This is a genomic window from Allorhizobium sp. GW101-3B10 (genome assembly GCF_059424725.1).
Genome location: NZ_JBWKZR010000001.1, coordinates 4305767 through 4536452, shown reverse-complemented (window position 1 = coordinate 4536452; position 230686 = coordinate 4305767). Strand labels below are relative to the sequence as shown.

General features: G+C 64.1%; 195 protein-coding genes and 5 pseudogenes (1 of these 200 only partly in view). 94 read left to right on the top strand and 106 right to left on the bottom strand.

All coding sequences use genetic code 11. The features are described 5' to 3' along the window. The 20 genes from AC07Y0_RS22150 to AC07Y0_RS22055 all read right to left on the bottom strand — a co-directional run. Positions 1 to 616: the 5' portion of a sensor histidine kinase gene (locus tag AC07Y0_RS22150; RefSeq protein WP_498679786.1), read on the bottom strand. It extends 1409 nt beyond the left edge of the window; 616 of the gene's 2025 nt are visible here — the first part of the coding sequence; its start codon is at positions 614 to 616; the stop codon falls past the left edge of the window. After that, a complete protein-coding gene (locus AC07Y0_RS22145; protein ID WP_498679785.1) occupies positions 609 to 2000 on the bottom strand; it encodes a sigma-54-dependent transcriptional regulator in 1392 nt (463 codons plus the stop codon). Before AC07Y0_RS22145 ends, AC07Y0_RS22150 begins: the two co-directional genes overlap by 8 nt. An 86-nt stretch (positions 2001 to 2086) precedes the next feature. Beyond that, positions 2087 to 2317, bottom strand: coding sequence for a formate dehydrogenase subunit delta (locus tag AC07Y0_RS22140; RefSeq protein WP_498679784.1), 231 nt, complete (start codon positions 2315 to 2317; stop codon positions 2087 to 2089). After that, complete coding sequence (gene fdhD / locus AC07Y0_RS22135) at positions 2307 to 3125, bottom strand: formate dehydrogenase accessory sulfurtransferase FdhD (RefSeq protein WP_498679783.1); 819 nt, start codon at positions 3123 to 3125, stop codon at positions 2307 to 2309. The genes AC07Y0_RS22140 and fdhD overlap by 11 nt, the downstream gene beginning before the upstream one ends. Before the next feature lie 143 nt (positions 3126 to 3268). Continuing rightward, positions 3269 to 6148: a formate dehydrogenase subunit alpha gene (gene fdhF, locus AC07Y0_RS22130; RefSeq protein WP_498679782.1), complete on the bottom strand. Its 2880-nt coding sequence runs from the start codon at positions 6146 to 6148 to the stop codon at positions 3269 to 3271. A 63-nt stretch (positions 6149 to 6211) separates the two neighbouring features. After that, positions 6212 to 6427, bottom strand: a complete 216-nt coding sequence (locus tag AC07Y0_RS22125) for a DUF4287 domain-containing protein (RefSeq protein ID WP_498679781.1) — start codon at positions 6425 to 6427, stop codon at positions 6212 to 6214. Next, positions 6424 to 7980: a formate dehydrogenase beta subunit gene (locus tag AC07Y0_RS22120; RefSeq protein WP_498679780.1), complete on the bottom strand. Its 1557-nt coding sequence runs from the start codon at positions 7978 to 7980 to the stop codon at positions 6424 to 6426. Before AC07Y0_RS22120 ends, AC07Y0_RS22125 begins: the two co-directional genes overlap by 4 nt. Then, the gene (locus tag AC07Y0_RS22115) at positions 7977 to 8456 is read right to left on the bottom strand and encodes a formate dehydrogenase subunit gamma (protein WP_498679779.1); all 480 of its coding nucleotides are present in this window, start codon (positions 8454 to 8456) and stop codon (positions 7977 to 7979) included. Before AC07Y0_RS22115 ends, AC07Y0_RS22120 begins: the two co-directional genes overlap by 4 nt. 190 nt (positions 8457 to 8646) lie before the next feature. After that, positions 8647 to 9543, bottom strand: a complete 897-nt coding sequence (locus AC07Y0_RS22110) for a LysR family transcriptional regulator (protein WP_498679778.1) — start codon at positions 9541 to 9543, stop codon at positions 8647 to 8649. Positions 9544 to 9651: 108 nt separating this feature from the next. Beyond that, positions 9652 to 10026: an ArsR/SmtB family transcription factor gene (locus AC07Y0_RS22105; RefSeq protein WP_498679777.1), complete on the bottom strand. Its 375-nt coding sequence runs from the start codon at positions 10024 to 10026 to the stop codon at positions 9652 to 9654. Positions 10027 to 10172: 146 nt separating this feature from the next. Beyond that, a complete protein-coding gene (locus AC07Y0_RS22100; protein ID WP_498679776.1) occupies positions 10173 to 11108 on the bottom strand; it encodes an L-lactate dehydrogenase in 936 nt (311 codons plus the stop codon). A 218-nt stretch (positions 11109 to 11326) separates the two neighbouring features. Beyond that, the gene (locus AC07Y0_RS22095) at positions 11327 to 11734 is read right to left on the bottom strand and encodes a F0F1 ATP synthase subunit epsilon (protein WP_498679775.1); all 408 of its coding nucleotides are present in this window, start codon (positions 11732 to 11734) and stop codon (positions 11327 to 11329) included. A gap of 64 nt (positions 11735 to 11798) precedes the next feature. Continuing rightward, positions 11799 to 13265 carry a F0F1 ATP synthase subunit beta gene (atpD, locus tag AC07Y0_RS22090; RefSeq protein WP_498679774.1) on the bottom strand — a complete coding sequence of 489 codons (1467 nt, stop codon included), beginning with the start codon at positions 13263 to 13265 and terminating at the stop codon, positions 11799 to 11801. Between the two features lie 24 nt (positions 13266 to 13289). Further along, the gene (locus AC07Y0_RS22085) at positions 13290 to 14168 is read right to left on the bottom strand and encodes a F0F1 ATP synthase subunit gamma (RefSeq protein ID WP_498679773.1); all 879 of its coding nucleotides are present in this window, start codon (positions 14166 to 14168) and stop codon (positions 13290 to 13292) included. A gap of 29 nt (positions 14169 to 14197) precedes the next feature. Next, the gene (gene atpA, locus AC07Y0_RS22080; protein ID WP_454747900.1) at positions 14198 to 15727 is read right to left on the bottom strand and encodes a F0F1 ATP synthase subunit alpha; all 1530 of its coding nucleotides are present in this window, start codon (positions 15725 to 15727) and stop codon (positions 14198 to 14200) included. Next, entirely contained in the window at positions 15727 to 16293 is a 567-nt protein-coding gene (locus tag AC07Y0_RS22075; protein WP_498679772.1) for a F0F1 ATP synthase subunit delta, read from the bottom strand. The genes atpA and AC07Y0_RS22075 overlap by 1 nt, the downstream gene beginning before the upstream one ends. Before the next feature lie 260 nt (positions 16294 to 16553). Beyond that, positions 16554 to 16937 (bottom strand): AGROH133_08824 family phage infection protein, encoded by a 384-nt coding sequence (locus tag AC07Y0_RS22070; RefSeq protein WP_498679771.1) that lies wholly within the window; start codon positions 16935 to 16937, stop codon positions 16554 to 16556. A gap of 123 nt (positions 16938 to 17060) precedes the next feature. After that, the gene (locus tag AC07Y0_RS22065) at positions 17061 to 19265 is read right to left on the bottom strand and encodes a primosomal protein N' (protein ID WP_498679770.1); all 2205 of its coding nucleotides are present in this window, start codon (positions 19263 to 19265) and stop codon (positions 17061 to 17063) included. A 134-nt stretch (positions 19266 to 19399) separates the two neighbouring features. After that, entirely contained in the window at positions 19400 to 21763 is a 2364-nt protein-coding gene (locus AC07Y0_RS22060; protein ID WP_498679769.1) for a methyl-accepting chemotaxis protein, read from the bottom strand. A gap of 289 nt (positions 21764 to 22052) precedes the next feature. Beyond that, complete coding sequence (locus AC07Y0_RS22055; protein WP_498679768.1) at positions 22053 to 22952, bottom strand: GNAT family N-acetyltransferase; 900 nt, start codon at positions 22950 to 22952, stop codon at positions 22053 to 22055. A gap of 139 nt (positions 22953 to 23091) precedes the next feature. Between AC07Y0_RS22055 and AC07Y0_RS22050 the strand changes: the two genes are divergently transcribed. Both AC07Y0_RS22050 and AC07Y0_RS22045 read left to right on the top strand, forming a co-directional pair. Continuing rightward, entirely contained in the window at positions 23092 to 24027 is a 936-nt protein-coding gene (locus tag AC07Y0_RS22050; protein ID WP_498679767.1) for a tyrosine recombinase XerC, read from the top strand. A gap of 81 nt (positions 24028 to 24108) precedes the next feature. Next, entirely contained in the window at positions 24109 to 25203 is a 1095-nt protein-coding gene (locus AC07Y0_RS22045) for a TraB/GumN family protein (RefSeq protein ID WP_498679766.1), read from the top strand. On the opposite strand, the gene AC07Y0_RS22040 is transcribed toward AC07Y0_RS22045, so the two are convergent. The 17 genes from AC07Y0_RS22040 to sdhC all read right to left on the bottom strand — a co-directional run bounded on the left by AC07Y0_RS22040 (position 25193) and on the right by sdhC (position 42876). After that, positions 25193 to 25684 (bottom strand): DUF2867 domain-containing protein, encoded by a 492-nt coding sequence (locus AC07Y0_RS22040; RefSeq protein WP_498679765.1) that lies wholly within the window; start codon positions 25682 to 25684, stop codon positions 25193 to 25195. The genes AC07Y0_RS22045 and AC07Y0_RS22040 overlap by 11 nt on opposite strands. Before the next feature lie 45 nt (positions 25685 to 25729). After that, complete coding sequence (locus AC07Y0_RS22035) at positions 25730 to 26230, bottom strand: cytochrome b (RefSeq protein ID WP_498679764.1); 501 nt, start codon at positions 26228 to 26230, stop codon at positions 25730 to 25732. A 111-nt stretch (positions 26231 to 26341) separates the two neighbouring features. Next, positions 26342 to 27748 carry a dihydrolipoyl dehydrogenase gene (gene lpdA / locus AC07Y0_RS22030; protein WP_498679763.1) on the bottom strand — a complete coding sequence of 469 codons (1407 nt, stop codon included), beginning with the start codon at positions 27746 to 27748 and terminating at the stop codon, positions 26342 to 26344. Positions 27749 to 27773: 25 nt separating this feature from the next. Then, positions 27774 to 28526, bottom strand: coding sequence for an SDR family oxidoreductase (locus AC07Y0_RS22025; RefSeq protein ID WP_498679762.1), 753 nt, complete (start codon positions 28524 to 28526; stop codon positions 27774 to 27776). Then, positions 28523 to 29020, bottom strand: a complete 498-nt coding sequence (locus tag AC07Y0_RS22020; RefSeq protein WP_498679761.1) for a hypothetical protein — start codon at positions 29018 to 29020, stop codon at positions 28523 to 28525. The genes AC07Y0_RS22025 and AC07Y0_RS22020 overlap by 4 nt, the downstream gene beginning before the upstream one ends. Before the next feature lies 1 nt (position 29021). Continuing rightward, the gene (locus AC07Y0_RS22015; RefSeq protein WP_498679760.1) at positions 29022 to 29657 is read right to left on the bottom strand and encodes a LysE family transporter; all 636 of its coding nucleotides are present in this window, start codon (positions 29655 to 29657) and stop codon (positions 29022 to 29024) included. Between the two features lie 94 nt (positions 29658 to 29751). Beyond that, a complete protein-coding gene (gene odhB / locus AC07Y0_RS22010) occupies positions 29752 to 30990 on the bottom strand; it encodes a 2-oxoglutarate dehydrogenase complex dihydrolipoyllysine-residue succinyltransferase (protein ID WP_498679759.1) in 1239 nt (412 codons plus the stop codon). A 60-nt stretch (positions 30991 to 31050) separates the two neighbouring features. Beyond that, entirely contained in the window at positions 31051 to 34035 is a 2985-nt protein-coding gene (locus tag AC07Y0_RS22005; RefSeq protein WP_498679758.1) for a 2-oxoglutarate dehydrogenase E1 component, read from the bottom strand. A 163-nt stretch (positions 34036 to 34198) separates the two neighbouring features. Next, positions 34199 to 35101 carry a succinate--CoA ligase subunit alpha gene (gene sucD, locus AC07Y0_RS22000; protein WP_498679757.1) on the bottom strand — a complete coding sequence of 301 codons (903 nt, stop codon included), beginning with the start codon at positions 35099 to 35101 and terminating at the stop codon, positions 34199 to 34201. Between the two features lie 18 nt (positions 35102 to 35119). Next, a complete protein-coding gene (gene sucC, locus AC07Y0_RS21995) occupies positions 35120 to 36313 on the bottom strand; it encodes an ADP-forming succinate--CoA ligase subunit beta (protein WP_154720365.1) in 1194 nt (397 codons plus the stop codon). Positions 36314 to 36345: 32 nt separating this feature from the next. Then, the gene (gene mdh, locus AC07Y0_RS21990) at positions 36346 to 37308 is read right to left on the bottom strand and encodes a malate dehydrogenase (protein ID WP_498679756.1); all 963 of its coding nucleotides are present in this window, start codon (positions 37306 to 37308) and stop codon (positions 36346 to 36348) included. Positions 37309 to 37486: 178 nt separating this feature from the next. Further along, positions 37487 to 38650 carry a cell division protein ZapE gene (gene zapE, locus AC07Y0_RS21985; RefSeq protein WP_498679755.1) on the bottom strand — a complete coding sequence of 388 codons (1164 nt, stop codon included), beginning with the start codon at positions 38648 to 38650 and terminating at the stop codon, positions 37487 to 37489. A gap of 72 nt (positions 38651 to 38722) precedes the next feature. Continuing rightward, positions 38723 to 39250 carry a protease inhibitor Inh/omp19 family protein gene (locus tag AC07Y0_RS21980; RefSeq protein WP_498680309.1) on the bottom strand — a complete coding sequence of 176 codons (528 nt, stop codon included), beginning with the start codon at positions 39248 to 39250 and terminating at the stop codon, positions 38723 to 38725. A 194-nt stretch (positions 39251 to 39444) separates the two neighbouring features. Then, a complete protein-coding gene (locus AC07Y0_RS21975; RefSeq protein ID WP_498679754.1) occupies positions 39445 to 40224 on the bottom strand; it encodes a succinate dehydrogenase iron-sulfur subunit in 780 nt (259 codons plus the stop codon). A gap of 18 nt (positions 40225 to 40242) precedes the next feature. Beyond that, positions 40243 to 42084: a succinate dehydrogenase flavoprotein subunit gene (gene sdhA / locus AC07Y0_RS21970; RefSeq protein WP_498679753.1), complete on the bottom strand. Its 1842-nt coding sequence runs from the start codon at positions 42082 to 42084 to the stop codon at positions 40243 to 40245. A 5-nt stretch (positions 42085 to 42089) separates the two neighbouring features. Next, the gene (gene sdhD / locus AC07Y0_RS21965; RefSeq protein ID WP_498679752.1) at positions 42090 to 42470 is read right to left on the bottom strand and encodes a succinate dehydrogenase, hydrophobic membrane anchor protein; all 381 of its coding nucleotides are present in this window, start codon (positions 42468 to 42470) and stop codon (positions 42090 to 42092) included. A 10-nt stretch (positions 42471 to 42480) separates the two neighbouring features. Further along, positions 42481 to 42876 carry a succinate dehydrogenase, cytochrome b556 subunit gene (gene sdhC / locus AC07Y0_RS21960; protein WP_498679751.1) on the bottom strand — a complete coding sequence of 132 codons (396 nt, stop codon included), beginning with the start codon at positions 42874 to 42876 and terminating at the stop codon, positions 42481 to 42483. Positions 42877 to 43177: 301 nt separating this feature from the next. On the opposite strand from sdhC, the gene AC07Y0_RS21955 reads away from it, so the two are divergent. Continuing rightward, positions 43178 to 43552 carry a hypothetical protein gene (locus AC07Y0_RS21955; RefSeq protein ID WP_498679750.1) on the top strand — a complete coding sequence of 125 codons (375 nt, stop codon included), beginning with the start codon at positions 43178 to 43180 and terminating at the stop codon, positions 43550 to 43552. A gap of 9 nt (positions 43553 to 43561) precedes the next feature. Here AC07Y0_RS21955 and AC07Y0_RS21950 read toward each other — a convergent pair. The 5 genes and pseudogenes from AC07Y0_RS21950 to tsaD all read right to left on the bottom strand — a co-directional run bounded on the left by AC07Y0_RS21950 (position 43562) and on the right by tsaD (position 47066). After that, a pseudogene (locus AC07Y0_RS21950) lies at positions 43562 to 44264 on the bottom strand (class I SAM-dependent methyltransferase). Further along, complete coding sequence (locus tag AC07Y0_RS21945; protein ID WP_498679749.1) at positions 44216 to 44647, bottom strand: EVE domain-containing protein; 432 nt, start codon at positions 44645 to 44647, stop codon at positions 44216 to 44218. Before AC07Y0_RS21945 ends, AC07Y0_RS21950 begins: the two are co-directional and overlap by 49 nt. Positions 44648 to 44653: 6 nt before the next feature. Continuing rightward, complete coding sequence (locus AC07Y0_RS21940) at positions 44654 to 44947, bottom strand: YciI-like protein (RefSeq protein ID WP_498679748.1); 294 nt, start codon at positions 44945 to 44947, stop codon at positions 44654 to 44656. A gap of 35 nt (positions 44948 to 44982) precedes the next feature. Next, complete coding sequence (locus AC07Y0_RS21935; RefSeq protein WP_498679747.1) at positions 44983 to 45972, bottom strand: NAD(P)H-dependent glycerol-3-phosphate dehydrogenase; 990 nt, start codon at positions 45970 to 45972, stop codon at positions 44983 to 44985. After that, positions 45969 to 47066: a tRNA (adenosine(37)-N6)-threonylcarbamoyltransferase complex transferase subunit TsaD gene (gene tsaD, locus AC07Y0_RS21930; RefSeq protein ID WP_498679746.1), complete on the bottom strand. Its 1098-nt coding sequence runs from the start codon at positions 47064 to 47066 to the stop codon at positions 45969 to 45971. The genes AC07Y0_RS21935 and tsaD overlap by 4 nt, the downstream gene beginning before the upstream one ends. Positions 47067 to 47139: 73 nt before the next feature. On the opposite strand from tsaD, the gene hemC reads away from it, so the two are divergent. The 6 genes from hemC to AC07Y0_RS21900 all read left to right on the top strand — a co-directional run bounded on the left by hemC (position 47140) and on the right by AC07Y0_RS21900 (position 52997). Beyond that, positions 47140 to 48069, top strand: coding sequence for a hydroxymethylbilane synthase (gene hemC, locus AC07Y0_RS21925; RefSeq protein ID WP_498679745.1), 930 nt, complete (start codon positions 47140 to 47142; stop codon positions 48067 to 48069). 3 nt (positions 48070 to 48072) lie between these two features. Then, entirely contained in the window at positions 48073 to 48798 is a 726-nt protein-coding gene (locus tag AC07Y0_RS21920; protein WP_498679744.1) for a uroporphyrinogen-III synthase, read from the top strand. 88 nt (positions 48799 to 48886) lie between these two features. Continuing rightward, a complete protein-coding gene (locus AC07Y0_RS21915) occupies positions 48887 to 50179 on the top strand; it encodes a COG4223 family protein (protein ID WP_498679743.1) in 1293 nt (430 codons plus the stop codon). Positions 50180 to 50191: 12 nt separating this feature from the next. Further along, on the top strand, positions 50192 to 51784 hold the full coding sequence (locus AC07Y0_RS21910; protein ID WP_498679742.1) for a heme biosynthesis protein HemY: 1593 nt from the start codon (positions 50192 to 50194) through the stop codon (positions 51782 to 51784). Between the two features lie 9 nt (positions 51785 to 51793). Beyond that, on the top strand, positions 51794 to 52276 hold the full coding sequence (locus AC07Y0_RS21905; RefSeq protein WP_498679741.1) for a tellurite resistance TerB family protein: 483 nt from the start codon (positions 51794 to 51796) through the stop codon (positions 52274 to 52276). Further along, positions 52266 to 52997: a glutamine amidotransferase gene (locus AC07Y0_RS21900; protein WP_498679740.1), complete on the top strand. Its 732-nt coding sequence runs from the start codon at positions 52266 to 52268 to the stop codon at positions 52995 to 52997. Before AC07Y0_RS21905 ends, AC07Y0_RS21900 begins: the two co-directional genes overlap by 11 nt. On the opposite strand, the gene AC07Y0_RS21895 is transcribed toward AC07Y0_RS21900, so the two are convergent. Beyond that, on the bottom strand, positions 52985 to 54229 hold the full coding sequence (locus AC07Y0_RS21895) for an MFS transporter (RefSeq protein WP_498679739.1): 1245 nt from the start codon (positions 54227 to 54229) through the stop codon (positions 52985 to 52987). The two genes, AC07Y0_RS21900 and AC07Y0_RS21895, sit on opposite strands and share 13 nt — an antisense overlap. A gap of 115 nt (positions 54230 to 54344) precedes the next feature. Here AC07Y0_RS21895 and AC07Y0_RS21890 point away from each other — a divergent pair, with 115 nt between their 5' ends. Both AC07Y0_RS21890 and AC07Y0_RS21885 read left to right on the top strand, forming a co-directional pair. After that, the gene (locus AC07Y0_RS21890; RefSeq protein ID WP_232363922.1) at positions 54345 to 54665 is read left to right on the top strand and encodes a YggT family protein; all 321 of its coding nucleotides are present in this window, start codon (positions 54345 to 54347) and stop codon (positions 54663 to 54665) included. Further along, on the top strand, positions 54662 to 54976 hold the full coding sequence (locus AC07Y0_RS21885) for a DUF167 family protein (protein WP_498679738.1): 315 nt from the start codon (positions 54662 to 54664) through the stop codon (positions 54974 to 54976). Before AC07Y0_RS21890 ends, AC07Y0_RS21885 begins: the two co-directional genes overlap by 4 nt. A gap of 3 nt (positions 54977 to 54979) precedes the next feature. On the opposite strand, the gene ppa is transcribed toward AC07Y0_RS21885, so the two are convergent. Further along, complete coding sequence (gene ppa, locus AC07Y0_RS21880) at positions 54980 to 55513, bottom strand: inorganic diphosphatase (protein WP_498679737.1); 534 nt, start codon at positions 55511 to 55513, stop codon at positions 54980 to 54982. 197 nt (positions 55514 to 55710) lie between these two features. On the opposite strand from ppa, the gene AC07Y0_RS21875 reads away from it, so the two are divergent. Further along, entirely contained in the window at positions 55711 to 56334 is a 624-nt protein-coding gene (locus AC07Y0_RS21875; protein ID WP_498679736.1) for a hypothetical protein, read from the top strand. 13 nt (positions 56335 to 56347) lie between these two features. Here the strand turns inward: AC07Y0_RS21875 and AC07Y0_RS21870 are convergent, their stop codons facing one another. The 7 genes from AC07Y0_RS21870 to AC07Y0_RS21840 all read right to left on the bottom strand — a co-directional run bounded on the left by AC07Y0_RS21870 (position 56348) and on the right by AC07Y0_RS21840 (position 67673). Continuing rightward, entirely contained in the window at positions 56348 to 56854 is a 507-nt protein-coding gene (locus AC07Y0_RS21870) for a GNAT family N-acetyltransferase (protein WP_028737168.1), read from the bottom strand. A gap of 196 nt (positions 56855 to 57050) precedes the next feature. Then, positions 57051 to 58886, bottom strand: a complete 1836-nt coding sequence (gene typA, locus AC07Y0_RS21865; RefSeq protein WP_498679735.1) for a translational GTPase TypA — start codon at positions 58884 to 58886, stop codon at positions 57051 to 57053. Positions 58887 to 59043: 157 nt separating this feature from the next. Beyond that, a complete protein-coding gene (locus tag AC07Y0_RS21860) occupies positions 59044 to 61107 on the bottom strand; it encodes a M3 family metallopeptidase (protein WP_498679734.1) in 2064 nt (687 codons plus the stop codon). Positions 61108 to 61261: 154 nt separating this feature from the next. Next, positions 61262 to 61957: a VIT1/CCC1 transporter family protein gene (locus AC07Y0_RS21855; protein WP_498679733.1), complete on the bottom strand. Its 696-nt coding sequence runs from the start codon at positions 61955 to 61957 to the stop codon at positions 61262 to 61264. An 83-nt stretch (positions 61958 to 62040) separates the two neighbouring features. Continuing rightward, positions 62041 to 62766 (bottom strand): pseudouridine synthase, encoded by a 726-nt coding sequence (locus AC07Y0_RS21850; protein WP_498680308.1) that lies wholly within the window; start codon positions 62764 to 62766, stop codon positions 62041 to 62043. Positions 62767 to 62913: 147 nt separating this feature from the next. Then, on the bottom strand, positions 62914 to 66405 hold the full coding sequence (locus AC07Y0_RS21845) for an AAA family ATPase (protein WP_498679732.1): 3492 nt from the start codon (positions 66403 to 66405) through the stop codon (positions 62914 to 62916). Next, positions 66405 to 67673, bottom strand: coding sequence for a metallophosphoesterase family protein (locus AC07Y0_RS21840; RefSeq protein ID WP_498680307.1), 1269 nt, complete (start codon positions 67671 to 67673; stop codon positions 66405 to 66407). Before AC07Y0_RS21840 ends, AC07Y0_RS21845 begins: the two co-directional genes overlap by 1 nt. Positions 67674 to 67918: 245 nt before the next feature. Here AC07Y0_RS21840 and AC07Y0_RS21835 point away from each other — a divergent pair, with 245 nt between their 5' ends. The 3 genes from AC07Y0_RS21835 to AC07Y0_RS21825 all read left to right on the top strand — a co-directional run bounded on the left by AC07Y0_RS21835 (position 67919) and on the right by AC07Y0_RS21825 (position 72921). Further along, the gene (locus AC07Y0_RS21835) at positions 67919 to 68542 is read left to right on the top strand and encodes a TetR/AcrR family transcriptional regulator (RefSeq protein WP_498679731.1); all 624 of its coding nucleotides are present in this window, start codon (positions 67919 to 67921) and stop codon (positions 68540 to 68542) included. A gap of 75 nt (positions 68543 to 68617) precedes the next feature. Then, on the top strand, positions 68618 to 69748 hold the full coding sequence (locus tag AC07Y0_RS21830; RefSeq protein WP_498679730.1) for an efflux RND transporter periplasmic adaptor subunit: 1131 nt from the start codon (positions 68618 to 68620) through the stop codon (positions 69746 to 69748). Between the two features lie 32 nt (positions 69749 to 69780). Continuing rightward, a complete protein-coding gene (locus AC07Y0_RS21825; protein WP_498679729.1) occupies positions 69781 to 72921 on the top strand; it encodes an efflux RND transporter permease subunit in 3141 nt (1046 codons plus the stop codon). Positions 72922 to 72924: 3 nt separating this feature from the next. On the opposite strand, the gene AC07Y0_RS21820 is transcribed toward AC07Y0_RS21825, so the two are convergent. Then, entirely contained in the window at positions 72925 to 73920 is a 996-nt protein-coding gene (locus AC07Y0_RS21820) for an MDR family oxidoreductase (RefSeq protein ID WP_498679728.1), read from the bottom strand. Between the two features lie 168 nt (positions 73921 to 74088). Beyond that, positions 74089 to 75828: a glucan ABC transporter ATP-binding protein/ permease gene (locus AC07Y0_RS21815; RefSeq protein ID WP_498679727.1), complete on the bottom strand. Its 1740-nt coding sequence runs from the start codon at positions 75826 to 75828 to the stop codon at positions 74089 to 74091. Between the two features lie 328 nt (positions 75829 to 76156). Here AC07Y0_RS21815 and AC07Y0_RS21810 point away from each other — a divergent pair, with 328 nt between their 5' ends. Further along, on the top strand, positions 76157 to 76897 hold the full coding sequence (locus AC07Y0_RS21810) for a LuxR family transcriptional regulator (RefSeq protein ID WP_498679726.1): 741 nt from the start codon (positions 76157 to 76159) through the stop codon (positions 76895 to 76897). 113 nt (positions 76898 to 77010) lie between these two features. Beyond that, complete coding sequence (gene pyc, locus AC07Y0_RS21805; protein ID WP_498679725.1) at positions 77011 to 80472, top strand: pyruvate carboxylase; 3462 nt, start codon at positions 77011 to 77013, stop codon at positions 80470 to 80472. 82 nt (positions 80473 to 80554) lie between these two features. Here the strand turns inward: pyc and AC07Y0_RS21800 are convergent, their stop codons facing one another. Continuing rightward, positions 80555 to 81718, bottom strand: coding sequence for a M20 aminoacylase family protein (locus tag AC07Y0_RS21800; protein ID WP_498679724.1), 1164 nt, complete (start codon positions 81716 to 81718; stop codon positions 80555 to 80557). Positions 81719 to 82001: 283 nt separating this feature from the next. On the opposite strand from AC07Y0_RS21800, the gene AC07Y0_RS21795 reads away from it, so the two are divergent. The 3 genes from AC07Y0_RS21795 to AC07Y0_RS21785 all read left to right on the top strand — a co-directional run bounded on the left by AC07Y0_RS21795 (position 82002) and on the right by AC07Y0_RS21785 (position 92754). Then, positions 82002 to 82655, top strand: coding sequence for a TetR family transcriptional regulator C-terminal domain-containing protein (locus AC07Y0_RS21795; RefSeq protein WP_498679723.1), 654 nt, complete (start codon positions 82002 to 82004; stop codon positions 82653 to 82655). An 11-nt stretch (positions 82656 to 82666) separates the two neighbouring features. Beyond that, positions 82667 to 83869: a pyridoxal phosphate-dependent aminotransferase gene (locus tag AC07Y0_RS21790; RefSeq protein WP_498679722.1), complete on the top strand. Its 1203-nt coding sequence runs from the start codon at positions 82667 to 82669 to the stop codon at positions 83867 to 83869. A 374-nt stretch (positions 83870 to 84243) separates the two neighbouring features. Next, entirely contained in the window at positions 84244 to 92754 is an 8511-nt protein-coding gene (locus AC07Y0_RS21785) for a glycoside hydrolase family 94 protein (protein WP_498679721.1), read from the top strand. Positions 92755 to 92875: 121 nt separating this feature from the next. Here the strand turns inward: AC07Y0_RS21785 and AC07Y0_RS21780 are convergent, their stop codons facing one another. From AC07Y0_RS21780 to AC07Y0_RS21765, 4 genes are all read right to left on the bottom strand, one after another. Beyond that, positions 92876 to 93445, bottom strand: a complete 570-nt coding sequence (locus AC07Y0_RS21780; protein WP_028737185.1) for a CarD family transcriptional regulator — start codon at positions 93443 to 93445, stop codon at positions 92876 to 92878. A 388-nt stretch (positions 93446 to 93833) separates the two neighbouring features. After that, positions 93834 to 94172 (bottom strand): ferredoxin FdxA, encoded by a 339-nt coding sequence (gene fdxA, locus AC07Y0_RS21775; protein WP_498679720.1) that lies wholly within the window; start codon positions 94170 to 94172, stop codon positions 93834 to 93836. A gap of 192 nt (positions 94173 to 94364) precedes the next feature. Next, entirely contained in the window at positions 94365 to 94778 is a 414-nt protein-coding gene (locus tag AC07Y0_RS21770) for an RNA-binding S4 domain-containing protein (protein ID WP_498679719.1), read from the bottom strand. A 1-nt stretch (position 94779) separates the two neighbouring features. Continuing rightward, on the bottom strand, positions 94780 to 97932 hold the full coding sequence (locus tag AC07Y0_RS21765) for a helicase-related protein (RefSeq protein WP_498679718.1): 3153 nt from the start codon (positions 97930 to 97932) through the stop codon (positions 94780 to 94782). A 739-nt stretch (positions 97933 to 98671) separates the two neighbouring features. Here AC07Y0_RS21765 and AC07Y0_RS21760 point away from each other — a divergent pair. Then, positions 98672 to 98827: a DUF3309 family protein gene (locus tag AC07Y0_RS21760; protein ID WP_498679717.1), complete on the top strand. Its 156-nt coding sequence runs from the start codon at positions 98672 to 98674 to the stop codon at positions 98825 to 98827. Between the two features lie 31 nt (positions 98828 to 98858). Beyond that, the gene (locus tag AC07Y0_RS21755; RefSeq protein ID WP_498679716.1) at positions 98859 to 99113 is read left to right on the top strand and encodes a YMGG-like glycine zipper-containing protein; all 255 of its coding nucleotides are present in this window, start codon (positions 98859 to 98861) and stop codon (positions 99111 to 99113) included. Positions 99114 to 99410: 297 nt separating this feature from the next. On the opposite strand, the gene AC07Y0_RS21750 is transcribed toward AC07Y0_RS21755, so the two are convergent. Both AC07Y0_RS21750 and AC07Y0_RS21745 read right to left on the bottom strand, forming a co-directional pair. Further along, positions 99411 to 100136: a beta-ketoacyl-ACP reductase gene (locus tag AC07Y0_RS21750; RefSeq protein ID WP_498679715.1), complete on the bottom strand. Its 726-nt coding sequence runs from the start codon at positions 100134 to 100136 to the stop codon at positions 99411 to 99413. Between the two features lie 142 nt (positions 100137 to 100278). Beyond that, positions 100279 to 101460: an acetyl-CoA C-acetyltransferase gene (locus tag AC07Y0_RS21745; RefSeq protein WP_498679714.1), complete on the bottom strand. Its 1182-nt coding sequence runs from the start codon at positions 101458 to 101460 to the stop codon at positions 100279 to 100281. Positions 101461 to 101688: 228 nt separating this feature from the next. Between AC07Y0_RS21745 and phaR the strand changes: the two genes are divergently transcribed. Continuing rightward, the gene (gene phaR, locus AC07Y0_RS21740; protein ID WP_498679713.1) at positions 101689 to 102264 is read left to right on the top strand and encodes a polyhydroxyalkanoate synthesis repressor PhaR; all 576 of its coding nucleotides are present in this window, start codon (positions 101689 to 101691) and stop codon (positions 102262 to 102264) included. An 85-nt stretch (positions 102265 to 102349) separates the two neighbouring features. On the opposite strand, the gene AC07Y0_RS21735 is transcribed toward phaR, so the two are convergent. From AC07Y0_RS21735 to mtgA, 4 genes are all read right to left on the bottom strand, one after another. After that, positions 102350 to 102754 carry a hypothetical protein gene (locus AC07Y0_RS21735; RefSeq protein WP_498680306.1) on the bottom strand — a complete coding sequence of 135 codons (405 nt, stop codon included), beginning with the start codon at positions 102752 to 102754 and terminating at the stop codon, positions 102350 to 102352. A 135-nt stretch (positions 102755 to 102889) separates the two neighbouring features. Continuing rightward, positions 102890 to 103075 (bottom strand): 50S ribosomal protein L32, encoded by a 186-nt coding sequence (rpmF, locus tag AC07Y0_RS21730; protein ID WP_028737195.1) that lies wholly within the window; start codon positions 103073 to 103075, stop codon positions 102890 to 102892. 160 nt (positions 103076 to 103235) lie between these two features. After that, positions 103236 to 103883 carry a glutathione S-transferase family protein gene (locus tag AC07Y0_RS21725; RefSeq protein ID WP_498679712.1) on the bottom strand — a complete coding sequence of 216 codons (648 nt, stop codon included), beginning with the start codon at positions 103881 to 103883 and terminating at the stop codon, positions 103236 to 103238. A gap of 77 nt (positions 103884 to 103960) precedes the next feature. After that, positions 103961 to 104632, bottom strand: a complete 672-nt coding sequence (gene mtgA / locus AC07Y0_RS21720) for a monofunctional biosynthetic peptidoglycan transglycosylase (protein ID WP_498680305.1) — start codon at positions 104630 to 104632, stop codon at positions 103961 to 103963. 216 nt (positions 104633 to 104848) lie between these two features. Here mtgA and AC07Y0_RS21715 point away from each other — a divergent pair, with 216 nt between their 5' ends. Together AC07Y0_RS21715 and AC07Y0_RS21710 are read left to right on the top strand one after the other, a co-directional pair. Continuing rightward, complete coding sequence (locus AC07Y0_RS21715; RefSeq protein ID WP_498679711.1) at positions 104849 to 105751, top strand: polyprenyl synthetase family protein; 903 nt, start codon at positions 104849 to 104851, stop codon at positions 105749 to 105751. A gap of 125 nt (positions 105752 to 105876) precedes the next feature. Further along, entirely contained in the window at positions 105877 to 106524 is a 648-nt protein-coding gene (locus AC07Y0_RS21710) for a LysE family translocator (protein ID WP_498679710.1), read from the top strand. Positions 106525 to 106576: 52 nt separating this feature from the next. Here AC07Y0_RS21710 and AC07Y0_RS21705 read toward each other — a convergent pair whose 3' ends face one another. The 3 genes from AC07Y0_RS21705 to AC07Y0_RS21695 all read right to left on the bottom strand — a co-directional run bounded on the left by AC07Y0_RS21705 (position 106577) and on the right by AC07Y0_RS21695 (position 110023). After that, positions 106577 to 107242, bottom strand: coding sequence for a YiaD family glycine zipper/OmpA-like lipoprotein (locus AC07Y0_RS21705; protein ID WP_498679709.1), 666 nt, complete (start codon positions 107240 to 107242; stop codon positions 106577 to 106579). A gap of 80 nt (positions 107243 to 107322) precedes the next feature. After that, positions 107323 to 108573 (bottom strand): flavodoxin-dependent (E)-4-hydroxy-3-methylbut-2-enyl-diphosphate synthase, encoded by a 1251-nt coding sequence (gene ispG, locus AC07Y0_RS21700; RefSeq protein WP_498679708.1) that lies wholly within the window; start codon positions 108571 to 108573, stop codon positions 107323 to 107325. A 253-nt stretch (positions 108574 to 108826) separates the two neighbouring features. Beyond that, positions 108827 to 110023, bottom strand: coding sequence for an MFS transporter (locus AC07Y0_RS21695; protein WP_498679707.1), 1197 nt, complete (start codon positions 110021 to 110023; stop codon positions 108827 to 108829). Positions 110024 to 110263: 240 nt separating this feature from the next. On the opposite strand from AC07Y0_RS21695, the gene AC07Y0_RS21690 reads away from it, so the two are divergent. The 4 genes from AC07Y0_RS21690 (at position 110264) to AC07Y0_RS21675 (ending at position 115668) form a co-directional block, all read left to right on the top strand. Further along, on the top strand, positions 110264 to 111127 hold the full coding sequence (locus AC07Y0_RS21690) for a DMT family transporter (protein WP_498679706.1): 864 nt from the start codon (positions 110264 to 110266) through the stop codon (positions 111125 to 111127). Between the two features lie 128 nt (positions 111128 to 111255). Beyond that, positions 111256 to 111456: a YgaP family membrane protein gene (locus AC07Y0_RS21685; RefSeq protein WP_115670428.1), complete on the top strand. Its 201-nt coding sequence runs from the start codon at positions 111256 to 111258 to the stop codon at positions 111454 to 111456. 25 nt (positions 111457 to 111481) lie between these two features. Beyond that, the gene (locus AC07Y0_RS21680; protein WP_498679705.1) at positions 111482 to 112471 is read left to right on the top strand and encodes an efflux RND transporter periplasmic adaptor subunit; all 990 of its coding nucleotides are present in this window, start codon (positions 111482 to 111484) and stop codon (positions 112469 to 112471) included. Further along, the gene (locus AC07Y0_RS21675; protein ID WP_498679704.1) at positions 112468 to 115668 is read left to right on the top strand and encodes an efflux RND transporter permease subunit; all 3201 of its coding nucleotides are present in this window, start codon (positions 112468 to 112470) and stop codon (positions 115666 to 115668) included. Before AC07Y0_RS21680 ends, AC07Y0_RS21675 begins: the two co-directional genes overlap by 4 nt. Before the next feature lie 246 nt (positions 115669 to 115914). Here the strand turns inward: AC07Y0_RS21675 and AC07Y0_RS21670 are convergent, their stop codons facing one another. Continuing rightward, positions 115915 to 116019 (bottom strand): hypothetical protein, encoded by a 105-nt coding sequence (locus AC07Y0_RS21670; RefSeq protein WP_498680304.1) that lies wholly within the window; start codon positions 116017 to 116019, stop codon positions 115915 to 115917. Positions 116020 to 116188: 169 nt separating this feature from the next. Next, positions 116189 to 116842, bottom strand: a pseudogene (locus AC07Y0_RS21665) (ABC transporter permease); the annotation flags it as partial. A gap of 347 nt (positions 116843 to 117189) precedes the next feature. Here AC07Y0_RS21665 and AC07Y0_RS21660 point away from each other — a divergent pair. The 3 genes from AC07Y0_RS21660 to AC07Y0_RS21650 all read left to right on the top strand — a co-directional run bounded on the left by AC07Y0_RS21660 (position 117190) and on the right by AC07Y0_RS21650 (position 127018). Further along, the gene (locus AC07Y0_RS21660; protein ID WP_498679703.1) at positions 117190 to 124761 is read left to right on the top strand and encodes an SDR family NAD(P)-dependent oxidoreductase; all 7572 of its coding nucleotides are present in this window, start codon (positions 117190 to 117192) and stop codon (positions 124759 to 124761) included. An 18-nt stretch (positions 124762 to 124779) separates the two neighbouring features. Further along, on the top strand, positions 124780 to 126159 hold the full coding sequence (locus AC07Y0_RS21655; RefSeq protein WP_498679702.1) for an aminotransferase class I/II-fold pyridoxal phosphate-dependent enzyme: 1380 nt from the start codon (positions 124780 to 124782) through the stop codon (positions 126157 to 126159). A 67-nt stretch (positions 126160 to 126226) separates the two neighbouring features. Then, complete coding sequence (locus AC07Y0_RS21650; RefSeq protein WP_498679701.1) at positions 126227 to 127018, top strand: SDR family oxidoreductase; 792 nt, start codon at positions 126227 to 126229, stop codon at positions 127016 to 127018. A 12-nt stretch (positions 127019 to 127030) separates the two neighbouring features. On the opposite strand, the gene AC07Y0_RS21645 is transcribed toward AC07Y0_RS21650, so the two are convergent. Beyond that, positions 127031 to 128248 (bottom strand): capsule polysaccharide biogenesis protein, encoded by a 1218-nt coding sequence (locus AC07Y0_RS21645; RefSeq protein ID WP_498679700.1) that lies wholly within the window; start codon positions 128246 to 128248, stop codon positions 127031 to 127033. A gap of 229 nt (positions 128249 to 128477) precedes the next feature. Here AC07Y0_RS21645 and AC07Y0_RS21640 point away from each other — a divergent pair, with 229 nt between their 5' ends. Continuing rightward, the gene (locus AC07Y0_RS21640; RefSeq protein WP_498679699.1) at positions 128478 to 129743 is read left to right on the top strand and encodes a capsule polysaccharide biogenesis protein; all 1266 of its coding nucleotides are present in this window, start codon (positions 128478 to 128480) and stop codon (positions 129741 to 129743) included. Positions 129744 to 129867: 124 nt separating this feature from the next. Further along, positions 129868 to 131037: a polysaccharide biosynthesis/export family protein gene (locus AC07Y0_RS21635; protein WP_498679698.1), complete on the top strand. Its 1170-nt coding sequence runs from the start codon at positions 129868 to 129870 to the stop codon at positions 131035 to 131037. Positions 131038 to 131149: 112 nt separating this feature from the next. Here the strand turns inward: AC07Y0_RS21635 and AC07Y0_RS21630 are convergent, their stop codons facing one another. The 3 genes from AC07Y0_RS21630 to AC07Y0_RS21620 all read right to left on the bottom strand — a co-directional run bounded on the left by AC07Y0_RS21630 (position 131150) and on the right by AC07Y0_RS21620 (position 135346). Beyond that, positions 131150 to 131896, bottom strand: coding sequence for a Bax inhibitor-1/YccA family protein (locus AC07Y0_RS21630; RefSeq protein ID WP_498679697.1), 747 nt, complete (start codon positions 131894 to 131896; stop codon positions 131150 to 131152). A gap of 193 nt (positions 131897 to 132089) precedes the next feature. Continuing rightward, a complete protein-coding gene (locus AC07Y0_RS21625) occupies positions 132090 to 134636 on the bottom strand; it encodes an ABC transporter permease (protein ID WP_498679696.1) in 2547 nt (848 codons plus the stop codon). Further along, the gene (locus AC07Y0_RS21620) at positions 134633 to 135346 is read right to left on the bottom strand and encodes an ABC transporter ATP-binding protein (protein ID WP_498679695.1); all 714 of its coding nucleotides are present in this window, start codon (positions 135344 to 135346) and stop codon (positions 134633 to 134635) included. Before AC07Y0_RS21620 ends, AC07Y0_RS21625 begins: the two co-directional genes overlap by 4 nt. 77 nt (positions 135347 to 135423) lie before the next feature. Between AC07Y0_RS21620 and AC07Y0_RS21615 the strand changes: the two genes are divergently transcribed. Next, a complete protein-coding gene (locus AC07Y0_RS21615; RefSeq protein ID WP_498679694.1) occupies positions 135424 to 136071 on the top strand; it encodes an arylesterase in 648 nt (215 codons plus the stop codon). 67 nt (positions 136072 to 136138) lie between these two features. Then, a complete protein-coding gene (gene thpR / locus AC07Y0_RS21610; RefSeq protein ID WP_498679693.1) occupies positions 136139 to 136732 on the top strand; it encodes an RNA 2',3'-cyclic phosphodiesterase in 594 nt (197 codons plus the stop codon). Here thpR and AC07Y0_RS21605 read toward each other — a convergent pair. Beyond that, positions 136639 to 137145: a low molecular weight protein-tyrosine-phosphatase gene (locus AC07Y0_RS21605; RefSeq protein WP_498679692.1), complete on the bottom strand. Its 507-nt coding sequence runs from the start codon at positions 137143 to 137145 to the stop codon at positions 136639 to 136641. The genes thpR and AC07Y0_RS21605 overlap by 94 nt on opposite strands. Positions 137146 to 137179: 34 nt before the next feature. Between AC07Y0_RS21605 and AC07Y0_RS21600 the strand changes: the two genes are divergently transcribed. From AC07Y0_RS21600 to AC07Y0_RS21570, 7 genes are all read left to right on the top strand, one after another. Further along, the gene (locus AC07Y0_RS21600) at positions 137180 to 137482 is read left to right on the top strand and encodes a 4a-hydroxytetrahydrobiopterin dehydratase (protein ID WP_498679691.1); all 303 of its coding nucleotides are present in this window, start codon (positions 137180 to 137182) and stop codon (positions 137480 to 137482) included. Between the two features lie 57 nt (positions 137483 to 137539). Beyond that, positions 137540 to 137926, top strand: coding sequence for a YkvA family protein (locus tag AC07Y0_RS21595; RefSeq protein WP_498679690.1), 387 nt, complete (start codon positions 137540 to 137542; stop codon positions 137924 to 137926). A 338-nt stretch (positions 137927 to 138264) separates the two neighbouring features. Continuing rightward, positions 138265 to 138768: an invasion associated locus B family protein gene (locus tag AC07Y0_RS21590; protein ID WP_498679689.1), complete on the top strand. Its 504-nt coding sequence runs from the start codon at positions 138265 to 138267 to the stop codon at positions 138766 to 138768. 269 nt (positions 138769 to 139037) lie between these two features. Next, positions 139038 to 140252 (top strand): dual-specificity RNA methyltransferase RlmN, encoded by a 1215-nt coding sequence (gene rlmN, locus AC07Y0_RS21585; protein WP_498680303.1) that lies wholly within the window; start codon positions 139038 to 139040, stop codon positions 140250 to 140252. Positions 140253 to 140374: 122 nt separating this feature from the next. Continuing rightward, a complete protein-coding gene (locus AC07Y0_RS21580; protein ID WP_498679688.1) occupies positions 140375 to 141328 on the top strand; it encodes an ABC transporter substrate-binding protein in 954 nt (317 codons plus the stop codon). Between the two features lie 98 nt (positions 141329 to 141426). Beyond that, positions 141427 to 142308: an ABC transporter permease gene (locus AC07Y0_RS21575; protein WP_498680302.1), complete on the top strand. Its 882-nt coding sequence runs from the start codon at positions 141427 to 141429 to the stop codon at positions 142306 to 142308. After that, positions 142305 to 143099, top strand: coding sequence for an ABC transporter ATP-binding protein (locus tag AC07Y0_RS21570; protein ID WP_498679687.1), 795 nt, complete (start codon positions 142305 to 142307; stop codon positions 143097 to 143099). The genes AC07Y0_RS21575 and AC07Y0_RS21570 overlap by 4 nt, the downstream gene beginning before the upstream one ends. A gap of 76 nt (positions 143100 to 143175) precedes the next feature. Here AC07Y0_RS21570 and AC07Y0_RS21565 read toward each other — a convergent pair whose 3' ends face one another. Together AC07Y0_RS21565 and AC07Y0_RS21560 are read right to left on the bottom strand one after the other, a co-directional pair. Continuing rightward, on the bottom strand, positions 143176 to 143817 hold the full coding sequence (locus tag AC07Y0_RS21565; RefSeq protein WP_498679686.1) for a LysE family translocator: 642 nt from the start codon (positions 143815 to 143817) through the stop codon (positions 143176 to 143178). An 87-nt stretch (positions 143818 to 143904) separates the two neighbouring features. After that, entirely contained in the window at positions 143905 to 144756 is an 852-nt protein-coding gene (locus tag AC07Y0_RS21560) for an SDR family NAD(P)-dependent oxidoreductase (protein WP_498679685.1), read from the bottom strand. 209 nt (positions 144757 to 144965) lie between these two features. Between AC07Y0_RS21560 and AC07Y0_RS21555 the strand changes: the two genes are divergently transcribed. Both AC07Y0_RS21555 and AC07Y0_RS21550 read left to right on the top strand, forming a co-directional pair. After that, positions 144966 to 146189 carry an argininosuccinate synthase gene (locus AC07Y0_RS21555; RefSeq protein WP_498679684.1) on the top strand — a complete coding sequence of 408 codons (1224 nt, stop codon included), beginning with the start codon at positions 144966 to 144968 and terminating at the stop codon, positions 146187 to 146189. A gap of 144 nt (positions 146190 to 146333) precedes the next feature. After that, positions 146334 to 147350: a GlxA family transcriptional regulator gene (locus AC07Y0_RS21550; protein ID WP_498679683.1), complete on the top strand. Its 1017-nt coding sequence runs from the start codon at positions 146334 to 146336 to the stop codon at positions 147348 to 147350. Positions 147351 to 147449: 99 nt separating this feature from the next. On the opposite strand, the gene katE is transcribed toward AC07Y0_RS21550, so the two are convergent. Further along, the gene (gene katE, locus AC07Y0_RS21545) at positions 147450 to 149591 is read right to left on the bottom strand and encodes a catalase (protein WP_498679682.1); all 2142 of its coding nucleotides are present in this window, start codon (positions 149589 to 149591) and stop codon (positions 147450 to 147452) included. 194 nt (positions 149592 to 149785) lie between these two features. Between katE and AC07Y0_RS21540 the strand changes: the two are divergent. Beyond that, a pseudogene (locus tag AC07Y0_RS21540) lies at positions 149786 to 149968 on the top strand (helix-turn-helix domain-containing protein); the annotation flags it as partial. Positions 149969 to 150003: 35 nt separating this feature from the next. Here AC07Y0_RS21540 and AC07Y0_RS21535 read toward each other — a convergent pair. Then, positions 150004 to 151251: a M24 family metallopeptidase gene (locus AC07Y0_RS21535; RefSeq protein ID WP_498679681.1), complete on the bottom strand. Its 1248-nt coding sequence runs from the start codon at positions 151249 to 151251 to the stop codon at positions 150004 to 150006. Positions 151252 to 151512: 261 nt separating this feature from the next. On the opposite strand from AC07Y0_RS21535, the gene AC07Y0_RS21530 reads away from it, so the two are divergent. The 4 genes from AC07Y0_RS21530 to AC07Y0_RS21515 all read left to right on the top strand — a co-directional run bounded on the left by AC07Y0_RS21530 (position 151513) and on the right by AC07Y0_RS21515 (position 153616). Beyond that, positions 151513 to 152265, top strand: a complete 753-nt coding sequence (locus AC07Y0_RS21530) for a YoaK family protein (RefSeq protein WP_498679680.1) — start codon at positions 151513 to 151515, stop codon at positions 152263 to 152265. A 266-nt stretch (positions 152266 to 152531) separates the two neighbouring features. After that, a complete protein-coding gene (locus AC07Y0_RS21525) occupies positions 152532 to 152756 on the top strand; it encodes a cold-shock protein (RefSeq protein ID WP_115670450.1) in 225 nt (74 codons plus the stop codon). Between the two features lie 139 nt (positions 152757 to 152895). Further along, the gene (locus AC07Y0_RS21520) at positions 152896 to 153114 is read left to right on the top strand and encodes a hypothetical protein (RefSeq protein WP_498679679.1); all 219 of its coding nucleotides are present in this window, start codon (positions 152896 to 152898) and stop codon (positions 153112 to 153114) included. A gap of 121 nt (positions 153115 to 153235) precedes the next feature. Continuing rightward, positions 153236 to 153616, top strand: a complete 381-nt coding sequence (locus AC07Y0_RS21515; protein ID WP_454747999.1) for a DUF6481 family protein — start codon at positions 153236 to 153238, stop codon at positions 153614 to 153616. Between the two features lie 138 nt (positions 153617 to 153754). Here AC07Y0_RS21515 and AC07Y0_RS21510 read toward each other — a convergent pair whose 3' ends face one another. Further along, positions 153755 to 154063 (bottom strand): hypothetical protein, encoded by a 309-nt coding sequence (locus AC07Y0_RS21510; RefSeq protein WP_498679678.1) that lies wholly within the window; start codon positions 154061 to 154063, stop codon positions 153755 to 153757. Between the two features lie 187 nt (positions 154064 to 154250). Here AC07Y0_RS21510 and AC07Y0_RS21505 point away from each other — a divergent pair, with 187 nt between their 5' ends. From AC07Y0_RS21505 to AC07Y0_RS21490, 4 genes are all read left to right on the top strand, one after another. Continuing rightward, entirely contained in the window at positions 154251 to 154436 is a 186-nt protein-coding gene (locus tag AC07Y0_RS21505) for a hypothetical protein (protein WP_498679677.1), read from the top strand. A 419-nt stretch (positions 154437 to 154855) separates the two neighbouring features. Next, positions 154856 to 155227: a hypothetical protein gene (locus AC07Y0_RS21500; RefSeq protein ID WP_498679676.1), complete on the top strand. Its 372-nt coding sequence runs from the start codon at positions 154856 to 154858 to the stop codon at positions 155225 to 155227. Between the two features lie 156 nt (positions 155228 to 155383). Further along, entirely contained in the window at positions 155384 to 157480 is a 2097-nt protein-coding gene (locus AC07Y0_RS21495; RefSeq protein ID WP_498679675.1) for a TonB-dependent siderophore receptor, read from the top strand. Beyond that, complete coding sequence (locus AC07Y0_RS21490) at positions 157480 to 158682, top strand: MFS transporter (protein ID WP_498679674.1); 1203 nt, start codon at positions 157480 to 157482, stop codon at positions 158680 to 158682. Before AC07Y0_RS21495 ends, AC07Y0_RS21490 begins: the two co-directional genes overlap by 1 nt. A 15-nt stretch (positions 158683 to 158697) precedes the next feature. On the opposite strand, the gene AC07Y0_RS21485 is transcribed toward AC07Y0_RS21490, so the two are convergent. Next, positions 158698 to 159786: a siderophore-interacting protein gene (locus tag AC07Y0_RS21485; RefSeq protein WP_498679673.1), complete on the bottom strand. Its 1089-nt coding sequence runs from the start codon at positions 159784 to 159786 to the stop codon at positions 158698 to 158700. A 294-nt stretch (positions 159787 to 160080) separates the two neighbouring features. Here AC07Y0_RS21485 and hglS point away from each other — a divergent pair, with 294 nt between their 5' ends. From hglS to AC07Y0_RS21445, 8 genes are all read left to right on the top strand, one after another. Next, positions 160081 to 161481 (top strand): 2-oxoadipate dioxygenase/decarboxylase HglS, encoded by a 1401-nt coding sequence (hglS, locus tag AC07Y0_RS21480; protein WP_498679672.1) that lies wholly within the window; start codon positions 160081 to 160083, stop codon positions 161479 to 161481. A gap of 9 nt (positions 161482 to 161490) precedes the next feature. Beyond that, the gene (locus tag AC07Y0_RS21475) at positions 161491 to 162912 is read left to right on the top strand and encodes an FAD-binding oxidoreductase (RefSeq protein ID WP_498679671.1); all 1422 of its coding nucleotides are present in this window, start codon (positions 161491 to 161493) and stop codon (positions 162910 to 162912) included. 61 nt (positions 162913 to 162973) lie between these two features. Continuing rightward, positions 162974 to 164206, top strand: coding sequence for a pyridoxal phosphate-dependent aminotransferase (locus tag AC07Y0_RS21470; protein ID WP_498679670.1), 1233 nt, complete (start codon positions 162974 to 162976; stop codon positions 164204 to 164206). Positions 164207 to 164549: 343 nt separating this feature from the next. Next, positions 164550 to 165713 (top strand): ABC transporter substrate-binding protein, encoded by a 1164-nt coding sequence (locus AC07Y0_RS21465; RefSeq protein ID WP_498679669.1) that lies wholly within the window; start codon positions 164550 to 164552, stop codon positions 165711 to 165713. A gap of 58 nt (positions 165714 to 165771) precedes the next feature. After that, a complete protein-coding gene (locus tag AC07Y0_RS21460) occupies positions 165772 to 166632 on the top strand; it encodes a branched-chain amino acid ABC transporter permease (RefSeq protein WP_498679668.1) in 861 nt (286 codons plus the stop codon). Beyond that, positions 166629 to 167660 (top strand): branched-chain amino acid ABC transporter permease, encoded by a 1032-nt coding sequence (locus tag AC07Y0_RS21455; protein WP_498679667.1) that lies wholly within the window; start codon positions 166629 to 166631, stop codon positions 167658 to 167660. Before AC07Y0_RS21460 ends, AC07Y0_RS21455 begins: the two co-directional genes overlap by 4 nt. Next, positions 167657 to 168403: an ABC transporter ATP-binding protein gene (locus tag AC07Y0_RS21450; RefSeq protein ID WP_498679666.1), complete on the top strand. Its 747-nt coding sequence runs from the start codon at positions 167657 to 167659 to the stop codon at positions 168401 to 168403. Before AC07Y0_RS21455 ends, AC07Y0_RS21450 begins: the two co-directional genes overlap by 4 nt. Then, positions 168403 to 169101: an ABC transporter ATP-binding protein gene (locus AC07Y0_RS21445; protein WP_498679665.1), complete on the top strand. Its 699-nt coding sequence runs from the start codon at positions 168403 to 168405 to the stop codon at positions 169099 to 169101. Before AC07Y0_RS21450 ends, AC07Y0_RS21445 begins: the two co-directional genes overlap by 1 nt. An 84-nt stretch (positions 169102 to 169185) precedes the next feature. Here the strand turns inward: AC07Y0_RS21445 and ligM are convergent, their stop codons facing one another. Both ligM and AC07Y0_RS21435 read right to left on the bottom strand, forming a co-directional pair. Next, the gene (gene ligM, locus AC07Y0_RS21440; protein WP_498679664.1) at positions 169186 to 170595 is read right to left on the bottom strand and encodes a vanillate/3-O-methylgallate O-demethylase; all 1410 of its coding nucleotides are present in this window, start codon (positions 170593 to 170595) and stop codon (positions 169186 to 169188) included. A 148-nt stretch (positions 170596 to 170743) separates the two neighbouring features. After that, positions 170744 to 171478, bottom strand: coding sequence for a GntR family transcriptional regulator (locus tag AC07Y0_RS21435; RefSeq protein WP_498679663.1), 735 nt, complete (start codon positions 171476 to 171478; stop codon positions 170744 to 170746). Positions 171479 to 171708: 230 nt separating this feature from the next. On the opposite strand from AC07Y0_RS21435, the gene AC07Y0_RS21430 reads away from it, so the two are divergent. From AC07Y0_RS21430 to AC07Y0_RS21415, 4 genes are all read left to right on the top strand, one after another. Then, positions 171709 to 172761, top strand: coding sequence for an alpha/beta fold hydrolase (locus AC07Y0_RS21430; protein WP_498679662.1), 1053 nt, complete (start codon positions 171709 to 171711; stop codon positions 172759 to 172761). Next, positions 172754 to 173596 carry a class III extradiol dioxygenase family protein gene (locus AC07Y0_RS21425; RefSeq protein WP_498679661.1) on the top strand — a complete coding sequence of 281 codons (843 nt, stop codon included), beginning with the start codon at positions 172754 to 172756 and terminating at the stop codon, positions 173594 to 173596. Before AC07Y0_RS21430 ends, AC07Y0_RS21425 begins: the two co-directional genes overlap by 8 nt. A gap of 4 nt (positions 173597 to 173600) precedes the next feature. Then, positions 173601 to 173921 carry a YciI family protein gene (locus AC07Y0_RS21420; protein ID WP_498679660.1) on the top strand — a complete coding sequence of 107 codons (321 nt, stop codon included), beginning with the start codon at positions 173601 to 173603 and terminating at the stop codon, positions 173919 to 173921. A gap of 84 nt (positions 173922 to 174005) precedes the next feature. Further along, entirely contained in the window at positions 174006 to 174935 is a 930-nt protein-coding gene (locus tag AC07Y0_RS21415) for a methylenetetrahydrofolate reductase (protein WP_498679659.1), read from the top strand. Between the two features lie 109 nt (positions 174936 to 175044). Here AC07Y0_RS21415 and AC07Y0_RS21410 read toward each other — a convergent pair whose 3' ends face one another. The 6 genes from AC07Y0_RS21410 to AC07Y0_RS21385 all read right to left on the bottom strand — a co-directional run bounded on the left by AC07Y0_RS21410 (position 175045) and on the right by AC07Y0_RS21385 (position 180244). Further along, positions 175045 to 176352 (bottom strand): TRAP transporter large permease, encoded by a 1308-nt coding sequence (locus tag AC07Y0_RS21410; RefSeq protein WP_498679658.1) that lies wholly within the window; start codon positions 176350 to 176352, stop codon positions 175045 to 175047. After that, the gene (locus tag AC07Y0_RS21405) at positions 176349 to 176864 is read right to left on the bottom strand and encodes a TRAP transporter small permease (RefSeq protein ID WP_498679657.1); all 516 of its coding nucleotides are present in this window, start codon (positions 176862 to 176864) and stop codon (positions 176349 to 176351) included. The genes AC07Y0_RS21410 and AC07Y0_RS21405 overlap by 4 nt, the downstream gene beginning before the upstream one ends. Positions 176865 to 176934: 70 nt before the next feature. After that, positions 176935 to 178050, bottom strand: a complete 1116-nt coding sequence (locus tag AC07Y0_RS21400; RefSeq protein ID WP_498679656.1) for a C4-dicarboxylate TRAP transporter substrate-binding protein — start codon at positions 178048 to 178050, stop codon at positions 176935 to 176937. Between the two features lie 43 nt (positions 178051 to 178093). Further along, positions 178094 to 178975 carry an amidohydrolase family protein gene (locus AC07Y0_RS21395; protein ID WP_454748020.1) on the bottom strand — a complete coding sequence of 294 codons (882 nt, stop codon included), beginning with the start codon at positions 178973 to 178975 and terminating at the stop codon, positions 178094 to 178096. Next, the gene (locus tag AC07Y0_RS21390; protein WP_498679655.1) at positions 178966 to 179439 is read right to left on the bottom strand and encodes a MarR family winged helix-turn-helix transcriptional regulator; all 474 of its coding nucleotides are present in this window, start codon (positions 179437 to 179439) and stop codon (positions 178966 to 178968) included. Before AC07Y0_RS21390 ends, AC07Y0_RS21395 begins: the two co-directional genes overlap by 10 nt. 10 nt (positions 179440 to 179449) lie before the next feature. Further along, on the bottom strand, positions 179450 to 180244 hold the full coding sequence (locus AC07Y0_RS21385; RefSeq protein ID WP_498679654.1) for a crotonase/enoyl-CoA hydratase family protein: 795 nt from the start codon (positions 180242 to 180244) through the stop codon (positions 179450 to 179452). A 142-nt stretch (positions 180245 to 180386) separates the two neighbouring features. Between AC07Y0_RS21385 and AC07Y0_RS21380 the strand changes: the two genes are divergently transcribed. Genes AC07Y0_RS21380 through AC07Y0_RS21370 form a run of 3 tightly spaced genes read left to right on the top strand, consistent with a single transcriptional unit; the run spans position 180387 to position 184577 of the window. Then, complete coding sequence (locus tag AC07Y0_RS21380) at positions 180387 to 182240, top strand: feruloyl-CoA synthase (RefSeq protein WP_498679653.1); 1854 nt, start codon at positions 180387 to 180389, stop codon at positions 182238 to 182240. Further along, complete coding sequence (locus AC07Y0_RS21375; protein ID WP_498679652.1) at positions 182237 to 182998, top strand: SDR family NAD(P)-dependent oxidoreductase; 762 nt, start codon at positions 182237 to 182239, stop codon at positions 182996 to 182998. The genes AC07Y0_RS21380 and AC07Y0_RS21375 overlap by 4 nt, the downstream gene beginning before the upstream one ends. 4 nt (positions 182999 to 183002) lie before the next feature. Further along, complete coding sequence (locus AC07Y0_RS21370) at positions 183003 to 184577, top strand: acyl-CoA dehydrogenase family protein (RefSeq protein WP_498679651.1); 1575 nt, start codon at positions 183003 to 183005, stop codon at positions 184575 to 184577. Positions 184578 to 184674: 97 nt separating this feature from the next. On the opposite strand, the gene AC07Y0_RS21365 is transcribed toward AC07Y0_RS21370, so the two are convergent. Beyond that, positions 184675 to 185574, bottom strand: coding sequence for a GNAT family N-acetyltransferase (locus AC07Y0_RS21365; protein ID WP_498679650.1), 900 nt, complete (start codon positions 185572 to 185574; stop codon positions 184675 to 184677). 232 nt (positions 185575 to 185806) lie between these two features. Between AC07Y0_RS21365 and argE the strand changes: the two genes are divergently transcribed. From argE to AC07Y0_RS21335, 6 genes are all read left to right on the top strand, one after another. Further along, on the top strand, positions 185807 to 186931 hold the full coding sequence (argE, locus tag AC07Y0_RS21360) for an acetylornithine deacetylase (protein ID WP_498679649.1): 1125 nt from the start codon (positions 185807 to 185809) through the stop codon (positions 186929 to 186931). 32 nt (positions 186932 to 186963) lie between these two features. After that, entirely contained in the window at positions 186964 to 187887 is a 924-nt protein-coding gene (locus tag AC07Y0_RS21355; RefSeq protein ID WP_498679648.1) for a 2-hydroxyacid dehydrogenase, read from the top strand. A 24-nt stretch (positions 187888 to 187911) separates the two neighbouring features. After that, the gene (locus AC07Y0_RS21350; RefSeq protein WP_498679647.1) at positions 187912 to 188262 is read left to right on the top strand and encodes a cupin domain-containing protein; all 351 of its coding nucleotides are present in this window, start codon (positions 187912 to 187914) and stop codon (positions 188260 to 188262) included. 173 nt (positions 188263 to 188435) lie between these two features. Then, positions 188436 to 189899 carry an aldehyde dehydrogenase family protein gene (locus AC07Y0_RS21345; protein WP_498679646.1) on the top strand — a complete coding sequence of 488 codons (1464 nt, stop codon included), beginning with the start codon at positions 188436 to 188438 and terminating at the stop codon, positions 189897 to 189899. An 11-nt stretch (positions 189900 to 189910) separates the two neighbouring features. After that, a complete protein-coding gene (locus tag AC07Y0_RS21340) occupies positions 189911 to 190951 on the top strand; it encodes a tartrate dehydrogenase (protein WP_498679645.1) in 1041 nt (346 codons plus the stop codon). Between the two features lie 23 nt (positions 190952 to 190974). After that, positions 190975 to 192432 carry an NAD-dependent succinate-semialdehyde dehydrogenase gene (locus tag AC07Y0_RS21335; protein WP_498679644.1) on the top strand — a complete coding sequence of 486 codons (1458 nt, stop codon included), beginning with the start codon at positions 190975 to 190977 and terminating at the stop codon, positions 192430 to 192432. Between the two features lie 184 nt (positions 192433 to 192616). Here the strand turns inward: AC07Y0_RS21335 and AC07Y0_RS21330 are convergent, their stop codons facing one another. From AC07Y0_RS21330 to AC07Y0_RS21315, 4 genes are all read right to left on the bottom strand, one after another. Continuing rightward, a complete protein-coding gene (locus tag AC07Y0_RS21330; protein ID WP_498679643.1) occupies positions 192617 to 192910 on the bottom strand; it encodes a YciI family protein in 294 nt (97 codons plus the stop codon). 12 nt (positions 192911 to 192922) lie between these two features. Further along, complete coding sequence (locus tag AC07Y0_RS21325) at positions 192923 to 193504, bottom strand: TetR/AcrR family transcriptional regulator (protein ID WP_498679642.1); 582 nt, start codon at positions 193502 to 193504, stop codon at positions 192923 to 192925. A 139-nt stretch (positions 193505 to 193643) separates the two neighbouring features. Continuing rightward, positions 193644 to 194918 (bottom strand): NAD(P)/FAD-dependent oxidoreductase, encoded by a 1275-nt coding sequence (locus AC07Y0_RS21320; RefSeq protein WP_498679641.1) that lies wholly within the window; start codon positions 194916 to 194918, stop codon positions 193644 to 193646. A gap of 15 nt (positions 194919 to 194933) precedes the next feature. Beyond that, positions 194934 to 195602 (bottom strand): haloacid dehalogenase type II, encoded by a 669-nt coding sequence (locus tag AC07Y0_RS21315; protein ID WP_498679640.1) that lies wholly within the window; start codon positions 195600 to 195602, stop codon positions 194934 to 194936. Positions 195603 to 195929: 327 nt separating this feature from the next. On the opposite strand from AC07Y0_RS21315, the gene AC07Y0_RS21310 reads away from it, so the two are divergent. The 7 genes from AC07Y0_RS21310 (at position 195930) to AC07Y0_RS21280 (ending at position 204411) form a co-directional block, all read left to right on the top strand. After that, complete coding sequence (locus tag AC07Y0_RS21310) at positions 195930 to 196769, top strand: GNAT family N-acetyltransferase (protein WP_498679639.1); 840 nt, start codon at positions 195930 to 195932, stop codon at positions 196767 to 196769. Between the two features lie 13 nt (positions 196770 to 196782). Next, on the top strand, positions 196783 to 198159 hold the full coding sequence (locus AC07Y0_RS21305) for an aspartate aminotransferase family protein (RefSeq protein WP_498679638.1): 1377 nt from the start codon (positions 196783 to 196785) through the stop codon (positions 198157 to 198159). 249 nt (positions 198160 to 198408) lie between these two features. Further along, positions 198409 to 199122: an HAD-IA family hydrolase gene (locus AC07Y0_RS21300; protein ID WP_498679637.1), complete on the top strand. Its 714-nt coding sequence runs from the start codon at positions 198409 to 198411 to the stop codon at positions 199120 to 199122. A 79-nt stretch (positions 199123 to 199201) separates the two neighbouring features. Continuing rightward, positions 199202 to 200812, top strand: a complete 1611-nt coding sequence (locus tag AC07Y0_RS21295) for an ABC transporter substrate-binding protein (protein ID WP_498679636.1) — start codon at positions 199202 to 199204, stop codon at positions 200810 to 200812. A 150-nt stretch (positions 200813 to 200962) separates the two neighbouring features. After that, the gene (locus AC07Y0_RS21290; RefSeq protein ID WP_498679635.1) at positions 200963 to 201913 is read left to right on the top strand and encodes an ABC transporter permease; all 951 of its coding nucleotides are present in this window, start codon (positions 200963 to 200965) and stop codon (positions 201911 to 201913) included. A gap of 2 nt (positions 201914 to 201915) precedes the next feature. Continuing rightward, complete coding sequence (locus tag AC07Y0_RS21285) at positions 201916 to 202758, top strand: ABC transporter permease (protein ID WP_498679634.1); 843 nt, start codon at positions 201916 to 201918, stop codon at positions 202756 to 202758. Further along, the gene (locus AC07Y0_RS21280; RefSeq protein WP_498679633.1) at positions 202759 to 204411 is read left to right on the top strand and encodes an ABC transporter ATP-binding protein; all 1653 of its coding nucleotides are present in this window, start codon (positions 202759 to 202761) and stop codon (positions 204409 to 204411) included. A gap of 35 nt (positions 204412 to 204446) precedes the next feature. Here AC07Y0_RS21280 and AC07Y0_RS21275 read toward each other — a convergent pair whose 3' ends face one another. After that, entirely contained in the window at positions 204447 to 204923 is a 477-nt protein-coding gene (locus tag AC07Y0_RS21275) for an Lrp/AsnC family transcriptional regulator (RefSeq protein ID WP_498679632.1), read from the bottom strand. Positions 204924 to 205158: 235 nt separating this feature from the next. On the opposite strand from AC07Y0_RS21275, the gene AC07Y0_RS21270 reads away from it, so the two are divergent. After that, positions 205159 to 206484 (top strand): NAD(P)/FAD-dependent oxidoreductase, encoded by a 1326-nt coding sequence (locus tag AC07Y0_RS21270; protein WP_498679631.1) that lies wholly within the window; start codon positions 205159 to 205161, stop codon positions 206482 to 206484. Positions 206485 to 206543: 59 nt separating this feature from the next. Then, positions 206544 to 207449 (top strand): LysR family transcriptional regulator, encoded by a 906-nt coding sequence (locus tag AC07Y0_RS21265; RefSeq protein WP_498679630.1) that lies wholly within the window; start codon positions 206544 to 206546, stop codon positions 207447 to 207449. Between the two features lie 26 nt (positions 207450 to 207475). Here the strand turns inward: AC07Y0_RS21265 and AC07Y0_RS21260 are convergent, their stop codons facing one another. The 4 genes from AC07Y0_RS21260 to AC07Y0_RS21245 are packed head-to-tail and all read right to left on the bottom strand — an operon-like array spanning position 207476 to position 213252. Further along, the gene (locus AC07Y0_RS21260; RefSeq protein ID WP_498679629.1) at positions 207476 to 208855 is read right to left on the bottom strand and encodes an FAD/NAD(P)-dependent oxidoreductase; all 1380 of its coding nucleotides are present in this window, start codon (positions 208853 to 208855) and stop codon (positions 207476 to 207478) included. Next, on the bottom strand, positions 208852 to 209175 hold the full coding sequence (locus tag AC07Y0_RS21255) for a (2Fe-2S)-binding protein (RefSeq protein ID WP_498679628.1): 324 nt from the start codon (positions 209173 to 209175) through the stop codon (positions 208852 to 208854). Before AC07Y0_RS21255 ends, AC07Y0_RS21260 begins: the two co-directional genes overlap by 4 nt. Further along, positions 209172 to 211160 (bottom strand): hydantoinase B/oxoprolinase family protein, encoded by a 1989-nt coding sequence (locus tag AC07Y0_RS21250; protein WP_498679627.1) that lies wholly within the window; start codon positions 211158 to 211160, stop codon positions 209172 to 209174. The genes AC07Y0_RS21255 and AC07Y0_RS21250 overlap by 4 nt, the downstream gene beginning before the upstream one ends. Before the next feature lie 4 nt (positions 211161 to 211164). After that, positions 211165 to 213252 (bottom strand): hydantoinase/oxoprolinase family protein, encoded by a 2088-nt coding sequence (locus AC07Y0_RS21245; protein ID WP_498679626.1) that lies wholly within the window; start codon positions 213250 to 213252, stop codon positions 211165 to 211167. A 210-nt stretch (positions 213253 to 213462) separates the two neighbouring features. Between AC07Y0_RS21245 and AC07Y0_RS21240 the strand changes: the two genes are divergently transcribed. Continuing rightward, positions 213463 to 214665, top strand: coding sequence for an NAD(P)/FAD-dependent oxidoreductase (locus AC07Y0_RS21240; protein ID WP_498679625.1), 1203 nt, complete (start codon positions 213463 to 213465; stop codon positions 214663 to 214665). A 21-nt stretch (positions 214666 to 214686) separates the two neighbouring features. Beyond that, positions 214687 to 214907, top strand: a pseudogene (locus tag AC07Y0_RS21235) (hypothetical protein); the annotation flags it as partial. Between the two features lie 18 nt (positions 214908 to 214925). On the opposite strand, the gene hpaR reads toward AC07Y0_RS21235, so the two are convergent. After that, complete coding sequence (gene hpaR, locus AC07Y0_RS21230; protein WP_498679624.1) at positions 214926 to 215429, bottom strand: homoprotocatechuate degradation operon regulator HpaR; 504 nt, start codon at positions 215427 to 215429, stop codon at positions 214926 to 214928. A gap of 521 nt (positions 215430 to 215950) precedes the next feature. On the opposite strand from hpaR, the gene AC07Y0_RS21225 reads away from it, so the two are divergent. From AC07Y0_RS21225 to hpaI, 7 genes are all read left to right on the top strand, one after another. Then, positions 215951 to 216343 carry a 5-carboxymethyl-2-hydroxymuconate Delta-isomerase gene (locus tag AC07Y0_RS21225; RefSeq protein WP_498679623.1) on the top strand — a complete coding sequence of 131 codons (393 nt, stop codon included), beginning with the start codon at positions 215951 to 215953 and terminating at the stop codon, positions 216341 to 216343. 100 nt (positions 216344 to 216443) lie between these two features. Continuing rightward, a complete protein-coding gene (gene hpaE, locus AC07Y0_RS21220; RefSeq protein WP_498679622.1) occupies positions 216444 to 217961 on the top strand; it encodes a 5-carboxymethyl-2-hydroxymuconate semialdehyde dehydrogenase in 1518 nt (505 codons plus the stop codon). A 63-nt stretch (positions 217962 to 218024) separates the two neighbouring features. Then, positions 218025 to 219005 (top strand): 3,4-dihydroxyphenylacetate 2,3-dioxygenase, encoded by a 981-nt coding sequence (gene hpaD / locus AC07Y0_RS21215; protein WP_498679621.1) that lies wholly within the window; start codon positions 218025 to 218027, stop codon positions 219003 to 219005. An 82-nt stretch (positions 219006 to 219087) separates the two neighbouring features. Next, positions 219088 to 219432 (top strand): aldehyde dehydrogenase family protein, encoded by a 345-nt coding sequence (locus AC07Y0_RS21210; RefSeq protein WP_498679620.1) that lies wholly within the window; start codon positions 219088 to 219090, stop codon positions 219430 to 219432. A gap of 12 nt (positions 219433 to 219444) precedes the next feature. Further along, complete coding sequence (locus AC07Y0_RS21205; protein ID WP_498679619.1) at positions 219445 to 220317, top strand: fumarylacetoacetate hydrolase family protein; 873 nt, start codon at positions 219445 to 219447, stop codon at positions 220315 to 220317. Between the two features lies 1 nt (position 220318). Then, entirely contained in the window at positions 220319 to 221122 is an 804-nt protein-coding gene (gene hpaH, locus AC07Y0_RS21200; protein WP_498679618.1) for a 2-oxo-hept-4-ene-1,7-dioate hydratase, read from the top strand. Positions 221123 to 221138: 16 nt separating this feature from the next. After that, complete coding sequence (hpaI, locus tag AC07Y0_RS21195) at positions 221139 to 221945, top strand: 4-hydroxy-2-oxoheptanedioate aldolase (protein ID WP_498679617.1); 807 nt, start codon at positions 221139 to 221141, stop codon at positions 221943 to 221945. Between the two features lie 114 nt (positions 221946 to 222059). Here the strand turns inward: hpaI and hpaD (AC07Y0_RS21190) are convergent, their stop codons facing one another. From hpaD (AC07Y0_RS21190) to AC07Y0_RS21160, 7 genes and pseudogenes are all read right to left on the bottom strand, one after another. Then, complete coding sequence (gene hpaD, locus AC07Y0_RS21190) at positions 222060 to 222911, bottom strand: 3,4-dihydroxyphenylacetate 2,3-dioxygenase (RefSeq protein ID WP_498679616.1); 852 nt, start codon at positions 222909 to 222911, stop codon at positions 222060 to 222062. A 182-nt stretch (positions 222912 to 223093) separates the two neighbouring features. Next, positions 223094 to 223405: pseudogene (locus AC07Y0_RS21185) on the bottom strand (aldehyde dehydrogenase family protein); the annotation flags it as partial. A gap of 291 nt (positions 223406 to 223696) precedes the next feature. Beyond that, entirely contained in the window at positions 223697 to 225331 is a 1635-nt protein-coding gene (locus tag AC07Y0_RS21180; RefSeq protein WP_498679615.1) for an FGGY-family carbohydrate kinase, read from the bottom strand. A gap of 54 nt (positions 225332 to 225385) precedes the next feature. After that, the gene (locus AC07Y0_RS21175; protein WP_498679614.1) at positions 225386 to 226114 is read right to left on the bottom strand and encodes an SDR family oxidoreductase; all 729 of its coding nucleotides are present in this window, start codon (positions 226112 to 226114) and stop codon (positions 225386 to 225388) included. A 20-nt stretch (positions 226115 to 226134) separates the two neighbouring features. Next, positions 226135 to 227397 carry a sugar ABC transporter permease gene (locus AC07Y0_RS21170; RefSeq protein ID WP_498679613.1) on the bottom strand — a complete coding sequence of 421 codons (1263 nt, stop codon included), beginning with the start codon at positions 227395 to 227397 and terminating at the stop codon, positions 226135 to 226137. Continuing rightward, positions 227394 to 228215 (bottom strand): ATP-binding cassette domain-containing protein, encoded by an 822-nt coding sequence (locus AC07Y0_RS21165; RefSeq protein ID WP_498679612.1) that lies wholly within the window; start codon positions 228213 to 228215, stop codon positions 227394 to 227396. The genes AC07Y0_RS21170 and AC07Y0_RS21165 overlap by 4 nt, the downstream gene beginning before the upstream one ends. A gap of 73 nt (positions 228216 to 228288) precedes the next feature. Continuing rightward, complete coding sequence (locus AC07Y0_RS21160; RefSeq protein WP_498679611.1) at positions 228289 to 229335, bottom strand: ABC transporter substrate-binding protein; 1047 nt, start codon at positions 229333 to 229335, stop codon at positions 228289 to 228291. Positions 229336 to 229611: 276 nt separating this feature from the next. On the opposite strand from AC07Y0_RS21160, the gene AC07Y0_RS21155 reads away from it, so the two are divergent. Further along, the gene (locus AC07Y0_RS21155) at positions 229612 to 230625 is read left to right on the top strand and encodes a LacI family DNA-binding transcriptional regulator (RefSeq protein ID WP_498679610.1); all 1014 of its coding nucleotides are present in this window, start codon (positions 229612 to 229614) and stop codon (positions 230623 to 230625) included. Positions 230626 to 230686 lie beyond the last annotated feature (61 nt).

The following is a 230686-nucleotide window of genomic DNA, read 5'->3' as shown; positions in this document are numbered from 1 at the left end:
GCGACGCCGGGCTTGCCGAATGCACCACCATGCCGCGCGTTTCGCTCGCCCGGTCGGTCGGCACCGCATTCGGCGTCGGCACGAGTTCGAGCTTCGCGCGCGCCGCAAGCTCCGGCGATACGGCCGCCAGCTCCTGTTGGGAGAAGATATCGATCGCCGTCTTCGGCTCTCCTGCCAATGCGGCGTCGAAGACCGGCCAGTCCGTTCGCAGCCGACCTTGCCCCGCAAGCCCCACCGGCTCCGTCGCCACGCCGTCCCGGCGCACGAGAAAGAGGAAATCGAGGCCGAGGCGCGTGCGATTTTCCTCCAGATAGGCCGCCAGTCCGGCCCCGCCGTCGCGCGTCGCCGCCTCCCGGAACGCGACCGAACCGGTCAGCGCCGAGAGATGCTCGCCCGTATTCTCCAGGATCCGTGCGAGATACTGGTGCGCGATGGTGAGGTCGGCATTGACCTTCGACGTCAGGAGCGCATCGAACTTCGTCTCCCAGCGCGCCATGGTGGCGACCAGCAGCAGCGGCAGGATGACGAGCGTCGGCAGAAGCGCGATGGCAAGGAGGCGGTAGCGGATCGATCGCCCGCGGCGCAGCCCCGGCTCGTGGGTCTCCGCCTCAGGCATTCCACGACACGAGCTTGCGGTCGATGGTCTTGCGCGAAATGCCGAGCCGTCGGGCCGTCTCCTCGCGATCTCCGCCGGTCTGCTCGAGCACGGCCAGGATATGACGGCGCTCCACCTCCTCCAGCGTTCCCGACGGCGCAGTTACCGCGCCTGTCCGCTGACCGCGGAAATCGTCAGGGAAGCCGCCGAGAATGAGCGAACGCTCGATCAGATTGCGCAGTTCGCGCACATTGCCCGGCCATGCATAGGCTGACAGCGCTGCCTTCGTCGCCTTGTCGATCGGCACCGGCGGCATGCCGAGCTGCTGCGACAACTTGTGCATGAAGAGGCTGGCAAGCTCGAGAACGTCGTCGCCCCGGTCGCGCAGCGGCGGCAGCTTCAACTGCATGACGTTGATGCGGTAGTAGAGATCCGGACGGAAGCCGCCTTGCTGCACGAGCTTTTCCAGATTGGCGTTGGTGGCGAAGACGAAGCGCAGGTCGACCGGCACTTCGCGTTCCGCCCCGACGGGGCGCACCCGGCGATCCTCGATCACGCGCAGGAGCTTGCTCTGCGTCGCGAGCGGCATTTCTCCGATCTCGTCGAGGAACAGCGTGCCGCCCTGGGCATGCAGGAAGAGGCCTTCACGCCCGGCTTCCGCGCCGGTGAACGCACCGCGGACATGGCCGAACAGCTCGGATTCGATCACATCCGGCGGAATGGCCGCGCAGTTGACCGGGACGAAGGGTTTGGCCGCACGGTCGGAGAGCGCATGCAGCGATCGGGCCGCAACCTCCTTGCCCGTGCCGGATTCGCCGGTCAGAAGCACAGTCGTCGGCAAGGGCGCAACGCGGGCCAGCGTTTCGCGCACCTGCTGGATCGCGGCCGAACCGCCGATCAGCTTGTCGCGCAGCAGGATATGGTCGGCCGTCGCCCGAAGCTCGTAGCGCAGCACGAAGTTCTCCCTCTGCAATCGCATGCGGTCGAGGCAGCGCGCCACGGCATTGAGGATCTGGTTGGAGCGGAAGGGCTTCAGCACGAAATCGACGGCGCCGGCACGTAAGGCACGGATCGCCGTTTCGAGATCCGCATAGGCGGTCATCAGGATGGCGTCGGCGAAGAAGCCGATCGCCCGCTGCTCGATCAGCCAGTCGACGCCGTTCTTGCCCGGCATGATATTGTCGAGAATGACGACGTCGAAATGGTGCTGGTCGAGCTTGCGCGACGCCTCTTCGGCATCGGCGGCTTCCTCGATCCGCTTGCAGCGGGGGCTGAGCGTGCGCACGAGAAAATTGCGCATGCCCGGCTCGTCGTCGACGACGAGGATCGTCGCCTGCGCCAGCCAGGGACCAAATTCTGGATCCCGCTCGCTGGCGGGAACCTTTCGTGCCGTTTCCCCTCTCACCGTGTCGCCCGCCTCCCTCGTTCAACGTCGGTCTTGCATAACAGAGGCGACGCGAAACGCCAAAGCGAACCCGGCGCCTCTGGTGTTCAGGCCGCGACCGGACGCTTGATGACCTTGGAGGCTTCCATCACCAGCGGTAGAAGGCCCTCACCACCCTTGTCGATGTGCTCGAACAACTCGCGGCGCATGCGCGGCTCCCAGAATTTGTTGATGTGGTTCGCGACGCCTTCGAGGCGCACCGCTTCCGGCTGCGACAGGAAGAAGGTGGCGATCTGGTTCGCCATGCGAACGAGCTTCTCGGTGGTGTCATGCGACATGGGCGTTCACTCCGGCAATGATGCGCTCTGATCTGGTGAAAATTTCAAACTCGTCGCCCCGCGCAATGCCGACGAGCGTAATCTGGGCCTCCTCCGCCGTGCGAATGGCAAGGGCCGTCGGAGCCGAGACGGCGATCAAGATGGGGCATTTCAGCGCCGCCGTCTTCTGCACCATCTCCACCGACAGGCGGCTGGTGACGACGACGGCGCCCTGGGAGCCGGAATACCCGGCGCGGATCACCGCGCCCGAAAGCTTGTCGAGCGCGTTGTGGCGGCCGACGTCCTCCCGCAATGCGATAAGGCCCTGGCCGGGCACGAAGAATCCGGCGCCATGCACGGCGCGCGTTTCGCGGTTGAGGCTCTGTCCGTCCCCCAGAAGCTTCACCGCCTCGGCAATCTGCGCCGGAGCCAGGCTGAAATCGTCGGCCTCGACCGACGGGACCTGCCGCATAGCCTGCTCGATCGATTCGATGCCACACAGCCCGCAACCGACCGGGCCGGCCATGTGACGACGTCGCGACGTCAGCGCCTCTGCCGTCGCGTCCGCCAGGATGATCTGCACGTCGACGCCGCCGCCGGCCATCACCGCCTCGATCGAGACGATGTCGGCAGGTTCGGAAACAATGCCCTCTGACAGCGAGAATCCGAGCGCGAAGTCCTCGAGATCGGCGGGCGTCGCCATCATCACGGCATGGGTCGAACCGCCATAGGAAAAGGCGATCGGCACTTCTTCCGGAACGACGCGGGCGCCCGTCGCCAGGATGCCGTGACGGCACTGCAGTTCGGGAATGGAGGTGGCGGTCTTCATGGATAGGCCCCTCATCTGCCTGCCGGCACCTTCTCCCCGCAGGCGGGGAGAAGGAGACATGCCGCAACGTCTCCTCCCCCTCTCCCCGCGCGCGGGGAGAGGGTCGGGGTGAGGGGCATGAAGCCGCAAGCCTGGGCCATTCCCTACTCCGCCGCCTCCAGCTTGCCGGCGATGCGGCGCGACTGGCGCGACAGGTCCTCATAGTCCTGCTGCCATTCGGACGGGCCGTTGGACGGCGCGACCTGCACCGCGGTCACCTTGTATTCCGGGCAATTGGTCGCCCAGTCGGAGAAGTCAGTCGTGATGACGTTGGCCTGCGTCTCGGGATGATGGAAGGTCGTGTAGACGACGCCGGGCGAAACACGTTCGGTGATCTGCGCCCGAAGCGTGGTTTCGCCGGCCCGGCTGGCAAGACGCACCCAGTCGCCGTCCTTGATGCCGCGCTGTTCGGCATCGTGCGGATGGATCTCCAGAAGATCCTCCGCATGCCAGGTGACGTTCTCGGTGCGGCGCGTCTGGGCGCCGACATTGTACTGCGACAGGATGCGGCCGGTGGTCAGAAGCAGCGGGAAGCGCGGGCCGGTGCGTTCGTCGGTCGCCACATATTCCGTGCGGATGAACTTGCCCTTGCCGCGCACGAAGCCGTTGACGTGCATGATCGGCGAGCCTTCCGGGAACTTCTCATTGCAGGGCCACTGCACCGAACCCATCTTTTCCAGGAGGTCGTAGGACACGCTGGCGAAACTCGGCGTGGTCGCGGCGATCTCGTCCATGATCTCGGACGGATGGCTGTAGTTCCACGGCAGGCCCATGGCCTGGGCGAGCTTCTGCGTCACTTCCCAGTCGGCAAAGCCGTTCTTCGGCGACATCACCTTGCGCACGCGGTTGATGCGGCGTTCGGCATTGGTGAAGGTGCCGTCCTTTTCCAGAAAGGTCGAGCCCGGCAGGAAGACATGGGCGTAGTTGGCCGTCTCGTTGAGGAACAGGTCGTGCACGACGACGCATTCCATCGCGGCAAGGCCGGCCGAGACATGCTTGGTGTCGGGGTCGGACTGCAGGATGTCCTCGCCCTGGATGTAGATGCCCTTGAACGAGCCGTCGACGGCGGCGTCGAGCATGTTCGGGATGCGCAGGCCCGGTTCGCTGTCGAGCTTGACGCCCCAGAGCTTCTCGAACGTGTCGCGCGTCGCGTCGTCGGAGACGTGGCGATAGCCCGGTAGTTCGTGCGGGAAGGACCCCATGTCGCACGAGCCCTGCACGTTGTTCTGACCGCGCAGCGGGTTCACGCCGACGCCGGGGCGGCCGATATTGCCGGTCGCCATGGCAAGGTTGGCGATCGCCATGACGGTCGTCGAGCCCTGGCTGTGCTCGGTGACGCCGAGGCCGTAATAGATCGCCCCATTACCGCCGCGCGCATAGAGCCTGGCCGCACCGCGCACCAGATCGGCCGCAACGCCGGTGAACTTTTCCGTCTCTTCCGGGCTGTGCTGCGGCTCGGCGACGAAGGCGGCCCAGTCTTCGAATTCCGACCAGTCGCAGCGTTCGCGGATGAAGGCCTCGTTGAACAGACCTTCGGTGACGATGACATGCGCCAGCGCGGTGACGACCGCGACATTGGTGCCGGGTTTCAGCGGCAGATGGTAGTCCGCCTTGGCGTGGACCGAAGTGACGGTCTCGGTCTCGCGCGGGTCAAGCACGATCAGCTTGGCGCCCTGACGGATGCGCTTCTTCATGCGTGAGGCGAAGACCGGGTGCGCCGCCGACGGATTGGCGCCGATCACCATGAGCACGTCGGAATGCTCGACCGAATCGAAGTCCTGCGTGCCGGCCGAAGTGCCGAAGGCCTGGCCGAGACCATAGCCGGTCGGCGAATGGCAGACGCGGGCGCAGGTATCGACATTGTTGTTGCCGAAGCCGGCGCGGATCAGCTTCTGCACCAGGAAGGTCTCTTCATTCGTGCAGCGCGACGAGGTGATGCCGCCGATCGAATCCTTGCCGTACTGGTACTGGAGACGGCGGAACTCGGACGCGACGTGGGCGAATGCTTCCTCCCAGGTGACTTCGCGCCAGGGGTCGGTGATCTTCTCGCGCACCATCGGATTGAGAATGCGGTCCTTGTGGGTGGCATAGCCATAGGCGAACCGGCCTTTGACGCAGGAATGGCCGCGATTGGCCTTGCCGTCCTTGTAGGGCACCATGCGCACCAGTTCCTCGCCGCGCATTTCCGCCTTGAACGAGCAGCCGACGCCGCAATAGGCACAGGTCGTGACAGCCGAATGCTCGGGCTGGCCGATGGCGATTACCGACTTTTCGGTGAGCGTCGCGGTCGGACAGGCCTGCACGCAGGCGCCGCAGGAAACGCATTCGGAAGAGAGGAAATCCTCGTGTGCACCGGGCGACACCCGGCTGTCGAAGCCGCGGCCCTCGATCGTCAGCGCGAACGTGCCCTGCACCTCCTCGCAGGCCCGCACGCAGCGCGAGCAGACGATGCACTTCGACGGGTCATAGGTGAAATAGGGATTGGACTCGTCCTTGGGCATCCACTTGGCGTTGATGTCGCCGTCGTTGCGCGCCTTGACGTGATTGTCGCCCTCATAACCGTAGCGCACGTCGCGCAGGCCGACCGCGCCTGCCATGTCCTGCAGTTCGCAGTCGCCATTGGCGGCGCAGGTCAGACAGTCGAGCGGGTGGTCGGAGATATAGAGCTCCATCACGCCCTTGCGGATCTGCTTCAGCCGTTCCGTCTGGGTGTGGACCACCATGCCCGGCGCGCAAGGCGTCGTGCAGGAGGCCGGCGTGCCGTTGCGGCCCTCGACCTCGACGAGACAGAGGCGGCAGGAGCCGAAAGCATCCACCATGTCGGTGGCGCAGAGTTTCGGCACCTGGATCCCGGCCTCCATCGAGGCGCGCATCACGGAGGTGCCGGCCGGAACGGTGACCTGGCGGCCGTCGATGGTGAGCGTCACCGTCTCGGTGGATCGGGACGCGGGCGTACCGTAGTCGATTTCAGAAACGAGGGGCATTGGAACCTCCGGATAGATCGTTCCCGCCACGGCGCGAAGCCAGGCGGTCAAGTTCAATTCTGCTTACGACTTGCGCTCGGCCAGTGTCGCGGCGACGAGCGCATTGGCATGACCATGGCCAAGACCATGGGTTTCCTTCAGGAACGCCACGATCTGCATGTGAGCCTTGCCTTCCTGGGCCCGGACGATCTCCTGCCAGTAGGAAATCGGCTGGCCATACGTCTTCTCGATGGACGGGAAGTAGGAGGCCGGGCCCTTCACTCTTTCGCTCTCGCTCATTCCGCCGCCTCCACCATGGGTGCCGGGGCGAAATCCTCGGGGAAGTGATGGAGCGCGCTCATCACCGGATAGGGGGTGAAGCCGCCGAGCGCACAGAGCGAGCCGAACTTCATCGTGTTGCAGAGGTCGGTGAGCAGCGCCCGGTTCTTTTCCGGCTCGATGCCGCGGGCGATCCGGTCGACCGTCTCCACGCCGCGCGTCGAGCCGATGCGACAGGGGGTGCACTTGCCGCAGCTTTCGATCGCGCAGAATTCCATGGCGAAGCGCGCCTGCTTCAGCATGTCGGCCGTGTCGTCGAACACGACGATACCGGCATGGCCGATCAGCCCGTCCTTGGCGGCAAAGGCCTCGTAGTCGAACACGGTGTCGAACAGGGAGGGCGGGAAGTACGCGCCGAGCGGGCCGCCGACCTGCACGGCCTTGACGGGCCGGCCGCTCGCCGTACCGCCGCCGATGTCGTAGATGATCTCGCCCAGCGTCAGGCCGAAGGCGGTCTCGTAGAGGCCGCCATGCTTGATATTGCCGGCAAGCTGGATCGGGATCGTGCCGTGCGAACGGCCGACGCCGTAGTCGCGGTAGAAGGTGGCGCCGCGGTCGAGGATGACCGGGACGGAGGCGAGCGAGATCACGTTGTTGACCACCGTCGGCCGGCCGAACAGGCCCTGCAGCGCCGGAAGCGGCGGCTTGGCCCGGACGATGCCGCGCTTGCCTTCGAGCGAGTTGAGCAGTGAGGTTTCCTCGCCGCAGACATAGGCGCCGGCGCCCATGCGCACCTCGATGTCGAAGGCATGCGCCGACCCCATGACCGACGGTCCGAGAATGCCGGCGCCGCGGGCGATGTCGATCGCCGCGCGCATCGTCTTGATAGCGTGCGGATATTCGGAACGGGTGTAGACATAACCCTTGGTGGCGCCGGTGGCGATGCCGGCGATGATCATGCCCTCGATCAGCACGAAGGGATCGCCCTCCATGATCATCCGGTCGGAGAAGGTGCCGCTGTCGCCCTCATCGGCATTGCAGACGATATATTTGCGATCGCCCGGAGCATCGGCGACTGTCTTCCATTTGATGCCGGTCGGAAAGCCCGCACCGCCGCGCCCGCGCAGGCCGCTGTCGGTCACCGTCTTGACGATGTCGGCGGGGCCCATGGCCACGGCCTTCTCCAGGCCTTTGAACCCTTCATAGTGGCGATAGTCGGCCAGCGAGAGGGGATCGGTCACGCCGCAACGGGAGAAGGTCAGCCGCGTCTGGCGAGCGAGATAGGGAATTTCCTTCGTCAGCCCCTGACAGAGCGGATGCTCGCCGCCGGCCACGAAGTCCGCCTCGAACAGGCCCGGCACATCGGCGACCGTAACCGGTCCATAGGCGATACGGCCGCGTCCGGTGCGAACCTCGATCAGCGGCTCAAGCCACAGGAGGCCGCGCGAGCCATTGCGTATGATCGACACGTCGAGGCCGCGAAGCTTGGCTTCCCGTTCGATCGCCACCGCCACCTTGTCGGCACCGACGGCGATCGCCGCGGCATCCTGGGGAACATAGATCGTCAAGCTCATCGCCGCGCCTCCCCGACCAGTTGCTCCAGCCCCTGCGCATCGAGCCGGCCGTGCAGTTCGCCGTCGAGCATGGCGGCGGGCGCGCAGGCGCAGAGCCCGAGACAGTAGGCCGGCTCCAGCGTTACCGCGCCATCCGGCGTCGTCCCGTGAAAATCGATGCCGAGCAGTTCGCGCACCCGGTCGGCCAGGGCCTCGCCACCACGCGACTGGCAGGCCTCGGCCCGACAGAGTTTCAGCACATGGCGGCCGGAGGGATGGGCGCGGAAATCATGATAGAAGCTGACGACTCCGTGCACCTCGGCGCGCGACAGGTTGAGCGCCTCCGCGAGCACCGGCTTCACCTCGTCAGGCACATAGCCGAAGCTTTCCTGGATCGAATGCAGGATCGGCAGCAGCGGACCTTCGAGGCCGTTGAACTCGGCGACGATCGCTTGCGTGCGAGAAACCAAATCATCCGCAGATGATCGAATATTCATGATCAGCCCTCCCAAACCGACACGAACTGGCCAAGAGGCTGACACGTGGAAAGCAAATGTCCAGTCGGTTCTTTAACTCTGATTGCGCCGACGCAGTCCGCTTTCCCGTCGAACTCCCTGACGATGCGACAGGATGACCCTGCGCCCCGGGCAGGTCAATAAAGCAGTCCCGTGCAACGATAGAAGAAATCTATTGAAACGCCTGGAGTTCGGCGAGCCGGCGGGCCTCATGCAGCAGGGCGGAGACCAGTGGCGTGAAAGGCTCGCGATATTGCGCGACCAGCCCCACCGAATGCGCGGCCTCCGGCTCGGTGATCGGGATCATTCGGATCTCGGCGGAGAAACCGAAGGATTCGGCCACGTTACGGGGCATGATCGAGGCCCAGCGGCCGGTTCGGATGTGGGAAAACAGCACGATCATCGAATTGGATTCGAGCGTCGGCTTCACCGAAACTCCGGCTTCGGCCATGTGCTGGTTGATGATGCGGCGGTTCTGCATGTCCGCGGTCAATAGACAAAGCCGAAGATCGGCGACCTCACGCCATGTCACATGGTCGCGATCGCTGAGCGGCGTGCCGGCTGCCGCAATCAGGTGATAGCGCTCCGCATAGAGCGGCACGGAGGTGACCCGGCCAAGCGGCTCGTTGTCGAGATAGGTGATCCCGGCGTCGATCTCGAGGTTTTCCAGCAGGCTCAGCACCTGCAGCGAGGTGCGCGAACTCACCGAGAAGGTGACGTCCGGATGCTTCTCTTGGAACGGACCGGTGATTCGCGGCACCATGGACAGGGCCGTGGGAATGACGGCGATGCGGATATGGCCGGCAAGGCCCCGGCGTGCTGCCCGCATCTCCTCGCGCATGGTGCGGGTATCGCCGACGATGCGGCGGGCCCATTCCAGCACGCGCTGGCCCTCGGGGGTGAGTCCCTGATAGCGGGAGCCGCGGTTCACGAGCATCACGCCGAGGTGATCCTCAAGCTGCCGGATCGCCGCCGACAGCGTCGGCTGCGTGATGCCGCACTCCTCCGCCGCCCGGCCGAAATGCTGGGCGCGGGCAAGAGCAATGAAGAATTCGAGCTTGTCGATCATGGGCACTCCTCGGCCGCGAGTCTAAGCGCGAAGCGGTCGAAGCGCAAACCGGCAGGGCCGGCTGCCAAGGAGCGCCCGGTCGGCGAGAACGGCGGCGCTAAAGACGCGTCAGTCTTTCACCACGACATCACCCAGAGGGACGGCTCCGGCGTTCGTGCCGCAATACATGTCATAGAGGACAGACACGAGAGCGGTGAGCGAGGGATCGGTGATATTGTAATAGATCAGCCGGCCGTCCCGGCGGGTGGTGACGATCCGCTCAAGGCGGAGCCGCGCCAGCTGCTGCGACACGACGGCCTGCTGCAGGCCGAGGATGGACTCGATTTCGCCGACGGTCTTTTCACCCTGGCTGAGAATGCACAGGATCAGCAACCGGGTTTCATGCGACAGGGCTTTCAGAAGCGTGCTGGCTGCACGGGCCTTCGACATGAAGCCCTCCAGCTGTTCCTTTTCGATCCCGGCCCTGATCTGCGGCAAATTCATGAATCCATCCAACGATCGCGATACACATTCGAAAGGCGTTATACGACAATGCAAATGCGGCGAAAATGACCTAACCCGGCAAATGGCGGCGTCAAAGCGATTTCTCCGCGCGCCGCTCAACGACCGCCGCCTCGCGGCAGCGACCGCTATCGCAGGCTGACCGATTCGACGCGCTCCTTGAGCAGCGCGGCGCTTCGATGAAGTGCTGCATGTTCCTCGTCATCCAGGTCCGGGAAGAGATCGGCGCTTACGCCGGTCGCGCCGATGATGCGCGGCACGGACAGGGCTACGTCATAGACATCGGCCACCCGGGGCGTGACGATCGATACCGACAGCACATCCCTCTGGTCCTGCGCGATCGCCTTGACGATCCGGGCGAGACCGGCGCCGATGCCGTAATAGGTCGATCCCTTGCCGTTGATGATCCTGTAGGCGGCATTGCGGACGCCATCGTCGATCGCCCGCCGCTCATCCTCGGTCAGCGGCTTGCCGACCTGCTCGGCGAAGGAACGAAGGGCAACCGATCCGGCCCGCGCATTCGACCAGGCCAGCACCTCGCTGTCGCCATGCTCGCCCAGCACATAGGCATGCACCGACTGCGGCGCGATGCCGAGATGGCGGCCGACGAGGCTGCGGAACCGGGCCGTATCGAGAATGGTGCCGGAGCCGATCACCCGCTGCGGCGGAAGGCCGGACAGCCGTGTGGCGATCTGCGTCATGATGTCGACCGGATTGGAGGCGATCAGCAGAATCGCATCGGGCGAGGCGCGAAGCACCTCCGCCACCACCTCGCGGAACACCCCGGCATTGCGCTCCAGCAGTTCGAGCCGGCTCTCGCCGGGCTTCTGGCTGACGCCGGCGGCGATGATCACCACTCGCGTGCCGGCCAGGGCATCATAATCGCCGGCGGTGACGGTGGTGGCCGACACGAAGGGCACGGCATGGGAAATGTCCTCGGCCTGGGCAATCGCAAGCGCGGCATTCTTGTCGACAAACACGATGTCGCTGGCAATTCCCATCATGGCCAGCGCATAGCCCGCAGAGCTGCCGACCATGCCCGCTCCAACAATCCCGACCTTCATGCCCTCACCTCCGTTTGCATTGCAGCATATCAGAGAGCACGAAGCTTTCAATTGTATGGCATTACGTCAAGCAACGTGAGGGTTTTGACAGAAAGTGCATTACGCCGACCGGGCATGGCGGCGCGGGCGACGACGCGGCGGCCGGGAGAGCGGCCAGCCGGACATAAAAAAGCGGCCCAGAAGGCCGCTCCTTGTCAGTCGGTATTCTTGCGACCGGCTCACGCCGGCATCAGCACGCCGTTCAGATGGGTCAGCTCGGCCAGATACTGCTCGAGGCGGGTCTTGTGCTCGTGGCCTTCGACGGCGTTGAGCTCGGCGCGGGCAGCCTCGATGCGCTTGGTCAGCGTTTCGCGGTTGAGGTCGCTGAGCGCCACGGCCGATTCGGCCAGCAGCGTGCAGCCGCTCGGCACGATATCGGCAAAGCCGCCGAACACGACATATTTGCTCACCTGGCCGGAGGCCAGCTTCACCGTAACCACGCCCGGCTTGATCGTCGTCATCGTCGGCGCATGATGGGCCATGACGGTCATTTCGCCTTCGGTTGCCGGGATGACAACTTCGCTCACCTTTTCGGAAAGCAGCAGGCGCTCGGGCGAAACGAGTTCAAAATTGAAATTGTCGGCCATGGTTGTTCACTTCTTCTATAGAGGCGGGAACGGCGCGCGCCTTGAGCGCGCGCCAAGTCCGTCATCAAGCGGCTTCGGCAGCCAGCTTCTTGGCCTTTTCGACAGCTTCTTCCATCGAGCCGACCATGTAGAAGGCGGCTTCCGGCAGGTGGTCGTATTCGCCGTTGACCAGGCCCTTGAAGCCCTTGATCGTGTCTTCGAGCGCGACGAGCTTGCCCGGCGAGCCGGTGAAGACTTCGGCGACGAAGAACGGCTGCGACAGGAAGCGCTCGATCTTGCGAGCGCGGGCAACCGCGATGCGGTCGTCTTCCGACAGTTCGTCCATGCCGAGAATGGCGATGATGTCCTGGAGAGCCTTGTAGCGCTGCAGGGTCGACTGGACCTTACGAGCCACTTCATAGTGCTCTTCGCCGACGACCAGCGGGTCGAGCATGCGCGAGGTGGAGTCGAGCGGGTCGACGGCCGGGTAGATGCCCTTTTCGGCGATCGAGCGCGACAGAACGGTCGTTGCGTCCAGGTGGGCGAACGAGGTTGCCGGCGCCGGGTCGGTCAAGTCGTCGGCGGGGACGTAAATGGCCTGAACCGAGGTGATCGAACCCTTGGTCGTGGTGGTGATGCGTTCCTGCATCTGACCCATGTCGGTGGCGAGCGTCGGCTGATAACCAACGGCCGACGGAATACGACCGAGAAGCGCGGACACTTCCGAACCTGCCTGGGTGAAGCGGAAGATGTTGTCGACGAAGAACAGAACGTCCTGGCCCTTGTCGCGGAAGTCTTCGGCGATGGTCAGACCCGTCAGAGCGACGCGAGCGCGGGCGCCCGGCGGTTCGTTCATCTGGCCGTAGACGAGCGCAGCCTTGGAGCCTTCGCCGCCGCCGTGCTTGTTGACGCCCGACTCGATCATTTCGTGATAGAGGTCGTTGCCTTCGCGGGTCCGTTCGCCAACACCGGCGAATACCGAGTAACCGCCGTGCGCCTTTGCGACGTTGTTGATCAGTTCCATGATGAGAACCGTCTTGCCGACGCCGGCACCGCCGAACAGGCCGATCTTGCCGCCCTTGGCGTAAGGCGCGAGAAGGTCGACGACCTTGATGCCGGTAACGAGGATCTGTGCTTCCGTCGACTGCTCGACATAGCTCGGCGCTTCCTGGTGGATGGCGCGCTTGCCGGAGGTGACCAGCGGACCGGCTTCGTCGACGGGCTCGCCGATGACGTTCATGATGCGGCCGAGCGTCTCGGGGCCGACCGGAACGGTGATCGGAGCGCCGGTGTCGGACACGGCCTGACCGCGAACCAGACCTTCGGTCGAGTCCATGGCGATCGTGCGAACCTGGCTTTCGCCGAGGTGCTGGGCCACTTCCAGAACGAGGCGGTTGCCGCCGTTCATGGTTTCCAGCGCGTTCAGGATCGCGGGCAGCTCGCCGTCGAATGCGACGTCCACGACAGCGCCGATAACCTGGGTTACCTTGCCTGCAGAACCGATTGCGGACGCCTTCGCCGCGGTAGACTTCGGGGTAGCTGCCTTAGCCATGTTTCTTACCCTCTTTCCTTAACCTCAGAGCGCTTCCGCGCCCGAAATGATTTCAATGAGTTCCTTGGTGATCTGGGCCTGGCGCTGACGGTTGTACGAGAGCGTAAGCTTGTTGATCATCTCACCAGCATTGCGCGTCGCATTGTCCATCGCGCTCATCTTGGCGCCCATTTCACCGGCGACGTTTTCGAGCAGTGCCCGGAAGATCTGCACCGAGATGTTGCGCGGAATGAGATCGCTGAGGATCGCACCGGCATCGGGCTCATATTCGTAGACGGCAGATGCACCGCTTGCGACGACCGCTTCGGGAGCCGCAGCCGGGATCAGCTGCTGTGCGGTCGGCACCTGGCTGATGACGGACTTGAACTCCGAATAGAACAGGGTCGCAACGTCGAACTCGCCCTTGTCGAACATCGAGATGACCTTGCGGCCAATCGTGTCGGCGTTTTCGAAGCTGACGCGTTTGACTTCGCGAAGGTCTGTGCGCTCGACGATGTTGGCAGCGAACTCGCGACGCAGGCTGTCATAGCCCTTCTTGCCGACGCAGAAGATCTTGACGGTCTTGCCGGCGGCGAGAAGCTTGCGCGCATGATCACGGGCAAAGCGGGCGATCTGCGAATTGAAACCGCCGCAAAGGCCGCGCTCGGCGGTGCAGACGATGAGCAGATGCACATCGTCCTTGCCGGTCCCGGTCATCAGCCGGGGTGCACTGTCGTCGCTGCCGACCGCCTGGGCGATGTTGGCGAGGACGACACCCATGCGCTGCGAATACGGACGAGCGGCCTCGGCCGCCTCCTGCGCACGACGCAGCTTCGCCGCAGCGACCATCTTCATCGCCTTGGTGATTTTCTGCGTCGCCTTGACGGAGGCGATCCGGTTTTTCAGATCCTTAAGTGAAGGCATCCGTTATCCGTCCTTGGCTTGAGCCCCGATTACGCGAAAGACTTGGCGAACTGATCCAGAGCAGCCTTGAGCTTGCTCTTGGTATCGTCGCTGATGGCTTTCTCCGTGCGGATGGCGTCGAGAATGGCCTTGCCTTCCGAGCGAAGGTAGGAAAGCAGACCCTGCTCGAACTTGCCGATCTGGTTGACTGCGACCTTGTCGAGGTAGCCGTTGACGCCGGCGAAGATCACGGCGACCTGTTCTTCCGTCTTCAGCGGCGAGAACTGCGGCTGCTTCAGGAGTTCGGTCAGGCGGGCACCGCGGTTCAGCAGGCGCTGCGTCGAGGCATCGAGGTCGGAGCCGAACTGGGCGAAGGCGGCCATTTCGCGATACTGGGCGAGTTCACCCTTGATCGAGCCGGCAACCTGCTTCATCGCCTTGATCTGCGCGGCCGAACCGACGCGCGAAACCGACAGACCGACGTTAACGGCCGGACGGATGCCCTGGTAGAACAGGTCGGTTTCGAGGAAGATCTGGCCGTCGGTGATCGAGATCACGTTGGTCGGAATGAAGGCCGAAACGTCGTTACCCTGGGTTTCGATGACCGGCAGAGCGGTCAGCGAGCCGGCACCGCGTTCGTCGGAGAGCTTTGCAGCGCGCTCGAGCAGACGGGAGTGCAGGTAGAAGACGTCGCCCGGGTAAGCTTCGCGGCCCGGCGGGCGGCGCAGCAGCAGCGACATCTGGCGGTAGGCGACGGCCTGCTTGGAAAGGTCGTCGTAGCCGATCAGCGCATGCTGGCCGTTGTCACGGAAGTATTCGCCCATGGCGCAGCCGGCGAACGGCGCGATGTACTGCATCGGAGCCGGATCGGAAGCCGTTGCGGCAACGATGATCGAGTACTTGAGGGCGCCGCGCTCTTCGAGAACCTTGACGAACTGGGCAACCGTCGAACGCTTCTGGCCGATTGCGACGTAGACGCAATACAGCTTTTCCGAGTCCGGACCATTGTCGTGAATGGCCTTCTGGTTGAGGATCGTGTCGAGAATGATGGCGGTCTTGCCGGTCTGACGGTCACCGATGACCAGCTCGCGCTGGCCGCGACCAACCGGGATGAGCGCATCGATGGCCTTGAGGCCGGTCGACATCGGCTCATGAACCGACTTGCGCGGAATGATGCCCGGAGCCTTGACGTCGACGCGCGAACGGCGGGTCGCATTGATCGGGCCCTTGCCGTCGATCGGATTGCCGAGCGCGTCGACGACGCGGCCGAGCAGTTCCGGACCGACCGGGACGTCGACGATGGCGCCGGTCCGCTTGACGGTGTCGCCTTCCTTGATGTCACGGTCCGAACCGAAAATAACGACACCGACATTGTCGGCTTCGAGGTTCAGCGCCATGCCACGGATGCCACCGGGGAATTCGACCATTTCGCCGGCCTGGACGTTGTCGAGACCGTAGACGCGGGCGATACCGTCACCGACGGAAAGCACCTGGCCGACTTCGGAGACTTCCGCCTCTTTGCCGAAGTTTTTGATTTGATCTTTCAGAATTGCGGAAATTTCCGCGGCGCGGATATCCATCAGCCAACCTCTTTCAGTGCAAGCTTAAGGGTGGAAAGTTTGGTGCGAAGAGACGTGTCGATCTGGCGCGAGCCGACCTTGACGATCAGACCACCGAGAATGGACGGGTCGATCGTGACAACGATCGTGACGTCCTTGCCGGTGACGCTCTTCAGCGCCGCCTTCAATTCGTTTTCCTGTTCAGACGTCAGCGCATGGGCAGACGCGACCTCGGCCGTGATCTCGCCGCGATGACGGGCGGCGATCTGGCGGAAGGAGGCGATCATGCCGGAAACGGCGAACAGACGGCGATTGCCGGCCACGACCTTGAGGAAGTTCGCGACGAGGGCATCGAGACCGGCCTTCTCGCAAAGCGCGACGACGGCCTTGGTCTGGTCCTCGGCCGAGAATACCGGAGAAAGCACCAACCGCTTCAGGTCGTCGCTCGAATCGATCATGGCCTGGAAACGGTTGAGATCGGCGCCGACAGCGTCGAGCGAGCCAGCCTCGAGGGCCAACTCGAAAAGCGACGACGCATAGCGCTCCGCCACGCCTGAAATCACTTGGGATGTGTCTGCCACGGGCAAAATATTCCCTGCTTTTGATCCAAGACTTTCGCCACCCGTGAATGGGAGCGATATCGCCCTGATATCGTTAGGTTTTCTTGAAAAACACAAAGGTCACCCGCTTGCGTTTTTCGAATTTCGCGGTCCGTCTAGCATAGGAACTGTGGACTCGCAACACGCGTAATAACGGAATAAGCCTTAAGGACAAGGCCTTGGCCGCAAATTTCTCCGAATCTGCGCCAAATTGGTCAGAGCATGTGTCAACACCGCGATCTTTCTCGTCAGACGAGTCCGAAGACATAGAAGAGCGGCAATGCTGCAAGCAGGATTTCCACTACCAGAAGTAGAAAATTGCGGATCGTATTTCCCCGGTCAGACATGATCGACAGGATTCGTCCGAAGCAAGCCAAAGCCATGGCCGCACCGAAGGCTAGATAGAGCGTCGGCTGGGCCAGGATAAGGGCGGTCGCCGAGAAGCCGAGGATCAGGCCGCCGGCGGATCGGGTAGCGCCATAGCCTTCGGGCCGAAGCTCGCGCGGCTGCAGGGCGAAGAACTTGAGCGCCACGCCCGGCGCAAACATGACCAGCGCACCGATCAATGCAGCGGCCGCCGCGGCGCAAAAGGCGAGTTGCTCGCCGAATTCCGTCGGAAAATAGAACTCCATGCTTGATCCCCGTCTCAAAGCAAATCGAACGTCGCGCTTATCGCACAAAGCGACCCTTCGAGATATTGGCGGGCCGGCATTTTTCCGCAGTTTTGCGCTGCTTTGCCACGACGTCGGTCGAACCTAGAGGAAGCTCTGCGGATCGACATCGACCTGAACCTGGATCGAACGTCGCTCCTTCGGCCCGTTGGCGAGCATCGCCCGAACGAAACCCTGCATGTCGCTGGTGCGCCGGCCGTGCACGAGAAGCCGGAAGCGATGCCTGCCGCGGATCAGGGCCAAGGGTGCTTCCGCCGGACCGAGGATGGCGATGTCGCGCTCGACCGGCGCCGACTGGCGCAGCTGTCGTGCATGGGTTTCCGCCTCGGCGCGGCTGTCGGCCGAGACGATGATCGAGACCAGACGGCCGAAGGGCGGAAGGGCTGCCCGCTCGCGCTCGGCGATCTCCCGTTCGTAGAAGGCCGAGGCATCGCCGGAGACCAGCGCCTGCATGACCGGATGCATCGGCTGGAAGGTCTGCAACAAGCCGTGGCTCTTGCGACCGGTGCGGCCGGCCCGGCCGGTCACCTGCGACAACAGCTGGAAGGTGCGCTCGGCCGCACGCGGATCGCCATTGGCAAGGCCGATATCGGCGTCGACAATGCCGACCAGCGTCATCAGCGGGAAATTGTGACCCTTGGCGACGAGCTGGGTGCCGATGACGATATCGGCCTCGCCATTGGCGATCGCTTCGAGCTCCAGCCTGAGCCTCTTCACCCCGCCGAGGTCGGAGGACAGCACCAGCGTGCGCGCATCGGGAAAATGCCTCTCGACCTCCTCGGCAATGCGCTCGACGCCGGGGCCGCAGGCGACCAGGTGGTCGAGCGTGCCGCATTCCGGGCAGGCCTGCGGTGTCGGCTCGGAATAGCCGCACTGGTGGCACTGGATCTGGCCGCGGAATCGGTGCTCCACCAGCCAGCTCGAGCATTGCGGGCACTGGAACCGGTGGCCGCAGACGCGGCAGAGGGTGAGCGGCGCATAGCCACGTCGGTTGAGGAAGAGCAGCGCCTGTTCCTTGCGCTCGATCGTCCTGCCGACCGCCCTCAACAGCAAAGGCGACAGAAAGCCGCCCCGCTCCGGCGGATGGCGGCGCATGTCGATCAGATGCAGATCCGGCATGGCCGCATCGGCAAACCGCGTCGGCAGGTGGATGCGCCTATAGCGGCCAGCCTGACAATTCACCTGGCTCTCGACGGAAGGGGTCGCCGAGACCAGCACGACCGGGAAGCCGGCGATCCGCGCCCGCACCACAGCCATGTCGCGCGCATTGTAGAAGACACGGTCTTCCTGCTTGAAGGCAGGGTCATGCTCTTCGTCGACGATAATCAGCCCCAGATCCTCGAACGGCAGGAAGAGCGCCGAGCGCGCCCCGGCAACCACGCGGATCTCGCCGGTCGCGGCCTGTCGCCAGACCTTCTCACGAGTGCGGGTTGCCAGATCCGAATGCCATTCGCCCGGCTTGGCGCCGAAGCGATCCTGGAAACGTTCAAGGAAATTGGCGGTAAGCGCGATCTCCGGCAGCAGGATAAGCACCTGCCGTCCCTGCCGCAGCGTTTCGGCGATCGCCTCGAAATAGACCTCCGTCTTGCCCGAGCCCGTAACACCGTCGATCAGCGCCACCGAGAACCCGCCCTTGCGGATGCCTTCGAGAATTTCGTCCGCGGCTTCCTTCTGCGGCCCAGCGAGACGATGCTCGGCGAACTCTGGATCGGGTCTCGCCACCAGCGGCGGCGGAGGCAGGAACACGGTTTCGAACACGCCCTGGGCGGCCAGACCGTCGATCACGCTGGTCGACACCCCGCTCGCATGGGCAAGGCCGCTCTTGGTCCAGGAAAGCCCGTCGCCGGCGAGATCGAGCACCTTGCGCCGCGCCGGGGTCATCCTTTCCGGCTCCATGCCGGAGAAGCGGAAACCCTCGACCATCGGCTCCGGATCGAAGGCGGCCGGCGCGCGAAGCGCCATGCGGGCCACATAGCCCGGTGGCGAGAGCGTATAGGCGGCGACCCAGTCGAGGAAGCTGCGCATGGGCTTGTCGAGCGGCGGACAGTCGAAGACCTTGGTGATCGGCCGAAGCTTCTTCGGATCGACGGAATTGGTTTCCTCGCCGTCCCAGACCATGCCGACGACCTGGCGCGGCCCGAGCGGCACCTGCACGATAGAGCCCGCCTCCACGGGCATGCCATCGGGCACCGCATAGCTATAGGCGACCGGCGCCGGCATCGGCACCAGAACCGGCACGACGCGGGAAGAGGGGAGCGGGCCGAACAGTCCGGGCGAATCGTCTTTCATGGGTCGCCATATTTGCCCCTCGGCGACCGGAAAGAAAACCGAAAAGGCCATTACACAGGAAAGCGGCCCGCAGACGAACTGCGGGCCGCGTGCTTGCTCAATGGACCGCCTGGTCGGGGCGGTTAATCGTCCGATCAGCCGCGAGCGGCATATCGTGGCCGCGCCGCCGCCATTTCCGCGCCGGCCTGCCGAAGCTGGGCAACGGCCGCGCGCGCACCGTCGGCGAGCTGGAACTGCCGGATGAGTTCGCGCAGGCGCCGCGATTCCGTCGCCAGCGTCGCGCTGGAGGCATTGGCTTCCTCGACCATGGCCGCATTCTTCTGCGTGACCTGGTCCATCTGGTTGACGGCCGTATTGACCTCGGAGAGCCCCAGCGCCTGTTCGCGGGCCGAAATGGCGATCGCATCCATGTGCTGGTTGACGGTGACGATATAGGCTTCGATCGTCTTCAGCGCGTCACCGGTATCCTTGACCAACTTGACCCCGCTTTCGACCTCCGCGCTGGAATTGCGGATCAGGTCCTTGATCTCCTTCGCCGCCTGGGCGGAACGCTGCGCCAGCTCCCGCACTTCCTGAGCCACGACCGCAAACCCCTTGCCTGCCTCGCCGGCGCGTGCCGCCTCGACGCCGGCGTTCAGCGCCAGCAGGTTCGTCTGGAAGGCGATCTCGTCGATCACGCCGATGATATTGGCGATCTGGTTGGAGGACTGCTCGATGCGCTGCATGGCATCGACGGCGCTCGCCACGACCGCCCCGGATTGCGCCGCACTGGAATTCGCCTGCACGGCGACCGCCCTCGCTTCCTCTGCACGCTTGGAGGAATTCGAGACATTGGCGGTGATCTGGTCGAGTGCGGCGGCGGTTTCCTCCAGCGAGGCCGCCTGTTGCTCCGTGCGCCGCGACAGGTCGTCAGCACTCTGGCTGATCTCCTGGGTGCCGGAATCGATCGAGCGGGAGGCTTCGGCCACCGACGTGAGGGCATTGCTGAGCTGGGAGACGGCAGCGTTGAAATCGCTGCGCAGGCTCTCGAACTCGGGCGCAAACGGGATCGCCAACTCGAACGACAGATTGCCGGCGGCCAGCTGCTTGAGGCCGTCCGCCAGGCCCGCGGTCGCCTGGGTCATGGCTTCGGTGCGCACGCGCTCGACTTCGGTGTTACGGCGGCGTTCGAGTTCGCTTGCTTCCTGCGTTGCCGCGGCCTCTTCCTCGAGCCGCTGGTTGGCAATGGCGTTGTTGCGGAACACTTCGACAGCGGCCGCCATCGCGCCGATCTCGTCCGGCCGGCCGATGCCCGGAATGTCACAGGCGGTATTGCCGGCGGCGAGTGTGCGCATGCTGGTCGTCATCGCGCGGATGGGGCCGGAAATGCTCCGCGCCACGAACCACATGGCGCCGACGCCGCCCAGCGCGATTATGGCGGCGACCAGGATCTGGAGGGCACCGTCGCTGGCATTGCGCTCGGTCAGGTCCTTGTCCAGCTGGTTGGCTTCGGCCATGGCCACCGCACGCGGCACGTCGATCATGACCGACCACGGCGTTGCCGTCCGGCCGATGACGATCGGCGAGAAGGCCTTGAACGCGTCGCCGCTGGCAAGAACCTCGTCACGACCGCCCTTGATGACCGGCAGATATTGCGACAGGTCCTTGTTCGCCAAATCGAACGGCTGGCCGATCGTTTCCGGATCTTCACTGGAAGCGACGACGAGGCCCATATGGCTGACGATCGAGACAGTTGCCTTGCCGCCATAGATCGAGGCCTTGACCTGCTCGGCCAGCTTCTGCACGAAGCCGAGATCGAAATCGGCGCCGGCAACACCGGCGAACTTGCCGTTGACCGTGATCGGCACGGACATCGTGGCGAGAAAGACGCTCTTGCCCTGCACGACATAGGGCAAGGGATCGAGGATGCTTTCGCCCTGGCCCTTCTGCGGGCCGATATACCAACCGCCCTTCATCACGCCGTTCGGATGAAGTTCGGCACTGTCATATTCGACGAGCGGCTGCAGCGCGATCTTTCCGGCGGCATCGCGGGTCCAATAAGGCAGGAAACGTCCCGTCGCATCCGAGCCGAGATCGCGCCGGTCCCGGAAATTGGCGTCGGCGCCGTCAAGCGCGTTGGGCTCCCAGGCGCTGTAGGTTCCGTTGAAGCGCGGATTGTCCTTCAGGACATTGAGAAGCACGGCATTCAGCTGCGCCCGCCGGGTCTCCGGCGGCGTCGATGCCGAATCGCCCACCAGCATTTCGAAGCTGCGCGCCATGACCCGTGCCGCATCGAAGGCACCATCCAGCGAAGACCGGATGACGCCGGCCTGCGTCGATGCCAGCGTCTGCAGGCTTTGCTTGGTTTTCACATCGGTGAGTTCGGTCACCTGGCTGGCGACGAAGGCGCGCGCATTGCCGGCGGAGACGATACCGTAGCCAACGAGACCGGCCGTGGCGGCCAGGACGCAGACGCCGGATAGGACTGCAATTTTGAGCTGTATCGATTTGAAGCGCATTCGATTTTCCCCTTGCCGAGTGCGTGGTGCGAGGGGCTTGCGGTCAACGCTCTTGCCCCTTTGGACGGACACCAGCTTGAGGTCGCAAGTCGTTAACATAAGCGAACCGAAATAGACGGATCGGCCGACCTGAATTTAAGCACTTTCGAAAACTGTAGCAAAAGCGCGACGGATCTCCGCCGACGTGAATCCCGGCGGCAAAACCCCGCTGTCTCGGGCGATTGTCGATCAGGTCGCCGAGATCGCATGCATTGCACAACCTGGAATCGACAGGCGGAGCCGGAGGTGCCTAGAGGGAAAAGACGGCATTGCCGTCGGCGGCGAGGGCGTGGACGGTATGGCGCTCCAGAGCGGCCGTCACCTCGACCGGATCGCCACTGAGGTGCTCAGGCTCGATCAGGTTGCCGACGGTGAAGTCGAAGCGGTCGCCCTTCTTGTTGAGCAGTTCGTGGAAGACCGTCATGTCGCGCAGTTCGGTCGACCACTTGGCGAACCAGTAGAACAGGCCGGAATTGCGTGCCGACATGTGCACCGGCAGGATCGGCAGATTGTACTTGCGGGCGAGCCCGACGGCCGATGTCTTCCACGGTCGCTCGTTCAAGCGTCCGTTCGCCCAGTAGGCGATGCGCCCGGAGGGGAAGAGCACGGTGGCCTTCTGCTCCTGGATGGCGCGGTTGGTAAGCTGCAGCGTCTCGCGCGCCTTAAGCTTGGTCTTGTGCTCCTCGCGCCATTCCACCGGGATGATGATCTCGGCAAAGCGCGGATTGACCCGGATCGCATCGCGGTTGGCGAAGAACATCATGTCGGGCCGGGTGGTCTTCAACAGGTCGAACACGGCCACGCCGTCGGCGATGCCGGTCGGGTGGTTGCTGACCATGATGAAGCCGCCCTGGCCGGGTATGCGTTCGCCATACCGGACATTGATGTCGAGCTGAAGGATGCCGCTCAGATAATCGAAGGCCTGGAAGCCCGGCATGTTGGCGATGTCGTTGGCGAACTCGATGGCCTTGGCGTAGCGCAGCAAGGTGTAGAGAAACGGCCGCATGACCGGCCAGAGCGGGTTATGAACGATCTTCACGCCCCGCTCGGCGATCAACGTATCGACGATATGACCCGGCTTCCCCTGGGAGACCAGCGCGACCGCCTCGGCGAACTGCCCGAAGGTCGTCATCGAATCACGGCGCGTCATCTGGAACTCCGACTATTTTCGATCAATTTCTATTGCAGTCCAATGTGATCGAAGCATGACAGACAGAACCGCGTTAGCCATTCCCTAACGCTGGGGGTGCATGTTGGCGGAGCATTCGAGATAAGTAAAGGAAGCGGACGTGGACGAACTGTTGATCCTCGCGGCCGACGATCTGATGGCCGAACGCGGCGCCTGGCTGGCAAGCCTCGGCGGAGAACGGCGCCTCTCGGGGAATACGCTGGAGGCCTATGAGCGCGACACCCGCCAGTTCCTGCGCTTCCTCACCACCCATGTCGGCGGGCCGGCGACCATCAAGGACGTATCGGCCCTGCGGCCGGCAGACCTGCGCGCCTTCCTCGCCTTCCGCCGCAAGCAGGGCGCCGGCGCCCGCTCGCTCGGCCGGCATCTGGCCGGCCTTCGCTCTTTCCTGAGGCATCTCGAGCGCAAGGGCCTGGTCAACGCCGCCGGCGCCGGCGCGATACGGTCGCCGAAACAGCCGAAGTCGCTGCCGAAGCCCCTGAGCGGCACCCAGGCAATGACCGTCGTCAGCCAGGACGCGCAGATGAACGAGGAGCCATGGATCGCTGCCCGCGACGCCGCGGTGCTGACCCTCCTCTACGGCTGCGGACTTCGCATCTCCGAGGCGCTCGATCTCACCCCTTCCGCCTTCGCCGGCAATCCGACCTCGCTGCGCATCACCGGCAAGGGCGCCAAGACGCGGCTGGTCCCGCTGCTGCCGGTCGTCGGCGAGGCCGTCACGACCTATGTCAAACTCTGCCCCTACCATCTGGAGGCCGGCGAACCCCTGTTTCGCGGGGCGCGCGGCGGAAAGCTGCAGCCGGCGATCATCCAGCGCGAGATGCAGCGCCTGCGCTCGGCCCTCGGCCTGCCGGATTCGGCGACGCCGCACGCGCTGCGTCACTCGTTTGCCACCCACCTTCTCGGCAGCGGCGGAGACCTGCGCACCATCCAGGAACTGCTCGGCCATGCCAGCCTGTCGACGACGCAGGTCTATACCGGCGTGGATGCCGCACGGCTGCTCGACGTCTACGAGCGAGCCCATCCCCGCGCCTGAGCGCAGCGCCGTTAACCACAAGCGTTAATGGAACGTGAGGAGGCGGGCCGCTAGATTGCCGCGACAGAAACGGACAGTCCCATGAACGCGCACCCCTTCGACCGACTTCGCCTGCGAAACCCCTTTTCCTTTGCCGGCGATGTCACGCTCTGGCTGATCGCCGCGCTGCACGTCGCTCTGCTGGTTGTCACCGCTTTCGTGCTGTTCTCGGTCTCTCCGGCGAGGGCCGGCGAACCGCCGGCCTGCACGGGCGAAGACCTGTTGCCGGCCCTGCAGAAGACTGATCCCGCCACCTATGACAAGATCGTCGCCGAAGCGGTAAAGACGCCGAACGGCAAGGGCATATTCTGGAAGATCGAGAAGACCGGTCTTTCCCCGTCCTATCTGCTCGGCACCATGCACGTGACCGACCCGCGCGTTTTGGCCATGCCGAAGGGAGCGAGCGAAGCTGCTGCAAACGCCTCGACCATCGTCATCGAATCCGACGAGATCCTCGACGAGAAGAAGGCCGCCGCGGCGATGCTGATGCATCCCGAACTGACCATGTTCATGGACGGTTCGACGATCCGCGATCATCTGTCCGCCGCAGATGCGGAAAAGCTGGAGACGGGCCTCAAGGCCCGCGGGCTCGCCCTTGCCGCGGTCGCGCGCATGAAGCCGTGGATCCTGTCGAGCTTCGTGGCCCTTCCGGCCTGCGAGATCGCCCGCAAGGCGGCGGGCGCCTCCTTCCTCGACAAGCATATCGCTGAAGATGCGATCAAGGCGGGCAAGAAGGTCGTCGGGCTCGAAACCCTGGCGGAACAGTTGCAGGCGATGGCCGACCTGCCGGTCGAATTCCATCTGCAGGCGCTGATCGAGACGCTTGAGCTCGGCGACAAGATGGACGACGTTATCGAGACCATGACCGCGCTTTACCTTGCCGGCGACACGGGCATGACCATGCCGATGCTCGAAGCCGTTGCGCCAAGCAAGCCCGGCCAGGACGAAAGCGCCTATGCCGCCTTCGAAAAACGCATCGTCACCGACCGCAACAGGATCATGGCAGAACGCGCAGCACCGCTGCTTGCCGAAGGCAAGATCTTCATCGCCGTCGGCGCTTTGCATCTTCCGGGAGAGCACGGGCTGATAGAGCTTCTGCGCGCGCAGGGCTTCACGGCAAGTGCAGTCAACGGCTGACGACCGCCGGATCGGCAAGACGCCGAAGTGTGGTCCTAACGATCAGCCTGTGGAACGGCGTGATCGCAAGAATGTAGAGCCGGCCGAAGGCATTGTGCCTGTCGACCAGCGTCGTGACCGAGACCTTGCTGCCGGTCGCTTCGGCAGAAGTCACATCGATCACGATACGGAAATCCAGATGCCTGTCGTTGAAGCCCAGCACAACCTGCTCATGGCGCTCGCTGACGATTGGAAAGGCCCCGACGGAACCCGCCTCACCCAGTTTCATTTCTGCGGCCTTCAGGCCGACTGGTGCGACAACGCGGTTACGAAGGTCAAGCAGACGGCGCACCCAGACCGGCGATTGGCCGAGGGCCAATCGCGCCGCACGGATAGCCGGCATGGCCTGTTCCGGACTGATCACCGCATATCGATCGGCCCAGTCTGCTTGTAGCAGGGCGGGATGGGGAAGCGCCGGGTCTTCGGGATAAACATCAGCCATGGCGCTTCCTGTTCTTGTCTCATGCGACGGCTGAAACTCGCAGTCTCAGCCCTTGGTCATCCGCTGGGCCACAGGCGTCTTCCAGACGAACTGGTGGACGAGAACCGCGCCCACATGCACGACGATCAGGACCCACGTGAGCAGCTTCATCGGACCCGCGTGCAGGCCGCCTGCAGCTTCCACACCGCCGTAGTAGGCAAGCGCTCCACTGATCGGCATGGCGAAGAACAGCAGGTAGAAGGCGCCGTGGGCGACCTTGGCGGCAAGCTTTCCGAGCGGCGGCTCCTCGGCGGGCGCCTCCGGCGCGCCATGGGTGAGGCGCAGGATCACCCGGATGACCGCGAGACAGAGGACGGCGATGCCCACATAGGCATGGATATTGGCCGAGGCGATCATGTCCGGCGTGGGGGTCTGCCCCTCTTCCACCGCTTCGGAAAGCTCTCCCATGGCTTCGGCAAAGAGCAGGTTGAACAGGAGGAGACCGGCCATCAGCCAGTGAATGAGACGTTGCGGAATGGAATAGGACAAAACGGGGGAGGACGGCATCTTCTTGCCTTTCGTCAATTGGTTAACGGCAATTGCGTCCGGATGATAAAGGCCGCGCCCTGCATGGCAAGACGCGGCCTTGATGATGAAGAAGATTTAATCTCCGGCTGATCACATATGGATCGGCTTGAAGAAGGTGGCGAGCGCGGCTTCCTTGACGGCTTCCGACATGGTCGGGTGCGCGTGGCAGGTGCGGCCGAGGTCTTCCGACGAACCGCTGAACTCCATCAGCACGGCGATCTCGTGGATCATCTCGCCGGCGCCGAAACCGATGATATGGCCGCCGAGCACGCGGTCGGTCTCCTTGTCGGCCAGGATCTTGACGAAGCCGTCGGTCGTCAGCATGGCGCGCCCGCGGCCATTGGCGGTGAACGGGAACTTGCCGACCTTGTAGGCGATGCCTGCGGCCTTCAGCTCTTCCTCGGTCTTGCCGACGGAGGCGACTTCCGGCTGGGTGTAGACGACGCCCGGGATAACGTCATAGTTCACATGGCCATGCTGGCCGGCGAGAATTTCGGCCAGAGCCACGCCCTCGTCCTCGGCCTTGTGGGCGAGCATCGGCCCCTTGACCACGTCGCCGATGGCATAGATACCCGCGACATTGGTGCGGTAGTGGCCGTCGATCTCGACGCGGCCACGGCCGTCGAGCGCGACGCCCGCTTCGGCAAGGCCAAGGCCCTCCGTATACGGCTTGCGGCCGGTGGCGATCAGCACGACATCAGCGTCGATCGTCTGGGCTTCGCCGCCCTTGACCGGCTCGAAGGTGACCTTCGCGCCCTTGTCGGTCTTCACGACGCCGATGACCTTGGCGCCGAGGTTGAACTCCATGCCCTGCTTGGCAAGCATGCGCTGGAACTGCTTGGAGACGTCGCCGTCCATGCCCCCGAGGATGGTGTCGAGATATTCGACGACGGTCACCTTGGCGCCGAGGCGCAGCCAGACAGAACCGAGCTCAAGACCGATGACTCCACCGCCGACGACAACCATCTTGCCCGGAACCTTGTCGAGCGCGATACCGCCGGTCGAGGAGACAATGACCTTTTCGTCAATCTCGACGGCGACACCGGGGATGCCGGCGACGTCCGAGCCGGTGGCGATGACGATGTTCTTGGTTTCGAGGATCTGCTCCTCGCCCTTGTCATTGATGACGGATACCTTGCCGGCGGAAACGACCTTGCCCGTGCCCTGGAAGCCGTCGATCTTGTTCTTCTTGAACAGGAAAGAGACGCCCTCGACGTTTGCCTTCACCGTCGCGTCCTTGTGCGCCATCATCTTCGCAAGGTTGAGCTTGGGCGCAGCAACCTCGACGCCGAGCGCATCCATGCCATGGGCGGCCTGGTGGAACATCTCGGAGGCGTGCAACAGCGCCTTCGACGGAATGCAGCCGATATTGAGGCAGGTGCCCCCATAGGTGGCGCGCTTTTCGACAACCGCGACCTTGAGGCCGAGCTGGGCGGCCTTTACGGCGCATACATAACCGCCGGGGCCGGAGCCGATAATGATGACATCGTAAGACATGGGCTGCTTCCTTCGTTTTCGGCGACTATCGTCCGCCGCTGACATTCAAGATGGCGCCAGTCACATAGGATGCCTGGCTGGACATGAGATAGAGAACCGCGTCGGCGACTTCATCGGCGAGGCCGGGACGCTGCATCGGTATGGCGGACGCCATGGCGCTGGCGCGGTCGGGTATGCCGCCGGAAGCGTGGATATCAGTGTCGATGATGCCCGGACGAATCGCGTTGACGCGGATCCCTTCGGCCGCGACTTCCTTGGACAGGCCGATGGTGAACGTATCGACCGCCCCCTTGGAGGCGGCATAGTCGACATATTGCCCGGGACTGCCGATCGTGGCCGCCATCGACGAGATGTTGACGATCGAACCGCCCTGCCCGCCATGGGCCGTGGACATCCGGCGCACGGCTTCGGCGGCACAGCGGATCTTGCCGATCACGTTGATCGCAAACATCCGGTCGAGCCGGGCCCGGCTGAAATCCTCGACCCGTTCGGCGCGATCGACCACGCCTGCATTGTTGACCAGTGCGTCCAGCCGGCCGAAATGCTGGTCGAGCGCCGCGAAGATCGCCGCGATTCCGTCCTCGCTGCCTGTGTCGCCCTTGACGATTTCGGCACGCGCACCCGTTGCCTGGAGTTCCGTTGCCAGCGCACGCGCCGCATCTTCCTGGGCGACGTAGTTGATCAGCACGTCCCATCCCTGGCTTGCGGCCTTGCGCGCAACGGCCGCGCCGATGCCGCGACTGCCTCCAGTGACGAGAACGACAGGACGCCCGGTCATTTCGCGCATTCCTTCAGCTCGAACACGTCCCAGGACATGCCGGAAAGACCCTTGCCGAGCACCGACCGAGAGACAGCGGGGCCGAAACCGGGAAGGATCAGGCTTTCCGGAGCGTCGGCGCCCTCGGGCGGCAGGAGATCGACATGGCCCGTCGCCTTGTCGCTCGCATAGATGATGCCGGTCCAGACGGTGCAGGCAGCGAGGTCAGCCCCCGTCACGTCGCCTTCAGGGCAGTTGTGCATGGCCATCGCCACCGGCCGCTCGATCTCCGGATCGAACATCACGTGACCTTCGACCGTCATCTTGTCCGAAGGGGTCGCCAGCACGAAGCGATGGCTGACAGGCGAGTCTTCGCCGCTGGCCTGGAAACGGATCTCGATCTTCGTTTCCGCCTCGGCATAAACGGCGCGTTCGATCTGGCAATCGGCGGCCGCGGCCGGAAAGACTGACACAAGCGACAGGACTGCGATCGACGAGGTCAGTCGGCCCTTCATCTCAGTTGGCCTTTGCCGCCGCGAGTTTCAGGCCGAAGGCGATGAAAACCAGGCCCGAGGCCCGGTTGATCCACTTGCTCATGCGGGAGAAGACCGCGCGCATGCGCGGCGTCGTCATGAAGAAGGATACCCCGACGAACCAGGCGATGAGGCAGGTCGCCATGACCAGGCCATAGCCGAACTTCACCGTGCCGGGGGTCGAGGCGCTGACCAGGGCTGAGAAGATCGACAGGAAGAACAGGACCGGCTTCGGATTGAGCGCGTTGGCGAGGAAGCCGAGGCCGAAGGCACGAAAGGCGCTCTGTCGGGGGGCTTCCGCTTCGCCGGATGCAGGAGAGAGATCCGTCGCGCCGGCACGCAGCGCCATCACGCCCATGTAGATGAGATAGGCGGCACCCACCCACTTGATGATGCCGAACAGCAGCAGCGACTGCGAGATGATGATGCCGAGACCGAGGATGGTGTAGGTCACATGGAACATCAGCGACGTTCCGATGCCGATGCTGGTCAGGATTGCCGCGCGGCGGCCATGCACCATGGCTTGGCGCATGACCATGGCCGTGTCGGCTCCCGGCGCGACGATCGCGAAGGAGAAGACGGCCATCAGCGAGGCGAGTTCCAGGAGGTAGGCGTGCATCTTCGTATTCCTTCCGACATCGACGAATCCACAGGCTCGTCACTATGCCGAATTGCATGGGAGGCTGCCAGAGGCAGCCTCCCTGAGGATCATGTCAGAGATCGAGAACCAGGCGTTCCGGATCTTCCAGGCTTTCCTTGACGCGCACCAGGAAGGTGACGGCTTCCTTGCCGTCGACGATGCGGTGGTCGTAGGAGAGCGCGAGATACATCATCGGACGGATGACGACCTGGCCGCCGATGGCGACCGGGCGCTCCTGGATCTTGTGCATGCCGAGAATGCCGGACTGCGGTGCATTGAGGATCGGCGAGGACATCAGCGAACCGTAGACGCCACCGTTGGAGATGGTGAACGTGCCGCCCTGCATGTCGGCCATCGACAGCGCGCCGTCACGGGCGAGCTTGCCGAGGCGGCCGATATCCTTCTCGATTTCGGCGATCGACATCTGGTCGGCATCGCGCACGATCGGAACGACCAGGCCCTTGTCGGTGCCCACGGCGACGCCGATATGGCAGTAGTTCTTGTAGATGATGTCGGTGCCGTCGATCTCGGCGTTGACCGCCGGGAGTTCCTTGAGGGCGTGGGTCACCGCCTTGGTGAAGAAGCCCATGAAGCCGAGCTTCACGCCATGCTTCCTCTCGAAGATGTCCTTGTACTTGTTGCGCAGGCTCATGACGGCCGACATGTCCACCTCGTTGTAGGTGGTGAGCATGGCCGCCGTGTTCTGGGCATCCTTCAGGCGCTTGGCGATCGTCTGGCGCAGGCGGGTCATCTTGACGCGCTCTTCGCGAGCCACGTCGCCCGTGGCCGACGGTGCGCGCGGAGCGGCGGCCGGGGCCGGAGCGGCGGCGGTCGTCACACCCTTGGCGACGGCGGCGATCACGTCGCCCTTGAGAACCTGGCCACGCTTGCCGGAACCGTCGACCTGGTCGGCCGAGAGATTGTTTTCGGCCAGCATCTTGGCGGCGGCCGGAGCAGCGGGCATTGCGCCCGCAGCAGCCGGAGCCGAAACGGCCGGAGCGGCCGGTGCAGCAGCGGCAGCCGCAGCGGCCGGCGCCGCGGGCTTGGCCGGCTCGGCGGAGACGGCACCGGCAGCGCCTTCGGCGATCTGGCCGAGCAGGGCGCCGAGACCGACTGTCTCGCCGTTGGCGGCAACGATTTCGGTGAGCACGCCCGAAGCGGGTGCCGGAACCTCGACGGTTACCTTGTCGGTTTCCAGCTCGACGATCGGCTCGTCGGCCTTGACGACGTCGCCGACCTTCTTGAACCAGGTGCCGACGGTGGCTTCGCTGACGGATTCACCCAGGGTGGGTACGCGGATTTCTGTGGCCATGATCTCAATTCCGTTGATCAGAGAACGTTTCTGTCGATGGTGTCTCGGCGGTGGGAGGCATCAGCCCCCCAGCGCATCCTCGAGGAAGGCTTCGAGCTGGGCGAGATGCTTGGACATCAGGCCCGTCGCCGGCGACGCGGCAGCCGGACGGCCGGTGTAGCGCACGCGCTGGTACTTGGCGTCGATGTGGGCGAGCACCCATTCGAGATAGGGGTCGATGAACGACCATGCACCCATGTTCTTGGGCTCTTCCTGGCACCAGACCATTTCCGCGTTGCGGAAACGCGAAAGTTCGTTGATCAGCGCCTTGGCCGGGAACGGATAGAGCTGTTCGATGCGCAGCAGATAGACGTCGTCGATGCCGCGCTTCTCGCGCTCTTCCAGAAGGTCGTAGTAGACCTTGCCGGTGCACATGACGACACGACGGATCTTGTTGTCCTTCTGCAGCTTGATCGGGCCGTCCTTGACGACTTCGGCATCGTCCCACAGCAGGCGGTGGAACGAGCTTTCGCCGGCCAGTTCCGACAGGCTGGAGACCGCACGCTTGTGGCGCAGCAGCGACTTCGGCGTCATCAGGATCAGCGGCTTGCGGAAGTCGCGCTTCACCTGCCGGCGCAGGATGTGGAAGTAGTTGGCCGGCGTGGTGACGTTGGCGACCTGCATGTTGTCTTCGGCGCACATCTGCAGCCAGCGCTCGAGGCGGGCCGAGGAGTGTTCCGGACCCTGGCCCTCATAGCCGTGCGGCAGCAGGCAGACGAGACCGGACATGCGCAGCCACTTGCGTTCGCCCGACGAGATGAACTGGTCGAACACCACCTGGGCGCCGTTGGCGAAGTCGCCGAACTGGGCTTCCCAGAGGGTCAGCGCATTCGGGCGGGCCAGCGAATAGCCATATTCGAAGCCGAGCACGGCCTCTTCCGAGAGCATCGAGTTGATGACCTCGTAGCGACCCTGGTTCGGCGCCAGATTGGCGAGCGGGATGAAGCGGTCTTCGGTTTCCTGATCGTAGAGAACCGAGTGGCGCTGCGAGAAGGTGCCGCGTTCGCAGTCCTGGCCCGACAGGCGGATCTTGGTGCCCTCGACGCAGAGCGAACCGAAGGCAAGGGCTTCGCCCATGGCCCAGTCGATTCCCTCGCCCGTCTCGATCATCTGGGCGCGGTTGTCCATGAAGCGCTGGATGGTGCGGTGCGCCTTGAAGCCTTCCGGAATGGTCGACAGCTTGCGGCCGATTTCCTTCAGCGACTTCATCGGCACGGCGGTCTTGCCGCGACGCTGCTCGTCGGCATTGTCGGCGGTACGCAGACCCGACCAGGCGCCGTCCAGCCAGTCGGCCTTGTTGGGCTTGTAGGACTGGCCTGCCTCGAACTCCTGTTCGAGATGGGCGCGCCAGTCGGCCTTCATCTTCTCGAATTCGCCCTCGGAGATCAGGCCTTCGGCGATCAGCCGCTCGGCATAGATCTGCACGACCGTCTTGTGGGCGCGGATCGCCTTGTACATCTTCGGCTGGGTGAACGCGGGCTCGTCGCCTTCGTTGTGGCCGAAGCGGCGATAGCAGAACATGTCGACCACGACCGGCTTGTGGAACTTCATCCGGTATTCGGTCGCGATCTTGGCGGCATAGGTGACCGCTTCCGGATCGTCGCCGTTGACGTGGAAGATCGGCGCTTCGATCATCTTGGCGACGTCGGACGGATAGGGCGACGAACGCGAGAAGGCCGGATTGGTGGTGAAGCCGATCTGGTTGTTGATGATGAAATGCATGGTGCCGCCGACGCGGTGGCCGCGCAGGCCCGAGAGGCCGAGAATTTCGGCGACCACGCCCTGGCCGGCGAAGGCCGCATCGCCATGCAGCAGGAGCGGCAGGACCTTGACGCGTTCGCGCAACGGAATGATGTCGCCCTCCCAGACCTTGGCGAGCTGGTCCTGCTTGGCGCGGGCCTTGCCCATGACCACGGGGTTGACGATTTCCAGATGCGACGGGTTGGCCGTCAGCGACAGGTGAACCTTGTTGCCATCAAATTCGCGGTCGGACGAGGCACCGAGATGGTACTTCACGTCGCCCGAACCCTCGACTTCGTCCGGCTTGAAGGAGCCGCCCTTGAACTCGTGGAACACGGCGCGATGCGGCTTGGCCATCACGTTGGTGAGCACGTTCAGGCGGCCGCGATGGGCCATGCCGAGGACGATCTCTTCGAGGCCTTCCTGGCCGCCTCGCTTGATGATCTGCTCAAGCGCCGGGATCAGCGATTCGCCGCCGTCGAGGCCGAAGCGCTTGGTGCCCTTGTACTTGACGTCGATGAACTGCTCGAAGCCTTCGGCCTCGATCAGCTTGGAGAGGATCGCCTTCTTGCCGTTCGCGGTGAACTCGACGCCCTTGCCGGGGCCTTCGATGCGTTCCTGGATCCAGGCCTTCTCTTCCGGATTGGAGATGTGCATGAACTCGACACCGAGCGTCGAGCAATAGGTACGCTTCAGGATGTCGAGCATTTCCGGGATGGTCGCGTATTCGAGACCAAGCACGTTGTCGATGAAGATCTTGCGGCCGTAGTCGGCTTCGGTGAAGCCATAGGCGGCCGGCGACAGCTCGTTGAAGTCCTCGACCGGGGCGGCGATGCCGAGCGGATCGAGATTGGCGTGCAGGTGGCCGCGCATGCGATAGGCGCGGATCATCATGATGGCGCGCACCGAATCGCGCGTCGCCTGGAGAACCTGTTCGCTCGAGATCGGCTGGCCGGCGGCTTCCGCCTTGGCCTTCACCTTGGTCTCGACGACCTTCTCGATCTGGCCCCAATTGCCGTCAAGCGCCGATACCAGCTCGCCATTGGCGGCGATCGGCCAGTTCTTGCGCTGCCAGGAGGCGCCGGAGGCGGCTTTCTTCACATCGGCCGGGTTCTCGGCGAGCGCCTTGAAGAAGGCGTGCCATTCGGCCGGTACGGAGGCCGGATCGTCCTCGTAACGCGCGTGGAGCTGTTCGATATAGGCAGCGTTCGAACCGTCGAGGAACGACGTGATCTGAAACTGCTCGTTGGCTTCTTGCCTTGCCATGGTGTCCTGCGGACGTGTGCGTCCGCCTCCCGACTTGAGGTGATGACCGGGGACCGGTCTGCCGCTTGCGTGGACCGCCCCGTGCGATCCAGCTCCTAAAACGCCAAATCAGGCAGGCGGACCACATGCATGGTCCCCCTGCCTGGGTCGTAGTTAAGTGGTCTCAGCCCTTGAGGACTTCAACCAGGGTCTTGCCCAGGCGCGCCGGAGACGGCGAAACCTTGATGCCGGCCGCTTCCATGGCCGCGATCTTCGATTCCGCATCACCCTTGCCGCCGGAGACGACCGCGCCGGCATGACCCATGGTGCGGCCCTTCGGAGCGGTCCGGCCGGCGATGAAGCCTGCCATCGGCTTCTTGCGGCCCTTCTTGGCTTCGTCGATGAGGAACTGGGCCGCATCTTCTTCAGCTGCGCCGCCAATTTCGCCGATCATGATGATCGACTGGGTGGCCTCGTCCGCCAGGAACAGTTCCAGGACGTCGATGAACTCGGTGCCCTTGACCGGGTCGCCGCCGATGCCGACGGCCGTGGTCTGGCCAAGGCCCTCGTTCGAGGTCTGGAAGACGGCTTCGTAGGTCAGCGTGCCGGAGCGCGAAACGATACCGACCGAACCCTTGCGGAAGATCGAGCCCGGCATGATGCCGATCTTGCATTCTTCCGGGGTCAGGATGCCCGGGCAGTTGGGCCCGAGCAGGCGCGACTTGGAGCGGTCGAGGCGAGCCTTGACGCGGACCATGTCCATGACCGGGATGCCTTCGGTGATGCAGGTGATGAACGGGATCTCGGCTTCGATCGCCTCGATGATCGCATCTGCGGCGCCTGCCGGCGGAACGTAGATCACGGTCGCGTCTGCGCCGGTCTTTTCCTTGCCTTCGGCGACGGTCGCGAAGATCGGCAGGCTTTCGCCCTTGGAGCCGGTCCAGGTTTCGCCACCCTTCTTCGGGTGGATACCGCCGACCATCTGGGTGCCGTAATAGGCCAGAGCCTGCTCGGTATGGAAGGTTCCGGTCTTGCCGGTCAGGCCCTGCACGAGGACCTTGGTGTTCTTGTTGACGAGAATCGACATTGTTTCCGGTCCTTCAAATTAGCCGTTGATCGCCGCGACGATCTTCTTCGCCGCGTCGTCCAGATCGTCAGCGGCGGTGATCGCCAGACCGGACTCGTTCAGGATCTTCTTGCCGAGCTCGACATTGGTGCCTTCGAGACGCACAACGAGCGGAACCTTCAGGCCGACTTCCTGGACGGCTGCGACAACGCCCTCGGCGATGACATCACACTTCATGATGCCGCCGAAGATGTTGACGAGGATGCCCTCGACCTTCGGGTCTGCGGTGATGATCTTGAAGGCAGCCGCGACCTTCTCCTTGCCGGCGCCGCCGCCGACGTCGCAGAAGTTCGCCGGCTCCTTGCCGTACAGCTTGATGATGTCCATCGTTGCCATGGCGAGGCCGGCACCATTGACCATGCAGCCGATATTGCCGTCGAGCGCCACATAGGCGAGGTCCCACTTCGAGGCCTCGATTTCCTTGGCGTCTTCTTCGGTCTCGTCGCGCAGCGCGCGCACGTCGTCGTGGCGGAACAGCGCATTGCCGTCGAACGACATCTTGGCGTCGAGAACGCGCAGATGGTCGTTCTTCATCACGATCAGCGGGTTGACCTCGAGCAGCGCCATGTCCTTCTCGACGAAGGCCTTGTAGAGCGCAGGGAAGAGCGACTTTGCGTCTTCGGCGGCAGCACCGGTCAGTTCGAGAGCCTTGGAAATGGCGGCGATGTCGGCAGCCGTCACGCCGGCTTCCGGGTCGATGGCGATGGTGTGGATCTTCTCGGGCGTGTCATGGGCGACAGCCTCGATGTCCATGCCGCCTTCGGTCGAAACGACGAAGGCGACGCGACCAACCGAACGGTCGACCAGCAGCGAGCAGTAGAGTTCGCGGGCGATGTCGGCGCCGTCTTCGATGTAGAGACGGTTGACCTGCTTGCCGGCTTCGCCGGTCTGGGCCGTCACCAGCGTGTTGCCGAACATTTCCTTGGCATGCGCCTTGGCTTCGTCGATCGAGAAGGCCAGGCGAACGCCGCCCTTGGCGTCGGGGCCGAGTTCCTTGAACTTGCCCTTGCCGCGGCCGCCGGCATGGATCTGGCTCTTGACCACGTAGAGCGGGCCGGGAAGCTGCTTGGCGGCAGCTTCGGCTTCTTCCGCCGAGAAGATCGCAACGCCTTCGGCAACCGGTGCGCCGTAGCCCTTCAGAAGAGCCTTGGCCTGATATTCATGAATGTTCATCGTCTAGTCCCTAGTTCTGGGCCGAATGGCGTTTACTTGAGGGCGGGGGCGATATTGATGCAGGCTTCGCAGAGGCCGGCAACCGCGCCGACGGACTTCTGGAAGGCTTCTTCTTCGGCCTTGTTGAATTCGACTTCGATGATGCGCTCGACGCCGCCGGCACCGATGATCGTCGGCACGCCGACATACATGTCCTTCACGCCGTACTGACCCGAAAGATAGGCGGCGCAGGGCAGGACGCGCTTCTTGTCCTTGAGGAAGGACTCGGCCATTTCGATCGCCGAGGCGGCCGGTGCGTAGTAGGCCGAACCGGTCTTCAAGAGGCCGACGATTTCGGCGCCGCCGTCACGGGTGCGCTGGATGATTTCTTCGAGACGTTCCTTGGTGACCCAGCCCATCTTGACGAGGTCGGTGAGCGGGATGCCGCCGACGGTCGAATAGCGGGCGAGCGGTACCATGGTGTCGCCGTGGCCGCCGAGAACGAAGGCGGTGACGTCCTGGACGGAAACCTTGAATTCCTCCGAGAGGAACAGGCGGAAGCGCGCGCTGTCGAGAACGCCCGCCATGCCGACGACCTTGTTGGTCGGCAGGCCGGAGAACTTCTGCAGCGCCCAGACCATGGCGTCGAGCGGGTTGGTGATGCAGATCACGAAGGCGTCCGGGGCATACTTCTTGATGCCGGCGCCGACCTGTTCCATGACCTTGAGGTTGATGCCGAGCAGGTCGTCGCGGCTCATGCCCGGCTTGCGGGCGACGCCGGCGGTGACGATGCAGACGTCTGCCCCTTCGATGGCGGCATAGTCGCTGGCGCCGGTCAGCTTGGCATTGAAGCCCTCGACCGGGGAGGACTGAGCGATATCCAGGCCCTTGCCCTGCGGGATACCGTCGGCGATGTCGAACAGGACAATATCGCCCAGTTCCTTGAGGCCGGCGAGATGCGCCAGCGTTCCACCAATCATTCCAGAACCGATAAGAGCGATCTTGTTGCGCGCCATTGAAGTGCTTCCTTTTAGATCCAAAACCAAAGCTGACGGCCTTCTCTAGCCGGGCATTGTGAAAATTCGCATAACGACACTTGATAAAAACTGCAACCGATTAATTTGAGTGCAGTATTTTCAATCGGTTAGATCATAAAATTCTTACGTAAACGTCAAACAAATTGACGCAGAAGCGTCACAAATCCGCGCGTTGGCCGGTGTGATGCGCCAAATAGTCCGCGCTGCGCATCTCGAAAAGCCGCGATACGGTCCGATCGAATTCGAAACCTTCGGTTCCCTTTTTCTCCGTGAGAAGCGCCTCCGGCATGGCCGCAGCCGATGCGAACAGCCGTACTGACGCGTCGTAGAGTGCATCGACAAGGATAATAAAGCGTTTCGTCTCGTTGCGCTTGGCGGGTCCCAGATGCGGGATGTGGTCGACAAAGACGACGTCGAAGCGCTTGGCGATCTCGAGATAGTCGGAAGCGCCGAGCGGCCGCTCGCAGAGATCGCCAAAGGTGAAGCGCGCCACCCGGCCGACGGCGCGCGGCACGGGAACGACCCGCCCCTTCATCTCGATTTCGGTCGGCACCTCGGGGCGCCCTTCCGTCATCCGTTTCCAGGCCCGATCGATCAGCCGGTCCGCCTCCGGGCCGAGCGGCGCCACATAGACCGGCAGACTTTCAAGCTTCTCCAGCCGGTAATCCGTCGGCGAATCGAGCGTGGTTACCTCGACATGGCGCTGGAGCAACGCGATGAACGGCAGGAACAGGCCACGGTTGAGGCCGTCGCGGTAAAGATTGCCGGGCTCGACATTGGACGTGGCGACGAGCGTGCAGCCTCGGGCGAAAAGCTCGGTAAACAGTCGCGCGAGAATCATGGCGTCGGCGATGTCGGTGACGGTGAACTCGTCGAAGCAGAGAAGTTCGGCCTCCTCGCGCAAGGCCGCGGCGACCGGCGGCACGGGGTCGGCCTGCCGTGTCTCGCCGTTCTTCAGCTTGATGCGGTGGGCGTGGATGCGGGCATGCACGTCGGCCATGAATTCGTGGAAATGGGCGCGCCGCTTCTTCTCGACCGGCGCGAGCTTGAAAAACAGATCCATCAGCATCGTCTTGCCGCGACCGACGCTACCATGCACATAGAGCCCGCGCACCGGCTGCAGCGGCTTGCGCTTCTGCGCGAACATCCAGCCGAGCGCGCTCTTCTTTGCCGCAGGCCTGCGCTGCTTCATGTCCTGGAGAATGCGGTCGAGCTGACCTGCCACCGCCATCTGGGCCTTGTCGGCCTGCAGTGTGCCCGCATCGGTCATCGAGCGCAATTGCTCGGCGACGCTTAGCGCATAGTCGGGAATGGGCTGCATACGCAGGCTCCGCTTGGACGCACCGACGGCGTCGCCGGGGCGACCGCCGCACGGCTTATGGATGGTGGGAACTTAGCGGCTGAGGCTGATCGGCTGACCGGTATTGGTCGTGCCGTCATAGCGCGCGTCGGCGGACTTGTAGAGGCGGCCGAGCACGTTGCCGCTGCGGTCCTTGAGGATGACCTGCTTGCCGGCCACTTCCCAGGAGCCCATGGCGGTCAGCGGGCCGGCGCAACCGCGCGTACCGCCGCGCGAACCGCTGCCGAGATTGGTGAGCGTGAGGAACATGTCGCACGAAGCGCCGGCGTTCGACACGCGCCAGTTGCCGACCATGGATTCCTTGGTGACATCGAGAGCCGTGGCAGGTGCTGCATCGAGCGCTGCGGTCTGGGTCGCCGGCGTGGGGGCTGCCGGGAAACCATTCGGCGACGTGGCGGCACCGGGCGGCGGCAATTGGCCGGACTGGACGGACGGCACGGGTTGCGCCTCGAGCGGAGGAAGTGAAGAAGCACCGGAATCGAGACCGCTATAGGATGTACGCTGGCAACCTGCCAGAGACAGAAGGATCGCGACGCCCGTCGCCGCATATTTCAACTTCATCATCACACTCCCGGTTGACCGCATTTGGCCGGTTGTCGTCCCGAAACAAGGCGGAATTATCGCGAATGGGACGATCGAATCAAGACACTAGCAAATATACGAACCGGCGGGACCTCGAAAGGAGATCCTCGCCGGCCTGCAATTACATGGGTCACAAGGTTCAAATTGCAACCCGCCTGCTGCGCTGTCGCCGGTCAGACGCGGCGTTCGATCATCATCTTCTTGATTTCCGCGATCGCCTTGGCCGGGTTGAGGCCCTTGGGGCAGGTCTGCGCGCAGTTCATGATGGTGTGGCAGCGATAGAGTCGGAAGGGATCTTCCAGATTGTCGAGACGCTCGCCGGTCGCTTCGTCGCGGCTATCGATCAGCCAGCGATAAGCCTGCAGCAGCACGGCCGGACCGAGATAGCGGTCGCCGTTCCACCAGTAGCTCGGACAGGAGGTCGAGCAGCAGGCGCACAGGATGCACTCGTAGAGGCCGTCGAGCTTCTGGCGGTCGGCATGGCTCTGCTTCCACTCCTTGGCCGGCGGCGGTGAAACCGTCTTCAGCCAGGGCTCGATCGAGCGGTGCTGGGCGTAGAAGTTAGTGAGGTCCGGCACCAGGTCCTTGACCACCGGCATGTGCGGCAGCGGATAGACCTTCACGGTGCCGTTGATCTCGTCCATGCCCTTGGTGCAGGCGAGCGTGTTGGTGCCGTCGATGTTCATCGCGCAGGAACCGCAGATGCCTTCGCGGCAGGAGCGGCGCAGCGTCAGCGTCGGGTCGATATTGTTCTTGATGTAGAGAAGACCATCAAGAACCATCGGGCCGCAGTCATCGATGTCGATATAGTAGGTATCGATGCGCGGGTTCTGGCCGTCATCCGGGTTCCAGCGATAGATCCGGTATTCGCGGACGTTCTTGGCATTGGCCGGCTTCGGCCAGACCTTGCCTTCGCTGATCTGCGAGTTCTTCGGAAGAGCGAGTTCAACCATGTCCAGTTCCTCTCGAGATCAGTACACACGTGCCTTCGGCGCGATCTTGTAGGGATCGATGCCTTCGGCGATCAGGTCGGTATGGACCGGACGATAGTCCAGCTTCACGTCGCCAGTCTCGGAGACCCAGGCCAGCGTATGCTTGCGCCAGTTCTCGTCGTCGCGACCGGCGAACGGGCCGCTGGTATAGTCTTCGCGCGCATGGCTGCCGCGGCTTTCCTTGCGCGCTTCCGCGCCGTAGACCGTGGTGATGGCGTTGGCCATCAGATTGTGCAGCTCGAGCGTTTCGACGAGGTCGGAGTTCCACACCATGGACCGGTCGGTGACCTTGATGTCCGGCAGTTCCTTCCAGATCGCCGAAATGCGGCGGCAACCGCTTTCGAGCGCTTCCTGAGTGCGGAACACGGCTGCGTCTTCCTGCATGGCGCGCTGCATCTTGTCGCGCAACACGGCGGTCGGCGTCGAGCCGGAGGAATTCCGCAGGCTGTCGAAGCGCTCCATGATCTTGTCGCAGGCGGCGATGTCGAGCGCCGGGATCGGTTCGGACTTGTCGATCACCTGACCGGCGCGAATGGCGGCGGCGCGGCCGAAGACCACGAGGTCGATCAGCGAGTTGGAGCCGAGGCGGTTTGCACCATGAACCGATGCGCAGCCGGCTTCGCCGACCGCCATCAGGCCGGGCGCGATGCGTTCCGGATTGGCGGCGTCGGCATTCAGCACCTCACCCCAGTAATTGGTCGGGATGCCGCCCATGTTGTAGTGGACGGTCGGCAGAACCGGGATCGGCTCGCGGGTCACATCGACGCCGGCGAAGATCTTCGCCGATTCCGAGATGCCCGGAAGGCGCTCGTGCAGGACGGCCGGATCGAGATGGTCGAGATGCAGGTAGATGTGGTCCTTGTTCTTGCCGACGCCGCGACCCTCGCGGATTTCCAGCGTCATGCAGCGCGAAACGACGTCGCGCGAGGCAAGGTCCTTGGCCGACGGCGCATAGCGTTCCATGAAGCGCTCGCCTTCGGAGTTGACGAGATAGCCGCCTTCGCCGCGCGCCCCTTCGGTGATCAGACAGCCCGCACCATAGATGCCGGTCGGGTGGAACTGCACGAACTCCATGTCCTGGAGCGGCAGGCCGGCGCGCGCGATCATCCCGCCGCCGTCGCCGGTGCAGGTATGAGCCGAAGTGGCCGAGAAATAGGCGCGGCCGTAGCCGCCGGTCGCCAGGACCACCATCTTGGCCGAGAAGCGATGGATCGTGCCGTCGTCGAGGTTCCAGGCGACAACACCGGTGCAGCGGCCGTCCGGCGCCATGATCAGGTCGAGGGCAAAGTACTCGATGAAGAATTCGGCATTGTTGCGCAGCGACTGGCCGTAGAGCGTGTGCAGGATGGCGTGGCCGGTACGGTCGGCGGCAGCGCAGGTGCGCTGCACCGGCGGGCCTTCGCCGTAGTTCTGCATGTGTCCGCCGAACGGGCGCTGGTAGATCTTGCCTTCCTCGTTGCGCGAGAAGGGAACGCCGTAGTGCTCGAGCTCATAGACCGCCTTCGGCGCCTCCATGGCGAGATACTGCATGGCATCGACGTCGCCGAGCCAGTCGGAACCCTTCACGGTGTCGTAGAGGTGCCACTGCCAGCAGTCCGGCGTCATGTTGGTGAGCGAGGCAGCGATACCGCCCTGCGCCGCGACGGTGTGCGAGCGGGTCGGGAAGACCTTGGTGATGCAGGCGGTCTTGAAGCCCTGTTCGGCCATGCCGAGCGTGGCGCGCAGGCCGGCGCCGCCGGCACCGACGACGACCACGTCATAGGAGTGGTCGACATACTTGTAGGCCTTGCCGTTCTGGGCGGGGGAGTTGATCGGTGCCATGGGAATTATCCTACGAAGGCGATCTTCAGAAGGGCGAAAAGACAGAGCCCGCCGATCAGGATCGCGAAGAACATGTTGAGCATCAGCAGGGCGATCTTGGTGAGTTCCTGATGGACATAGTCCTCGATGATCACCTGCATGCCGAGCTTCATGTGAATGATGCCGGAAATGACGACCAGGCCCATGACCACGGCAACGACCGGATTGGCCAGCGCGCCGACGACGTCCGCATAGGGAGCACCGCCATAGCAGACCAGGAAGCCGATGAAGAAGGCGATGAGCGGAATATTGGCGACGGCCGTGACCCGCTGACGCCAGAAGTGATCCGTACCGTCCTTGGCCGAACCGAGACCGCGGACCTTACCGAGCGGAGTGCGCATATCCATGTTGGTCACCTCAGGAGCGGACGGCGTAGGCGATCGCCCACACGAGAACGGTCAGCACCACCGAACCGATGATGTTGGCCTTGGCGAGCTTGGTGGAGAAGTGCTTGTCGAAACCGTAGCCGACGTCCCACATCAGGTGGCGCAGACCGCCGAGCATGTGGTGAAGCAGGGCCCAGGTGTAGCCGAACAGCACGAGCCGGCCGATGATGGTGCCCATGAACCAGCTGACCCAGTCGAAATAGGCGGCACCGGTCGAGGCGGCAATCAGCCACCAGGCAACCAGAATGGTGCCGAAATACAGCGCGCCGCCGGTGATGCGATGAATGATCGACATCGCCATGGTTGGAGTGAGCTTGTAGATTTGCAGATGCGGCGACAAGGGCCGGTTATTTGTCAGATTCGCCATCAGGACCTCGCGGCGTTTCAATGCGTTCCGAACTTTCGGACATCCTCCGGGCAATGCGTCGATCCCACGCATGGGTGCATTGCATCAATCGCGACGTTTAATCGCCGAAATGACCGACGACAAGCCCATTCGCTCGCCGATTCGATTTTAATCGATTGGGATGAGTAGAACTTTATGCCAAGGCGCGCCGGTTAATCATGTGCCGTCAAAAAATCACGCGTGGCAATGACTTTACCGGAAAAATCGGGCATGGTGATCTTAACCTTTTGTTAACCACCAATATCCCGACGGAGAGGCATCCATGGTCACGCGTCTTGCCCGCACCGGACTGGTCATTGCCGGCACACTTTCGCTCGTTCTGAGCGCCACATGGCTGAACGCCGGCGAATACGGTCACGGCTTCCATCCGCGCCCTTCCGGCCATGGCCGTCCGCACCGTGACGCGGTGGTCGGCGGGGCGGGGCTTCCCTCGGTGGTTCCGGGCATCGGCACCTTTGCCGGATCGATCTCGGCGGTGCGGGTGCGCGGCTCGGGGATCTATTTCGCGATCGAAGGGTCGCGCAGCGACGTCATTTCCTATCGCCCGCCTGTGGCCAAGATCATCGAGATCAATGCCGAGATGGAGGACAACGCCTGCTCCTACGAGGCCGGTGTCTGCGTCATCCGCCCCCTGTGACGAGACCCGTCAGCGGAAGCGCCAGACGGTCGTCCTTTTCACTTCACTGTCTTCCAGCACGCGGGTGACCGGCACTTCATAGGTCGCGAGCGCTACGAGCCTTTCGGTCGGACGATAGCTTCGCCCGGGATCGCCGACGAGAACCCGCGTTCCGCCTGCAGCGAGATGCCCGAACCATTCGGTCAGCGCGCTGGCAAAATCCCGATCATAGAAGACGTCACCGGCCAGCACGATGTCGGCCTCGACCGGCTTGCCGATCAGGTCTTCGGCGGTAAAGCCGATCGCCACGCCGTTCTCGGCGGCGTTGAGCTCGACCGCCGTTCCCGCCCAGGGGTCGATGTCGGCGGCGGTCACCTCGCTTGCCCCGGCAAGCTTCGCCGCGATCGCAACGAGCCCGGAACCGCTGGCAAAATCGAGCACGCGCTTGCCACGCACTTCTTCCGGATGATCGAGGATATAGCGGGCAAGCCCCTGCCCGCCCGCCCAGGCAAAGGCCCAGAACGGCGGCGGCAGGCCGATCTCCTCGAGATCCTCTTCCGTCTTCAGCCAGAGGTCATGCACCTCGTTGGCCAGCCGCAACCGGATTTCCGGCACATGCGGCGGCGCCGTCAGGCTGGTATTGGCGCGGATGAAGGTCTCTGGATCGGTGTTCAAGCCAACTCCTCAGCGCGGCGGATTGTCGAGGCCGCCCATGCGGCAGACTTCGAGATATTCCTCTTCCGTCACCGGCTGGACGGAGAGCCGCATCGAGGTGACCAGCGCCATGTTGGCGAGCTTCGGATTGGCCTTGACGTCCTTGAGCGAGACCGGCTTCGGAATGTCACACACCGCGCGGATATCGACGCAGTCCCAGCGAGCATCCCCCTCGGCAGTGGAATCCGGATGGGAGAGCGCGCAGACTTCCGCGATGCCGACGACCTCCAGCCCCTCGTTCGAGTGGTAGAAGAAGCCCTTGTCGCCGATCTTCATGGCCCGCATGTTGTTGCGTGCCAGATAGTTGCGCACGCCGGTCCACTCGGTTCCCTTCTCGCCCGCATCCTTCTGCATCTGCCAGGACCACTTGAAGGGTTCGGACTTATAGAGCCAGAATGCCATTCGACCTCAAGCCTCCGGATTGTTGAAGACCCAGTTGTAGGGCTTGATCTCGACATTGGCGAAGAGGCCGACCTGGGCATAGGGATCCTGCGCGGCGATCGCCTTGGCCGAATCGAGACTATCGGCGGCGATCAGCAGCATGGAGCCGCAGGGCTTGCCGTCGGCATCGAGGAAGGGGCCGCCGATCTTCAGCGTGCCGGCGGCGTTGAGACCGTTCAGCCATTCGACATGGGTCGGGCGGGTTTCCATCCGGACGTTGAGATGTTCCGGCTTGTCGGTGCAGATCACGGCAAACAGCATGTTCTCGTCTCTCCTTGGTTCTCTTAGAAAGCCCGTCACTCGGTGGTGATCGGGCGCGACATCAGTTGCTCGATGGCCGTCGGGATGTCGAGGCTTCCCTCGATGACCGCGGCAACGGCATCGGTAATCGGCATGTCGACCGCGCACCCCTCGGCCAGACGCGAGGCGACGGCCGCGGCAAAGGCGCCCTCGACCAGCTGCCCGCGCGAAAAATCGATCGGCTCGCCGTGCCCGAGCGCAATGCCGAAGCGCAGATTGCGCGACTGGTGGCTGGTCGCGGTCAGGACCAGGTCGCCGAGACCGGAGAGGCCACGGACCGTATCCGCCTTGCCGCCCATGGCTGCAACCAGCCGCGACATTTCCGCAAGGCCGCGCGAGATCAGCGCGGCACGGGCGGAATCGCCAAGCCCCATGCCCTCGACGATGCCGCAGGCGATCGCCAGCACGTTCTTCAGCGCACCGCCGAGCTGAACGCCGATCCGGTCGTCGGAAGCATAGAGGCGGAAGGTGCGGCCGGAAATGGCATGGGCCAGCCGCTCGGCAGTGGCGAGGTCGGCAGCCGCGATCGCCATGGCAGTCGGCAGACCGCGGGCGATGTCGGCGGCAAAGCCCGGGCCGGACAGCGCGGCGATGGCATGATGCGGCAGCGCCTCCTCCAGCACGTCGGTCAGCAGCCGGGCGGACGCCCGGTCGATGCCCTTGGCGCAGGTCACGACGGTCGCGCCCTCGGCCAGGTAGGGACCATAGTGGCGGGCGGCCTCGACCTGGGCCTGCGACGGCATGGCGAAAAGCACGATGCCGGCCGTGGAGATCACGTCGGGGTCCGCGCTGAAACCAAGCGCGTCCGGCAGCCGTATCCCCGGCAGGGCGGCCTCGTGAATGCGGTCTTTCTGCAGATCGGCGATGAGAGTTGCATCCCGGCCAAGAAGCGTGGTCTCGACCCTGCCCTCCGACGCCATGACGGCCGCAAGCGCCGTGCCGAAGGCGCCAGAACCGATGACGACGACGCGTTCCGCCCCGCTCACGCCTTTGCTCCCCGCTTGCCGTGGCCGATCACCGCCTTTGCCTCGCCGTCGAGCGGCCAGCGCGAGCGCGGCTGCACGTCGAGCGGATCGGCAGGCAGGCCGAGCGCCATGCGCTCCAGGCCGGCCCAGGCGATCATCACGGCATTGTCCGTGCACAGGTGCAGCGGCGGGGCGACGAAACGGAAACCGTGCCGGTCGCAGAGCGATTGCAGGGTTCGCCGCAATTCCTTGTTCGCCGCGACGCCTCCGGCCACCACCAGCGCCGGAACACCGTCGTGCTGCGGGAATTCGCCAAGAAACCGCTGCAGGCCGCGGCCGATACGGTCGTCGAGCGTGCGCGAAATGGCCCGCTGGAAGGAGGCGCAGATGTCGGCAATGTCCTGATCGCTGACCGGGGCGATGCCCTCCGCCGCCTGGCGCACCGCGGTCTTCAGGCCAGAGAAGGAGAAGTCGAGCCGCGCCTCGCCGACCAGCGGCCTGGGGAAGTCGAACCGCTTCGCCTCGCCCTTTGCCGCGGCCTTCTCGACCTCCGGGCCGCCGGGATAGGGCAGGCCGAGCAGCTTGGCCGTCTTGTCGAAGGCCTCGCCCAGCGCATCGTCGATTGTCGTGCCCCAGCGCTCGTAGTCTCCGACGCCCCGCACCAGCACCAGTTGGGTATGGCCGCCGGAGACGAGCAGCATGAGATACGGAAAGGTGAGGCTGTCCGTGAGCCGGGCCGTCAGCGCGTGGCCTTCGAGATGGTTGACCGCGTAGAGCGGCTTGCCCGTCGCCCGCGCGATCGCCTTGCCGGTCATCAGCCCGACCAGAAGCCCGCCGATCAGGCCCGGGCCGGCGGTGGCGGCAATCGCATCGATATCGGAAAGCCGCGTGCCGGCGCGAGTCAGCGCCTCCTCGATCAGGCTGTCGAGGGCGTCGACATGGGCCCGCGCCGCGATTTCCGGGACGACGCCGCCATAGGCGCTGTGCTCGTCGAGCTGGCTGAGGACCACATCCGCCTCGACCAGGCCGGTGCCGTCGTTGAAGCGGGAAACGACCGCCGCGGCCGTTTCGTCACAACTGGTCTCGATGCCGAGAATGCGTAGTTTGGAGCCCATTTGCCCTGTTCATTGATTGCGATGACCGGGAAACCCGTCTACGAGGACTGTCGGTAACAACGGATCAGATCGGATGCAAACAAAACCTTTTCGCATCGGCACGCGCGGCAGCCCGCTCGCCCTGGCGCAGGCCTACGAGACCCGCGACCGGTTGATGGCGGCCCATGGCCTGCCGGAGGCGTTGTTCGAGGTCGTCGTGCTGTCGACCCAGGGCGACCGGATCACCGACCGCCCGCTTTCGGAAATCGGCGGCAAGGGCCTATTCACCGAGGAGCTGGAACAGCAATTGCTGTCCGGCGACCTGGATTTCGCCGTGCACTCCTCGAAGGACATGCCAACCAGGCTGCCGGAGGGCCTGGTCCTCTCCGCCTACCTGCCGCGCGAGGACGTTCGCGATGCCTTCATCGGCGCGGCCGCGCCAAGGCTCACCGAGTTGCCGCACGGCGCCACAGTCGGCTCCTCGTCGCTGCGGCGCCAGGCGCTGATCCGTCGCCTGCGCCCCGATCTCAACGTCATCACCTTCCGCGGGCTTGTCGACACCCGTCTGCGCAAGCTCGCCGAAGGCCAGGTCGATGCGACCCTGCTTGCCTTTGCCGGCCTGCGGCGTCTCGGCAAACAGGACGTGCCGACCGAATTGCTCGACCCGAAGGAATTTCCGCCGGCCCCCGCGCAGGGCGCGATCTGCGTCGAGAGCCGGATCGGCGACGACAGGATCAATGGCCTGCTCGAAGCGATCAATGATCGCGACACCTTCGACGCGGTCAGCTGCGAGCGCGCCTTCCTCGCGGCCCTCGACGGTTCCTGCCGCACGCCGATCGCGGGCTATGCGCGCTGCGACGGAGACAAGCTGACCTTCTCGGGCATGATCCTGACGCCCGACGGTGCGCGGTTCCATGAGATCGAGACGGGAGGCGCCCGCGCCGACGCCGTGGCCATCGGCCGGGCCGCCGGCGAGGCGATCCGCGCCAAGGCCGGCCCCGACTTCTTCGCCAGCTGGAGCTGAGCCATGCGCGTTCTGGTGACGCGCCCCGAACCGGCCGCAAGCCGCACTGCGGCCGAACTCAGGCGGCGCGGCCACGAGCCGCTGCTGCTGCCGCTCGCCGTCGCCGAACACGACGTCGATATTCTGGCCGCAGCCCTTGCGCGTCCCCATGCCGCCATCGCCGTGACCAGCGCCGAGGCGATTCGCGCCTTGCATGCCCTGCCGGATCTCCCACCGGAATTTTTCGACATGGCCTGTTTCGCCGTCGGCGAGAGCACCGCCAGTGCGGCCTGGAACCTCGGTTTCCGCAGCGTTGTCGCCGGCGACAATGACGGGACGACCCTCGCGCGGATGATTGCGGATCAGATGGGTCCGGCATTCAGCCCGGACCGGCCTCTTCTCTATCTCGCCGGGAGCCCCCGCGCTGCCGGCTTCGAAACCGAACTTGCAGCCCTCGAGGTGCCGGTCGATATCTGCGAATGCTACCGCATGCGTCCGCTCGCCCCCTCTTCCTCCGAGATCAAACAGGTCCTCGGCACAGATCCCGTCGATGTCATCCTGCTCTATTCGAGCGAGAGCGCCCGCCGCCTGTTCGACCTGCCCCTTCCGAAGTCCAGCCAGGCCTTGCTCGCCGCCGCCCGCATTCTCTGCCTGAGCGAGAAAATCGCGGGCGTGGTTCCGGAACCCTTCCGCTCGAAAACGCAGGTCGCACCGGCCCCGACCGAGGCATCGCTCCTCTCCCTACTCTAAGGTCGCGGGCCAAATTTGATCTTCGCTCTTTCTTTCCCCCGTCCGACTGACTAGTTTTAAAGGACCGCAGGGAAATGAAGAGGTTGACATGGTTTCCGGAAAGCCGCCCCGCCGCTCGAAGTCGCCCAACGACCCGGTCACCATCGACCTGACGGCCGAGTCGGCAAATGCCGATGCCTCCACCGAGCGCGAACCCGCCGACACGCCCGACATCGCCGAAACGGTGATGGCCGGCACTGCGAGCGCATCCTTCGACGACGTGCAGCCGGCTGCCGCCGAGCCATCACCGGCCGCACCGGAAGGCGCATCGACGGAGGAGGTTGCCGAACCGGCCGCCGAAGCCGCCTGGCCGTCCGAAGCGCCGGCAGAAAGCACCGCCACCGCCCCAGAACCGCCGCCGCGCGAGGCGCCCCAACCGGCAAGATCCGGTCCGGCATTGTCGGCAATGGTCGCCGCCGGCATTTTCGGCGGCCTCGTCGCGCTGGTCGGCGCTGGCAGCATGCAATATGCCGGTTACCTGCCGGCAGTCGCGCCGCCGGCCACAGCACCCGCCGATACCTCGGGCCTGTCCGCCGAGATCGAAACCCTGAAATCTCAGATCGCCGGTCTGTCCAGTGCTCCGGTCGCGACCGATCCCCGCCTGGAGGAACGGCTGGCCGCGCTGGAAGGGTCGGTCGCCAGCCAGGCCGCGGCAGCGCCCGATGCCGCACTGCTCGACGAATTGAGACAGAAGCTTACGCAGGCCGATGAGGCGATTGCCGCCCTGAAGGGCGAAATCGCCGGCAATGCCAGTGCGCTTGGCGAGACCGAAACCCGTCTCAGCCAACGCCTCGCGGAAGCGGAGAAGAAGCTCGACGCACCGCGCACCGACGTCGAGATGGCCAAGGCGATCGCGCTCACCGCGCTGAAATCCGCGACCGAGCGCGGCGGCCCCTTCATGGCCGAGCTCGATGCGCTGGCCAGCATCTCGCCCGACGATCCGGCCGTCGCGGGGCTGCGCCCGCACGCCGCGACCGGTGTCGCCTCGCGTGCAGAACTCGTGCGCAAATTCGGCGACGTCGCCGACACCATTCTCGCCGCCATCCACCAGCCCGATCCCAATGAGGGCATCGGCCAGCGCCTGTTGTCGAGCGCGCTCTCGGTGGTCAAGGTCCGCCCGGTCGGCAATGTCGAAGGCGCGACACCGGAGGCGATCCTCGCGCGCATGGAAGACAAGCTGCAGAACGGCGACCTGAAGGGCGCCGCGCTCGAATGGGAAAGCCTGCCGGAGGCCGGCAAGGCCGTCTCCACCGAATACGTATCTCTGCTCAAGACCCGGATCGACATCGAGGCGCTGGTCGGCGATGCGCTCGCCGCCGTCGTCAGCGGCAAGAAGGGCTGAGGAAGCAAATCCATGCTGAGAATTCTGTTCTTCATCCTCACCATACTTACCCTCGGCTTCGGCTTTGCCTGGCTCGCCGACCGCCCCGGCTCGCTGTCGATCCTCTGGCAGGGTCAGCTGATCGAGATGAGCCTGATGGTTGCAGCCTCGATCCTGCTGGCGATCGTCGCCGTCTTCATGTTCATCTGGTGGTTCGTCCGCACGCTTTTCACCTCCCCCCATTCGGTGCGCCGCTATTTCCGCGCCCGCACCCGCGACCGCGGCTACCAGGCGCTGTCGACCGGGCTGATCGCGGCCGGGGCCGGCAATGCGGCTCTCGCCCACAAGATGAGCGCCCGCGCCCGCGGCCTGCTGCGCGCCGACCAGGAACCACTGATTCTGGTGCTCGAAGCCCAGACGGCGGTGATCGAAGGGCGCCACGACGAGGCACGGCGGCTCTTCCAGCAGATGGCCGATGATCCCGAGACCCGCGAACTGGGATTGCGTGGCCTCTATGTCGAGGCGGACCGCCTCGGCGCCTACGAGGCAGCGCGGCAATATGCCGAAACCGCAGCCGAGAGTGCGCCCTATCTGCCCTGGGCCGCCAAGGCGACGCTCGAATATCGCTGCCGCGTGGGCAACTGGGACGATTCGATCCGCCTGCTCGACCAGCAGCGGGTCGCCCATGTGCTCAACCGTCCGGACGCGGAACGTCTGAAGGCCGTCCTCCTGACGGCGAAGGCCGAGGACCGGCTGGAGAGCGAACCCGCAGCCGCTCGCGACAACGCGCTGCAGGCGCTGAAACTTGCCAAGGATCTCGTTCCGGCCGCGATCGTCGCGGCCAAGGCCTATCTGCGCGAGGACAACCTGCGCAAGGCCTCCAGCGTGCTTGAACAGGTGTGGAAGCTCAACCCGCATCCGGAGATCGCCCATGCCTATCTGCGCGCCCGCGGCGGCGACAGCGCCGTCGACCGGCTGAAGCGCGCCGAACGCCTGGAATCGCTGCGAACCAACAATGTCGAATCCCTGCTGATCGTGGCGGAAGCGGCCCTCGACGCGCAGGACTTCGCAAAGGCCCGCGCCAAGGCGGAGGCTGCCGCGCGGATGCATTCGAGCGAGCGCGTCTATCTGCTGCTGGCCGACATCGAGGAAGCCGAAACTGGCGACCAGGGCCGCATCCGTCACTGGATGGCGCAGGCGCTGAAGGCCGGCCGCGATCCGGCCTGGGTCGCCGACGGCTACGTCTCCGACAAATGGCTGCCGCTGTCGCCGGTCACCGGCCGGCTCGACGCCTTCGAATGGAAGGTGCCCTTCGACCAGCTGGAAGGCCCGGTCGAGGAGGGTGCGGTCAGCAGCGCCACCATCGCCCTCGAAACCCTGCCGCCGGTCAACACGGCGATCGCCGAGCGCGCGGCAACGGCGGCAGCTGCACCGGTAACCGTGGTTTCGGCCGCCGAGGCCGCACCGCCGGCGGTTCCGGTCAAGCCGGCCCCAGAGCGCGACGAGAGGAAGACGAAGCCCGAGCCGGCACCCGAACCGTTCTTCGGCCGCCCGCCGGACGATCCGGGTGTTCGCGAAGGCACTCGGCCAAGCGGCGATCAGAAATCCCGCCTGAAACTGTTCTGAGGAAGCCAAATGCTGGAACGACTGCAGTCCTTCTTCCAGAGCCTGACTCAATCCAGTCAGCAGCAGCCGGCCTTCGCCCCCGACGATCCGCGCATTGCCGTGGCAGCACTCTGCCTGCAGGTGATGGAATCAGATGGGGTCGTCCACGACGCCGAGCGCGCCAAGCTTCGCTCGCTGATGCGCGAGCAATATGACCTGGATGAGAACGCACTCGATGCGCTTCTGGCCCAGGGCAGCGCGGCGGAGAGCGAAGCGGTCGATTACTACCGCTTCACTTCGGACCTGAAGCGTTCGCTGGACGAGACGCAACGCCAGCAGTTAGTCGGCATTCTCTGGGACATCGTCTATGCCGACGGTGCCCGCAGCGAGATGGAGGATCACGCCATCTGGCGGATCGCCGACCTGCTGGGCGTATCGGGACGCGAGCGGGTGCACGAAAGACAGGAGGCCGAGGCACGCGCCGGCCTCGAGGGCGACGGCGATGCTGGATGATCCTCACCGGCGTCGGGACCGGCAGCCGGTCCTGATCGTTCTCCACCAGGAAAGGTCCAGCCCCGGCCGGGTCGGCCAGATGCTGATCGAGAAGGGCTTTCCGCTCGATATTCGCCGGCCCGTTCTCGGCGACCCGCTACCCTCGACGCTGGAGTCCCATGCCGGCGCAGTGGTGTTCGGCGGCCCGATGAGCGCCAACGATCCCGATCCCTTCGTCAGGACCGAGACGGACTGGCTCGCCGTGCCGCTCAAGGAGAACAAGCCCTATCTCGGCATCTGCCTCGGCGCCCAGATGCTGGTGCGTCATCTCGGCGGCAAGGTGGAGGCCGAGCCGGAAGGCCGCGTCGAAATCGGCTGGTATCCGATCCACCCGACCGAGCACGGTCGGGTGCTGATGCGCTGCTGGCCGAAAATGGTCTATCATTTCCACCGCGAGGGCTTCGACCTGCCGCATGGCTGCCAATTGCTGGCCGAGGGCGATGTCTACCGCAACCAGGCCCTCCGCTACGGCGACAATGCCTGGGGCCTGCAGTTCCATGCCGAGCTGACCCGCGCCATGATGCAGCGCTGGGTCGTGCATGGCGCGCACCGTTTCATCATGCCCAACGCCCAGCAGGGCCGCGACCATCTCGAAGGCCGGATGATCTTCGATGCGCCGCTGAAGGCCTGGCTTTCGGATTTCCTCGACCTGGTCTTCGTGAAGAGCCGTCACTTCGCCTGAGTATTGGGCACGTCGAGACTGTCGATCTTTCTCAGCTGCGGGAAACCGATGGCCCAGAGCACCGCGACCGCCAGCGTACCGACCCCGCCGATCACCACGGCCGGAACGGGACCGACGAGATGCGCCATCGTGCCGGCGCGGAACTCGCCGAGCTCGTTGGAGGCGCCGACGAAGACCATGTTGACGGCATTCACCCGGCCGCGCACCTCGTCCGGCGTCCACAGCGCGATCAGCGTCTCGCGCACATAGACGGAGGCCATGTCGGCGGCCCCCATCAGCATGAGCGCGGCGATCGAGATCCATGCCGTCTCCGACAGGCCGAACAGGATCGTGCCGGCACCGAACAGGGCGACGCCGATGAACATGAACAGGCCGGCATTGTGGCGGATCGGGAAGCTGGCAAGCGCCACGGCAACCATGATCGCCCCGATCCCCGGCGCGGCGCGCAGCAGGCCGAGGCCGAGCGGCCCGAGCGTCAGGATATCGCGGGCAAAGACCGGCATGAGCGCGATCGCACCGCCGAGCAGGACGGCGAAGAGATCGAGCGAAATCGCGCCGAGCACCACCTTTTCGCCGAAGATGAACCGGAAGCCGGCAAGGATCGTGTTCCACGACACGGCCTTGGGCGCACTGCGCTGGGCGGGGCGGGCGACCATGAAGACGAGAACCGCAGCGGCGACGAAAAACGCGAAGGACACGGAATAGGCAAGCACGGCACTGACGCCGTAGAGCAGGCCGCCGGCCACCGGGCCGATGATCGACGCCGTCTGCCAGGAGGACGAATTCCACGCGACCGCATTGCCGAGGTCCTCCGGCGGTACCAGGTTGGGCGCCAGCGACTGAACGGCCGGCGCGTTGAAGGCGCGCTCGATGCCGAATACCACGAGAATGGCGAAAACGAAGATCGGCTCGAAGGCGTCGAACGCGGTTAGCACCAGCATGGCCGCGCCGCAAAGGGCGCTGACGATCATGCAGGTGGCGACGATGGCGCGCCGGTTATAGCGGTCGGCGACCGAACCGGTGACGAGGATGAGCAGCAGCGACGGCAGGAACTGCACCAGCCCGATCAGCCCGAGATAGAAGGCGCTGCCGGTCTCGTCGTACATCTGCCAGCCGACCGAAACGCTGAGAATCTGCGTCGCGAAGGCGCCGAGGAAACGGGCGAGGAAGAAGCGGAGATAGGAAACGTGCCGGAAGGCGGCGAAACGATCGCCGGACGAGGCTGGGGTCATCAACGGAACTTTCCACTCGGGCGAAGGCGCAACGGCGAGGGGCCGATCCACCCGTTAAACATGATTCCGCATCGCCCGGCCCGCGGCACTTGTCCGTTTAGTCGCCAATGTCTACATGTCTGTCAACCGAGAAATGGAGACCTGCATGCTCGCGCTGTTTCAGACGATCGATCTGGCATTGAACCTTTATACTTGGGTGCTCATCGCCAGCGCCATTTTTTCCTGGCTCTATGCCTTCAACGTGATCAACTCGAGCAACCGCTTCGTCAACTCGATCGGCACCTTCCTCTACAACGTGACGGAGCCGGTGCTTCGCCCCCTGCGGCGCGTCCTGCCGGACCTCGGCGGCATCGACATTTCGCCGATCGTGGTGCTGCTCATCATCTTCTTCATCCGCTCGCTGATGTGGAATAGCATCGTCCCCCTGTTCTTGTGATCCCGCCCTATAAGGCCTTTGCCGATCACCTGCGGCTTGCCGTTCGGCTGACCCCGAACGGCGGGCGCGATGCTATCGACGGCGTCGAACTGAATGCCGAAGGCGAGGCGCATCTGAAAGCCCGTGTCTCCTGCGTTCCGGAAAAGGGCAAGGCCAACAAGGCGCTTGTCGCGCTGCTGGCCAAGGCGCTCGGCGTTCCCAAATCTTCCGTATCCGTGGTCTCCGGCGACACCGCCAGACAAAAAATCCTCCGGATCGACGGCGACCCGGAGGATTTGGCAAAACGGATCGACGGCCTTTTCGCCGGCTGACCCTTACTTGTGGGCCTTGAACCGGTCGATGGCTTCGACGATCAGTTTCTTGGCAACGCTGACATCCTGCCAACCGGCGATCTTCACCCACTTGCCGGGCTCCAGATCCTTGTAGTGCTCAAAGAAGTGCTCGATCTGCTTGAGCGTGATCTCCGGCATGTCGGTGTAGTTTTCGATCTTGTCGTAGCGCTGGGTCAGCTTGTGCGACGGAACGGCGATGATCTTCTCATCCTTGCCGCCGTCGTCTTCCATAATCATGACGCCGATCGGACGAACATTGATGACGCAGCCGGGAACGAGCGGGCGCGTATTGCAGATCAAAACGTCGATCGGGTCGCCGTCTTCCGAGAGCGTGTGCGGCACGAAACCGTAATTGCCCGGATAGGTCATCGGCGTGTAGAGGAAGCGGTCAACGATCAGCGCGCCGGCTTCCTTGTCCATCTCGTACTTGATCGGGTGGCCGCCGACCGGCACTTCAACAATGACGTTCACGTCATCCGGCGGATTCTTGCCGATCTTGATTGCATCAATACGCATTTTTCAGCCCCATGGGAGTGTTGAAATCCCGCGCTTCCTAATGGGAATTCGGATGCAATGCAACACGGCTTTGGACGAAGGCCCCAAAAGCGGGCGATCCGTAGCGCCCGGTTTTGCAGGCTTTTTCAGGGTCCCCCCGCGCCATCCGGCCTGCGCTCTGCTATATCGGTGGGGAGTACTACGAGAGGGGACCATCGATGCTCGTTTTCCGTTGCCTGACCACCGCACTTGCTTTCGCGTTTCTTGGACCGACCGGTCCGGCACTGGCCAACGAGAGCGTCTATACCGACCTCAACCTTGACCGTTGCCAGACGATCGCCGCCGATGAGATGGGCGCTTCGATGAAATGCAAGGGCTACAAGGACTATCCGATCTATTTCGCCGAAGGCGACCTGCGCCAGAGCGTTCTCTACGGTCCGGTGCGCGCCGAACTGATCGAGGGCGCCTTCGAATCCTTCGAGCCTTTCAACCACGTCAACACCAAGGTCGAATGGCGCCTCGACGCTTCGGGAAAGCCGTTTGCCGCGATCCTGCGCTGGTTCATTGAAAACATCGGCGACACCGGCATGCCCACCAAGGAGGCGGAGGGACAGGTCCTGGTGATCTCCCGGGTCGCCCAACCGCAAGACGGATTGAGCTGCGTCGTCGGCTATGTCGATGCCCTGTCCAATTCCAACGCCAACGAACTCGCCCGCCAGGTCGCTGACAGCGACGCGCGCGACTTTGCCTGCGGGGTCCAGGAAGGCATGTGGATCGGAAAACGGGGCGAGAAGACGAGCGAGCAGACCCATGTCTGGCCCGAGGGGCTCACCGGGGAGTAGGTCAAAGCCAGACTCAGTTCCAGATGAAGCCGAGCTTCTTCAACTGGACGTCGTCGAAGTCTTCGAGGCCCTCGACGGCGTCGACCCCGCCGTTGGAGCGGAAGAAATCGACCGCGTGCTGGCTGTCTTCCAGGCACCAGACGGCCATGCCGTTGCAGCCGAGGGACTTCAGCAGGCGCCGCGCCTCGCCGAACAGCGTATGGCCGAGACCGATGCCCTGATATTCGGGCCGCATGTAGATTTCGTAGATTTCGCCTTCCTGCGGAAGGGCGCGCGCGCGGTTGAGGCCGAGCGTGGTGTAGCCGGCGATCATGCCGGCGACATCGACCACGAGGATGGTGGCGGGTCCGCGCGTCGCCTTGCGCCACCAGGTCTCGCCACGCCGTTCGATCATCTTGGTGAGCGGCCGATGCGGAATGAGCCCGGCATAGGCGTGTTGCCATGCACTTCGGTGCGCCTCGGCAATGGAGGCGGCATCCTGCGGCTCGGCAGGGCGCACATCGATCGACAACGTCTTCATAACGCTACTTTCGTCCGGCTGAAGGATACTGGCAGGAGCAAGTCTGTCCCGTCGATCGCCTCCAGCGCTCTCATCTGGACCATAGCGAAAAATTTAACGCAATCTTAAGGCCTGTCGCAAGCCCGCCGGACATCAATACACAAACAAAAACCCCGGCTCGCGAGCCGGGGTCCGAAGCAGAAATCGATCGTGAAGATCAGGCCTGGGCGGCAGCGCGTGCCTTGTCGAACCGCTTGCGGTCGTTGGCGTCGAGATACATCTTGCGCAGACGGATCGACTTCGGCGTGACTTCCATCAGTTCGTCGTCCTGGATCCAGGACAGCGCGCGGTCGAGCGTCATGCGGATCGGCGGGGTGAGCTTGACGGCTTCATCCTTGCCGGCGGCGCGGATGTTGGTGAGCTGCTTGCCCTTCAGAACGTTGACTTCGAGGTCGTTGTCGCGGGTGTGCACGCCGATGATCATGCCCGCATAGACCTTCTCGCCCGGCTCGATCATCATCGGACCGCGGTCCTCGAGATTGAACATGGCATAGGCGACAGCCTCGCCGGCGCCGTTCGACAGCAGGACGCCGTTGGTGCGGCCGGTGATCGGGCCCTTGTAGGGCTGATAGTCGTGGAACAGCCGGTTCATGATGGCCGTGCCGCGGGTGTCGGTCAGCAGTTCGGACTGGTAGCCGATCAGGCCGCGGGTCGGCGCGAAGAACACCAGACGCACGCGATTGCCGCCGGAGGGCCGAAGCTCGGCCATTTCGGCCTTACGCTCGGACATCTTCTGCACGACGATGCCGGAATGCTCTTCGTCCACGTCGATGACGACTTCTTCGATCGGCTCCATGAGCTGACCGGTCGTCTCGTCATTGTGCATGACGACGCGTGGACGCGACACGGCAAGCTCGAAGCCTTCGCGGCGCATGGTCTCGATCAGGACGGCCAACTGCAATTCGCCGCGACCGGACACAAAGAACGAATCTTTGCCTTCGGCTTCTTCGATCTTCAGCGCGACATTGCCTTCGGCTTCCTTGAGCAGACGGTCGCGGATGACGCGGCTGGTGACCTTGTCGCCCTCGGTGCCGGCGAGCGGGCTGTCGTTGACGAGAAAGGACATGGTGACCGTCGGCGGGTCGATCGGCTGTGCGGTAAGCGGCTCGGTGACGGACGGGTCGCAGAAGGTGTCGGCGACGGTGCCCTTGGACAGGCCGGCGATGGCGACGATGTCACCCGCATGGGCTTCCTCGATCGCGGTGCGCTCGATGCCGCGGAAGGCGAGAATCTTGGAAATGCGGCCGTTCTCGATCAGCTTGCCGTCCTGGCCGATAACCTTGACGGCCTGGTTCGGCTTGATCGAACCCGAATGAATGCGGCCGGTGATGATGCGGCCGAGGAAGGGGTTGGCTTCCAGGATCGTGCCGATCATGCGGAAGGCGCCGTCTTCGTCGCCGACGCTCGGCTCTGGAACATGTTCCAGCACGAGGTCGAGCAGCGGAGCCAGGCCCTGGTCCTTCGGGCCTTCCGGATTGACGTTCATCCAGCCGTCGCGGCCCGAACCGTAGAGGATCGGGAAATCGAGCTGTTCGTCAGTCGCGTCGAGATTGGCGAACAGGTCGAAGACTTCGTTGATGACTTCTTCGTGGCGACCGTCCGGACGGTCGATCTTGTTGATCGCGACGATCGGGCGGAGACCGACCTTCAGCGCCTTGCCGACGACGAACTTGGTCTGCGGCATCGGGCCTTCCGATGCGTCGACCAGAACAATCGCGCCGTCCACCATCGACAGGATGCGCTCGACTTCACCGCCGAAGTCGGCGTGGCCGGGGGTGTCGACGATGTTGATGCGGGTATTCTTCCATTCGACCGAGGTCGCCTTGGCAAGAATGGTGATGCCGCGTTCCTTTTCGAGATCGTTCGAGTCCATGACGCGTTCTGCAACGCGCTGGTTCTCGCGGAACGAACCCGACTGTTTCAGGAGCTCGTCCACAAGGGTCGTTTTCCCATGGTCGACGTGCGCAATGATGGCGATATTGCGAAGTTTCATACAAAGATCTCTGATGGCTGGCGCGCGACAATGAGTGGCGGCGTGTTACTTTGCCGCGCTCATACTCTGTTTTTTGCGTTTGCGAAAGAAAAAAAGCCGAAACCACCGCGCTTGGTTACCGGCGGGGCGGTTTCCTTCCTGCCGGTCGAGACCGGAACTAGGCGGCGAGCCCCTTCTTCTTCAGCATGGCCTCGGGGCTCGGCAGGCGGCCGCGGAACGACGTATAGGCCACCTCCGGATCGATCGAGCCGCCGACCGAATAGATATTGGCCTTCAGTCTCTCGGCCATGGCCGGATCGAAAGCATTGCCGGTTTCCTCGAAGGCGGAGAAGGCGTCGGCATCGAGCACTTCCGACCACATGTAGGAATAGTAGCCCGCCGAATAGCCGTCGCCGGCAAAGACGTGCTGGAAATGCGGCGTGGCATGGCGCATGACCAGCGACTGCGGCAGGCCGATCGATTTCAGCACTTCGGCCTGTACGGCCATCGGATCCTCGACCGCGCCACGGGTGTGGAACGCCATGTCGACCAGCGCCGATGAGGTGAACTCGACCGTGGCAAAGCCGGCATTGAAGGTGCGGGCCGCCAGGACCTTGTCGAGCAGGGCCTGCGGCATCGGCTGCCCGGTCTCATAGTGCACGGCGTAGGTCTTGAGGATTTCCGGAACCGTCAGCCAGTGCTCGTAGAGCTGCGAGGGCAGTTCGACGAAGTCGCGCGACACGCCGGTACCGGCGACCGACGGATAGGTGACGTCGGACAACATGCCATGCGCCGCATGGCCGAATTCGTGGAACAGCGTGCGCGCATCGTCGAGCGAGAGAAGCGCCGGCCGACCTTCCTCGGGCTTGGCGAAGTTGCAGACGTTGTAGATGAACGGAATCTCGCCGACCGCGCCATTCTTCAGCGGCAGCTTGTGCTGCGACTGGAACGAACTCATCCAGGCGCCGGAGCGCTTGGACGGCCGGGCGAAATAGTCGCCGAGGAACATGGCGACCAGCCTGTCGTCACGGTCGCGGATCTCGAACACCCGCACATCCGGATGGTAACCGACCACGCCCTTGAGCGGCACCGCCTTGATGCCGAACAGCCGGCCCGCCACGTCGAAGCATGCCTCGATGATCTTTTCGAGCTGTAGATAGGGCTTCAGCTCCGCTTCGGAGAAGTCGAACTTCCGGGCCCGCAGCTTTTCTGCATAATGGCGCCAGTCCCAGGGCATCACCTCGTGGTTCTTCCCCTCCTCGGCGATCAGGGCGGCAAGCTCGCGCTCCTCGTTCTTCGCCTGATCGAGTGCCTTTTCCCAGACCGTCATCAGAAGCCCGTTCACCGCCTCCGGGGTCTTGGCCATGGTGTCATCGAGCTTCAGCGCGGCATAATTGGCATAGCCGAGCAGCCCCGCCTTTTCCGCGCGAAGCGCCAGCGTCTCCTTGACGATCGCCCGATTGTCACTCGTCCCGCCGTTCATCCCACGCGCCACCCAGGCCTTGAACGCCTGTTCGCGCAGGTCCCGGCGTGTCGAAAAGGTGAGGAACGGCTCGATGATCGAACGCGACAGCGTGACGACAAAAGCATGGCCCTCGCCCCGCGCCGCAGCCACCGTTGCCATCGCTTCCTTCAGGAAATCCGGAATTCCGGCGAGATCGTCTTCGCCGTCGAGCGGCAGGCACCAGGATTTTTCGTCGGCCAGCACGTTCTGGCCGAACTGCGCGCCGAGGCTGGCCAGCCGCTCGTTGATCGCGGCAAGCCGCTCCTGCTTCGCCTTTTCGAGCTTGGCGCCCGACTTCACGAAACCCTTCCAGTGGCGTTCCAGCACGCGCAGCTCCTCGGTCGTCAAGCCGAGTTCGACACGTTTCTCCCACAGCGTATCGATGCGGCGGAAGAGGTCGGCATTCATGCCGATCTTCGAATAGTGGCGCGACATCTTCGGCGCGATCTCGCGCTCGAGCGCCTGAATGAGGTCGTTGCTGTGGGCCCCGGCCTTGTTCCAGAACAGCGCCGACACGCGCGACAGCTCGTCTCCGGCCGTCTCCGAAGCGGTGATCGTATTGGCGAAGGTCGGCGCCTCCGGGTTCTTCGCGATCGCGTCGATCTCGGCGTCATGGGCAGCAAGGGCGGCGTCGAAGGCCGGCGCATAGTCGTCGTCTGAGACGGCCTCGAACCGCGGCAGCCCGTTCGGGCCTGTCCATTCGAAGACGGCGGGATTGACGGACGACGATGTGCTCATGGTGATTTCCTTTGGCCAGCCTTGCGCCCGCGAACCGGGCTCGTGCTTCGATATGGTATTCGCCGTGTCGGATTGACAAGCGCGGAGAGGCGCAGGCGCGTATTTTTGTCGGCAGTCCGCGGCGAGCCGGACGGCGAAGTCTGCATTCGACCTGTCAGACCGCCGTGCCCACCACGGCGCCGATGCCGGCCGTCAGCGCCATGGCAAAGGCGCCCCAGAAGGTCACGCGCAACGTGGCGCGAGCGACATTGGCACCACCCGCCTTTGCACCGACCGCTCCGAGCAGGGCGAGGAAAAGGAGCGAAGCCACAGACACCGTCCAGACGAGAAGATTTGCCGGCGACACGATCACCATCAGCAGAGGCAGGGCGGCGCCGACGGCGAAGGTCGCGGCCGAAGTCAGGGCCGCCTGGATCGGCCGGGCTGTGGTCATTTCGGAAATGCCGAGTTCGTCATGGGCGTGGGCGGCAAGCGCATCCTTGGCCATCAACTGGTCGGCGACCTGGCGCGCCAGCTCCGGCGCGACGCCCCGGGCGACATAGATCTGCGCCAGCTCCTCCCGTTCGAATTCAGGCTGGATTTCGAGTTCCTTGCGTTCCCGCCCGAGATCCGCCTGTTCGGTATCGGACTGCGAACTGACCGAGACATACTCGCCGGCCGCCATCGACATGGCGCCCGCAACCAGTCCGGCAATGCCTGCCACCAGGACTTCGGAACTTCCCGCCGAAGCGGACGCGACGCCCACCACGAGGCTTGCCGTCGAGACGATACCGTCATTGGCGCCGAGAACGGCTGCCCTCAGCCAGCCGATCCGCGCGACGAGGTGGCTTTCAGTGTGTAGGCGACTCATGACCGGATCCCCGCTTGCAGTTGGAAATTGTGCCACCGAGAATAGCAGGTCCGTGCGACAGGACCATAGGCATTCCCGACGAGTCAGCCCCGACCGGCGCGGCGCTTCAGCGCAGCGACCTCGGCGTCGGTGAGCAAACGTGCCTGGCCTTTTTCGAGATTGCCGAGCGTCAGGCCACCGAAGTCGATGCGAATGAGGCGCAGGCATTCGGAGCCGAGCGCTTCCAGCATGCGGCGGATTTCGCGGTTCTTGCCCTCGCGCAACTCGAATTCCAGCCAGCACGTCTTGTCGGCCTCGCGCAGCACTTTCACCCCGGCCGCCTTCAGCAACTCGCCATCGTCCAGGATTCCGGCCGTCATCCGCGCAAGGTCCGCCTCGGCCGGGCGGCCCCGGGTCTGCACATGGTAGGTCTTGGCGATGCCGCTGTCGGGATCGAGCAGACGCTGGGCGAGTACGGTATCATTGGTGAACAGCAGTAGCCCCTCGCTCGCCTTGTCGAGCCGACCGACCGGCGAGACATGCGGAAGGTCGAGATCCCCGAGGCAGGAGAAGACGGTTTCGCGGCCTTCCGGATCATCCCGGGTCGTCACGAGGCCGCGCGGCTTGTTGAGCATCAGGTAGAGCTTTTCCTCCGCACCGACCGGCTTTCCGTCCACCTCGATCCGGTCCGTGCGGATGTCCACCCAGGCGGAGAGATCGGTCACGCGGCGACCGCCGACGGAAACGTGGCCGCCGGTCACCAGCTTTTCCGCCTGGGTGCGCGAACAATAGCCGAGCTTGGAAAGCGCCCTTGGCAGGGTCACGCGCATGCCCGGCGCCGCTTGCGGGAGTTTTGCCACCAGATTGCCGTCCGCATCCTGTCTGCGCGGCCCTTGGCCGCGGGTTACGCTCTGGCCAACGACTGCCTTCGCAACGCGGTTTCCGTCAAGCGAAAAGTGCGTCTCGTGAAGCTGCGGTCAGCCGGCGATCTCGTGGATTCGGGCCGCGGGGACGATCCGCCGGGCGAGGTCGCAGAGATGGCGGTGGTGGGTCAGGTAGATCACCTGGCCGATCTTTGCCATTTCGCCGAACAGCCGCAGCACCTCTTCCGAGCGGGGCTCGTCGAAGGTTTCCATGATGTCGTCGGCGATGAACGGAACGGAGGGGCGGCTTGCGGCGAATTCCTCGTAGCCGGCAAGGCGCAGCGCCAGATAGAGCTGGAACTGCGTGCCCTTCGACATCTCGCTTGCCAGTTTCGAGCCGCCTTGGCGCGTGAGACCGATCAAGGTTTCGCGGTCCTTGTCGGGTTGGGCCGCGAGGCCGACATAGTCGCCCCGGGTGATCAGCCGGAAGGCTTCCGAGGCGCGCCGCATCATCGACGAGCGATGCTTGTCGCGATAGGCACGCAGCGCCTCGCCGGCGATCAGGGCGCCGCTCTTCAGCATGAGATAGCTGTTTGCCAGGTCCTCGATCTCGAGGAAGATCGTCCGGCGTTCTGCTTCGATGCGGGCGACCTCGTTGCCGCCGCCGATGGCCTCCAGCCGATCGGAGGCGCGCGTCTTGTCGGCAAAGAGTTGACGCGTGCGCTGGTCGAGATCCTCGAGGCGGGCGACAAGTTCTGCCTCCTCGCGCGCGATCGCGTCGAAATCGGTGCCGGCAAGCTCGGCGATCGCCAGATCGATGGAGGCGGCCGGCAATTCGCCGAGGATCTGTTCAGAAAGCGTTTCAGTCCTGGCTTCGATCCGCGCCTGCTGGGCCACAGTCTCCAGGGCGACCGCGACATCCGCCAGCGTTTCAACGCCGAAGAAGGACGTCAGTTCCGCCTTGCCGGCCTCATGTGCAGCCAACGCCTGGCGAAGAACCCGCTCCGTCTCCAGCAGGCGGGCCAGCTCGGCCTCCTTCGCCGCCCGCGCCGCGAAATCGCGGCGGGTATTCTCCAGCCGCGCCGCAAGGTGCGTCGCCGTTCGGGCGGTCGCCTCCGGGTCCAGGGTTTCACCAATGTCTGTCAGCAGACCTGAAAGCTCGGTGGTGAAGTCCTCGCGGTCGCGTTCCATGGTGGCGATACGGCGCGCCAACTCGTCGCGCTCGTTGAGCGCCGGGCCAAGCTCGACCAGCGTTTCGAGCACCTCGCGGACGGCGCCGGCCGACGTGACGTCCGCAAACCACGTTCCGGACAATTCGGTCGTGAACCGGGCGTGCCAATCGACGGAAGCCGCCTGCGCCTGCTCGAATTCGCGCTGGCGCTCGGCAAGAGCCCTTTTCCGATCGGCAAGGGCCTTGTCGGCTGCTTCCCGCGCGGCGGCCCGCTTCGTCTGGCCGGCGACGGCAGCCTCCGCCGCCTCCAGCATTTCGGCAAGCGTGCCGTCGACTCCATCCAGCCCGGCGGCTTGCATCGCCGCGGCCAGTTCCTGGCGGTCGAGCTCCGAATCGGCTTTCGCTTCGGCGATGTCCCGCATGCTGGCGTCAAGTCTGTCCCAGGCGGCCAGCGCATCGGCGCGGGCACGGGCCACAACCTCGATCCGGGAGAACAGCCGGGGAAGCGCCGATGCCGCGTCCTGCATCAAGGCTGCCGGCAGGGTTGAGGCCAGTTCGGACACCAGCGTTTCCCGCTCCGCAGCAGCCTCGTCCAGCAGTTCGTCGTGGCGCGTGATCGCAGCGCTCACCACGGCATGCTCCTGGGTCAGAGCGCGAAGGTCGGTGAGATCGCGCATGGCGGCAACGCGCGCCATGGTCGTCAGGTCGTCGGCCTGCATGGCGGTGGCAAAGGCCTCGGCACTGGCCTTGTCGAGCCGGCCAACATGCTCGTTCCAGGCGGCATCGCGCACGGCACGGATCCGCGCGGCTTCGGAATCGTCGATCGGTCCGCTTGAGGCGCGAAGCGCTGCGATGCGTGCCTCCGCCTGCCTTTGCTGGGTGATGAGGTCGCGGTGCCGCTCGGCAAGATCGGCGATCCGCTTGTCGATGCCCGCCGCCGCTGATCGCCAGGCCTCGATCTGGTGCGTGTCGGGAAGCGATAGAGCGCGGATCGCCTCGCCATCCGCTGACCCCTCGTCGAGCAGCGGCAGAAGGGGCCGGACCGCTTCGTCAAAGCGCCGCTGGAGATCCGGCAGGCCGCGTTCGGCAAGCCGAAGCCGCGTCGCATGATCGCCGCGCCGGATAACGCTGAGGCATGTCGTTAGCCGACTAAAATCGAACGTTTCAGGCTGCGCAGCGTCGACGACCGCCTGGCGGTCGGCATCCACCGCTTCGAGGGCCGCTTTGGCCGCGGCCAGTTCTCGTGTCGCGGTTTGAAGCGTCGCCTCGACCCCGGAGCGGATTTCGATCAGGTCGCGCAGTGCCCCGACCGTTGCCGCCGGCAGCAGCAGCGTCTCGGGCCTCTCGCATCCCGACTGACCCAACCGGGCGAGGATCGCCGCGATCGTTGCTTGCCGCTCGACCAGCGCAGTGCGGCGTTTGGGAAGGTCTTCCTCGGCACTGCCGAAGCGCGCCTGGCCCTTTGTCAGATGGCCGATGCGATCCGACAGCGACAGCAGGCGGTCGTCGAGACGGATCGAGGCGATTTCGTCCTGCACGCGCTCTATGTCCGTCCGGTTTCCCGCGAGCTGCGTGGAAAGCCGCGTCTCTTCCTGCATCAAGCTCGGCAAGGTGCGCGCCCATTCCGCGGGCGGGCGGGGCAAAGCAGTCCTGGCCGCAAGCTCCAGCGTCAAGCGCTGGTATTCGGCGGCAAGCGGGCGGGCGCGCAACAACCGCGCGATCGCCTCGCGCCGTGCCCTCATCGCCCCCAGCTCCGTTGTCGCCTCGTCATAGGCCGTCGTCGCCTGGGCAAGGGTCGCGACGATCGCCGCATGCGCCGAAGCGAGCGTATCGATCTCGTCACGTCGCGCCTTGAGCTCGGCGAGTTTCTGTTTCAGCTCGGCAATCCTGGTCGAGCGGGCGCGCTTCTTGTAGAGGCTGTCGGCCTCGTCCGAAATCGCGCTCAGCGTCGCACTCACCCCGCCAAGCCCGGCGCTGGCGGAAAACAGCAGTTCGCCGAGATCGCCCTTGCTCTGGAGAATGGCATTTCCGCCCTCTTCCAGCGTCACGTCGTCGAGCGAGAACATGGTGCGATAGGCGTCGCGGCTGATGCCGGCGAGTGGTACGGAAAGGATCGCCTCGGCTACCGGCTGGCCGCGACCGTCCAGCAGCGCGTTGGTCCGCTGCTTGACCCGTTTCAGCTCATGGGTCTCACCGTTGAATTCGAGCGCGCCCCCGACCTGCATGGCATTGTAGGCGTGCAGGAAATTGTAGCGACTGCGTTCCTCGATGCCGTAGAGCAGGTCGAGATAGGCCGACAGCGAGGTCGACTTTCCGGCCTCGTTGAGGCCGTAGACGATGTGCAGGTCCGGCGAGCCGGGCTGCGCCTCGCCGAAATCGATGACATAGTCGGTGAACTTGCCGTAACGGGTGAGGTCGAGCCGGGCGAGCCGCATCAGTTCGCCTCCGCGCCGTCGGTTTTCAGACGGGCGATGACGTCGCTGCTGCCCTCGGCCAGCAGACGGTCGACATAGGCCTCGAATTCCGTCTCGTCGGCACCGCTGAAGCCACGGCTTTCCGCCGGCAGCTCGTCGCGCAGGTCCTTCACCATCTGGCGGATTTCTTCGCGCGTTCCATGGCGATTGGCGACGTCGTCGCGCATCAGCGCGTCGAGTTCGATCAGCGGATCGGCACTGGCCTGCCCGCCGGCCTCGAGCGGCGGTTCGGTGGCGATGTCGATCTTCTCGATCCAGGTCCGGCCGAGCCCTTCGGCGCGCTGCTCGGCTTCGGCCAACAGAAGGTCGCGATCGCGACGGATGCGCCACGAAAGAGGTGTTCTTCCGGTTAGCATCAGCCGGGCGACGAGATGATCCGCGCTGCTGCGCGTGCGGGCATGCGAAACGGCCTTGTCGATGGCCTCGACCGCGTCGAACCAGCTCGGCGCTTCGCTGAGGTCGACCGCGACCCGGCCGAATTCAGCGATGCTGGTCGGCCTCTCCTCGACGCTGATGCGGCGGTCGTCATGGACAGTGACCAGCGAGACCGATTTCGGTCCGCCTTCGTTGATGTCCCGGCCCTGCGGCATGCCGGGCATGACGACGGTGGTCCGGCCGTCATGCTGGCTGCGCTGGTGGACATGGCCGAGCGCCCAGTAGTCAAAACCCGATGCCTGCAGGTCGGCGAGGCTACAGGGGGCGTAGACGTCGTGGCCGGGCGCGCCGTCGAGGCTGGTGTGCATGATGCCGATATTGACCCGGTCGGGGAGCGGCGGCCGGTATTTCGGCAGCAGGCCTTCCGGCGCCTGCGGGCGGGCGAAGCTCAGGCCGTGAATGGCGATTGCGAGGCCGCCGCGTTCGATTTCGACCGCCTCGGCCCGGCCGGAATAGACCTTCACCGTCGGCGGCAGGATCAGTTCCTGGGTGATGCGCGACAGCGCGTCGTGATTGCCGCGGATCGTATAGACGGCGATGCCGGCCTGCCCGAGCCGCTGCATCTGCGCCGCGAGAAAGCGCGCCGTCTTCATCGAGGTCTGCTCTCCGTCATAGAGATCGCCGGCGATGACGAGCGCGTCCACCTGCTCGGCAAGGCAAAGATCGACGATCGCCACCAGCGCCTGGCGGGTCGAATCGCCGATCAGCTCAGCCAGTTCGCGATTGCGCAGCGAGAGCGAGCGCAGCGGCGAATCGAGATGGATGTCGGCGGTGTGGACGAAGCGGAAGGCCATCAGCGGTTCATTCTGGTTCTTGTCATTGCGGGCATGCCGCTGATCGGGCGCAGCAGCGCCTGCTGAGTCGTTCACGATATAGGCACGAGGCCGGCGGCAACAAGCAATTTCGCGGGGCCGACCGGAGGGGAGCCATCGCAGAAAGCAACCGGCCTCCCTCGTCAGCGGCGAGGCGGATTGACAAAGGCAAATTGTCGAATTATGAATGACGAAATACGAATTTCGTCACACGTCAAGAGTCAGTCATGGATGCCACGAATACCGAGATCGACAACCACGCCCCGGAGAGTGCCGCGCGTCAGGAAAACGTCGTGCGTATCCTTGATGCGGCCGAGCGCGTCTTCCGGCAATACGGCTACGCGAAGACGACGGTCGCCGACATTGCCAAGGAACTCGGCATGTCGACGGCCAATATCTACCGGTTCTTCGGTTCGAAGGTGGAGATCCATCAGGCGCTCTGCTCGCGCATGCTGAATGCCAGCTATGAAATGGCGTTGAACAGCGCAGCCCTTCCTGTCAGCGCCGAAGAGCGCCTGCGCCAATATGCGATGGGCCAGTATCGCTTCACAGTCGAGACCATGCTGGATTCGGAAAAGGTCCACGAAATGGTGATCATCGCCATCGAGCGCGACTGGCATGTGATCGACCAGTACATCGATCGCCTCCAGACCATCGTGCGCGACATCATTGCCGATGGCATGGCCGCCGGCGAATTCAAGCCGGGCGATGCCGAACTCGCCGCACGCTGCTTCGGCGCGGCAACGTCGTCCTTGCACCATCCGCAGCTCGTCTCGCAATGCATCGGCAAGGGCAACCGCGCCAGGCCGGAAGAACTGATCGATTTCGCGATCCGCGCCGTGAAGGCCTGAGCGCACCCGAACGCATACCGAAATGCTGAATTTCACCGCCAGTCGCGAACCCGTTTCGCTGAGGATGGACGTCCCATGTACAAGAAAGCCCTGCTTCCCCTGCTGCTCGTGGCCGCTCTTGCCGGCTGCTCGGCGGAAACCGCCGAAACGCCCAAGGAGCCTGTCCGCCCGGTCAAGGTGGTCGAGATCGCTCCGGCCGCGACGACGCGCGAGCTCTCCTATTCCGGCGCCGTGCGCGCCCGCAGCGAAGCGCCGGCCGGCTTCCGCGTCGGCGGCAAGATCGTCGACCGTCAGGTGGATATCGGCGACCGCGTGGTCGCCGGCGACGTTCTCGCCCGGATCGATGCGACCGACTACGAGCTGTCGCTGGCCAGCGCCCGGGCCAGTCTCCTCGCCGCCGAGCGGCAGGTCGAGACGGCCGATTTTGCCCTGAAGCGCGCCGACCAGCTGTTCAAGCAGCAGGTCGCGGCCAAGGCCCAACTCGAACAGGCGCAACTGACCCACAACCAGGCGGTCGCCGCGCGCGATTCGGCCCGGGCGACGCTCTCGCAGGCGGAAAACCAGGTCGGCTATGCAGTGCTCAAGGCCGACCGCGACGGCATCGTCACCGCGGTCCATGCCGATGCAGGCCAGGTGGTCGCCGCGGGCACCCCCGTCGTGACGGTAGCCGTCGACGGCGAGAAGGAAGTGTCGATCGCGGTTCCCGAGGGTGACGTCTTCGCCTTTTCCCCGGGCAAGGCTGTCGAAGTCGGCCTCTGGTCGAACGACAATCTGGCGCTCAAGGGGACCGTGCGCGAAGTCGCCGGCAGCGCCGATTCCGCCTCTCGCACCTTCGCCGTCCGGGTCTCCCTGCCGTCCGACCGGCGCGTGCTGCTCGGCATGACGGCCTCGGTGAAAACTGTCGCCGACAGCGACCAGCCGCTCTTCAACCTGCCGCTCGGCGCGCTCGCGCGCGGACCCTCCGATCGGCCGATCGTCTGGACCGTCGATCCGGCGGCGGAAACCGTGCACGAGCGCCCGGTCACGGTCGTGGACTTCTCCGAGGCCGGCGTGCGCGTGTCCGAAGGTCTGAAGGCCGGCGATCTCGTCGTCGTCGCGGGCACCCAGTTCATGACCGAGGACCTCAAGGTCAAGCTTGCGGAGGGTGACGCGGAACAAGCAGCACTTGCCACCGGCAGCACCGTCCCGCCCAGCCAGACGCGCTGAACCACACCCTTTCCAGAGAGCGGATAAACGCCATGACGCCGTCCAAGAATGACACGGGTTCCTTCAATCTGTCCCGTTGGGCGATCGCCCATCCGAGCATGGCACGTTTCCTGTTCGCCCTGATCCTGATCGCCGGCGTGCTCGGCCTCACGCGCATGGGCCAGAAGGAAGATCCGGATTTCACCTTCCGCGTCATGGTCGTGCAGGCCGTCTGGCCCGGCGCCTCGATCACCGACATGCAGGACCAGGTGGTCAACAAGATCGAACGCAAGCTTCAGGAAGTGCCGCATCTCGACTGGGTGAAATCCTACACCCGGGCCGGCAGCGCCATCATCACGCTGCAGATCGAAGGCGACACGAATGCCGACGAGGTGGCCGACGCCTTCTACCAGGTCCGCAAGAAGGTCGGCGACATCTCCGGCGAACTGCCGGACGGCCTGCTCGGCCCCTATTTCAACGACGAATTCGGCGACACCTTCATCACGCTGCATTCCCTGTCGGGCGAGGGCTACAGCTTTCCCGAGCTCAAGGACTATGCCATCCAGGCACGTGACATGCTGCTGACGACGCCGGGCGTCGAGAAGGCCGTGATCCTCGGCGACCAGCCGCAGAAGATTTACATCGACGTGTCATCCAAGGTACTGGCCGAACGCGGCCTGACCTTCTCCAACATCAAGGATGCTCTGGCGGGGCAGAACGCCATCGATCCGTCCGGCACGATCGACACCGGCGAACGCTCCGTCCGTATATCGGTCGACGGCGGTCTCGGCCGGGCCGACGACATTCGCGAACTCAGGCTGCGTGCCGGCCAGCAGGTGACCCGCCTCGGCGATATCGCCACCGTCACCGAGGGCACCGAGGCACCGTTCCAGCGCAAGTTCCGCTTCAACGGCCAGGACAGCGTGCAGGTCGGAGTCGTCATGGCGAAGGGTTTCAACGTCACCGATGTCGGCAAGGCCGTCGAGGAGACGCTGCATCGCTTCGAGGCCTCCCTGCCCCACGGCGTCGAGGTCGCCCAGATCTCCAACCAGCCGGAAGTGGTGCGCGAAGCCATCGGCGAGTTCATGAAGGCATTGCTCGAGGCGCTGGCCATCGTGCTCGTCGTGTCCTTCCTGTCGATCGGCTGGCGTTCCGGCCTCGTCATCGCCATCGCCATCCCGCTGGTGCTCGCCGCAACCTTTGCCATCATGTACGAGCTCGGCATCGACCTGCAGCGTATTTCGCTTGGCGCGCTGATCATCGCGCTTGGGCTCCTGGTCGACGACGCGATGATCGTCGTCGAGATGATGGAGCGCAAGCTCGAGGAGGGCCTGCACAAGATCGATGCCGCGAGCTTCGCCTATACCTCCACCGCCTTCCCGATGCTGACCGGCACGCTGATCACCACAGCGGGCTTCATCCCGGTCGGCTTTGCCGAATCGACGGCCGGCGAATATGTCCGCTCGCTGTTCTACGTGGTCGGCATTGCGCTGGTCGTCTCATGGTTCGTCGCCGTCTATTTCACCCCCTGGCTCGGCCACATGATCCTGAAGCAGCGGCATCATGCCGGCAGCCACCAGGACGTGTTCGACACCCACTTCTACCGCCGCCTGCGCTCGACCGTCGGCTGGGCGGTGCACCATCGTCTGATCGTGCTGGCGCTGACCATCGGCACGTTCGTCACCAGCCTCTGGGCCTTCCAGTTCATTCCGCAGAGCTTCTTCCCCGCATCGTCGCGGCCGGAAATCCTCGTCGATCTCTGGCTGCCGGAAGGCACCAGCATCCACGAGGTGGAAACCCAGGCGAAGGCGCTCGAAGACCGCATCATGGATGATGCCGACAAGCAGTTCGTCGCTACCTATATCGGCGAGGGCGCGCCGCGCTTCTTCCTGCCGCTCGACCAGCAACTGCGCAATCCGAACTTCGCCCAGCTGCTCGTCATGGCCAACGACGAACCGGCCCGCGAACGGCTGATCCTCAAGCTGCGCAGCATTCTCGCCGAGGATTTCCCGTCGGTCCGCGCCAAGGTCGACCGCCTGTTTCTGGGTCCCCCGACCGGCTGGCCGGTCCAGATGCGCGTGACCGGTCCGGACCGTGCCGAGGTGCGCCGCATCGCCGACGCGGTGAAGAAGGTCTATCTCGCCAATCCGCTGCTCGGTGCGGTGCATGACGACTGGCTGGAGCCGGTGCCGGCGATGAAGCTGGTGGTCGACCAGGACCGCGCCCGCGCGCTCGGCGTCACCTCGCAGCGCCTCCGCCAGATGCTGCAGGCAACCATGAGCGGCGCGCCGCTGGCCGATGTCCGCGCCGGGGAAGAAACGATCTCGATCGTCGCCCGCGAACCGGAAGAAAGCCGGCAATTGCTGACGGCGGTGAACTCCGTCTACATCCCGACCGACAACGGCGCTTTCGTGCCTCTGTCGCAGGTCGCCCGGATCGTTCCGGTGCTCGAACAGGGCATCGAATGGCGCCGTGATCGCCTGCCCTCGATCACCGTACGCGCCACGCTGCCGGACGGCGTGCAATCGAACGAGGTGGTGACACAGGTCTACGGCCAGCTGCAGGGCCTGCGTGACGGGCTCGCCGCCGGCTACAAGATCGAAGTGCAGGGCGGGGCGGAGGACAGTGCCGAAAGCCAGGCCTCGATCGCCGCCAAGGCGCCGATCATGCTGCTCGTCATCGTCGTCCTGCTGATGATCCAGCTGCAGCATTTCGGCAAGGCCATGCTGGTGCTGGCCACCGGTCCGCTCGGCATCATCGGCGCGGCCGCGGCCCTGCTGGTGTCCGGCGCGCCGTTCGGCTTCGTCGCCATCCTCGGCGTCATCGCGCTGCTCGGCATCATCATCCGCAACTCGATCATCCTGATCGACCAGATCGACCAGGACATCGCGGCCGGCATGGAGCGGTCAGAAGCGATCATCGGTTCGGCGATCCGCCGTTTCCGGCCGATCGTGCTCACCGCCCTGACCGCGGTCCTGGCGTTGATCCCGATTTCGCGGGGCGTGTTCTGGGGTCCGCTCGCCTATGCGATGATGGGCGGCATCCTGGTGGCGACGGTGCTCACCATCCTCGTCCTGCCGGCAGCCTACGCCCTGTTCTTCGGCCGTGAGCCGAAGAACAAGGACGATCGTCAGGCAACCGCGGGCGGCCCGGAAAACCAAAACCACGTAGCCCCGGCCGTCGCTGCGGAATGAGGCTCAGCGGCTGACGTCGATGACGACGCGGCCGCGGATCTGCCCGGCAACGATCGCCTCTGCCAGCTCCGGCACCTTCGACATCGGTTCGACCGTGGTCAGGGCCGCAAGGTGGGCGCGGTCGAGGTGATCGGCCAGCGTCTGCCAGGCGCGCGTACGCCTGGCCATCGGGGCGAAGACCGAGTCGACGCCGAGCAGGGCGACGCCCCGAAGGATATGCGGCAGGACGGTTGCGGGAAGATCGGCCCCGCCGGCCAGACCGCAGGCGGCGACTGCCCCGCCATAGACCGTCTGCGACAGCACGTTGGCGAGCGTCGTCGAGCCGACGCTGTCGACCGCGCCCGACCAGCGCTCCTTCTGCAGAGGCGCCCCCTTTTCCGTGAGGCTGGTCCGGTCAATAAAGGCGCTGGCGCCAAGTGAGGCCAGATAGTCGTGCGTTTCGGGTCGCCCGGTCGAGGCGGTGACGCGGTGGCCCTTGGCGGCCAGCAGGCTGACCGAGACCGAGCCGACTCCGCCGGCAGCCCCCGTAACCAGAACCTCGCCTTCACCCGGCTTGATCACGCCCCAGTCCTCCAGCGCGTTGACGCAGAGTGCCGCCGTATAGCCGGCAGTGCCGATCGCCATCGACTGTTCGAGCGTGAAGCCATCGGGAAGCGCCATCAACCATTCGGCCTTGACCTTCTGGAAGCGGGAATAGCCGCCCCATTCCGTCTCCGACATGCCGAAACCATTGAGCACGACTTTGTCGCCGGCCTTCCACAGCGGCGATCGGGAGGAGACGACCGTGCCGGCGAGGTCGGCGCCGGCAACCATCGGCGTGCGCCTTGCGATCCGCCCCTTGCCGGAGACGGCCAGGCCGTCCTTGTAGTTCAGGGTCGAGTAGGCGATCTCCACCAGCACGTCGTTGTCGGGAAGATCGGCAGTCTTCAGCTGACGAAAGCCCGCTTTCGGTTTGCCGTCGACGGTGTCGATGACGATCGCTGTGAATGTCTCGCTCATGATGGTGATGCTCCCGACGCTGCGATGCTCAAGTCATGGCCGGCAGGGGGGCAAGGTGTGATCGAACCGCCTCCCGACAGCCGCACCGAACATGCCACGCCAGTTCGCCGAATGCCACGGCCTTGTCCAGGCCAGAGGCATCAGTTCAGTCGGAGAGGACCGGTGATCTCAGCCCGCCTTTTCCTCGGTCAGCAGGCCACTGGTCCTAAGCAGCGAAGCGAAGCGCCCGCCGCTGGCACTCAGCTGGTCGTAGCTGCCCTTTTCGATGATCCGGCCGTGATCGAGGAAGAGCACGATGTCGGCCTCGCGCACGGTCGACAGCCGGTGGGCGATGATGAAGGTGGTGCGGTTCTGGCGCAGCCGGTCGATCGCCGTCTTGACCCGTGCTTCGGTTTCCACGTCGAGCGCGCTGGTCGCCTCGTCGAGCACGAGGATGGGCGCGTTCTTGAGGATGGCGCGGGCGATCGCGATGCGCTGGCGCTCGCCACCCGAGAGCCGGTTGCCCCGCTCGCCGACCATGGTGGTGAAGCCGCTCAACCGGCTTTCGATGAAATCGGTCGCGGCCGCCGCTTCGGCTGCCTTGAGGATCTCTTCCACGGACGCGTCCTCGCGACCGAGCTGGATGTTTTCCTGGATCGAACGGTTGAGCAGGCCGGCGTCCTGGAAGACGGTGGCGATCGAATGGCGCAGCGACTTGCGGGTGACCGTCCGGATGTCCGTACCGTCGATCAGGATCGAGCCCTGCTGCGGCTCGTGCACCCTTTGCAGCAGGTTGATCAGCGTGGTCTTGCCCGCGCCTGTCGGCCCGACGATGGCGATTGTCTGGCCGGCCTTCACCGAAAACGAGACGTCATGCACGCCCTGCGTGGTGTTGGCAAAGTCGAAGGAGACGTTGCGGAATTCGACGTCTCCCCTCACATCCTTCAGCTCGGCGGCACCGATCGGCTCCTCGCGCTCCTGCACGGAGTCCTCGAGATGGTAGAAATCCTCGAGCTTGGAACGGGCTTCGAAGATCTGCGTGGCGAACTGGCGCATCTGGTCGAGGCGGCCGATCAGCAGGCCGGCGAAACCGGTAAAGGCGATGATGTCGCCGACCTTCAGCTCGCCCCTCTGCACCAGGATCGTGCCGATCACCAGGATCACCAGCATGGAGACGGTGGAGGCGATGCGGTTGAGCGCGCTGGCGATCGCCCACCAGTCGAGGACCGGATACTGGGCTGCGAGCAATTGCTGGGCATATTGCTTCAGCGCCCGGGTCTCCGCCTCGATCCGGTTGTAGCTGTGCAGCACAGAGACGTTGCTGATCGAGTCGCTGACATGGGAAAAGACAGTGTGATAGTGGCCTTCCACCGAGGCCTGGCCTTCCTTCGTCCGGTTCATCACCATCTTGCCGATCAGCACGTACAGGACGCTGAGCACGATCAGCACGGAGGACAGACGCCAGTCCATCGAGAATGCGGTCGGGATGAGCAGGGTAAGCGCGACCGCGGTCGCCAGATGGGTCCGCATGAATTCGAGCCAGAGGCCGAACAGGGTCTCGCTTGCCCTAAGCAGGGTGTGCAGCGCATTGGACGTGCCGCGCTGGTGGTGCCAGCTGAGCGGCATCGAAATGATGCGGCCGAAGGCCTCGGTCAGAAGGTCGGCGCGCCGGCCATGCGCCAGCCGGTCGGCCTCGCGAGCGACCAGGACATAGGCGATCGTGTTGAACACGCCGAAGCCACCCCAGGCGATCAGCATGGTCTTCGCGTCGCCCTTTTCCGATATGGCGTCGATGATGCGCCCGAAAAGAATGGGTTCGATGATGGTGATCATCGCCAGCACAATATTGGCGATCACGACCAGCGTTACCCGGAAGCGGTAGGCCGCCAGGTATTTCAGGGCCTTTATGTAGACCTGGAACAAGGACAATTGCGTTTCCTCATCGATCGGCCGGATTGGCCATCGCAGCTTGAAGCGTTTTTCTTATAAACTGGCAAGAGGATATGCCATAGTGTGATCAGGCAGCCGGGATCTGCCGACGGCTCCCCGGGGCGTCCGGTTCGGCGCAACCGATGCGACCCGGCATTCCCGGCAGGTCAGATTTCGTGGCAGTGGCTAGATTTCGGGTGTCGGATTTAAATGCCTCCTAACGATATATGTTAGCTTATGGATGCCTTCCGAACGGATCACACCGATAGAGATCGGGATCGTATGGCTTTTTCGTGGTCTCGCCTGCAGGGCGAAGATGGGGGTAGGTTTGAGCATTAACCAATTGATCCAGTTCCTGGTTGTCGCGGACGAGTGCCGCACGGCCGAGGAAGTCCTCACCGAGTTGGAAACGCTGCTTCGGCACTATCGTTTCGACTACTACGGGATCATCCGTCAGCCGAAACCCAATGAGAACCCGATGGGGCTCGTCTTGACGGGACGCTGGCCGGAGGGCTGGCCCGAGACCTACATCGCCAAGAAATTCGTGCTGATCGATCCCACCATCCGCTATCTCGGACAGGCGCAGAAGGGTTTTCGCTGGAACGAGACGATTACCGCCTTCAAGAGCGATCCGCATCGCAAGCGCATGGAGCGGATGATGATGGAATCGCTCCGCTTCGGTCTGCATGACGGCTATATCTTCCCCGTGCATGGTCGCAACGGCCTGCTCGGCAACATGACGCTCGGCGGTCGGCCCGTCGATCTTTCGCCCGTCGAGATGACCCTTTTCGACGCGGTTGCCAAGAAAGCCTTCTGGCGGCTGCTCGAACTTCGTCGCGAGACCGGGGCGCTGGAGGAGGCGACGCAGGTCGATACGCGCATGACGCGGCGCGAGATGGAGGTCCTGAACTATCTCGCCGACGGCATGACCTCGAACGACATCAGCAAGATCCTGAGGATCTCGAACCACACGGTCGACTGGTATATGAACGGCATCCAGGACAAGCTGAAGGCGAAGAATCGCCAGCATGTGGTGGCGTTGGCCTTCCGGATGGGGCTGATCACGTGAATTTTGGCAGAAATTTGGCATCCATCAATCGGAGAAATTGAACTCTTTGTGACAAAAGGATATGGGGTTCTTCGCAGTGCAGCATTCCATGGCCATCGACTGAGGAGACCGATTTGTCCATTTCAAAGATTCTCGTTGCCAACCGATCCGAAATTGCCATTCGCGTCTTCCGCGCCGCCAACGAACTCGGGCTGAAAACGGTCGCGATCTGGGCCGAGGAGGACAAGCTTTCCCTGCACCGCTTCAAGGCGGACGAAAGCTACCAGGTCGGCCGCGGCCCGCACCTTGCCCGAGAACTCGGGCCGATCGAAAGCTACCTTTCGATCGACGAGGTCATCCGGGTGGCCAAGCTCTCGGGTGCCGATGCGATCCATCCCGGCTACGGCCTTCTTTCCGAGAGCCCGGAATTTGTCGATGCCTGCAACGATGCAGGCATCATCTTCATCGGCCCGCGCCCCGAAACCATGCGCCAGCTCGGCAACAAGGTCGCCGCGCGCAACCTGGCCATTTCGGTCGGTGTTCCTGTGGTGCCGGCCACCAGCCCGCTGCCGGACGACATGGCGGAAGTGGCTCGCATGGCCGAGGAGATCGGCTATCCGGTCATGCTGAAGGCCTCCTGGGGCGGCGGCGGGCGCGGCATGCGCGCCATTCGTGACCCGAAGGATCTCGCCCGCGAAGTAATCGAGGCCAAGCGCGAGGCGATGGCCGCCTTCGGCAAGGACGAGGTCTATCTCGAAAAACTGGTCGAACGTGCCCGCCACGTGGAAAGCCAGATTCTCGGCGACACGCACGGCAATGTCGTGCACCTGTTCGAGCGCGACTGCTCGATCCAGCGCCGCAACCAGAAGGTCGTCGAGCGGGCCCCGGCCCCCTATCTCAGCGACGCGCAGCGCCAGGAACTCGCCGCCTACTCGCTCAAGATCGCCAAGGCGACGAACTATGTCGGCGCCGGTACGGTCGAGTATCTGATGGATGCCGACACCGGCAAATTCTACTTCATCGAGGTCAATCCGCGCATCCAGGTCGAGCATACCGTCACCGAGGTCGTGACCGGCATCGACATCGTCAAGGCACAGATCCACATTCTCGACGGCCATGCCATCGGCACCCCGGAATCGGGCGTGCCCGCCCAGGCCGACATCCGCCTCAACGGCCATGCCCTGCAGTGCCGCATCACCACGGAAGACCCCGAGCAGAACTTCATCCCCGACTATGGCCGTATCACCGCCTATCGCGGGGCGACCGGCTTCGGCATCCGCCTCGACGGCGGCACGGCCTATTCCGGCGCGGTGATCACCCGCTACTACGACCCGCTTCTGGAAAAGGTCACAGCCTGGGCGCCGACGCCGCAGGAAGCGATCCAGCGCATGGACCGGGCGCTTCGCGAATTCCGCATCCGCGGCGTGGCCACCAACCTCACCTTCCTCGAAGCGATCATCAGCCACCCGCAGTTCCGCGACAACAGTTACACGACGCGCTTCATCGATTCGACGCCGGAACTGTTCGCCCAGGTCAAGCGCCAGGACCGCGCCACCAAGCTGCTGACCTACCTGGCCGACGTCACCGTCAACGGCCATCCGGAAGCCAAGGGCCGTCCGCGTCCGCCGGCAGATGCCGCCGAGCCGGTCGTTCCCTTCATCGATTCCGCGATCCCGGACGGCACCAAGCAGTTGCTCGACACGCTGGGCCCGGTCAAGTTCGCCGAATGGATGCGCAGTCAGACCCGCGTGCTGATGACCGACACCACCATGCGCGACGGTCACCAGTCGCTGCTGGCAACCCGCATGCGCACCCACGACATTGCCCGTGCCGCCGGCGCCTATGCCCGGGCGCTGCCGAACCTGCTGTCGCTCGAGTGCTGGGGCGGCGCGACCTTCGACGTGTCCATGCGCTTCCTCACCGAAGATCCGTGGGAGCGCCTGGCGCTGATCCGCGAGGGTGCGCCGAACCTGCTTCTGCAGATGCTGCTGCGCGGCGCCAACGGCGTCGGCTACAAGAACTATTCCGACAATGTCGTGAAATACTTCGTCCGTCAGGCGGCGGCCGGCGGCATCGATCTGTTTCGCGTCTTCGACTGCCTGAACTGGGTCGAGAACATGCGCGTCTCGATGGATGCGGTCGCCGAGGAGAACAAGCTCTGCGAGGCAGCGATCTGCTATACCGGCGACATCCTCAATGCCGCCCGGCCGAAATACGACCTGAAATATTACACGGCGCTCGCCGCCGAACTGGAAAAGGCCGGCGCCCATATCATCGCCGTCAAGGACATGGCAGGCCTGCTGAAGCCGGCGGCGGCCAAGATCCTCTTCAAGGCGCTGCGCGAGGCGACCAGCCTGCCGATCCATTTCCACACGCACGACACCTCGGGCATTTCGGCGGCGACCGTGCTGGCCGCGGTCGATGCGGGCGTCGATGCGGTCGATGCGGCGATGGACAGCCTGTCGGGCAATACCTCGCAGCCGTGCCTCGGTTCGATCGTCGAAGCCCTGCGCGGCTCCGAGCGCGATCCGGGCCTCGATCCGCACTGGATCCGGCGCCTCTCCTTCTACTGGGAAGCCGTGCGCAACCAGTACGCGGCCTTCGAGAGCGATCTGAAGGGCCCGGCCTCGGAAGTCTACCTGCATGAAATGCCGGGTGGTCAGTTCACCAATCTCAAGGAACAGGCCCGCTCGCTCGGTCTCGAAACCCGCTGGCACGAAGTGGCCCAGGCCTATGCCGACGCCAACCAGATGTTCGGCGACATCGTCAAGGTGACGCCCTCGTCCAAGGTGGTCGGCGACATGGCGCTGATGATGGTCAGCCAGGACCTGACCGTCGAGGACGTCGTCGATCCGGCAAAGGAAGTCTCCTTCCCGGAATCGGTCGTCTCCATGTTGCGCGGCGATCTCGGCCAGCCGCCGATCGGCTGGCCGGAAGGCCTGCAGAAGAAGGCCCTGAAGGGTGAGCCCGCCTACACGGTTCGTCCCGGCTCCCTGCTCGAGGACACCGACCTTGATGCCGAACGCAAGGCAATCGAGGAGAAGCTCAACCGGGAAGTCAGCGACTTCGAGCTCGCCTCCTATCTCATGTATCCGAAGGTCTTCACCGACTATGCGCTGGCGGCCGACACCTATGGTCCGGTCTCGGTCCTGCCGACGCCCAACTACTTCTACGGCCTGCCGGCCGGCGAGGAGCTGTTCGTCGACCTGGAAAAGGGCAAGACGCTGGTCGTCGTCAACCAGGCGATGGGCGCCACCGACGACAAGGGCATGGTCACCGTGTTCTTCGAGCTGAACGGCCAGCCGCGCCGCATCAAGGTGCCGGATCGTGCCCATGGGGCGGCGGGCAGCGCCGCGCGCCGCAAGGCCGATCCGTCCAACCCGGCCCATGTCGGCGCGCCGATGCCGGGCGTCATCTCGACCGTGGCGATTTCCGCCGGGCTCGCCGTCAAGGCGGGTGACGTGCTGGTGTCGATCGAGGCGATGAAGATGGAAACGGCGCTCCATGCCGACCGCGACGGCACGATCGCCGAGGTGCTGGTCAAGACCGGCGACCAGATCGACGCCAAGGACCTGCTGGTCGTTTTCGCCGCCTGAGGCGAGACCCTCCGGCTCTAACAAAATAGCCCCGGTCAGCAGCGCACTGACCGGGGCTTTTCATTGCGGGCGTCGACGCAGGTTACTTCGCCGCCAGCCACTTTTCGGCGAGTTCGACCCAGAAGCTGGTGCCGATCGGCAGCAGGTCGTCGTTGAAGTCGTAGCGCGGATGGTGCAGCGGCGGGTCGTTCGGCGTCCGCTGCGTGCCAACGAAGAAATAGCAGCCCGGCCGCTCTTCCAGCATATAGGCGAAATCCTCGCTGCCCATGGTCGGGCGTGCCAGCTCGACGACCTTGTCCGGGCCGGCAAACCGGGTTGCCAGGGTGCGGATGAAGTCGGTCTCTGCCTTGTGGTTGATCGTCGCGTTATAGCCCCGCTGGTAGTCGATGGTGACGCCCATGCCGTAGCTCGCCGCCTGGCCCTCGGCGATCATGCGCACGCGTTCCTCCAGCTGGTCGCGAACCTTCGGATCGAAGGAACGGATGGACAGAAGCATCTCGGCGCGTTCCGGGATGACATTGCTCGCACCCCCGGCATGAAAGGCACCGACGGTGATGACCGTCGGGTCGATGGGGTGGATGTTGCGCGAGACGATGGTCTGCAGCGCCATGATGATCGATGCGCCGCAGACGATCGGATCGGCGGTATCCTGCGGCTCGGCACCATGGCCGCCGCGGCCGTTGACGGTGATCTTGCATTCGTCGACCGCCGCCATGATCGGCCCTTCACGCAGCGCGAACTGGCCGAAGGGGATGGTCGGGTCGTTGTGAAGGGCGAAGACCGCGTCGCACGGGAATTTTTCGAACAGCCCGTCGTCCATCATGATCTTGGCGCCGCCGAAATTCTCCTCGGCCGGCTGGAAGATCAGGTGCACCACACCGTCGAAATTCTTCCGCTCGGCGATGATCTTGGCGGCCCCCAGAAGCATGGCGGTATGACCGTCGTGACCGCAGGCATGCATCATGCCCGGCGTCTTGCTCTGATAGTCGAGCCCGGTTTCCTCGAGGATCGGCAGCGCGTCGAAGTCGGCGCGGATGCCGATGCTCTTCGTGCTGGTGCCGTTGCGAAGCGTGGCGACGACGCCCGTCTTCGCCAGCCCGCGCGTCACTTCATAGCCCAGCGCCTCGAGCTTCTTGGCGACATAGTCCGAGGTGTTGAACTCCGACAGGCCGATCTCGGGATGCTGATGGAGATAGCGGCGGGTCGCCACGACGTCGGCCATGTAGTTGGAAAACTGAATTGTCATCTGAGGCACCAGAGGGGTTGGCTGTGGTTTGGCGGGTTCGGCCGTCGGCGACTGTCCCCGCCGGTTCGTCGTCAACCGGACGCTGGGCTGGCGCGCGACCGGTGAATGGAGCCGGAGTTTTGCACTTGTGCCTCAATTATTCAACCGTATAAACAGGAAGTCGACAACGCCGATTGAACGATCGGTCTGCCTGACCCGGGGAGGAGCGCATGCAGGAATTCGGCCCGCGCGAGAGGAACAGAACGCAGCGCTTGGACGTCGCAGACGTCCCAGGTGTCGCACCATGAGCCGCCGCCCCTTTCACCGCGCCGGAGAGGCCGAACGCCGGCAGGACCTGATCACCGCCACGCTCGACTGCATTTCCGAATATGGCCTGCAGGGCGCAACGGTCCGCCAGATCGCCGCCCGCGCCGGCGTGACCGGCGGCCTGATCCGCCATTATTTCACCGGCAAGGAGCAGATGCTGCAGGTCGCCTATCGCGAGGTCATGATGACGATCGGCACCACGGCGATCAACGCCGCCGAGGCCGCCGGCAGCGATCCACGCAGGCGCCTGCATGATTTTGTCATCGCCAATGTCAGCCCGCCGATCATCGATCCGCGCACGCTCTCGCTCTGGGCCGCCTTCATCAGCCATGTGCGCGTCGATCCGGAATTCGCCCGCATCCATCGGGAGAACTACCTGACCTTCCTCGGCTCGCTCGAGGAACTGTTGACTGCCTTTCTCGCCGCCAATGGCAGGCCGGTCGCGCCGGAGGAATGCCGCAAGCTGGCGATCGCCATCAACGGCCTGATCGACGGACTGTGGCTGGAAGGTTCGCTGGCCGGCGACCTGTTCGACGACCAGGCGCTGCCGCGCATCGCGCTCGAATCGGTGGAGTCCCTGCTCGGGGGCCTGAAACTCACCGGTCCGGACGGACCGAACGACACGAATTGATGGGACACTCCATGCGCTATGCCGCCATTACCGAACGCCTCGCCGATCTGGGATCGGGCAAATGGGCGATCCATCTTGAGGCGCGGCGCAAGGCGGCGGAGGGCATACCGGTTATCGAGCTGACGATCGGCGAACCGGATGTCCGCCCCGACCCGGCTCTGCTCGACGAGTGCGCCCGCGCTATGTATGCCGGCCGCACGCGCTATTCGAACGGCCGCGGCGAGCCGTCCGTGGTCAACGCCCTGGTCGAGAAATACCGCAGGCGCCGGAGCGACGTGACCGCACGAAACGTGCTGTGCTTCCCCGGCACGCAGACCGCCCTCTTCACCGTGATGCTCGGCCTGCTCGACCGCGACGACGAAGTCCTGGTCGGCGATCCCTACTATGCGACCTACGAAGGGGTGATCGCGGCGAGCGGCGCCCGCATGGCGCCTGTTCCGCTGCATCCCGAGAAGAAGTTTCACCTGCAGGCGGAGGATCTCGCCCGCGCCGTGACGCCGCGCTCCCGCGTGGTTCTGCTCAACACGCCGCACAATCCGACGGGTGCAGTGCTCTCCGCCGAGGAGATTGCGGCAATCGGCGAAGTCTGCCGCAACCACGATCTCTGGATCGTCTGCGACGAGGTCTATGAGGAACTGATCTTCGGCAGCCCCTTCGCCTCCCCGTTCGACGATCCGGCCTTGGCCGAGCGCACCATCGTCGTCTCGTCGATTTCGAAATCCCATGCCGCACCCGGCTTTCGCAGCGGCTGGGCGATCGGGCCCGCGGAATTCTGTGATCGCCTGCTGCCCGTCTCCGAAACCATGCTGTTCGGCGTCCAGCCCTTCATCGCAGACATGACGGCGATGGCGCTCACCCAGCCCTTCGACACGGCAACGGTGATGCGCGCCAACTACGAGCGGCGGGCAAGGCTTTTGGCGGACATTCTCGAACGGGAGGGAACGCTGAAGCCGATGATGCCTGAAGGCGGCATGTTCATTGTCGTCGACGTCACCGGCACCGGCCTTGCAGGACAGGATTTCGCTCACCGGCTGCTGGAGCGCAAGCACGTCGCCGTCATGCCCGGCGCCTCCTTCGGCAAGCAGGCCGCCAGTTTCATCCGCGTCTCGCTGACGGTCAACGACGAGCGACTGGCGATCGCCGCCGGGCGCATGGTCGACCTCGCCGCAGAATTGGCCGATCGCCGGCGGAGTCCGCAGCGGGCAGCCGGCTGAGACGTCCGGCGAAGGCCTGATCGGCAGCACCTCAGGGAGACGAAACGTCCACAGGGACCGATCGCCCGTTCCGCGGCATCCCCTCCCGGCAGCATCGGACAACACAGGCTCCGGCAAAGGCCGTCGCGCCCGCCTGAAATCCACGCCCCTTGGCTACTGCTTTGAAATAAGGCATAAAAAAACCAATTTTCCCAGCGAAGCCGTGAACCTATCTCCGCACGGACCGGTTTTTTTGACGCCATCGCCTCGCATTGCCGGCTTTTTGAGTTCAGATGATTGAACGAGAGGCCAAAACCGTGCAATGCGATGCGCCGGGGGATAGCAGTGGGTCAAGACGAACCCTGACGAACGCCCTCTAACGAAAACTCGAGATTATGTTTTTGCCCATGACGCTGCAAGTTCAGTCGCGCGACGTAGAAACCAGACAGATCGATCACAACGATGCGATCCGGGCCTCCTATTTCACCATCGAAGAACTGCGCGAAAGCGCCGAGGCGCTTGCCAGAGATGGGGCAAACGACTTGCCGGGCCTGATGGATTTCGACTTCTTCGCGCGCCATCGTGAGAACGAGCGCGAGATTCTGAGAGTCTATCGGGCGACCGCGACCGACGTAGAGGCCGGTGCGACGATCACGCCCGCCGCCGAATGGCTGCTCGACAATCACTACGTCATCGAAGAAGCGATCCAGGAAGTGCGCCGGGACTTCCCCAAGAAATTCTACCGCCAGCTTCCGACGATGAAGATCGGCAATCGCGAAATCCCCCGGACGATGGCGCTCGCCTGGCTTTATGTGGCCCACACCCACTCGACCGTGTCGATGGAGGCCATGACGGCCCTGGTCGAAGGCTTCCAGAAGCACAAGACCCTCGAGATCGGCGAATTGTGGGCGCTGCCCTCGATCGTGCGTTTCGTGCTGATCGAGAACCTGCGCCGCATTTCCACCCGGGTGGACCGTTCGCGCCGCATGCGCCGCAAGGCGAACGAAGTGGCCGACGAGATCATCCGGCTCAACGACGCGGCAAGCTCGACCGAGCTGCTGAAGCAGATCGAGCCGCTGGCTGACGACAACACCTTCGCCACTCAGTTCCTCTATCGTCTGCGCAACGGCTCGCAGAACACCAGCTTCGCCGTCGCCTGGGTCGAAGAGCGTCTCAAGAAGGCCGGACGCACGGCCGAAGAGGCGATGACGCAGGAGCATAACCGCCTGTCGTCGGGCAATGTGACCACCGGCAACATCGTCAAGAGCCTGCGCGAGATCGACGACAAGGAATGGTCGGTCTGGGTCGAGGACGTCTGTCTGGTCGACAAGGTGCTTGCACAGCACACCGACTATCGCGAGCTCGATTTCGGCTCGCGCAATGCCTATCGCAGCACGATCGAAAAACTGGCGCGCCGTTCGGACAAGTCGGAAATCGAGATCGCCCAGATGGCGATCGACCTGGCCGCCGAAGCGACCCGCGCCGACCGGGCCGTCGGCTCGCTCAATGTCGGCGGCTATCTCGTCGGCGCCCAGCGTCCGCTGCTCGAACGGGCGATCGGCTATCGCGTACCGCTCTGGCGCCGCCTGGCGCTCGCCGTCCAGCGTCTCAACTGGCTGTCGATCGCCGTACCGGTCATCGGCCTGACGCTCGGCGCCATGGCCCTGGTCGGCTATTTCCTGTCGATGGCCGGCATATCGACGCCGCTCATGGTCTTCCTTCTTGTGCTGTTCTCGCTGCCCGCCTCCGAAGGCGCGACCGGGCTCTTCAACACGCTCGTCACCTTCGTCGCCAAGCCGGCGCGGCTCACCGGCTACGAATTCAAGGAAGGCCTGCCGCAGGACGCGCGTACGCTCGTGGTCGTCCCCTGCCTGATCGCCAAACGCGACGACGTCGACGAGCTGGTGCGCAATCTCGAGGTCCACTACCTCACCAACCCGCGCGGCGAGATCTATTTCGCTCTGCTGAGTGACTGGCGCGACAGCCCGGTCGAGGAAACCCCGGCCGATCTCGAAATCCTCGAATATGCCAAGGTCCAGGTCGCCGAACTGGCGGCGCGCTACGCCCATGACGGCAAGACCCGCTTCTTCCTCCTGCACCGTCGCCGGCTCCACAATCCCGCCGAAGGCGCGTGGATGGGCTGGGAGCGCAAACGCGGCAAGCTGCATGAACTGAACCTGCTTCTGCGCGGCGACCGCGACACCTCCTATATGCCGGGCGCCAACATGGTGCCGGAAGGCGTGCAATACGTCATGACGCTCGATGCCGACACGCGCCTGATGCGCGATGCGGTCACCAAGCTGGTCGGCAAGCTCTACCACCCCATCAATCGGCCGGTGCACGATCCGGAAAGCGGCCGCGTCATCAGCGGCTACGGTGTGCTGCAGCCGCGCGTGACGCCCTCGCTCACCACGGGCAAGGACGCCTCGGTCTTCCAGCGCGTCTTTTCGATGAACCGGGGCCTCGACCCTTACGTCTTCACCGTTTCCGACGTCTATCAGGACATCACCGGCGAAGGCACATTCACCGGCAAAGGCCTCTATCATGTCGACGCCTTCGAGACGGCGCTGAAGGGCCGCATCGACGAGAACACGGTGCTTAGCCACGACCTGCTCGAAGGCTCGATGGCGCGCTGCGCCCTTGTCACCGACGTCGAGCTGGTCGAGGATTTCCCGACCCGCTACGAAGTCGAAATCTCCCGCCAGCATCGCTGGGCCCGCGGCGACTGGCAGCTTCTGCCTTACATTTTCGATCCGGCCCGCGGCATCACCGCGCTCGGCCGCTGGAAGATGGTCGACAACCTGCGTCGCTCGCTGACCCCGATGGCCTGGTTCCTCGCTTCCGTGCTCGGCTGGCTCGCCATGGATCCGGTCGGCGCTTTCCTTTGGCAGCTGCTGCTGATCTTCTGCCTGTTCGTCGCCCCGACGCTGTCGCTGCTGTCAGGCCTCGTGCCGCGCCAGAGCGACATCGTGCCCGCCGCGCATTTCCAGTCGCTGTGGTCCGAGCTGCGCTCGTCGAATGCCCAGGTCGCGCTGCGCATCGTCTTCATCGCCGACATGGCCTACATGATGGCCGACGCGATCATCCGCTCGCTCTATCGCCTGACGGTCAGCCGCAAGCTGCTGCTCGAGTGGCGCACCGCCGCCAGCATCCAGTCCTCCGCCCAGGGCAACATCTCCTCCTACTACCGCAGCATGCTGCACGCCCCGGTCCTCGCCGTCCTGGCCCTGGCGGTCGCCGCCCTTCCCGGCGGCTACGGCTACCTGATCGGGCTTCCCTTCGCCATCATGTGGGTCCTGTCGCCGCTCGTCGCCTGGTATGTCAGCCAGTCCGCCGAGACCGAGGACAGCCTCTTCGTGCCGGAGGAAGCGACCGTCGAGCTGCGCAAGATCGCGCGGCGCACCTGGCGCTTCTACGAAACCTTCGTCACCGCCGGCGACAACTACCTGCCGCCGGACAATTTCCAGGAACGGCCGGAGCCGGTCGTCGCCCACCGGACTTCGCCGACCAATATCGGCGTCTACCTCCTTTCCGTCGTCTCGGCCCGCCACTTCGGCTGGATCAGCTTCGAGCAGACGATCGAGCGGCTCGAGCAGACGATCTCGACGGTCGAACGGATGGATAAGTACCGAGGCCATCTCTACAACTGGTACTACACGGACACGCTGAACACGCTCGGCCCGCGCTACATCTCCGCGGTCGACAGCGGCAACCTTGCCGGCCACCTGATCGCCATCTCCTCGGCCTGCCGCGAATGGGCGGAGGCGCCCTCGGCCCACATGCAGGGCAATCTCGACGGCATCGGCGATGTCGGCGGCATCCTGCTGGAAGTCCTCAAGACCCTGCCGGACGATCGCAAGACGGTCAGGCCGCTGCGTCGCCGCCTGGAGGAGCGGATCATCGGCTTCAACACAGCGCTTGCCGCCGTCAAGCGCGAGCACGAATTCGCCTCGATCCGCATCATCAATCTCGGCGTGCTGGCGCGCGACATCCAGAAGCTTGCCGCCAACCTGCACCATGAAGTCCGCTCCGAGCAGAGTGGCGAAGTCACTCGCTGGACCGAATCGCTGGTCGGCGTCTGCGAGGCACACATCGCCGACACCGCCTTCGACCTGTCGAACATCGATCCGCTGCGCCAGCGGCTGGCGCTCCTGCGCGACCGCGCCCGCGACATCGCCTTCTCTATGGATTTTACCTTCCTCTTCCGTCCCGAGCGTCGCCTTCTGTCGATCGGCTATCGCGTCGAGAGCCGCGAACTGGACGAAGCCTGCTACGACCTGTTGGCCTCGGAATGCCGGCTCACCAGCCTGTTCGCCATTGCCAAGGGCGACCTTCCGACCGAGCACTGGTATCGCCTCGGCCGCCAGGTCGTGCCGATCGGCGCCCGGGCGGCGCTGATCTCCTGGTCCGGCTCGATGTTCGAATATCTGATGCCGCCGCTCGTCATGCAGGAGCGCCAGGGCGGCATCCTCAACCAGACGAACAATCTCGTCGTTCAGGAACAGATCAATCACGGCAAGCGGCTCGGAATTCCGTGGGGGATTTCGGAAGCCGCCTTCAATGCCCGCGACCATGAGCTGACCTACCAGTATACCAATTTCGGCGTGCCGACGCTGGGGCTCAAGCGAGGCCTCGGGCAGAATGCGGTCATCGCGCCCTATGCCTCGATCCTCGCCAGCCAGTACTTCCCCGAAGCGGCGCTGGAAAACCTGGAGCGCCTGCGCAAGCTGGGCGCGCTCGGTGCCTACGGCTTCCACGACGCTGTGGACTTCACCCCGACCCGTCTTCCCGAAGGCAAGTCCTGCGCCGTGGTCTACAACTACTATGCACACCATCACGGCATGTCGATCGCGGCCATCGCCAACGTCGCCTTCAACGGCCGCCTGCGCGAGCTCTTCCACGCCGATCCGGTGATCGAGGCGGCCGAACTGCTGCTGCAGGAAAAGGCGCCGCGCGAAATCCCGGTGATGAGCGCCAAGTACGAGCCGCAGACGCCCGGCAAGGGCCAGGCCGACTTGCTGCGCCCGGAAGTCCGCACCGTCACCGATCCGGCGACCAAGGACCGCGCGCTGGCCTTCCTGTCGAACGGCCACTACTCGGTCATGCTGACGGCGACGGGGTCTGGCTATTCCCGCTGGAACGGCCAGTCCGTCTCGCGCTGGACGGCCGATCCGACCGAGGACCGCTCCGGGACCTTCATCTTCCTGCGCGATACGGCAAGCGGCCAGTGGTGGTCGGCGACCGCCTCGCCGCGCCGGGCCGAAGACGAGAAGTCCAAGGTCATCTTCGGCGACGACAAGGCGGAATTCTTCAAGACGGTCGGCGACATCTCGACCCAGGTCGAGTGCATCGTCGCCACCGAGCATGATGCCGAAGGCCGGCGCCTGACGATTCTCAACACCGGCAGCGAAGACCGCTTCATCGAGGTGACGTCCTATCTCGAACCGGTCATCGCCCAGGACGACGCCGACAATGCCCATCCGCTGTTCTCGCGGATGTTCATCAAGACCGAGTTCGGCCGCCGCCGCGACGTCATCCGCGCCGAGCGCAACAAGCGCAGCCCCGGTGATGCCGACATGTGCGTGGCGCATCTGGTGGTCGACGGCACCGGCCCCGGCCGACCCACCGAATTCGAAACCGATCGCCGGCGCTTCCTCGGTCGCGGCCGCTGCCTCGCCGAAGCTGCAGCCTTCGACCCGGGCGCCACGCTGTCGGGCACGGAGGGCTTCACCCTCGATCCGGTGCTGAGCCTGCGCCGCGTGGTGCGGGTTCCGTCAGGCAAGAAGGTCAGCGTCATTTTCTGGACGATCGCCGCGCCCAACCGCGAGAAGATCGACCAGGCGATCGAACGTTATCGCCATCCCGATTCCTTCAGCCACGAGCTCATCCACGCCTGGACCCGCGCCCAGGTGGAGCTGCGCCATATCGGCATCACCTCGCAGCAGGCCGCCGCCTTCCAGCATCTCGGCCGCTACCTCGTCTATCCGGACAACCATCTGCGGGCCGATCCGGAAACCGTGCGCAACGGCCTAGCCACCCAGTCGGCCCTCTGGCCGCTGGCGATTTCCGGCGACTATCCGATCTTCGCGCTGCGCATCAACGACGACATGGACATGGAGATCGCCCGCGAAGCGATGAGCGCGCTCGAATACCTGCGCCGTCGCGGCATCGTCGCCGATCTGGCGATCGTCAACGAACGCGCCACGTCCTACGCGCAGGACATGCAGCACGCCCTCGACCAGCTGGCCGACAATTTGAGGCATCGCCTGCCCGACGGCAGCGGCGGCAAGCCGCATGTCTTCGTCGTGCGCCACGATCTGATGGACGAGAGCGCCTCGCAGGCCCTGATCGCCGCAGCCCGCGTCGTGCTGCACGCCAGGAACGGAAAGATCGTCGACCAGATCAACCGTGCGGTCTCGCTGTTTGCCAGCCCGCGCAGCCCCGACGGCGCGGAGATGGAATGGCCGGGCCTGCTGCCCGCCACACCGGCCGCTTCGGCTGCGGTCGTGCCGGCAAGCGACGGCAAGGGCCTCGAATTCTGGAACGGTTTCGGCGGCTTTGCCGAGGACGGCAAGGAATATGTCATCCGCCTCGGGGCCCACCAGTCGACGCCCCAGCCGTGGATCAACGTCATCGCCAACGAGCAGTTCGGCTTCCATGTGTCCGCCGAAGGTGCTGGCTTCACCTGGAGCGCCAATTCGCGCGACCACCAGTTGACGCCATGGACCAACGACCCGGTCGTCAATCGTCCGGGCGAGGCCTTCTACGTCGCCGATCTCGAGAGCGGTCGGACCTTCGTTCCGTTCAGCGCGCTCAATCTCAATGATGGAGCGGAATTCGAAACCCGCCATGGCCTCGGCTATGCGGTGTTCTCCAGCCGCCATGACGGGCTTGACCTCGAACTGACCCAGACCGTCGACCGCAACCGTCCTGCCAAGCTGTCTCGCCTCGTCCTGCGCAACAGGGGCCGGGAAGCGCGCAGCTTCCGCGTCTACGGCTATGCGGAGTGGGTTCTGGGCAACAATGCGCAGAAGAGCGCGCCCTTCGTGCTGTCGTCCTTCGACGAAGCCACCGGCGCGCTGTTCGCCACCAACCCCTATGACATCAATTATCCGGGTCGTACGGCCTTCCTCGCCGGCCTCGACAAGCCGCTCGGCTATACCGCCAGCCGGCGCGAGTTCATCGGCCGGCATGGATCGATCCGCATGCCGCAGGCGCTGGCCCGCCAGTCCCACCTGTCCGGCTCCGCCGATACCGAGAGCGATCCCTGCGCGGCCCTCGCCTTCGACATCGAGGTTCCGGCAGGCGCCGAACGAGACATTACCTTCCTGCTCGGCGAGACCGACACCGAGGACGCCGCCCGCGACCTGATCGGGACGCTGCGCAAGGAAAGCTTCGAGGCCATCCTCACGGCCAGCAGGGCCTTCTGGACCGGCTTCACCGGCCAGCTGCAGGTCAAGACCCCCGACGCCGCCTTCGACACGCTCGTCAACCGGTGGCTGCCCTACCAGGCACTTGCCTGCCGCATCTTCGCGCGGGCCGGCTTCTACCAGGCCAGCGGCGCCTATGGCTTCCGCGACCAACTGCAGGATACGCTCGCCTTCTTGCTGTACGAACCGAGCCTGGCACGGCGCCAGATCCTCAACGCTGCGTCGCGCCAGTTCGTCGAAGGCGACGTGCAGCATTGGTGGCTTCCCAATACCGGCGCCGGTGTGCGCACCCGCATATCGGACGACGTCGTATGGCTGGCCCATGCGGTCGACCAGTACGTGACGGCCACCGGCGACAAGACCTTCCTGGACGAAAACCTCGCCTTCATCGAAGGGCCGCAACTGGCCGAGGGTCAGCACGACAGCTTCTTCCAGCCGACGACGTCAGACGAGGTGGCAAGCCTCTATGAGCACGCCGCGCGCGCGCTGGATCTTGCCGTCGCCCGAACCGGAGTTCACGGCCTGCCGCTCATCCTCGGTGGCGACTGGAACGACGGGATGAACCGCGTCGGCGAAAAGGGCGAAGGCGAGAGCGTCTGGCTCGGTTGGTTCCTCGCCGCGACGCTCAAGTCCTTCATCGGCCACGCAGAGGCCCGAGGCGACGAGGCACGGATCACCCGCTGGACGACGCATCTTGCCACTCTGCGGCAGGCGCTGGAGACCGCAGCCTGGGACGGCGATTACTATCGCCGGGGTTATTTCGACGACGGCACGCCGCTCGGCTCCGCCCAGTCGGAAGAATGCCGGATCGATTCGATCGCCCAGTCCTGGAGCGTCCTGTCGGGCGAAGGCACGCCGCAGCAGAGCGCAAAGGCGCTCGATGCCGCCCTTGCCGAACTCATCGACCAGGAGGCCGGCATCATCCGGCTCTTCACGCCACCGTTCGAAAAGACCAAGCTCGATCCCGGCTATATCAAGGCCTATCCGCCGGGCGTGCGCGAGAATGGCGGGCAGTACACCCATGCCGCCATCTGGCTCGGCATGGCGCTCGCCAAGGCCGGCAGACCGGCCGATGCCTGGCGCTGCTTCGAGATGCTGAACCCGGTCAACCACGCGCTCGATGCCGATGCAGCGGAACGCTACCGCGTCGAGCCCTACGTCGTCGCGGCCGACATCTATGGCGGCGAGGCCTATCTCGGACGCGGGGGCTGGACCTGGTATACCGGATCGGCCGGCTGGCTCTACCGCTTCGCGGTCGAAGGCCTGCTCGGCGTTGCCCGCAAGGGCGATCGCTTGCTCGTCCAGCCCGTGCTGCCGCCGGAATGGAACGCCTTCACGGCCGACCTGACGATCGACGGCAAGACCCTCGCCATCGCCGTCGAACGCCTTGCCGGTGACGCCGGCTACGGCGTGACGGTCAATGGCCAGAAGATCGCCGACCCCGAGGCCGGATACGTGCTCGCTGCAGCCCGATAGGGCTGCGGCAGCTAGGCGATTGGCGATCAGTCACTCGAGACCTTGATGCAACGAAAAAGCCTCCGGTCATTTCTGACCGGAGGCTTTTTAACGAAGGAACGATACGGCGCCGAAGAAAGCCTTACGCGGCTTCTTCCTGTGCGTCGTCCTCTTCAACACCCTTGCCGCGCTTCGGGCCCTTGGCAAGATTGACCTCGACGAGGCGGACGGCCTCGGTTTCGGACATCTTGTTCACGGCGGCGATCTCGCGAGCCATACGGTCGAGGGCAGCTTCATAGAGCTGGCGCTCGGAATAGGACTGCTCCGGCTGATTCTCGGCACGATAGAGATCGCGGACCACTTCGGCGATCGAAATCAGATCACCGGAATTGATCTTGGCATCATATTCCTGGGCACGCCGCGACCACATGGTGCGCTTGACGCGGGCCTTCCCCTGAACGACCTTCAGAGCGCGCTCGACGAAATCGGTCTCGGAAAGCTTGCGCATGCCGATGCTCACGGCCTTGCCGACCGGAACCTTGAGACGCATCTTGTCCTTCTCGAAGTCGATCACGAAAAGCTCGAGCTTCATGCCGGCGACTTCTTGCTCTTCGATGGCGGTGATGATACCGACACCATGTGCCGGGTAGACGATCGATTCGCCGGTCTTGAAGCCTTGGCGCGTCGAAGATTTTTTCTGCTGGGTCGTCATTCGTTTCAAAAACTCCCTGTTATGCTCCCGGCGATCAAGCCGGTGCCGGGTCGGTCAGGCCCGGATGAGACGGGGGAAACCGTCGGGTCACTCCATCCTGATCCAGGCCGCCACGTAAACATCCCTATCGTCGCAACAGCAAAACGACCGCACAGGTCGCGAGTGTCACGGTAACCGCGTTGGACGATGAGTTTGCTTTCGTGATGGTTCAGGGCATACCAATGCCGCTAAGTGGAACAGTTTTATCATGCTACCACAAAAATATGAGGAAATCAATATTTTACTGCTGCGCCGCCACAATGCGGCCAATCGCGCCCCGGTCGGGCGCGTTTCCTGCCGGCCTTGTGGCCATCCTCATTCGCGCTTGGCGAAAAGCCCGCGGCGCTGATCAGTCGCCGCTGCCGGGCTTCGTCGAAAAGTACTTGTCGAACTTGCCCGGAACGCCGTCCATTTCCTTGGCTTCCGGCAAGGGATCGCGCTTGACGGTGATGTTGGGCCAGATCTTGGCATATTCGGTATTGATCTGCAGCCATTTGTCGAGACCCGGCTCGGTATCCGGCTTGATCGCCTCGGCCGGGCATTCCGGCTCGCAGACGCCACAGTCGATGCACTCGTCCGGATGGATGACGAGGAAATTTTCACCTTCGTAGAAACAGTCGACCGGGCAGACTTCGACGCAATCGGTATATTTGCAGCGGATACAGTTATCTGTGACTATATAAGTCATGCGGCACTCCAGGGTCTCGTTTCTGCGCAGGTCACGTTCTGGTCCGCCGCACAGGGCAGTCAGACGCGGTCACATTCCAGAGGATGGGCGGACCGCGTTTGGTTCGGCTGGACAGGACCGTCAGCTACTGTGTTATCCGGGCTATAGCAAGGATAAACAGTTCTGAAAATAGCCGCGGGCGCGCACAGTTTTCTAATCGTCCGACCAGGGTTCGCCGGGTTGCAGCCGGTCGATCGCCCGCCTTTCCTTCTTCGTCGGACGCCCCGAACCGGGCAGGCGCGTCGCCTGATCGAGCGGCCCCAGCTTGTCTTCTTCGCTCGGCGGCGGGGTCATGTCCTGGTAGAGCAGCCGGGCTTCCTCGTAGGGTCCGCGGCGTTCGCCCGCCTTCACCACCAGAAGCACGATGTCGCGCTTTTGCAGCGCAACCTCGATCCGGTCGCCCGGCCCGATCAAATGGCTGGATTGGCGGACGATCTGGCCGTTGATCCGGACATGGCCGCCCGCCACGCGTTCCTGGGCCAGCGAGCGCGACTTCGAGACACGGGCGAAGAACAGCCACTTGTCGATGCGCTGGCGCGAACCGCTCTGTGGCCGTTTGTCGTCCATGTTACTTCTTCATCTGCTCCTTGAGAGCGGCAAGCTTGGCAAAGGGCGAATCCGGATCGATCGGCTTCTCCTTGCGCGGCGGCTTTGCCTCGAAGCGGGCGGGCTGCGACTTTGCGTCGCGGTCCGGCCGGTTGTTCGGCCGATCCTTGCGCTCGCCGCGGTCCTGACGCTCCGAACGGTCGCCCTTGTGGCCGGGGCCACCACGGCCGCCGTCCTTGTCGCGGCCCTTGCCGCCTTCGCCGTCGCGGCGCCGCTCGTCGCGCTTGCCTTCGGTCTGCCCTTCCGCAGGGGCGCGATTGGGACCGCGATGGCCGGCACGCTGGCGGTCACCCGCCGGACGCGCGCCACGCTGGTTGTCGGCACGGCCGCCCGGACGCCACAGCAGCACCGGCTTCGGCTCGGCGGCAGCCGCATCTTCCACCGCGGGCTCGCCGGAAACGGCAGCGTCCTCGGCAGGAGCAGCGTTCTCTTCCGTCGCTGCGGGGGTCTCTTCGGTCGCAGCAGGCGTCTCTTCGGCAACGGCCTGCGGAGCGACAGACGCCTCGTCGGCGGTGCTTTCTGCCTGGGCGGTTTCCTCGTGCGCTGCATCGGCATCGCCGTGCTCGCCCGAGACCTCGGCCGGCTTTTCCGCAGCGGATGCGGACGGTGCCGTCTGGGCAGCCAGGAATGCTTCGGCTTCCTCGGCGGTCACGCTGTCGGCGCGATAGCCGAGACCCTTGAGGATCTCTTCCATGTCGTCCGGCGTCGCACCGAGGATGGACAGCATCGCCGTCGTCGTGGTGAAGCGGCGACCGTCATAGGCACCGTCCGGACGCTGGGTCGAACCCGGCTTCCACTGAAGGAGCGGACGGATGAGGTCGGCCAGGCGCTCGAGGATGTCGATGCGCACGGCGCGCTTTCCGAGGAAACGGAAACCGGCCAGCTTGTAGAACATGCGCTCGAAGCCCGGATCGGTGACGACCGAGGTCCGGCCGGCTGCGAGCACGGGGATGAGATCGCCATAGCCGGGCTTGTCCAGGCCGTCGTTCTTCAGTGCCCACAGAAGCGTGATCAGCTCGGCCGGTGCCGGCTTGAGCAGTGCGGGCATGAAGATGTGGTAGGCGCCGAAACGCACGCCATATCGCCGCATGGAGGCGCGGGCGTCCTGGTCTAGCGACTTGACGTCGTCCGAGACGTCGCGGCGGAACAGCACGCCGAGGTTTTCGACGAGCTGATAGGCAAGGCCCTTGGCAAGCCCCTGCAGATCCTCGGCGCGAGACAGATCGTCGAGCGGCTTGAGGATCGTCGAGATGTGATGATTGACGAAGCGCTCGATACGGGCGACGACGTGATCCCGGGCGTTGCCGGTCAGCTGTTCGTCGGCCAGCAGGATGACACGCGGATGCAGCATGTGGTCGCTGCCGGTGAGACGCGCCACCGGATCGCCGAGCCAGCGCACCAGGCCGTCGGCGCTGATCGCCAGATCGCTGTTGCCGGCGGCATGGAGACGCGCGGCGCGGGCCTCGAACTCGAGCCCGAGCGCTTTGTGCGCGGCCGACTCGACGGCCTTGGCGTCAGGCCCTTCGGTCCCCGATATGGGCGTGAACCGGAAACCGGCGAGTTGTCCCACATGATGTCCTTCCACGAAGACATCGCCGTTTACACTGATTTCAGCTTCCAACATCGCATTCTCTCTCAAGCGCTTCATGAGCACAGATGTCCTGCGATCAACAAAGCGTTTCGTCAACCGTTCATGTAGCGCATCGGACAATCGGTCTTCGATTTCCCGTGTCTTTTCTTGCCAGTGTGTCGGATCGGCAAGCCAACCCGGCCGGTTCGATACATAAGTCCATGTTCGGATCTGGGCAATCCTGGCGGACAAGGTATCGATTTCGCCGTCGGTTCGGTCCGCCCGACGAACCTGTTCGCCCATGAAATCCTCGTTGACCGTACCATGGCGCACAAGGTCGAAGAACAGGCTCTGGATCAGGTCGGCATGCTGGGCAGGCGTGATGCGCCGATAGTCGGGCAATGCGCAGGCTTCCCAAAGCTTCTCGACGCGCGCCGGCGTATCGGCAAGGTCTCTCACCTCCGGATAGCGCGCCAGGAATTCCAGCGCCTGCTGGTCGATCGCCGGCAAAGCCCTGGTCAGCCCTTCGACGCGCGGCGCCGCCTCGAGGCTACGCTGCAGTGCACCGATCGACGAGAAGTCGAACTTCGCAGTACGCCATTGCAGCACCTTCACACTGTCGAATTCATGCGCTTCGAGCCGCTCGACCAGTTCTTCCTCGAACGGATCCACCCGCCCGGTCACGCCGAAGGTACCGTCCTTCAGATGGCGCCCGGCTCGACCGGCGATCTGGCCGAGCTCGCCGGAATTCAGATTGCGGAACTGGTAGCCGTCGAACTTGCGGTCCTGGGCGAAAGCCACATGGTCGACATCGAGATTGAGGCCCATGCCGATCGCATCGGTGGCGACCAGATATTCGACGTCGCCCTCCTGATAGAGACCGACCTGCGCGTTGCGGGTGCGGGGGCTGAGCGCCCCGAGCACCACGGCGGCCCCGCCGCGCTGGCGGCGGATCAGCTCGGCGATCGCATAGACCTCGTCCGCGGAGAAGGCGACGATCGCCGTGCGCTGCGGCAGGCGGGTGATCTTCTTCTGGCCGGCATAGAAAAGCTGGGAAAGCCGGGGCCGCTCGATGATGGTGATGCCCGGCAGGAGTTGCAGCAGGATCGGCTTCATCGTGGCCGAGCCGAGCAGCAGCGTCTCGTCACGGCCGCGCAGATGCAGAAGGCGGTCGGTGAAGATGTGGCCGCGTTCCAGATCGCCGGCCAGCTGGATCTCGTCGATCGCCACGAACGAGGCTTTGGTCTCGCGCGGCATGGCCTCCACGGTGCAGACAGAAAAGCGGGCGCCCGGCGGCGCGATCTTTTCCTCGCCGGTCACCAGGGCCACCTGCGAGACACCGACGCGCTCGACGAGCCGTCCATAGACCTCGCGCGCCAGCAGGCGCAGCGGCAGGCCGATGATGCCCGAGCCATGCGCCACCATACGGTCGATGGCGTAATGGGTCTTGCCGGTATTGGTCGGCCCCAGCACAGCCGTGACGCCGCGGCCGCTCAGGATCATGGGTTGCGAATTCAATGATGGCTCCGCGCTGCAAGGGGTCATCGACCGCGGCTGGTGGCGGTCGGCGAGCTTGCCCCACACATGGCGACGATTGCCGACAAAGGCAAGCCATCCGTGACAGGTGAGCCCGATTCCCGCTCCTCGGCCGCAGGAATTCCCCCAAAAGCGGAGGTCAGCGGCCCGCCGTTAACCCACGGAACATGCTGGGAACGAATCAGCGACGAATCGCTGACTCCGGGCGATTCAGGATTTGTTCACGGCTACATCTCGGCGGCCTGTCGAGAATCGACACAAAATGCTGAATCGGATCAATGGCTTGCCAACGGGGTTCCGTCCCGTTGGTTAACCATGATCGGGAGTGGAACCGTTCTGCCCCCCCCGACGCGTTCTGGGAACTCTGGTTCACCGATGTGATGTTTCCGCCGCCCCATGCCGAATGGATCAGCGGCATCCACGACGCCATCGTTCCGCCCTCGCACCAGCGGAGACTGTCGAAGCTTCTCCCGCGCGCGCGGACCGTGCTTGTTCGGCGACTGCGGCCATCTGGTGATGGTCGAGCAGAAGCGACAGATGGACAAGGTAATCGCCGGCTTCCTCGATCCCCGCTCGTCCGTCGTCGCCGCCCTTGGCCGCCAGCGCGCCAACCCCTTCGCGCCGCTTCTCAATGGGTTCGATCCGGACTTTTCGCCTGCCCTTTCGGCACGGTTGGAACAATTCTCATCCGGCGACGTTGAAGCGACAAGAAGACCAGGTTTTGCATTCCCGAATGGAGAGGGTCACCATGTTGAGCACAATTCTCATCGTCATCGTCATATTGCTGCTGATCGGCGCGCTGCCCAATTGGGGCTATAGCCGCAACTGGGGCTATGCGCCTTCCGGTGGCCTGGGCCTCGTGGTTCTCATTCTTGTCATCCTGCTGCTCATGGGCCGGATCTAACGCCCGTCAAAACCGAAGAGGAAAACCGACGATGAAGAAAATCCTTCTTGCCCTTGCCCTGATTGCCCCCCTGGCATCCTGCACGGCGACCGAACGCGGTGCCGGCGTAGGCGCCGCAACCGGTGCCGTCATCGGTGGCGTAGCCACCAATTCCGTCGGCGGCGCAGCCGTCGGCGCAGTGGTCGGCGGCGCTGCCGGCGCCCTGATCGGTCAGTCCCAGGAACGTTCGGGCTATTGCGTCTATCGCGATCGCTACGGCCGCACCTACGAAGCGCGCTGCCGCTAAGTCGCAGACAGCGCCTCGACAGAAAGCCGCCGGTTCCCCCACCGGCGGTTTTTTGCTGTTTTGGACCGTCACGTTAACAGATCGACCAAAGCCGGAACGAATCGGCGACGAATCGGTGACGCGCCTGTTTTCCCGCTTTGTTCACCGCAATATCTTGTTGAATAACAAACTGTTAGCCATAGGAAACGGTGGATATTAGGATCTGCGGCCGCCGGCTACGGGCCTGATGTTAACTTTTGGCACACGGCAGAAAAAGCCGGCCCGAGGGCCGGCTCGAGTCTGATCCGTTATCTCAGCTCAAACGAAGAACTGGCCGCCATTGGCCGAGATCGTCGATCCGGTGATGAAACCGGCATCGTCGGATGCGAGGAAGACCACGATTCGCGCGATCTCCTCCGGCTCGCCGAGACGCCCGACCGGGATCTGCGGAATGATCCGCTCGTTCAGCACCTTTTCCGGGATGGCGCGCACCATCTCCGTGCCGATATAGCCCGGGCAGATCGCGTTCACCGTGATCCCCTTGGCTGCGCCCTCCTGGGCGAGCGCCTTGGTGATGCCGAGATCGCCAGCCTTGGCCGCCGAATAGTTGGCCTGACCCATCTGCCCCTTCTGGCCGTTGATCGAGGAGATGGTGATGACTCGGCCGAAATTGCGGTCGCGCATGCCGGACCACACCGGATGGGTCATGTTGAACACGCCGGTGAGGTTGGTGTTGATCACTTCGTTCCACTGTTCCGGCGTCATCTTGTGGAACATGGCATCGCGCGTGATGCCGGCATTGTTGACGAGGATTTCGACCGGGCCGAGTTCCGCCTCGACCTTGGCGATCCCCTCGGCGCAGGACTGGTAGTTCGAAACGTCCCACTTGAACGTATGGATCCCCGTTTCGGCCTCGAAGGCCTTGGCCTTCTCGTCATTGCCGGCATAGTTCGCCGCCACCCGGTAGCCGGCGGCCTTGAGCGCGATCGAAATCGCCGCCCCGATACCCCGGGTTCCACCCGTCACCAATGCAACTCTGCTCATGTGCTGTTCTCCCCTCAATATACAGTTTCATCGTCCACCGACTCTTCTGACGGAGTCGTTGTTAGGACAGGTTTGTGACAAGCAGATCGACCTCGGTCATGACGGCCCGTGCCGTCATGCTCCTCCAGACCGCGTTTTCAGTTCACAGTGCCTCGAGGCACATGGCGATACCCATGCCGCCACCAATGCAGAGCGTGGCAAGACCCTTCTTGGCGCCGCGGCGCTTCATTTCGAAGACCAGCGTGTTGAGAATGCGGGCGCCGGATGCACCGATCGGGTGGCCGATGGCGATCGCACCGCCATTGACGTTGACGATCGAGGTATCCCAGCCGAGGTCCTTGTTGACCGCACAGGCCTGGGCGGCGAAGGCCTCGTTGGCCTCGACGAGGTCGAGATCGGAAATCTTCCAGCCGGCCTTCGCCAGCGCCTTGCGCGATGCCGGGATCGGGCCTGTGCCCATGACCTGCGGATCGACGCCGGCCGTCGCCCAGGACGCTATGCGGACAAGCGGGACGAGTCCGCGACGGGAGGCTTCCGCCTCGCTCGTCAGCAGGGCTGCGGCTGCGCCGTCATTGATGCCGGACGCGTTGCCAGCCGTGACCGTGCCTTCCTTGTCGAAGGCCGGGCGAAGTTTGGTCATGCTGTCGAGGGTGGCTCCGGCACGAATGTATTCGTCCGCATCGACAGTCACGTCGCCCTTGCGGCCAGCGACGACGAAAGGAACGATCTCGTCCTTGAAGCGGCCGGCCACCTGCGCGGCCTCGGCCTTGTTCTGCGATGCAACGGCGAAGGCATCCTGCTCGTCGCGCGTCAGCTGGAACTGGCGGGCGACGTTCTCGGCGGTCGTGCCCATGTGGTAGCCGTAGAAGGCATCGGTCAGGCCGTCCTTGATCATGGTATCGACCATCTTCAGGTCGCCCATCTTGGTGCCGGCCCTCAGATGCGCGCAATGCGGCGCCATCGACATGGATTCCTGGCCGCCGGCGACGATGATCGTCGCATCGCCGGTCGAGATCTGCTGCATGCCGAGCGCCACGGCACGAAGGCCCGAGCCGCAAAGCTGGTTCATGCCCCAAGCGGTGGCTTCCTGCGGTATGCCGGCCTTCATCGCCGCCTGACGGGCGGGATTCTGTCCCTGGCCGGCCGAGAGCACCTGGCCGAGGATGACTTCATCGACTTCCTTTGCGTCGACGCCGGCACGCTCCAGCACCTCCTTGATGACCGCGGCGCCCAGGTCGTGGGCCGGGACGTTGGCAAAGGCGCCGTTGAACGAGCCGACCGGCGTGCGCGCTGCGCTCGCAATGACGATGGATGAACTGCTCATGGACGCCTCCTCAGGAGTTTGTTTCTTTGAGCTTGAAACTGGCAAAGCTTTAGGTCGAAGTCAAACAGGAAGAACGTCAGCCGTTTCGTTCCTTAGTTGTGACAGCTTGACATTCGTCAACCGCGGGTGCCGCATCGCACAAAGAGATTGTCACCACCCTCGATTTGCGCTTACACTTCTTTCGGGAAGAGCAAAAATCCACAAAAACAACGGGGTTAGGAGACGAATATGGCCAAAACGGACGGCGAGATCGTCATAAAGAAATATGCCAATCGACGCCTCTACAATACGGGCACCAGCACCTATGTGACGCTGGAGGACCTGGCCAAGATGGTCAAGAAGGGAGAGGAGTTCACCGTCCAGGACGCCAAGTCCGGCGAAGACATCACCCATTCGGTTCTGACCCAGATCATTTTTGAGCAGGAGTCGAAGACGGGCAACACGCTGCTGCCGATCTCCTTCCTGCGCCAGCTGATCGGCTACTACGGCGACCAGATGCAGATGGTCGTTCCGAGCTTCCTCGAACACTCGATGAAGGCTTTCACCGAACAGCAGGTCCAGATGCGCGAGCAAATGACCAAGGCCTTCGGCGAAACGCCGCTCACGAAGAACCTGCAAATGCCGATCCAGCTGATGGAAGAACAGGTGAAGCGCAACACCGATATGTTCCACCAGGCCATGCAGATGTTCTCGCCATTCCTTGGCGCCCAGCCGCCGAAGGAGCCGAAGAAGGCCGAAGCCAAGGACATCGACGAGCTGAAGGAACAGTTGCGCACGCTGCAGAGCAAGCTCGACAATCTCTGACCCACCGTCGCCGACGACGTCGCTCGATCATCGAGGGCTGGGGAAAACTCCGGCCCTTTTCCATTGGATCAGGAAGCGAACGGCCTCAGAGGCCGATCGAGACATCGCGGCCGGCTGAGCGGATGGATACGGCGAAGCCGCCGACGACATCGATGAAGGCGACCGTCATCAGGATGAAGAAGGTCTGCGTCGCCGCTCCCCTCACCAACAGGAACTCCACCAGGAAGGCGACGAAGACCAGCATGGACAGCATGTGGTTGATCAGCGAGCCGGAGCCGTTGAGCGTAGCCTTCAGAATTTCGAAGAACAGCACAGCCAGCGCAACCAGGATCAGAACGTCGCCGAGCGACAGGGTCCAGATCGCGCCCGACAGCATGGAAAGCGAAAGCAGCTGGCTTTCCAGGACCTGAACGCCGCCGCCGAAAAGGCCGAGCATGGCGAGATTGTAAAGCGCCAGCGGCAGGATCATCAGTGGTATGGCGGCAAACATGGGCAGGCCTCGGATCATTGAATGCGATCGCCGCCGGATGGCAGGCGATCGAAAGGTAGATTGAACGACCACACGCCCAAAAAATAAAGGCCGGCACAAGGCCGGCCTTAAAAAAGTCATCCGAATATTCGGATGTTATGCGCTTTCCTTGGGCGTCAGCACCTGACGGCCACGGTACATACCGGTCTTCAGATCGATATGGTGCGGACGGCGCAGTTCGCCGGAGTTCTTGTCTTCGACGTAGGACGAAGCCTTCAGCGCGTCTGCAGAGCGGCGCATACCGCGCTTGGACGGGCTTGTTTTTCTTTTCGGTACAGCCATTTTACTTACTCCACATGACGGGCAAAACAGGATCCCGCGGCCGGATGAGGCCGAACAGCACCTGTCTCGATCTCGGAATTTGGCGCGCTTATACATGCCCCGCAGGGCTTTGACCAGTCCCCAGATCAATTTTTTCAGGCGGGCCAGGCGAAGAGCAGGCTCAAGCCTCATCTTCCGCGACAATCCATGTTTCCGCCAGTGCCGCATCCCGCCAGGCGACCCATGCCGGATGGCTTTCCATCGCCTGCATGTAGTCGAGGGTATCGGCGTCCCTGACCAGGTCATAGACTTTGAAGCGGTTGACCACGGGGGCATACATCGCATCGGCGGCGGAGAAGGCGCCGAACAGGAAAGGGCCGCCCGAACGCTGCCGCATGTCGCGCCAGATCGTCTCGATGCGCGCCACATCGTCCGCAACCCCTTCGGGCAGATCGATGGCGCGAACCTCCCGGCGCATGTTCATCGGGCAGGCACCGCGCAGCGCCCTGAAGCCCGAAAGCATCTCCATCGAGATCGACCGCGCCATGGCCCGGTCCCCGCTGTCGGTCGGCCAAAGTCCCGCATCGGGGAAGAGCTCCGCCGCATATTCGATGATCGCCAGCGATTCCCAAACCCTCAGACTGCCGTGGTGCAGCACCGGCACGCGTCCGGTCGGCGAGATCTCCTTGAACTTCGGATTGCCGGCGTCGAAATCAAACGGAATGAGCCGTTCCTCGAAGGGAATGCCGCATCCCGTCAGTGCCATCCACGGGCGGAACGACCAGGAGGAATAGTTCTTGTTGCCGATATACAGAATGAAAGGGTCCATCGCCGCGCTCCCGAATGGCATCTTGTCCCTCAAGAGTAGGACGGGATAGGCGCCCGCACCAACCAAAGTTTTGAAACTCAGTCATAAAGACATGTGATGTAAGCGCCGGAGCGCTTGGCGCGCCGGTCGACCACGGCCGCCAGACGCTTCATGCCCTTGCCCGGCTTGCCGGCCACCCGCTCAATCGGATTGGGCAGGGAGACGGCCAGCAGCGCCGCCTGGCTCGGCGTGAGCTTCGAGGCCGAGGTCTTGAAATGATAGCGGGCGGCGGCCTCGACGCCGTAGATGCCCGGACCCCACTCGGCGATGTTGAGATAGATCTCCATGGTCCGCGTCTTCGGCCAGACGAAGTCGGCGACGATCGCCAGCGGCAGCTCCAGTCCCTTGCGCAGCATCGACCGGCTGTTCCACAGATAGAGGTTCTTCACCGTCTGCATGGGGATCGTGCTGGCGCCGCGGGTCGCCTCGCCCGACAGCGCGTCATCGACCACGCCCTTCATCTGTTCCCAGTCGACGCCCCTGTGCGAGCAGAATTGGCCGTCCTCGGACATCATGACGGCGCGCACCAGATGCGGCGAGATCGTCTCGAAGTCGACCCATCGCCTGTCATAGCCCCGGAAGGTGACGAGATCGGCAAGCATCAGCGTCGAAACGGGGTGAATGAAATCGACCCGATAGAGCAGGACAAGCGCATAGGGCAAGAGCAGAAGGGCAATCACGACGCGGAGAACGCGGCGCGCGAGGTCGATGGACCTGCGCGGCGCTGGCGCCTCGCCCTCGTCTTCGTCTCCGATATCGCTGTTTTCCGCCAAGAAGGATCTGCCTGGTGTCTGCGAGTGATCGTTTCTCTTAGCGAGCCTGTCGGCCGATAGCCAGACCGCTTGCGACGGCGGGCGGCTTTTCCCGGCCAGATTCCCGTTGCCAGCCCCGCAACCCCATGCCAAATAGCCGCGACGGAGGCCCCGATGATCCCATTCGATGCAAAGCTAGACGCCACAGCCAAGCGGACCGAGAGGCTCCTGGACCAGCTTCTTTCGGCCGAAGTGCAGCCGCAGGAGACCACCCGGCCGGCCCGTCTGCTTCAGGCCATGCACTATGGCGCGCTGAACGGCGGCAAACGGCTTCGCCCGTTTCTGGTGGTCGAAAGTGCAGCAATGTTCGGCGGCGACGAGACGGCGGCGCTGCGGGTCGGGGCGGCACTCGAATGTCTGCACAGCTATTCGCTGGTCCACGACGATCTGCCGGCCATGGACGACGACGATCTGCGGCGCGGCAAGCCGACCGTCCATATCGCCTTTGACGAGGCGACCGCCATCCTCGCCGGCGACGCGCTCCTGACCTACGCCTTCGACATCATCGCCGCGCCGGAAACACATCTGCCCGACCGCGCCAGGATCGAACTGGTATTGGCCCTCGCGCGCGCTGCCGGCATCGGCGGTATGGCCGGCGGCCAGGCACTGGACCTCGCGGCCGAAAAAGAGACGCCCGACGAGCCGGGCATCGTCACCCTGCAGGCGATGAAGACCGGCGCGCTGATCCGGTTTGCCTGCGAGGCGGGCGCCATCATTGCCGGAGCGCCGGCGGAAGACCGCGACCGCATGCGCCGCTTCGGCGAGATCATCGGACGCGCCTTCCAACTGGCCGACGACCTGCTGGACCTCACCTCGGATGCCGCGACCCTCGGTAAGGCTGCCGGCAAGGATGCCGCACGCGGCAAGGGGACGCTGGTGGCGCTGAAGGGCCGGCCCTGGGCCGAGGCCGAACTCGACCGGCTGGTCGGCGAGGCAACGCATCTCATCGCCGTCTACGGCGATCGGGCAAGGACACTCGTCGAGGCTGCCCGCTTCGTCGCCAACCGCAAGAACTGAACGATCCGGGCAATTCGTTCCGCGGAATCATCAATTTCCGGACAGGCGGGCATCAAATCATCTGACATGTGCCCGAGCGCGGGAGGCGTTATGCTGCCCTTTCAGATCCAGGAGAACGGGACCCCATGAACGACATCGCCCAGCACCTGCCGCAGATCGTGGCGGCCTATCTCGTCTATCTCGCTGCCGTGCTAAGCCCCGGCCCTGCGGTCATGGCGATCGTCTCGACGTCGATCGCGGAGGGCCGCCGTTCAGGGCTCGCCATGGCGGCTGGTGTCTTCGCCGGCTCGTTCACCTGGGCAATGGCCGCCTCGATCGGCCTTGCCGCCCTTCTGACGCACTATGCGGGCGTGCTGCAGGTGGTGAAGATCGCCGGCGGTCTCTACCTGCTCTATCTCGCCTACAAGGCGCTGCGCTCGGCAAGCCGCCCCGACGCTGCCCTGCAGCTGGCAACCGCGGATGCCGTTCCGGTGAGAAGCCTCAAGCGGACCTTCCTGCTCGGCTATGCCATCCACCTGACCAATCCCAAGGCGATCTTTGCCTGGGTGGCGATCATTTCGCTCGGGCTGCCGCAGGGCGCCTCGACCGCAGCCGTGGCGCTGATCGTCGGCGGCTGCCTGCTGACCGGCCTCACCGTCTTCACCAGCTATGCCCTGCTGTTTTCCACCGGACCGGCCTATCGCGCCTATCGCGCCGCCCGCCGCGGCATCGACGCGACGATGGGTCTGCTGTTTGCCGCCGCCGGCATCAAGCTGCTCACCACCCGCATATGAAGAAGGCGCCGCTGGATGGCGGCGCCTGGAACTCTTACCGGTCTTCGCCGGATCAGCCGGCCTTGATCGGCGCGATCTGGATCTCGACGCGGCGATTCTGCGCGCGACCCTCCGCCGTGGCGTTCGATGCGACCGGCTGGCTGGGGCCGAAGCCGAGAGCCGAGACGCGACGCGGGTCGACGCCCTGCGAGTTGAGATAGCTCGCCACCGACATGGCGCGGCGCTCGGACAGCGCCTCGTTGTGGGCAACGCTGCCGGTCGAATCGGTATGGCCGTTGACGTCGATCAGCGTCTTGTCGAACTTGCGCAGCACGATCGCCACCGAATTCAGCGTCGGATAGAACTGCGGCATGACCTGATCCTGGTCGGTCGCAAAGGTAATATTGGACGGCATGTTGAGGATGATCCGGTCGCCCATGCGGGTGACCGAAATGCCGGTGCCCTGCAGCTGGGCCCGGAGTTCGGCCTCCTGATTGTCCATGTAGTTGCCGATCGCGCCGCCGGCCAAGGCACCGATGCCGGCGCCGATCAGCGCACCATTGCGGCTGTCACGGCCACCGCCGCCGATCACCGCGCCGCCGACCGCGCCGAGCGCGGCACCGAGAACGGCGCCGCCGGCCAGGTTGGACGTCTTCTGTTGACCGGTATAGGGATCAGTCGTCGTGCAGGCGGTCAGATAAATCGCGGCGGACGCGAGGATCGACATTTTCTTGATCATCGTCGGAATCACTCCAGGAAAAACTCTAGTTTCCGTCAACAAGCCAAATGCGGCAATATGAAGTTGCAGGCCTCCACGGCCTACTCGGCAGCGCTTTTCCGGCCATAGCGCTTGTCGATATAGTCGATGACCAGCGCCTCGAAATCGGCGGCGATGTTCGTGCCGCGCAGCGTCATCGCTTTCTGGCCGTCGATAAAGACCGGGGCGGCCGGCGTCTCGCCGGTGCCCGGCAGCGAAATGCCGATATCGGCATGCTTGCTTTCGCCCGGTCCGTTGACGATGCAGCCCATGACCGCGACGTTGAGCGCTTCGACGCCCGGATATTTCTCGCGCCAGACCGGCATGTTCTTGCGCAGGTCCTGCTCGATCTTCTGGGCGAGTTCCTGGAACACGGTCGAGGTGGTGCGGCCGCAGCCGGGGCAGGCCGCGACGACCGGGACGAACTGGCGGAAACCCATGACCTGCAGGATTTCCTGCGCCACCTGCACTTCGCGGGTGCGGTCGCCGTTCGGCTCGGGCGTCAGCGAGACGCGGATCGTATCTCCGATCCCGTGCTGCAGGACATAGCCCATGGCGGCCGACGAGGCGACGATACCCTTGGAGCCCATACCGGCCTCGGTCAGCCCCAGATGCAGCGCGTGGTCGGAGCGCCGCGCCAGCATTGAATAGACGGCGATCAGGTCCTGGACCTGGGACACCTTGGCCGACAGGATGATCTTCGATCGCGGCAGGCCGATCTCCTCGGCGAGTTCGGCCGACAGCAGAGCCGACTGCACAATCGCCTCGCGCGTCACCTGCCGCGCCGAGAGCGGAAAGCCTTCCGCCTGGTTCTTGTCCATCAGCCGGGTCAGCAGTTCCTGGTCGAGCGAGCCCCAGTTGACGCCGATGCGCACCGGCTTGTCGTAGCGGATCGCCATCTCGACGATGTCGGCGAACTGCTTGTCCTTCTTGTCCTTGAAGCCGACATTGCCCGGATTGATCCGGTATTTCGCCAGCGCCTCGGCGCAAGCGGGATGGTCCGCCAGCAGCTTGTGGCCGATATAGTGGAAGTCGCCGACCAACGGTACGTCGAGCCCGAGGCGCAGCAGACGGTCGCGGATTCTCGGCACGGCGGCCGCACTCTCGTCGCGGTCGACTGTGACGCGCACGATCTCGGAGCCGGCCTTGAACAGGGCGACCACCTGCGCGACGGTCGCATCGACATCGGCCGTGTCGGTATTCGTCATCGACTGCACGACGACGGGGGCACCGCCGCCGACGATCACGCCGCCGACGTCGACGGCAACGGTTTTGTGGCGCGGCTTGGGATCGAATTCGTCTGCGGATGTCATGGAATGCCCTTGAACGGCGCGAAATTTGTCAAAATCAGGTGGATCAAACATGCGCGCTTGTCAACCATGCTCTAAAGCACGGCCAACAGGCGAACGGGCCGATCGGCAGTTGCACCATATATCCAAGATCTTGGCCGAAACTTGGTCCATGTCCGCCATCCACATAATTGGGAACGCGGCCGTCCCTGCCGGCGCCCGTCAATGCCGTCCCTACCGGCGCCGGCAAGCGGGAGGCGGGCCTTCGCCCGACGCCCTAGCTGTGCGCCTCGCCGACCCGGTCGGCATGGCGTGCCAGGCCCGACAGCGCCAGCACAACGAGGTTGAGCAGCGACACCGCGGTATAGACGACCGAGAGCGTGGTATATTCAGCGATGAACCCGATGATCGACGGGGCAAACAGGATGCCCGAATAGCCGAGCGTGGTGACGACCGAAAGACCGATCCCGGGCGCAAGGCCGGGTATGTTGCCGCCCGCCGAAAAGGCGATCGGCACCATGTTGGAAATGCCGATGCCGGCAATGCCGAAGCCGATCAGCGCGATCGTCACGTTCGGTGCCTGGCCGGCAATCACCAGGCCGACGAAGGAAGCCACCGTGCAGAGCCTGAGCGTCCTGACGGCCCCCAGCCGATCGCGAACAAGATCACCAGCAAAGCGCATCGCCGCCATGGCCAACGAAAACGCAGCAAAAGCAAAACCCGACAGGGCCGTCGAGGCGTTCAGTTCGTTGCCGAGATAAAGCGCGCCCCAGTCGAGGATGGCGCCTTCCGGAATCATGGAGAACAGCGCCACGAGACCGATCAGCCACGGCAAGGGCGAAAGCGGCAGCTTGGCCCGGTCGCGCCGTTCGGAGGGATGCGGCCGGTCGACGAGGATCATCGTTCGTGCGAGCGCCAGCAGAGCCAGCACGACGCCGGCCACCAGGAAGGCGTGGCCAAGGGCACCGAGCGCTGCGATCAGCAGGCCGCCGGTTGCCGCCCCCACCAGCCCGCCGAGGCTCCAGAAAGCGTGGCAGGACGACATGATCGAGCGCCGCATCGAACGCTCGACCTCCACCGCATTGGCATTCATCGCCACGTCCATGGCACCGCCGAGGCCGCCGAACAGGAAGATCGCCACGGCCCCGGCCCAGACGGAATCAACCAGGGTGATGCCAATGATGGTCGGAATGAACAGCAGCGCTGCGACCTGCACGACGGGGCTCGAGCCAAAGCGGGCGATCTGCATGCCGGCGATCGGCATAAGCAGCAGGGAACCGATGCCGAAGACGAACAGCATCATGCCGAGATGGGCTTCGCTGAGCGATAGGGCCTTGGCGAAGACCGGGATCTTCGGCGCCCAGGCGCCCATCATCAGGCCATTGATGAAGAACAGCATCGACACGGCTGCCCGCGTCCGGGTGAAATAGCCGCCGCGCATCTGCGCGCCCGCATCGTTGGTCGTTTCCGCCATCGTCCTCTCCTCGGAATTTGCGGCACTCTATTTAAATCGATTGAAACGGCAACGGCAAAAGCGACGCGGGCATTTCACATTTTGTTTCCCGCCGAAATGGCAGGCGCCGCCCAGCGAAAGTGCAAAAGGATGCAATTGACAGCAGGTGGCGAAAGGGAAACATGGCGTCCGTTCTTCTCGTCCGGCTGCTTCGCCCCGCGACGCCGACCCCGTCAATGATCCTGCCTCCATGGTGCATGCGTGAAAACAACCGTCGGCTTAGGCATCCTGCTGACCAGCCTGTCCTATTTCCTCTTCACGCTGCATGACGGCATTATAAAGCTGCTGGTCGAGACGACCGCCGTCTGGCAGATTCTCTTCTTCCGCAGCGTCGTCATCCTGGCCGGTTGCCTGATGTTCGGCGGGCCATCAATGGTCAGCGAAGCGATCAGGTCGCCGGTGGTCAAGCCGATGATGATCCGCAGCCTGCTGCTGCTCGGCGCATGGCTGTGCTATTACAATGCGGCCCGCGAGATGCAGCTTGCCGAACTGACGACCTTGTACTACGCGGCACCGGTGGTGGCCACGCTGCTTGCCGTGCCGATCCTGAAGGAGCGCGTGACCCTGCCGCGCTGGACGGCGGTCGTCGTCGGCTTCATCGGCGTGCTGATCGCCACCAATCCGATGGGCATGACCTTGCGGCCCCCGGTCTTTCTCGCCCTTCTCGCCGCCTTCCTCTGGGCCTTCTCGACCGTCTTGCTGCGCCGCACCGCCATGGGCGCCCGCACCCTGGTACAGATGAGCGTGACCAACATGTTCTTCCTCGTTCTGACGGGCACCATGCTGTTCCAGGTCTGGCATACGCCGAGCATGACGGAACTCGGCCTGTCACTGGCGACCGGCATGATCGGCGGCGTGGCCCAGGTCGCCTTCTTCGAGGGCATGCGCCGGGCGCCGATCTCGGTGCTTGCGCCGTTCGAATACACCTCGCTCGTCTGGGCCTTTGCGCTCGGCTATGCGATCTGGCGCGACATTCCGACCCTCAACGTGTTTTTCGGCGCGGCGCTGATCTGCAGCGCAGGCCTGATCATCATCTTCAGCGAGCGAATGCTGTCACGCCGCTAGCCGGGCGCAATGTCGCGCTCGCTCTGCGGCTCCCCGCCTTCGCCTCCAGCTATCTGCAAATAGTCCTTGCGACTGCGCCAACCATCGTATATACGAATATATGTAGATATATATCCATGGAGGTTGCTATGTCTCTCGATCGTGCCGTGCTGGCCTTTGCCGGCGTGATGGTTCTGGTTTCCGTCCTTCTGACGGCTTTCGTCCATCCCTATTTCGTCTGGTTCACCGTCTTCATCGGCGTTAACATGCTACAGTCAGCCTTTACCGGCTTCTGCCCCGCCGCGATGATCTTCAAGAAGCTCGGCTTCCGTCCCGGCTGCGCATTCTGAGCATCCCTGTTCGAAGGAAATCCCCATGAAAGCCAAGGCGCTCGTGCGTTCCGCCATTCTCGGCCTGTCGCTCCTGTCGACCAGCTCGTTTGCTGCCGAGACGCTCCGTCTCGATCCGGTCAGGATCCCCGAATGGAAAGCGGTCTATGGCCGCGTCGAGGCGCGCGATAGCGTTTCTGCGCGCGCGCGCATCGGTGGCACTGTCGTCGACCTCAAGGTGACGGAAGGCGACGACGTCAAGGCCGGCGACGTCATCGCCGTGGTCAGGGATGACAAGATCGACTTCCAGATCGCCGCGATCGAGGCTCAGTTGCTCGGCCTGCGGGCGTCGATGGAAAACGCCCAGTCGGAATTGACGCGCGGCGAGGAACTGATCAAGCGCGGCGTAACGACGGCCCAGCGGCTGGATGCTCTGCGTACGCAGGTCGATGTGGTCCGCAACCAGATCGCCGCCGCCGAAGCCCAGCGCTCGGTCATCGTCGAACAGGGCAAGGAAGGCGCAGTTCTGGCACCGGCGAACGGCAAGGTTCTGACCGTCCCGGTCACCAAGGACGCGGTCGTCATGGCCGGTGAGCCTGTCGCAACGATCGGCGGCGGAGGCTTCTTCCTTCGCCTGGCGATCCCGGAGCGCCATGCAGACCTGTTGCAGCAGGGTGCGTCCATCGAGATCGACAGTGGCAACGGCACCGGCCACCAGAGCACCGGACGTCTCGCCAAGATCTATCCGGAAATCGACAATGGCCGCGTCATCGCCGATGTCGAGGTCGAAGACCTGCCGACCGCTTTCGTCAACAAGCGCCTGCTGGTGCGCGTACCCGTCGGCGAGCGCGATGCGCTGTTGCTACCCGTCAACGCCCTCACCAACCGCTTCGGTGTCGACTATGTCACGGTCAGATCAGGCGAAGGCACGGCCGAACGGGCCGTCGTCACCGCCAAGCCGATCCTGCATGACGGCAAGGAAATGACCGAAATCCTGACCGGCCTTGCCGCCGGCGAAGAGGTCCTGCTGCCATGAAGCTTCCTAGTCTCGGAATTGCAGGTGGCCTGACCAAGGGCTTCATCACCTCGCCGCTCACGCCGCTTTTCCTCATCACCGCCTTCGCGCTCGGCCTGCTCGCCCTTCTGACGCTGCCGCGTGAAGAAGAGCCGCAGATTTCCGTGCCGATGGTCGACATCATCGTGCGCGCCGACGGTCTGAAGGCCGAGGATGCGGTCAAGCTCGTCACCGAGCCGCTCGAAACCATCATCAAGGGCATCAACGACGTCGAGCACGTCTATTCGCAGACCTCCGACGACCAGGTCATGGTCACGGCCCGCTTCATCGTCGGCACGTCGGGCGATTCGGCGGTCCTGCGCGTCCACGACAAGATCCGCGCCAATATGGGCTCGATCCCGGTCGGCATTCCCGAACCGCTGGTGGTCGGCCGCACGATCGACGACGTCGCCATCGTTTCCCTGACGCTTACCCCTTCCGCCGAGAAGGGCACAGGCGTCGATGCCACGGCGCTGACCCGTGTCGCCCGAGAGCTGCGCGTCGAGATGGCAAAGATCGACGACGTGGGTTTGAGCTATCTGGTCGGCGAGACGGGCGACGCGATCCGTATCGCGCCCCAGTCGGAAAAGCTCGCCCTCTACGGCATGACCCTGCAGCAGCTCTCCGCCAAGGTGACGGCTGCCAATCGCTCCTTCTCGACGGGACTGGTGCGCAACGACGGCAAGCAGATCGAGCTCGTCGCCGGCGAAACGCTGTCCACCCCGACCGAGATCGGCAACCTGCTGCTGACCACCCGCGACAACCGGCCGGTCTATGTCCGCGATGTCGCCGATGTCTCCTTCGTCACCGACACGGTCGAGGCCCGTGCCTCGACGGTCACCCGCGGCGAAAACGGCGAGCTGAAGCGCGTGCCGGCCGTCACCCTCGCACTGGCCAAGCGCGCCGGCGCCAATGCCGTTCTCGTCTCCGAGGAAATCCTGGCCCGCGTCGAGGAATTGAAGGGCAACCTTATCCCTGACAGCATGGACGTCGAGGTGACGCGCAATTACGGCGAGACCGCCAACGAGAAGGCGAACGAACTGCTCTTCCACCTCGGCCTGGCCACGCTGTCGATCATCGCCCTCGTCTGGGTCGCCATCGGCCGCCGCGAGGCCTTGGTCGTCGCGATCGTCATTCCGATGACCATCCTGCTGACGCTGTTTGCCGCTAACCTGATGGGCTACACGCTGAACCGCGTCTCGCTGTTCGCGCTGATCTTCTCCATCGGTATTCTCGTCGACGACGCGATCGTCGTGATCGAGAACATCGCCCGCCACTGGGGCTTCAACGACGGCAAGGACCGGAGAGAAGCGGCGATCGACGCCGTCGCCGAAGTCGGCAACCCGACCATCGTTGCGACATTGACCGTCGTGGCCGCCCTGCTGCCGATGATGTTCGTCTCCGGCATGATGGGTCCCTATATGAGCCCGATCCCGGCCAATGCCTCGGCCGCGATGATCTTCTCCTTCTTCGTCGCCGTGGTCGTCACGCCTTGGCTGATGCTGAAGATCGCCGGCAAGGCCAAGCTCCACCACGACGACGCGCATGCGACCGGCGGTATCCTCGGCGCGGGCTATGCCAGGGTTGCCACGCCGATCTTGGCCAGCAAGAGAAACAGCTGGATCTTCCTGCTGCTGGTCGGCGCCGCGACGCTCGGCTCGCTGGCGCTGTTCTACACCAAGGACGTCACCGTCAAGCTGCTGCCCTTCGACAACAAGTCGGAACTGCAGGTGACGATCGACCTGCCCGAGGGCTCTTCGGTCGAGGCCACCGATGCGGTTGCCCAGGCCGTTGCAAGGGTAACGCTCGACACCCCGGAAGTGCTGAGCGTCCAGACCCATGCGGCAACCGCCGCACCCTTCAACTTCAACGGCCTGGTGCGCCACGCCTACATGCGCTCGAAGCCCGACATGGGCGACGTGCAGATCAACCTGACGCCGAAGTCCGAGCGTGACCGCTCGAGCCACGAGATCGCGCTCGACCTGCGCCAGCGGTTACTTGCCGAAGTGAAGGTGCCGGAAGGCACGTCCCTGAAGGTCGTCGAACCGCCGCCAGGTCCGCCCGTCATGGCGACGCTGCTCGCCGAAATCTACGGCCCGGATGCCGCCACCCGTCGCGCCACCGCGGAAAAGGTCAAGGCCGCCTTCAAGTCGGTCCCCTTCATCGTCGACGTCGATGACAGCTACGGCCAGCCGGCCAGCCGTCTTCGCGCCACGATCTCCGGTGACGACCTAGACTTCTTCGGCGTCTCCGAAAGCGACGTGTTCGACACCCTGTCGATCCTCAACGGCTCCACGACACTCGGCTATTCGCACCGCGGCGACGGCCGCGCGCCGATCCCGATCGTCATCAGCCGGCCCAAGGGCGCCAAGGTGTTCGACGAGAAGTTCCTGTCGACGCCGATCCCCGCCAACCTGCTCCCGGGCTCGCGCTCGGTGGTCGAGCTGGGCGACGTCATCCGCGTCAGGGAAGAACAGGCCTCGTTCCCGATCTTCCGCCACAACGGCCGTTATGCCGAAATGGTGACGGCCGAGCTTGCCGGCGACTACGAAGCTCCCCTCTACGGCATGCTCGCCGTGCAGGACGCGCTCGACAGCCAGGACTGGACCGGACTGACCAAGCCGGAGATCGCCCTGCACGGCCAGCCGATGGACCAGAACAAGTCCGTGCTTCTGTGGGACGGCGAATGGGAAGTGACCTGGGTCACCTTTCGCGACATGGGCGCCGCCTTCATGGTTGCCCTGCTCGGCATCTACATCCTGGTCGTCGCCCAGTTCGGCTCGTTCAAGGTGCCACTCGTCATCCTGACGCCGATCCCGCTGACCTTCATCGGCATTCTCGGCGGTCACTGGCTGTTCGGTGCACCGTTCACCGCAACCTCGATGATCGGCTTCATCGCACTGGCCGGCATCATCGTGCGCAATTCGATCCTGCTGGTGGACTTCATTCGCCACGCGAAGACGCCGGATCGCGATCTGACCGACGTGCTGATCGAGGCCGGTTCGATCCGCTTCAAGCCGATCCTGCTCACCGCGCTGGCCGCGATGATCGGCGCGGCGGTAATCCTCACCGACCCGATCTTCCAGGGTCTGGCGATCTCTCTCCTGTTCGGTCTTGCCTCGTCGACGCTGCTGACCGTGCTCGTCATCCCGGCAATCTACCGGGTGCTCAGAACCTGACCGGACGGCATAGAACAAATACGAGAAAGGCCCGGGAACCTGTGTTCCCGGGCCTTTCTCGTTCAGGCTATTTTGCTGATCGCGTCGATTATGCCCGGTCGCTGCTCGGAAGAACGCTCCAAGTTCGGCAAGATCGGCCACGTAGTCGATCCGCCTCTGGGAATCCACGCCATACACACGGGCCACGAAGCGGAAGTTCTGCTCGCCTGCGAGATTCGGCTGGAAACTGCCCTGGAGTTCGAGAGGCTAAGAGATGTGGCCTTCGCGGACGATACGTCCGCTGCCGAGCCTGATGGTCCCCGCAAAGAGCCGCAACAGCATGGACTTGCCCGCGCCATCTCGCCCGAGCAGCCGCCACGCTGCGAACCCGTTTCAGCGCCAGCGACACCCCATCGAAAATCGACTCCTTGATACGTTAAACATAGACGAATTTGGAAGCATGCTCCAACCGGATCATTCGTCGCGCAGAGCCCAGGTGTAGATGTGAAAAACAGCATACCCATCACCAGCATCGTGAACAGTCGATGTCCAGCACGGCGGCGCGATACTCAGGATAGAAACCCTTGCGGAACGACATCATCGCGTGGACAATGGGATTGTAAAGCAAGATGTCCCGAAACGGGTGAGGAAGCGCATCTGGCAGAAAGAACACACCCGAGAGCATGAAAAGAGGCCGGTTCACGATCTGGAGAATCTTCTCGTAGATCGGATAGCGCAAGAACAATACCGTATTGGACAGGCTGACGCCGAAAGCCAACAATCCGGCGCGGCAGCCTCGATAGTATCTGCCCAGCTCAGAATCAATGGCATGCGCAGGGTGAGGCCTATCGAACCTAGGAGCAAAAACGCGACGAAGGTTGTCGTGCCGATTTGGAGGAAGAAGCGAGCGGCGAATATGCCAATCGGAGCCACATTTGGATAGCTCAGCAGCGTCCTGTTGGCCTTTAGCGCGTCATTGACATAGCCTGAAGTCGCCTGACAAAACTGAAAGCCGATATAACGGGCAGCGAAAAACAGCGGAAAGCTGGTCCCAGAGCAGCGGAACATGGGCGATAGCCTGGAAGATGAACAACAGCAGGGCCCAGATGTAGCCACCCGGCTTGTTGCCGAAGCGGGTCGACATTTCACGGATCAGGAGTGCCGAGACAATGCGTATATGCGTCAGAAAACACATATCTCTCCGTCTGCCCTCGCCAACGCCTCGTGCTTCCTGGCCGCATGCCTGCGTCGCGCGTTGTTAGAATGAGTTATATTTTATGGCAAAAAGAGGTTGTCGGTTGTCCTTTCACGCCCTCTTCCTCTATGTGGGGAAGATCGAAACCCTGCCAAGGGCACATTTCTGGTATCTATTGCGCGTCAAGAACGAATTTGCCAGCGAAGGCAACGCAATGTCGTCTCCCAGCCAGGTTGGGAATTGACGGTGCACAATCGCTTGTCTAATGCCTATCCTAGGTGTGGATGACCGTGATGAGCGCCGAGGTTGTCGTGCCACAAACCAATGAAACTCTGCGATAGAAGTATATGACAGTAGAAGTAATCGGGCGTGCATGCGCCGCACCTGGGGCTAGATCGCCTGAAGCGCTGTTCGAGATGATGCGTGCGGGAATCTGCGCGGTCACCAACATTCCGAGCGATCGCTGGGACCGTGCACGATTCTGGCATCCGGAAATGGGCGTGCCGGGCAAGTACTATACCGATGCCGCTGGCGTGCTCGAGGACATCCATGCCTTCGACCCCGCCTTGTTCGGCATTTCCCGGCGTGAGGCGACCTTCATGGATCCGCAGCAGCGCCTGCTTCTGGAGCTGACCTGGCGGGCCCTTGAGGACGCCAATCTTCCCGTCGCCAGCCTGCAGGACGAGCGCGTTGCCGTCTATGTCGGCGCCTCCAGCCTCGACCATGCCAATCTGTCGGTCGAGGATCCGGCGGCGCCCGGTCCCTACTTCATGACCGGCAATACGCTCTCGATCGTCTCCAACCGTATTTCCCATGTCTTCGGCCTCAAGGGTCCGAGCCTTACGGTTGATACCGCCTGTTCGTCTTCGCTGGTCGCCCTCGACCACGCCGTGCGCGCCATCAATTCCGGCCTCGTCGACACCGCGATCGTCGGCGGTGTCAACATGCTCGTGCATCCGCTGCCCTTCGTCGGCTTCGCCCAGGCCCGCATGCTGTCGCCCGACGGGCTCTGCAAGGCCTATGACAATGACGGGATCGGCTATGTGCGCGCCGAAGGCGGAGCCGTGCTCGTTCTCCGCTCCTCCGAGCGCGTCGCCCGCGAGGGCGATCGAAGCCGCGCGACGATCGTCGCATCGGGCATCAACGCCGCCGGCCGAACCAACGGCATTTCCCTGCCGTCGCGCGAGGCGCAGGCGGAATTGCTGATGTCGATCTATTCCGACGGCATCGATCCCCGCGATGTCGCCTTCGTCGAAGGGCATGGCACGGGCACCAAGGTAGGCGACCCGGCCGAGGTATGGTCGCTTGGCCAGGTGATCGGCATGCGCCGCGAGGAGCCGGTATGGATCGGCTCGATCAAGACCAATATCGGCCACACCGAACCGGCCTCCGGTTTGCTGGGCGTGATCAAGGCCATGCTCGCGCTGGAACATGACTATCTTCCGGCGTCGCTGCATTTCGATACGCCGAACGAGGATATCGATTTCCAGGGCCTCAACGTGCGCGTCGCGAACGAGCCGGTGGCGCTCGCCAAGAGCGACCGGCCGCGCCTCGCCGGCATCAATTCCTTCGGTTTCGGCGGTGCCAATGCGCATGTCGTGATCGCCGACCCGCAGGCTGCCGTCGCGGCCGGCGCGTCGAAGCCGGCCGAGGACGCCGCGCCGCAACTTCTGATGGTCAGCGCGCACACGGCCGGCAGCCTCAAGGGCCTGCTTGCCGCCTATCGCGATCGCCTCGTCGAAGCCGAAAGCGAAGACGAGGCAGCCGCCATCGTCGCCGCCGCGAGCACCAATCGTTCGGCGCTGCGCCATCGTTTCGTGGTCACGGCGGAACGCGCGCAGGCCATCGAAGCGATCGACGCCCACCTTGCCGGCGCCGAATCTCTGGCCGAGACCGGCGAAGCGCTGTCGCGCGACCCGAAGGTCGCGCTGGTGTTCTCCGGCAACGGCGCGCAGTGGGCCGGCATGGGCCTCGAGGCACTCAGGCACAATGCCCCGTTCCGCCGCTCCTTCGAGCGGATTTCCGAACTCTTCTCGCACCAGTCTCCCATCAACCTCAAGGCATCGCTCAGCGATCCCGAGCTGGAGAGCAGGCTCGGCGACACGAAGCTCGCACAGCCGCTTCTTTTCGCCATCCAGGCAGCCTTGACGGATGCCATGGTGGAAATGGGCCTTCGCCCGACGGCGAGCTTCGGCCATTCGGTCGGCGAAGTGGGGGCCGCCTATGCGGCCGGGGCGCTGTCGCTCGAAGATGCGGTGACCGTCATCGCCAAGCGTTCGCTCCACCAGGACGTGCTGGCCGGCGAGGGAACCATGGCCGCCGTCAAGCTCGGCGAGCAGGCCGCCGTGGAACTGATCCGTTCGCTCGACCTGGAAGACCTCGAAGTCGCGGCAATCAACGCGCCGAATTCGGTGACGATCTCCGGCTCCTACGAAAACATCAAGCTGCTGCGCGAGCGCGCCCGCAAGCGCAGGGTGGCGGTGCAACCGCTCGATATCAACTATCCCTTCCATCACCCGTTGATCGACCGGTCGCGGGATGCCTTCCTCGCTGACATGCCGCCGATCGCCCCGCGTCGCGGCGACACGGTGTTCATCTCGACCGTCACGGGCACCGCGATCACCGGCGAGGCGCTGACGCCGGAATACTGGTGGCGCAATGTCCGCCAGCCGGTGAAGTTCCAGCAGGCGGCCGAAGAGGCGATGGCACTCGGCTGCAATGTCTTCATCGAAGTGACGCCGCGCGCCATTCTCGGCGGCTACCTGTCCGACATTGCCAAGCAGCGTTCGGCTTCGATCAACTTCGTCGGCACGCTTTCACGTGACGACGGGCATCTGGACAGCGACCCTATCGTGCAGGCCATGGCGCGCGCCATCGCCTGTGGAGCGGCGGTCGACAGGGCCAAGGTGTTCGGCAAGCGCAATGCCTTCGTTTCCCTGCCAGAACTCCCCTTCGAGAAGATCGACCTGCAGCCGGATCGCACCAGCGACCGCGCCGACATCTACGGCCGTGACAGCGAGATCGGCTACACGCTTGTCGGCTGGCGCATCGACCCCAACGGCGCCACCTGGAAGAACCATATCGACGCCCATCTCTTCCCGGACTTGGCCGAGCACGTCGTCGACGGACGCTCGATCCTGCCGGGCAGCGGCTTCATCGAGATTGCCGTCTCCGCGGCCAGCCAGTTGTACGGCCAGTCGCGTGTCGAGATCACCAATCTCGAAATCGTTCGCCCTCTCGAGCTCAGCGAAAATCGTCTGATCGAGCTTTCGACCCTGGTTTCGCCCGAGACCGGCGATCTCGAGATCCGTTCGCGCGAGCGGCTGAGTGAAGACGACTGGACGATCCATGCAGTCGCCCGGGTACGCAAGCTCACGGCATCCGAGGTGCGCCCCGTCCCCGCCTTGCCGCTGATCGACGTGACCGCCGAGATCGATGCGAAGAAGGCCTATGGCATCGCGGCCAATTTCGGCCTCGACTACGGGCCGCACTTCCAGCTGATGCAGCAGACCATCTGTCGCGGCGATCGGTTGATCGAGGTGTCCCTTGCCGAACCCGCGACGCCGGCGCATCCGATGCTCCGTTACAATCTCAACCCGGTATCCGTCGACGCCGTCTTCCATGGCCTGGTCGCCCTGTTCGATCGGTTCAGCGGCGACCATCGCGGCGCACCCTATATTCCGGTGCGCTTCGGCCAGATCCGCATCGACCGAACCGGCGCGACGATCCGCCGGGCCGTGATCGAGATCGACCGGCTGAGCCCGACCTCGATCAAGGCAAAGTTCCATCTGTTCGATGCAGATGGTGAGCGGGTCGCGTCCTTCGAGGACTGCCGCTTCCGTCGCACCTATCTGAAGCAGCGCAAGACGCTGGGCGCGCTCTCCTTTCACTACGAGGCGCTGTCGTCGTCGGTGGCGGGACGTGTCTTGCCGGCCGCCGCCGCCGTCTCTGCGGCTTCCAGTTTCGCGCATCTGCCCGAAACCGGGATCGACAACGAGACGCTGCTGTTCAACGCGGCGATCATGCGGGCCCTGCACGACATGGCAAGCACGCTGGCGGACGGCAAGACGAAGATCACCGCTGCAGATCTTCCCCGCGATCCGGCGCTGCGTCCCTTCCTGTTCAACGGCCTGCACCTGCTGGCCGATGCCGGTTTCATCGAACAGCAGGACGGGGAGTGGACCATCGATCCGGAATGTCCTCTGCCGCCGGTCGCCGAGATCCTGGGCGAACTCTACAAGGAATGCTCGGATCGTGCCGTCGAAGCGGTCCTGATCAATGACGTCTATCGCGAAGTTCTCGATCGTCTGGCCGAGCACAAGGCCGGTGCGGACGCCACGGATGATGTATCGCCGAAGCGCGATCATTTCCTCAGTGAGGCAACGCTCGATCACCAGGAAATCCATTCCGTCGCGGCCCGGTCGCGGATCGCCATCCTGCTTGACAGCCTGCGCGCCTGGTTTGCCACGCGGCCATTGCAGGCAAGCCTGCAGATCCTCGAACTCGGCAGCACCTCGGTGGGTCTGACCCGCGGGCTCGCCGAAATCACCGCCGACCACGGCGCACGACTGGTGATCTACGAGCCGGACGGCGCGCTTCGCCATCGCCTGGAACTGGCCTTCGAAGATCAGCCGCACGTGAGGATCGTTTCCCGCGAAGGACTGCCGGCCATCACATCGGCGGACGTCGTACTCAGCGCGAGCAGCCGGCTCCGCAATCTGATCGAGACCGACTTCGCCTCGGAAAAGACCGCGGGCGTCCTCGCTGGAGCTCAGGCGCTGTTGGCCGCCGTCGAGGCGCCGGCGCTGTTCCACGACTTCGTCTTGGGTCTCTCCGAAGGCTGGTTTGCCCGCAGCCAGACCGCGGAATTCCCGATCGGTGCGCTGGCGACCGTCAGCGATTGGCGCGCGATCCTGTCGAACATCGGCTTTGCCGAGGCGGATATCGTCCTGCGCGAGATGACCGGCGGACCGGTCATCACCATCGAAACGAAAGCCGCAACCTCCGCTGCTGCCGAATCCTCGAATGCCATAGCGACCCGGAACAATGCCATAGCGACCCGGAACCCGGTTCTGCTCGTCCACGACGGACGCATCGCCACGGATGCCCTGTCGGCCGCAGCCGAAGCCCAGGGTTTCCCGTCGTTCGAAATCCTTGCCGCAAGCGGCGATCTTGCCGCCGACAAGAAGGCCTTCATCGAACGCTTCGAAAGCCATGCGGAAAGCCCGCTGGACGTGATCCATCTATCCCCCGCCGTCGACCCGACGGCAGACGGCTCTGCCGTGCTGCAGGATAATGTGTTGTTCCTGAGCGCCTTTGCACTGGCGCTGGCCGACTATCGTGGATCGCTTCCAAAGGAACCGGCGCCCATCCGGCTTCTGGTGTCGGCACCCGGCGGCGCGCCGGTGGCCGATCGACCGGCCGTCGACCCGGTCAATTCCGGCCTGTGGACTTTCCTGCGCGTTCTGCGCAACGAGTTCGACTTCCTCGACGTGCAGAGCATCGACAGCGGCGCAGCCCGTCGTGATCTCGCCGACTTGCTCGCCGACGTGGCAACCATCTGCGTGCCGGGCGTCGTCAACCGCGAATGGTGCGTCGGCCTCGATGGCAGGAGCGTGCTCGAGATGCGCGCAGTTCCGGGCGCCATCCCGGAAACGAACGCCTTCACGGCCAATTTCGATGCCGCCGTCATCCGTCAGCAGACGCCGTCGCAGGTGTCGAGCATCCGCTGGGAAAGTTGTGATGTGCCGGCGATCGGCCCGGACGAGGTTCTCGTCCAGGTCGCGGCCACGGGTCTCAACTTCCGCGACGTCATGTGGGCCATGGGCCTCCTGCCGGAGGAAGCGCTGGAGGACGGCTTCGCCGGCGCCTCGATCGGCATGGAGTTCTCCGGCCGAGTCGTCGCTCTCGGCAAGAATGTCGACGACCTCGCCGTCGGCGATCCCGTGATGGCGATCGCTGCCGCTGCCTTCGCCACCCATGTGACGGTGGATCGCGCCGGCGTGGCCAAGCTGCCGGCCGGCGTCGATCCGGTCGCTGCCGCCTCGATCCCGGTCGTCTTCCTCACGGCCTATTATGCGATCATCGAGCTCGCCAGGGCACGCCCGGGCGAAACCATCCTGATTCACGGTGCGGCCGGCGGTGTCGGCCTTGCCGCCCTCCAGGTCGCCAAGCATGCTGGTCTGAAAGTCATCGCCACCGCCGGTACACAGGAGAAGCGTCGCTTCGTCGAAATGCTCGGCGCCGACCACATCTTCGATTCCCGTTCGCTGAGCTTCGTCAACGACGTGCTGTCGGTGACCGGCGGCGAGGGTGTCGATCTCGTGCTTAACTCGCTGTTCGGCGAGGCGATGGAACAGAGCCTGTCGCTCGTCAAGCCGTTCGGCCGCTTCCTCGAACTCGGCAAGCGCGACTACTATGCCGACAGCAAGATCGGCCTTCGGCCGTTCCGTCGCAATGTCAGCTATTTCGGTATCGACGCCGACCAGTTGCTCGTACTCCATCCCGAGCTTTCGCGGCGTATGCTGAGCGAGATCGGGGCACTGTTCGAGGAAGGCGTATTCTCGCCGCTTCCCTATCGCGCCTTTGATCATGACGAAATCGGCGACGCCTTCCGGCTCATGCAGAATGCCGGCCATATCGGCAAGATCGTCGTCCTGCCGCCCAAGGCCGGCGTGGATCGGGTCGCTTCGCGGGCGCCGCGCAAGATGGTGGTCGACTCCAAGGGCGTTCATCTCGTGGTCGGCGGCATCGGCGGCTTCGGTCTCGTGGCGGCCGGCTGGCTGGTCGAGAAGGGCGCGCGCCATGTGGCGCTCTGCTCGCGCCGCGGCGTCGCCGATACGGAAACCGCCTCGGCGATCGAACGCTGGCGCGCGGCCGGCATTGAGGCCCATCTGTTTGCCTGCGACGTGACGAAGGAAGCCGACGTCAAGAAGATGCTGGCGGCGATTCGCAAGGTCGGTCCGCTGAAGAGCGTCGTCCATGCGGCCATGGTGCTCGACGATGCGCTGATCGGCAATCTCAACCGCGAACGCAATCAGCCGGTCATCGACGTCAAGGCCAAGGGCGCCGCGATCCTCGATCGCCTGACGCGCGCCGACAAGCTGGACAATTTCATCCTGTTCTCGTCGGTGACGACGCTGGTCGGCAATCCCGGCCAGGCCAACTACGTGGCGGCGAATGGCTTCCTCGAAGGCCTGGCGCGTGCGCGCCGCAGTGCCGGGCTGCCGGGTCTCGCCGTCGGTTTCGGCGCCATCGCCGATGCCGGCTATCTGGCCCGCAACACCGAGGTCGGCCAGCGGCTCGATCGCCGGCTCGGCAAGACGGCGATCGGCTCGCGCGAAGCGCTGCAATGCGTCGAGGACTATATCGCGTCCGCGCCCGACAGCGTCGCGGCGGCCGTGGTGATGGTTTCCGAGTTCGACTGGGGTGCGGCCCATCACCTGCGGGTGGTCGGCGAAGACCTGTTCGAGGTCGTCATGCGCCGGGCCTTGCACAATGCCGCCGGATCCGAAGGCGGGGACATCGACCTTGCGGCGATGATCGAGGGCAAGGCGCAGGTCGAGGCGCAGGACATCCTGTTTGATGTGGTCGCGCAAGAGATCGCCAATATCCTCAGAGTGTCACGCGAAAGCATCTCCAAGGACAGCGTTCTCAAGGAAATCGGGCTGGACAGCCTCATGGCCGTTGAACTCGGTTTGAATTTCGAACAGAATACCGGCTTCGATATGCCGCTTAGCAGCCTGGCAGACAATGCCACGGTTGGGGACATCACGCGGCGTCTCTACGAGAAGGTGAGATCGCGGAGCGATACGGACGAAACGGCGGCCGAAGGGTCGAACGATTTGCGGATCCTCGACGAGTTGAGCCGGCGCCACGGTGGAGCCGATCAGGAAGGTAACTCCGATTCGCCGGAGTGAGTGCCTTGGAGTTCTGAAATGGATGAAAGCAAGCGGCAGTTTATTCTGAACCGCATGAAGGGACTGCAAAAGGACGTCGAGGATGGGCGCCGCACCCGCACGGAACAGGCGGCGGCCCAGGCTCCGGTGCGCAAGCAGCCGCGCTTCGAGGAACTTGCCGAATACAAGCAGGTGGTGATGCAGCAGCTCGCCGGCCGGCACCTCGGTATGGAGAACCCCTTCTATCGAGCCCACGAGGGTGCGAGCGGCGCGACCGCCCAGATCGGCGGCCGCAGCTTCGACAACTTCGCCTCCTACGATTATCTCGGCCTCAACCATCACCCCAAGGTGCTCGCCCGCGCCGCCGAGGCGCTACAGACGTTCGGCGTTTCGGCTTCGGCAAGCCGCGTGGTCGCCGGCGAGCGCACCATCCACACCGTTCTCGAAGAAAAGATCGCCGACGTCTATGACGCTCAGGCCGCGGTCTGTTTCGTCAGCGGGTACCTCACCAATGTCGCAGCGATCAGCTCGCTGGTCGGGCCGAAGGATCTGGTGATCCACGACGAGTTCATCCACAACAGCGCGCTGGCCGGTATCCGGCTCTCCGGCGCAACCCGTCGCTTCTTCAAGCACAACGACATTGCCGATCTGGACCGCGTTCTGAAGACGCTGGCCGGCGACTACGAGCGAATCCTGGTGATCGTCGAGGGCGTCTACTCGATGGATGGCGATATCGCCGATCTGCCGGCACTAATCCGCCTCAAGGAGCAATACGGCTTCTGGCTGATGGTCGATGAAGCCCATTCTCTCGGTGTGCTCGGAGAAACGGGCCGCGGCGTGTTCGAGCATTTCGGCATCGCCGCCGGCGAGGTCGACATCTGGATGGGCACCCTGTCCAAGACCAGCTGCAGCTGCGGAGGCTATATCGCCGGCAGCGAGGCCTTGATCACCCTGCTGAAGGCCCAGGCCGGCGGTTTCGTCTACAGCGTCGGCCTTGCCCCGGCGCTAGCGGCTGCGGCGATCGCCAGCCTGGAAATCTTGAAGGCCGAGCCGGAGCGCACGCATCAATTGCGCCGCAACAGCCATCTGTTCCTGGAACTGGCACGCGAGCGCGGCCTCGATACCGGGCTGAGCCAGGGTTACTCCGTCGTGCCCGTGCTGGTCGCCGATTCGCTGCGCGCCGTACAACTGTCGAACGAGTTGCATGCCGACGGCATCAACGTCCTGCCGATCATCCATCCGGCCGTGCCGGAAGGTCTTGCCCGGCTGCGCTTCTTCATCACCAGCGCCCATACCGAGGAGCAGATCGCCCGCGCGGTCGATCGCACCGCCGTCATTCTCGGCCGCCTGAAGCAGGAGAATTTCGGTCTGGCCTCGTTCGACGCCGGCCAACTGATGGCCCTGTTCGCCAAGTCCTGAAACGGGACTTTCGCACGCTGGTCCCGACCCCAAAAATGCGGCCCGGCGAACCCGGACCGAGGTGCCCATGGTCCACGTCATCATCACCGGAGGTTCGAGCGGGATTGGCCGCGCCGTCGCGCGCGTCTATCTCGAGCGCGACGCCCGCGTCACACTGATCGGGCGCAGCCTGCAGCGGCTGGAAGCGGCGAAGGACCTGCTGTCGGCCGAAACCGGCCGGTCCGGGGATGACATCGGCATCGTCAGCCTCGATGTCTCGAACGACGATGCCGTCCAGGACGCGATCGAGGCGATCGAGGCAGGGTCTGGTCCCTGCGATATTCTCGTGACCTCGGCGGGCATGGTGGCACCATCACCGTTCGAGGCCCAATCGGGGGCCGAATTCCGACGGCATATCGACACTAACCTGCACGGCACGGTGCATATGATCTCCGCCGTCTATGCCGGAATGAAGGCGCGCAGGCGGGGCCAGATCATGGTCGTCTCGTCGGGCGCCGGCTTGATCGGACTTCACGGCTATACTGCCTATTGCGCCTCGAAATCGGCTCTCGTCGGTTTCGTCGAAGCGCTGCGGCTGGAATCGCGCCCGCATGGGATTGCCGTTTCGATCTGCTTCCCGCCCGACACCGATACGCCGCAGCTCGCCGAAGAGCTGAAACTCCGCCCGCCGGAGGCGGTGGCGATGATGGGCACGGCGGGCCTGTGGAGCGCCGAGTCCGTGGCCCGCCGCATCGTCCGGGGCCTCGATCGCGGACACTCGGAGATCTTCTTCACCCCCAGCCTCTATCTCCTGGCACGCTTCGGCGGTCTCGCCAAGCCGTGGATCTATCGCTGGTTCCAGCGCGGCCTGCCGCGTTGACGCGCATTGCTTTCACCCCGCGGTGAGTTCGTCCTCGTAGCGAAACACAGCCGGCACGGGCGCGGGCACGAGGTGGGGAGAGGGCGAGACGATGCGCTCCAGCATTTCCCGTGCGCCGGTTTCGATCGCCTGCCTGCCAATGAAGCCGCCGCGCACCTGCACGGTGGCGATCAGGGCACGGGTAAGCGCGTCCGGCATGTCGGCTTCCGGCGCTTGCGGCCGCGTCCAGAAGGACGCGAGGCTCTCCTGGTGGGTGACGCCGGGCATATCGTAGATCGAAGCACCCAGACAAATCACCGGCTTGCCGGCGATCAATGCGGTCAGGCCGACGGTGGAGTTGACCGTGACAACGCCCTCCGACCGGGCGATCAGCCGATCGAGATCGCCACCGTCGATCAGGTCGATGCGACCTGCGACCCCCTGCCACTCCGCGATCGTGGAAATCCGCTGCTGCCAGCCGCTCAGCCCGTTGTCGATCGGGTGGGTCTTGAGCAGCAGCCGCATGTCGGGCGACGCGTGGCGGGCAAAAGACCGGATGACCGCTTCAACCAGCCGATAGAGATCGCCGAGAGGCGCGTGAATACGGATCTGGTAGTCCCCCGGCAGTTGGAGCGGAAACAGGAAGAAGCGCGGCACCGTCTCTCCCGGCGCCGGCAGGTAGCGCTCCTGCAATGCCTGTGCTTCGCGTTTGCGCCGCCGTGCGGTTAATCCCTTGCCGATCCAGCCGGCATATTCGACGACGGGATGCACCGGGCCATGCGTGCGGTAATTCGGATGGACGATCCACCCGAGCAGGACATTGGGCACATGGAAGGCAAGATCCAACAAGGCATAGGTGAGGAAGTTCGACTTGAAGCGCCCGCTGAGATCGGCCGGCGGCATCAGCGCCGCGATGGCGCGAACCGCGTCGGGATCACGCGGAAAACGCGACCGGCTGGACATTCCGTCCGGCTCGATGGTCAGCCAGTCCGGCCGCAGATAGCCATGCTCGAAGATATGCACGCGAACGCCAAGGCGGCGGGCCACGGCGATCGCGGCGGCATGCCTGGGGCGTCCGTCGCCGAGCATGAGCACGTCGGTGATGCCCTTCTCGCGACAGAACCGCTCCAGGAACTGCGGCCACTGCGCATCCGTGCCCTTGAACCAGCTTGCCTTGCGGGGCCACCAGTATATGGCGTCGCCGAGGCAGAAATTGATCTTGTGGACAGCCAGTCCTCGCTGTACGGCCACGGAAGCGAGGCTCTTCAGAAAGGGAGAGGCCGGCCCCTGGAGGATTAGCAAGGAGAAACGGTGCATTATGGTCACTTGCGGTCTTGTTCATGGGTTGGCTGCCACTTATAGTCGCCGCCGTTGCTCAGGTAAAATGTTGGTATCGGTGAAAATGGTTCGGAATGCCCCTCTCTGTCCTTAGTGACTGGTGCGTCTGCTGATGCAACACTCCGGGAAAACACCCTCAATCTTGTTCCTGCAGGGACCGCCATCGACTTTCTGGCGGGCGCTTGCCGACGCCTTCGAGGCGGAGGGCGTGGCGACCCATCGCGTGAACCTGTCCCTGGGCGACCAGCTTTACTGGCGCAAGCGCGGCGCGATCAACTATCGCGGTTCTTTCAAGCGCTGGGCTCGGTTCCTCGAGGCGCTGATCAAGCGCGAAGGTGTCACCGACATTCTCTACTATGCCGACCAGCTTCCGTATCACGGCGTTGCGCGCGAGATCGGCCAACGGCTGGGTGTGCGCTGCCACGCCATGGAGTTCGGCTACCTGCGCCCGGACTGGATCACGCTGGAGCGCGACGGCATGGGCCGCCTGTCGCACTTCCCGAACGATCCAGAGATCATCAGGGCGATCGGAGAACAGGTCCCCGAGCCGGACATGCACGTTCTCTATCCTCACACTTTCGAACAGGAAGCCTTCAACGAGGTGGTCTACAATCTGACCTCCTATTTCGGGCGCCCGTTCTTCCCCTTCTATCGTGACGACAAGTACTACAGCGCGCTTGTCGACTATCTGCCATGGGTGGCGCGGGCCCTGCGCCGTAAGGCCGTGACCCCGACCGATCTGCTGGAGAACGGGCATGTGCCCTTCTATGTCCTGGCCCTGCAACTCCAGAGCGATTACCAGATCCGCGCCAATTCGCCCTACGCGCATCTTTCCGACATGCTCGAGGAAGTGATCGGTTCCTTTGCGGCGCATGCCCCGTCAGAGACCTATCTCGTCGTCAAGCAGCATCCCCTGGACAATGGACTGGAGCGCTGGGACAAATGGGTCGCGCGTATCGCGCGCAAGCACGGCGTCGAAGAGCGCGTGATCTTCATCGAGCAGGGCAATCTCGCGGCCCTGCTCAAGCAGGCGCGCGGCGCGGTCGTCGTCAATTCGACCGTCGGTCTGCACAGCCTCAGGGCGCGCGTCCCGACGATTGCGCTCGGATGTGCTGTCTTCGACGTACCGGGCCTGACCCATCAGGCCAGCCTCGACAGTTTCTGGCGTACCCCGGAGCCGGTCGACGAATCGCTGCTCTTGCGGTTCAAGGCAGCCCTTGCCGCAACCATCCAGGTCAAGGGAAACTTCTACCACGAGGAAGGCCGCAAGGTCGCCATCGTGGAGATTGTTCGGCGAATCCTTACGGGGCAAGTCAACGAGCCCGGCGCGTTCATCGATCCGCCGCCGCGCTGGTCCTCACCCAAGGCATGTCCGCGGCATATCGGCAACACTGGCGGTGCATTGTGATGACGGACATTGGTCAAATTTTAGCTTCCGTAACCTATTGTGGTTCTACGTCTGGAAGTCTGTCTTTTTCCCGTGCTAAGGGACATCAGCCGATCCAGATTCTGTCGCGGTCAGGAGTGCCCATTTGAAACGCGTTGTTGTTGCCATCGTTTGTGCAGGCCTAGCGGGCTGCGAAGCAGTTCCCGGTGCTGGCCCGCTCGCTTCCGACATCAATATGCAGGCCGGAAAGTCTATCTCCGATGTCCATCGTTCCAATGCGGCCGTCTTCGAAATCGTTGATGTGAACGCGGAAAATGCCCGTACGGTTGCAGATTTCTCCGTCGGCATGCTGAAGCGCCGCTTCGGCATCGGCGGCGCGGCGCGCAATGTCGTCATCGGCGTTGGCGACCAGTTGCGGGTGACCATATTCGAAGCCGGCGCCGACGGCCTGTTCTCCACCCAGGATTCCAAAAAGACCGATATCGACGTCGTCGTCCAGCCGGACGGCAAGGCTGCCATCCCCTATGTCGGCCAGGTCCAGTTCAGTGGCCGCACCCTGGAACAGGCGCGCCAGGCGGTGTTGAGCGCCCTGGCCAACAAGGCCGTGGAGCCGGACGTCATCATCAGCAGCGGCGGCACGTCGTCGCGCAACGTCACAGTGTCCGGCGCGGTCGGAAGACCTTCCATGGTGCCGCTCGGCCTGTCCGGCGAGACGATCATGGAAGTCATCGCCAAGGCCGGCGGTCCCGCCGCCCAGCCATACGAATCCTATGTCACGCTCGCCCGCGGCAAGAAGACCGGCACGGTTCTTCTGCAGTCGATCGTCGAGAATCCGTCGGAAAACATCTTCGTCGAGCCGAAGGACCAGATCTTCGTCACCCACGATCCGCGTACCTTCACGGCGCTGGGCGAAGTCTGGAAGAACGGCCGCATCCCCTTTGGCTCCAACGACGTCAACCTGCTCGAAAGCATCGCGCTGGCCGGCGGCGGATCGGACGAGCGGATCGACGCCAAAGGCTATTTCGTCTTCCGTTACGAGGAGCCGGAAATCGTCTCCGACCTTCTGTCGCCCGAGCGTTTCCACGAGCTGGTGTCCAAGGGCATGAAGCCGAACAAGGAAGGCCGCTATCCGATCGTCTATCGCTTCGACATGTCGGTGGCCGACAGCTTGCTGGTTGGCCAGACATTCCCGATCAAGAACCGCGACGTGATCTATGCGTCGCGTCATCCCGCAGTCGACATCGCCAAGTTCGTCCGTCTGGTGTCTGCCCCGCTCGCCGTGGCCCAGACTGGCCAAGCCATCCTGAATCCGTAAGGGTTCCGGCATCGGCCTGGTTCTCGTTGGACCACGAAAAAACCCGCCGTCGCCGGCGGGTTTTTTGTTGCCGGGACGCTTGAAGAACGTCCCGGCCGTTGTCGTCTTCCTGTTATTCGCGATTGCCGAGGAAGCGCAGCAGGAACAGGAAGAGGTTGATGAAGTCGAGGTAGAGCTGCAGAGCGCCCATGATCGCCTTGCGGCCGGCAACGTCGCTGCCATCAGCTTCGTAATAGGCGTCCTTGATGTTCTGCGTGTCGTAGGCGGTCAGGCCGGCGAACAGCAGGACGCCGATGGCCGAGATCGCGAACTCAAGCGCCGAAGACGCCAGGAAGAGGTTGACGAGCGAGGCGATGATCAGGCCGAACAGGCCCATGATCAGGAACGAGCCCATCGCCGACAGGTCACGCTTCGTAGTGTAGCCGTAAAGCGACAGGGCACCGAACGAAGCGGCGGTCACGAAGAAGGTCTGGACGATGCTGGCGCCCGTGTAGACCATGAAGATCGACGACAAGGACAAGCCCATCAACGCGGCATAGACCCAGAAGGTCGTTTGCGCGGCCGATACACTCATCGTGTGGATCTTGAAGCTCATGAAGAACACCAGCCCAACGGGAGCCAGGATGACTAGCCATTTGAGCGGGCTGAGATAGATCGCCTGACCGAAGGCCGTGAGCTGGCCGTCGCTGCCGATCGCCATCTGTGCGGTGACGAATGCAGCAATACCCGTGATCGCCAGTCCGAGCGCCATCAGGTTGTAAACCTTCAGCATATAGGCGCGCAGGCCCTCATCGATCATCGTCGCCGACTGGGCGCCAGTCTGGCCCGGTCGACTCTGGTAGTTGCGGAGTTCAGACATTGTTTCCTCTTTTCAAGCCCCGAAAAGGTTACGGTGTCGGGTTTCATACCCAGGCGCCGCTGCGGAGCTCCAGCATGCCTACGGCCAATATGAGGTTTCCCCGCGCGCGCGACAAGACCTGCGCTCCTCAAAATGCCGTTATCGCTGCCGAACCCGCCGGGGCGCGACAAGAATGCGGCCTCACGTGCTTTTTCTAGAGTTCCCGCAGCACCGGCGCGGCCTTTTGCCCGAGGATACGCCATGTACCGGCCAGCCCGATGCCGATCGTCGTGACGAGCGACAGCAGGATGGTCGCCAGCGCGACATCGGGCAGGAAACTGGAGGGCAGTTTCATGATCTGGCTCAGCACGAACCAGGCGATCCCGCCGCCGGCGATCAGCGCAAAACAGGCGGTTGCCGCACCCAGCAGGAAATATTCGTAGGTGAAGGCACGAATCAGCATGGCACGCGTGGCGCCGAGCGTCTTGAGGATCACCGCATCATGGGTCCGTGCCCTGTTTCCCGCAGCCAGAGCACCCGACAGGACGAGGATCGAGGCGATCAGCGCAACGGCCGCAGCGGCACGGATCGCGGTCGCCAGCTGCCCGACCAGCCGGTCGATGACATCGAGCGCATCCTTGACCCGGACGCTGGTGATCGTCGGATAGGCCTGAGTCACCGCCTTGAGCACGGCGGCCTCGTCGGTCTGGCTCGCCTGCGGATCGGTCAGGGTCGCGAGCCACGCATGCGGCGCGCCGGCGAAGGTGTTGGGCGAGAACACCATCACGAAATTGATCGAAAGGCTCTCCCATTCGACCTTGCGGAAATTGGCGATCCTGGCGGTGATGTTGCGGCCGAGCACGTTGACGGTCACCGTGTCGCCGAGCTTCAGGCCAAGTTCGCCGGCTTCCTCGGCGGAAAAGGACACCAGCGGTTCGCCGCTGTAGTTGGCCGGCCACCAGGCACCCTCGGCAACCGAGGCGTTCTCCGGCACGGTTTCGGCATAGGTGATGCCACGATCGCCCCTCAGCACCCAGCGTCCTTCCGGCGGCACCTCCATCTTGGTCACGTCCTCGCCGTTGAAGGCGAGGATGCGGCCGCGCAGCATCGGTACTTCGACCAGCTTGCCCTTCGGTGCCTGACCTTCGATGACGGTGCGAAAGCCGTCGATGTCGCTCTTCTGAATGTCGACGAAGAAGAAGTTCGGCGCGCGTTCCGGCAGGTTTGCGGTGAGCTCGCGCCGCAGGTTGCCGTCGATCAGGGCCAGCGCCACGAGCAGGCTGAGACCGAGGCCGAGCGACAGGGTGACGGCCGGGGTGAGTGCGCCTGGACGGTGGATATTGCCGATCGCCAGCCTCAGCGCGGCTGAGGGTACGTGCGGGCTGCGCTTCGCCAGATAGGCGATGCCGAGGGCGACGAGCCGCAGCAGGACGAAACCGGCCGCCATGGCGACGAGGAAGATCGCTGCGATCCGACGCTCCTCCGAGGTGAGAATGGCCAGCGCCGCCAGGGCTGCCAAGGCCACAGCCGTCGCCGCCACATAGGGCCAGGACGGCAGCCCGCGCCGCTCGAAACCCTGTTCGCGAAACAGCGCGGTCGCCGGAACCTGGCGCGAATGTCCAAGCGGGATGATGGCAAAGGCGAGCGTCACCAGCATGCCGAACACGGCGGCAAGCAGCAGGGCGGCCGGATAGAGCGTCGGTTCCGCCGAGATCGGCAGGAAGCCGGACAGATAGTAGGCGGCAACGAGCGGGGCGATGGCACCGAGCACCAGGCCGGCGAAGATGCCGATCGCCGCGACCATGGCAATCTGGAAGAAGTAGACCATGACGACGACCGAGGCCGGCGCCCCGAGACATTTCAGCGTGGCGATGACGGTCCGCTTGGAATCGAGGAAGGCGCGCACGGCATTGGCGACGCCGACACCGCCGACGACCAGCGCCGTCAGTCCGACGAGGGTAAGGAACTGCGAGAAACGCTCGATATTCTCGGTGAGGGCGGGCGCGGCGCGGTCACTGGTGCGGATCGACCAGCCGGCATCCGGCAATTCGCTCTGGGCCTTCTGGCGGATGGCTTCGGCGCTCGGCGCGGGCGAGGCAAGGCGGATCTTGTAGGCATGTTCGACCAGGCTGCCGGTCTCGATCAAGCCGCTCGCCTTCAGCGCCTCCCGGCTGGTCACGAGGCGTGGTGCAAAGCCGAATCCGTCGGAAATGGCGTCCGGTTCGGAAACGATCGAACCGGTGACGACGAAGCGCGCCTTGCCGATCAGCATCTCGTCGCCGACGGAAAGACCGAGCCGTTCCAGCAGGAGGGGGGCGGCGACGGCGCCGAAGCGACCGTCCTTCGCTGCGATCATCTCGGCCAGCGGGCGCGCCGGTTCGGCCACGAAGGTGCCGTAGAGCGGATAGACGTCATCGACCGCCTTGACCTCGACCAGCGACTGGTCCGATCCGTCGGGCAGGCGCGCCATGGAGCGCAGCACGGTCGACACTGCGACGTCGCCCAGTCCGTCGAGGAAGGCCAGTTCCTTGGAATTGGCCTCGCGATTGTTGAGCTCGAACCGAACGTCGCCTGCCAGCAGCGTGCGCCCCTCCGAGGCGATCGACCCGGTGATCGCGGTCGCGACGGAATTGACGGCGGCGATCGACCCGGTGCCGAGCGCGATGCAGGCGAGGAAGATGTAGAAGCCCTTCAGGCCGCCGCGCAGTTCGCGCAGCGCGATTCGCAGGGCAATGGACGCTCTCTTCGCCGTCGTTCTCATGCCGTCTGCGCTTCCGCGAGGCGTTCGGCGGGTAGCGCATCGGCAGCGATCCGGCCGGAGGCGACGCGGACCTGGCGAGAGCAGCGCGAGGCGAGCCCGAGGTCATGGGTCACCAGCACAAGGGTCATACCGCGCTGGGCCTGCTGGGCGAACAGGAGGTCGGCAATCTGCCGCCCGGTCTCTGTGTCAAGGTTGCCCGTCGGCTCGTCGGCAATCAGCACGGCCGGCGAGGGTGCCAGCGCCCGGGCGATTGCGACGCGCTGCTGTTCGCCACCGGACAGCTGGCCCGGATAATGGCCGAGCCGTTCGCCGAGGCCGACGGCCTGAAGCTCCCGCCGGGCAATATCGAAGGGGTTGCGGGCATTGGCGAGCTCGAGCGGAATGGCGACGTTTTCGAGCGCCGTCATGTTGGCGATCAGATGGAAAGACTGGAACACGATGCCGATATTGCGCCCACGGAAATCCGCGAGCGCATCCTCGCCAAGCATGTGCAGCGGGGCGCCGTTGACGCTGATCTCACCACTGTCGAGGCGTTCCAGTCCGGCGAGCACCATGAGCAGCGTCGACTTGCCGGAACCGGAGGGACCGACGATGCCGACGGCCTCGCCCGCATCGATCGTCAGGTCGATGCCTTTCAGCACGTGGACGGAGGCTGCGGCGCTGCCGAGCGTCAGATCCGCCTTCTTGAGTTCGATGATGGTTTTTCTCACGCGTGCCCGCCCTATATATATGACGCGAAGACACCTTCACGCGCTGTTTCTGCATCTGCCAATTTAGGGAACGCCCGATGACATTTAAAGCGACGTACCTTCATTTAGCCGTGATCGTCGGCGGACTTCTCGGCCCGGGCGTCGCAGCCTCCGCCGAGACGCTCCCGCTGGTCGGCTTTGGCGACAGCCTGATGGCCGGCTACCAGCTTCCCCAGGAAGATGCCCTGCCGGTACGTCTGGAGAAGGCGCTGGTCGCAGAAGGCGAGGATGTGACGGTGGCGAATGCCGGCGTTTCCGGCGATACCACTGCGGCAGGCCTGGCGCGGGTGGACTGGTCGGTCCCGGACGGGACCAGGGGCGTCATTCTGGAACTCGGCGCCAATGACGCGCTGCGCGGCATTCCTCCGGAGGAGACGGAAAAGAACCTCGACGCGATCATCGGCAGGCTGAAGAACCGTGGCATCGCAGTCCTGCTCGTCGGCATGCTGGCCCCGCCCAACATGGGCGCCGACTATGGCGAGCGCTTCAATTTGATCTACCCAAAGCTGGCGCAGAAGCACGGCGTGGCCCTCTATCCCTTCATTCTCGACGGAGTGGTGACACGCTCGGAACTGCAGCTCGATGACGGCATGCATCCCAACGCCAAGGGCATTGCAGTCATGGTCGAGCGCATGACGCCGACAGTCCGGGACTTCGTGAAGACTATCCGGGACACGCCGAAATAGGGACTTGCGCCTATGGGCATTGCATGATTCGCTGTGTGCATCTGCAAGAAGATTCGGGGACCTCGCTATGCCGAGATTATTCACTGCCCTCGAAATTCCGCGTAGCGCGGCATTGAGCCTCTCCCTTTTGCGCGGCGGCATCCCTGGAGCTCGATGGATCGATGTGGAGAACTACCACATCACCCTGCGCTTCATCGGCGACGTCGATGGCCGCACCGCCGACGAGGTCGTCGACCGGCTCGACCGGATCGACCGGCCCGAATTCAACCTCAGCCTGAACGGCATCGGCTCCTTCGGCTCGAAGAAGCCCCACTCCATATGGGCCGGCGTTTCGCCCGCGCCGGAAATGTTTGCCCTCCAGGCCGAGATTGAGCGAATCTGCCAGCGCATCGGCCTGCCGCCCGATCCGCGCAAGTTCATGCCGCATGTAACGCTGGCGCGCCTCAAGTCCTGCCGTGTCGACGACGTGGTTCATTATCTCGCCGGCCGCAGCGATTTCCATACGGCGCCCTTCCTCGCGACGCGCTTCGTTCTGCTGTCGTCGAAGGAATCGGTGGGTGGCGGCCCTTACCTTACCGAAGAAGTGTTCCCGCTCCACGAGGCCCGCTCGGCCTCGAGTTTTGCAACGATGGACCTGCAGCCGGTAAAGAGCATGCTGTAGACGCCGCGGAAGCCGTCGATCCCGCCGTAGTAGGGGTCGGGTACGTCGATGTCGGAACCGAGCGCAAAGGCGCTGAACAGCGCGATGGTCGCTGACGGATCCGGTGGCGCCATGTCCTGGAGGTGGCGCAGATTGCTGCGGTCCATGGCCAGGATCAGTCTGAAGCGCTCGAAATCGACCGGCTCCACCCGGCGGGCGCGCAGGTCGGATATGTCGATGCCATGCTCGCGGGCGACCTGGACCGACCGGCTGTCCGGCGGATGGCCGTTGTGCCAGCCTCCGGTGCCCGCGGAATCGGTCGGATAGGTTTCGGTCGTGCCGGCCTCGGTCGTCAGATGGCGAAAAATGCCTTCGGCCAGGGGCGAGCGGCAGATATTGCCGAGACAGACGAACAGAACGGGAAACGGAGTCATCTGGTTTTTCCAGGGGCGGCAGCGAGGTAGGACGATGAAATACGAGAAACTCGATCCGGCGGCAATCGCCGAAGGCATGCGCGGCTTGCCCGACTGGTCGATTTCGGCGGAGGGCGACTCGATCACCCGCAGCTTCGTCTTCACCGATTTCGGCGAAGCCTTCGCCTTCATGACGCGTTCGGCCTTTGCCGCCGAAAGGCTCGATCACCATCCCGAATGGTCGAACGTCTACCGCCTCGTCGACGTCACGTTGACCACCCATACGGCGAAGGGTCTGACCGAACTGGATTTCAAGCTGGCCGCCGCCATGGACCGGGCGGCCGGGCACCACGATTGATTTCCGCCCCGCATTTCCCATATTCTTGTCGTGTCCACACACGAGGATCGAGACGCAATGGACGATATCAAGATCGGTGAAATCCTGTTGCCGGGCGACGAGGATACCCAGGCGCGCCAGGAGAGCAATGTCCGGGCGAAATTCTGGCCGACCATGAAGAAGGCCGTGCGGCAGATCCCCTTCTCCCGCGACGTGATCGCCGCCTACTATTGCGCGACCGACCGGAAGACGCCGCTTCGCGTGCGCGGCGTCCTGCTTGCAGCACTCGGCTATTTCGTCCTGCCGCTCGATGCGATCCCCGACATGTTCGCGCTGGTCGGCTTCACCGACGATATTGCCGTACTGACCACGGCGATCGCTCTCATCAACGGCCATATCAAGGAACGGCACTACGATGCCGCCGACCAGATACTCGCCGACGAGCCGCAGCGCGGGGCGGCCTGAGTCTCGAGCGAGCAGCCGGTCTTCGCCTCTCGGTCAGGTCTATGCGCGACTTTTTCCGGCTGGAAGGATCAAGAGGGCCTGCGAAACACGGTCAAGGCCCAACTCTCGCCAGAATTCTTCATTCTAGTCCCGCCTATCGGGGGGATTGCCTTTTTGTCGGACACGCCATGTGCCGGAACAAGGCGGCTTGACCCTCAAATATCGCGGTTTCCGGCCGGAATCGTTTATTGTTGACGGTTTGGTAACGTAAATTAAGTCATACTGAATCAAGTTTTGACGATGGAATGTCCGGCTTACCGTGGCCGGGCAATGGATGGACAAGCAACCGGCAGGAAGACATGTTCGTAAGAAGTAGCGTAACCGCAGTGGCAATCATCCTGGCAAGCAGCACTCTGGCTGCGGCGCAGTCGCCGACGCGTATCGAGCAGTTCAAGGCTTGGGGCGCCTATTCCTACAAGTCGAACGGGGGGAACGTCTGCTACGTCCTGTCCGTACCGACCGCCAAGGAGCCTGCATCGGTCAATCACGGCGATATCTTCTTCGTCGTATCGCAGCGTCCGGGCCAGAACATCTCCTACGAACCGCAGGCGATGATGGGCTATGCCCTCAAGGAAGCCTCCAAGGTCAATGTCACGATCGACGACCGCAATTTCGTGATGTTCGTCAAGGAAACCTCGGCCTGGGTCGAGAATGCCGCGGAAGAGCCGGCACTCGTCGCCGCGATGAAGACCGGCAAGGCGATGACCGTCAAGGCGACCTCGGCGCGCGGCACCGGCACCTCCTACACCTATTCGCTGTCCGGCATTTCGGCGGCTCTGAAGAAGATCGAAAACTGCAAGTAAGGCTTGCGGCGTTCTCGTTCAGCAAGGGGTCGGCGCTGAGCCGGCCCCTTTGCGTTTTGCCCCGCAAGCCGTGCAGGGACGACATTCCGGGTGACGCAGAACGAAAAAACTGCTAGAGGCCCCGGAAAATGCCTGCGAGTGGGAAACTCTGATCCCGCCCGGCGCGATTTCTAGGTTCATGCAGGATCGGGTGCGATCGCCGCTTCGGTGGCGGAGGCCGCACCTTTGATCGAAAGGATTCTGACGACATGGCTGTGATGGAAAGTGTGATGGGGCGCGATGACGCCCGGCCCTCGCCGATCGCCAAGGCGGGCGCGGAAATGCCGACCCTGATCGGCGCCAGCCGCGAAGAAATGGCGGCCATGCTGCGTGAAAAGGGCGTTCCCGAGCGGCAGGTCAAGATGCGCGTCAGCCAGCTCTGGAACTGGCTCTACGTGCGCGGCGTGTCCGACTTCGACGCCATGGCGAACGTGTCGAAGGACATGCGTGAGATGCTGAAGGCCAACTTCACCATCGCCCGGCCGGAGATCGTCGAGGAGCAGGTGTCGAACGACGGCACCCGCAAATGGCTGCTGCGCTACCCCCCGCGCGGCGCCGGCCGTCCGGTCGAGGTCGAGACCGTCTACATTCCGGAAGAGGGCCGCGGCACGCTGTGCATTTCCAGCCAGGTCGGCTGCACGCTGACCTGTTCCTTCTGCCACACCGGCACGCAGCGCCTGGTGCGCAACCTGACGGCCGAGGAAATTCTCTCGCAGCTGCTGCTCGCCCGTGACCGGCTGGGTGATTTCCCGGACCGCGACGTGCCGCAGGGCGCCATGATCCCGTCGAGCGACCGCAGGATCACCAATATCGTGATGATGGGCATGGGCGAGCCGCTCTACAATTTCGAGGAAGTGAAGAAGGCGCTGCTGATCGCCACCGACGGCGACGGCCTTTCGCTGTCGAAGAGGCGCGTCACGCTGTCGACCTCCGGCGTCGTTCCGGAAATCTACCGCACCGGCGAGGAAATCGGCGTGATGCTGGCGATCTCGCTGCACGCGGTGCGCGACGAGCTGCGCGACATGCTGGTGCCGATCAACAAGAAATATCCGCTGAAGGAGCTGATCGAGGCCTGCCGCAACTATCCGGGCGTGTCGAACGCGCGGCGCATCACCTTCGAATATGTGATGCTGAAGGACGTCAACGACAGCCTCGAGGACGCCAAGGGGCTGATCCAGCTGCTGAAGGGCGTGCCGGCCAAGATCAATCTCATCCCGTTCAACCCCTGGCCGGGCACCAACTACCAGTGCTCGGACTGGGAGCAGATCGAGAAGTTCGCCGATTTCATCAACCAGGCCGGCTATGCCTCGCCGATCCGCACCCCGCGCGGCCGCGACATTCTCGCCGCCTGCGGCCAGCTGAAGTCGGAATCGGAGCGCATGCGCAAGACCGATCGCCTGGCCTTCGAGGCCATGATGATCGTCGGTCACGGCGAGGACGATTGAGGGCGGAACCGGTGCGACAATGCATCACGAGAAATCATCGACTCCATACCGGCACGTGAATTGATTTCAAGCGATCGCTTACCTAAGACGATCTGCGGCACACCAACCTTTTGGAGGCATTCATGCGCGCCACCCTACTCGCCCTTTTCGCTGCTACCGCCCTGATCCTGCCGGCCAAGGCCGAGGAAGTCACTGTCGCCGTTACCGCCATCGTCGAACACCCCGCACTCGATGCCGCCCGCGACGGCATCAAGGAAGCCCTGTCGGAAGCCGGCTACAAGGAAGGCGAAAACCTGAAGTTCGTCTACGAGTCGGCCCAGGGCAATCCGGGCACGGCCGCGCAGATCGCCCGCCAGTTCGTCGGCGATGCGCCGAACGTCATCGTGCCGATCTCCACCCCCTCCGCCCAGGCCGTCGTCTCGGCCACCCGCGACATCCCGGTCGTCTTCACCGCCGTGTCGGATCCGCTCGGCGCCGAGCTGATCAAGGACATGCAGAAGCCGGGCGGCAACGTCACCGGCCTTTCCGACATGTCGCCGGTTGCCGACCATGTGGCGCTGATCAAGGAAATCACCCCGAACGCCAAGTCGATCGGCTTCATCTACAACACGGCAGAAGCCAATTCGGTCTCGACGCTTGCCGCGCTGAAGGCGGAAGCCGAGAAGGCCGGCCTGACCATCGTCGAATCCGTCGCCACCAAGTCGGCTGAAGTGCAGGGCGCGGCCCGTGCGCTGGTCGGCCGCGTCGACGTCATCTACATCCCGACCGACAACACCATCGTCTCGGCCTTCGAGGCAGCCGTCGGCGTCGCCGAGGAAGCCAAGATCCCGCTCTATGCCGGCGATACGGATTCGGTGAACCGCGGTGCGTTGGCCGCCCTGGGCTTCAATTATTTCGACGTCGGCAAGCAGACCGGCGAAATCGTCGTTCGCGTGCTCAAGGGCGAAAAGCCGGGCGACATTCCGGTCCGCGTCGCCGCCGGTACCGATCTGGTGATCAACAAGAAGGCCGCGGCCAAGATGGGCGTGACCTTCCCGGAAAGCATCACCAGCCGCGCCACCAAGACGATCGAGTAATTTCCGACAACCGGGGCCGTGTTCGCGCGGCCCCGCCAACTGCCCGCCCACGCGCCGCGCCGAAACGGCGATTCGTGGCCTACAAGGACTTCTCCACCGTGAGCCATATCGCCTTCTGGGGTGCCGTCGAGCTGGGACTGGTCTTCGCCTTCGTGGCGATCGGCGTCTATCTCGCCTTCCGCGTCCTCGACTTTCCCGACCTGACCGTCGACGGATCCTTTCCGCTCGGGGCGGCCGTCGCCGCCGTTCTCATCATCGCGGGGCTCAATGCCTGGGTCGCCACCGCCCTTGCCATGGTCGCCGGGTCCGCCGCGGGTCTGGTGACCGCGATGCTCAACGTGCGGTTCAAGATCCTCAACCTGCTGGCCTCGATCCTGACGATGATCGCGCTGTTCTCGGTGAACCTGCGCGTCATGGGCAAGCCCAATGTCGCCCTGCTCAACCAGGACACGATGCTCACCCCGTTCTACGGCCAGGGCCTTCCCGAATATCTCGTACGCCCGCTCTTCATCTTCCTGCTGGTGGTCGCCGTCGTCTTCCTCGTCTGGCGCTTCCTCGAAAGCGATGCCGGGCTGGCCATGCGGGCGACCGGCGCCAATGCGCGCATGGCGCGGGCGCAAGGGGTTCAGACCGACAGCCAGATCTATCTCGGCATCGCCCTTTCCAACGCGCTTGTCGCGCTTGGTGGAGCGCTCTTTGCCCAGACCAACGGCTTCGCCGACGTCACCTCGGGCGTCGGCACGATCGTCGTCGGCCTTGCCGCCGTCATCATCGGGGAAACGCTGTTCGGAAAGCGCGGCCTGCTCATCGCCCTGATTGGCTGCGTCTTCGGCTCGATCGCCTATCGCCTGGCGATCCAGCTGGCGCTGTCGAGCGATGTGCTTGGCCTCAAGGCCTCCGACCTGAACTTCGTCACCGCCGTGCTCGTCGCCGTCGCGCTCGTCCTTCCCAGACTGCGCCGGGGAGGCGTATCGGCATGATCGCGCTTGAAAACATCGAAGTCGTGTTCGGCCGCGGCACGCCGCTGCAGAAGCAGGCGCTGAAAAACGTCAACCTGACCATCGAGACCGGCTCCTTCGTCACCGTCATCGGCTCCAACGGCGCCGGCAAGTCGACCCTGCTTGGCGTTCTCGCCGGCGACGTCCTGCCCACATCCGGCCGGGTCACGATCGGCAAAAGCGACGTGTCGCGCAAGACGACGGCGACGCGCGCCGGCCTCGTTGCGCGCGTCTTCCAGGATCCGCTCGCCGGGAGCTGCGGCGCATTATCAATCGAGGAGAACCTTGCGCTCGCCTCGCAGCGCGGCAAGCGGCGGGGGCTCATGTCGGCGCTCGGCGGCGCGCGGCGCGGCGAATTCCGCGACCGCATCGCCTCGCTCAATCTCGGCCTGGAAAACCGCATGGCCGACCGCATGGACCTCCTGTCCGGCGGACAGCGCCAGGCCGTATCGCTGGTGATGGCGACGCTGGCTGGCTCCGAGGTCCTGCTGCTCGACGAACATACGGCAGCGCTCGATCCGGGCATGGCCGAGTTCATCATGGGGCTCACCCAGTCGATCGTCTCGGAACGTAAGCTGACGACGCTGATGGTCACCCATTCGATGCGCCAGGCGCTGGACTTCGGCACGCGCACGATCATGCTGCATGCCGGCGAGATCGTCCTCGACGTGGCCGGCGACAATCGCAAGGATCTGCAGGTCGAGGACCTGATCGACATGTTCCGCCGCATCCGCGGCCAAACGCTGGATGACGACGAACTGCTGATCGGCTGATTCGACCGCGGCAACACATGAAAAGGCGCCGGCCCTGAGGGGCTCGGCGCCTTTTTTTTGCATCCGGCTTGTCGGCTCAGCGAGCCTGGGTGAACAGGATCTTGACGGCGAAGATCGAGAACACGCCGGCAAACGTGTAGTCGATGGCGCGCAGGACCTTGCGGTTGGCCTGCAGCCAGGAGGAGAGAATGTCCGCCATGAAGATGATGGCAAGGCCGATCGGCAGGGACAGGATGATCGACCAGATGCCGAGGAAGAGCAGCTTGCCGGTGACGTTCGGGTCGCTGGCGCTGACGAACTGCGGCAGGAAGGTCATGAAGAAGATGATGACCTTGGGGTTGAGGAGATTGACCCAGAGCCCGTTGAGGAAGGCCTTGGAGGGCGAGGCCTGGCGCTGCCCATCGGCCCGGATGACGAAATTTGAGCCGTGGCGCACGGCCTGGATCGCCAGCCACAGCAGATAGCCGGCCCCGCCGGTCTTGAGGATCAGGAAGGCGGTCGGCGAGGCGACGATCAGCGCCGAAATGCCGAAGGCCACCAGCATGGTGTGGATCGAGATACCGAAGCTGGTGCCGGCCAGGACCATAAGGCCGGTTGCCCGGCCGTCGCGTAGCGAACGGCTGATCCACAGCGTCATGTCCGGCCCGGGCGTGATGGCGAGCAGCAGGATCGCAAGGCTGAAGGCGAGGAAGGTGGGCAGGCTCGGAAGGAATTCCATGGCGCGGTTCCGCAACGAAGAGAGCCCGGTATGGGCGACGCAGGTTGCGTCTTCCATACCGGGCGCCGCGATGCTTGCCAATCGGGCTTATTCGCCGGCGAGATAGGCCTTGAAGCGCTCGGCATAGTCCGGATGCCAGCGCGACAGCGGCGGGCGGTTCTCGACGATGTCGCCGGCGGCCCAGAGGATCCGCTTCTGATCGGTCGCCCGGTCGACGTCGTTGTCGGGGCAGAGAATGTAGAAGTCCCCGCGCTCGATGCTCTGCAGCATGAAATCGACCGTCTGTTCCGGCGTCCAGGCGCCGTCCGGCTTGGCGGTGCGTCCATTGGCCGTCAGCGCGGTGAAGACGAAACCGGGGATCAGCAGATGTGCCGTGACCTTGCAGTCGGGCGTGTTGCGCAGTTCGTGCTGCAGCGCCTCGGTAAACGCCTTCACGCCGGCTTTCGACACATTGTATGCGGGATCGCCGGGCGGGGTGGTGATGCCCTGCTTGGAGCCGGTATTGATGATCAGCGCCGGTTCGCCGTGGCCGATCATGTGCGGCCCGAAGGTGCGCGTGCCGTTGATCACGCCCATTAAGTTGACCGACAGCACGTTTTCCCAGTTGGCCTGGGGGCCGAACAGGCTGCTGCCCGGCTGGATACCGGCATTGTTCATCAGCACGTGGATCCGGCCGAAGCGCTGGATGACCGCCCGTTCGAGCGCCTCCAGTTCGTCGATCTTGCCGACATCGGTCTCGATGGCCACGACATCGGTGTCGGGGTGAGCGGAGAGCGCCGCGACCTGCTGGCAAGCCTCGGCGAGCCGGTCTCCGCCGAGATCGGCGAGCACGACGCACATGCCGCTTCGGGCGAAGGCCTTGGCAGCGGCAAGCCCGATCCCGGAAGCGGCGCCGGTGACGACGGCCACCTTGCCGCTGGCGATTGCTGGATGTTGCATGTCGATGTCCCTCTTCGTTTACAGTCCAGGACTGGTGATATGGGGTCCGTTGCAGTGCGGGTCAAACGCCAAGGGCCTCGCCCGGCTTTTCGCAGGCCCGCCGAGGACCATGGCCTCTTCCCCTTGCGCGGCGCGATAATCTCGCTAAAAGTGCCGCAAACCAAGGGCCCTGATCGATGCGGCTCAACGCTCACGAACGGACTTTCATCATGGCATCGCATAAAGACGTGAAGAAGGTCGTCCTCGCCTATTCGGGCGGGCTCGACACTTCGATCATCCTGAAATGGCTTCAGACGGAACTCAACGCCGAAGTCGTGACCTTCACCGCCGACCTCGGCCAGGGCGAAGAGCTCGAGCCGGCCCGCAAGAAGGCCGAAATGCTCGGCATCAAGGAGATCTTCATCGAGGACGTGCGCGAGGAATTCGTCCGCGACTTCGTCTTCCCGATGTTCCGCGCCAATGCCGTCTATGAAGGCGTCTACCTGCTCGGCACCTCGATCGCCCGCCCGCTGATCTCCAAGCACCTGATCGAAATCGCCAAGCGCACCGGCGCCGACGCGATCGCCCATGGCGCCACCGGCAAGGGCAACGACCAGGTTCGCTTCGAGCTCTCGGCCTATGCGCTGAACCCGGACATCAAGATCATCGCCCCGTGGCGCGACTGGTCCTTCAAGAGCCGCACCGACCTTCTGGAATTCGCCGAACAGCACCAGATCCCGGTCGCCAAGGACAAGAAGGGCGAAGCGCCGTTCTCGGTCGACGCCAACCTTTTGCACTCCTCGTCCGAGGGCAAGGTTCTGGAAGACCCTTCCGTCGAGGCGCCCGAATATGTGCACATGCGCACCATTTCGCCGGAGGCCGCTCCCGACAAGGCGACGATCATCAAGGTCGGCTTCGAAAAGGGTGACGCAGTTTCCATCAACGGCGTTCGCATGAGCCCGGCGACCATCCTCGCCAAGCTCAACGACTATGGCCGCGACAACGGCATCGGCCGCATCGACCTCGTCGAAAACCGCTTCGTCGGCATGAAGTCGCGCGGCGTCTACGAGACCCCCGGCGGCACCATCCTGCTGGCGGCGCACCGCGCCATCGAATCGATCACGCTCGACCGGGGCGCCGGCCACCTCAAGGACGAGCTGATGCCGCGTTATGCCGAGCTCATCTACTACGGCTTCTGGTTCTCGCCGGAACGCGAAATGCTGCAGGCGGCGATCGACCTCAGCCAGCGCCATGTCGAAGGCGAAGTGACCCTGAAGCTCTACAAGGGCAATGTCATGGTCATCGGCCGCGAGAGCGACAAGTCGCTCTATTCCGACAAGCTGGTCACCTTCGAAGACGACCAGGGCGCCTACGACCAGAAGGACGCCGCCGGCTTCATCAAGCTCAACGCGCTGCGCCTGCGCACGCTCGCCAAGCGCAATCTCAAGGGCTGATCGGTCCGATTCGATGTTTCAGGCCCGCCGTTGCAGCCGCAGCGGCGGGCTTTTCGTTCCATGTCGCAGGGCGTTCAGACCCAGCGTCGGGATCGGCCTGACAACGCCACACGAATGGCAAAATTGGCAAGTACAGGTTCGCAAGTGACAAAACCTTCGACCGACGACGTGGTGGAAATCGCCATCGCCAGCTATCCCGAAGTCTGGCGAGCAGCCGTGCATGGCCTGACGGACATGTTTGCGGTGGCGCAGAAGCATGACCACCAGCAGTCGACATCCAAAGCCCGGCAGTTGCGGGTCAGCCACTACGAACTCGACATGGCCGGCACGGTCGCCAGGGTCTTCGACACGCACCCCCTGGAGACGCAAGGCCGGCCGGTCGCCGTGGTACTGCCGCCCGCCATGAGCGACGAACTGCCCTTCGGCGAGCGCATGGGCAGCTTTCCCGAATGGATCCGCAGCCACCACCAGTCGGGCGCCATCATCTGCTCGGCCTGCGGCGGCGCGTCGCTGCTGGCGCAGACCGGGCTTTTGTCGGGTCGGGCCGCCACGACGCACTGGCTGCATGGCGACGCGATCGCCAGGCGCCATCCGGACGTGCGCATCGATACCGACAAGATGTTGATGGACGAGGGCGACATCATCACCGCCGGCGGCATGATGGCCTGGACGGATCTGGGATTGCGGCTGATCGACCGGCTGCTCGGGTCGAACGTCATGCTGGCGACGGCCCGCTACATGCTGATCGATCCCGGCACGCGCGAGCAGAGCTTCTATTCGAAATTCGCGCCCCGGCTCGATCATGGCGACGCGGTGATCCTCGAGATCCAGCATTGGCTGCATGGGACGGATGCCAAGGGCCTCGGCGTGCCGGCGCTCGCGGAGCGGGCCGGACTTGGCGAGCGGACCTTCCTGCGCCGCTTCCAGAAAGCGACGGGCATCAACCCGACCGACTATGCGCAGCGCCTGCGCATCGCCAAGGCGCGCGATCTTCTCGAACAGTCCAGCTTGGCCATCGAGCAGATTGCCTGGGCCAGCGGCTATGAAGACGCCAACGCCTTCCGCAAGACCTTCCGCAAGATCGTCGGTGTGTCGCCCGGCGAATACCGCATGCGCTTTTCCATCGTCGGGCCAAGGACGGCGGACGAGGCGGAATTCTGATCCTGCGGCGAAACGGCCGAGGCCGGGAAGACCGGGCCAGCGCCTAAGCGCAAACCTGTCTCCCCGGCCCCTGCCCGCCGCATTCGGTGAGCTAGTCGATCACCTGACGGGAATCGACGCCTTGCCGTGCTTGACGCCCGGTTCACGCGACCAGAGGCGCAGTTTGCCGAGTTCCCTGATGAAGCCGGCAATGTCCTTCTCCGTCGCCAGCGCGATCACGCCTTCGTCGAGGCTGTCGGCAATGCCGGCCTTCTTGAGCAGCGGCATGGCCGCCTCGACATGGCCGATGAACTTGCAATGCTGGAGAGCGTCGGCGACGAAGTCGCGGGCCGTGGCTTCCGTTGCCAGTTCGGCGACGGCCTCCGGCGAGGGCAGGATGGCGACGGCGTCGTAGAGCACCGACGGACCACCGTCGGTCATCTGATGCGCCACGACCCAGCTGCCGTCGGAGGCCGTCACGCCGCCGACCTTTGGGGCAATGATCTCCACCGTGGCCTTTTCCTTGGTCACGGCCGCCACCAGCGCGTTGAGCAGCGCGGCGTCCACGCCGTCCGTCACCAGAATGCCGAGCTTGCGACCTTCGAACCGGTTGGGACCGTTCAGCAGGATGCTGAGTGCCGGCGACGGCTCGAGATCCTGGCGCGTCTCCACGGCCGCATCGGCCGGCTTCGGCATGGTCTTCAGACCAAGCTTGGCCGCAACGGTGCTGGCGAGCGTTTCGTCGATGTTGAGCAGGTGCGAGACGACGCGCTCGCGGATGACCGGCGTCTCGACCTTGCTGAGTTCGAAGGTCAGCGCATTGGCGATATGGCGCTGCTCGGGCGGGGTCTGGCTGATGTAGAACTGCCGGGCCTGGCTGTAGTGGTCGGCGAAGCTTTCGGGCCTCAGACGCACTTTCTGGCCCTGTTCCTCGGCCGGGAAGTGGCGGAAGCCCTTGACCGGCGATTCACGCGGCCCCTCGCCCCAGGAATTCGGCTGGTAGTTGACCCGGCCGACCGGATTGCGCATCGCCATGTGCCCGTCCTGCTGGAAATGGGCAAACGGACATTTCGGCGCATTGATCGGCAGATGGGTGAAGTTCGGTCCGCCGAGACGCTTCAGCTGCGTATCGAGATAGGAGAAGTTGCGGCCCTGCAGCAACGGATCGTTGGAGAAGTCGATGCCAGGCGGCACGTTCTGCGTCATGAACGCCACCTGCTCGGTCTCGGCAAAGAAATTGTCCGGCATGCGGTCGAGCACCAGGCGGCCGACCGGCTGGGGCGGCAGGATTTCCTCGGGAATGATCTTGGTCGGATCGAGCACGTCGAAATCGAAGCTGTCGGCGAAGGCCTGGTCGAACAGCTGCACCTGCAGCTCCCATTCCGGGAAGTTGCCGGACTGGATCGCCTGCCACAGATCGCGGCGATGGAAGTCGGGGTCGGCGCCGTTGATCTTCACCGCCTCGTTCCAGGCGACCGACTGCAGGCCGAGCTTCGGCTTCCAGTGGAATTTGACGAAGGTCGATTCCTCCTTGGCGTTGACCAGGCGGAAGGTGTGGACGCCGAACCCCTCCATGAACCGGAAGGAGCGCGGGATGGCGCGATCCGACATGGCCCACATGATCATGTGCATGCTCTCGGGGGTCAGCGAGATGAAGTCCCAGAAATTGTCGTGCGCCGTCTGCGCCTGGGGGAAGTCGCGGTCCGGCTCCTGCTTGGCGGCATGGATCAGGTCGGGAAACTTGATGGCGTCCTGGATGAAGAAGACCGGGATATTGTTGCCGACGAGGTCCCAGTTTCCTTCCTTGGTGTAGATCTTGACGGCGAAGCCGCGCACGTCACGGGCAAGGTCGGCGGAACCCTTGTTGCCGGCAACGGTGGAGAAGCGCACGAAAGCCGGCGTCTTTTCGCCTTTGCGCTGGAAGAGGTCGGCCTTGGTATAGGCAGCGAGCGAATCATAGGTTTCGAAATAGCCGTGCGCGCCGTAGCCGCGGGCATGCACGACGCGCTCGGGAATGCGTTCGTGGTCGAAATGGAAGATCTTTTCGCGGAAATGGAAGTCGTCCATGGCAAGCGGGCCGCGGGCGCCGATTCGCAACGAATTCTGGTCGTCCGCGACCGGGCCGCCCTGCGCGGTGGTCATCACCGGCGCGTCATGCGTTTCCGCCGTCTGGTGCAGTTCGCCGCCGGCGCCCCGGACGAGTGACTGGTCGTGGAGGCTCGCTACGTCTGAGGGAGCTGCCTTGGTGGTCTTCTTCGCCATTGCGATTCTCCGGGAAAGAGGGAATGATGCAGGGACCAAACCCGGCAGCCGTCCTTTGGTTCCCCCGAAGCCCTTGCATCCCCTGAAGTCCTGGCGTCAGGCGTGACCGTTCTCCTTCGGAACGGCCGGCCGGTGCACCTGGTCGAGGCTCGCCAGCATGCCGTTGGCGATTTCGCTTTCGCCTGCAGGATCACTGGACGCGACCGGACCTTGCCGAGCATTCGCAAGTGTCCCGCAGCACGATCCGCGACGATGAGGGCGCACGGCACGAGCTGCATCGCGCCACGGCCGCTCAGCTTCTCCACGCATTGGAAGAGGGCGGCGCCCTGTTCGTCGAAGTCGAGGGCCTGGGCATGGCACTCTTCGAACGGCGCTGAGTGGTGAACCATGCGCCCGTGGTCCGGTCGGCAGCCTATTGCCCGGACAAATCCCGAAGACCGCGCGGCAGGCGGTTCATCGGCTCCACCCCGCTTTCGGTGACGAGAAACTGGTCCTCGATCATCAACGCGCCGAGGCCCTGCGCATAGAAGGGCGCCTCGAGCGCGACGACCATGCCCGGCAGGATAGGCTCCGGGCTGTTGGCCGAGAAGAACGGCCATTCCTCGATACCGACGCCGCCGCCGACCGAGTGGCCGAAATGGCCTCGGAAGTACTCGGTAAAGCCGTCCTTGCGCATCGAGGCCGTCATCGCCGCGTGCACCGCACCGAAGCTGTTGCCCGGCTTGAGCACGTCGAGGCCGGCGGCGAAGGCGTTTTCCAGGGCAGCGAAGATGCGTTGCGCAAGCGGTACCGGCGGACCGAAGCAGAAGGTCCGTGCCCCGTCCGAGGAATAGCCGTCGATCAGCGTGCCGACATCGGCCTTGATCAGGGCACCCGGCGTGACCACCGCATTCATGTCGGCGAGGTCCGGGCCGACGGAGATGAAATCCCAGTGTCCGCTGAGAGCAAAACCGCCGGCCGCGGCCGTCGCCTGCGCACCGGCCTTCCAGGCTGCGGACAGATCGCCAAGCGAGACGCCGGGCACGACCGCCTCGGCCATCCACGACAGGCCGCCCTCGGCCGCCATCGCCGCACGTCGCAGGCGTTCGATTTCGCGCGGCGACTTGACGGCGCGCAGCCTTCTGAGGATTTCCGAACCGTCGATGAACCGCGCTCCAGGCAAGATCCGCTTCAGATGCTCGAAATCCGCGGCCGGCATGAATTCGAGATCGACGCCGATCCGTCCCTGCGCGAGCCCCCGCGCATGCAGGATGTCGCCGAGCAGCGAAAAACAGGTCGAGCGGTCGAAGGTCTCCGGACGTAGGCCGCTGCGACCCTGGGCGCGATAGGCGGCATTGACCGTCGCCGTATCGACATCCGTTCGATCGGTCAGGGCGGAGAGATCGACCATGTCGATCCAGATGCGGTGCGTCGCCAGATCGACATCCGGCGCCGCCTTGCGGATCTGCCTCGCCGCGTGGTCGCTGGCCACCGCCGCGATCCGGCTACCTCGATCCGCGGGTACCAGCGCGATCGCCGGCCCGGCCCGGCCCCACATCATGGCCACGCCGGCCGGAGCACCGACGGCATAGCGGAAGGCTTCCGGCTGGAAGAGTGCGAGCGCGTCGATTCCTGCCTGCTGCATCAGGCGCTCGGCATGGTGGCGATCGATATCGGTCACAGGCATCGTCTCCTTGCGCGGCGGCCGGCCGACGGCACCGCTTCATCCGGCAAAGGACTTAGCCGTGATCCCGTCACATGGGAAGATCGAGCCGGCTGCCGTACCGCTGCGGCCGGCCGTAACGGACATTTCTCGCCTGCCGACGCTCGAAATCTTGGCGCGCGCATACTATCTCTGGCAAATCTTCCGGAGCTGTTTACGATTCGGTATGAGGATGGCTTTTTCTCTCCGGTCAGTCGCCGGCAGTCAGCGGACAAGAGCATGAGATACTACTTGGGAGGGCTTGCCGCCCGCCAGCGCAACGAGGACAGCGACCGCCACCTCGCCTTCTACCTGACCTTCGTGGCCGGCGCGGTGAACGCCGGCGGCTTCATGGCCGTGCAGCAATACACCTCGCATATGTCGGGCATCGTCTCGGCCATCGCCGACAACATGGTGCTCGGCAATCGGTTCCTGGTCGTCATCGGCGCATGCTCGCTCGCCGCCTTCATCGCCGGTGCCGCCACCTCGGCCGTCCTGATCAACTGGGCACGCCGGCGCGCGCTCGAATCCGAATATGCCCTGCCGCTCGCCGTAGAGGCCCTGCTGCTGCTGATGTTCGGCCTGTCGGGTCTGTTCCTGATGCCGGGCTCCTCCTCGACCATCCTTCTGACCATCAGCCTACTGTGCTTCATCATGGGCCTGCAGAATGCCATCATCACCAAGCTGTCCGGCGCGCGCATCCGCACCACGCATGTCACCGGCCTCGTGACCGATGCCGGCATCGAGATCGGCAAACTCCTCTATCGCAACGACCCGGCGCGGCCGGATCTGGTACCCGTCATCGCCGACGGTACCAAGCTTGCCCTGCTTCTGTCGCTGATCGGACTGTTCTTCTCCGGAGGCATTGCCGGGGCCCTGTTGTTCAGCCGTTTCGGCCTTCCGGTCGCGGCCCTTTTCGCCCTGCCGCTCGGCCTCTTTGCGTCGTTCCCGCTCGCCGCCGACATCAAGCACCATTACGCCCGAAACGGTTGAGACCCTGCACGTCTGCCCCGACCGTGCGGCAAACGCAATCGCACGCCGATCTGACCTCGTGGATTCAACCGAAAATCGGCAATTCGACGCGAATCGAAACTAAAAGTTGACATCGGCGGTCCAATCGCCTATTTAGAGCTTGTCGATATTTCCTTGTTTGACTTTTGTTCTAGCACCCTGACACCGTGCCTCGACGAACTTCCCTTCAAAAGAGATCGAGCTACCCAGCCGCCCGTGCAGTTGCACGGCGGTCACTCAATATTGCTATGAAAGGGTTCGTTATGACCACTGGCACAGTTAAATGGTTCAATTCCACCAAGGGCTTCGGCTTCATTCAGCCTGACAATGGCGGTCCGGACGTTTTCGTCCACATCTCCGCCGTCGAGCGCGCCGGCATGCGCGAAATCGTCGAAGGCCAGAAGATCGGCTACGAGATGGAACGCGACAACAAGTCGGGCAAGATGTCCGCCGGCCAGCTGCAGGCTGCCTGATCGATCTTTGTGCTCTCGGGTGACCACGGATGTACTGGCACCAAGGAGGGCGCGGGAACAATGAAAGGTCAGGCATTTTGCCTGGCTTTTTTTTGGCCGAAAGACCGGCACCGCCATCAAACACTCGAGGATCACAGCCATGACAGAGACCCAGAGCAAGGCTCGCATTCAGGCCGAAGCGGCCTTTGGCAAGACACAGTCGCAGTTTCTGGCGAGAAGCCGGATCATCTCCGAGAACGACGCCGTCGTTCAGGAACGCGATGAAAAGACGATGCGCCTCCGCGCTTTGCGGATGGCGAAGGAAGCCGGCGCGACCACCACGCCGTCCGTGACTTCGGCCTACCCGGCCGAGGACTGACTGCCGGAGCGGCAAGCCGCTCCGCGCTCAAGAGACCGCGCGCGGAAAACGCCCGGCGCCGTAAGGTGCCGCAAGGCGCGCGACCGAGAAAACCCGAACGATCCAATCCGAAAGCGGAACTTTGAAGAACACGAGAGACAACGGCCTGTCCGACCGCCGCAAGGCAACAGCCGACGCGAAGAAAATCCTTCTCGATAACTATCGCGCAGCGAAAGAAGCCGCCGAGCCGCATATCGAGGCCAAGCAGGCGGAACGCCTGGCAGTGGCGACCGCCCGCGAGGAACGCCGCGCCGAGCGCGAACGCGCCAAGACCGAAGAGCGGGATCGCTCGCTTGCCGCAGCCAAGGCGGAAGCCGAAGCAGCGGAAGCAGCCGATCGCGCCGATGCCGAGGCACGCCTGGAAGCAGAAACCTCCCGCATCAGCCGCGTCATCGAGGACGAAGCGGCACGCAAGGCCAAGCGCGACCAGCGCTATGCCAGCAGAAAAGCGCGCCAGAGCTGATAGGCTTCGGCGGTCCTTTGCGATCACGGCAACTCAGCCGCGCGCATCGCGGCGCCCCGGGGCAGGGACGCATCCCCCCTGCCCTTCTGACGCATCTGCCTTTTCTCCTGCATCGCTTGTCGTGACGGCGGCCTGAGCTTACCTGGCCATCGCTTTCATCACGGCGCCGACGAGACCGGTGAGCACGGCGCCACCGGCCGCGCCACCGATGGCATCGCCGAGCAGTCCGCCGAGAATGCCGCCGGCAGCCCCACCGGCCGCCGGATCGGTCCCCGTGGCGCCGCCCAGCAGGCTGCCGAGCAGCGTACCGCCCGCAACACCGCCGAGCGCACCGCTGATGATCTTCGGCAGTTGGGTCATCGCCGCCTGCTTGAAGGCCGCGCCAACGGCCTGGCCACCGATGATACCCGCTATGACTTGAATGATGATGGGCAGGATCGCATCCATGTCGAAATCCCCCGAAAAGCCGAAGGCGTCATGTCTTCGGACATCTCATTGAGCCACAGATCGGCAGAAAGACAAGCGATTGTTCGCACCGTCCGGCGAGCTGCCTGAAGGCTGGCGCAGTGCGGCCGACCGGTCCATACTGATTTCGCAAACTACATGGCGTCCACGCGCGCGGAGGTTCGTGAACATGTCTGAACCATCGGAAAAACCGGGGCTTTTCAGCCGCATACTGGCTGTTCTCGGCAAGCTCGGCATCGTCAAGATCGGCGGCAAGGCGGCCGTATACAAGTCCGGGCGCGACCGGCCGGCAGAATTCCTGCCGTCGGACGAGCTGGACATCGGCACGCCCTCGTCGAAGACCGACGACCCCTGAGGAAGGCGGGATGTCGATGCCGTTCTGATGCCTTGGCGGCATCCTCGGCAGAATGCGCGCTCACGATACGGAGCGTCATCGCCGTTAATTTCTTGCCGGCGCGTCCATCACCGCTGTTTCAATTGGCCCCGATCTCTGTCACAAGCCGCACTGGAGCGCGGCTGCTGTCATCTATAGGACAGGGCCGGGCAGGCTGATTGACGTCTCACCCGCTGCCACGAAACAACGTGGCCGTTCCACTTCTATCATTATCGCACGACCCGCCATCCGCCCAGGTCCGAACGGATACGAAGGACCGTGCCTGCCGTCCAGATTTGCAGGCCTGCCGCGCGTCAGGAACCAGGGTGTTGAACCGTGGCGATGGCGCCGTCCCCGATGATAGGATAGACGAGGCCGAACACGCAGCGCCGGAATCCGACATGCCCACCAAGCAGAAACGCACGCGCCTCGAGAAACTGCAGAACTCTTGGACCAAGGCGACAGCGGAGGAACGCTTGCGGTTTCTCGCCTGGCTGCGGCAGGCGGATAGCTCGGGCGACGCCTTGGGTCCGTCGCTCGGCACGCCGCCGATCGCCAGCGGACGTTACCTCCTGCCGTCGGCCATCACCCGCATCCGGGCCATCATGGCGGAGCGCTGTCTTTCCCCCGCCGGCGTGATGGCCGAAATCGGCTTTGAGCCCGACGACCCGTCGCTCGCCCGAGCCCTCGACGGAAACGCCAGCCTGCGCCTCGCGGTCGTCGCCGCCCTAGAAATCTGGCTCGTCGCCAACGCCTCTCCTGCCACCGTCTGACAGACCACCCCCGCTGCCCCGATTTCGCTGACCGTGACTGGACTGCGGCAGGATTGCCGCACGATCAAATTCTATACCGAATGACTCCAGTTCATACTTGACTCAAATATTCAAATTTGTGAGTGCAGGGCGGGGTCATCATTCGGGGACAATATCATGCGGGTCAGATCAACCCTTCATCGCCACAAGCTTGCCTTCCTCGCCGGGATCGCCTTGGCTCTCCAGCCGTCCGTTCTCGTGGCGCAGGATGCCGGCGAGACGGTGCTCGACAGTATTGAGGTCGAGGCCGAAAGCGACGACATCCTGGTCCAGGACGGCTATGTCGCCAAGGCCGACCGGATCGGCACGAAGGTCGACACCCCGCTCGTCAAGATCCCGCAGACCGTCTCGGTGGTCACGCAGGACCAGATCGAGGATCAGAAGCCGAGAACGCTGAACGAGGCGCTGGCCTACACCGCCGGCGCCAACCCGAACACCTTCGGCTATGACAGCCGCTACGACGCCGTCTACCTGCGCGGTTTCCCGGCCTATTACAGCGGCATGTTCCGCGACGGGCTGCGCCAGTTCAACGGCCCCTCGGCCTGGCTGCGCTCGGAACCCTATGGCCTCGAGGGCGTGACCGTGCTGAAGGGCCCGGCCTCCTCACTCTATGGCGTGAGCGGTCCCGGCGGCATCGTCAACATGGTGACAAAACGCCCGACCGACGAACCCTTCCGCGAGGTCGAGGTGACGATCGGCCAGGACAACCGCTACCAGACCGGCATCGATCTTTCCGGTCCGGCGGGCGACAATGACGGCATGCTCTACCGTTTCACCGCCATGGGCCGCAAAAGCGACACCCATCTCGAAGGTTATCCGGACGACAAGCTCTATCTCGCTCCGGCCTTCACCTGGAAGCCCGACGAGGACACCCGGCTGACGATCCTCGGCGAGTATTCCACGGCGCTGACCGGCGGCACGGCCTTCTTCTACCAGCCCGTCTACGGAGAGCTCACCCACACCTATGGCGGCGATCCGGACTGGAACGACTTCCGCCAGAAGCAGGGCCGCATCGGCTACGAGTTCGAGCATCGCCTCAACGAGACGGTGACCCTGCGCCAGAACCTGCGCTACAGCGCGGTCGATGCCGAGCTCGAATATAGCGGCCTCTACGGCGCCGTTCCGACCCGGTACTGGGGCTATTACGAGGAGAAGATGAAGAACTTCGCCGTCGACAATATGGCCCAGTTCGAATTCGACACCGGCACCGTCAGCCACACGGCCGTGGCCGGCCTCGATTACAACTGGTCGGACTACGAGGCCTACAGCGCCGTCTCCTACACCACGCTCGACGACCTGAACGCAGCGCCGACGCCCTTTGCCGGCCAGCAGGAAAGCAACCTCTTCGGCATCTACGTGCACGACCAGATGGAGTGGGAAGACCTCACGCTGTTTGCCAGCGCCCGCTACGACTGGACGAAGACCGACGCGGTCGACGCCTCCTATACGGAGACCGAGCAGGAGGACGAAGGCTTCTCGGGCCGCATCGGCCTTTCCTATCGCACCGAGATGGGCCTCATCCCCTATGCGAGCTACTCCACCTCGTTCTCGCCCAATGTCGGCTTCGTCTATGACGACCCGAGCCTGCCCGACAACCGCGTCGCCGATCCGACCATCGGCAAGCAGAAGGAAATCGGCGTGAAGTACGAGATCCCCGGCGCCAATGCCGTTCTGAGCGCTTCCGTGTTCGACATCGACCAACAGGACGGCGTCGTCTTCGACACCTCGAGCGGCATCAACAAGCAGGTTCAGCGCGACCTCAACTCGCGCGGCATCGAGCTCGAGGCCAATGCCTCCTTCGACAACGGCTTCAGCCTGATCGCCGCCTACACCTATCAGCGCATGAAGATCGAGAAGGGCGCCGTCGGCACCGAAGGCAACGAACTGTCCGCCACGCCGAACCACATCGCATCGCTCTGGGGCCACTACCTGTTCGAGGGTGGCGCGCTCGAAGGTCTCGGCCTCGGTGCCGGCATACGCTATATCGGCGAAAGCTACGGCGACGATGCCAACAGCTTCGAGAACGAAAGCCGCGTGCTGGTCGACGCCGCTTTGTCCTACGATTTCGGCTACCGCAATCCGGATCTCAAGGGCCTTCAGCTGCAGGTCAACGCCAAGAACCTGTTCAACACGGAGAAGGCCATCTGCTCGGCCGGCTCGTGCTATTGGGACGAAGGCCGCACGGTCTATGGCAGCCTGCGTTACCGCTTCTGATGGATGACGCGACACGACCCTCGGCTCCGGTTCTCCTCGCGGGGATCGGCGGCCTCTATGTTGCCCAGAGCGTGATCGGCGGGCTGACCTGGACCGGTCTTCCGGCGATCATGCGGGATGCCGGCGTATCGCTCGACCGCATCGGCCTCGTCTCGCTGATCGCCCTGCCCTGGGTGCTCAAGTTCCTCTGGGCGCCGGCGGTCGAACGCTATCGCCTCCCGCCGTCCGGCCGCAACCGCTCCGGTGTCATCGTGCTCGCCGGCGGCATGCTGAGCGTGATCGGCCTGCTGGTGGTCGGCCTGTTCGACCCGGGCGATCCGCTGCCGATCTTTCTGACGCTGACCCTGGTCGCCTTCGCCGCCTCGACGCTCGACATCGCCTGCGACGGTTTTGCCGTGCAGAGCCTCGCCGAGCGGCACCACGGCTGGGGCAATGCCGCACAGGTGGGCGGCGCCTATCTCGGCTCGGCCCTCGGCGGCGGGCTCTTTCTCTATCTTGTCGGCATGTCGGGCTGGCAGGTCGCCGCCTGGGCCATGGCGGCACTGCTCTGCCTGCTCGGGCTGCCCTTCCTGCTCGGCGTCGCCCGTCGGCTGCCGGAAGAGACGCGCCCGCATGTGCCGTCGCTGATGGCGGCGCTCAAGCGGCCCCTGCTGCGGCGCGGCCTGTTGACGGCAGCAGTCTATGTCATCGCACAGAAACTGGCGCTCGGCATGATCGGACCCTTTCTCGTCGATTCCGGACTCGATCTCGCGACCATCGGCCTCGTCAACGGCATGGGCAGCCTGTTCGTCGGCTTCGGTCTGGCGCTTGCCGGCGGCCTGCTGGTGCGGCTCTGGGGCATCCGCACCGTCCTGATCCTGGCGCTTGCCCTGCAGGCCGTCTGCCTGCTGCTCTTTGCGGCGTCCGGCACGGTGACGGTCTTCCCGCAACCCGTCCTCGTCGCCCTGGCGATTGCCAGTTCCTCCGCCGTGCTGCCGCTGGGCTTCGTCGCGCTCTATGCGCAGTTCATGCGCTGGTCGGACCTCCGCCAGGCCGGCGTGGATTTCACCCTTTTCCAGTGCATGGATGCGCTCGTCAGCATCGCCGGCGGCATGATCGCCGGCCAGGTGGCCCATCTGTTCGGCTACGGCCTGTTCTTCGCCTTTGCCGCCATGCTCCCCTTGGCGGCGATCCCACTGGTCGCCAGACTGGCGGATCGCTGAGCGGGCGAAGACGGTTCAGTCTTCGGCCGCCGGCCGGTCGTCGCCGCCGACTCCGCGACGCCAGTAGGAAACGATCAGCTGGCGATCCTTGCCGAGTCCCCAGTCCTTGCGCACGATACGCCGGATCTCGCGGAAATCGGCGAATTCGCAGCCCGCCCAGACGTACAGGTCCTCGGGCAGCGTCTGAGGATCCAGCCCGCGCAGTGCCGCCGACAGCAGGCCGGCCGTTCCTGCGGGGCAGCCGGCACGGTAGAGCCAGGTGATCGTGACGTTCGGCCGCTCGAGCGGCAACCGGTCGGTTTCGCCGTCGACCTCGAGGAAGACGGTCGCCCTGGACGTCTGCGGCAGGCTCTCAAGAATGCGCGACAGCGCCGGAAGCCCCGTATCGTCGGCCAGCATCAGCAGGTTGGGTGCCTCGGGAACATCCCCGCCGCCCGGACCGATCATGCCGATCACCTGGCCGGGTCTGGCCGTCTCGGCAAAGCGGGCGGCTGGCGTCACCACGCCCGGATGCAGAACGAAGTCGACGTCGATGACGCCCGCCTCCACGTCGATCGCCCGGATCGTATAGACCCTCACGGTCAGCGAGTCCGCGCCGCCAGGCCAGACCAGCAGTCCGTCCGCGCCGATGGTCGGCCAGACGGGCTCGCGTCCCGCCGGCGGCAGCAGCAGGCGAACATGCAGCCCGCCGCTCGCATAGCGGCCAAGATCGCGTGCCGCAAACCGGATGCGCTGCAGATGCGGTGTGATCCGCTCTGTCGACAGGACCGTGATCTCGCGGAAGAAGGCCGGCACGGTCCCATCATCATCCTGGCCGCTCCAGCGGATACCGCTGGTCGAGCCGAGGATCTCCGCCGCGTGGCTTGCCACTTCCATCTTCACATAGGCAAGCCGCGTCTCGTCGTCGGCCAGCACCTGCAGGCGGATGCGCCGGTTCTCGCGCACGGCCGAGACCATGCCGTAATGCAGCGGAAACGCCCAACCGTCGGATTGCGGTGCGACGCTGACCAGCTCGCTGTGATCGTCCCGCATCCGGTCCAGCATGAATGCCGCCTGATCATGATCGAGATAGGTCTCGGAACTCAACGCCATCGCATTGCCCATGGTCGCTCCTTGCGCAGACCGCCCTCCACGGCGGTTCCAAGGAAATTCCATGCCATGAGCGGCGAACCGCGTCCAGAAAGATGAGCAAATAGATCATCTTTTAAAATGAAAAACTGCGCGAGCAGCCCAGACAGCATGCCCGGGGTGGATACTTGCGAAAAACGGGTCTTGCACCCTTGAGGTCATTCGCCCGGCGCATGAACTCATTGACAAACGTCAGCATCCTTCGGCGCCGCAGCATATTATAAGCTGCCTCCCAGAATGATCCTCCTGCAGCTTTCTGGGATGCCTCCGATGACCAAGACCCGTTTTGTCCCGAGCGACGAGATCCGCTCGATGTTTTCCGCCGCCATGTCCGCGATGTATCGCACCGAGGTTCCGGCCTATGGCACGCTGATGGAGCTGGTGGCGAAGGTGAACCAGGAGACGCTGGACGCCGATCCCAGGCTCCGCGAGCGCCTGGAAGATACCGATTCGCTCGACCGCATCACGGAAGAGCGTCATGGCGCGATCCGTCTCGGCACGCCTGCCGAGCTTGCCATGATGCGACGCCTCTTCGCCGTGATGGGCATGTATCCGGTGGGTTACTACGACCTGTCGACCGCCGGCGTTCCGGTTCATTCGACCGCCTTTCGTCCGGTCGGCGATGCCAGCCTGAAGAAGAACCCGTTCCGCATCTTCACCTCGCTGCTGCGCCTCGACCTGATCGCCGACGAGACCCTGCGTGCCGAAGCCGAAGCGACGCTCGCCAGGCGGCAGATCTTCACCCCCGCCGCGATCGCGCTGACCGAAAAGGCCGAACGCGACGGCGGCCTCGACCGCGCCGACGCTTCGCGCTTCGTCACCGAAGCGCTCGAAACCTTCCGCTGGCACGACAAGGCGCTGGTCAGCCCCGACATGTACGCGCGCCTGCATGCCGCCCACCGCCTGATCGCCGACGTGGTCTCCTTCAAGGGACCGCACATCAACCACCTGACGCCGCGCACGCTCGACATCGATCTCGTCCAGGCCCGCATGCCTAACTACGGCATCGCGCCGAAGGCCGTCGTCGAAGGTCCGCCGACCCGCAAGTGCCCGATCCTGCTGCGCCAGACCTCGTTCAAGGCGCTTAACGAACCCGTCCTGTTCGAGGACAAGGACGGCAGCTGGAAGGAAGGCTCGCACACCGCCCGCTTCGGCGAGATCGAACAGCGTGGCATTGCCCTCACCCCCAAAGGCCGGGCGCTCTACGACGGACTGCTCACCGCCTCGCGCCAGGTCGTGCGTCCGGCCGCCGACGGCTCGAACGCCGCCGAATACGACAAGGCGCTGGCAGACGCCTTCGCCCCCTTCCCCGACAGCTGGGAGGCGATCCGTGCCGATGGCCTCGGCTACTTCGCCTATTCGCTGACGGAAAAGGGCCGCAAGGCGAAGGCCGATCCGGAGACCGGCCTCGACACCCTGATCGCCGAAGGCCTCGTGCAGTTCGACCCGATCGTCTACGAGGACTTCCTGCCGGTCAGCGCCGCCGGCATCTTCCAGTCCAACCTCGGCGACGACGCGACCCAGGATTTCGTCGCCAGCCCCAACCAGCAGCGTTTCGAACTTGACCTCGGCGCCAAGGTGCTGAACGAATTCGATCACTATGCCGGCATCGAGCAGGCATCGATCGCTGACTGCCGTCAGATGCTGACCGCCGTTCAGGCAGCAGAGTAAGAAACGACGATGATCGACCAGGCGCACATTCGGGCACTGACGGATATCCTCGGCGACAAGGGCATCGTGCAGGAGCCCGGCGCCATGATCGCCTATCAGACGGGCGCCCGCTATGACGAAGGTCTGGCGGGTCTCGTGCTGCGGCCGGCAACGACGGAGGAAGCCTCGGCCGCCGTCGCCTATTGCGTGCGGCACGGCCTGTCGCTCGTGCCGCAATCGGGCAATACCGGTCTGGTCTCCGGCTCGACGCCGGACGCCTCGGGCGCTCAGGTGGTTCTCAGCCTCGACCGCATGACGCGCCGGTTCGATCTCGATCTCGACAACCGCTCGCTGCATGTCGACGCCGGATTCCGGCTCTCCGAGGTCAACCAGCGGCTTGAGGCCCACGACCTGTTCTTCCCGATCGATCTTGGCGCCGACCCGCGCCTCGGCGGCATGCTGTCGACCAATACCGGCGGCTCGCGCTTCCTCAAATACGGCGACGTGCGCCGCAACACGCTCGGCATCAAGGTGGTGCTGGCCGATGAACAGGGCACGATCCTCGACCTCGCCTCGGACCTGCGCAAGAACAATACCGGTGTCGACTGGAAGCAGGTCTTCATCGGCACCTCGGGCGCGTTCGGCATCATCACCGAATGCGTTCTGAACCTCGAAGCCCTGCCGAAGCAGGTGGCCACCGCCTATCTGGTGCCGGCCGGCGGCGCGCATGTCATGCCCCTGCTGCGTGCCATGGAGCAGAAGCTCGGCGCCTATCTCTCGGCCTTCGAGGGCATGTCGAAGAACGCAGTCAAAGCCGCCCTCGACCATGTGCCGTCGCTGCGCAATCCCTTCCAGGGCGGCGTGATCCCAGACTATGTGATCCTCTGCGAGATCTCACGCACCTGGGAGCCGCGCGAGGGCGAACAGGGGCTCGACGCCGTGCTGGAGACCGTGCTTTCCGAGATCTGGGAAAGCGAGGCGGCGCCCCTTGGCGACGCCTTCGTCGGCCCGGCCCACGAAATGTGGGCGCTGCGCCACGCACTGTCCGAAGGCGTCAAGCACGCCGGAAAGTTGATCGCCTTCGACCTGTCCTTCCGCCGCGGCGACATCATGGCCTTTTGCGACCGCATGAAGCGCGACATGCCGACGGCCTTCCCCGAGGTGACGATCTGCGATTTCGGCCATATCGGCGACGGCGGCGTGCATTTCAACCTGGTGGTCCCGAAGGACAGCCCGGCGGCCAGCGACAAGGCCTTCGAACAGCGCCTGCGCGACTGGGTGTTCGACATCGCCGTACACGATTTTGACGGCAGCTTCAGCGCCGAACACGCGATCGGCCGCAAGAACCAGATCTATTACGACCTCTACACCGACGAGAAGATCAAGGACCTGGCGGCCGGCCTGAAGGCGATCACCTCGCCGGGACGGCTCGGTACGGTCCGGTTCGGATAAGCAGGCAGACGACGAGCACCGCTCCCGCAACCGGGAGCAACAGGGAAGAGAGAGGATGGTCATGAACATCAACAGCAAGCCCGAAGAGACGGTTTTCCGGCCGGCGAAGCGCATCTCGTCGATCGGCGTCTCTGAAATCCTGAAGATCGGAGCCAAGGCACAAGCGCTGAAGCGCGAAGGTCGCCCGGTCATCATCCTCGGCGCCGGCGAACCGGATTTCGACACGCCGGACCACATCAAGGAAGCCGCGTGGAAGGCCATGCAGGCAGGCCAGACCAAATACACGGCTCTCGACGGCACGCCCGAGCTCAAGGCCGCGATCCGCGACAAGTTCAGCCGCGAAAATGCCGTCGACTACGCGCTCGACGAGATCACGGTCGCGACCGGCGCCAAGCAGATCCTGTTCAATGCGATGATGGCGACGCTTGATCCGGGCGACGAAGTGATCATCCCGACGCCCTACTGGACCTCCTATTCCGACATCGTCCAGATCGCCGAGGCGACGCCGGTTCTCATCGCCTGCAACGCCGAGGCGGGCTTCCGCCTGCAGGCCGCCCAGCTCGAGGCGGCGATCACGCCAAAGACGCGCTGGGTCATCCTCAATTCGCCGTCCAACCCGTCGGGCGCCGGCTACCGTGCCGAGGACTACCGCCCGCTGCTCGACGTGCTCATGAAGCACCCGCAGGTCTGGCTGCTGGTCGACGACATGTACGAGCACATCGTCTATGACGGCTTCGAATTCGTCACGCCGGCTGCCCTTGAGCCGCGCCTGAAGAACCGCATCCTCACCGTCAACGGCGTCTCCAAGGCCTATGCCATGACCGGCTGGCGCATCGGCTATGCCGGCGGCCCGCGCGACCTGATCAAGGCCATGGCCGTGGTGCAGAGCCAGGCGACCTCCTGCCCCTCCTCGATCAGCCAGGCCGCCTCGGTCGCCGCGCTGAACGGCCCGCAGGATTTCCTCGTCGAACGCAAGGCGAGCTTCCAGCGCCGCCGCGATCTGGTGGTCGCCGGGCTCAACGCCATTGACGGCCTCGATTGCCGCGTGCCGGAAGGCGCCTTCTACACCTTCTCCGGCTGCGCCGGCGTGCTCGGCAAGACCACGCCCTCCGGCAAGCGCCTCGAAACCGACACGGACTTCTGCGCCTACCTGCTGGAAGACGCCAATGTCGCGGTCGTCCCGGGTTCGGCCTTCGGTCTCTCGCCCTTCTTCCGCATCTCCTATGCCAGCGCCGAGTCCGAACTCAAGGAAGCGCTGGCCCGCATCGCGGACGCCTGCGCCCGGCTTGCCTGATCCGGACGGCGGCGAGCCCGGACATAAACGATGAGACGAACAGCCCGGCGCGGCATGGCCCCGCCGGGCTGTTTGCGTTTGCCGATTCCCTCGCCCTGACCGCAGGCCGGGCCACCCGTACTGTTCGGCGGCGAGCAGACCAAGGCGGAGGGAAAACCGCCAGCTCGGCAAATTTGCCATCCGTCAGCTTCGTCTCCTTGTGAGTGCCTTCGATCTATGTATACATGGATAACGGTACGCGATTTTTGCGCAGCGGCATTTCGTCGTGGGAGTAACGACAAACCGCTACGCTGCAGCGGATCCGGCATCGGGAAGCCGGATCGGACAAAAGGGAGGAGTATACATGATTACGAGAAGAATTTTCATTGCCAGCACTCTGCTGTCGATGCTGACGGCCGGCTCCGCCTGGGCGCAGGACGCCGTCAAGATTGGACTGATCCTGCCGATGACCGGCCCCTTCGCCTCGACCGGCAGACAGGTCGAGGCCGGCGTCCGCGCCTATATGGCCCTGCATGGCGACACCGTCGCCGGCAAGAAGATCGAGCTTGTGCTGCGTGACGATGCCGGCACCGCCGACCAGACACGCCGCATCGCCCAGGAACTCGTCGTCAATGAGGGCGTTTCCATGCTCGCCGGCTTCGGGCTCACCCCGCTTGCCATGTCGGTGGCGCCGGTCCTCAACCAGGCCAAGGTGCCGGCCATCATCACCTCGGCAACGACCTCGGCGATCATGAAGCAGTCGGACTATTTCGTTCGCACCAGCATGGGAGGCCCCCAGTCGGCCGTGCCAGTCGCAACCTGGGCCGTGGAAAACGGCCTGAAGCGCGTCGTCACTCTGGTCACCGACTACGGCCCCGGCCACGACATCGAGAAGGGCTTCACCGACCAGTTCAAGAAGGAAGGCGGCGAGATCGTCGAAGCGGTCCGTGTGCCGCTGCAGAACCCCGACTTCGCCCCCTTCCTGCAGCGCGTCCGCGACGCCAAGCCCGATGCCGTCTTCGTCTTCGTACCCTCGGGCGTCGGCTCGCTGTTCATGAAGCAGTTCGCCGATCGCGGCCTGAAGGAAGCGGGCATCAAGCTGATCGCCACCGGCGACGTCACGGACGACGACCTGCTCAACGCCATCGGCGAACCGGCCGTGGGCATCGTCACCGGCCATTTCTACTCGGCCAACCATGACAGCCCGGAAAACAAGGCCTTCGTCGGTGAGGTGCGCAAGGCCAACGACAACATGCGCCCCAACTTCATGTCGGTCGGCGGCTATGATGCCATGCATCTCGCCTACGCGGCGATCGAGAAGACCGGTGGAGACACCGACGGGACGAAGCTGATCGAGGCCATGAAGGGCATGGAATGGATGAGCCCGCGCGGTCCGATCACCATCGATCCGGCCACCCGCGACATCGTCCAGGACATTTATATCCGCGAGGTCAAGCAAGTGGACGGCGAGCTCTACAATGTCGAGCTCAAGACCTACGAGAAGATCCGCGACCCGAACGCCAACTGAGCGCCACAGCCGCGTGGAGGGCCTCAAGACCAGGCCCTCCACGCCATAGCGAGTGACCATGCTGACAATCCTGTTCGACGGCATTGCCTATGGCATGCTTCTTTTCGTCCTTGCCTGCGGGCTTTCGCTGACGCTCGGCCTGATGAATTTCGTCAACCTGGCCCATGGCGCCTTCGCCATGGCGGGCGGCTACGTCACCGTGATCCTGATGAACCGCTACGGGATTTCCTTCTACTGGTGCCTGCCCGCCGCCTTCCTCGTCTCCGCGCTCGCCGGCGCCGTCCTGGAGCGTACGCTTTACCGGCATCTCTACGGTGTTTCGCATCTCGACCAGGTGCTGTTCTCGATCGGCCTGGTCTTCATGTCCATCGCGGCAGTCGACTATTCCATGGGCGGCCAGCAGCAGATGATCGACCTGCCGCCGCTCCTGGGCGGACGCTTCGAGTTCCTCGGCATCGGGATCGGCCGCTACCGGCTCTTCATCATCGTGCTTTGCGCCGTGCTGACCGTCGCCCTGCAGCTGGCCCTTACCCGCACGCGGTTCGGCAGCCAGCTCCGCGCCGCCGTCGACGACGGGCGGGTGGCGCGCGGCTTAGGGATCAATGTCTCGGTGATCTTCGCGCTGACTTTCGCGCTCGGCTCTGGCCTTGCCGGTCTCGGCGGCGCCCTCGGGGTCGATCTGCTCGGCCTCGATCCGAATTTCCCGCTAAAATTCCTCATCTATTTCATGATCGTCGTCACTGTCGGCGGCACCTCCTCGATCACCGGTCCCTTCATCGCCGCGCTCCTGCTCGGCATCGCCGATGTGGCCGGCAAATATTATGTGCCTCAGCTCGGCTCCTTCATCATCTATGCCGTCATGATCGTCATGCTGATCCTGAGGCCCTACGGCCTGTTCGCGCGGGAGGGCGGCCGATGAACAGGCGACCCGACAGTTCCGCCGCCGACACCGCCCAGGCTCTGCTCAGGCAGGCGGGCCGCTGGCGCCTCTGGGAGATCGGCCTGTGGCTGCTCGCGGTGGCTCTGATCTTCATCCTGCCCTCCAAGATGCTGATCCTGACCGAGATCGCCATCCTGGCGCTGTTCGCCGTCTCGCTCGACCTGATCCTCGGCTATGCCGGCATTGTCTCGCTCGGCCATACCGCCTTCTTCGGACTGGGCGCCTATGCCGCGGGGCTGTTCGCCCGCGACTATCTCTCCGAGCCCGTCAGCGGCCTTCTGGTCGCGGGCCTGGTCAGCGGGGCGTTCGGTTTCGTCACCAGCTTCCTGGTGCTGCGCGGCTCCGACCTCACCCGGCTGATGACGACCTTCGGCGTCGCCATGCTGCTGGCCGAAATCGCCAACCAGGCCGCCTGGCTGACCGGCGGTGCCGACGGCCTGAGCGGCATCATGGTCACCCCCATTCTCGGCCTCTTCGAGTTCGATCTCTGGGGCCGCAACGGCTACATCTATGCGCTCGTGGTGCTGATGGCGCTGACCTATGTCGCGCGCCGCATCGTGAATTCGCCCTTCGGCCTGTCGCTGAAGGCGATCAAGCGCAACCAGCGGCGCGCCTCCATGCTCGGCATCTCGCCCACGCGGCGGATCGTCGCCATCTACACCCTTTCTGCCGCCTATGCCGGTATCGCCGGCGCGCTCCTGACCCAGACGACCAGCTTCGTCTCGCCCGACGTGCTCGCCTTCCACCGCTCCGCCGACGTGCTTCTGGTGCTGGTGATCGGCGGCGTCGGCTATCTCTACGGCGGCATCTTCGGCGCGGCGATCTTCTCCGTGCTGCGTGACTGGCTCTCCGTCATCACCCCGCAATACTGGATGTTCTGGATCGGTCTGATCCTGATCATCATTGTCCTGGTCGGGCGCGAGCGGCTCGGACGCTGGCGGACCTACCTACCCGGCGCGGCCGGCCGGCTGAAGGCGAAAGCGCAGGCAGCGGAGGACGCGCCATGACGGCCGCCCTCGAGACCCGCAACCTGGTCAAGCGCTTCGGCGCCTTCATGGCCACCAATGACGTCTCGCTCAGCATCCGGCAGGGCGCGCGCCATGCCCTGATCGGCCCCAATGGTGCCGGCAAGACCACGCTGATCAATCTGCTCACCGGGGCCCTCACCCCGAGCAGCGGCCAGGTCCTGCTCGGCGGCGAGGATATCACCTATCTGCCGGCCCATGCCCGCGTCGGCCGCGGCCTGTCGCGCACCTTCCAGATCAATCAGCTTTTTGGCGATTTCACCCCGCTGGAATCGGTGATGCTGGCGATCGGCGAACGGGAAGGACACGGCTGGCGCGCCTGGAAGCCGCTGTCGCGCGACCGCGAAGTGGCGGACGAGGCGGCACAGCTGCTGGAACGGTTCCGCCTGGTCGACACGATGGGCGTCCCAACGAACCTCCTTCCCTATGGAAAGCAGCGGCTGCTGGAGATCGCGCTCGCCATCGCCACCCGCCCCAGGGTGCTGCTGCTGGACGAGCCGGCGGCGGGCGTTCCGGAGGAGGAACGCCATGAGGTTCTGTCGATCGTGCGCGACCTCCCCCCCGACGTCACCGTGGTTTTGATCGAGCACGACATGGACCTCGTCTTTTCCTTTGCCGACCGCATTTCGGTTCTGGCTGCCGGCAGCCTCTTCGCCGAAGGCACGGTCGAGGAAATATCGAAGGACCGCCAGGTCAAGGCGATCTATCTCGGGGAGGACGCCTGATGCCGGAACTGCTGCGCATCGAAGGCCTGTCGGCCGGCTATCGCGAGGCGCGCGTCCTGTTCAACGTCGAGCTCGCGCTCGAGGAGGGCAAGTCGCTGGCGCTGCTCGGCCGCAACGGTGCCGGCAAGACGACGCTGCTCGACACTATCGTCGGCACCACGACCTATCATTCCGGGGCGATCTTCCTGGCCGGCCGGGACATTTCCCGGCTTCGTCCCGAACAGCGGGCGGCGCTCGGCATTGGCTGGGTGCCGCAGGAACGCAACATCTTCCGCTCGCTGACGGTGGAGGAAAACCTGACCGCCACGGCCCGGCCCGGACCCTTCACGCTCGCGCGCGCCTTCGGCATGTTCCCGCGCCTGCAGGAGCGCCGGCGCAATCTCGGCAATCAGCTCTCCGGCGGCGAGCAGCAGATGCTGGCGGTCGCCCGCGCGCTCATGCTCAATCCGAAACTGCTGCTGCTGGACGAACCCCTGGAGGGTCTGGCGCCGATCATCGTCGACGAACTTCTGGCCGCCATGCGCCGCATCGTGACCGACGAAGGCATCTCAGCCATTATCGTCGAGCAGAAGGCGCGCAAGATTCTACCGCTCACCGACGAGGTCGTCTTCCTCGAACGGGGCGCGATCGTCTACCACGACACCTCCGCCGCGCTGCTGGCCTCGCCGGAAATGCTGGAGAAGCATTTGAGCGTGTGACGAACGGGGGGGGCGGCGAACCTTCAGGCAGGCCAAAAAAAGCGGCCCCCGAAGGAGCCGCCTGTCTTGCGGGTGGACCGCCCGTCAGTCCTTGCGCTTGCGCCAGCTGTCGGCATAGTTCTCGCGGGCCTCGCGCGCATACGGCGTCGGTGCCACGCGCACGCGGATCTCGGCCTGCCGGTGCGGCTCGATCGAGGTCTTGCGCGAGCCGCCGTCCGGTTCGCCCCAGATCAGCGTCAGCACGTCGCCTTCTTCGACATCCTGATCGACGACGCCGAGCGACAGCATGCAGCGCTCGTTGAAGCTGTAGCCGTTGAACATCGACATGCCGACCATCTTATCGCCCTTCATCACCATGTCGGCGCTGGTCGAGGCATAGTTCGGCTGCGGGAAGTCGATCCATTTGTAGGGCAGGCCGTCCTCGAAGCCGGAAGCGATGACCTTCAGCACGTCCTCGCGGTTCCACTCGAAGGTGACCTTCTTGCGGTTCTTGCGGCCCTTCATCTGCTCGAGCGCCGCCTTGCCGACGAAGTCGTCCTTCTTCCAGCCGATATAGAAGTCGTAGCCGAGCTCGAACGGATTGACGTAATAATCCTCGATATTGTTCGACACGAAGGAGCCGCCGATCGCGCCGGTCGCCTCGTAGGAGTCGGCGCCGAGCCATTTGCGGTATTCGGCGAGCATGCCGTCACCGGTATAGATGCCCGGCAGCGGCGAGGGGATCCAGCCGGACTCCAGCGTATTGGTCGAATAGGCCCGGCTGCCGCAGCGCACGAGGTCGACGCCGGCTTCCTTGGCGGATTCGAGGATGACCGAGAGAATATAGGCCTTGTCCTCGTACGGACCCCAGATCTCCAGACCGGGAGCGCCCGACATGCCGTGGCGCAGCGCCTGCACCTTCTTCGAGCCGACCTTGATCCAGTCGACATGGAAGAACTTGATCTCCGGAATGGGGCCGCCGTTCATTTTCTCGAAGATCTTCGGCGCGTCCGGACCCTGGATCTGGTAGCGGTAATGGGTGCGCAGCACGCGTTCGCCTTCCGGCCGCGACGGCGAGCGCGGATCGTGCTTGAGCCGCACGTTCCACTTCCCGTAGGCCGCGCAGAACATCAGCCAGTTCGACGTCGGCGCCCGGCCGACCAGGATGAACTTGTCGTCGCGTTCGCGGAAGATGATGTGGTCGCCGATGACGTGGCCGTTCGGCGTGACCGGCACGAAATGCTTGGCGCGATTGAGCCCAAAATTGGCGAAGGAATTGATGCCGTGATGGGCGAGGAACTTCTCCGCATCCGGCCCTTCGACGATCAGTTCGTCCATATGGTGCGACTGGTCGAAGAGAACGGCCGAATTGCGCCAGGCCGCCTGCTCCGAACGCCAGTTGGCAAACTCGGCCGCCACCACGGGGTATACATAGACGCCGACGCGGGAATTGCGCAGCAAACCGACAGGATCGGGGTTTTCGCCCAGAATCTCGCTAAGACTGGAATTGGCCATGGTACTCCTCCCTGAGTATTCGCCATCGATGTATACATTCATGCCGATCACGGGAGAGATTGCAAGCCCCTTTCTTGAGCCGCACTGCGCCCGACAAACGACAAGGGCGGCCGATGGCCGCCCGTTCGTCGCTGGAGAGATTGGGTGCTTAGCGGTGAATCAGCGCGAGGCCCGGGATTCGCTGCAGCAGCTCGGGGTCCTGACTGAAAATGTATTCGAGATTGTGCCGGGCGGTGCGCGCATGCTCTCGCGCGATCCATTCTGCCCGGGACCCCTCGCGCGCGGCGATTGCCTCGACCAGGGCATGGTGCTGCTCCTGCGCCGAGCGCAGGGAGCGCCGGAAGGCTTCGATCTCGGTCTTGTTGGGCAGGAAGGCCGACGGCGAGGCGAAAGGCAATGAACTTGCGCGCTCGACCTCGCGCCGGACGATATCGCTGCCGGCCAGCCCCGCGAGCTGATGATGAAATTCCTCATTGAGGTCCGCATAGGCGTCGAAATCGACTTCGTCCGCCCCCGGCCCGAAACAGGTATCGAGCTTCCGGACCACGTCGCTGATGCGCGCCAACGCCTCCGGCGCCACGCCGCGCTCGGCCGCAAGCCGCGCCGCCGTTCCCTCCATGACGCCGCGCAGCTCGATGGAATCGATCACGTCAGCATAACCGAACCGCCGCACGACGAAGCCGCCATTGGGCAGCCGGTCCAGGAGCCCTTCCTCGGCAAGGCGTGACAGGGCCTCGCGCACCGGCGTGCGCGAAATGTCCAGCACCTCGGCCAGCGACACCTCGAACAGGCGCGTGCCACCCGGCAGCTCGCCGCTGATGATCTTCTCGCGCAACTCGATCACCGCCCGGCGGCCATGCGTCGCGACTTCGGAACCCTTCATGAATACACCCCGATTTTCCCTGTCACTCTATAGCACTGCGTGCGCAGTCCACGAAAGGCGGGCGCCACCCAAATCCCACACACGCCACCTCATGTATCCACAAGAGACAAGTGAACCGGCACAAAACGCGCCCACCGCTGGAAAAATGCGGGCAACCGTGACCAAAATGTATACATGAGAGAAATTTCGCTGTATACATCGCGCAGTTCTGGACCGGGAGGAGACGGTTTTTGGCGACATTGGTGCTCATTCCCGGACTGCTGTCCGATTCGTCTGTATGGCAACCCCTCGCCGACGCAGCAAAGGCGCGCATGCGGGCCCATCACGCCGACGTCACCCTCGACGCCTCCATCCCCGCCATGGCAACGCGCATTCTGGCCGAAGTCGAAGGCGACCTCATCGCCATCGGCCATTCCATGGGCGGGCGCGTTGCGATGGAGATGGCACGGCAGGCACCGCAACGCGTTCGCGGCCTGGTTCTCGCCAATACCGGGTATCAGCCGCGGCGCGACGGAGAGGAAGCCAGGCGTCAGCAGATGATCGATCTCGGCAATCGCGACATGGAAGCCCTGGCCGACCAATGGCTGCCGCCGATGCTCGACCCGGCCCGCAAGGAAGACACCGAACTGCTCGGCCGCCTGAAAGCCATGGTCCTGCGCGCCCGTCCGGCCGTGCACGCGCGCCAGATCCGCGCCCTGCTCGACCGCCCCGACGCCGGCACCTACATGGCGAACCTGCATTGCCCGATCTTGCTGGTGGCGGCCCGTCAGGATGGCTGGAGCCCCATTGCCCAGCACAGCGAGATCGCCGAGGCGACTCCTGACAGTGAACTGGTCGTCGTCGAGAACGCCGGACATTTCGCCCCGGTCGAGCGCCCCGACGACGTCGTCGCCGCGATCTGCGACTGGATCGACCGCAGATTTGGAGGACCGATGCTCGAACAGCCGCCCATACCCGACACGCCGCTCTTCGATCGCGCCGGATCGATCCGCGGATACAGGCTCAATAAGATGGCCATGGCCCTCGGCAAGCCGGCCAACCGGGAGGCCTTCAAGGGGAACGAGGAAGCCTATCTCGACAGCTTCGGCCTCACAGCCGAGGAGAAGGACGCCGTGATGCGGCGCGACTGGCACGAGATGGTACGGCTCGGCGGCAACCTGTTCTTCATCCTGAAGATCGCGGCGGTGGACCCGACCCCGATCACTGCGATCGGCGCGGCGCAGGCCGGCATGTCGCATGACGATTTTCTCTACGAACGGCTGGGAAAGAAACGCGATGGCTAGGATTATCGGCGGCATCGGGACGAGCCACGTCCCATCGATCGGCGCGGCGCTCGACAAGGGCCTGCGCGACAGCGCCGACTGGAAGTCCTTCTTCGACGGCTACGAAGCCGGCAAGGATTGGATGCGGGACGCGAGACCCGACATCGCCGTCGTCGTCTTCAACGACCACGGCAACACCTTCTTCCTAGACAAGGTGCCGACCTTCGCCGTGGGTGTCGCCGAGACCTATGAGCCGGTGGACGAGGGCTGGGGTCCGCGCGCCGTTCCACTCTTCGAGGGAGCGGTCGACTTCTCCTGGCATTTCGTCGACAAGCTCGTCGAGCGGCATTTTGATCCGCTGGTCTGCCGCGAAATCGAGGTCGACCACGGCCTGCAGGTCCCGATGGAACTGTTCTTCGGCCGACCGGAACGCTGGCCGGTCAAGATCCTGCCGATCTGGGTCAACACGATCCAGTATCCGATCCCCACGCCGCAACGCTGCTGGGACATGGGACTGGTCCTGCGGGAGGCGATCGAGAGCTGGCCCAGCGACGAACGGGTCGTCATCCTGGGGACGGGCGGCCTCTCCCACCAGCTGCAGGGCGCCCGCGCCGGCTTCATCAACCAGCCGGCGGACCGCGCCTGGCTCGACGGCATCGCCGCCAATCCGGAACCCTATCGGTCGATGAGCCGCGAGGACTATGTCGAACAATTCGGCTCGGAAGGGGCGGAGCTGATCATGTGGCTGGTCATGCGCGCGGCGATGAACCCGCAGGTGAACCTGCTCCACAAGCACTATCACGCCCCGGCCTCGATGACCGGCGCCGGCATGGTCGTGCTCGAAAACGCAGGCTGAGCCGATGTTCGTCCTCATGCGCTGCCTGCATCATCCCGGACAAGACGAACCCCGCGACGCCCATCGGCCGGCGCATCGCGCCTGGGTCCAGTCCGGCGGGGACGGGACCGCGATCGTGCTCATCGGCTCGGCGCTGCTCGATGAGAACGGCGCGGCCATCGGCAATTTCGGAATTCTGGAGGCTGCGGACCTCGCCCATGCCCGCGCCTTCGCCGAAGGCGACCCGTTCAACAGGGCCGGCATCGTCGCCTCGATCGAACTGACGCCGCTGCCGGATTCCTTCCAGTCACACCGCATCAGCGAACCCATGACGCCGCGAACCTAGCCCCCCGTCCCCCCGGTCCCTCCTTCCCGCCGGACGGGCGCCGGGCCACCGCTCCGACACTTAATTATGTTTCAGGAGGAAAGAATGGCATTGTTGAATTTCAAGGGTCGCGCCAATCGGCAAGTGTCATCGCCGGGTCTGGGGGACATCCTCGACGGCTGGTCGATCGAGGTCATGCCGCGCACCGCAGCCAAGATCGACGACTTCAGGGCGCTCCTGCCGGCCGGAACGCGCGTCTATATCGCCCACATTGCCGGCACCCCCATCGAGGACATGGTCGCGACCGCGCGCCGTCTGCGTTCCGAGGGCTTCCCGGTCATGCCGCACTTCCCCGCCCGCAGCATTCCGGATGCGGCAACGCTGGAGGACTGGATCAAGCGCTATCGCCACGAGGCGGACGTTCAGGAGGCCCTGCTTCTGGGCGGCGGGCAACAGGAGCCGGCGGGCAGCCTCGACAGCTCGATCCAGATGATGGAGACCGGCCTCTTCGATCGATACGGATTTACCCGCCTCCATGTCGCGGGCCATCCGGAGGGAAACCGCGACATAGACAGGGACGGCTCGACGCACAAGGTCGACCAGGCGCTCGCCTGGAAGCAGGATTTTGCCGCGCGAACCGATGCCGACATGGCGATCGTCACCCAGTTCGCCTTCGACGCCGGCGCCGTCACGGACTGGGCCGAGCGCATCCAGCAGGCCGGCATCACTCTGCCGATCCATGTGGGCGTCGCCGGGCCGGCCAAGCTGCAGACGCTCGTGCAATATGCGCTGTCATGCGGCGTCGGCCCGTCCCTGAAGGTGCTGCAGAAGCGCGCCCTGGACGTCACCCGCCTCCTCGTTCCCTACGAGCCGACCGAATTCGTGGCGGGGCTTGCCGACTACAAGGCCCGCAATCCCAACAGCCTGATCGAGCAATTGCACCTCTTCCCGCTGGGCGGCATCAAGGCGGCCGGTGAATGGGCGCGGCGCCAGGAGAACCAGGCGCCGGCCGAACTCGAACGCATGAACCGCTGACGGCAAGGCCGCCGCGCCGTTCGGCGCGCGACGAGAGTCCGACAATGAAAAAAGGCGGGAACTGTTCCCGCCCTTCTTCACTTCGGACATAAGCCGGCTAACGATCCTGTCAGAAGACCAGTTGCGGCAGGCTGAGCACGATTGCCGGGAACGCGATCGTCAGGATCACCACCAGCAGATCGGCCAGCATGAAGGGCGTAACACCCTTGAACACCTGCACCACCGTGACATAGCGGGACGCCACGTTCTTGATGACGAAGACGTTCAGCCCCACCGGCGGCGTGATCATGCCGATCTCCAGCAGCTTGACCACCAAAACGCCGAACCAGACGAGGCTGATACCCTCGGCCTTCAGCACGGGCAGCAGCACCGGCAGCGTCACCAGCAGGGCGCCGAAGGGCTCCATGAACATGCCGAGGATGAGATAGATCACCACGATGATGGTCATCAGTTCGACATAGCCGAGATCCGCACCGGCGACGAAGGAGCCGATGAAGGAAGATAGCCCGGTGACGCCGAGGAACCGGGTGAACATCGAGGCGCCGATGCCGATGATGAACAGCGATGCGCAGGTGGTCAGCGTTTCCAAAAGCGAGACGCGCACGACCTGCATGCTGAGCTTGCCGGTGATCGCCGACAGCAGGAACGCACCTCCGGCACCCACAGCACCCGCCTCCGTCGCGGTGAAATAGCCGGAGAACAACCCGCCGAACACCAGCAGCACGAGGATGAGCAGCGGCCATATGCGCAGGATCGCCGCCCGGTTGCCGCCCTCCCCGGATACGGCCGTCAGGGTGCGCGGCACGATGTCCGGCCTCAGCCAGCAGACCGTCAGCACGACGAGGCAATAGGAGAGTGCGGTCAACAACCCGACGCCGATGCCGCCGACGAAGATCTGCGTGATCGACGTCTCGGCGAAGACGCCGTAGACGATCATCAGGATCGAGGGCGGGATCAGGGCGCCGATCGTGCCGCCTGCGGCCAGCGCCCCGGCGGCAAAGCTCGGCCGATAGCCGGCATTGACCATTTCCGGAATGGCGATCCGGCCCATGGCGGCGGCGCAGGCGATCGAGGAACCGCTGACGGCGGCAAAGCCGGTGCAGGCGAAGATCGAGGAGATCGCCAGCCCTCCGGGAACCCGCCCGAGGATCGCCTTCGCCGCATCGAACAGGTTGGTGGTCAGTCCTGCATGGAAGGAGATGAACCCCATCAGCAGGAACATCGGCACGGCGCTCATGGTCCAGCTCGCCACGAAGCTGTAGGGCGTCGAGGTGATCATGCCGAGGGCCGGCTTGAAGCCGAGCAGAAACGCGATGCCGCCGAAGGAGACGGAAATCATCGCCAGCGCCACGGGAATGCGCAGGAGCAGCAGCAGGGCCAGTATGCCGATGCCGTAGAGACCGGTTTCGACGCTCATGCTTCACTCTCCCGCGCCGTGTCGACGCTGCCTGTGGTGATCTGGAGGAAGCGCACCGCCAGGATGGCAGCAGCGAGCGCAAAGCCGATAGACGGCAGAAAATAGCCGGGCCAGGTGATGATCTTGACCTGCAGCGCGACGACGAAGGTGCCGGTCACGTAGTTCTTCACCGCCGTGATCCAGGTCGCATAGGCCATCACCGCATAGATCACCGTGCCGAGCGCGGCGATCATGCCGTCGGACACCTTCATCATGCGCGGCGACATCATGAACTCGATCAGTTCGACGGAGATCATGCCGCCCCGACGCTCGACCCAGGCCAGCGGCAGGAAGGCAACGAGCACCATGTAGTAATAGGAGACGATTTCGACCGTGGCCGGCAGCGAGGCCCCAGTGATCGTGCGTGCGATGATGTCGGCGCAGACATGGACCATCATCAGGATGACGCCCACGGCACCGACGAAGGCCAGTATGCGCGACAGTCTGTCGGCAAGGGAAAAGAGCTGGGGCATGGAAGACCCTTTGAAAAAACATTGGCGAAAGAGGACCGGCCGGCGGGTATCTGGCCCGCCGGCCCCCACCTCAAAGTCCGTAGGTGGCGAAGTCGATCTTGCTCCAGACTTCGTCGTCGAGACGCTTGGCAATGGCGTCCGTGTCGCCCTTCGCCTCCTTGACGATGCCGTTCCACTTCTCGACCAGCGCGACGAAACGGTCGACGCGCGCCTGGGCATCGTCAAATCCGAAACGCTCCTGCGATACCTTGGCCGCCGTCGCCTTGTCCGCCTCGGCGAAGGCTTCCGACGCCTTCAGGAATTCGGCATCCGGCTCGAGGAACTGGATACCGGCCTTTTGCGCGGCCTCCTTGGCGATCGACGCCATCTCGTAACCCCAACGTTGGGTGAAGACGACATTCGCCTTGTTGGCGGCCGTTGCCAGTTGCTTGCGCTCCTCGGGAGAGAGGCCCTCCCAGGCGGAGTTGGCGACCGTGAAATCCGAGGTCGCGTGATAGGTACCGAGCGGAATGAAGGTGATGTTCTTCACCAGTTCCACCAGCCGGAACGACAGGAGATCGCCGATCGACGCCATCGAGCCGTCGATCACGCCCTGCGACATGGATTCGAAGGTGTCGCCGACGCCGATATTGGCGGGCACGGCGCCGAAATTCTCGGCCCAGCGCGAGAAAGGCGCACCGCCGCTGCGCAGCCTGAGCCCCTTGATGTCGGCTGCGGTCTTGACCGGCTTGGTGGTCAGCAGCGCATAGACGTCCGAGGAGCCGGACCCCAGGTAGACGACGCCGAACTTCTTCAGCTCCGCCTGGCAGGTGTCGCAGGTCACCATGTATTCCGTCATCGCCGCCGCCATTGCGTGCGGCTCGCGACCGGACAGTGCCAGTTCCCCGGCCAACGACATGTTCGGCAGGTCGGCCGGGAAATAGAGCGGCAGCAGGTTGCCGACCTCGACGAGTTGGCTCTGCAGGGCGTCCTTCATCTGGCCGAGGCCGACCACTTCGGGACCGAGCATCTGCGCGGTGAGGTTTCCACCGGAGACCTCCGGCAGATATTCGACGAGCTTTAGATAGAGGTGGCTGTTGGACGGATGGGCAGGCGGTGCGCCGGGTGCGACACGCAGTTCGCGGGCATCGGCGGTCGTGGCAGCCAGGGCAGCGAGCCCCGCAATCATATACAGCATGCGCTTCATGTTCATTTCCTCCCAGTTCAGAACACGTTACGGGTCGATAGATCTAAAGCTTCAGCAGTCTCCGGGCGTTTTCCTTGAGGATCAGCGGACGGACTTCGTCGCGGATATCGATCGTCTCGAAATCCTTGAGCCACCGGTCCGGAGTGATCGCCGGCCAGTCGGAGCCGAACAGCATCTTGTGCTTCAGCATGGTGTTGGCGTAGCGGATCAGGATTGGCGGAAAGTACTTCGGCGACCAGCCCGACATGTCGATGTAGACGTTGGGCTTGTGGGTCGCGACGGACAGCGCCTCCTCCTGCCAGGGGAAGGAGGGATGGGCGAGAATGATCGGCATGTCGGGGAAATCGGCCGCCACATCGTCCAGGTGGATCGGATTGGAATATTTCAGCCGCATGCCCATGCCGCCGCGCATGCCGGCGCCTACGCCGGTCTGACCGGTATGGAAGAGCGTGATCGCGCCTTCCTCGGCGATGGCCTCGTAGAGCGGATAGGCGCTGCGGTCATAGGGGTAGAAGCCCTGCATGGTCGGATGGAACTTGAAGCCCTTCACGCCGAATTCGCGCACCAGGCGGCGGGCCTCGCGGGCGCCGAGCCTGCCCTTGGCCGGATCGATCGAGGCAAAGGGGATCATGATGTCGGTATTTTCCGCGGCGATCCGCGCCACTTCCTCGTTCTCGTAGCGGCGAAAACCCGTCTCCCGTTCGGCATCGACCGGGAAGATCACGCAGGCGATCTTGCGTTCGCGATAGTAGGCTGCCGTCTCCTGAACCGTCGGCAGCATGCCTTGGGCTCCGGCCGGATTCTTGAAGTAGCTGGCCATACCGGCCTGGAACTCGTCATATCCGTCGTCGCGCGGGCCGCAGCACGGCTCCTCCGCATGGGTGTGGAAGTCGATCGCGACCAGATCGTCGATGTTCAACGGCATGTCTGCTCCTCCTCCAAGCCGACATATTTCTGCAGAAGTGCGATCAGTTGCCCCTGTTCGGGCTTGCTGAGCGGCGCGCCGGTCGTCTCCTCGTAGCTGAAGAAGGCGGCAGCGGCCGTCTCGACGGCTTCCTCGCCGGTGGGCGTCAATGTCAGCTCGACCGCGCGCCGATCGGCATCGGGGACTTCGCGGGACACGAAACCCTGCTCTTCCAGCGCGCGGATCAACTTCGTCATGTGGGCCCGCTTGATCATCAGCCGATGGCCGAGCGCGCTCTGGCGGATGCCGGGATTGCATGAGATGACCCAAAGCACGGAGAATTCGCCGGGTTTCAGACCGCGCGGACCCCGGTCGGAGAAAAAATCCTCGAAGGCGCGCAACTGCGCCAGCCGCAAGAGGAAGCCGAGCGAACCGGAAAGCGCTCCCACCTTGACCTGATCGACGCTGCGGAGAGACAGATCCACGATGCTCTCCTCAGTTCGCACCGGGCGCCTTGAGGCGCGCCGCACGTTTGTCGAGGAAGGCCTGCAGCCGTTCTTCCGCCTCCGGGCTGGTGGCCGTGAACGAGGAAATGAAGGATTCGACGAAGAGGCCGTCCTCCTTCGCCATGTCCTGGATGCGCGGCAGAGCATTGATGATGGCATAGTTCGACAACGATGCGTTGGACGCCGCGATCACCGCCAGGTCGTGCGCCTTCTTGCGCGCCTCGCCGGCGGGAACGACATATTGCACGAGGTTCCAGCGCTCCGCCTCGGCAGCCGATGCCACGCGCCCGGTCAGCATCATGTCGGTCATGCGCGCGACCCCCGACAGCCGCGCCACTCGCACCGACCCACCGCCGCCGACGAAGATGCCGCGCTGCCCTTCCGGAAGGGCGAAGAAGGCGGTCTCGTCGGCCACACGAATATGGGTGGAGGCGGCCAGTTCCAGGCCGCCGCCGACGACCGCGCCATGCAAGGCCGAGAACCACGGGATGGTGCCGTGCTCGATCCCTGCAAAGACGGCATGCCAGCGGCGGGAGCCCCGCACACCCTCGATCGCCGACTTCTTCACATGTTCGGCCAGATCGAGGCCGGCACAAAAATGGTCGCCATGCCCAAAGAGCACGACGGCCTTCGCCTCACGCTCGGCCCTGACGACGGCTTCGGCGATCGCCTCGACGAAGCGGTCACTGATCGCATTGCGCTTTTCCGGCCGGTTCAGACCGATATGCGCGATCTCGCCCACGGCTTCATAGGTTACGAAATGCGATGCAACATCCACGCCCATCGTCGGCAGCTCCTTGGATCATACGTGTTTTGATTTTTGTTTTCTCGTGGATTGTTTACAAGGTGATTGTTTCTTTGTAAACAAAATTCCAGCACCCGGGAGGGGCGATCAATTTCGTTACTGGCATTCTGGGAGGAGAGTCATGACGACAAGGCACATGCGCGCCATCAAGCTATGGTCACCCAGGCTCGAATGGCAGGAGCGACCCGATGGCTCCATCCTGATCTGGCGCAGCGATGCGCTCGGGCCCTATCCCGACAAGATCACGGAGCGTTTCGTCCATTGGGCCGAGACCGCACCCGAGCGGACATGGATGGCCGAGCGCGACGAGCACGGCGGCTGGCGCAAGCTTTCCTATGGGGAGGCCATGGCCCGTATCCTTGCAATCGCCCAGGCCTTTCTCGATTTCGGTCTTTCGGCCGAGCGCCCGCTGATCATCCTGTCCGACAATTCCATCGGACATGCGCTGGTGGCGCTCGCCGCGCAACATGTCGGCATCCCGTCGGCGGCGATCTCGCCGGCCTATGCGACCGCATCGAACGACTTCGACAAGCTGAAGGACATTGCCGGCCAGATCACCCCAGGCCTTGTCTTCGCCGAGGATGCGGCGCCCTTCCATGCCGCCATAGCCGCAACCTTTCCGCCAGATGTGCCGGTGATCTGCCTGCGCAACCCGCCGTCCGACCGGCCGGTTCACCTGCTGTCCGATCTCTATCGCATCGAGCCTGGCCCGGCGGTCGATGCAGCCCATGCCGCCGTCGGTCCCCACACCGTAGCGAAGTTCCTGTTTACCTCCGGCACCACCGGATCGCCGAAGGCCGTGATCCAGACCCAGCGCATGCTGTGCTCCAACCAGGAGATGATTGCCGATTGCTACGCCTTCCTGCGGGAGGACCCACCGATCGTCGTCGATTGGGCACCATGGAATCACACCGCCAGCGGCAACAAGGTCTTCAACATGGTCATCTACCATGGCGGCACCTTCTATATCGACAAGGGGCGGCCGACGCCCGCCGGGATCAGCGAGACGATCGCCAATCTGCGCGAGGTTTCTCCCACCTGGTACTTCAACGTGCCGGCCGGCTACGAGATGCTGGTTCATGCCATGCGCGACGACGCAGTGCTCAGGGATACCTTTTTCCGCGACCTGAAGATGCTGATGTATGCCGGGGCCGGCATGGCGCAGCACACCTGGGATAGCCTCATGGAACTCTCCAAACACGCGGGCGGCGAACCGGTGCACATCGGTACCGGTCTCGGTTCGACCGAAACGGCTCCTTTTTCGCTCTATTGTACCGAACCGCAGGACAAGCCCGGCAATATCGGCATCCCGGCGCAAGGGATCACCCTCAAGCTGGTTCCGCTCGAGGACAAGTTTGAACTGCGGTTGAAGGGCCCCAATGTAACCCCGGGCTATTGGCGCAGTCCCAAACTCACCGCCGCCGCCTTTGACGACGAGGGCTTCTATATGATCGGCGACGCGGTGAAGTTCGCCGTCGACCGCGATCCCAGGCACGGCTTCTTCTTCGACGGACGCACGGCGGAAAACTTCAAGCTGCAGACCGGCACCTGGGTCGCCGTCGGCAAACTGCGGGCCCAACTGGTCGACCAGTTCGGTGGACTGATCCGCGACGCCGTCATCACCGGTGCCGACCGCGAGGAGCTCGGCGCGCTGGTCGTGCCATTCTTTCCCGCCTTGCGAAAGCTGGTTGCGGACAGCGAGGACATGAGCGATGCCGAGATCCTGCAGCGTCCAGAAGTCCGGGCGGCCCTCGCCGAAAAGCTTGGCGCGCACGCGCGTTCGGCATCCGGCTCGGCCACCCGCGTCATGCGCATCCTGCCGCTCAAGGAAGCGCCCCGCTTCGAGCGCGGCGAGGTGACCGACAAGGGATCGATCAACCAGCGCGCCATGCTATCGCATCGGGCCGACCTCGTGGCCGCCCTCTATGACGGCGCCGAGGATGTCATTCGTTTCGAAGAGGAGAGGGTACGATGAGGATCGAAGGCAGCAGCGCATTGGTGACCGGCGGTGGATCGGGTCTTGGCGAGGCGACGGCGCGCATGCTCGCGGCCCGCGGCGCCATCGTTCATGTAATGGATCTCAACGAGGCTGCCGCCGCCCGCGTTGCGGCGGACATCGGCGGGATCGCGATTGCCGGCGATGTCGCGAGCGAAGCGGATGCCGAACGGGCGATAGCCCGCGCCGGACAAGCCGGCGATGGTTTGCGAATCCTCGTCAATTGTGCCGGCATCGGTCCGGCCGCCCGGGTGATCGGTCGCGAGGGCCCCATGCCGCTTGCCGATTTCGAACGGGTCATCCGCATCAACCTGATCGGCACCTTCAACATGATGCGGCTCGCAGCGGCGCATATGGCCGACCTGCCGGAGCACGACGACAAGGCGCGCGGCGTGATCGTCAATACCGCCTCCGTCGCCGCGACCGACGGACAGATCGGTCAGGTAGCCTATTCGGCCTCCAAGGGCGCGATCGTCTCCATGGCCCTGCCGGCGGCCCGCGAACTGGCCCGCTTCGGCATCAGGGTCAACACCATCGCGCCCGGCATCTTCGCCACGCCGCTGCTCAAATCCTTGCCGGCCGAGGTGCAACAGAGCCTGGCAGCCTCCATTCCCTATCCCTCGCGCCTCGGCGATCCGGCGGAATATGCCGACGCGGTCCGCTTCTGCATCGAGAACCAGTATCTCAACGCCGAAGTCATTCGCCTCGATGGGGCGATCCGAATGCAGCCGAAGTGACGCCATGTCGGTCTTCGCGCGCCAAGCGGAACGAACCGCACAACTGCTTCGGATCACGCCCGGCTGGAAGCGGCTCCAGCAACTGCACCCGGATTGCGACGACGAAACCACGCGAGCCATCCTCGATGAGGCTGCCAGCTTCGCCGAGGGCGTGCTTCATCCGCTGAACACGATCGGCGATCGCCAGGGCTGCACGGTGAGCGAGAGCCGCGTCCGGACGCCGGCCGGCTTTGCCGACGCCTATCGGCAGTACGCGCAAGCCGGCTGGCTCGGCATGGATGTGCCGGAAACTTTTGGCGGCCAGAGCCTGCCGCTCACGGTCCAAGCCGCCTGTTCATCGCTCTTCGAACGCGGCTGCGTGGCCTTGATGATGGCGGCTGGATCGAGCCGTGCGGCGTCCCACCTGCTCGCCCGGGCGGCGGACGCGGAGACCGCGGCCGAATGGGTGCCTCGACTGGTAGCCGGCGAATGGGCCGCGACCATCTGCATTTCCGAGCCTGATGCCGGCTCCGACGTCGGGCGGTTGTGCACCCGGGCTGAGTTCATCGACAGCGAGTGGCGCATCAGCGGACAGAAGATCTGGATCTCCTTCGGCGATCACGACATGACGGAACGCATCGGCCACTGCCTGTTGGCCCGCACCGGCGACGCGCCGGGCTCGCGGGGGCTCAGCCTGTTTCTCGTCCCCAACCGGATCGATGGTGAGCCGAATGGCATCTCGCTTGACCGGATCGAGGAGAAGATGGGGCTGCACGGCTCCCCCACCTGCGCCCTGCGCTTCGACGGCGCACGCGGTATCCTGATCGGCCAACAGGGCCGCGGCCTGCCCGAACTCTTTGCCATGATCGAGCTGATGCGCCTGCTGACGGCCTGCCAGGGCCTCGGCATCGCGTCGGCTTCGGCCGACATCGCCGAGGCCTATGCCGCCGAGCGTCGCCAGGGCGGTCCGCCGGAAGCGCCCCCGCTGCCGATCGTGGCCCACCCGGACGTGCGCCGGCAGCTGCAGGAAATCCGCTCGCGCACGGAGGTGCTGCGGGCCGCGGTGCTGGAACTTGCCACCGTCATGGACCTTGCCCGCCTCGAACCCGATCCGAACCTTCGTTCGGAATTGTCCGATCTTGCCGGCTGGATGCTGCCGCTCATCAAGAATTTCGGCGCCGGGGCAGGCTTCGACGTCGCCAATGCCGCCATCCAGGTGCTCGGCGGCGCCGGTTACACGCGCGACTGGCCGCTCGAGCAATACCTGCGCGATTCCCGCATCATGACCATCTACGAGGGCACGACCGGCATGCAGGCGCTGGATTTCCTCACCCGCCGCCTCTGGCGGGAGGACGGTCGCGGCCTTCGTGTCTTCCAGAAGCGCGCACGCCGAGAGATCGAGGGCTTGGCGATCCAGCACCCGGCCAAGGCGGCGGATTCTCTGCGTATACTCGACGACTTCAATGGGTATAGTGCGCGCATGATGGCCCTGCAGGCAGACCCGGACGCAGCGCTCTATCAGGCGAACGACTATATGAGCGCCGCCTGGGCTGCAGTCTCGGCCTGGATGGCTTTGAGACTGAAGCAGACGGCGGCCTGAGAACCCACCCGAACCTGAGGCCGATGCCTCTCGGGTTAGCACTCCACAACAAGGCCACCGCGCCGTTTCAGGGGCTCGAGAACTTGCTCCGCGCCTGTCATCCCAACGATTGGGAGGCAAGCGCGAACGGCGCGGCGCTGTCTTGGCCGACGGAGCCGTAGTCGACGCCTTCGCCGAGCGTCATGGTCGTCACTGTGTCAAAGACCGGCAGGCCGCATTGCTGTATGAAGCTCGCGAAGGGACCGGACTCAAAATGGGTGTCGATGCGCAGGAAACGACCGGCATGGGTGTCCACATGCGGTCTTGCGACCATGATCGCGTCCTCCTCCGACAATGCAGCGATCGGCCCCAGGACATGGCCGCGCCCGAAGGCGCGGCTCATCGAGTAGGCCCGCAACTGCTCGCCATGAAATAGACCGTAACAGAGCGAATTTTCGAACAGGCTGGCGATATGGACGGGGCGAGGAACGGCGAAGCCCGGCGCATCGAATGCGATCACCGCCTCAAGATCGCTCGTCCGGAGCGGTCTCACCTCGTATCCGGTCGGCAGTTCGCCCGACCCGCCCGGTTTGCGGGCCTTTCCCTGGCACTGAAAGACGGTCCGCCGCTCCACGAAATCCAGAGAGCGATACAGCCGTCGTGCCGCGCGCGTCGCATTCAGCCGGAAACTCACGCCGGGGCACTCGACCAAGACGCGCTGCATCAGCCATTTCGCCGTCCCGTTCGTCTGCAGCCGCGGCGATGTGATCAACATGCCGAGGGTCGCGAAATTTTCGCCGTGCGGAAACCACATCGCCGACCCCATGACGCGGCCGATTTCGTCCAGAGCGACGAAACCGTGGCCGAGTTGTCGCAGATACTGCCAGTCTTCTGCCCGGTGCGGCCAGCGGACCGAGATGGACAGCGCATGCAACTGCTCCAGATCGACATCGGCCACGTCGGCGAAACGCATCTGGAACGCGTCGACATGCAACGTCTCCGGCACTTTCAAATCCATCGTCCGCCTCTTCACTGCCACATGACCTGCCCGGGCTCGCACAGCGACCTCTCTCGCGAGCATCCTAGCCGAGGTTTGCAGAACTTTCCGCTTCAACCGCCAGTTCCGGCACAAGAATTGACCGTATGGCGGGCGCTTTCGGCAGCCATTCATGCCGTTCGCACTTAGTCTTTCAAGTCGAACCATGATCAAGCACCCAAGCCGGTGCCAAAATCCGCACGAGGACAGCGCCATGAATGCCACCGACATCCTGAAAGCGCTGGTGAGCTTCCCGTCGGTCGTCGGCACGCCCAATGGCGCCATCGTCGAATGGATCACATCCTATCTCGAAGGCTTCGGCATCACCGCGCGGATTCTTCCCGGACCGGAAGGCGACAGGGCCAATCTCTTCGCCTCCATCGGCCCTTCGGACAAAGCCGGCTATATCCTGTCCGGCCACATGGACGTCGTCCCCGCGCAGGAGACAACCTGGACGGGCGACCCCTTTGCCCTGCGCAGCGACGGAGAACGGCTCCATGGCCGTGGAACCACGGATATGAAAGGGTTTCTTGCCGCAGTGCTGGCATCCGTCCCAGCACTTGCCGCCGCGCCGCTTGCCCGGCCCATCCATCTCGCCTTCTCCTATGACGAAGAGGCCGGTTGCCGCGGCGTGCCCCATCTCCTTGCCCGGCTACCCGAACTCTGCGCGCCGCCTGCAGGCGCGGTGATCGGCGAGCCGAGCGGCATGCGGCCCATCCTCGCGCACAAGGGCAAGGCGGCAGCCCGCGTCACGCTCAAAGGCCGCTCCGGTCACTCCTCCCGGCCGGATCTGGGTCTCAATGCGGTGCATGCCATGGCAAGCGTGCTCCAGGCGGCCGTATCGAAGGCACACGATCTCGCCAACGGGCCGTTCGACCGAACCTTCGAGCCGCCCTATTCCTCGTTGCAGGTTGGCGTGATCCAGGGCGGCCAGGCCCTCAACATCATTCCCGACCGCTGCAGTCTGGACATCGAGGCACGGGCCATCGCGGGCGTCGATCCCGCCGCGTTGCTGGCGCCGATCCGCTCCGCCGCCGAGGTTTTGCGGGCCTCCGGGATCGGCGTCGAATGGGAAGAACTGAGCGCCTATCCCGCCCTCTCCTTGGCGCGGCAGACCGCCCTTGCCGACCTTTTGACGGAACTCACCGGCCAGGAGCCCTTGGCCGCCGTCAGCTACGGCACGGAGGCCGGGCTCTTCCAGGCCGCCGGAATCGACGCCATCATCTGCGGCCCGGGCGACATCGGCCGCGCCCACAAGCCCGACGAATACATCCTGGCAAGCGAACTCTCCGCTTGCCAGTCAATGATCGAGGCGCTCGGCATGCGCTGTCGCGCCTGAATTCGACACAGATCGCGAGACGACCCCTGACCATGACCTTTCTCTTTCATTCCGATGCCCGCCGCGGCGCCATCTTCCAGGAGGCGTTTGCGCACGATCTGCCGGATCTGGCTTTTTCCATGGACCCTGCAGCGGTCGATCCGCAGTCCGTGCGTTACCTGATCACCTGGACCGTTCCGCAAGACCTGCAACGCTACCGCAATCTCGAGGTGCTGTTTTCCATCGGCGCCGGCGTCGACCAGTTCCGCATTGCCGACGTGCCGGGCCATGTGAAGGTCGTTCGCATGGTCGAAGAAGGCATCGTGCGCATGATGCAGGAATATGCGACGCTTGCCGTGCTCTCGCTCCACCGCGACCTGCCCGCCTATCTCGGCCAGCAGCGGAACCAGATCTGGCAGGCACGTCCTCCGGTACAGGCACCCGAGCGCCGCGTCAGCGTGCTCGGCCTCGGCATGCTCGGCCAGGCCGTGTTCGAGCGGCTGAAGCCCTTCGGTTTCCAGCTTTCAGGCTGGAGCCGCACACAGCGCCAGATCGAGGGCGTGACATGCCACGCCGGAGACGCGGGCCTGAAGGATATGCTGTCGGCAACCGACATTCTGGTCTGCCTGCTGCCGCTGACCGACCAAACGCGCGGCTTCCTCGATGCGGATCTCTTCGCCCACCTGCCCGAAGGGGCCGGGCTTGTTCATACCGGACGAGGACCACAGCTCAATCACGAAGACCTCCTTGCAGCCCTCGATAGCGGACGGCTCTGCGGTGCCGTGATCGACGTGACGGATCCCGAACCGCTTCCGCCCGGCCATGCCTTCTGGAGCCATCCCCGCATCCTGCTGACCCCCCATGTGGCCAGTGTCACCCAGCCGCATACCGCTGCCCGCGCCGTCATCGACAACATCAAGCGCCTGCGCGCCGGCCTCGATCCGGTCGGCCTTGTCGATCGCAGCCGCGGATACTGACTTGTCCAACCCGAAAGGAAAACCATGTCGCTTTTGAAAACCATTGACCCCAACCCTTCCTTTGCTCCCCGCGAGGCCGTCCCGACGCCGGAACGGCTGATCTCCGGAACCCCCAGCTTCAAGACCTGGGCGCAGGACGCCGCCCGCAACGAGACCATCCATACCGGCGTGTGGGAAGCCACGCCGGGGCTGACCCGTTCGATCAAGGGTGAGACCTTCGAGTTCTGCCATATCCTCTCCGGCCTGGTGGAAATCACGCCGGAAGGCGGCGAGCCGGTCATCTACAAGGCCGGCGACAGTTTCGTCATGAAGCCCGGTTTCGTCGGAACCTGGAGGACGATCGAGACGGTCCGCAAGATCTACGTAACGGCTTGAAAACGCGGGCAGCGGCCGTCATCTACGCCCGCCGCTGCCATGACGGGGCACCGAAGAATAAGCTGCGCGACGGCAGAAAAACAGGGTTTTCGACCGTTGCCGCCGCCGCGATCGGATCAAGCCACTCCCGCCGATCCGCTAGCCTCGCACGATAGCGATCCGAGGTAATCCGCATGACCCTGAGCTTCCATCCAGACAGCCTCTCCCTTCCCGTCGGCCATTTCATCGGCGATCGCCTCATCCCGGCGGATGGTGTCATCTCGATGCAACGGCCCTCCGATGGCAAGGCCTATGCCGGTTGCCCGCTGGCCGACGCCGACATGGTCGACCGTGCGGTCGAGACCGCAAAAGCTGCACTGAAGACCAGCAACTGGGGCGGCATTCGGCCGCGCGAGCGGCTGAACGTGATGCACCGCTGGGCGGATATGATCCAGCAGGAGGCCGCGACGCTCGCCCGGCTCGAGGCACTTTCCTCGACGCGGCCGGTCGGCCATCTCGTCGAAGGCGACATTGCCATTTCCGCCGAGCAGATCCGCTTCTTCGCCGAGTTCGCCGACAAGGAGGGCAGCGACCTCGTGCCGACCGATGACGGCAATCTCGGCATGATCCTGACCGAACCCTACGGCGTGGTCGGCGCCATCACGCCGTGGAACTTCCCCATCTCCATGGCCGCGTGGAAGCTCGGCCCGGCGCTCGCCGCCGGCAATGCCGTGGTGCTGAAACCCTCCGAGATGACGCCGTTTTCCGCCATCTATCTCGCCGAACTCGCGGTGCGCGCCGGTTTGCCGGCCGGACTGATCAATGTCGTGCTCGGCGACGGCCAGGTGACCGGCAATGCCATCACCGGCCATCCCGATATCGCCAAGGTCAGTTTCACCGGCTCGACGCGCGCAGGCTCTGCGATCATGGAAAACGTCGCCCGCACCGGGATCAAACCGATGACGCTGGAACTCGGCGGCAAGAGCCCTCAGCTGGTTTTCGCCGATGCCGATCTCGACAAGGCGGCGGCAGCGATCGCCACCAGCATCATCAGCAATGCCGGCCAGGCCTGCGTCGCCGGATCACGCCTGATCGTTGAGGAAAGCGCAGCGGCGCCGCTTGTGGATGCGATCCTGAGGCACATGAATGCGGTTCATCCCATGCCGACCTGGGATGCGGCAGCGCAGTATTCGCCGATCATTTCGGACAAGCAGCGTGAGCGCATCCATTCGATCGTCTCGGCCGCGGTGACTGCCGGTGGCGAGTGCCTGACGGGCGGCGCGCCGATGGATGGCCCAGGCTACTTCTATGCGCCGACGCTGATTGCCGGGGTCGACGCAAAATCCCCGGCCGTCACGCAAGAGATCTTCGGCCCCGTGCTGATACTCCAGACTTTCCGCGAGGAAGAGGAGGCGCTGGCGCTGGCCGAACACCCCACCTACGGACTTTGCGCCGGGCTTTTCACCCGCGACCTTTCCCGGGCGATCCGGATCACCCGTCGCCTTCAGGCCGGAACCATCTGGGTCAACCGTTACGGCCGCTCGCGCGATCATATCCTGCCGACCGGCGGCTACAAGCAATCCGGCATCGGCAAGGATCTGGGCCGCGAAGCCTTCCACGCCAACCGCAAGAGCAAGAGCGTCTTGATCAGCCTTTGAGGATGTCCATCATGAAAACCCACAGGATTGCCCTCATTCCCGGCGACGGCATCGGACGCGATGTCACGGCCGCTGCCTGGTCAGTCCTGAAGAAGGCGGCCGGTGCGGCCGGTTCTGTGCTCGAAGCGACCGAATTCCCCTGGTCCTGCGCCTTCTACAGGCAAACCGGCGCGATGATGCCGCAGGACGGTATCGAGACGCTGCGCAGTTTCGACGCCATCCTGCTCGGTGCTGTCGGCTGGCCGCAGCAAGTGCCGGATTCGGTTTCGCTGCATGGCCTCCTGCTGCCGATCCGCAAGAGCTTCGTGCAATATGCCAATATCCGCCCCCATCGCCTGCTGCCGGGGGTTCAAGGTCCGCTCAAGGCGGACGCCTTCGACATCCTCTGCATCCGAGAAAACACCGAGGGCGAATATTCCGGCGCCGGCGGCCGCATCCATCAGGGCACAGCCAATGAAGTAGCGGTTGAAACCTCGATCTTCACCCGCACCGGCGTCGAGCGCATCCTGCGTTTTGCCTTCGAACAGGCGCGCGCGCGCCGCGGAAAGCTCGCCTCCGTCACCAAGTCGAACGCCCAGAAGTACTCGATGGTCTTCTGGGACGAGGTGACCCGGCAGCTCGCGGCAGGGTATCCGGATGTCGAGGTCACCAGCTACCACATCGACGCCATGGCCGCGCGCATGGTCATGGCGCCGGAGACTCTCGATGTCGTCGTCGCCTCCAACCTCTTCGGCGACATCCTCACCGATCTTGGCGCGGCGATCCAAGGAGGGCTCGGCTTTGCCGCGTCCGCCAACATCAATCCGGACAGAAGCGCCCCCTCGATGTTCGAGCCGGTGCATGGTTCTGCGCCCGATATCGCCCATCTCGGCATCGCCAATCCGATTGCCACCATCTGGTCTGGAGCGATGATGCTCGACCATCTGGGTGAAACCGACGCCGCCGCTGCGATCATGGCGGCACTCGAACGCACCACCGCAAGCGGCATGGGCGCCATTCCGGGCAAGGACCGGACAGAGGCGATCACCGCCGCCGTTCTTGCCGCCTTGTGATTTCTTCAGGACAGGACAGAAAAATGCACACTTTGAAAGAACCCGGCCTCTTCCGGCAAGACGCATTGATCGGTGGCCAGTGGACGCCGGCGGCATCAGGCAACAATATCGACGTGATCGATCCAGCCACCCAATCCGTGGTCGGCACCGTGCCGGACATGGGCACCGCCGAGACCCGTGCGGCCATCGAGGCGGCCTCCGCCGCCTATGGCCCCTGGAAGAAGAAGACCCATGCCGAACGGGCCGCCCTGCTCGAAGCCTGGCATGCGCTGATGCTCCAGCACATCGAGAATCTTGCGCTCATCCTGACGACGGAACAGGGCAAGCCGCTCGACGAGGCACGCGGCGAGATCCGCTATGGCGCCTCCTTCGTCAAATGGTTCGCCGAGGAAGCCCGGCGCATCGAGGGCCACACCATCCCCTCGCCCACGCCGGACCGACGGATCGTCGTCCTGAAGGAGCCGGTCGGCGTCTGCGGCATCATCACGCCCTGGAACTTCCCCAATGCGATGATCACCCGCAAGGTGGCGCCTGCCCTTGCCGCCGGCTGCACCGTGGTCATCAAGCCTTCCGAATTCACGCCCTATTCGGCGCTTGCAATCGGCTGGCTTGCGGAGAAGGCCGGCATTCCGGCCGGCGTGATCAACATCGTCACCGGCATGCCCGCCGAGATCGGCAACGAGATCATGGCAAACGAGACGGTGCGGAAAATCTCCTTCACCGGTTCGACGCGGGTCGGTTCGCTGCTGATGCGCGGTGCGGCAGACAGCGTCAAGCGGCTTTCCCTTGAACTCGGCGGCAACGCGCCGTTCATCGTCTTCGACGATGCGGACCTTGACCTCGCCGTCGAGGGCGCCATTGCCTCGAAATTCCGCAATGGCGGGCAGACCTGCGTCTGCGCCAACCGAATTCTCGTCCAGGCCGGAGTCTACGAGACCTTTGCCGAAAAGCTCAGCAGCCGCGTCAATGCCATGAAGGTCGGACCCGGCACCGAATCCGGCGTTTCAATCGGACCGATGATCAACGAGGCCGCGATCGCCAAGATCAAGCGCCATGTCGACGACGCGCTTGCCAAAGGCGCAACGATTGTCACGACCCGCACGGAATTGCCGACCGGCCCGCAATATGCCGCCCCGATTGTCCTCACCGGCGCCACGACGGACATGCAACTCGCCAGCGAGGAGACCTTTGGCCCGGTGGCGCCGCTCTTCCGCTTCGAAACCGAGGAAGAAGCGCTGGCGATTGCCAACGGAACGCCCTACGGGCTCGCCTCCTATTTCTACACGGAAAGTCTGAAACGTGCCTGGCGCGTCGGCGAAGCGCTCGAATTCGGCATGGTCGGTCTCAACACCGGTGCGATCTCAACCGAAGTCGCGCCCTTTGGCGGCGTCAAACAATCCGGCCTCGGCCGCGAAGGGGCACGGGCCGGCATCGAAGAATACCTGGAAATGAAATCCTTCCATATCGGTGGGCTCGCGTGAGCCCGCCGAATGTCCCTTGCGCGACAGTTTGAAACTTAGTCCCAAAATCCCAAAGAGATGCGGGGTTTTGGCGACGACCATAAGGGGCGATGTAATTCCCTTCGCGCCCGCTCGGCTTCGGATCGGATGGCGCACCTCTCCGGGTGCTCGTTGACCAACCCATCCGGTCCGGGAACGGCTTCGTTCATGCTGGCGCCTTCAAGAAATCGAGCGCGGCAGCAGTACGTTTGGGATCGATCTCGTAGGTTTCAGCGGTCACGATACCCTGCGCGACAAACGGGTCGGCGGCGATACGTGCATCGTGATCGGCCCGGCTTTCCCCATTGGCCAGGATCGCTCCCCCGGCTGCGGGCTGAAGCGAGCCGACGCAAAGGAACGTGCCATCCGCAAAGCCCTGTGCGATCCAATCGTTATGCGCTGCCATGAACTCCGGTGCGGCGGCGCGGTTCTCCGCAAATTTCAGCAAGGTGACAAACATGATGCTCCCTGGTCAACTGGATGGGGAAAGGTTGGGCAAGGTCGCCAGCCAGTGCTCTATTCCGGCCACCTCGTTTCGCAAGAAGGTTTCGTCGCGGAACGCCGTGGCCATGACAGCCACTCCCTGCGATCGTGCCAGAAGACGCAGCGCCAGCGCCTCGGCGCAATCGCCTGCACCAAGCGCCCGAAATTGGCTGACGAGCCAGTCGCGAAATAGTCCGAAGATCTCGGCTGCGCGGCCCTGTGCGACGTGATCGAGCTTGGCGAGTTCGGAAGACAGGGTACCGACGGGGCAGCCGAAAGCCATGATCTTCGCCCGGTTGGCGATCAGCATGCGGATGAAGGACAAGACGCGCTCACGCGGGCCGTCACCATCGGTCTGCCAGCCGTGGAGCATCGCACGTGTTTGCTCCATGCGGCGAGCAACCACGGCCTCTAGAATGTCATCCTTGGTCTTGAAGTGGTGGTAGAAATTGCCGCGCGAGATGCCCACTGCCGCCGCGATCTGGGCAAAGGACGTGGCCTCGTATCCACCTTCGTAGAAGAGAGAATCCGCCTTTTCGATTATGAGTTCACGAGTGGATGATGCAGGCATGTCTTGTCAATTGTCCGAGTGGTGGAACACTACTAGGACAATTGACCTAATCTGTCAAAACCGATGGCGGAGAAGTCAGCGAAAATTCTGTCGCAGAAATCGGGCGGACAATTTTGCTTTGATACGCACCGGCAGCCCCCTACTGGAACCGGTCGAGCGCCTTGTAGTAGAGCCCCACAAGCGGCAGGAACCAGGGCTTGCCGAAATGGCCGGGAACCGCCGGCCAGTCGAGATCCTTGAGCGGATTGTGATCCGGTCGTCCAAGCATGGCATCGGCCATCGTCATGCCGAGATGGGTGGAGAGCTGCGCGCCATGGCCGGAATAGCCCATCGCGTACCACACCCCATCGTGATAGCCCGCCCGCGGAAAACGGTCGCTGGTCATGTCGACCAGACCGCCCCAGCAATAGTCGATCTCGACCTTGGCCAGCTGCGGAAAGATCCGAACGAGGCTTTCGCGCAGGATCGCGCCGCTCTTGGCGTCGGATCGCTGGTCGGACGTGGCCGAGAAACGCGCCCTGCCCCCGAAAATCAGCCGGTTGTCCGGCGCGAGGCGCCAGTAGTTGCCGATGTTCATCGAGTTCACGCAGGTACGGTTGCCCGGCATGGTCTCAGCAACTTCCGCCTCCGTCAGCGGCCGGGTGGCAATGATGAAGCTCCCCACCGGGATGATGCGACGGCGGAAATAACCGAAATTCGACGTGGTGTAGGCTCCGGTCGCGACCAGAACCTGATCCGCCGTCACCACGCCCCTTGCCGTCTTCAACACATGGCGGCCGTCCGTCTGGCCATGCTCCTTGACCGTCGCCTTCTCGGCAATGACCGCGCCGCTCCGGCTTGCGGCACCGGCAAGGCCGGCGACATAGCGCCCCATATGCATCATCGCGCTCTTCTTCGACAGCATCGCGCCGTGGAAAGGCGATCCGACCTCACGCTCGAGATCGGCGGGCGATAGCAGCGCCGTGTCGGGGTCCACCTCGGCATGCACGGCCTCGAAATTCTTTGCCAGGCTGTCGAAATGCTGCGGCTTGGAGGCAAGTTTCAGCTTGCCGGCCCGGCGGAAATTGCAGTCGATGCCCTCCTCGGCAATGATCGCCTCCAGCGTGTCGATCGAGGCATCCAGCGCCTGATAGAGCGCAATGGCGCGCTCCTTGCCGATTTCCGCTTTCGCCGCCAGATAGCTGTGCGCCAGGCCGTTGTTGAGATGGCCGCCATTGCGTCCCGACGCACCGTAGCCGACGGTCTCCGCCTCCAGCACGATCACCTTGGTCCCGGCTTTGGCAAGCTGCCGCGCCGCGCCAAGCCCGGTAAAGCCGCCGCCGATCACCGCGACGTCGTAGTGACCCTCGATCGGCCCCTCGACAGCGCCCGTGAACCCGGGTGCCGTATCGTGCCAGTAGGACAGGTATTTCATGGGTTTTGTCTTTCCTTAGAGCCCGACGACGCCAGGCAGGCCGGAGATGTCGGCGATCTCCACGTAGCCGTAGTAGGGATTGGCCGGTTCATGGCCCCGGTTGACCCAGACCTTGTTCCTGATCCCCAGATCATGGGCGGACATCAGGTCATAGCGGAATGACGAGGAGCAATGCAGGATATCTTCAGGGCCGCAGCCCAGCATGTCGAACATGTATTCGAAGGCCCGGAAGCGCGGCTTGTAGGCCTGGGCCTGTTCGGCTGTGTAGACGGCGTGGAAGGGCGCTCCGAGTTTCTCGACATTCGACATGATCTGCGCGTTCATGGCGTTGGACAGGATGACGAGCGGAATCTCCTTCGCCACCTTGGCGAGACCTGCCGACACATCCGCATGCGGCCCCCAGCTCGGAACCCGCTCATAGACCAATCTGGCGTCTTCGTCCTTGAAGGCGACGCCGTTTCGCTTGCACGCCCGCGCCAGCGCATTGTGGACGACATCGGCATAGGGCTTCCAGTCGCCGAGGATCTCATCGAGCCGGTAGGCGGCGAAATTCTTGATGAACTCCAACATCTTCGGTTCATCCATCCGGTGCCCATAGAGGTCGCGCGCCGCTTCCGCCATCTGGAAGTTGGTCAGGGTACCGTAGCAGTCGAAGGTGATATATTTCGGGCGGAAGGTCGTCATGCGCGTCGTCCTCGATATGGCGGGCCTGGAGCCGGTTTGCTGATGGCTAGATCATAGGACCGCTTCCGGCGCCCGCGCCGACTGAATTGCGGGATTTGAAAGCAGAAAGTTCCGTATCGCCCCGCCCGAATGGTATTTGGTTGCGGAGGACGGACGCAATCGGGGTCCGGTAAGGCCGCCAAGGCCATGCCCGCAGCCAGGCCGCGGCATAAGATGCGGCGGCCACCTGCTGCTACGGCTGAAGATAGCGCCGTCGGCACCGCCTTCAGACAATCTTCCGGCAGTTTGACCGTAACACTTGGGGGCAGGAAATGAAGGTATTGCCCCATGCAGACGATCGACATCGCCATCCTACGCATCGGTCCGGACCATCTGGAGGGTGCCGTGCGGCTGTCCCGCCAGGCGGGCTGGCCCCATCGGCCTGAAGACTGGCAGCTGGCGCTGGTGCTGAGTGAGGGTTTCGTCGCAGTCAACGGCTCGGGCGACGTTGTTGGCACCATCCTGGTCACGCCCTACGGCCAGGAATGCGCGACGATCAACATGGTGATCGTCGACGAGGACATGCGCGGATATGGCCTTGGGCGGCGGCTCATGGAGGCCGCGATGGCGCTTGCCGGGGACCGGCCCCTGCGTCTCGTCGCCACAGCGGAGGGACTGCCCCTCTATGAGAAACTGGGTTTCCGGGGAACCGGAACCATAGTCCAGCACCAAGGAATTGCCGGTAGCATCCAGGCGCCTGACAATGTGCAAACCGCCGTGTCAGCCGATCTTCCAGCCATCGTCGCCCTCGACAGGCAGGCCTACGGCGCTGACCGCACCGATCTCATTCGCAGGCTTGCCGATGTGGGAGAACTCGCCGTGATCCGCCGCAACGGGCGGGTTTCGGCCTTTGCCGCCCTGCGCGCTTTCGGTCGGGGCCAGGTGATCGGCCCCGTCGTCGCTCCACATCTCGATGATGCCAAGGCACTGGTCTCCTATTTCATCAGCGGCCGGCAAGGCGCCTTCCTGCGGGTCGACACCGGCGCCGAAACCGGCCTTGCCCCGTGGCTCGCCGATCAGGGCCTCGCCCATGTCGGCGGCGGGATCGCCATGGCCCGCCCCGCCACTATCCCACCCGCCGCACCGGCGGTTACCACCTTTGCCCTTGCCAATCAGGCCCTCGGCTGACCCGGAGATGACCATGTACAACAATTCCCTGATCGAGCTCGATCGCGCTCACCTCATCCATCCGGTCGCCTCCTATCGCGGCCATGAGCAGCAGGGGGTCCGGGTCCTCTCCTCCGCCAAGGGGGCGACGGTGACCGACGCATCCGGCCATCAGCTCGTCGACGGCTTCGCAGGCCTGTGGTGCGTCAACGCCGGTTACGGTCATGAATCGATCGTCGAGGCCGCGGCGCGCCAGATGCGGGAACTGCCCTATGCGACGGCCTATTTCGGCCTTGGCAGCGAACCGGCCATCCGTCTTGCGTCCGAGCTCGCCGACCGGGCGCCGGGCGATCTCAAGCACATCTACTTCACCCTCGGTGGTTCGGACGCCGTCGACAGCACGATCCGCTTCATCCGCTATTACTGGATCGCCAAGGGCCAGCCGCAGCGCGACCAGTTCATCTCCATCGAACAAGGCTATCATGGCTCCTCCACGGTCGGTGCCGGCCTGACAGCGCTGCCCAATTTCCACGCCGGTTTCGGTATTCCGTTCGACTGGCAGCACAAGATTCCGTCCCCCTATCCCTACCGCAACCCGGTTGGGGAGGATGCGAAGTCGATCATCGAGGCATCGCTTGCTGCATTGCGCGCCAAGGTCGAATCGATCGGTCCCGATCGGGTCGCAGCCTTCTATGCCGAGCCGATCCAGGGTTCGGGTGGCGTGATCGTCCCGCCGAAAGGCTGGATCAAGGCCATGCGTGATCTCTGCCGGGAACTCGATATCCTTTTCGTCGCCGACGAGGTGATCACCGGCTTCGGCCGTACCGGCCCCCTGTTCGCCTGCACGGACGACGGGATCGTTCCCGATTTCATGACCACCGCCAAGGGGCTCACCTCGGGCTACGTGCCCATGGGCGCCGTTTTCATGGCGGACCACGTCTACCAGGTGATTGCCGATGGCGCCGGCGCCTCGGCGGTCGGCCACGGCTATACATACTCGGCCCATCCCGTCAGCGCTGCCGTCGGCCTCGAAGTCCTCCGGCTCTACGAAAACGGCCTTCTGGAGAACGGCGTGAAGGCCGGTGCGCGGCTGATGGCCGGTCTTGAGGCACTGCGCGATCACCCTCTGGTCGGCGACGTGCGCGGCCGGGGCATGCTGGCGGCGATCGAACTGGTCTCGAGCAAGACGACGAAGGCACCCCTGCCTGCCGAAGCGCAGCCGGCGCGCCGCATCTTCGATCGGGCCTGGGACAACGGACTGATCATCCGCGCCTTTCCCAACGGCGTTCTGGGTTATGCCCCTCCACTCTGCTGCACCGAACAAGACATCGACACCATTCTCGAACGGACCGCCAAGACGCTCGACCAGACGCTGGAGGATCCGGCTGTTCGCGGGGCGCTGAAGGACTGAATCGGCCATCGGCAGGCGCCTCCGAAATATCGCGGAGCGCCCCATTTTAGAATTTTGTGCCGCGCCATGCCATCGATTCGGCGAAAACGGTGCGGCCAAAATGCCAGACTTCAAGAAAGCAAAGGCCTGACCCCTTGAAATTTGGGGCCTTTGACAAAGAACCCGAAAAATTCGGGACCGGGAACAGCATAAACTTTCGTCCAGCGTGCCGAGATGGCACCCTTTGCGTTCGAAACTGGGGATAGGAAAGTGACCAAGGCTCTGCCTGAATTCAAATACATGAGTTTCGACGTCGTCGGAACGTTGATCGATTTCGAAGGCGGGCTGACGTCCTGCCTCAACGAGATCGCGGCTGAATCGGGCGTGGCCGTCGATGGCGAGGAAGCGCTCGGCCTCTATCGCGCGGCCCGCTATGCCGAAGATGCCGATCTTTTCCCGGACGATCTGGTGCGCGTCTACCGCGTCATTGCCCCGAAGCTCGGCCTGCCGGTCAACCAGGCCAACGGCGAACGCCTGCGCGATTCCGCAAAAACATGGAAAGCCTTTCCTGACAGCGCCGAAGCCTTGGCGCGGCTTGCCCGCGACTATCGGCTTATCGCCATGACGAATGCCCGCCGCTGGGCGTTCGAACACTTCTCAGCCGAACTCGGCAATCCCTTTCATGCCGCTTTCACAGCCGACGATACCGGTACCGAGAAACCCGACCCGGCCTTCTTTCACCGCGTCTTCGATTTCGTCTCCGGAGAGGGTGCCGGCAAGGACGATATCCTGCATGTGGCCCAGAGCCAGTATCACGACATCGGCGTCTCGCGGGATCTGGGCATGACCAATTGCTGGATCGAGCGGCGGCATGCGTTGAAGGGCTATGGCGGCACGATCGAACCGGCCGAGTTCACCAAGCCTGACTACCATTTTACATCGATGGCCGGTCTTGCCGATGCCGCGACTGCGGCACGGAGCTGACCGGCGATCATCTCAAAAACGAGCCAAGCCTGCTTCAAGACGGGCAGCCGGATAACCTGACGACAAAAAGGGGAATGACATGAACGATAGAACTCTCAATTGGACCCCATCGGACGACGCGATGGTCGAGAATGCCATTCGCCGCGGCGCCACACGCCGTGAGCTTCTCCACATGCTGCTGGCCGGCGGCGTTGCGCTCACGGCCAGCGGCGCCATTCTCGGGCGCGCCACCAGCGCCTATGCGTCCACGCCGAAGTCGGGCGGACACCTCAAGGCCGCAGGCTGGTCGGCATCGACTGCCGACGCGCTGGATCCCGCCAAGGCCTCGCTTTCGACGGACTATGTGCGCTGCTGCGCGCTCTACAATCGCCTGACATTCCTCGACAAGGGTGGCGTTCCCCAGATGGAGCTGGCGGAGAGCGTCGAAAGCTCGGACGCCAAGGTGTGGACCGTCAAGCTGCGCTCCGGCGTCACCTTCCATGACGGCAAGACACTCTCGTCGCAAGACGTCGTCTTCTCGCTGATGCGGCATCTCGATCCCGATGTCGGCTCCAAGGTCAATTCGATCGCCAAGCAGATCACCAGCGTCAAGGCCGTAGACCCGCTCACGGTCGAGATCACCCTGGCGAACCCCAATGCCGACCTGCCGACCATCCTGTCGATGCACCACTTCATGATCGTCCAGGATGGCACGACGGACTTTTCCAAGGGCATCGGCACAGGCGCATTCAAGCTCGAGAGCTTCGAGCCGGGTGTGAAGTCCATTGCCGTCAAGAACCCGAACTACTTCAAGTCCCAGGGCCCATATCTCGACTCTTTCGAGTATTTCGCCATCAGCGACGATAATGCCCGGGTCAACGCGCTTCTCTCGGGGGACATCCATCTGGCGGCATCGATCAAGCCCCGCTCGATGAAGCTGGTGGAAAGCCAGCCCGGTTTCGTCCTCTCCCAGACCACGTCTGGCAACTATACCAACCTCAACATGCGCCTCGACTTGGAACCGGGCAACAAGGCCGATTTTGTCGCTGGCATGAAGCATTTGATCAATCGCGAGCAGATCCAGAAATCCGTCATGCGGGGCCTGGCCGAGCTGGCCAACGACCAGCCGGTTTCGCCCGCGAGCATCTACCATAATGCCGAACTGAAGCCGAAGTCCTTCGACCCCGAAAAAGCCAAGTTCCATTTCGAAAAGGCAGGACTGATTGGCCAGTCCATCCCGATCGTCGCATCGGAGGCCGCCTCGGCCTCGGTGGATATGGCAACCGTCGTCCAGCAGGCCGGCGTCGAGATCGGCATGAAATTCGATGTCCAGCGCGTGCCCTCCGATGGTTACTGGTCGAACTACTGGCTGAAGGCGCCCGTGCACTTCGGGAACATCAACCCGCGTCCTACGCCCGACATTCTCTTCTCGTTGCTCTATTCCTCCGACGCTCCGTGGAACGAAAGCCAGTACAAGTCGGCGAAATTTGACGGGATGCTGGTCGAGGCGCGTGGTCTTCTTGACCAGGCAAAGCGCAAGGCGATCTACGACGAAATGCAGGTCATGATATCCGAGGAAGCCGGCACCGTGATCCCGGTCTTCCTCTCCAACGTGGACGCTCTCTCGGGCAGCCTCAAGGGCCTGGAAGCCAACCCTCTGGGTGGTCAGATGGGCTACGCCTTCGCCGAATATGTCTGGCTGGAGGCCTGACACGCCCTGGGGCGGCAAGGTGCCAGAACGGCGCCTTGCCTTCCTCGTCCATGGCGGGCTGGTACCTGCTCGGCAAATTACCACCCGCCGGACTTTCGCCCCGCGGCGTTGTCCGTCATGTTTAACTGTGTCCAGCAGGGGAGCCTCTTCTTGAGCACGTATGTACTCAATCTCATCACGCTTCGGCTGCTGATCGCTGCCCTGACGCTCCTGATCGTATCCTTTGCAGTCTTCTTCGCCACCGCGATGCTGCCGGGCGATACCGCGACGATCCTGCTCGGCCAGGCCGCGACGCCCGAAGCGGTCGCCGGACTGCGCAGCGCCATGAACCTCGATCAGCCCGCCTATCTGCGCTTCCTGCGCTGGCTCGTTGGTCTCGCGAGCGGTGACCTCGGAACGTCCTATGTCAACAATGTCGCAGTGGCGGACCTGGTCGGCGGCCGCTTCATCAATACGATGAGATTGGCCGGGATCACGGCCATGTTCTCCGTGCCGCTTGCGCTAACGCTCGGCATCACGGCAGCGATGTTTCGCGGTTCGCTCTACGACCGCGCAGTGACCATCCTTACCATCGGCGTCATCTCGATCCCGGAATTCATGGTCGCGACATCGGCCGTGCTGGTGTTCTCGGTCTACCTCAAATGGCTGCCGGCGCTTTCCTTTGCCAATGATGTCACGTCCGTCTGGCAGATGCTTCAGGTCTACGCCATGCCGGTGATCAGTCTGACCTTCGTTGTCTCGGCGCAAATGATCCGCATGACCCGCGCCGCCGTCATCGACACCATCAACACGCCCTATGTCGAGACTGCGCTGCTGAAGGGAGCCTCGAGGCCCCGCATGGTGTTGCGCCATGCCTTGCCAAACGCGATCGGGCCGATCGTCAATGCGGTCGCCCTTTCCCTGTCCTATCTCGTCGGCGGTGTGATTATCGTCGAGACCATCTTCAATTATCCAGGCATTGCAAAGCTGATGGTCGACGGTGTCGCAACCCGCGACCTGCCGCTCATCCAGTCCTGCGCCATGATCTTCTGCGTCGGCTATCTCAGTCTGATCACACTCGCAGACATCATTGCCATCCTTGCCAATCCGAGGCTGCGTTGATCATGACCCCATCCCTTACGCTTTCGCAAAAGTTCGGCTACCGCTTCAACTGGGTCGGAATGATCGGCCTGTCGATCATGCTCTTCTGGGGGATCATCGCGCTCATCGCGCCGCATATCATCCCCCACCCGGTCGGCGAGATCGTCGACGAGGACTATTTCGGCCCGATCAGCAGCAGGTTCTGGCTCGGCTCGGATTATCTCGGCCGCGACATGCTGTCCCGGATTCTCATGGGCGCCCGCTACACCGTCGGCATCTCGCTTGCCGCCGTCTCCATCGCCTGCTTCTCAGGCGTCGTCCTGGGAATGACGGCGGCCGTCGTCGGCGGGTGGTTCGATGCGGCACTGAGCCGGTTTCTCGATGCCATGAACTCCATTCCGAGCAAGCTTTCGGGCCTGGTCGTGGTCGCGGCGGTCGGCTCGTCCATCAGCGTGCTGATTGTCACGCTCGCCGTCATCTACACGCCCGGGGCCTATCGCTTTGCCCGTGCGCTCGCCGTCAACATCAACACCATGGATTACATCACGGTGGCGCGCACGCGCGGCGAAGGAATCGTCTACATCATCCGCTCGGAGATCCTGCCGAACATCACCGGCCCCGTGCTCGCCGATCTCGGCCTGCGCTTCGTCTTCATCGTGCTGCTGCTGTCCGGCCTTTCCTTTCTCGGCCTCGGTGTGCAGCCGCCTTATGCGGACTGGGGCGCGCTGGTCCATGAAAACGTCGGCGGCCTGCCTTTCGGTGCACCCGCCGTCATCGCCCCCTCGCTGGCGATCGCAAGCCTGACGATCAGCGTGAACCTGCTGATCGACAACCTGCCGCAAAAGATCCGTGACCGGAGCGCCTGAATGGAAAACCTCGTCGAAATCCGTGATCTGAAGGTCGAGGCCACCACCGACAGCGGCCGCCGCGTCGAGATCATCAAGGGCGTGAGCCTCGACATCGCCCAGGGAGAGATCGTGGCGCTGATCGGCGAAAGTGGATCGGGCAAGACCACCATCGCCCTGACGCTCATGGGGTATACCCGCGCGGGCTGCCGCATTTCCGGCGGCAGTGTTTGCATCGCGGGCAACGAAATGGTCTCGTTGAACGAGCGTGAACGCGCCGCTATCCGCGGCACCGAGGTCGCCTACGTCCCCCAGTCCGCCGCTGCGGCATTCAACCCGGCAAAACGCATCATCGATCAGGTGATCGAGGTCACCCGCATCCATCGACTGATGCCGGTCGAGGAGGCGAAGCAGAAGGCGGTCGCACTGTTTCGGGCCCTCTCCCTGCCTGATCCGGAAACGATCGGCAGCCGCTATCCGCACCAGGTCTCCGGCGGGCAGTTGCAGCGTCTCTCGGCCGCCATGGCGCTCATCGGCGATCCGAAACTTGTGATCTTCGACGAACCGACGACCGCACTCGATGTCACCACTCAAATCGAGGTCCTGCGCGCCTTCAAGTCGGTGATGAAAAAGGGCGGCATTTCCGGCGTCTACGTGTCGCATGATCTCGCCGTCGTTGCCCAGATCGCCGACCGCATCGTGGTCCTGCGCAACGGCGAAGTGCAGGAAGTGGGCGCCACGGCCGAGATTCTCACGCGTGCACAGCATCCCTACACACGCGAACTCCTGGCTGCGTTCGAGCCCAAGCCGCGCGGCGCTGAGACATTGGCAGAAGACCGCAGCGTCCTTCTTGACGTCCGTGGCCTTTTTGCCGGCTACGGCCCGATCCAGCCGGACGGATTGCCGCTGGTTCGTGCAGTCCAGGATGTGAGCCTGACCTTGGAAAAGGGCCGCAATCTGGGTATCATCGGCGAATCCGGTTGCGGAAAATCCACGCTGGCTCGCGCCATTGCAGGCATCCTGCCTGCATTCTCCGGCGCCATCGTCTTCGACAAAGGCGAACTTGCGGGCTCAGCACGCAAGCGCAGCCGGGACCAACTGCGCGAGATGCAGATCGTTTTCCAGTACGCCGATACTGCGCTCAATCCGGCAAAGTCGATCGAGGAAATCCTCGGCCGGCCGCTGACATTCTATCATGGCATGAAAGGCAAGCAGCGGGATGCCCGAATCGAACAGTTGCTCGACATGGTGCACCTGCCGAAGACGATCCGCCACCGCCGCCCGCAGGAGCTCTCCGGCGGACAGAAACAGCGCGTCAATTTTGCGCGCGCACTTGCGGCCGAGCCGAAGCTCATCATTTGCGATGAAGTCACGTCTGCTCTCGATACGGTGGTCGCAGCAGCCGTCATCGATCTGCTGAAGGAACTGCAGCAGGAGCTTTCGCTGTCCTACATCTTCATCAGCCACGATCTCTCGGTAGTCGAGGCGATCTGCAACGAGATCGTCGTGATGTATGGCGGCCGCAAGGTAGAGGAAATCACGCCGGCACAGCTGAAGGCGCCGCAGCATCCCTATGCGAAACTGCTTTTCTCTTCCGTTCCGAAGCTCGATCCGGGCTGGCTGGATGCGCTCGAGCTCGATCCGGAACTGGTGAAAACTTACGGCCACAGCTGACAGCCGGCTCCGCCGGCGAGATCTGCAGAATTGCCCTATAGCGGGAACAGGCTGGTCAACGGCATATGTGTCTTCACGATCGGCGATTTCAACACGACGAAGCTGAAATACTTGTCGATGCCGATATCCATATCGGTCAGCCGCTCCATGATCCCCTGATATTCACCAATACCGGCGGTCACAAACTTGATGAGATAGTCGTAGCCACCTGACACCAGATGGCATTCGATCACCTGGTCGATCTTCTCCACGACGGCCAGGAATCGGGCGAAGTCGATCTGCCGGTGGTTCTTCAAGGTGATTTCGGTAAAAACGGTCAGCGTCTGGCCGAGCTTGCCGACGTTGATCTGCGCGGAATAGCCCTCGATATAGCCTTCCTGCTGCAGCTTCTTGACGCGCATCAGACACGGGCTGGGAGACAGGTTTACCAGCTCGGCCAGCTCGACATTCGTGATGCGGCCGTTCTTCTGCAGCTCATAGAGAATCTTGATGTCGATCCTGTCGAGCTTCATCTACGCTTCTCCCCGATAAGCGCCGAAAAGGCGGCGGAACTATATGCTGCAGAAATCCCAAAATGAGCTTAACACCCTGGCGAAGCTTGTCTATTCCATACTGCACGGAAGGCCTCCGCACGATCATCGGCATTGATGCCTCGTCACCGAATTTTCTGCTGCGCAACAGGCATGTGCAGCACCCCTGGCACGGGCCAGCCGTTATGCTGAGTGCGCGACAAGGAGACCGATACCCATGCCAGCACCGCTCACGCTTGTGGACAGCCCCGATGAACTCCCCCGCTCGGCCGATGCGGTCATCATCGGTGCCGGCATCGTCGGAGTCTTTGCCGCCTATTATCTCGCCAAAAGGGGCCTGAAAGTCGTCTTGCTGGAGAAGGGGCGCGTCGGCGCCGAACAGTCGAGCCGCAATTGGGGCTGGTGCCGCCAGCAGAACCGCGACGCACGCGAACTGCCCATGGCAACGAAGAGCCTCGGTCTCTGGGAACAGTTCGCCCAGGAGAGCGGCGAGGACACCGGCTTTCGCCGCTGCGGCCTTCTCTATCTGAGCAATAGCGAGGAAGAACTGGCCGGCTGGGCGCGGTGGAGGGATTTTGCCCGCACCGTCGGCGTGACGACCCATATGCTCGACAGCGTGGCTGCCGCCGAACGTGGAATGGCAACCGCCCGCGCCTGGAAGGGCGGCGTCTTTTCACCAAGCGACGGCATCGCCGATCCGTCCGCCGCCGCGCCGGCCGTCGCTCGTGCCGTCCTCAAGCACGGCGGAACCGTGCTTCAGAACTGCGCCGCCCGCGGCATCGAGACGGAGGGAGGACGCCTTTCCGCCGTCGTCACCGAACATGGTGCGATCCGCACCGGCACGGCAATCCTTTCCGGTGGCGCCTGGGCTTCCTCCTTCTGCCGCCAACTCGGCATCCGGTTTCCCCAGGCGTCCATACGATCGTCAATCCTCTCTGTCGCGGCAGGCGAAGGCATTCTTCCCGATGCGCTGCACACCGCACGCGTCTCGGCCACCCGTCGCGGCGACGGCGGATATACGCTTGCCATCAGCGGCCGGGGCCGGGTGGACCCCACCGCCCAGCAGATCCGCTTCGCCGCTCAATTCCTGCCGATGTTCATGCGTCGCTGGCGCTCCCTGTCGCCGGGCGGCCTCGAGGGCGTCCGCTGCGGCCACGAGAGCCTGGCCCGCTGGCGGCTCGACCGTCCGACCCCGATGGAACACATGCGGATCCTCGATCCGGCCGTCGATCGCGGCACGATCCGGATGACCTACGAGCGTGCCGCAGAACTGCTGCCGGCATTGAAGGGCCGCCGCATCACCGCGAGCTGGGCCGGTTACGTCGATTCAACCCCGGACGGTGTGCCGGCCATCGGGGAGACCGCGGCTGTTCCCGGCTTCATCCTCGCCGCCGGCTTCAGTGGCCACGGTTTCGGCATCGGCCCCGGCGCCGGTCATCTGATCGCCGATCTTGTCACCGGATCGGCCCCGCTGGTCGATGCCCGTCCGTATCATCCTGACCGCTTCTCGCAATCCGCATGGGGCAAGGTCGCGGACTTTTGAAACACCGCATTTGGCATTGGGCTGCCCCGCCGATCTGCCAGAGAAAACCGGACGCCTCGATGCAAGCACGCCAGCTCGAAGTCTTCTGCATGGTCATGCGCTGCGGGACGGTGACGGGCGCTGCCCAGATGCTCAACATCTCGCAGCCGGCGCTCAGCCAGATCCTCATGCACACCGAAGACCAGCTCGGCTTCAAACTGTTCACCCGGCTGCGCGGAAAGCTGGTTCCGACGCGCGAGGCCGAAGAACTCTATCCCGAAGCCGAGCGCATATTTGCCGAGATCGGCGCACTGAGGCGGCGCACGACGGATATGCGCTTCGGCCGCACCGGCCTGATCCGGATCGCGGCTTCCGCGCCACCGGCAATGGCGATCGTGCCCAAGGCGTTTTCGGCCTTTCGCGATGTTCATCCCGACATCGTCGTACGTTCGCTGATCGCCCCGCTCGACAATGTCGTCGAGATGGTCCGAAGCGGGGACGCCCCTATCGGCATCGTCATGAACAACACGCCGCGACACGGTATCCACGTGGAGACGCTCGGCAATGCCGAGCTGATCTGCATCATGCCCGAAGACCATCGCCTGGTCAGCCAGGACAGGATAGGCTTTGCCGACATCCAGAACGAACCCCTGATTTCCTACCGAACCGACACGCTTCCCGGCCAGTTGCTCGCAGGCGCGGCCGAGGCGCAGGCCCTTACATTCAACCCGGCCATCGAGATTGACATCTCCATCACGGCGCTGCCCTTCGTGCGCGATGGCTTCGGCATCGCGATCGTGGACGGTCTATTGCCCTGGGAACAGTTTCCAGGGCTCGTGCGCCGTGCCTTCGTGCCCCGGCTGACGGTCCCAGTGGCGCTGCTCACCGCCAGGGACCGACCACTCACGGGAAATCACGCGGCCATGCGGGATTGCCTGCGTGATGCCTGCCTGAGGGTGCTGCAGGTGGGCAGCCCGACAATTTAGCGTTCCGTTTCGCCTTTTTCGGCAACCTATTCCTCGCCGATCCATGCCCCGATCGGAACGGGACGCACAGGGGCCTGTTCACGCAGGCGCCCGGCTTCGCAGACCGAAATGCCGGCCCGTGCGGCAATCAGTTCGGCACCGGCCAGCTGACAATAGCGACCCTGGCAGCGGCCCATGCCGATGCGGGCGAGCGATTTCACCCTGTTGGCTTCCGCGCCATTGCGGGCCGCCGTCTCGCGCACCTCTCCGGCCGTGACCCCTTCGCAGCGGCAGACGATCGTTTCGTCGGGTATGGCGCGCAGCATGGCATCCGGCCAGGGAAAAGCCCGAGCCAGCGCACGGGCAAATCGCTCATAGCGCGTCAGTCGGCGCAGGTCAGGTACGAGATTCGGTGCAGGTCGCCCCATATCGGAGAGACAGGCAGCCGCCGCCACGCGCCCGGCGATCTCCGCGCCATCCGCCCCCAGGATCCGTACGCCGTCGCCGGCGAGGTAAAGTCCTTCCGCCGCGCGGCCCAGCCCGTCGGTTCGCGGCAGCCATTGCGCCCAGCCCTCGTCGTAGTCGAAGGCGCAGCCGGCAAGCCCGGCAAGCTGCGTCTCGGCACGCAGATGCCAGCCGAGGCCGACCATGTCGCAGGCGGTCACGCGGGATCTTCCTTGGGCATCGCGCCAGCGAATGCCGGTCGGGCCGCGCTCGTCGCAATCGATCCCGTCCAGGGTGACGCCGGCATGGTAGCGCCGACCGAGCCGCAGGCGCATCCGCAGGCGCATCCGCAGGCCCCTGAGGACGAGCACAGGCCGCGCCAGCATGCCCGGCAAAGCCGTCAGCTGCGCGGAGAGCGGCGCTGTGTCGAGCACGGCACAAACGTCCGCGCCCGCCTTCAGCAGCTGGCACGCCACCAGTGTCAGGAGCGGTCCGGAACCGGCAAGCACGATCTTTCGTCCGAGCGCCACGCCCTGCGCCTTCAGCGCGATCTGCGCCGCGCCCAGACTGTAGACACCGGCTGACTGCCAGCCTGGCACCGGCGCCAGCCGGTCGGTGGCACCCGTCGCCAGGATCAGGCGGTCATACGCGAAGGTCCTGCGACCGGCAGGCGTCAGGGCATGAAGCACCCCCCCCGCCACGGCAACGGCAGAGCTCAACGGATGGTAGTCGACCTGGCCCTTCGCCACCATGGCATCGAACACCGCATGCAAGGCGCGCGCCTTGCCCGCGTCCGGCCCATAGAGCTCGTCCGGCGGCCGCGTGAAGCCGAGCGGCGGACGGCGGTAGATCTGTCCACCGGCCCTTTGCCCTTCGTCGAGGACGACCGGCCGGATACCGGCGGCGACAAGCACCTCCGCGGCACGGATACCGGCCGGCCCGGCGCCAATGATCACCACTTTTGACCCCTGCTGCCCGGTCATGGCCAGCACTCCGGCGCCTCGGTCGCAAGCCGCATTCCCTCCGCGACCGGAGTGGAGCAGGCCCTGAGCCGCGTACCGTCCTCCTTCCAGACCCAGCAGTCCTGGCAGGCACCCATCAGGCAGAAGCCGGCGCGAGCCTCCGGCCCGAACTCCGAACGCCGCAGCGCCGGGGCGCAAGCCAGAATAGCCGTCAGCACCGTGTCACCGGCCAATGCTTCGCACGCGACACCATCGAGAAAGAACTGGACCCGCGTCCTCTCGATCTCCGAAAGCCGGACGATCCGTCCGTCGCCAAGGTCTTGTCGCGTATCCGGCTTCATTCGGCAGCCTGCCGGACGGCCGAAGCCGGCTCCGGCATCTCTATGAAGCGCGCCCGCACGCCCGCAAGGGCGGCCGCCACTCCGTCATGTCCGGCCCTGTCCTTCATGCGCCGGAATATCTCGGTCTTGGCGAAGAAGCGCCAGTGGATCGGAAGGCCTGCAAGGATCTCCGTCAGCAAGGCATAAGCGGCTGGCGTCCATTGCGTCTCATATCCCTCGCGTTCGGGGCCAAAATGGAAATGTCCGGCATGGGCGACGGTCAGGGAACGCAGTCGGGCCGTCGCTTCCTCGTCGATCAAACCGCCGCTGATCACGACCCCATAGTCCCGCTCGGCCGCTTCGACAGACACGTAGCCGCGCTCCACATCCCTTGCGACACGCCAGGTCTCACGCTCGAGCGGATTGCCGCGCCCGCCGCCACCCGCCGAACGGATCTCCAGCACATCGCCCGGCTGGAGGACGGCGGTGTCGATATTGCCGAGCCGCAGATAGCGATCCGTTCCGGGGTTGAGCACCATGTCGGACAGGCCTGCGGCGCGACCGCCGAGCACGCCCCATGGGCGGAAGAAGCTGCGGTCGCGATTGCGCGCCGTGATCCGACTGCCCGGCGCAAAGACCCGGAAGGCCATTTCCGTGGCAAGACCGCCACGCCAGCGTCCCGCCCCGCCGCTGTCGCGCGCCAGCCCATAGCGCAGGAACTCGATCGGCACCTCCGTCTCGGTGATTTCGATCGGCGTGTTCTTGAGGTAGGCGGCATCCGCGCCCGAGCCATTGGTGCCGTCGCGATGCGGCATGCCGCCGCCGCCGCCGACCACCGGATTGACCGCCGCCAGCACTGTGCGCCCCGTCCTCTCGTCCGTCGTCATGACGTTGACGATGCAATTGTTGCCGGCGGGCGCTGCCGGCAGACGTTCCGGGACAGCCTGGCTGAAGGCGCCGAAGATGACGGAGCGGAGCCGCGCGCAGGTGAGCGATCGCATACCGACCGCCGCCGGATGAACCGGATTGAGCACGCTGCCCTTAGGCGCGATGCAGGTGAATGGGCGCGTGAGCCCGGTATTGAGAAGGATGTTGGGGTTCAACGTGTAGAGGACGTAGTAGACGCCGACCAGCAGCATCGTATGGCGCGGGTCGTCGCCGGAGGGGACGTTGAGCGAGGAGCCGAGCTGCGGATCGGAACCGGTGAAATCGAGAACCGCCTCGTCACCCCTGATCGTCAATGTCAGCTTCAAGCGGCATGGATTGGCTTCCACCGAATCCTCGTCCGCATAGTCGACGAACTCCCAGGTGCCGTCCGGCATCGACCGCAGGATGGAACGCGCCTGCGCCTCGGCATGATCCAGAAGCGCCTCGGCGCCTTCGAGAAAGGCCTGTTTTCCAAACTTCTTCACCATGGCGAGGATCTTGCGCTCGCCGGTGTTGAGCGCGCCGACCAGCGCCTTGATGTCGCCGAGATTGAGATCGGGCTTGCGCACATTGGTCGTCATGATGCGCAGGATGGCGTCGTCGAAAACCCCTTCCCTCACCAGCTTCATCGGCGGAAAGCGGATACCCTCCTGATGGATCTCCGTCAGGGCGCGCGACAGCGAGGCGGGCACGGCCCCACCCATGTCGGTGTTGTGGATATGCCCGCCGGTCCAGGCGATGATCTCGCCGTCATGGAAGACGGGTTTCCAGAGGTGGGTGTCCGGCGCGTGGGTCGCGACATGGCCGGAATAGGGATCGTTGGTAAACGCCACGTCGCCCGGCCGGTAGTCCCCGACCATGTCGATGACCCGCCCCCAGGTCAGTCCCGGATACCAGGTGGCCCCGAGCCCCATCGGCACACCGAAGGTCTCACCCTTGCGGTTCATCAGCATGACGGTGAAGTCTTCGGTTTCCTTGACGAAGGCCGAATGCGCCGTGCGCTGCAGCGTATAGGCCATGTTCTCGGCCGCCGCCCGCACATGGTTTGCGAAAACACGCAGGTTGGTCTGGTCGAACATGGCGTTACTCCGCAAAGGTCAGATGAATGTTCATGTGGCGGTCGACGCGCGCGTCAGTGCCGGGGGGAATGGCAAAGGTGGTGTCGTCCTGCGCCACCACGGCCGGACCGGTGAAGTGCGCGCCGGGTTGGAGCGCACCGCGGCGAAAGAGGCCGATTTCCTCGACCGCACCGCCGACATAGACGGGGATCATGCGTTCGGGCGAGGCAATGCTCGCCACCTCCTTCGCCGCCACCGAAAATTCGAGGACAGGTCCCGCACCGATCGCCGAAAGGCGCAGGTTGACGAGTTCGATCTCGCCCTCCGGATCGGAAAAGTCGTAAAGCTGCGCATGCATGGCGTGGAACGCCGTCTGCATGGCCGGGCGATTGTCGTCGTGGATCCAGGCCGGCTCGATCGGCACTTCGATCTCGAAGCTCTGCCCGAAATAGCGCATGTCGGCCGAGATCTTCAGCTCGGCCGGACCCTCGTGCCCCTGTGCGGCAAGCCAGGTTCGGCCCTCGCCGACCAGGGCGTCGAGGGCTTCACGCAGCACCGGCGCCGCCGCTTCTGCGAGGTGGACGAAGACCGTGCGAATGAAATCGCCGCGCAGATCCGCAACCAGCCCCCCCAGCGCCGAGACGACGCCGGGTCGGGGCGGCGCAATGACCCGCGCCATGCCGAACTCGCGTGCGAGGAATGCGCCCAGCATCGGACCGCCGCCGCCAAACGGCATCAGCGTGAAGTCCCGCAGATCGACGCCGGCACGCGAGGCGAGTTTTTCGACCTCGACGAACATTTCCGAGATTGCCACGTCGAGGATCGCCTGGGCCGTCGCCTCTGTCGGACGGCCGATACGGGCGGCCAGGCTGCCGACAGCCGCGCGCGCCAGGCCCACGTCGATCTGCAATTGCCCATAGGCCATCTCGCTGTGACCGAGCCAGCCGCACACCGCCATCGCATCCGTCACCGTCGGTTCGCGTCCGCCGCGGCCGTAGCACGCGGGCCCGGGTACCGAGCCCGCCGATTCCGGCCCGACGCGCAGCACGCCATGCTGATCGACGCTGGCGATCGACCCACCGCCGATGCCGATCGAGCTGACCGATACCGAGGGAATATGCAGCGGGAATTCCCCGATCAACTCGCCGGTGCCGAATTGCGGCTCGCCGTCGATGATCAATGCGAAGTCGGCGGATGTGCCGCCAATGTCGAGGGTCAACACCTGCCGTTCGCCGGCCCGCCTGGCAAGCCACGCCGCGCCGATCACGCCTGAAGCCGTGCCGGAGAGCAGCATCTGCACACAGGACCGCTTGCCCTCCGCCGCATTCATCAGCCCGCCGTTCGACTTGGTGAGAAGGGCCGGAGCCGTGACACCGCGCGATTTCAACCTGTCCTCGAGAGCGGTGAGATATCCGGCAATGCGGGGATGCACATAGCCGTTCAGGATGGTCGTCGTGGTGCGCTCGTATTCGCGGATCACAGGCCAGACCTCCGACGAGGTGAAGACGAACAGATCCGGAGCAAGCCGTTCGATCTCCTGCTTGACGGCAGCCTCCTGGACGGGGTTGCGCCAGGCATGCAGGAAGGAGACGATGATGCCGGCGGCACCCTTCGCCCGTGCGGCGACGAGGGCTTCGGCGACGGCTTCCATATCCGGAGCGCGTGCCTCGCTGCCGTCGGCCCGCAGCCGCGCCGGGATGCCGAAGACCATGTCGCGCGCAATGAGCTGATCCGGACGCGCGCAGAACAGCGAATAGACGTCCGGCATTCTCAGGCGCGCCAGTTCGATGACATCCTCGAAGCCGGAATTGGTCAGAAGCGCAAGCGAAACACCGCGTCGCTGAATGACGGTGTTGATGCCGACCGTCGTCCCATGCACGAAGCGGCTGATGGCCGCCGGGTCCAGGCCCTCCCGTTCGGCGAGGAGCGTCAGCCCGGTCATCAGTTCCGCGCCCGGATCGTCGGGCGTCGTCAGGACCTTCAGGGAGGCGACCCGGCCGGACCTCGCATCCAGCGCACAGAAATCGATGAAGGTGCCGCCGATGTCGACCCCCACCTTCCAGTCCTCTCCACCGACCCACTTTGTCGCGGTTCCGCTCGTGGCGCTTGTCATGCCCATTCCTTTCGCTGTTCTTGCGCAAAGCTGGCACGGCCTGGCGGCCAAGGTCCAAGATCGAAACGGCAGCCGATCATAAGTCCCGCTTATGCATATCGCGGGATGCCCCATAGGCCGCGCTTATGGGCGGCATGCGATCCCGACTTTGACGGGCACCTGCCCGCTGGCACACAGTCCTGGAAACGTACCAGACCGGAGGAATGTCGCATGGACGTGATCGTGCTTGGCGGCGGACTGATGGGGACCGCCTCGGCCTATTTTCTCGCACGGCGCGGGTTGAAGGTGACCCTTGTCGAGCGTAACCGCGTCGGTAGCGGCGCGACCGTCGCGTCCTTCGGCAATATCCGCCGGAGCGGCCGCTATCTGCCGCAGCTTCCGCTGGCGCATCGCTCGCTGTCTCTGTGGCGCGAGGCCGAAGCGATGCTGGGGCAGGATGTCGAGTTTCGCCCGACCGGCCACCTGCGTCTCGTCTTCGGCGAAACGGGGCTGGCAGCGATGCGCGCGTTCATCGAGGCCGCAAGGCCCTGGGGACTGGCCCTCGACGAGCTGGATATGCGCGACGTCCGCGGACGCTTTCCAGGCGTCGGCCCCGGTGCGATCGGCGCCTCCTTCTCGCCCGACGACGGCAGCGGCAACCCCCGGCTGATCGCGCCAGCCTTTGCCGCGGCCGCAGCTCGCCTCGGCGCCAGGATTGTCGAACAGGCCGAGGTCGGTGCCATCAAGAGGACGGAGTTCGGATTCGAGGTGGAAACCTCCGGGGGCCTGATCGGCGGGGACGTCCTGCTCAACACCGCAGGCGCCTGGGGTGCGCGGGTCGCCGCCTGGTTCGGCGAAACTGTGCCGATCGAGGCACGCGGTCCGCAAATGGGCGTCACGGAACCGCTGCCATACCGCATCCAGCCGGTCGTCGGCGTCTGGGGCGGAGACGGCACCGAAGGCTATTTGCGGCAGGTCGAGCGCGGCAATATCGTGTTCGGCGGCGGGGTCGAACGCACGCAGGTTGCGCTCGACCCCGGGCACGCAAAGGCCGATCCGGCCAGCCTGTCGCAACAGCTTCGCATGCTCCTGCCGCTGCTGCCCGCACTGGCGAAGGCTTCCGTCATCCGCACCTGGTCCGGTTGCGAGGGCTATGTCGCCGATGGCCTGCCCGTGATGGGACAATCAGCGACCACACCCGGCCTCTTCCACGCCTTCGGCTTCTCCGGACACGGTTTCCAGCTCGGCCCCGGCGTCGGCGACGTGATGGCCGAGCTTATCGCCACGGGGCGAACCGAAACGCCACTGCACGATTTCCGCATCGGGCGCTTTGTCAGCCCAAACGAGGAATCGGTTCCCAACATCGCCGCGACACGGGAGATGAATGAAGGGATTGAAGAGATGACCGCTATCCCCCGTGGCCGGTCGACCTAGCTCTTCATGAGCTTGAGCTGTGGCATCAACAATCCCTGGGCCGGTCGAGACGCGGTCCAGGGACGCCTCCCCACGGTCCCCAAACCGTGCGTGACGTTCCGGCCACCCACATCCTGAAACAGACTGGAGCCTATGAGCCGGCAAGCCATGCGATCCAGGACACGCCGCATATCGTGCAGCAGTACGACGGCCGGTTCCTGCCGCTGGACGAGGAGCCGCTTCGACATGTTGCGGTCATTTGAGCAACGGGAGTGCCGGCCTTAATCGTCGAGCACCGAGGATACGGCTTCGTTGCGATAGGTGGTGAGTTCATCGAGCAGTTCGAGCAAGATGTCCATCCGCTCGCGTCCGAAGCGGGTTTCGAGATCCTGGTAGATCTTGCGACTGTCGGGCATCACGGCGCGGATGATCGTCTCGCCTGCGGGTGCGATCCGCAGGAGGACACGGCGTCCGTCGGACTTGTCCTTATGCTTGGAGATGAAGCCGCGTTCCTCCAGGGAGCGGATCATCCGCGTGAGGCTGGGGGCGAGGATGAAGGCGCGTTCGGCGACTTCCGAGGCATCCAGGGTTCCGGCTTCATAAAGGACGCGAATTACCCGCCATTGCTGCTCCGTGACGTCGTGCTTCGCCAGCATCGGGCGGAAATGGCTCATCACGGCTTCGCGGGCACGCAGGAGCGTGATCGGCAGTGATCGGCGCGTCGAGCGCAGTGCGGTCACGCCTTCCATCGATTCTGCATCCTCTGTCAGAGGTCCGTCAGCCATGCCAGTCCGCTCTTTGCTGATGCCCTAAGCAGGTTCATTGTTCTATTCTGCCCAAGTTCGCAAGACCTTCCGTCATGCTGGCCGCTGCTTCTTTCGGCTGAGGGGCGAACCGGTCCGTTCGCTCGTCCGTGGGGTCGGTCGCGCGGACCGCTTCGTCTGCCGCCGAACACATGGCGGCACGCCATGCAGCGGCCGGCTGGGTGGAACTCGCCTCCGGCAACCATGCGCCGGCGGAGGCCGTCGTCTCCCTCGACTGCCGCCTGAGACAGGCGTTCCTCATCGGGTGCACAACATCCTGATCGGAGAGGTGCCGGACATCCCTGCCCGGCGGGGCGGCAATGCGGCGCTCCATTTCTACTGCAGCTTCTTCAACGTGTCCTCGCCTTCCGTTTCACTCGGCGGCGGAAAAAACGCCGTCGACGCTTGACAGGTCAGCCAATATATTTAACATGCTAAGTATATTGGCGGGAGGCCAATCGGCTCGGCATGCCGGCCAAGATGCCGCTCAGCGTGGAGGAAACATGCCGCATTTCGTCTTCGAATACTCGTCGAACCTCGACGGCAAGGTGGATTTCGACACCCTGTGCGGGCGCATTCTCGATACGATTCTCGAGAGCGGCCTGTTCGAGATCGGTGCCGTGCGGGTGCGCGCGGTACGGTGCGAGGCCTATGCCATTGCCGACCGGCTGCCGGAGAACGCCTTCATCGACATGTCGCTACGCATGGGGGTTGGCCGCAGTACCGAAGACCGAAAGCGTCTCGGCGATCGGATCTTTGCCGTGGTGACGGAGCATCTGTCGATGCTGTTCGCCACGCCGCATTTCGCGCTGACGCTGGAAATCCGCGAGATCGATCCGGATCTCAGCTGGAAGAAGAACGCCATCCATCCGCGGCTGCGACAAATGCCCGGATAAGGGCCGCGCCAGGCGAGACGATATCACGACCGACACAGAAGGATGCAGGCCACGACCGGCTGCCTGGCCATCCTGAACCGAACGAGAATATGGAGATAGCGTGTCCAAGCTAGAGGAAAACATCAAGAAGGCTGAAGGCTACCTTGCTCGCTTTGCACAACAGGGTGTCCTGAACCACATCAACGGCGAGGCCATTGCCGCGCTCGACGGCACGACCTTCGAGACGATCTCGCCGGTGGACCTGATGCCGCTCGGTCGCGTGGCGCATGGCAAGTCCGCCGATATCGACCTGGCCGCCAAGGCGGCCCGCGCCGCCTTCCCGGCCTGGGCCGCCATGGCTGGCGATGCCCGCAAGAAGCTGTTGCACAAGATTGCCGACGCGATCGAGGCACGCGCCGAGGAAATTGCCTTCGTCGAAGCGATGGACACCGGGCAGTCGCTGAAGTTCATGGCAAAGGCGGCGCTTCGCGGAGCGGAAAACTTCCGCTTCTTTGCCGACCGTGCTCCGGAAGCGCGGGACGGCAAGAGCATCCGCGCGCCCGGCCAGGTGAACGTCACCACCCGCACGCCGATCGGTCCCGTCGGCATCATCACGCCGTGGAACACGCCGTTCATGCTGTCCACCTGGAAGATCGCGCCGGCGCTCGCCGCCGGCTGCACCATCGTGCACAAGCCGGCCGAGTTCTCGCCGCTGACGGCACGTCTCCTGGTCGAGATCGCCGAAGAGGCCGGACTACCGAAGGGCGTGTGGAACCTCGTCAATGGTCTGGGCGAAGATGCCGGCAAGGCACTGACCGAACATCCGCTGATCAAGGCCATCGGCTTCGTCGGTGAAAGCCGTACCGGCTCGATGATCATGAAGCAGGGTGCCGATACGCTGAAGCGCGTTCACTTCGAACTGGGCGGCAAGAACCCGGTAATCGTCTTCGCCGATGCCGACCTGGAGCGCGCCGCCGATGCTGCGGTGTTCATGATCTACTCGCTGAACGGCGAGCGCTGCACCTCGTCCTCGCGCCTTCTGGTCGAGTCGAGCGTCTATGACAGGTTCACCACACTGGTGGCGGAAAAGGCCAAGCGCATCAAGGTTGGCCATCCGCTCGATCCGGAAACGGTGATCGGTCCGCTCGTTCACCCCGTGCACGAGAAGAAGGTGCTGGACTATATCGCGATCGGCAAGTCCGAGGGCGCGACGATCGCCGCTGGCGGGGCCAAATTCGACGGCCCGGGCGGCGGGTGCTACGTCTCTCCGACGCTGTTTACCGGCGCCAACAACCACATGCGGATTGCCCAGGAGGAAATCTTCGGGCCGGTGCTGACGGCCATCCCTTTCACCGACGAGGCCGAGGCGCTGACCATCGCCAACGATGTTCAATATGGCCTCACCGGTTATCTGTGGACCTCCGACGTCACCCGCGCCTTCCGCTTCACCGACCAGCTGGAAGCCGGAATGATCTGGGTGAATTCGGAAAATGTCCGCCACCTCCCGACACCGTTCGGCGGCGTGAAGAATTCCGGCATCGGCCGCGATGGCGGCGACTGGTCCTTCGATTTCTATATGGAAACGAAGAACGTCGCCTTTGCCACCACGCCGCACGCCATCCAGAAGCTCGGCGGCTGATCGTCCCACAGAACAAATTGGCGTGTCCGCGTGCAGGGACACCGACAGACGGAGGAGAACATCATGGCACTACCGCAACCCAATCTGTACCCGCCCTTCAACATCGTGCGCCTCAGCCACGTGGAGTTCGGCGTCACGGACCTTGCCAAGTCGCGCGCGTTTTATGTCGATACCCTCGGGCTGCAGATGACGGACGAGACGTCCGATGTGATCTACCTGCGGGCCATGGAAGAGCGCGGGCATCATTGCATCGTGCTGCGCAAGTCGGAGGTGCCGGAAGCGCGCGACCTCGGCTTCAAGGTCTATGACGACGAGGAACTTGAGAAGGCAGCGCATTTCTTCAAGGGCAAGGGTCTCCCGGTGGAGTGGGTGGAGCGCCCCTACCAGGCGCGGACTTTCCGCACCCGCGACCCGCATGGCATTCCGCTGGAATTCTATGCCCGCATGGATCGCCTGCCGCCGATCCACCAGCAATATGCCCTTTACCGGGGCGTGAAGCCGTTGCGCATCGACCATTTCAACTGCTTCTCGTCGAATGTCGATGAATCGGTCACCTTCTACAACGAGATCGGCTTTCGCGTGACCGAATACACGGCCGAGGAGGAAACGGGTCGACTCTGGGCCGCCTGGACGCACCGCAAGGGCGGCGTTCATGACATCGCCTTCACCAACGGCACGGGCCCGCGCCTGCACCACACGGCCTTCTGGGTCCCCACCCCGCTCAACATCATCGATCTGCTCGACCTGATGGCGACGACCGGCTGGGTCAAGAACATTGAGCGCGGTCCTGGCCGTCATGGCATTTCGAACGCCTTTTTCCTCTACATCCTCGATCCCGACGGCCATCGCATCGAAATCTACTGCTCGGACTACCAGACGGTCGATCCCGACCTGGAGCCGATCAAATGGGATCTCAGGGATCCGCAGCGCCAGACGCTGTGGGGTGCGCCGGCCCCGCGTTCGTGGTTCGAGCACGGCAGCTTGTTTGCCGGCACACCCTTGCGGGATTCCGATCTCAAGGGGCAGCCGATCATCGCGCCGTGACTGCAACTGACCGATGACGGAGAGGGGATGCTGTTTCAAGCCTTCCTTCCCAATCCACATTTCCGAGCCACGGATGAAGCCGATGACCTTGAGCGACCCCACCTTGTTCCGCCACGTAGCGCACGCGGGCGGCGACTGGATCGCAGCCGATCCGGTCCACGCTGTCGCCGTCGCCAATCCGGCGACCGGCGCGTTCATCGGCCACGTGCCGAAGCTCGGCGCAACTGAAGCCGGGATCGCCATTGCAGCCGCGCAGGCGGCACAAGCGGAATGGGCGGCTCGCACCGCCAGGGAGCGCGCCGGCATTCTGCGCACCTGGTTCAACCTGATGACGGAAAACCAGGAGGACCGCGTGGCGGAGGCGCTGGAATACGGCATCGATGATTACATCGAGATCAAATATGTCTGCCCCGACGTCATCCAGTAAAGGAGCCCAAAAATGACCCATCCCAAGTTCGCCAGTTTTTCGACGTCGAAGCGGAAGGGCTACGGCCTGATCGTCGGCGACGGCGTGATCGACCTGTCCGTCCGGTTGGGGGCGAAGTACCCGACCTTGCGCGAAGTGGTGGAGGCCAATGCCTTCGCCGAGTTGCTCGACGCGGTCTCAGGCCATCAGCCGGACTTTTCGGTGAGCGAGATCACCTACGAGATCCCAATTCCGGCACCGGAAAAACTGATCTGCGTCGGGGTGAATTTTCCCGACCGCAACGAGGAATACAAGGATGGGCAGGCCGCACCGACGAACCCGTCGCTGTTCATCCGGTTCCCCCGTTCCTTCACCGGGCATGACCGGCCGCTGATCCGGCCGCCGGAAAGTGTCCAGCTCGATTACGAGGGCGAAATCGCCATCGTCATCGGCAAGGGCGGCCGGCGTATTCCGGAAGCGGAGGCCCTCACGCATATCGCCGCACTGACGCTGTCTAACGAAGGCACGCTGCGCGACTGGGTCCGCCACGCGAAGTTCAATGTCACGCAGGGCAAGAATTTCGATGCATCCGGTTCGATCGGCCCCTGGCTGGTGCCCTTCACCGACGAAAGCCAGCTTGCCGACATCAAGCTCGAGACCCGCGTCAACGGCGAGGTGCGCCAGAGCGATCGCACGAGCCGGATGATCTTCTCCTTCGCCAAGATCATCAACTACATCTCGACCTTCACGACCCTGGTGCCCGGCGACGTCATCGTCTGCGGAACGCCGACGGGGGCCGGCGCCCGCTTCGATCCACCGATCTGGCTGAAGCCGGGCGATGTGGTCGAGGTCGAGGCCGACGGCATCGGCCTGTTGCGCAACACCATTGCCGACGAGGTATTGTGACATGCTGACCCAGAAGCAAATCGAAGCGGCGGCCCTGGCTCTGGACGAAGCAGAGCGCAGCCGTGTGCAGACCGGCCTCCTGTCTCTGAAGCACCCCGACATCGGCATGGATGATGCCTATGCGATCCAGGGTGCGTGGGTGAAGAAGAAGATCGCTGCCGGCCGCAAGGTCATCGGCTGGAAGATCGGGCTCACCTCCAAGGCCATGCAATATGCCTTGAACATCGACATCCCGGATTCCGGCGTGCTGTTCGACGACATGGTGTTTGACGATGGCGCTACAGTGCCAAAGCACCGTTTCATCCAGCCGCGCATCGAGGCCGAAATCGCCTTCGTGATGAAGGCGCCGCTGAAGGGTCCGGGGATAACCGTCTTCGACGTGCTGAACGCCACCGATTATGTGACTCCGGCGCTCGAAATCCTCGACACCCGCATCTTGCGGATCGACCCTGAGACGAGAAAGACGCGCACCATCTTCGACACGATTTCCGACAATGCCGCCAATGCCGGCATCGTCACCGGCGGCCGGGCGGTGCGCCCCGACCAGATCGACATGCGCTGGATGGGCGCCATCGTCTCACGCAATGCCGAGGTCGAGGAAACCGGACTCGGCGCCGGTGTGCTCAACCAGCCGGCGCGCGGCGTCGCCTGGCTCGCCAACCGGCTTGCACAGTATGGCGATGGGATCGAGGCGGGGCAAGTGGTTCTGGCCGGCTCCTTCATCCGCCCGATAGAAGCTCGTCATGGGGACACGATCGTCGGGGATTTTGGTCCCTACGGCTCCGTCAGCCTGTTTTTCGAATAGGGGAAAGGACCCGGCGATGCCCGCACCGCAAAACACCTTCAAGCTGGCGCTCCGGGAAAGGCGGACGCAGATCGGTTTCTGGCAGGCGCTGGCCAATCCCTATACGGTCGAGATCTCGGCGGAGGCCGGTTACGACTGGCTGCTGCTCGATGCCGAACACGCACCGAACGACATTCCGCTGCTCGTGGCGCAGTTGCAGGCGATGAAGGGATCTCAAAGCCACCCGATCATCCGGCCGCCGATCGGCGAGACCTGGATCATCAAGCAGTTGCTGGACATTGGCGCGCAGACGCTGCTGATCCCCATGGTGGAAAGCGGCGCCCAGGCGGCGGATCTGGTCAAGGCGACGCGCTATCCGCCGCATGGCGTAAGGGGCGTGGGAGCTGCCCTCGCCCGTGCTTCGCGCTTCAACCGCATCCCCGATTACCTGCAGACGGCCAATGACGAGATCTGCCTCCTTTTGCAGGTCGAAAGCCGGGCCGGTCTTGCTGCCCTGGACGACATCGCCGCGACCGAGGGCGTCGACGGGGTGTTCATCGGTCCGGCAGACCTTGCCGCCGACATGGGATATCTCGGCAAACTCGGAGCGCCTGAGGTACAGGCCGAAGTCGAACGGGCCCTGGTGAAGATCCAGGCGCATGGCAAGGCAGCCGGCATCCTCATCGGTGATCTGGCGCTGGCCAGGCGCTATGTGGAACTCGGCGCAACCTTCGTCGCCATCGGCAACGACGTCACACTTTTTGCCAACGCCACGAGCAAGCTGCTGGCCGATTTCAAGGCGGTGGAACCGGCCAAGGGAGCCGGTGAAGCCAAGGTTTACTGAGCGATTTCACCCTTCTATGGGCATTCCGATTCGCGGATCGCCTCTCGTCCGATCCGCGCTTTTCATCGGACGAGCGCGGACCAGCTGCATGGATCATGCAGCGGACTATCGAGGTCAGGCCGCGAGCGGAAATACGGCGTTGACCTGGCCGGTCCCCGAGGATGTGAAATAATTGGTGAGGATTTCCGCCCGACCCGGATATTGGTCGCTGCCCAGGAGGCCGAACAGCATGGCCGTGTCGTGCATCAAGCCTTCGCCGTGGCAGAGCTTCGAATAGAGCGGCAACATCTGGACGAATTCGGCATTGCGTCCTTCGCGCCAGAGGTCGATGACGCGCAGGTCGACCTGCTTGTAGAATTCGTCCGAGATCGTGTGAATGCCGGCCGGGGCCGCGTTGTTGTCATGGATGCGATGGGAGAGCGACCCGCTGGCAAGAACGGCAACCTTGTGGTCACTGGCCTCGATCACCTTGCGGACGGCCTGCCCGATGCGGAGACTTTCGCTCATCTCGTGCCACGGGCACCAGGCAGCGATGGACAAGACCCGGAAACGGCCATCGGCGTTGATGTAGCGCATCGGAACCAGCGTCCCGTATTCCAGGTCCAGCGTATCGACATGATGCGACATCATGCGGATTCCGTCCGCAGAGACGACGCGGGCAATCTCGTCGCCCAGCTCCGGCGCGCCGCGGTAGTCGTATTCCAGGTTCTGGATGAAATGCGGAAACTCGTTACTGGTGTAGATGCCCTTGTAACGGGTCCGCGCATTGATGTGATAGGCGGTATTGACCAGCCAGTGCGTGTCGAAGACGACGATGGTGTCGACACCAAGCGCATCACAACGGCGGCCGATCTCCTTCAGGCCGTCGATCGCCTCCTGACGACAGCCGTGGTTCGGCCCTGGTGCTTCGGAAATGAACATCGACGGTACATGCGTAATCTTTGCAGCAAGCGACAACTCACCCATGGCTGCATCCTCCCCAATTTTCGGCCGTTGGGCGACCACTCCCCGGATCGCGACACGCCGACCCTCGCCTGAGAGGAGAGCGGGTGCCTTGATTCAGATCAATTATTGAACATGTTAATTACAATTGCGGTGCTCTGGGTCGCCGGGTTTGACGGCCCATGGACGGGCCGGATCTTCAGTGGTCAGAGCTGGAACCATGCCGTCTTCAGGTCGGTGTATTTTTCCAGCGCATGCAACGACTTGTCGTGGCCGTTGCCGGATTGCTTGACACCTCCCAGCGGCACGGTGATGTCCGAGCCGCCATAGGTGTTGACGTGCACGACGCCAGCCTTGATGCCGCGTACCATGTGGTGCGCGCGGGACAGGTTCGAGGTCCAGACGGCGGATCCCAGACCGTAATCGGTCGCATTCGCGATCTGCAATGCCTCGGCTTCGGTCTCGAAGGGAATGATCGAGAGGATCGGGCCGAACACTTCCTCGCGGGCGAGCGTCAGTTGCGAGAGACAAGGGATCGCCGACCTTGATGGCGGCCGCGAGGGGGGATCACGCGTCCGTCGCAGAACCAAGGCACCTTTGGATTCGGCGAGGGGTTGGTATCCCGCAAAGAAAGCGCTCTGATTTTTGTCGTCCCGTGTCTGCTTTTGGGCCATCAAGAGCTACGGCCAAACGGCTCTCTTGCGGGGGCGCAAAGCGCAAATCATTTCCGAAACGAACACAACGCGGCCTTGCCAGCCCCAGTTCACTGCGGTCGCGTCCGGCAGGTTGCGAAAATCCGCCCGCAGAAATCAGAAGGACCGTATAATTCTCGAAACCTCCTGAAGTTTAAGAAATGCTTCGTAACGCCGTTCGTGAGTTCCAGCCACTTCACGGCCACACGGCGCATACTGAGCGGCAATATTGGAAAGCGCCCCCATAGCGTCACGAACTTCGGAAAAAGCACCGGCGGCGACGCTGCCGAGGATCGCCGAGCCGAGCAGCACCGGTTCCTCCGCAAGGGTCGCCACGACCGGCTTGCCGCACGCATCGGCCAGGATCTGACGGACCAGAGGGCTCGCACCCGCACCACCGCTGATCACGACACGCTCCACCGAAGCACCGGATCTCGCCTGGGTCTCGATGATCTGGCGCAAGCCGTAGCCGATGCCGCAAAGGCCGGCGATGTAAAGCGCGACCAGATTGCCGAAGTCCCGCTCCATCCCGAGGCCCGCGATGACCGCGCGGGCGTGGGGATCGGCGAAGGGCGCGCGGTTACCGAGGAATTCGGGCACTACATGCAACCCGGTGGCAAGCTCGACCGCCTCTGAAGCAGTCGTGACCTTCTCGGCGGCCCGTTCCGCCATATAGGCGGGCAGTGACTTGCCCTCCCCGCGTGCTCGCGCTGCCGCGTCTGCCGCAGCGGGATGGAACGAGAGCAATTGGTCGATCGCTGCGCCTGCCGCGCTCTGGCCACCCTCGTTGAGCCACATTCCCGGAACCATGGCCGAATAGTAGGGTCCCCAGACACCGGGCACGAAGACCGGCTCCGCCGTCGACGTCATGGTGCAGGAGGAGGTGCCGAAGACGTAAGCGAGGTTCTCGGCGGGCTTGCCGCCGATGCCGACCGTGCCGATCCCGCCCGCATGGGCGTCGATCATGCCGGCGGCGACCGCGGTTCCCGGCTTGAGGCCCATAGCATCAGCGGCTTCTTGCGTCAGACCTTGGCCAAGACGGGTGCCCGGCTCGACGATGTTGGTGCCGATGCGTGCGAAGCCTTCGTTGACCAGTTCATTCAGCCCGATCTTCTCGAAGTAACTCGCATCCCAGCGCGCCTCATGGGCGAGGTAGGTCCACTTGCATGTGACAGTGCAGGTCGAGCGGGAGAGATCGCCTGTCGATTTCCAGGTGAGGAAATCGGCGAGGTCGAAGAATTGCCAAGCGGCGGTGAAGGTCGCCGGGCGGTTTTCCTTCAACCACAGGATCTTTGGCGTTTCCATCTCCGGGGAGATGCGACCGCCGACATAACGCAGCACGTCATGGCCCATGGTGTTGATATGCTCGGCCTGGGCGACGGCGCGGTGGTCCATCCAGACGATGATGTCGCGTTCAGCCTCTTCCGACGGACCCACCGCGAGCGGCTTTCCGCCCTCGCCCAGCACGACCAGCGAGCATGTCGCGTCGAAACCCAGTCCCACGACATGCGCCGGATCGACACCGGCGGACGCGACCGCTTCACGAATGATGGTGCAGACCGCGTTCCAGATCTCTGTGCTCGACTGCTCGACGATCGAGCCCACCTCGCGGAAGAGCGAGATATCGCGCTTGGCCACCGACATCATATGGCCCTTGAGGTCGAAGACACCCGCACGCGCACTGCCCGTTCCGACATCAATGCCGATGACGTAACGCGGGGCGCCCTCGGGCGAGATCTGTGCTGGGGTCATGGTCTTCTGCTCTGCTGTCGGCTTTTGATGGGGCTGCCCGGGGTCCGGCCCGCGTCAGAGATCGACGCTGTTGGGCAGGATCACGAGATCGCGGATGGTGACGTTGCGCGGCCTGGACAGCATGAAGAGGACTGCATCTGCCACTTCCTTCGGCTGCATCAGGCTGCCATTGGCAAGCGCTTCCTCCATCTTGGCCTTCGGCCAGTCGTCGAGCAGCGCGGTCACGACCGGGCCAGGCAGGACCGCACCGACGCGCACGCCGTGCGGGGCCACCTGACGGCGGGTCGAATGCACGAAGGCCTGTACCGCGAATTTCGATGCCGTGTAGATCGGCTCCCACACCACCGGCACCACACCCGCGATCGAGCTTGTGAACAGGATGTCGCCCGACTTCTGGGCGATCATGTGCGGCAGGACCGCGTGAACCGAACGGAAGGCGGCATTAATGTTGAGGTTCAGCATGCGGTCCCAGGCATCCGGATCGCCCTCGGCCACAGAGCCGCCGATATAGGCGCCAGCATTGGCATGGAAGATGTCGAGCCGGCCCGCCAGTTCCAGGATGCGCGGCAACATGCTCGACACGTCCGGACCGTCTAGCAGGTCGACGACCAGCGGTTTGGCACGCTCGCCGAGCTCCTTGCACAGGCTTTCGAGCTTGTCCCTGGCGCGGTCTATCAGTACGACGGTCGCGCCTTCGGCGATCAGGGTGCGGGCGCATTCGAGCCCGATGCCGGATGCCGCTCCGGTGATGGCGGCAACCTTGCCTTTCATGAGATCTGTCATTTTGTCCTCCAGAAGTATGTTCAGGCGCGACCGTGGCTCACGCGCGAGCGGCGGGCGAGCGAGTCGACAATGACGGCGATGGCGAGCACGGCCCCTGTGATCATGTAGCGCAGCGAGGAGCTGAGGTTCAAAAGCGTCAGGCCGTTCGAAATGGCCTGGATCACGATGATGCCGAGCAGCGCGGAATAGGCACTGCCGCGACCGCCAAACAGGCTGGTTCCGCCAATGACGGCTGCAGCGATGGCATTCAGGTTGACGTCACCCGTGCCCGCCTGCTGGCTCGAGGAGGCGAGCCGCGCCGCCGACAGCGTGCCGCCCAGCGCCGCCAGCGTCGAGCAGAGCATGAAGGCACTCATGTAGATGCGGCGGACATTGATGCCGGAACGGCGCGCGGCTTCCCGATTGCCGCCGACGGCGAACATGGAACGGCCCCACTGGGTCTTCGTCAGGGCATAGTTCAAGACCACGACGAGGAATACGAACAGGGCAAACATCCACGGCACGCCGCGTCCGGTATTGAGGTAGAAGACGACAGCTTCCAGCGCAACGGTGAGCAGGCTCGCCTTGACCAGCAGGCTGCTCAGCGGTTGGGTGGACAGGTTGACCGCCGTGCGCCGCTTCCGGATGATCAGCCCCGACAGGATGAGTATCGCCCCCGGCACGAGCGCGAGAAGGAAGGAGAGCCAGTCCGGCATCACAAGGATCTGGCCGAAACGGACCAGCGGCGACGCATAAGGCAAATTGATGCTGCCCGTGGGGCCGAGGATGTAGAGTTGCATGCCCAGCAGTGCCAACAGACCCGCAAGCGTCGCGACGAAGCTCGGCATGCCCAGCCGGTTGTAAAGCATCGCGTAAAGCGCACCGACGGCAGCGCCGGTAACAAGGGCAGCAGCGATGGCGAGCGGCAGTGACATGCCGGAATTGACCCACAAGACACCGATGATCGCCGACGCAAGGCCGCTCATCGAGCCTACGGAAAGATCGATTTCGCCCAGGATCAAAACGCAGACGATGCCAAGCGAGATAATGCCGACGGTGGCGCAGTCGAACAGCAGATTGACCAGGTTGTTCGGCGCCAGAAAGATCGGATTGAGGATGCTGAAGACCGTCGAGATGACGATCAGCCCGACGGCGACCGGCAGCATGCCGAGGTCGCCCGAGCGAACCCTTGCAATGAAGGCACGGATCACGCCCGACAGGCCTTCGGAATGTTTGACCCGCTCGTCGCTGCGATCGAGGGCGAGCGGGGTGGACTTGATTTCGTTCGACATCTGAGTGCTCATGCGGGGCTCCCGCCGTTTTCGGCCTGTTCGCCAGCCTTTCGGCCGATGCGGCGCGAAACGGAGTTTTCCGTGGCGCCGGTGATAGAAGCCACGAGTTCGTGGTTGGACGCGTCAGGACTGAAGACGCCGTTGTTCTTGCCGAGACGCAGGACGACGATGCGGTCGGCAACGGCGCGCACGTCCTCCATATTGTGGCTGATGATGATGACGCCGAGACCGCGCTCGCGCACCCGTTCGATCAGGTTCAGCACTTCGGCCGTCTGGGCGACACCCAAGGCCGCGGTCGGTTCGTCGAGCATGATGATCTTCGGGTCGAGCAGAAGGGATCGGGCGATGGCGACCGTCTGGCGCTGGCCGCCGGACAACGAGGCAATCGGCTCGCGGACAGAAGGAATGCGCGCAGCAAGCTCGCGCAGCAGCGTCCAGGCCCGCACCTCCATCGCCACCTCGTCGAGATTCCAGGGCGACATCTCATGACCGAGAAAGAGATTGGCCACGACGTCGAGGTTCTCGCACAGTGCCAGATCCTGGAATACGGTCGCAATGCCAAGCTCGAGCGCACGGCTCGGGCTATCGAGAGAGACTTCCTGACCGCAGAACTCGATCCGACCCGAGGTCGGCTGGTGCACACCCGCCAGGACCTTGATCAAGGTCGACTTTCCCGCACCATTGTCCCCCACGAGGGCCACAACCTCACCGGCCTTCACTTCCAGCTCGATGTCGGTCAGGGCCGAGACCGCGCCGAAATTCTTCGAAACATTGCTCAACTTGAGGATGGTCGTGCCCTTGGGAGGCAAACCAATGTCATTTCGTTGCATAACGAGACGCTCTTCTTTCGAAACGGGTCGCGCCCGGCCGGAGCAAGCCCCGACCGAGCATCTTGGGAGATCATTACTGGACGATGCCGAGCTTCTTGCAACCCTCGGCATATTCACCGGTGCAGACTTCGTCGGGCTTCTGGATGCCCTTGTCGAAGATTTCTGCCTTGATGTTTTCGGCGGTGACGACGGCCGGTACGAAGAGTTCAGACGGCGTGTTGTACAGCGTCGTCTTGGCTTCCGGTGTCTCGCCCTTCAAGAGCTTGACCGCAACATTGGCGGCGGCAGCGGCGACAATTTCCGACGGCTTGGAAATCGTGTTGTACTGGTCGCCCGAGATGATCAGCTGCAGGGCTGCAATCGTCGCGTCGTTGCCGGTAACCGGCGGAACCGGGTTGACGCCGGCAGCCTTGAAGGCAGCGATCGCGCCACCGCCGGTGCCGTCGTTGGCAGCAACCACGCCCTTGATGTCGGCGCCGAAGCGGGTGATCTGGCCGGCGGCCCATTCCTGTGCCTTCGGCGGCGCCCATTCCGGCGTATCGAATTCGGCCAGCGTCTTGTAGCCGGAGTCCTTGAGGCCGCGGTGGATACCGTCACGGATGAGGCCGGCAGCGGCGTCGGTCGGCGAACCGTTGATCTGCAGGACGCCTGCACCTTCCGGAAGGCCGCTCGCCTTCAGGTGGTCGACGAGCGACTTGGCAATCGCGTGGCCGATGCCTTCGTTGTCGAAGGAGACGTAATAGTCGGCAGCCTTGTCAGGGATCGGACGGTCATAGGCGATCACCTTAACGTCCTGGGACTGGGCAATCTCGACAAGAGCGGCAGCTGCAGCGGAATCCACCGGATCAAGGACGATGACCTTGGCGCCCTGAGCGATGACCGAATTGAACTGCTGCTGCTGGAGCGCAACGTCCGCATTGGCGTTTTGATAGATGACGGTGCAAGTCGGGCAAAGCTTGGCCATTTCGGCTTTGAAGCCCGGATAGTCGTGCTCTTCATAGCGTGTCGATGCCTGGTCGGGCATCAGGAAGGCAACGGTTGCCCCTTCCTGCGCAAGAGCAGAACCGGAAACCATTGCGGCGAGACCGACGGTTGCCAGCAGCATGGAACGAATTTTCATGTCTCATTCTCCTCCTTGAATGGAACAGCCCGCGTCGAGAGACCAGTCCGGACCTTCGCTCCCCTCACCCATTCCGCGTCGCCTGACATGATGACGCAGAACATCTTCCGTCGCCGAGCGTGTCGGCGCTGCAAGACATGGGCACTGGCTGAACGCCTCCCGGTCGACCCTCCACAGCCAACCTGTATCATCGATGGAGCACCTTTGCTCAATCGATGAAGCATCAATTGCCACTTTCCTTGTTTGATGTCAAGCTGGGTTGAGCAGGAGGAATTCGTGAATCAGCAGCGCCCACAAAAGAAGACGACGATCTACGATCTGGCGGCGCTTGCCGGCACATCGGCCAGTGCCGTCAGCGCCGTGCTGAACGGCAATTGGAAGAAACGCCGGATCAGCAGTCAGCTCGCCGAAAAGATCACCCGGATCGCCGAGGAACAGGGCTATGCGGTGAACATGCAGGCAAGCCTCCTGCGGCGCGAAAAATCCCGCATCATCGGCATGATCGTGCCAAAATACGACAACCGCTATTTCGGCTCGATCGTCGAGACCTTCGAAATCATGGCCCGGGAACGTGGTCTGTTCCCGATCATCACCTGTACGCTACGTGATCCGGATCTCGAGGTGGAAGCAGCTCGCACCATGCTATCCTACCAGGTCGAATGGCTGATCTCGACCGGCGCCACGGACCCGGACCGGATCACCGACATCTGCCTTGCGGCCGGCACCCGCAGCCTCAATCTCGACCTACCGGGAACCAAGGCCACCTCGATCATTTCGGACAATTTCGCAGGCGCGCGCGAACTGACGAGGCGGACGCTGATCAATGTCGAACGTAAGACGGGTGCGAAGTCGCCGCTGCTGTTCATCGGCGGCCGCGGCCGCGATCACAACACGGCCGAACGTATCCGGGGCTTCCGCATGGCCCACCAGGATCTCGACGTTCCGATCGAAGAGCACCACATTCTCGCCTGCGGTTATGCGCCGGAGAAGGCCGCTCAGGCGCTGAGCACAATGGCTGACAGCGAAGGCAGCGTGCCGCGCGGCATGTTCGTCAACTCAACGATCTCGCTCGAAGGCGTCATGCGCTGGATCAAGACGTCTCCGCATTTCGAAGGCACATCCCCCATCATCGGCTGCTTCGACTGGGATCCCTTCGTGGCGCTTCTCGGACACGACATCGAGATGGCACGGCAGGATGTACCTAGCATGCTAACGGCTGTATTCAACATCGTCGAGAAGGCTGGCGGCGACACCAGGAAGCTGATTGAGATCCCTCCTATCTTTGCTTGAGCTAGCTAAGGCGGCCTGCCGGTTCGATGGGCCAGCCCGCACAAAGACGCGCAGGCATCGG

Excerpts from the sequence above, each read along its gene's own strand:
- AC07Y0_RS21600 (WP_498679691.1), top strand. The coding sequence starts at position 137,180 with ATGAAATACGAGAAACTCGATCCGGCGGCAATCGCCGAAGGCATGCGC.
- thpR (WP_498679693.1), top strand. The coding sequence starts at position 136,139 with ATGCCGAGATTATTCACTGCCCTCGAAATTCCGCGTAGCGCGGCATTG.
- AC07Y0_RS21795 (WP_498679723.1), top strand. The coding sequence starts at position 82,002 with ATGAGCCGCCGCCCCTTTCACCGCGCCGGAGAGGCCGAACGCCGGCAG.
- AC07Y0_RS21695 (WP_498679707.1), bottom strand. The coding sequence starts at position 110,023 with ATGGCGGAAACGACCAACGATGCGGGCGCGCAGATGCGCGGCGGCTAT.
- AC07Y0_RS21400 (WP_498679656.1), bottom strand. The coding sequence starts at position 178,050 with ATGAAGCGCATGCTGTATATGATTGCGGGGCTCGCTGCCCTGGCTGCC.
- AC07Y0_RS21580 (WP_498679688.1), top strand. The coding sequence starts at position 140,375 with ATGCGCGCCACCCTACTCGCCCTTTTCGCTGCTACCGCCCTGATCCTG.
- sdhD (WP_498679752.1), bottom strand. The coding sequence starts at position 42,470 with ATGGATATGCGCACTCCGCTCGGTAAGGTCCGCGGTCTCGGTTCGGCC.
- AC07Y0_RS21715 (WP_498679711.1), top strand. The coding sequence starts at position 104,849 with ATGATCCCATTCGATGCAAAGCTAGACGCCACAGCCAAGCGGACCGAG.
- AC07Y0_RS21325 (WP_498679642.1), bottom strand. The coding sequence starts at position 193,504 with ATGCCTGCATCATCCACTCGTGAACTCATAATCGAAAAGGCGGATTCT.
- AC07Y0_RS21490 (WP_498679674.1), top strand. The coding sequence starts at position 157,480 with ATGGATGACGCGACACGACCCTCGGCTCCGGTTCTCCTCGCGGGGATC.
- sucC (WP_154720365.1), bottom strand. The coding sequence starts at position 36,313 with ATGAACATTCATGAATATCAGGCCAAGGCTCTTCTGAAGGGCTACGGC.
- AC07Y0_RS21410 (WP_498679658.1), bottom strand. The coding sequence starts at position 176,352 with ATGAGCGTCGAAACCGGTCTCTACGGCATCGGCATACTGGCCCTGCTG.
- AC07Y0_RS21915 (WP_498679743.1), top strand. The coding sequence starts at position 48,887 with ATGGTTTCCGGAAAGCCGCCCCGCCGCTCGAAGTCGCCCAACGACCCG.
- AC07Y0_RS21920 (WP_498679744.1), top strand. The coding sequence starts at position 48,073 with ATGCGCGTTCTGGTGACGCGCCCCGAACCGGCCGCAAGCCGCACTGCG.
- mdh (WP_498679756.1), bottom strand. The coding sequence starts at position 37,308 with ATGGCGCGCAACAAGATCGCTCTTATCGGTTCTGGAATGATTGGTGGA.
- AC07Y0_RS21270 (WP_498679631.1), top strand. The coding sequence starts at position 205,159 with ATGCCAGCACCGCTCACGCTTGTGGACAGCCCCGATGAACTCCCCCGC.
- AC07Y0_RS21345 (WP_498679646.1), top strand. The coding sequence starts at position 188,436 with ATGACCCTGAGCTTCCATCCAGACAGCCTCTCCCTTCCCGTCGGCCAT.
- AC07Y0_RS21710 (WP_498679710.1), top strand. The coding sequence starts at position 105,877 with ATGAACGACATCGCCCAGCACCTGCCGCAGATCGTGGCGGCCTATCTC.
- AC07Y0_RS21305 (WP_498679638.1), top strand. The coding sequence starts at position 196,783 with ATGTACAACAATTCCCTGATCGAGCTCGATCGCGCTCACCTCATCCAT.
- AC07Y0_RS21445 (WP_498679665.1), top strand. The coding sequence starts at position 168,403 with ATGCCGGAACTGCTGCGCATCGAAGGCCTGTCGGCCGGCTATCGCGAG.
- katE (WP_498679682.1), bottom strand. The coding sequence starts at position 149,591 with ATGGCGAAGAAGACCACCAAGGCAGCTCCCTCAGACGTAGCGAGCCTC.
- AC07Y0_RS21780 (WP_028737185.1), bottom strand. The coding sequence starts at position 93,445 with ATGACGACCCAGCAGAAAAAATCTTCGACGCGCCAAGGCTTCAAGACC.
- AC07Y0_RS21180 (WP_498679615.1), bottom strand. The coding sequence starts at position 225,331 with ATGACCCCAGCACAGATCTCGCCCGAGGGCGCCCCGCGTTACGTCATC.
- AC07Y0_RS21520 (WP_498679679.1), top strand. The coding sequence starts at position 152,896 with ATGACAGAGACCCAGAGCAAGGCTCGCATTCAGGCCGAAGCGGCCTTT.
- ligM (WP_498679664.1), bottom strand. The coding sequence starts at position 170,595 with ATGGCCAATTCCAGTCTTAGCGAGATTCTGGGCGAAAACCCCGATCCT.
- AC07Y0_RS21510 (WP_498679678.1), bottom strand. The coding sequence starts at position 154,063 with ATGGATGCGATCCTGCCCATCATCATTCAAGTCATAGCGGGTATCATC.
- zapE (WP_498679755.1), bottom strand. The coding sequence starts at position 38,650 with ATGCAGCCCATTCCCGACTATGCGCTAAGCGTCGCCGAGCAATTGCGC.
- AC07Y0_RS21630 (WP_498679697.1), bottom strand. The coding sequence starts at position 131,896 with ATGTCTGAACTCCGCAACTACCAGAGTCGACCGGGCCAGACTGGCGCC.
- AC07Y0_RS21210 (WP_498679620.1), top strand. The coding sequence starts at position 219,088 with ATGACCTTGAGCGACCCCACCTTGTTCCGCCACGTAGCGCACGCGGGC.
- AC07Y0_RS21380 (WP_498679653.1), top strand. The coding sequence starts at position 180,387 with ATGACGACAAGGCACATGCGCGCCATCAAGCTATGGTCACCCAGGCTC.
- hpaH (WP_498679618.1), top strand. The coding sequence starts at position 220,319 with ATGCTGACCCAGAAGCAAATCGAAGCGGCGGCCCTGGCTCTGGACGAA.
- argE (WP_498679649.1), top strand. The coding sequence starts at position 185,807 with ATGAATGCCACCGACATCCTGAAAGCGCTGGTGAGCTTCCCGTCGGTC.
- fdhF (WP_498679782.1), bottom strand. The coding sequence starts at position 6,148 with ATGCCCCTCGTTTCTGAAATCGACTACGGTACGCCCGCGTCCCGATCC.
- ispG (WP_498679708.1), bottom strand. The coding sequence starts at position 108,573 with ATGACATCCGCAGACGAATTCGATCCCAAGCCGCGCCACAAAACCGTT.
- AC07Y0_RS21790 (WP_498679722.1), top strand. The coding sequence starts at position 82,667 with ATGCGCTATGCCGCCATTACCGAACGCCTCGCCGATCTGGGATCGGGC.
- AC07Y0_RS21165 (WP_498679612.1), bottom strand. The coding sequence starts at position 228,215 with ATGCAACGAAATGACATTGGTTTGCCTCCCAAGGGCACGACCATCCTC.
- AC07Y0_RS21835 (WP_498679731.1), top strand. The coding sequence starts at position 67,919 with ATGGATGCCACGAATACCGAGATCGACAACCACGCCCCGGAGAGTGCC.
- AC07Y0_RS22095 (WP_498679775.1), bottom strand. The coding sequence starts at position 11,734 with ATGGCCGACAATTTCAATTTTGAACTCGTTTCGCCCGAGCGCCTGCTG.
- phaR (WP_498679713.1), top strand. The coding sequence starts at position 101,689 with ATGGCCAAAACGGACGGCGAGATCGTCATAAAGAAATATGCCAATCGA.
- AC07Y0_RS21530 (WP_498679680.1), top strand. The coding sequence starts at position 151,513 with ATGAGATACTACTTGGGAGGGCTTGCCGCCCGCCAGCGCAACGAGGAC.
- AC07Y0_RS21245 (WP_498679626.1), bottom strand. The coding sequence starts at position 213,252 with ATGACAAGCGCCACGAGCGGAACCGCGACAAAGTGGGTCGGTGGAGAG.
- AC07Y0_RS21840 (WP_498680307.1), bottom strand. The coding sequence starts at position 67,673 with ATGGCCTTCCGCTTCGTCCACACCGCCGACATCCATCTCGATTCGCCG.
- AC07Y0_RS22085 (WP_498679773.1), bottom strand. The coding sequence starts at position 14,168 with ATGCCTTCACTTAAGGATCTGAAAAACCGGATCGCCTCCGTCAAGGCG.
- AC07Y0_RS21460 (WP_498679668.1), top strand. The coding sequence starts at position 165,772 with ATGCTGACAATCCTGTTCGACGGCATTGCCTATGGCATGCTTCTTTTC.
- AC07Y0_RS22045 (WP_498679766.1), top strand. The coding sequence starts at position 24,109 with ATGAACGCGCACCCCTTCGACCGACTTCGCCTGCGAAACCCCTTTTCC.
- AC07Y0_RS21175 (WP_498679614.1), bottom strand. The coding sequence starts at position 226,114 with ATGACAGATCTCATGAAAGGCAAGGTTGCCGCCATCACCGGAGCGGCA.
- AC07Y0_RS21505 (WP_498679677.1), top strand. The coding sequence starts at position 154,251 with ATGTCTGAACCATCGGAAAAACCGGGGCTTTTCAGCCGCATACTGGCT.
- AC07Y0_RS22055 (WP_498679768.1), bottom strand. The coding sequence starts at position 22,952 with ATGACGCGCCGTGATTCGATGACGACCTTCGGGCAGTTCGCCGAGGCG.
- AC07Y0_RS22110 (WP_498679778.1), bottom strand. The coding sequence starts at position 9,543 with ATGATCGACAAGCTCGAATTCTTCATTGCTCTTGCCCGCGCCCAGCAT.
- AC07Y0_RS21395 (WP_454748020.1), bottom strand. The coding sequence starts at position 178,975 with ATGCCGTTGAACATCGACGATCTGGTCGCGATCGACTTCCACACCCAT.
- AC07Y0_RS21225 (WP_498679623.1), top strand. The coding sequence starts at position 215,951 with ATGCCGCATTTCGTCTTCGAATACTCGTCGAACCTCGACGGCAAGGTG.
- AC07Y0_RS21590 (WP_498679689.1), top strand. The coding sequence starts at position 138,265 with ATGTTCGTAAGAAGTAGCGTAACCGCAGTGGCAATCATCCTGGCAAGC.
- AC07Y0_RS21605 (WP_498679692.1), bottom strand. The coding sequence starts at position 137,145 with ATGACTCCGTTTCCCGTTCTGTTCGTCTGTCTCGGCAATATCTGCCGC.
- AC07Y0_RS21750 (WP_498679715.1), bottom strand. The coding sequence starts at position 100,136 with ATGAGCAGAGTTGCATTGGTGACGGGTGGAACCCGGGGTATCGGGGCG.
- AC07Y0_RS21760 (WP_498679717.1), top strand. The coding sequence starts at position 98,672 with ATGTTGAGCACAATTCTCATCGTCATCGTCATATTGCTGCTGATCGGC.
- AC07Y0_RS21335 (WP_498679644.1), top strand. The coding sequence starts at position 190,975 with ATGCACACTTTGAAAGAACCCGGCCTCTTCCGGCAAGACGCATTGATC.
- AC07Y0_RS21755 (WP_498679716.1), top strand. The coding sequence starts at position 98,859 with ATGAAGAAAATCCTTCTTGCCCTTGCCCTGATTGCCCCCCTGGCATCC.
- AC07Y0_RS21625 (WP_498679696.1), bottom strand. The coding sequence starts at position 134,636 with ATGAGAACGACGGCGAAGAGAGCGTCCATTGCCCTGCGAATCGCGCTG.
- AC07Y0_RS22065 (WP_498679770.1), bottom strand. The coding sequence starts at position 19,265 with ATGAAAGACGATTCGCCCGGACTGTTCGGCCCGCTCCCCTCTTCCCGC.
- AC07Y0_RS21350 (WP_498679647.1), top strand. The coding sequence starts at position 187,912 with ATGTCGCTTTTGAAAACCATTGACCCCAACCCTTCCTTTGCTCCCCGC.
- AC07Y0_RS21205 (WP_498679619.1), top strand. The coding sequence starts at position 219,445 with ATGACCCATCCCAAGTTCGCCAGTTTTTCGACGTCGAAGCGGAAGGGC.
- AC07Y0_RS21595 (WP_498679690.1), top strand. The coding sequence starts at position 137,540 with ATGGACGATATCAAGATCGGTGAAATCCTGTTGCCGGGCGACGAGGAT.
- AC07Y0_RS21415 (WP_498679659.1), top strand. The coding sequence starts at position 174,006 with ATGGCATTGTTGAATTTCAAGGGTCGCGCCAATCGGCAAGTGTCATCG.
- AC07Y0_RS21680 (WP_498679705.1), top strand. The coding sequence starts at position 111,482 with ATGAAAGCCAAGGCGCTCGTGCGTTCCGCCATTCTCGGCCTGTCGCTC.
- AC07Y0_RS21455 (WP_498679667.1), top strand. The coding sequence starts at position 166,629 with ATGAACAGGCGACCCGACAGTTCCGCCGCCGACACCGCCCAGGCTCTG.
- AC07Y0_RS21980 (WP_498680309.1), bottom strand. The coding sequence starts at position 39,250 with ATGAAGTTGAAATATGCGGCGACGGGCGTCGCGATCCTTCTGTCTCTG.
- AC07Y0_RS21615 (WP_498679694.1), top strand. The coding sequence starts at position 135,424 with ATGACATTTAAAGCGACGTACCTTCATTTAGCCGTGATCGTCGGCGGA.
- AC07Y0_RS21275 (WP_498679632.1), bottom strand. The coding sequence starts at position 204,923 with ATGAAGCTCGACAGGATCGACATCAAGATTCTCTATGAGCTGCAGAAG.
- hemC (WP_498679745.1), top strand. The coding sequence starts at position 47,140 with ATGCAAACAAAACCTTTTCGCATCGGCACGCGCGGCAGCCCGCTCGCC.
- AC07Y0_RS21560 (WP_498679685.1), bottom strand. The coding sequence starts at position 144,756 with ATGCAACATCCAGCAATCGCCAGCGGCAAGGTGGCCGTCGTCACCGGC.
- AC07Y0_RS21425 (WP_498679661.1), top strand. The coding sequence starts at position 172,754 with ATGGCTAGGATTATCGGCGGCATCGGGACGAGCCACGTCCCATCGATC.
- tsaD (WP_498679746.1), bottom strand. The coding sequence starts at position 47,066 with ATGGGCTCCAAACTACGCATTCTCGGCATCGAGACCAGTTGTGACGAA.
- AC07Y0_RS21260 (WP_498679629.1), bottom strand. The coding sequence starts at position 208,855 with ATGACCGGGCAGCAGGGGTCAAAAGTGGTGATCATTGGCGCCGGGCCG.
- AC07Y0_RS21485 (WP_498679673.1), bottom strand. The coding sequence starts at position 159,786 with ATGGGCAATGCGATGGCGTTGAGTTCCGAGACCTATCTCGATCATGAT.
- rlmN (WP_498680303.1), top strand. The coding sequence starts at position 139,038 with ATGGGGCGCGATGACGCCCGGCCCTCGCCGATCGCCAAGGCGGGCGCG.
- sdhC (WP_498679751.1), bottom strand. The coding sequence starts at position 42,876 with ATGGCGAATCTGACAAATAACCGGCCCTTGTCGCCGCATCTGCAAATC.
- AC07Y0_RS22140 (WP_498679784.1), bottom strand. The coding sequence starts at position 2,317 with ATGTCGCATGACACCACCGAGAAGCTCGTTCGCATGGCGAACCAGATC.
- hglS (WP_498679672.1), top strand. The coding sequence starts at position 160,081 with ATGACCAAGACCCGTTTTGTCCCGAGCGACGAGATCCGCTCGATGTTT.
- atpD (WP_498679774.1), bottom strand. The coding sequence starts at position 13,265 with ATGGCTAAGGCAGCTACCCCGAAGTCTACCGCGGCGAAGGCGTCCGCA.
- AC07Y0_RS21725 (WP_498679712.1), bottom strand. The coding sequence starts at position 103,883 with ATGGACCCTTTCATTCTGTATATCGGCAACAAGAACTATTCCTCCTGG.
- AC07Y0_RS21830 (WP_498679730.1), top strand. The coding sequence starts at position 68,618 with ATGTACAAGAAAGCCCTGCTTCCCCTGCTGCTCGTGGCCGCTCTTGCC.
- AC07Y0_RS21825 (WP_498679729.1), top strand. The coding sequence starts at position 69,781 with ATGACGCCGTCCAAGAATGACACGGGTTCCTTCAATCTGTCCCGTTGG.
- AC07Y0_RS21285 (WP_498679634.1), top strand. The coding sequence starts at position 201,916 with ATGACCCCATCCCTTACGCTTTCGCAAAAGTTCGGCTACCGCTTCAAC.
- AC07Y0_RS21420 (WP_498679660.1), top strand. The coding sequence starts at position 173,601 with ATGTTCGTCCTCATGCGCTGCCTGCATCATCCCGGACAAGACGAACCC.
- AC07Y0_RS21255 (WP_498679628.1), bottom strand. The coding sequence starts at position 209,175 with ATGAAGCCGGATACGCGACAAGACCTTGGCGACGGACGGATCGTCCGG.
- AC07Y0_RS21895 (WP_498679739.1), bottom strand. The coding sequence starts at position 54,229 with ATGACCCCAGCCTCGTCCGGCGATCGTTTCGCCGCCTTCCGGCACGTT.
- AC07Y0_RS22125 (WP_498679781.1), bottom strand. The coding sequence starts at position 6,427 with ATGAGCGAGAGCGAAAGAGTGAAGGGCCCGGCCTCCTACTTCCCGTCC.
- AC07Y0_RS22020 (WP_498679761.1), bottom strand. The coding sequence starts at position 29,020 with ATGAAGGGCCGACTGACCTCGTCGATCGCAGTCCTGTCGCTTGTGTCA.
- AC07Y0_RS21940 (WP_498679748.1), bottom strand. The coding sequence starts at position 44,947 with ATGCTGTTTGCCGTGATCTGCACCGACAAGCCGGAACATCTCAACGTC.
- hpaD (WP_498679616.1), bottom strand. The coding sequence starts at position 222,911 with ATGGGTGAGTTGTCGCTTGCTGCAAAGATTACGCATGTACCGTCGATG.
- AC07Y0_RS22115 (WP_498679779.1), bottom strand. The coding sequence starts at position 8,456 with ATGAATATTCGATCATCTGCGGATGATTTGGTTTCTCGCACGCAAGCG.
- AC07Y0_RS21890 (WP_232363922.1), top strand. The coding sequence starts at position 54,345 with ATGTCTGTCAACCGAGAAATGGAGACCTGCATGCTCGCGCTGTTTCAG.
- AC07Y0_RS21945 (WP_498679749.1), bottom strand. The coding sequence starts at position 44,647 with ATGGCATTCTGGCTCTATAAGTCCGAACCCTTCAAGTGGTCCTGGCAG.
- AC07Y0_RS21385 (WP_498679654.1), bottom strand. The coding sequence starts at position 180,244 with ATGGGCGTGGATGTTGCATCGCATTTCGTAACCTATGAAGCCGTGGGC.
- rpmF (WP_028737195.1), bottom strand. The coding sequence starts at position 103,075 with ATGGCTGTACCGAAAAGAAAAACAAGCCCGTCCAAGCGCGGTATGCGC.
- hpaD (WP_498679621.1), top strand. The coding sequence starts at position 218,025 with ATGGCACTACCGCAACCCAATCTGTACCCGCCCTTCAACATCGTGCGC.
- lpdA (WP_498679763.1), bottom strand. The coding sequence starts at position 27,748 with ATGTCTTACGATGTCATCATTATCGGCTCCGGCCCCGGCGGTTATGTA.
- AC07Y0_RS21800 (WP_498679724.1), bottom strand. The coding sequence starts at position 81,718 with ATGACAATTCAGTTTTCCAACTACATGGCCGACGTCGTGGCGACCCGC.
- AC07Y0_RS21310 (WP_498679639.1), top strand. The coding sequence starts at position 195,930 with ATGCAGACGATCGACATCGCCATCCTACGCATCGGTCCGGACCATCTG.
- AC07Y0_RS21860 (WP_498679734.1), bottom strand. The coding sequence starts at position 61,107 with ATGAGCACATCGTCGTCCGTCAATCCCGCCGTCTTCGAATGGACAGGC.
- AC07Y0_RS22040 (WP_498679765.1), bottom strand. The coding sequence starts at position 25,684 with ATGGCTGATGTTTATCCCGAAGACCCGGCGCTTCCCCATCCCGCCCTG.
- AC07Y0_RS21875 (WP_498679736.1), top strand. The coding sequence starts at position 55,711 with ATGCTCGTTTTCCGTTGCCTGACCACCGCACTTGCTTTCGCGTTTCTT.
- AC07Y0_RS22070 (WP_498679771.1), bottom strand. The coding sequence starts at position 16,937 with ATGGAGTTCTATTTTCCGACGGAATTCGGCGAGCAACTCGCCTTTTGC.
- AC07Y0_RS21320 (WP_498679641.1), bottom strand. The coding sequence starts at position 194,918 with ATGAAATACCTGTCCTACTGGCACGATACGGCACCCGGGTTCACGGGC.
- AC07Y0_RS21570 (WP_498679687.1), top strand. The coding sequence starts at position 142,305 with ATGATCGCGCTTGAAAACATCGAAGTCGTGTTCGGCCGCGGCACGCCG.
- AC07Y0_RS21315 (WP_498679640.1), bottom strand. The coding sequence starts at position 195,602 with ATGACGACCTTCCGCCCGAAATATATCACCTTCGACTGCTACGGTACC.
- AC07Y0_RS22035 (WP_498679764.1), bottom strand. The coding sequence starts at position 26,230 with ATGCCGTCCTCCCCCGTTTTGTCCTATTCCATTCCGCAACGTCTCATT.
- AC07Y0_RS21900 (WP_498679740.1), top strand. The coding sequence starts at position 52,266 with ATGCTGGATGATCCTCACCGGCGTCGGGACCGGCAGCCGGTCCTGATC.
- typA (WP_498679735.1), bottom strand. The coding sequence starts at position 58,886 with ATGAAACTTCGCAATATCGCCATCATTGCGCACGTCGACCATGGGAAA.
- AC07Y0_RS21340 (WP_498679645.1), top strand. The coding sequence starts at position 189,911 with ATGAAAACCCACAGGATTGCCCTCATTCCCGGCGACGGCATCGGACGC.
- AC07Y0_RS21240 (WP_498679625.1), top strand. The coding sequence starts at position 213,463 with ATGGACGTGATCGTGCTTGGCGGCGGACTGATGGGGACCGCCTCGGCC.
- AC07Y0_RS21565 (WP_498679686.1), bottom strand. The coding sequence starts at position 143,817 with ATGGAATTCCTTCCGAGCCTGCCCACCTTCCTCGCCTTCAGCCTTGCG.
- AC07Y0_RS21160 (WP_498679611.1), bottom strand. The coding sequence starts at position 229,335 with ATGAAAATTCGTTCCATGCTGCTGGCAACCGTCGGTCTCGCCGCAATG.
- AC07Y0_RS21475 (WP_498679671.1), top strand. The coding sequence starts at position 161,491 with ATGATCGACCAGGCGCACATTCGGGCACTGACGGATATCCTCGGCGAC.
- AC07Y0_RS22060 (WP_498679769.1), bottom strand. The coding sequence starts at position 21,763 with ATGCGCTTCAAATCGATACAGCTCAAAATTGCAGTCCTATCCGGCGTC.
- odhB (WP_498679759.1), bottom strand. The coding sequence starts at position 30,990 with ATGGCCACAGAAATCCGCGTACCCACCCTGGGTGAATCCGTCAGCGAA.
- ppa (WP_498679737.1), bottom strand. The coding sequence starts at position 55,513 with ATGCGTATTGATGCAATCAAGATCGGCAAGAATCCGCCGGATGACGTG.
- AC07Y0_RS21745 (WP_498679714.1), bottom strand. The coding sequence starts at position 101,460 with ATGAGCAGTTCATCCATCGTCATTGCGAGCGCAGCGCGCACGCCGGTC.
- AC07Y0_RS21265 (WP_498679630.1), top strand. The coding sequence starts at position 206,544 with ATGCAAGCACGCCAGCTCGAAGTCTTCTGCATGGTCATGCGCTGCGGG.
- AC07Y0_RS22005 (WP_498679758.1), bottom strand. The coding sequence starts at position 34,035 with ATGGCAAGGCAAGAAGCCAACGAGCAGTTTCAGATCACGTCGTTCCTC.
- AC07Y0_RS21375 (WP_498679652.1), top strand. The coding sequence starts at position 182,237 with ATGAGGATCGAAGGCAGCAGCGCATTGGTGACCGGCGGTGGATCGGGT.
- AC07Y0_RS21785 (WP_498679721.1), top strand. The coding sequence starts at position 84,244 with ATGTTTTTGCCCATGACGCTGCAAGTTCAGTCGCGCGACGTAGAAACC.
- AC07Y0_RS21850 (WP_498680308.1), bottom strand. The coding sequence starts at position 62,766 with ATGCGCGTGACCCTGCCAAGGGCGCTTTCCAAGCTCGGCTATTGTTCG.
- AC07Y0_RS21845 (WP_498679732.1), bottom strand. The coding sequence starts at position 66,405 with ATGCGGCTCGCCCGGCTCGACCTCACCCGTTACGGCAAGTTCACCGAC.
- AC07Y0_RS21280 (WP_498679633.1), top strand. The coding sequence starts at position 202,759 with ATGGAAAACCTCGTCGAAATCCGTGATCTGAAGGTCGAGGCCACCACC.
- AC07Y0_RS21365 (WP_498679650.1), bottom strand. The coding sequence starts at position 185,574 with ATGGATTTGAAAGTGCCGGAGACGTTGCATGTCGACGCGTTCCAGATG.
- AC07Y0_RS21905 (WP_498679741.1), top strand. The coding sequence starts at position 51,794 with ATGCTGGAACGACTGCAGTCCTTCTTCCAGAGCCTGACTCAATCCAGT.
- AC07Y0_RS21525 (WP_115670450.1), top strand. The coding sequence starts at position 152,532 with ATGAAAGGGTTCGTTATGACCACTGGCACAGTTAAATGGTTCAATTCC.
- AC07Y0_RS21495 (WP_498679675.1), top strand. The coding sequence starts at position 155,384 with ATGCGGGTCAGATCAACCCTTCATCGCCACAAGCTTGCCTTCCTCGCC.
- AC07Y0_RS21405 (WP_498679657.1), bottom strand. The coding sequence starts at position 176,864 with ATGCCCCAGCTCTTTTCCCTTGCCGACAGACTGTCGCGCATACTGGCC.
- AC07Y0_RS21735 (WP_498680306.1), bottom strand. The coding sequence starts at position 102,754 with ATGTTTGCCGCCATACCACTGATGATCCTGCCGCTGGCGCTTTACAAT.
- AC07Y0_RS21910 (WP_498679742.1), top strand. The coding sequence starts at position 50,192 with ATGCTGAGAATTCTGTTCTTCATCCTCACCATACTTACCCTCGGCTTC.
- AC07Y0_RS21820 (WP_498679728.1), bottom strand. The coding sequence starts at position 73,920 with ATGAGCGAGACATTCACAGCGATCGTCATCGACACCGTCGACGGCAAA.
- AC07Y0_RS21355 (WP_498679648.1), top strand. The coding sequence starts at position 186,964 with ATGACCTTTCTCTTTCATTCCGATGCCCGCCGCGGCGCCATCTTCCAG.
- AC07Y0_RS21330 (WP_498679643.1), bottom strand. The coding sequence starts at position 192,910 with ATGTTTGTCACCTTGCTGAAATTTGCGGAGAACCGCGCCGCCGCACCG.
- AC07Y0_RS21465 (WP_498679669.1), top strand. The coding sequence starts at position 164,550 with ATGATTACGAGAAGAATTTTCATTGCCAGCACTCTGCTGTCGATGCTG.
- AC07Y0_RS21765 (WP_498679718.1), bottom strand. The coding sequence starts at position 97,932 with ATGACCCCTTGCAGCGCGGAGCCATCATTGAATTCGCAACCCATGATC.
- AC07Y0_RS21500 (WP_498679676.1), top strand. The coding sequence starts at position 154,856 with ATGCCCACCAAGCAGAAACGCACGCGCCTCGAGAAACTGCAGAACTCT.
- AC07Y0_RS21870 (WP_028737168.1), bottom strand. The coding sequence starts at position 56,854 with ATGAAGACGTTGTCGATCGATGTGCGCCCTGCCGAGCCGCAGGATGCC.
- AC07Y0_RS22105 (WP_498679777.1), bottom strand. The coding sequence starts at position 10,026 with ATGAATTTGCCGCAGATCAGGGCCGGGATCGAAAAGGAACAGCTGGAG.
- hpaR (WP_498679624.1), bottom strand. The coding sequence starts at position 215,429 with ATGGCTGACGGACCTCTGACAGAGGATGCAGAATCGATGGAAGGCGTG.
- AC07Y0_RS21675 (WP_498679704.1), top strand. The coding sequence starts at position 112,468 with ATGAAGCTTCCTAGTCTCGGAATTGCAGGTGGCCTGACCAAGGGCTTC.
- AC07Y0_RS21250 (WP_498679627.1), bottom strand. The coding sequence starts at position 211,160 with ATGTTCGACCAGACCAACCTGCGTGTTTTCGCAAACCATGTGCGGGCG.
- AC07Y0_RS21655 (WP_498679702.1), top strand. The coding sequence starts at position 124,780 with ATGGATGAAAGCAAGCGGCAGTTTATTCTGAACCGCATGAAGGGACTG.
- atpA (WP_454747900.1), bottom strand. The coding sequence starts at position 15,727 with ATGGATATCCGCGCCGCGGAAATTTCCGCAATTCTGAAAGATCAAATC.
- sdhA (WP_498679753.1), bottom strand. The coding sequence starts at position 42,084 with ATGGCACCGATCAACTCCCCCGCCCAGAACGGCAAGGCCTACAAGTAT.
- AC07Y0_RS22015 (WP_498679760.1), bottom strand. The coding sequence starts at position 29,657 with ATGCACGCCTACCTCCTGGAACTCGCCTCGCTGATGGCCGTCTTCTCC.
- AC07Y0_RS21170 (WP_498679613.1), bottom strand. The coding sequence starts at position 227,397 with ATGAGCACTCAGATGTCGAACGAAATCAAGTCCACCCCGCTCGCCCTC.
- AC07Y0_RS22100 (WP_498679776.1), bottom strand. The coding sequence starts at position 11,108 with ATGAAGGTCGGGATTGTTGGAGCGGGCATGGTCGGCAGCTCTGCGGGC.
- AC07Y0_RS21975 (WP_498679754.1), bottom strand. The coding sequence starts at position 40,224 with ATGGTTGAACTCGCTCTTCCGAAGAACTCGCAGATCAGCGAAGGCAAG.
- AC07Y0_RS21450 (WP_498679666.1), top strand. The coding sequence starts at position 167,657 with ATGACGGCCGCCCTCGAGACCCGCAACCTGGTCAAGCGCTTCGGCGCC.
- AC07Y0_RS22025 (WP_498679762.1), bottom strand. The coding sequence starts at position 28,526 with ATGACCGGGCGTCCTGTCGTTCTCGTCACTGGAGGCAGTCGCGGCATC.
- AC07Y0_RS21470 (WP_498679670.1), top strand. The coding sequence starts at position 162,974 with ATGAACATCAACAGCAAGCCCGAAGAGACGGTTTTCCGGCCGGCGAAG.
- AC07Y0_RS21370 (WP_498679651.1), top strand. The coding sequence starts at position 183,003 with ATGTCGGTCTTCGCGCGCCAAGCGGAACGAACCGCACAACTGCTTCGG.
- hpaI (WP_498679617.1), top strand. The coding sequence starts at position 221,139 with ATGCCCGCACCGCAAAACACCTTCAAGCTGGCGCTCCGGGAAAGGCGG.
- sucD (WP_498679757.1), bottom strand. The coding sequence starts at position 35,101 with ATGTCGATTCTCGTCAACAAGAACACCAAGGTCCTCGTGCAGGGCCTG.
- AC07Y0_RS21555 (WP_498679684.1), top strand. The coding sequence starts at position 144,966 with ATGGCATCGCATAAAGACGTGAAGAAGGTCGTCCTCGCCTATTCGGGC.
- AC07Y0_RS21435 (WP_498679663.1), bottom strand. The coding sequence starts at position 171,478 with ATGAAGGGTTCCGAAGTCGCGACGCATGGCCGCCGGGCGGTGATCGAG.
- AC07Y0_RS21770 (WP_498679719.1), bottom strand. The coding sequence starts at position 94,778 with ATGGACGACAAACGGCCACAGAGCGGTTCGCGCCAGCGCATCGACAAG.
- AC07Y0_RS21660 (WP_498679703.1), top strand. The coding sequence starts at position 117,190 with ATGACAGTAGAAGTAATCGGGCGTGCATGCGCCGCACCTGGGGCTAGA.
- AC07Y0_RS21955 (WP_498679750.1), top strand. The coding sequence starts at position 43,178 with ATGGTCACGCGTCTTGCCCGCACCGGACTGGTCATTGCCGGCACACTT.
- AC07Y0_RS21650 (WP_498679701.1), top strand. The coding sequence starts at position 126,227 with ATGGTCCACGTCATCATCACCGGAGGTTCGAGCGGGATTGGCCGCGCC.
- AC07Y0_RS22120 (WP_498679780.1), bottom strand. The coding sequence starts at position 7,980 with ATGAGCTTGACGATCTATGTTCCCCAGGATGCCGCGGCGATCGCCGTC.
- AC07Y0_RS21295 (WP_498679636.1), top strand. The coding sequence starts at position 199,202 with ATGAACGATAGAACTCTCAATTGGACCCCATCGGACGACGCGATGGTC.
- fdhD (WP_498679783.1), bottom strand. The coding sequence starts at position 3,125 with ATGAAGACCGCCACCTCCATTCCCGAACTGCAGTGCCGTCACGGCATC.
- AC07Y0_RS21685 (WP_115670428.1), top strand. The coding sequence starts at position 111,256 with ATGTCTCTCGATCGTGCCGTGCTGGCCTTTGCCGGCGTGATGGTTCTG.
- AC07Y0_RS21705 (WP_498679709.1), bottom strand. The coding sequence starts at position 107,242 with ATGATCAAGAAAATGTCGATCCTCGCGTCCGCCGCGATTTATCTGACC.
- AC07Y0_RS21855 (WP_498679733.1), bottom strand. The coding sequence starts at position 61,957 with ATGAGTCGCCTACACACTGAAAGCCACCTCGTCGCGCGGATCGGCTGG.
- fdxA (WP_498679720.1), bottom strand. The coding sequence starts at position 94,172 with ATGACTTATATAGTCACAGATAACTGTATCCGCTGCAAATATACCGAT.